The sequence below is a fragment of the Mucilaginibacter sp. A3364 genome, assembly GCF_059690715.1.
Window position 1 is genome coordinate 113,514 of record NZ_JCAWED010000003.1, and the last position, 194,053, is coordinate 307,566.

196 protein-coding genes, 1 tRNA gene and 1 pseudogene (1 of these 198 running past the window's edge) are annotated in these 194,053 nt (G+C 44.3%); 93 read left to right on the plus strand and 105 right to left on the minus strand.

Annotated features, from left to right (window positions below):
• The 4 genes from AC59JT_RS18705 to AC59JT_RS18720 all read right to left on the minus strand — a co-directional run.
• Positions 1 to 476, minus strand: partial view of an ABC transporter ATP-binding protein gene (locus AC59JT_RS18705; protein ID WP_497401916.1) — the 5' portion only. 523 nt of this gene lie to the left of the window's left edge; the window shows 476 of its 999 coding nt (coding positions 1-476); its start codon is at positions 474 to 476; its stop codon lies off the left edge, out of view.
• 91 nt (positions 477 to 567) lie between these two features.
• The gene (locus AC59JT_RS18710) at positions 568 to 1,416 is read right to left on the minus strand and encodes an outer membrane beta-barrel protein (RefSeq protein WP_497401918.1); all 849 of its coding nucleotides are present in this window, start codon (positions 1,414 to 1,416) and stop codon (positions 568 to 570) included.
• 41 nt (positions 1,417 to 1,457) lie between these two features.
• Positions 1,458 to 2,213, minus strand: a complete 756-nt coding sequence (locus tag AC59JT_RS18715) for a hypothetical protein (RefSeq protein ID WP_497401920.1) — start codon at positions 2,211 to 2,213, stop codon at positions 1,458 to 1,460.
• Positions 2,203 to 2,772, minus strand: a complete 570-nt coding sequence (locus AC59JT_RS18720; RefSeq protein ID WP_497402354.1) for an RNA polymerase sigma factor — start codon at positions 2,770 to 2,772, stop codon at positions 2,203 to 2,205. The genes AC59JT_RS18715 and AC59JT_RS18720 overlap by 11 nt, the downstream gene beginning before the upstream one ends.
• Before the next feature lie 132 nt (positions 2,773 to 2,904).
• Here AC59JT_RS18720 and AC59JT_RS18725 point away from each other — a divergent pair, with 132 nt between their 5' ends.
• Complete coding sequence (locus AC59JT_RS18725; protein ID WP_497401922.1) at positions 2,905 to 3,084, plus strand: type II toxin-antitoxin system VapB family antitoxin; 180 nt, start codon at positions 2,905 to 2,907, stop codon at positions 3,082 to 3,084.
• Positions 3,085 to 3,486, plus strand: coding sequence for a type II toxin-antitoxin system VapC family toxin (gene vapC / locus AC59JT_RS18730; RefSeq protein WP_497401924.1), 402 nt, complete (start codon positions 3,085 to 3,087; stop codon positions 3,484 to 3,486).
• A gap of 1 nt (position 3,487) precedes the next feature.
• Here the strand turns inward: vapC and hemJ are convergent, their stop codons facing one another.
• The 8 genes from hemJ to hemC all read right to left on the minus strand — a co-directional run bounded on the left by hemJ (position 3,488) and on the right by hemC (position 11,507).
• Entirely contained in the window at positions 3,488 to 4,027 is a 540-nt protein-coding gene (gene hemJ, locus AC59JT_RS18735; RefSeq protein ID WP_497401926.1) for a protoporphyrinogen oxidase HemJ, read from the minus strand.
• Between the two features lie 103 nt (positions 4,028 to 4,130).
• Positions 4,131 to 5,156 (minus strand): uroporphyrinogen decarboxylase, encoded by a 1,026-nt coding sequence (gene hemE / locus AC59JT_RS18740; RefSeq protein WP_497401928.1) that lies wholly within the window; start codon positions 5,154 to 5,156, stop codon positions 4,131 to 4,133.
• A gap of 140 nt (positions 5,157 to 5,296) precedes the next feature.
• Entirely contained in the window at positions 5,297 to 5,818 is a 522-nt protein-coding gene (locus AC59JT_RS18745) for a tetratricopeptide repeat protein (RefSeq protein WP_497401930.1), read from the minus strand.
• Positions 5,819 to 5,821: 3 nt separating this feature from the next.
• Positions 5,822 to 6,526 (minus strand): response regulator transcription factor, encoded by a 705-nt coding sequence (locus tag AC59JT_RS18750; protein WP_497401932.1) that lies wholly within the window; start codon positions 6,524 to 6,526, stop codon positions 5,822 to 5,824.
• Positions 6,527 to 6,539: 13 nt separating this feature from the next.
• On the minus strand, positions 6,540 to 7,406 hold the full coding sequence (locus AC59JT_RS18755; RefSeq protein WP_497401934.1) for a sensor histidine kinase: 867 nt from the start codon (positions 7,404 to 7,406) through the stop codon (positions 6,540 to 6,542).
• 2 nt (positions 7,407 to 7,408) lie between these two features.
• On the minus strand, positions 7,409 to 8,776 hold the full coding sequence (gene hemL / locus AC59JT_RS18760; RefSeq protein ID WP_497401936.1) for a glutamate-1-semialdehyde 2,1-aminomutase: 1,368 nt from the start codon (positions 8,774 to 8,776) through the stop codon (positions 7,409 to 7,411).
• 98 nt (positions 8,777 to 8,874) lie between these two features.
• Positions 8,875 to 9,846 (minus strand): porphobilinogen synthase, encoded by a 972-nt coding sequence (gene hemB, locus AC59JT_RS18765; protein WP_497401941.1) that lies wholly within the window; start codon positions 9,844 to 9,846, stop codon positions 8,875 to 8,877.
• Positions 9,847 to 9,932: 86 nt separating this feature from the next.
• Positions 9,933 to 11,507, minus strand: a complete 1,575-nt coding sequence (gene hemC / locus AC59JT_RS18770; RefSeq protein WP_497401944.1) for a hydroxymethylbilane synthase — start codon at positions 11,505 to 11,507, stop codon at positions 9,933 to 9,935.
• A 221-nt stretch (positions 11,508 to 11,728) separates the two neighbouring features.
• Here hemC and AC59JT_RS18775 point away from each other — a divergent pair, with 221 nt between their 5' ends.
• On the plus strand, positions 11,729 to 12,202 hold the full coding sequence (locus AC59JT_RS18775) for a hypothetical protein (RefSeq protein WP_497401946.1): 474 nt from the start codon (positions 11,729 to 11,731) through the stop codon (positions 12,200 to 12,202).
• A gap of 93 nt (positions 12,203 to 12,295) precedes the next feature.
• On the opposite strand, the gene hemA is transcribed toward AC59JT_RS18775, so the two are convergent.
• Positions 12,296 to 13,522 carry a glutamyl-tRNA reductase gene (hemA, locus tag AC59JT_RS18780; RefSeq protein ID WP_497401949.1) on the minus strand — a complete coding sequence of 409 codons (1,227 nt, stop codon included), beginning with the start codon at positions 13,520 to 13,522 and terminating at the stop codon, positions 12,296 to 12,298.
• A gap of 151 nt (positions 13,523 to 13,673) precedes the next feature.
• Between hemA and AC59JT_RS18785 the strand changes: the two genes are divergently transcribed.
• The 4 genes from AC59JT_RS18785 to AC59JT_RS18800 all read left to right on the plus strand — a co-directional run bounded on the left by AC59JT_RS18785 (position 13,674) and on the right by AC59JT_RS18800 (position 16,851).
• Complete coding sequence (locus AC59JT_RS18785; RefSeq protein ID WP_497401952.1) at positions 13,674 to 14,072, plus strand: DoxX family protein; 399 nt, start codon at positions 13,674 to 13,676, stop codon at positions 14,070 to 14,072.
• Positions 14,073 to 14,208: 136 nt separating this feature from the next.
• Complete coding sequence (locus AC59JT_RS18790) at positions 14,209 to 15,039, plus strand: alpha/beta hydrolase family protein (RefSeq protein ID WP_497401954.1); 831 nt, start codon at positions 14,209 to 14,211, stop codon at positions 15,037 to 15,039.
• 30 nt (positions 15,040 to 15,069) lie between these two features.
• The gene (locus tag AC59JT_RS18795; protein ID WP_497401956.1) at positions 15,070 to 16,101 is read left to right on the plus strand and encodes an MBL fold metallo-hydrolase; all 1,032 of its coding nucleotides are present in this window, start codon (positions 15,070 to 15,072) and stop codon (positions 16,099 to 16,101) included.
• Positions 16,102 to 16,188: 87 nt separating this feature from the next.
• Positions 16,189 to 16,851: an energy transducer TonB gene (locus AC59JT_RS18800; protein ID WP_497401958.1), complete on the plus strand. Its 663-nt coding sequence runs from the start codon at positions 16,189 to 16,191 to the stop codon at positions 16,849 to 16,851.
• Here the strand turns inward: AC59JT_RS18800 and ispG are convergent.
• Positions 16,848 to 18,857 (minus strand): (E)-4-hydroxy-3-methylbut-2-enyl-diphosphate synthase, encoded by a 2,010-nt coding sequence (gene ispG, locus AC59JT_RS18805; RefSeq protein WP_497401960.1) that lies wholly within the window; start codon positions 18,855 to 18,857, stop codon positions 16,848 to 16,850. The two genes, AC59JT_RS18800 and ispG, sit on opposite strands and share 4 nt — an antisense overlap.
• Positions 18,858 to 19,023: 166 nt before the next feature.
• Here ispG and AC59JT_RS18810 point away from each other — a divergent pair, with 166 nt between their 5' ends.
• Complete coding sequence (locus tag AC59JT_RS18810; protein ID WP_497401963.1) at positions 19,024 to 19,656, plus strand: RDD family protein; 633 nt, start codon at positions 19,024 to 19,026, stop codon at positions 19,654 to 19,656.
• On the opposite strand, the gene AC59JT_RS18815 is transcribed toward AC59JT_RS18810, so the two are convergent.
• The 3 genes from AC59JT_RS18815 to AC59JT_RS18825 all read right to left on the minus strand — a co-directional run bounded on the left by AC59JT_RS18815 (position 19,653) and on the right by AC59JT_RS18825 (position 21,983).
• Entirely contained in the window at positions 19,653 to 20,615 is a 963-nt protein-coding gene (locus tag AC59JT_RS18815) for a toast rack family protein (protein ID WP_497401965.1), read from the minus strand. The genes AC59JT_RS18810 and AC59JT_RS18815 overlap by 4 nt on opposite strands.
• 65 nt (positions 20,616 to 20,680) lie before the next feature.
• Positions 20,681 to 21,253 (minus strand): PspC domain-containing protein, encoded by a 573-nt coding sequence (locus AC59JT_RS18820; RefSeq protein WP_497401967.1) that lies wholly within the window; start codon positions 21,251 to 21,253, stop codon positions 20,681 to 20,683.
• Between the two features lie 25 nt (positions 21,254 to 21,278).
• Complete coding sequence (locus AC59JT_RS18825; protein ID WP_497401969.1) at positions 21,279 to 21,983, minus strand: SDR family oxidoreductase; 705 nt, start codon at positions 21,981 to 21,983, stop codon at positions 21,279 to 21,281.
• Between the two features lie 146 nt (positions 21,984 to 22,129).
• On the opposite strand from AC59JT_RS18825, the gene AC59JT_RS18830 reads away from it, so the two are divergent.
• The 4 genes from AC59JT_RS18830 to AC59JT_RS18845 all read left to right on the plus strand — a co-directional run bounded on the left by AC59JT_RS18830 (position 22,130) and on the right by AC59JT_RS18845 (position 25,405).
• Positions 22,130 to 22,894 (plus strand): energy transducer TonB, encoded by a 765-nt coding sequence (locus AC59JT_RS18830; protein ID WP_497401971.1) that lies wholly within the window; start codon positions 22,130 to 22,132, stop codon positions 22,892 to 22,894.
• A 10-nt stretch (positions 22,895 to 22,904) separates the two neighbouring features.
• Positions 22,905 to 23,810 carry a TonB family protein gene (locus tag AC59JT_RS18835; RefSeq protein ID WP_497401973.1) on the plus strand — a complete coding sequence of 302 codons (906 nt, stop codon included), beginning with the start codon at positions 22,905 to 22,907 and terminating at the stop codon, positions 23,808 to 23,810.
• Between the two features lie 114 nt (positions 23,811 to 23,924).
• Complete coding sequence (locus tag AC59JT_RS18840; protein ID WP_497401975.1) at positions 23,925 to 24,656, plus strand: MlaE family ABC transporter permease; 732 nt, start codon at positions 23,925 to 23,927, stop codon at positions 24,654 to 24,656.
• Complete coding sequence (locus AC59JT_RS18845; RefSeq protein ID WP_497401980.1) at positions 24,653 to 25,405, plus strand: ABC transporter ATP-binding protein; 753 nt, start codon at positions 24,653 to 24,655, stop codon at positions 25,403 to 25,405. The genes AC59JT_RS18840 and AC59JT_RS18845 overlap by 4 nt, the downstream gene beginning before the upstream one ends.
• Positions 25,406 to 25,493: 88 nt before the next feature.
• On the opposite strand, the gene AC59JT_RS18850 is transcribed toward AC59JT_RS18845, so the two are convergent.
• Positions 25,494 to 26,324, minus strand: coding sequence for a hypothetical protein (locus tag AC59JT_RS18850; RefSeq protein ID WP_497401984.1), 831 nt, complete (start codon positions 26,322 to 26,324; stop codon positions 25,494 to 25,496).
• Positions 26,325 to 26,425: 101 nt separating this feature from the next.
• Between AC59JT_RS18850 and AC59JT_RS18855 the strand changes: the two genes are divergently transcribed.
• Complete coding sequence (locus AC59JT_RS18855) at positions 26,426 to 27,310, plus strand: class I SAM-dependent methyltransferase (protein ID WP_497401989.1); 885 nt, start codon at positions 26,426 to 26,428, stop codon at positions 27,308 to 27,310.
• Positions 27,311 to 27,389: 79 nt separating this feature from the next.
• Positions 27,390 to 28,451, plus strand: a complete 1,062-nt coding sequence (locus AC59JT_RS18860; protein WP_497401994.1) for a hypothetical protein — start codon at positions 27,390 to 27,392, stop codon at positions 28,449 to 28,451.
• 202 nt (positions 28,452 to 28,653) lie between these two features.
• On the opposite strand, the gene AC59JT_RS18865 is transcribed toward AC59JT_RS18860, so the two are convergent.
• Positions 28,654 to 29,046: a DoxX family membrane protein gene (locus AC59JT_RS18865; protein ID WP_497401997.1), complete on the minus strand. Its 393-nt coding sequence runs from the start codon at positions 29,044 to 29,046 to the stop codon at positions 28,654 to 28,656.
• 272 nt (positions 29,047 to 29,318) lie between these two features.
• Between AC59JT_RS18865 and msrA the strand changes: the two genes are divergently transcribed.
• The 3 genes from msrA (at position 29,319) to AC59JT_RS18880 (ending at position 31,637) form a co-directional block, all read left to right on the plus strand.
• Positions 29,319 to 29,879 (plus strand): peptide-methionine (S)-S-oxide reductase MsrA, encoded by a 561-nt coding sequence (gene msrA, locus AC59JT_RS18870; RefSeq protein WP_497402000.1) that lies wholly within the window; start codon positions 29,319 to 29,321, stop codon positions 29,877 to 29,879.
• 1 nt (position 29,880) lies between these two features.
• Entirely contained in the window at positions 29,881 to 30,678 is a 798-nt protein-coding gene (locus AC59JT_RS18875; RefSeq protein WP_497402002.1) for a 5'-nucleotidase, lipoprotein e(P4) family, read from the plus strand.
• Between the two features lie 92 nt (positions 30,679 to 30,770).
• Positions 30,771 to 31,637: an aldose 1-epimerase family protein gene (locus AC59JT_RS18880; RefSeq protein WP_497402004.1), complete on the plus strand. Its 867-nt coding sequence runs from the start codon at positions 30,771 to 30,773 to the stop codon at positions 31,635 to 31,637.
• Positions 31,638 to 31,688: 51 nt separating this feature from the next.
• Here the strand turns inward: AC59JT_RS18880 and AC59JT_RS18885 are convergent, their stop codons facing one another.
• From AC59JT_RS18885 to AC59JT_RS18895, 3 genes are all read right to left on the minus strand, one after another.
• A complete protein-coding gene (locus AC59JT_RS18885) occupies positions 31,689 to 32,435 on the minus strand; it encodes a PLDc N-terminal domain-containing protein (protein ID WP_497402007.1) in 747 nt (248 codons plus the stop codon).
• A gap of 92 nt (positions 32,436 to 32,527) precedes the next feature.
• Complete coding sequence (locus tag AC59JT_RS18890; protein WP_497402009.1) at positions 32,528 to 35,395, minus strand: DNA gyrase/topoisomerase IV subunit A; 2,868 nt, start codon at positions 35,393 to 35,395, stop codon at positions 32,528 to 32,530.
• A gap of 265 nt (positions 35,396 to 35,660) precedes the next feature.
• Positions 35,661 to 36,170, minus strand: coding sequence for a YdeI/OmpD-associated family protein (locus AC59JT_RS18895; RefSeq protein WP_497402011.1), 510 nt, complete (start codon positions 36,168 to 36,170; stop codon positions 35,661 to 35,663).
• A 144-nt stretch (positions 36,171 to 36,314) separates the two neighbouring features.
• Here AC59JT_RS18895 and AC59JT_RS18900 point away from each other — a divergent pair, with 144 nt between their 5' ends.
• On the plus strand, positions 36,315 to 36,740 hold the full coding sequence (locus AC59JT_RS18900) for a hypothetical protein (RefSeq protein ID WP_497402013.1): 426 nt from the start codon (positions 36,315 to 36,317) through the stop codon (positions 36,738 to 36,740).
• A gap of 53 nt (positions 36,741 to 36,793) precedes the next feature.
• Here the strand turns inward: AC59JT_RS18900 and AC59JT_RS18905 are convergent, their stop codons facing one another.
• The 6 genes from AC59JT_RS18905 to ftcD all read right to left on the minus strand — a co-directional run bounded on the left by AC59JT_RS18905 (position 36,794) and on the right by ftcD (position 42,238).
• A complete protein-coding gene (locus AC59JT_RS18905) occupies positions 36,794 to 37,456 on the minus strand; it encodes a GDSL-type esterase/lipase family protein (RefSeq protein WP_497402015.1) in 663 nt (220 codons plus the stop codon).
• Between the two features lie 8 nt (positions 37,457 to 37,464).
• On the minus strand, positions 37,465 to 37,953 hold the full coding sequence (locus AC59JT_RS18910) for a cytidine deaminase (protein ID WP_497402017.1): 489 nt from the start codon (positions 37,951 to 37,953) through the stop codon (positions 37,465 to 37,467).
• A gap of 108 nt (positions 37,954 to 38,061) precedes the next feature.
• Positions 38,062 to 38,397 (minus strand): hypothetical protein, encoded by a 336-nt coding sequence (locus tag AC59JT_RS18915; RefSeq protein ID WP_497402019.1) that lies wholly within the window; start codon positions 38,395 to 38,397, stop codon positions 38,062 to 38,064.
• A 46-nt stretch (positions 38,398 to 38,443) separates the two neighbouring features.
• Entirely contained in the window at positions 38,444 to 40,330 is a 1,887-nt protein-coding gene (locus tag AC59JT_RS18920) for a DNA topoisomerase IV subunit B (RefSeq protein WP_497402021.1), read from the minus strand.
• 136 nt (positions 40,331 to 40,466) lie between these two features.
• Complete coding sequence (locus AC59JT_RS18925; protein WP_497402023.1) at positions 40,467 to 41,078, minus strand: hypothetical protein; 612 nt, start codon at positions 41,076 to 41,078, stop codon at positions 40,467 to 40,469.
• Between the two features lie 152 nt (positions 41,079 to 41,230).
• Positions 41,231 to 42,238, minus strand: a complete 1,008-nt coding sequence (gene ftcD, locus AC59JT_RS18930; RefSeq protein WP_497402025.1) for a glutamate formimidoyltransferase — start codon at positions 42,236 to 42,238, stop codon at positions 41,231 to 41,233.
• Between the two features lie 243 nt (positions 42,239 to 42,481).
• On the opposite strand from ftcD, the gene AC59JT_RS18935 reads away from it, so the two are divergent.
• From AC59JT_RS18935 to AC59JT_RS18965, 7 genes are all read left to right on the plus strand, one after another.
• Positions 42,482 to 43,306: an ABC transporter ATP-binding protein gene (locus tag AC59JT_RS18935; protein ID WP_497402027.1), complete on the plus strand. Its 825-nt coding sequence runs from the start codon at positions 42,482 to 42,484 to the stop codon at positions 43,304 to 43,306.
• A 4-nt stretch (positions 43,307 to 43,310) separates the two neighbouring features.
• A complete protein-coding gene (locus AC59JT_RS18940; protein WP_497402029.1) occupies positions 43,311 to 44,165 on the plus strand; it encodes a TlpA family protein disulfide reductase in 855 nt (284 codons plus the stop codon).
• 4 nt (positions 44,166 to 44,169) lie between these two features.
• Positions 44,170 to 44,955, plus strand: coding sequence for a hypothetical protein (locus AC59JT_RS18945; RefSeq protein ID WP_497402032.1), 786 nt, complete (start codon positions 44,170 to 44,172; stop codon positions 44,953 to 44,955).
• Positions 44,956 to 44,958: 3 nt separating this feature from the next.
• Positions 44,959 to 45,354, plus strand: a complete 396-nt coding sequence (locus AC59JT_RS18950; RefSeq protein ID WP_497402034.1) for a GntR family transcriptional regulator — start codon at positions 44,959 to 44,961, stop codon at positions 45,352 to 45,354.
• A complete protein-coding gene (locus tag AC59JT_RS18955) occupies positions 45,341 to 46,060 on the plus strand; it encodes a hypothetical protein (RefSeq protein WP_497402036.1) in 720 nt (239 codons plus the stop codon). The genes AC59JT_RS18950 and AC59JT_RS18955 overlap by 14 nt, the downstream gene beginning before the upstream one ends.
• Positions 46,061 to 46,556: 496 nt before the next feature.
• Positions 46,557 to 49,349, plus strand: a complete 2,793-nt coding sequence (locus AC59JT_RS18960) for a TonB-dependent receptor (protein WP_497402038.1) — start codon at positions 46,557 to 46,559, stop codon at positions 49,347 to 49,349.
• A gap of 8 nt (positions 49,350 to 49,357) precedes the next feature.
• Entirely contained in the window at positions 49,358 to 50,128 is a 771-nt protein-coding gene (locus AC59JT_RS18965) for a GLPGLI family protein (RefSeq protein ID WP_497402040.1), read from the plus strand.
• Between the two features lie 138 nt (positions 50,129 to 50,266).
• Here the strand turns inward: AC59JT_RS18965 and AC59JT_RS18970 are convergent, their stop codons facing one another.
• Positions 50,267 to 51,340: an alpha/beta hydrolase family protein gene (locus AC59JT_RS18970; protein WP_497402042.1), complete on the minus strand. Its 1,074-nt coding sequence runs from the start codon at positions 51,338 to 51,340 to the stop codon at positions 50,267 to 50,269.
• A 134-nt stretch (positions 51,341 to 51,474) separates the two neighbouring features.
• On the opposite strand from AC59JT_RS18970, the gene AC59JT_RS18975 reads away from it, so the two are divergent.
• The 6 genes from AC59JT_RS18975 to AC59JT_RS19000 all read left to right on the plus strand — a co-directional run bounded on the left by AC59JT_RS18975 (position 51,475) and on the right by AC59JT_RS19000 (position 58,419).
• Positions 51,475 to 52,617, plus strand: a complete 1,143-nt coding sequence (locus AC59JT_RS18975; protein ID WP_497402044.1) for a putative sensor domain DACNV-containing protein — start codon at positions 51,475 to 51,477, stop codon at positions 52,615 to 52,617.
• A 362-nt stretch (positions 52,618 to 52,979) separates the two neighbouring features.
• On the plus strand, positions 52,980 to 53,696 hold the full coding sequence (gene truB / locus AC59JT_RS18980; RefSeq protein ID WP_497402046.1) for a tRNA pseudouridine(55) synthase TruB: 717 nt from the start codon (positions 52,980 to 52,982) through the stop codon (positions 53,694 to 53,696).
• A 65-nt stretch (positions 53,697 to 53,761) separates the two neighbouring features.
• Entirely contained in the window at positions 53,762 to 54,691 is a 930-nt protein-coding gene (locus AC59JT_RS18985) for a bifunctional riboflavin kinase/FAD synthetase (RefSeq protein WP_497402048.1), read from the plus strand.
• Between the two features lie 141 nt (positions 54,692 to 54,832).
• The gene (locus tag AC59JT_RS18990) at positions 54,833 to 55,876 is read left to right on the plus strand and encodes a DUF2157 domain-containing protein (protein ID WP_497402051.1); all 1,044 of its coding nucleotides are present in this window, start codon (positions 54,833 to 54,835) and stop codon (positions 55,874 to 55,876) included.
• A gap of 254 nt (positions 55,877 to 56,130) precedes the next feature.
• Positions 56,131 to 57,753: a bacillithiol biosynthesis cysteine-adding enzyme BshC gene (gene bshC, locus AC59JT_RS18995; protein WP_497402053.1), complete on the plus strand. Its 1,623-nt coding sequence runs from the start codon at positions 56,131 to 56,133 to the stop codon at positions 57,751 to 57,753.
• 12 nt (positions 57,754 to 57,765) lie between these two features.
• Positions 57,766 to 58,419, plus strand: a complete 654-nt coding sequence (locus tag AC59JT_RS19000; protein ID WP_497402056.1) for an XAC2610-related protein — start codon at positions 57,766 to 57,768, stop codon at positions 58,417 to 58,419.
• Between the two features lie 21 nt (positions 58,420 to 58,440).
• Here AC59JT_RS19000 and AC59JT_RS19005 read toward each other — a convergent pair whose 3' ends face one another.
• A complete protein-coding gene (locus tag AC59JT_RS19005) occupies positions 58,441 to 59,091 on the minus strand; it encodes a porin family protein (protein ID WP_497402058.1) in 651 nt (216 codons plus the stop codon).
• An 88-nt stretch (positions 59,092 to 59,179) separates the two neighbouring features.
• On the opposite strand from AC59JT_RS19005, the gene AC59JT_RS19010 reads away from it, so the two are divergent.
• Positions 59,180 to 60,253, plus strand: coding sequence for an Ldh family oxidoreductase (locus AC59JT_RS19010; RefSeq protein WP_497402060.1), 1,074 nt, complete (start codon positions 59,180 to 59,182; stop codon positions 60,251 to 60,253).
• 180 nt (positions 60,254 to 60,433) lie between these two features.
• Here AC59JT_RS19010 and lepB read toward each other — a convergent pair whose 3' ends face one another.
• From lepB to AC59JT_RS19035, 5 genes are read right to left on the minus strand one after another with little or no spacing between them, the layout of a single operon-like run.
• A complete protein-coding gene (gene lepB / locus AC59JT_RS19015; protein ID WP_497402062.1) occupies positions 60,434 to 61,552 on the minus strand; it encodes a signal peptidase I in 1,119 nt (372 codons plus the stop codon).
• Between the two features lie 40 nt (positions 61,553 to 61,592).
• Positions 61,593 to 62,342 (minus strand): 4-hydroxy-tetrahydrodipicolinate reductase, encoded by a 750-nt coding sequence (dapB, locus tag AC59JT_RS19020; protein ID WP_497402064.1) that lies wholly within the window; start codon positions 62,340 to 62,342, stop codon positions 61,593 to 61,595.
• 44 nt (positions 62,343 to 62,386) lie between these two features.
• Positions 62,387 to 63,088: a DUF5683 domain-containing protein gene (locus AC59JT_RS19025; protein ID WP_497402068.1), complete on the minus strand. Its 702-nt coding sequence runs from the start codon at positions 63,086 to 63,088 to the stop codon at positions 62,387 to 62,389.
• A gap of 8 nt (positions 63,089 to 63,096) precedes the next feature.
• On the minus strand, positions 63,097 to 64,017 hold the full coding sequence (locus AC59JT_RS19030) for a ParB/RepB/Spo0J family partition protein (protein WP_497402070.1): 921 nt from the start codon (positions 64,015 to 64,017) through the stop codon (positions 63,097 to 63,099).
• A gap of 1 nt (position 64,018) precedes the next feature.
• The gene (locus AC59JT_RS19035; RefSeq protein WP_497402072.1) at positions 64,019 to 64,822 is read right to left on the minus strand and encodes a ParA family protein; all 804 of its coding nucleotides are present in this window, start codon (positions 64,820 to 64,822) and stop codon (positions 64,019 to 64,021) included.
• A 234-nt stretch (positions 64,823 to 65,056) separates the two neighbouring features.
• On the opposite strand from AC59JT_RS19035, the gene AC59JT_RS19040 reads away from it, so the two are divergent.
• The 4 genes from AC59JT_RS19040 to AC59JT_RS19055 all read left to right on the plus strand — a co-directional run bounded on the left by AC59JT_RS19040 (position 65,057) and on the right by AC59JT_RS19055 (position 70,449).
• Entirely contained in the window at positions 65,057 to 65,578 is a 522-nt protein-coding gene (locus tag AC59JT_RS19040; protein ID WP_497402074.1) for an NADPH-dependent FMN reductase, read from the plus strand.
• 57 nt (positions 65,579 to 65,635) lie between these two features.
• On the plus strand, positions 65,636 to 66,916 hold the full coding sequence (locus AC59JT_RS19045; RefSeq protein ID WP_497402076.1) for a hypothetical protein: 1,281 nt from the start codon (positions 65,636 to 65,638) through the stop codon (positions 66,914 to 66,916).
• Positions 66,917 to 66,975: 59 nt separating this feature from the next.
• Positions 66,976 to 68,292: a PQQ-dependent sugar dehydrogenase gene (locus AC59JT_RS19050; protein WP_497402078.1), complete on the plus strand. Its 1,317-nt coding sequence runs from the start codon at positions 66,976 to 66,978 to the stop codon at positions 68,290 to 68,292.
• Between the two features lie 93 nt (positions 68,293 to 68,385).
• Positions 68,386 to 70,449: a TonB-dependent receptor gene (locus tag AC59JT_RS19055; protein WP_497402080.1), complete on the plus strand. Its 2,064-nt coding sequence runs from the start codon at positions 68,386 to 68,388 to the stop codon at positions 70,447 to 70,449.
• A 232-nt stretch (positions 70,450 to 70,681) separates the two neighbouring features.
• Here AC59JT_RS19055 and AC59JT_RS19060 read toward each other — a convergent pair whose 3' ends face one another.
• The 6 genes from AC59JT_RS19060 to rpmB form a co-directional block, all read right to left on the minus strand.
• Entirely contained in the window at positions 70,682 to 71,131 is a 450-nt protein-coding gene (locus AC59JT_RS19060; RefSeq protein ID WP_497402082.1) for an ABC transporter substrate-binding protein, read from the minus strand.
• Positions 71,132 to 71,144: 13 nt separating this feature from the next.
• Positions 71,145 to 72,482, minus strand: a complete 1,338-nt coding sequence (gene rimO, locus AC59JT_RS19065; RefSeq protein ID WP_497402084.1) for a 30S ribosomal protein S12 methylthiotransferase RimO — start codon at positions 72,480 to 72,482, stop codon at positions 71,145 to 71,147.
• Between the two features lie 56 nt (positions 72,483 to 72,538).
• On the minus strand, positions 72,539 to 73,504 hold the full coding sequence (ftsY, locus tag AC59JT_RS19070; RefSeq protein WP_497402086.1) for a signal recognition particle-docking protein FtsY: 966 nt from the start codon (positions 73,502 to 73,504) through the stop codon (positions 72,539 to 72,541).
• Positions 73,505 to 73,690: 186 nt separating this feature from the next.
• A complete protein-coding gene (locus tag AC59JT_RS19075) occupies positions 73,691 to 73,852 on the minus strand; it encodes a DUF4295 domain-containing protein (RefSeq protein WP_497402087.1) in 162 nt (53 codons plus the stop codon).
• A gap of 77 nt (positions 73,853 to 73,929) precedes the next feature.
• Positions 73,930 to 74,112 (minus strand): 50S ribosomal protein L33, encoded by a 183-nt coding sequence (rpmG, locus tag AC59JT_RS19080; protein WP_497402089.1) that lies wholly within the window; start codon positions 74,110 to 74,112, stop codon positions 73,930 to 73,932.
• 104 nt (positions 74,113 to 74,216) lie between these two features.
• The gene (gene rpmB / locus AC59JT_RS19085; protein WP_144247620.1) at positions 74,217 to 74,450 is read right to left on the minus strand and encodes a 50S ribosomal protein L28; all 234 of its coding nucleotides are present in this window, start codon (positions 74,448 to 74,450) and stop codon (positions 74,217 to 74,219) included.
• Positions 74,451 to 74,744: 294 nt separating this feature from the next.
• Here rpmB and acs point away from each other — a divergent pair, with 294 nt between their 5' ends.
• The 3 genes from acs to lpxB all read left to right on the plus strand — a co-directional run bounded on the left by acs (position 74,745) and on the right by lpxB (position 78,655).
• Positions 74,745 to 76,646 carry an acetate--CoA ligase gene (acs, locus tag AC59JT_RS19090; RefSeq protein WP_497402090.1) on the plus strand — a complete coding sequence of 634 codons (1,902 nt, stop codon included), beginning with the start codon at positions 74,745 to 74,747 and terminating at the stop codon, positions 76,644 to 76,646.
• Between the two features lie 133 nt (positions 76,647 to 76,779).
• Positions 76,780 to 77,541 carry a 5'/3'-nucleotidase SurE gene (gene surE / locus AC59JT_RS19095; RefSeq protein ID WP_497402092.1) on the plus strand — a complete coding sequence of 254 codons (762 nt, stop codon included), beginning with the start codon at positions 76,780 to 76,782 and terminating at the stop codon, positions 77,539 to 77,541.
• A gap of 1 nt (position 77,542) precedes the next feature.
• Positions 77,543 to 78,655 carry a lipid-A-disaccharide synthase gene (gene lpxB / locus AC59JT_RS19100; protein WP_497402094.1) on the plus strand — a complete coding sequence of 371 codons (1,113 nt, stop codon included), beginning with the start codon at positions 77,543 to 77,545 and terminating at the stop codon, positions 78,653 to 78,655.
• A 78-nt stretch (positions 78,656 to 78,733) separates the two neighbouring features.
• Here the strand turns inward: lpxB and AC59JT_RS19105 are convergent, their stop codons facing one another.
• The 10 genes and pseudogenes from AC59JT_RS19105 to AC59JT_RS19150 form a co-directional block, all read right to left on the minus strand.
• The gene (locus AC59JT_RS19105) at positions 78,734 to 78,880 is read right to left on the minus strand and encodes a hypothetical protein (protein WP_497402096.1); all 147 of its coding nucleotides are present in this window, start codon (positions 78,878 to 78,880) and stop codon (positions 78,734 to 78,736) included.
• 34 nt (positions 78,881 to 78,914) lie between these two features.
• The gene (locus AC59JT_RS19110) at positions 78,915 to 79,067 is read right to left on the minus strand and encodes a hypothetical protein (protein WP_497402098.1); all 153 of its coding nucleotides are present in this window, start codon (positions 79,065 to 79,067) and stop codon (positions 78,915 to 78,917) included.
• Positions 79,068 to 79,087: 20 nt separating this feature from the next.
• Complete coding sequence (locus AC59JT_RS19115) at positions 79,088 to 79,270, minus strand: hypothetical protein (protein ID WP_497402102.1); 183 nt, start codon at positions 79,268 to 79,270, stop codon at positions 79,088 to 79,090.
• A gap of 255 nt (positions 79,271 to 79,525) precedes the next feature.
• Complete coding sequence (locus AC59JT_RS19120; protein WP_497402107.1) at positions 79,526 to 80,731, minus strand: MFS transporter; 1,206 nt, start codon at positions 80,729 to 80,731, stop codon at positions 79,526 to 79,528.
• 689 nt (positions 80,732 to 81,420) lie between these two features.
• Positions 81,421 to 86,775: an Ig-like domain-containing protein gene (locus AC59JT_RS19125; RefSeq protein WP_497402109.1), complete on the minus strand. Its 5,355-nt coding sequence runs from the start codon at positions 86,773 to 86,775 to the stop codon at positions 81,421 to 81,423.
• Between the two features lie 348 nt (positions 86,776 to 87,123).
• Positions 87,124 to 87,197 (minus strand) — tRNA-Ala (locus tag AC59JT_RS19130).
• Positions 87,198 to 87,325: 128 nt separating this feature from the next.
• Positions 87,326 to 88,345, minus strand: coding sequence for an acyltransferase family protein (locus AC59JT_RS19135; RefSeq protein ID WP_497402112.1), 1,020 nt, complete (start codon positions 88,343 to 88,345; stop codon positions 87,326 to 87,328).
• 300 nt (positions 88,346 to 88,645) lie between these two features.
• Positions 88,646 to 89,233 carry a DUF4986 domain-containing protein gene (locus tag AC59JT_RS19140; RefSeq protein ID WP_497402357.1) on the minus strand — a complete coding sequence of 196 codons (588 nt, stop codon included), beginning with the start codon at positions 89,231 to 89,233 and terminating at the stop codon, positions 88,646 to 88,648.
• Positions 89,118 to 89,402, minus strand: a pseudogene (locus AC59JT_RS19145) (hypothetical protein); the annotation flags it as partial. The gene AC59JT_RS19140 and the pseudogene AC59JT_RS19145, both read right to left, overlap by 116 nt.
• Positions 89,403 to 89,587: 185 nt before the next feature.
• Positions 89,588 to 90,595, minus strand: a complete 1,008-nt coding sequence (locus AC59JT_RS19150) for a NosD domain-containing protein (RefSeq protein ID WP_497402115.1) — start codon at positions 90,593 to 90,595, stop codon at positions 89,588 to 89,590.
• Between the two features lie 549 nt (positions 90,596 to 91,144).
• Here AC59JT_RS19150 and AC59JT_RS19155 point away from each other — a divergent pair.
• The 4 genes from AC59JT_RS19155 to AC59JT_RS19170 all read left to right on the plus strand — a co-directional run bounded on the left by AC59JT_RS19155 (position 91,145) and on the right by AC59JT_RS19170 (position 94,619).
• The gene (locus tag AC59JT_RS19155; RefSeq protein ID WP_497402117.1) at positions 91,145 to 92,746 is read left to right on the plus strand and encodes a hypothetical protein; all 1,602 of its coding nucleotides are present in this window, start codon (positions 91,145 to 91,147) and stop codon (positions 92,744 to 92,746) included.
• Between the two features lie 8 nt (positions 92,747 to 92,754).
• Positions 92,755 to 93,492: a hypothetical protein gene (locus tag AC59JT_RS19160; protein ID WP_497402119.1), complete on the plus strand. Its 738-nt coding sequence runs from the start codon at positions 92,755 to 92,757 to the stop codon at positions 93,490 to 93,492.
• Between the two features lie 12 nt (positions 93,493 to 93,504).
• Positions 93,505 to 93,738 (plus strand): hypothetical protein, encoded by a 234-nt coding sequence (locus AC59JT_RS19165; protein ID WP_497402121.1) that lies wholly within the window; start codon positions 93,505 to 93,507, stop codon positions 93,736 to 93,738.
• A gap of 161 nt (positions 93,739 to 93,899) precedes the next feature.
• Positions 93,900 to 94,619 carry a basic secretory protein-like protein gene (locus tag AC59JT_RS19170; protein ID WP_497402123.1) on the plus strand — a complete coding sequence of 240 codons (720 nt, stop codon included), beginning with the start codon at positions 93,900 to 93,902 and terminating at the stop codon, positions 94,617 to 94,619.
• Between the two features lie 79 nt (positions 94,620 to 94,698).
• Here the strand turns inward: AC59JT_RS19170 and AC59JT_RS19175 are convergent, their stop codons facing one another.
• Positions 94,699 to 95,160 carry a hypothetical protein gene (locus tag AC59JT_RS19175; RefSeq protein WP_497402125.1) on the minus strand — a complete coding sequence of 154 codons (462 nt, stop codon included), beginning with the start codon at positions 95,158 to 95,160 and terminating at the stop codon, positions 94,699 to 94,701.
• A 147-nt stretch (positions 95,161 to 95,307) separates the two neighbouring features.
• Positions 95,308 to 96,543 carry an L-fucose:H+ symporter permease gene (gene fucP / locus AC59JT_RS19180; RefSeq protein ID WP_497402127.1) on the minus strand — a complete coding sequence of 412 codons (1,236 nt, stop codon included), beginning with the start codon at positions 96,541 to 96,543 and terminating at the stop codon, positions 95,308 to 95,310.
• 314 nt (positions 96,544 to 96,857) lie between these two features.
• Here fucP and AC59JT_RS19185 point away from each other — a divergent pair, with 314 nt between their 5' ends.
• The 4 genes from AC59JT_RS19185 to AC59JT_RS19200 all read left to right on the plus strand — a co-directional run bounded on the left by AC59JT_RS19185 (position 96,858) and on the right by AC59JT_RS19200 (position 99,376).
• A complete protein-coding gene (locus tag AC59JT_RS19185; RefSeq protein ID WP_497402129.1) occupies positions 96,858 to 97,178 on the plus strand; it encodes an ArsR/SmtB family transcription factor in 321 nt (106 codons plus the stop codon).
• A gap of 27 nt (positions 97,179 to 97,205) precedes the next feature.
• Positions 97,206 to 97,634 carry an SRPBCC family protein gene (locus AC59JT_RS19190; protein ID WP_497402131.1) on the plus strand — a complete coding sequence of 143 codons (429 nt, stop codon included), beginning with the start codon at positions 97,206 to 97,208 and terminating at the stop codon, positions 97,632 to 97,634.
• A 113-nt stretch (positions 97,635 to 97,747) separates the two neighbouring features.
• Positions 97,748 to 98,095 carry a YciI family protein gene (locus tag AC59JT_RS19195; RefSeq protein ID WP_497402133.1) on the plus strand — a complete coding sequence of 116 codons (348 nt, stop codon included), beginning with the start codon at positions 97,748 to 97,750 and terminating at the stop codon, positions 98,093 to 98,095.
• A 39-nt stretch (positions 98,096 to 98,134) separates the two neighbouring features.
• Positions 98,135 to 99,376 carry an RNA polymerase sigma factor gene (locus AC59JT_RS19200; protein WP_497402135.1) on the plus strand — a complete coding sequence of 414 codons (1,242 nt, stop codon included), beginning with the start codon at positions 98,135 to 98,137 and terminating at the stop codon, positions 99,374 to 99,376.
• A gap of 287 nt (positions 99,377 to 99,663) precedes the next feature.
• Here AC59JT_RS19200 and AC59JT_RS19205 read toward each other — a convergent pair whose 3' ends face one another.
• The 3 genes from AC59JT_RS19205 to AC59JT_RS19215 all read right to left on the minus strand — a co-directional run bounded on the left by AC59JT_RS19205 (position 99,664) and on the right by AC59JT_RS19215 (position 101,668).
• Positions 99,664 to 100,464, minus strand: a complete 801-nt coding sequence (locus AC59JT_RS19205; protein ID WP_497402137.1) for an undecaprenyl-diphosphate phosphatase — start codon at positions 100,462 to 100,464, stop codon at positions 99,664 to 99,666.
• A complete protein-coding gene (locus AC59JT_RS19210; RefSeq protein ID WP_497402139.1) occupies positions 100,464 to 100,700 on the minus strand; it encodes a DUF3098 domain-containing protein in 237 nt (78 codons plus the stop codon). The genes AC59JT_RS19205 and AC59JT_RS19210 overlap by 1 nt, the downstream gene beginning before the upstream one ends.
• An 89-nt stretch (positions 100,701 to 100,789) precedes the next feature.
• A complete protein-coding gene (locus tag AC59JT_RS19215) occupies positions 100,790 to 101,668 on the minus strand; it encodes a cell division protein FtsX (RefSeq protein ID WP_497402141.1) in 879 nt (292 codons plus the stop codon).
• A 314-nt stretch (positions 101,669 to 101,982) separates the two neighbouring features.
• On the opposite strand from AC59JT_RS19215, the gene AC59JT_RS19220 reads away from it, so the two are divergent.
• Positions 101,983 to 102,189, plus strand: a complete 207-nt coding sequence (locus tag AC59JT_RS19220; RefSeq protein ID WP_497402143.1) for a hypothetical protein — start codon at positions 101,983 to 101,985, stop codon at positions 102,187 to 102,189.
• Between the two features lie 96 nt (positions 102,190 to 102,285).
• Here AC59JT_RS19220 and AC59JT_RS19225 read toward each other — a convergent pair whose 3' ends face one another.
• The 4 genes from AC59JT_RS19225 to AC59JT_RS19240 all read right to left on the minus strand — a co-directional run bounded on the left by AC59JT_RS19225 (position 102,286) and on the right by AC59JT_RS19240 (position 106,390).
• A complete protein-coding gene (locus tag AC59JT_RS19225) occupies positions 102,286 to 102,849 on the minus strand; it encodes a hypothetical protein (protein WP_497402145.1) in 564 nt (187 codons plus the stop codon).
• 280 nt (positions 102,850 to 103,129) lie between these two features.
• Positions 103,130 to 104,878, minus strand: a complete 1,749-nt coding sequence (locus tag AC59JT_RS19230) for an ABC transporter ATP-binding protein (RefSeq protein WP_497402147.1) — start codon at positions 104,876 to 104,878, stop codon at positions 103,130 to 103,132.
• Between the two features lie 124 nt (positions 104,879 to 105,002).
• Positions 105,003 to 105,767: a tRNA pseudouridine(38-40) synthase TruA gene (gene truA / locus AC59JT_RS19235; RefSeq protein ID WP_497402149.1), complete on the minus strand. Its 765-nt coding sequence runs from the start codon at positions 105,765 to 105,767 to the stop codon at positions 105,003 to 105,005.
• A 107-nt stretch (positions 105,768 to 105,874) separates the two neighbouring features.
• The gene (locus AC59JT_RS19240) at positions 105,875 to 106,390 is read right to left on the minus strand and encodes a DUF892 family protein (RefSeq protein ID WP_497402151.1); all 516 of its coding nucleotides are present in this window, start codon (positions 106,388 to 106,390) and stop codon (positions 105,875 to 105,877) included.
• A 127-nt stretch (positions 106,391 to 106,517) separates the two neighbouring features.
• Here AC59JT_RS19240 and AC59JT_RS19245 point away from each other — a divergent pair, with 127 nt between their 5' ends.
• The 4 genes from AC59JT_RS19245 to AC59JT_RS19260 are packed head-to-tail and all read left to right on the plus strand — an operon-like array spanning position 106,518 to position 109,480.
• Positions 106,518 to 106,985 (plus strand): DUF4293 domain-containing protein, encoded by a 468-nt coding sequence (locus AC59JT_RS19245; RefSeq protein WP_497402153.1) that lies wholly within the window; start codon positions 106,518 to 106,520, stop codon positions 106,983 to 106,985.
• Positions 106,986 to 107,034: 49 nt separating this feature from the next.
• Complete coding sequence (gene lspA / locus AC59JT_RS19250; protein WP_497402157.1) at positions 107,035 to 107,559, plus strand: signal peptidase II; 525 nt, start codon at positions 107,035 to 107,037, stop codon at positions 107,557 to 107,559.
• A 5-nt stretch (positions 107,560 to 107,564) separates the two neighbouring features.
• Positions 107,565 to 108,635, plus strand: a complete 1,071-nt coding sequence (locus AC59JT_RS19255; protein WP_497402161.1) for an acyltransferase family protein — start codon at positions 107,565 to 107,567, stop codon at positions 108,633 to 108,635.
• A gap of 29 nt (positions 108,636 to 108,664) precedes the next feature.
• Positions 108,665 to 109,480: a class I SAM-dependent methyltransferase gene (locus tag AC59JT_RS19260; RefSeq protein WP_497402163.1), complete on the plus strand. Its 816-nt coding sequence runs from the start codon at positions 108,665 to 108,667 to the stop codon at positions 109,478 to 109,480.
• A gap of 130 nt (positions 109,481 to 109,610) precedes the next feature.
• Here the strand turns inward: AC59JT_RS19260 and AC59JT_RS19265 are convergent, their stop codons facing one another.
• The 3 genes from AC59JT_RS19265 to AC59JT_RS19275 form a co-directional block, all read right to left on the minus strand.
• Positions 109,611 to 111,440 carry an ABC transporter ATP-binding protein gene (locus tag AC59JT_RS19265; protein WP_497402166.1) on the minus strand — a complete coding sequence of 610 codons (1,830 nt, stop codon included), beginning with the start codon at positions 111,438 to 111,440 and terminating at the stop codon, positions 109,611 to 109,613.
• Between the two features lie 101 nt (positions 111,441 to 111,541).
• Entirely contained in the window at positions 111,542 to 112,639 is a 1,098-nt protein-coding gene (locus tag AC59JT_RS19270) for a glycosyltransferase family 4 protein (protein ID WP_497402168.1), read from the minus strand.
• Between the two features lie 3 nt (positions 112,640 to 112,642).
• Positions 112,643 to 113,815 carry a glycosyltransferase gene (locus AC59JT_RS19275; RefSeq protein WP_497402170.1) on the minus strand — a complete coding sequence of 391 codons (1,173 nt, stop codon included), beginning with the start codon at positions 113,813 to 113,815 and terminating at the stop codon, positions 112,643 to 112,645.
• A gap of 72 nt (positions 113,816 to 113,887) precedes the next feature.
• On the opposite strand from AC59JT_RS19275, the gene AC59JT_RS19280 reads away from it, so the two are divergent.
• Entirely contained in the window at positions 113,888 to 114,589 is a 702-nt protein-coding gene (locus tag AC59JT_RS19280) for a glycosyltransferase family 2 protein (RefSeq protein ID WP_497402172.1), read from the plus strand.
• Here AC59JT_RS19280 and AC59JT_RS19285 read toward each other — a convergent pair.
• Positions 114,575 to 115,633, minus strand: a complete 1,059-nt coding sequence (locus AC59JT_RS19285; RefSeq protein ID WP_497402174.1) for a glycosyltransferase family 4 protein — start codon at positions 115,631 to 115,633, stop codon at positions 114,575 to 114,577. The two genes, AC59JT_RS19280 and AC59JT_RS19285, sit on opposite strands and share 15 nt — an antisense overlap.
• 78 nt (positions 115,634 to 115,711) lie before the next feature.
• Here AC59JT_RS19285 and meaB point away from each other — a divergent pair, with 78 nt between their 5' ends.
• Positions 115,712 to 116,602, plus strand: a complete 891-nt coding sequence (gene meaB / locus AC59JT_RS19290) for a methylmalonyl Co-A mutase-associated GTPase MeaB (RefSeq protein ID WP_497402176.1) — start codon at positions 115,712 to 115,714, stop codon at positions 116,600 to 116,602.
• Between the two features lie 148 nt (positions 116,603 to 116,750).
• Here meaB and AC59JT_RS19295 read toward each other — a convergent pair whose 3' ends face one another.
• Entirely contained in the window at positions 116,751 to 118,040 is a 1,290-nt protein-coding gene (locus tag AC59JT_RS19295; RefSeq protein WP_497402178.1) for an aminopeptidase P family protein, read from the minus strand.
• Positions 118,041 to 118,191: 151 nt separating this feature from the next.
• On the opposite strand from AC59JT_RS19295, the gene AC59JT_RS19300 reads away from it, so the two are divergent.
• From AC59JT_RS19300 to AC59JT_RS19310, 3 genes are all read left to right on the plus strand, one after another.
• Positions 118,192 to 119,529: an OmpA family protein gene (locus tag AC59JT_RS19300; RefSeq protein WP_497402180.1), complete on the plus strand. Its 1,338-nt coding sequence runs from the start codon at positions 118,192 to 118,194 to the stop codon at positions 119,527 to 119,529.
• 168 nt (positions 119,530 to 119,697) lie between these two features.
• Positions 119,698 to 120,417: a JAB-like toxin 1 domain-containing protein gene (locus tag AC59JT_RS19305; RefSeq protein ID WP_497402182.1), complete on the plus strand. Its 720-nt coding sequence runs from the start codon at positions 119,698 to 119,700 to the stop codon at positions 120,415 to 120,417.
• Complete coding sequence (locus AC59JT_RS19310) at positions 120,404 to 120,910, plus strand: hypothetical protein (RefSeq protein ID WP_497402184.1); 507 nt, start codon at positions 120,404 to 120,406, stop codon at positions 120,908 to 120,910. The genes AC59JT_RS19305 and AC59JT_RS19310 overlap by 14 nt, the downstream gene beginning before the upstream one ends.
• On the opposite strand, the gene AC59JT_RS19315 is transcribed toward AC59JT_RS19310, so the two are convergent.
• Entirely contained in the window at positions 120,812 to 121,285 is a 474-nt protein-coding gene (locus AC59JT_RS19315; RefSeq protein ID WP_497402359.1) for a helix-turn-helix domain-containing protein, read from the minus strand. The genes AC59JT_RS19310 and AC59JT_RS19315 overlap by 99 nt on opposite strands.
• Before the next feature lie 145 nt (positions 121,286 to 121,430).
• On the opposite strand from AC59JT_RS19315, the gene AC59JT_RS19320 reads away from it, so the two are divergent.
• From AC59JT_RS19320 to AC59JT_RS19335, 4 genes are all read left to right on the plus strand, one after another.
• A complete protein-coding gene (locus tag AC59JT_RS19320; protein WP_497402186.1) occupies positions 121,431 to 121,574 on the plus strand; it encodes a DUF6728 family protein in 144 nt (47 codons plus the stop codon).
• Positions 121,575 to 121,598: 24 nt separating this feature from the next.
• A complete protein-coding gene (locus tag AC59JT_RS19325) occupies positions 121,599 to 121,976 on the plus strand; it encodes a RidA family protein (protein WP_497402190.1) in 378 nt (125 codons plus the stop codon).
• 14 nt (positions 121,977 to 121,990) lie between these two features.
• Complete coding sequence (recG, locus tag AC59JT_RS19330; RefSeq protein WP_497402195.1) at positions 121,991 to 124,102, plus strand: ATP-dependent DNA helicase RecG; 2,112 nt, start codon at positions 121,991 to 121,993, stop codon at positions 124,100 to 124,102.
• A gap of 302 nt (positions 124,103 to 124,404) precedes the next feature.
• Positions 124,405 to 125,727 (plus strand): MFS transporter, encoded by a 1,323-nt coding sequence (locus AC59JT_RS19335; RefSeq protein WP_497402198.1) that lies wholly within the window; start codon positions 124,405 to 124,407, stop codon positions 125,725 to 125,727.
• A gap of 54 nt (positions 125,728 to 125,781) precedes the next feature.
• Here AC59JT_RS19335 and AC59JT_RS19340 read toward each other — a convergent pair whose 3' ends face one another.
• The 9 genes from AC59JT_RS19340 to AC59JT_RS19380 form a co-directional block, all read right to left on the minus strand.
• A complete protein-coding gene (locus AC59JT_RS19340) occupies positions 125,782 to 127,551 on the minus strand; it encodes an ABC transporter ATP-binding protein (RefSeq protein ID WP_497402200.1) in 1,770 nt (589 codons plus the stop codon).
• A gap of 71 nt (positions 127,552 to 127,622) precedes the next feature.
• Positions 127,623 to 128,186, minus strand: a complete 564-nt coding sequence (gene frr, locus AC59JT_RS19345; RefSeq protein WP_497402202.1) for a ribosome recycling factor — start codon at positions 128,184 to 128,186, stop codon at positions 127,623 to 127,625.
• A 116-nt stretch (positions 128,187 to 128,302) separates the two neighbouring features.
• The gene (gene pyrH / locus AC59JT_RS19350) at positions 128,303 to 129,007 is read right to left on the minus strand and encodes a UMP kinase (protein WP_497402206.1); all 705 of its coding nucleotides are present in this window, start codon (positions 129,005 to 129,007) and stop codon (positions 128,303 to 128,305) included.
• 51 nt (positions 129,008 to 129,058) lie between these two features.
• Positions 129,059 to 130,180, minus strand: a complete 1,122-nt coding sequence (gene nagA / locus AC59JT_RS19355; RefSeq protein WP_497402209.1) for an N-acetylglucosamine-6-phosphate deacetylase — start codon at positions 130,178 to 130,180, stop codon at positions 129,059 to 129,061.
• A 171-nt stretch (positions 130,181 to 130,351) separates the two neighbouring features.
• Entirely contained in the window at positions 130,352 to 131,203 is an 852-nt protein-coding gene (gene tsf, locus AC59JT_RS19360; protein WP_497402215.1) for a translation elongation factor Ts, read from the minus strand.
• Positions 131,204 to 131,293: 90 nt separating this feature from the next.
• Positions 131,294 to 132,142 (minus strand): 30S ribosomal protein S2, encoded by an 849-nt coding sequence (rpsB, locus tag AC59JT_RS19365; RefSeq protein WP_497402218.1) that lies wholly within the window; start codon positions 132,140 to 132,142, stop codon positions 131,294 to 131,296.
• A 24-nt stretch (positions 132,143 to 132,166) separates the two neighbouring features.
• Entirely contained in the window at positions 132,167 to 132,553 is a 387-nt protein-coding gene (gene rpsI / locus AC59JT_RS19370) for a 30S ribosomal protein S9 (RefSeq protein ID WP_497402220.1), read from the minus strand.
• Positions 132,554 to 132,575: 22 nt separating this feature from the next.
• Entirely contained in the window at positions 132,576 to 133,013 is a 438-nt protein-coding gene (gene rplM / locus AC59JT_RS19375) for a 50S ribosomal protein L13 (RefSeq protein WP_497402222.1), read from the minus strand.
• Between the two features lie 299 nt (positions 133,014 to 133,312).
• Positions 133,313 to 133,675 (minus strand): hypothetical protein, encoded by a 363-nt coding sequence (locus AC59JT_RS19380; RefSeq protein WP_497402224.1) that lies wholly within the window; start codon positions 133,673 to 133,675, stop codon positions 133,313 to 133,315.
• A 155-nt stretch (positions 133,676 to 133,830) separates the two neighbouring features.
• Here AC59JT_RS19380 and AC59JT_RS19385 point away from each other — a divergent pair, with 155 nt between their 5' ends.
• Positions 133,831 to 134,202, plus strand: a complete 372-nt coding sequence (locus AC59JT_RS19385; RefSeq protein WP_497402226.1) for an iron chaperone — start codon at positions 133,831 to 133,833, stop codon at positions 134,200 to 134,202.
• Here AC59JT_RS19385 and AC59JT_RS19390 read toward each other — a convergent pair whose 3' ends face one another.
• Positions 134,203 to 134,517: a hypothetical protein gene (locus AC59JT_RS19390; RefSeq protein WP_497402228.1), complete on the minus strand. Its 315-nt coding sequence runs from the start codon at positions 134,515 to 134,517 to the stop codon at positions 134,203 to 134,205. It lies immediately after the preceding gene.
• Between the two features lie 121 nt (positions 134,518 to 134,638).
• On the opposite strand from AC59JT_RS19390, the gene AC59JT_RS19395 reads away from it, so the two are divergent.
• The 4 genes from AC59JT_RS19395 (at position 134,639) to AC59JT_RS19410 (ending at position 139,310) form a co-directional block, all read left to right on the plus strand.
• Positions 134,639 to 136,909 carry a Tex family protein gene (locus tag AC59JT_RS19395; protein ID WP_497402230.1) on the plus strand — a complete coding sequence of 757 codons (2,271 nt, stop codon included), beginning with the start codon at positions 134,639 to 134,641 and terminating at the stop codon, positions 136,907 to 136,909.
• Between the two features lie 118 nt (positions 136,910 to 137,027).
• Entirely contained in the window at positions 137,028 to 137,489 is a 462-nt protein-coding gene (locus tag AC59JT_RS19400; protein ID WP_497402232.1) for a MaoC family dehydratase, read from the plus strand.
• Positions 137,490 to 137,539: 50 nt separating this feature from the next.
• Entirely contained in the window at positions 137,540 to 138,199 is a 660-nt protein-coding gene (locus AC59JT_RS19405; protein WP_497402234.1) for a hypothetical protein, read from the plus strand.
• An 85-nt stretch (positions 138,200 to 138,284) separates the two neighbouring features.
• The gene (locus AC59JT_RS19410; protein WP_497402236.1) at positions 138,285 to 139,310 is read left to right on the plus strand and encodes an LLM class flavin-dependent oxidoreductase; all 1,026 of its coding nucleotides are present in this window, start codon (positions 138,285 to 138,287) and stop codon (positions 139,308 to 139,310) included.
• A 49-nt stretch (positions 139,311 to 139,359) separates the two neighbouring features.
• Here AC59JT_RS19410 and AC59JT_RS19415 read toward each other — a convergent pair whose 3' ends face one another.
• Complete coding sequence (locus AC59JT_RS19415; RefSeq protein ID WP_497402238.1) at positions 139,360 to 140,658, minus strand: NHL domain-containing protein; 1,299 nt, start codon at positions 140,656 to 140,658, stop codon at positions 139,360 to 139,362.
• Between the two features lie 162 nt (positions 140,659 to 140,820).
• On the opposite strand from AC59JT_RS19415, the gene AC59JT_RS19420 reads away from it, so the two are divergent.
• The 3 genes from AC59JT_RS19420 (at position 140,821) to AC59JT_RS19430 (ending at position 143,181) form a co-directional block, all read left to right on the plus strand.
• Positions 140,821 to 141,558: an acyl-CoA desaturase gene (locus AC59JT_RS19420; RefSeq protein ID WP_497402240.1), complete on the plus strand. Its 738-nt coding sequence runs from the start codon at positions 140,821 to 140,823 to the stop codon at positions 141,556 to 141,558.
• Positions 141,559 to 141,666: 108 nt separating this feature from the next.
• Positions 141,667 to 142,923, plus strand: coding sequence for a pyridoxal phosphate-dependent aminotransferase (locus AC59JT_RS19425; protein WP_497402242.1), 1,257 nt, complete (start codon positions 141,667 to 141,669; stop codon positions 142,921 to 142,923).
• A gap of 84 nt (positions 142,924 to 143,007) precedes the next feature.
• Complete coding sequence (locus AC59JT_RS19430; RefSeq protein ID WP_497402244.1) at positions 143,008 to 143,181, plus strand: hypothetical protein; 174 nt, start codon at positions 143,008 to 143,010, stop codon at positions 143,179 to 143,181.
• A gap of 82 nt (positions 143,182 to 143,263) precedes the next feature.
• Here the strand turns inward: AC59JT_RS19430 and AC59JT_RS19435 are convergent, their stop codons facing one another.
• Both AC59JT_RS19435 and AC59JT_RS19440 read right to left on the minus strand, forming a co-directional pair.
• Positions 143,264 to 143,455, minus strand: a complete 192-nt coding sequence (locus AC59JT_RS19435) for a cold-shock protein (protein ID WP_497402246.1) — start codon at positions 143,453 to 143,455, stop codon at positions 143,264 to 143,266.
• 76 nt (positions 143,456 to 143,531) lie between these two features.
• Positions 143,532 to 143,957 (minus strand): PH domain-containing protein, encoded by a 426-nt coding sequence (locus tag AC59JT_RS19440; RefSeq protein WP_497402247.1) that lies wholly within the window; start codon positions 143,955 to 143,957, stop codon positions 143,532 to 143,534.
• A gap of 138 nt (positions 143,958 to 144,095) precedes the next feature.
• Between AC59JT_RS19440 and AC59JT_RS19445 the strand changes: the two genes are divergently transcribed.
• Together AC59JT_RS19445 and AC59JT_RS19450 are read left to right on the plus strand one after the other, a co-directional pair.
• Positions 144,096 to 144,812, plus strand: a complete 717-nt coding sequence (locus AC59JT_RS19445; protein WP_497402249.1) for an SAM-dependent methyltransferase — start codon at positions 144,096 to 144,098, stop codon at positions 144,810 to 144,812.
• Positions 144,813 to 146,420: an FAD-dependent monooxygenase gene (locus tag AC59JT_RS19450; protein ID WP_497402251.1), complete on the plus strand. Its 1,608-nt coding sequence runs from the start codon at positions 144,813 to 144,815 to the stop codon at positions 146,418 to 146,420. It abuts the gene before it with no gap.
• Here the strand turns inward: AC59JT_RS19450 and AC59JT_RS19455 are convergent.
• The 8 genes from AC59JT_RS19455 to AC59JT_RS19490 all read right to left on the minus strand — a co-directional run bounded on the left by AC59JT_RS19455 (position 146,413) and on the right by AC59JT_RS19490 (position 153,379).
• Positions 146,413 to 148,341 carry a T9SS type B sorting domain-containing protein gene (locus tag AC59JT_RS19455; RefSeq protein WP_497402253.1) on the minus strand — a complete coding sequence of 643 codons (1,929 nt, stop codon included), beginning with the start codon at positions 148,339 to 148,341 and terminating at the stop codon, positions 146,413 to 146,415. The genes AC59JT_RS19450 and AC59JT_RS19455 overlap by 8 nt on opposite strands.
• A 139-nt stretch (positions 148,342 to 148,480) precedes the next feature.
• Positions 148,481 to 149,017 carry a hypothetical protein gene (locus tag AC59JT_RS19460; protein ID WP_497402255.1) on the minus strand — a complete coding sequence of 179 codons (537 nt, stop codon included), beginning with the start codon at positions 149,015 to 149,017 and terminating at the stop codon, positions 148,481 to 148,483.
• An 11-nt stretch (positions 149,018 to 149,028) separates the two neighbouring features.
• Positions 149,029 to 149,775 (minus strand): intradiol ring-cleavage dioxygenase, encoded by a 747-nt coding sequence (locus AC59JT_RS19465; protein ID WP_497402257.1) that lies wholly within the window; start codon positions 149,773 to 149,775, stop codon positions 149,029 to 149,031.
• Between the two features lie 98 nt (positions 149,776 to 149,873).
• Positions 149,874 to 150,575 (minus strand): LytR/AlgR family response regulator transcription factor, encoded by a 702-nt coding sequence (locus AC59JT_RS19470; protein ID WP_497402259.1) that lies wholly within the window; start codon positions 150,573 to 150,575, stop codon positions 149,874 to 149,876.
• A gap of 12 nt (positions 150,576 to 150,587) precedes the next feature.
• Entirely contained in the window at positions 150,588 to 151,187 is a 600-nt protein-coding gene (locus tag AC59JT_RS19475) for a MiaE family protein (RefSeq protein WP_497402261.1), read from the minus strand.
• A 45-nt stretch (positions 151,188 to 151,232) separates the two neighbouring features.
• Positions 151,233 to 151,805, minus strand: coding sequence for a nicotinate (nicotinamide) nucleotide adenylyltransferase (nadD, locus tag AC59JT_RS19480; RefSeq protein ID WP_497402263.1), 573 nt, complete (start codon positions 151,803 to 151,805; stop codon positions 151,233 to 151,235).
• A gap of 45 nt (positions 151,806 to 151,850) precedes the next feature.
• Positions 151,851 to 152,420: a guanylate kinase gene (gmk, locus tag AC59JT_RS19485; protein WP_497402265.1), complete on the minus strand. Its 570-nt coding sequence runs from the start codon at positions 152,418 to 152,420 to the stop codon at positions 151,851 to 151,853.
• A gap of 80 nt (positions 152,421 to 152,500) precedes the next feature.
• Entirely contained in the window at positions 152,501 to 153,379 is an 879-nt protein-coding gene (locus AC59JT_RS19490; RefSeq protein ID WP_497402267.1) for a YicC/YloC family endoribonuclease, read from the minus strand.
• 198 nt (positions 153,380 to 153,577) lie between these two features.
• Here AC59JT_RS19490 and AC59JT_RS19495 point away from each other — a divergent pair, with 198 nt between their 5' ends.
• Positions 153,578 to 154,321 carry a hypothetical protein gene (locus tag AC59JT_RS19495; protein WP_497402269.1) on the plus strand — a complete coding sequence of 248 codons (744 nt, stop codon included), beginning with the start codon at positions 153,578 to 153,580 and terminating at the stop codon, positions 154,319 to 154,321.
• Here AC59JT_RS19495 and rnc read toward each other — a convergent pair.
• The 3 genes from rnc to AC59JT_RS19510 are packed head-to-tail and all read right to left on the minus strand — an operon-like array spanning position 154,318 to position 156,566.
• Positions 154,318 to 155,043: a ribonuclease III gene (gene rnc / locus AC59JT_RS19500; RefSeq protein ID WP_497402271.1), complete on the minus strand. Its 726-nt coding sequence runs from the start codon at positions 155,041 to 155,043 to the stop codon at positions 154,318 to 154,320. The genes AC59JT_RS19495 and rnc overlap by 4 nt on opposite strands.
• A gap of 6 nt (positions 155,044 to 155,049) precedes the next feature.
• Complete coding sequence (gene fabF / locus AC59JT_RS19505) at positions 155,050 to 156,303, minus strand: beta-ketoacyl-ACP synthase II (RefSeq protein WP_497402273.1); 1,254 nt, start codon at positions 156,301 to 156,303, stop codon at positions 155,050 to 155,052.
• Positions 156,304 to 156,329: 26 nt separating this feature from the next.
• The gene (locus AC59JT_RS19510) at positions 156,330 to 156,566 is read right to left on the minus strand and encodes an acyl carrier protein (RefSeq protein ID WP_031266521.1); all 237 of its coding nucleotides are present in this window, start codon (positions 156,564 to 156,566) and stop codon (positions 156,330 to 156,332) included.
• Between the two features lie 151 nt (positions 156,567 to 156,717).
• Here AC59JT_RS19510 and AC59JT_RS19515 point away from each other — a divergent pair, with 151 nt between their 5' ends.
• From AC59JT_RS19515 to AC59JT_RS19525, 3 genes are all read left to right on the plus strand, one after another.
• Complete coding sequence (locus tag AC59JT_RS19515; RefSeq protein WP_497402275.1) at positions 156,718 to 157,137, plus strand: IPExxxVDY family protein; 420 nt, start codon at positions 156,718 to 156,720, stop codon at positions 157,135 to 157,137.
• A gap of 65 nt (positions 157,138 to 157,202) precedes the next feature.
• Positions 157,203 to 158,639: a pyruvate kinase gene (pyk, locus tag AC59JT_RS19520; RefSeq protein WP_497402277.1), complete on the plus strand. Its 1,437-nt coding sequence runs from the start codon at positions 157,203 to 157,205 to the stop codon at positions 158,637 to 158,639.
• A gap of 419 nt (positions 158,640 to 159,058) precedes the next feature.
• Entirely contained in the window at positions 159,059 to 160,369 is a 1,311-nt protein-coding gene (locus AC59JT_RS19525; RefSeq protein ID WP_497402279.1) for a BamA/TamA family outer membrane protein, read from the plus strand.
• Positions 160,370 to 160,441: 72 nt separating this feature from the next.
• Here AC59JT_RS19525 and AC59JT_RS19530 read toward each other — a convergent pair whose 3' ends face one another.
• The 3 genes from AC59JT_RS19530 to AC59JT_RS19540 all read right to left on the minus strand — a co-directional run bounded on the left by AC59JT_RS19530 (position 160,442) and on the right by AC59JT_RS19540 (position 163,557).
• Positions 160,442 to 160,879, minus strand: a complete 438-nt coding sequence (locus AC59JT_RS19530) for an SPW repeat domain-containing protein (RefSeq protein WP_497402281.1) — start codon at positions 160,877 to 160,879, stop codon at positions 160,442 to 160,444.
• Between the two features lie 141 nt (positions 160,880 to 161,020).
• Positions 161,021 to 163,183 carry a TonB family protein gene (locus AC59JT_RS19535; RefSeq protein WP_497402283.1) on the minus strand — a complete coding sequence of 721 codons (2,163 nt, stop codon included), beginning with the start codon at positions 163,181 to 163,183 and terminating at the stop codon, positions 161,021 to 161,023.
• 2 nt (positions 163,184 to 163,185) lie between these two features.
• Complete coding sequence (locus tag AC59JT_RS19540; protein ID WP_497402285.1) at positions 163,186 to 163,557, minus strand: BlaI/MecI/CopY family transcriptional regulator; 372 nt, start codon at positions 163,555 to 163,557, stop codon at positions 163,186 to 163,188.
• A gap of 154 nt (positions 163,558 to 163,711) precedes the next feature.
• Here AC59JT_RS19540 and AC59JT_RS19545 point away from each other — a divergent pair, with 154 nt between their 5' ends.
• Positions 163,712 to 165,115 carry an MBL fold metallo-hydrolase RNA specificity domain-containing protein gene (locus AC59JT_RS19545; RefSeq protein WP_497402287.1) on the plus strand — a complete coding sequence of 468 codons (1,404 nt, stop codon included), beginning with the start codon at positions 163,712 to 163,714 and terminating at the stop codon, positions 165,113 to 165,115.
• A 223-nt stretch (positions 165,116 to 165,338) separates the two neighbouring features.
• Here the strand turns inward: AC59JT_RS19545 and AC59JT_RS19550 are convergent, their stop codons facing one another.
• Both AC59JT_RS19550 and AC59JT_RS19555 read right to left on the minus strand, forming a co-directional pair.
• Entirely contained in the window at positions 165,339 to 166,205 is an 867-nt protein-coding gene (locus AC59JT_RS19550) for a sugar phosphate isomerase/epimerase family protein (RefSeq protein WP_497402290.1), read from the minus strand.
• A 459-nt stretch (positions 166,206 to 166,664) separates the two neighbouring features.
• Complete coding sequence (locus AC59JT_RS19555) at positions 166,665 to 168,221, minus strand: M28 family metallopeptidase (RefSeq protein WP_497402292.1); 1,557 nt, start codon at positions 168,219 to 168,221, stop codon at positions 166,665 to 166,667.
• 96 nt (positions 168,222 to 168,317) lie between these two features.
• On the opposite strand from AC59JT_RS19555, the gene AC59JT_RS19560 reads away from it, so the two are divergent.
• Positions 168,318 to 168,521 (plus strand): hypothetical protein, encoded by a 204-nt coding sequence (locus AC59JT_RS19560; RefSeq protein WP_497402294.1) that lies wholly within the window; start codon positions 168,318 to 168,320, stop codon positions 168,519 to 168,521.
• Positions 168,521 to 168,970: a hypothetical protein gene (locus tag AC59JT_RS19565; RefSeq protein ID WP_497402296.1), complete on the plus strand. Its 450-nt coding sequence runs from the start codon at positions 168,521 to 168,523 to the stop codon at positions 168,968 to 168,970. Before AC59JT_RS19560 ends, AC59JT_RS19565 begins: the two co-directional genes overlap by 1 nt.
• Positions 168,971 to 168,973: 3 nt before the next feature.
• Here the strand turns inward: AC59JT_RS19565 and AC59JT_RS19570 are convergent, their stop codons facing one another.
• The 3 genes from AC59JT_RS19570 to AC59JT_RS19580 form a co-directional block, all read right to left on the minus strand.
• On the minus strand, positions 168,974 to 169,666 hold the full coding sequence (locus tag AC59JT_RS19570; protein ID WP_497402298.1) for a response regulator transcription factor: 693 nt from the start codon (positions 169,664 to 169,666) through the stop codon (positions 168,974 to 168,976).
• Between the two features lie 66 nt (positions 169,667 to 169,732).
• Positions 169,733 to 171,556 carry a sensor histidine kinase gene (locus AC59JT_RS19575; RefSeq protein WP_497402300.1) on the minus strand — a complete coding sequence of 608 codons (1,824 nt, stop codon included), beginning with the start codon at positions 171,554 to 171,556 and terminating at the stop codon, positions 169,733 to 169,735.
• Between the two features lie 152 nt (positions 171,557 to 171,708).
• Complete coding sequence (locus AC59JT_RS19580) at positions 171,709 to 172,071, minus strand: DUF3127 domain-containing protein (protein WP_497402302.1); 363 nt, start codon at positions 172,069 to 172,071, stop codon at positions 171,709 to 171,711.
• A 171-nt stretch (positions 172,072 to 172,242) separates the two neighbouring features.
• Between AC59JT_RS19580 and AC59JT_RS19585 the strand changes: the two genes are divergently transcribed.
• From AC59JT_RS19585 to AC59JT_RS19625, 9 genes are all read left to right on the plus strand, one after another.
• Positions 172,243 to 173,430, plus strand: a complete 1,188-nt coding sequence (locus tag AC59JT_RS19585) for a THUMP domain-containing class I SAM-dependent RNA methyltransferase (protein ID WP_497402304.1) — start codon at positions 172,243 to 172,245, stop codon at positions 173,428 to 173,430.
• Between the two features lie 66 nt (positions 173,431 to 173,496).
• Positions 173,497 to 173,991 (plus strand): hypothetical protein, encoded by a 495-nt coding sequence (locus tag AC59JT_RS19590; RefSeq protein WP_497402306.1) that lies wholly within the window; start codon positions 173,497 to 173,499, stop codon positions 173,989 to 173,991.
• A 73-nt stretch (positions 173,992 to 174,064) separates the two neighbouring features.
• Entirely contained in the window at positions 174,065 to 174,319 is a 255-nt protein-coding gene (locus AC59JT_RS19595; RefSeq protein ID WP_497402308.1) for a helix-turn-helix domain-containing protein, read from the plus strand.
• Positions 174,320 to 174,353: 34 nt separating this feature from the next.
• Positions 174,354 to 174,998 carry an HD domain-containing protein gene (locus tag AC59JT_RS19600; RefSeq protein WP_497402310.1) on the plus strand — a complete coding sequence of 215 codons (645 nt, stop codon included), beginning with the start codon at positions 174,354 to 174,356 and terminating at the stop codon, positions 174,996 to 174,998.
• A gap of 442 nt (positions 174,999 to 175,440) precedes the next feature.
• A complete protein-coding gene (locus tag AC59JT_RS19605; protein ID WP_497402314.1) occupies positions 175,441 to 175,974 on the plus strand; it encodes a YceI family protein in 534 nt (177 codons plus the stop codon).
• Between the two features lie 97 nt (positions 175,975 to 176,071).
• Positions 176,072 to 177,136: a sensor histidine kinase gene (locus AC59JT_RS19610; protein WP_497402318.1), complete on the plus strand. Its 1,065-nt coding sequence runs from the start codon at positions 176,072 to 176,074 to the stop codon at positions 177,134 to 177,136.
• Between the two features lie 48 nt (positions 177,137 to 177,184).
• Positions 177,185 to 177,835, plus strand: a complete 651-nt coding sequence (locus AC59JT_RS19615) for a DUF47 domain-containing protein (RefSeq protein WP_497402320.1) — start codon at positions 177,185 to 177,187, stop codon at positions 177,833 to 177,835.
• A 15-nt stretch (positions 177,836 to 177,850) separates the two neighbouring features.
• Positions 177,851 to 178,864 (plus strand): inorganic phosphate transporter, encoded by a 1,014-nt coding sequence (locus tag AC59JT_RS19620; RefSeq protein WP_497402322.1) that lies wholly within the window; start codon positions 177,851 to 177,853, stop codon positions 178,862 to 178,864.
• Between the two features lie 34 nt (positions 178,865 to 178,898).
• Positions 178,899 to 179,636 (plus strand): DUF4197 domain-containing protein, encoded by a 738-nt coding sequence (locus AC59JT_RS19625; RefSeq protein ID WP_497402324.1) that lies wholly within the window; start codon positions 178,899 to 178,901, stop codon positions 179,634 to 179,636.
• A gap of 33 nt (positions 179,637 to 179,669) precedes the next feature.
• Here AC59JT_RS19625 and AC59JT_RS19630 read toward each other — a convergent pair whose 3' ends face one another.
• The 5 genes from AC59JT_RS19630 to pdhA form a co-directional block, all read right to left on the minus strand.
• Positions 179,670 to 180,653, minus strand: coding sequence for a TonB family protein (locus AC59JT_RS19630; RefSeq protein WP_497402328.1), 984 nt, complete (start codon positions 180,651 to 180,653; stop codon positions 179,670 to 179,672).
• The gene (locus tag AC59JT_RS19635; protein ID WP_497402330.1) at positions 180,646 to 181,218 is read right to left on the minus strand and encodes an RNA polymerase sigma factor; all 573 of its coding nucleotides are present in this window, start codon (positions 181,216 to 181,218) and stop codon (positions 180,646 to 180,648) included. Before AC59JT_RS19635 ends, AC59JT_RS19630 begins: the two co-directional genes overlap by 8 nt.
• A gap of 48 nt (positions 181,219 to 181,266) precedes the next feature.
• A complete protein-coding gene (locus AC59JT_RS19640; RefSeq protein WP_497402332.1) occupies positions 181,267 to 181,833 on the minus strand; it encodes a pentapeptide repeat-containing protein in 567 nt (188 codons plus the stop codon).
• Between the two features lie 340 nt (positions 181,834 to 182,173).
• Positions 182,174 to 183,862, minus strand: coding sequence for a dihydrolipoyl dehydrogenase family protein (locus AC59JT_RS19645; protein WP_497402334.1), 1,689 nt, complete (start codon positions 183,860 to 183,862; stop codon positions 182,174 to 182,176).
• Between the two features lie 168 nt (positions 183,863 to 184,030).
• Positions 184,031 to 185,026, minus strand: coding sequence for a pyruvate dehydrogenase (acetyl-transferring) E1 component subunit alpha (gene pdhA, locus AC59JT_RS19650; RefSeq protein WP_497402336.1), 996 nt, complete (start codon positions 185,024 to 185,026; stop codon positions 184,031 to 184,033).
• Positions 185,027 to 185,940: 914 nt separating this feature from the next.
• Between pdhA and AC59JT_RS19655 the strand changes: the two genes are divergently transcribed.
• The 3 genes from AC59JT_RS19655 to AC59JT_RS19665 all read left to right on the plus strand — a co-directional run bounded on the left by AC59JT_RS19655 (position 185,941) and on the right by AC59JT_RS19665 (position 188,882).
• Positions 185,941 to 186,522 carry a hypothetical protein gene (locus AC59JT_RS19655; protein ID WP_497402338.1) on the plus strand — a complete coding sequence of 194 codons (582 nt, stop codon included), beginning with the start codon at positions 185,941 to 185,943 and terminating at the stop codon, positions 186,520 to 186,522.
• 585 nt (positions 186,523 to 187,107) lie between these two features.
• Positions 187,108 to 187,692: a C40 family peptidase gene (locus AC59JT_RS19660; RefSeq protein WP_497402340.1), complete on the plus strand. Its 585-nt coding sequence runs from the start codon at positions 187,108 to 187,110 to the stop codon at positions 187,690 to 187,692.
• A 62-nt stretch (positions 187,693 to 187,754) separates the two neighbouring features.
• Entirely contained in the window at positions 187,755 to 188,882 is a 1,128-nt protein-coding gene (locus tag AC59JT_RS19665; protein WP_497402342.1) for a CapA family protein, read from the plus strand.
• Here the strand turns inward: AC59JT_RS19665 and AC59JT_RS19670 are convergent.
• The gene (locus tag AC59JT_RS19670; RefSeq protein WP_497402344.1) at positions 188,879 to 189,064 is read right to left on the minus strand and encodes a hypothetical protein; all 186 of its coding nucleotides are present in this window, start codon (positions 189,062 to 189,064) and stop codon (positions 188,879 to 188,881) included. The genes AC59JT_RS19665 and AC59JT_RS19670 overlap by 4 nt on opposite strands.
• A gap of 83 nt (positions 189,065 to 189,147) precedes the next feature.
• On the opposite strand from AC59JT_RS19670, the gene AC59JT_RS19675 reads away from it, so the two are divergent.
• Positions 189,148 to 190,092 (plus strand): SPFH domain-containing protein, encoded by a 945-nt coding sequence (locus AC59JT_RS19675; RefSeq protein ID WP_497402346.1) that lies wholly within the window; start codon positions 189,148 to 189,150, stop codon positions 190,090 to 190,092.
• 23 nt (positions 190,093 to 190,115) lie between these two features.
• Positions 190,116 to 190,682 carry a DUF922 domain-containing protein gene (locus tag AC59JT_RS19680; protein ID WP_497402348.1) on the plus strand — a complete coding sequence of 189 codons (567 nt, stop codon included), beginning with the start codon at positions 190,116 to 190,118 and terminating at the stop codon, positions 190,680 to 190,682.
• Here AC59JT_RS19680 and AC59JT_RS19685 read toward each other — a convergent pair.
• Complete coding sequence (locus AC59JT_RS19685; protein WP_497402350.1) at positions 190,679 to 193,231, minus strand: ligase-associated DNA damage response DEXH box helicase; 2,553 nt, start codon at positions 193,229 to 193,231, stop codon at positions 190,679 to 190,681. The genes AC59JT_RS19680 and AC59JT_RS19685 overlap by 4 nt on opposite strands.
• Positions 193,232 to 193,272: 41 nt before the next feature.
• Between AC59JT_RS19685 and AC59JT_RS19690 the strand changes: the two genes are divergently transcribed.
• Positions 193,273 to 193,854: a hypothetical protein gene (locus tag AC59JT_RS19690; RefSeq protein ID WP_497402352.1), complete on the plus strand. Its 582-nt coding sequence runs from the start codon at positions 193,273 to 193,275 to the stop codon at positions 193,852 to 193,854.
• Positions 193,855 to 194,053: the final 199 nt, after the last annotated feature.

The following is a 194,053-nucleotide window of genomic DNA, read 5'->3' on the forward strand; positions in this document are numbered from 1 at the left end:
TGGGTAACCAGCGCGCGGGCTATGGCCAGGCGTTGCTTTTCGCCGCCGCTCAGGGTGGCTACCTGCTTATCGGCCATGCGCAACATGTTAAGTTGGGTGAGTACGCGGGTGGTTTTGTCTTCTTTGGCTTTAAGGTCGGTGTTGGGTATCATTACGGCCACATTGTCCCACACTTTGGCAAATATGTTCAGGCCGTCGGTATCCTGGGTTACCATCTTCATGGCATCGTGCCCGGGGATGAGCTTTTCTTCAGGCCCCCAAACACGCTCGTCCTTAAAACGCACCTCCCCCTCATCCGGCGACAACAAACCATACAGCAAACGCAGTAAAGTGCTTTTGCCGCTGCCGCTCTCGCCTATTATTGCCGTTATTTTACCGGGTTCAATAGAAAGACTGGTAGGCTTAAGCCCGGCCAAACGTTTACCCGGGTATAGTTTACTTACTGATATTGCCTGCAGAAATGATGGGTTAGCCATAGCGGGTAAAGATACATAAAACAACAAAAGGCCGCCCATTGTCCCGGACAGCCTTTTGCTTTATAATATATAGGTAGTATAGTAGGGTTGTTTAGAAGGTAAAGTTTAAGCCAACAGCGAAGTTCTTCAGTCCCGCTTGTGCCGGGCTGTGCTCAAACATATCGTTCATGTAATATTTGGCGTAGATACCTGCAAAGCCGTAGCTCAGGCGGGTAAAGGCGCCGTAACGCAGTTTGGTAAAGTGGTAGTCGTCGTCAATTTTCTGTTTACCTTTCTCCTCGCTGATCTGTTTAACACGGCCACCCAACAGTAAGCCTGCTTCCGGACCAACTATCCAACGGAAACGCTTGCCGGCATCATTCTCATTCGTCCTGATCTCGAAATTCAAAGGCACACGCAGGTAGGTTGATGAAAAACGATTTTTACTGTAGTTTATATTATCAACCACATAAGTTAAAGTAGGTGTATTTTTCTGTATCGTAATATTTTCGCGCAGGCGGATCAGTGTCCAGTCGAACCCTGCCCCCAGGGATACTTTGAAGTTATTACCAAAGCGGTATCCCAGTTCCACCAACTCAAAACCAACGTTGCTTGATTTCCATGAACGATAGCTCAAAAACTGGTTAGTTGGCGATAAGGTAAAGCTGCCATTATCTATCAGGGTAGTTAACCCCAGGTCAAACCTGAATTTCAAACCAAAGTTAAAGCGCTCGCGTCTTTCGGCAGCGGCTTTCAGACTGTCGCGGCGTTTCTGCCTGTCGCCAAAGCTAAAGCGGATGCTTGTGCGGCTTTCTTTTACAAACGAGGTATCTCTCTTAATGGTAGTATCATTATCAACAACGGTAGTAGTTGTAGTAACAGTGGTAGTGGTTTTAGTTCGTTGTGCAAACCCCAGGCTTGCTACCGCGCAAATAACAGCGGTTAATAAAAGGCGTTTCATAATAGTATGTGTATTAAATTGTATATAATGGTATAAGTAGATTATTGTTTTTTAATTTTTACCAGGCCCAGGTTTACCCCCGTTAAATTCGAACCTTCGTCCTCATCCTCGGTAAACTCTATCAGTTTGTCCTGGCGCTTATCAACCTTGGCTACTATGGCATTTATTAAACCGCCCAGGCTGCGTATACCATGCCTTTTGACAGGTTTAGCCGATTCATCAGTATTATCGGTTATAGTAGTTATCTTTTCTGTGCTTACCGTGGTTATAGCCAAAGGCGTTCCCTTATCCGGCACCGTCATCAACGGTTGATCCTGCATTTTTGGGCTAACTACGGCCAGTACAGGTTGCTCAACAGGTGCTAGCGTGTTTATTTCCGGCATAGCCGACGTAGTTACCACCTGTTTTACCGGTTCCGCTGCGGTTGCTTTTGAAGTAGGTTTTATAGTTGTTTTAGTCAGTGTTGCTACCTGTTCAATATCGATCTTAGTCACATCTTCTATCTTAGAAACCGGCTCAATCGGTTTTGGCGCGGTAACCGGAGCGTCCACTTTCGCTGCAACCTGATCTCCTTTAAAAGGCTTCAAATTAACCTTCTCCGTTGGCCTGAAAAACAACCAAGCTGCCGATGCCAATACCAACACACTTGCTGCAATGCTTAGGTAAGGTACTAAGCCGCGTTTAGCTTTTTTGCCATGCAACTCGTTGGCTATATTGTCCCATACCATGGGCGACGGTTCCAATTCAAGGTCGCCTAGTTTTGAGTTAAATAAACGGTCAAAATCTTTATCCTGCATATCCATATCTTTTATCTTCCATTTTACAAACCTGTTCTTTTAATATCGCCCTTGCTCTTGACAATTGCGACTTTGATGCCCCTTCGGTGATGCCGACGATCGCCGCTATCTCTTTGTGCGAGTACCCTTCAATGGCATATAAGTTAAACACCATGCGGTATCCCGGCGATAGCTGCTGTATCAAACCCATCAGGTCCTTCACATCCATGTTAGCCATGGCGGCAGGGTTTACTGATGGCTCGTCGTTCATTTCGGCAACATCAACCACCTGCATCATTTTGTGGTGCTTGCGGTAATACTCAATACTGCAATGCACCATGATACGACGAATCCAACCTTCAAACGAACCATCGCCCCGGTAACCTTCCAGGCTTTTAAAAACCTTAATAAAACCGTTTTGCAGCATATCCTCGGCTTCCATCCTATCGGTTGCGTAACGCATGCACACCGCCAGCATTTTACCGGCGAACTGCTTATACAGCATTTCCTGCGCCTTCCGCTCGCCTGCCCTGCAACGGCTTAGTAGTTCATCAATTGTATAGGTAGGTTTTAGTAGCATCATTTATTAGTAAGATGGCAGGCAGTAGCAAATGGTTGCACGGGGTATGAAATATTTTTTAAATTTAATGTTCTTGAAATATAGAATACTAGATTTCTAGAATAATGTGTATCTTTATTAAAATTAGTACACATGAGAACAAATATTGAAATAGATGATGTATTGTTAGCTAAAGCTCAAAAAGTAAGTAATATAAAGACAAAGAAAGCATTAGTTGAAAAGGCATTACAATTATTAATTACAATGGAAAACCAAAAGGGCCTTTTAGACCTATGGGGTAAGGTTGAAGTTGATGATAAAGCTTATCTATAAATGGACGTTATCTTAGTTGACACATCTGTATGGATCAATGTCTTTAAAGGCATTGAAACGGGTGCCAGCGTTTATTTAAGAAATAATAACCATAATATATCGGCAGCTACATGCCCGGTTATTGTTCAGGAAGTTTTGCAAGGAATAGTTAGCGATAAAGATCATCTTGCTATAAGCAATAGCCTAAATAATATAGTTAAGTTGCCAGCAGCTGGTTATAACTATGCCGTAGAAGCTGCCGCGCTGTATAGAGATCTTCGCAAAAAAGGAATAACAATCAGAAAGCCTAATGATTGTCTAATAGCAATATACGCAATCAAAAATAACGTTAGCATCCTTCACGATGATAAGGATTTTACAAACATTGCTGCTTTTACAGATTTGAAAACGGTGCAAGTTTAACCTACCGCTCCCGAAAATACTTATAAACCTTCACCGCCGACATCAGCACCAGCGAGAAAGCAATAATCCCCACCACCCCGAAGATCCAGTTGAGCGAGCTTTTCAATACTACCAGGAAAACGATAGCGAATAGGATAAGCGTAGCCAGCTCATTCCACAAACGTAATTGGGTTGATGTCCAGGTGTAGATGCCTTTGCGCATCTGGTTCATCTTCTTTTGGCAGATAAAGTGATAGGTGATCAGGCCAAGCACAAAGGCTAGTTTGATATGCATCCAGCCCATTTGCAGCCAGCCCGGCGATAAGCAAAGCATGGTTATACCGGCCGCCAACACCAGGTACATAGATGGCGTAGCGATAATCCACCACAGTTTTTTCTCCATCACCTCAAATTGCTCTGAAAGGATGGTACGTGCCGGTTCATCGCGCTGCTGCGCTTCGGTATGGTAAATAAACAGGCGCACCATGTAAAACAGTCCCGCCATCCAGCAGACTACAAATATGATGTGTATGGCTAATATGTAGTTATAGTATTGCACCATCGCCTGCGCGTGGTGTCATGCTGAGCTCCGTCGAAGCATGAGGGCAAAGGCCTCTGCGCTCACCTTTCGACGGGGCTCAGGGTGACACCCTGTTTCTATTATATTAGTATTTATATTCTTTTATCACCTCCACCGCGTACTTCACATTATCAAACGGGATATCGGGCATAATGCCGTGGCCAAGGTTGAATATGTAGCCGTCGGTGCCGTTCATGCGGTTAAACAGGCGATGTATGCGTTCTTTGATCACCTTTTTATCGGCATACAAAATATGCGGATCAAGGTTGCCTTGTACGGCTATACCTTGTGGTAAACGGTTTTTAATGTCCAGCAGGTCAACGTTCCAGTCGATAGAGATTACATCCGGTTTAGTTTCGGCCATCAGCGGCGCGAAAACCGAGCTGCCTTTACAGAAAGAGATCACCGGGATATCTTTACGATTCAGCTTGCTGATGATCTGCGCGATGTAGTTATGCGAAAATTCTTTATAATCATCCCATGCCAAAGCCTGTGCCCAGCTATCGAATATTTGGATAGCGTTAACGCCGGCCTCAATTTGCAAATTCAAATAATCAGCCGTAACGGTAGCTATCTTTGATAATAGCTGGTGCGCCATCTCGGGCTCGTTATGCAGCATCAATTTGGTTAGCTTAAAATCTTTTGATGATCCGCCTTCAACCAAATAGCTCATTACCGTAAAAGGCGCACCTGCGAAACCGATCAGCGGGATACGACCATTCAAACGTTGCTGAATAACCTTTATCGCATCGGCCACATATTGCAGTTCGCCAATGCAATCGGTGCTCAGGTTGTCAATGTCTTTTTGCGTACGCACCGGATTAGCAAACTTAGGACCAACACCTTGCGTAAAGCTCAGATCGCCGCCCATGGCTTCGCCTGTAACCAATATATCCGAAAACAGGATAGCCGCGTCAATATCCAGCAAGTCAACCGGTAACATGGTCACATCTGCCGCTATCTCCGGCGTTTTGCACATTTCTAAAAACGAGTACTTGTTTTTAATTTCCCAGTACTGTGGCATAAAACGGCCGGCCTGGCGCATCATCCATACAGGTGGGCGTTCGGTTTTTTCAGAAAATGCGGCTTTTATAAATAATGAATCTCTCATAATGTCATTGTAGAGACGCAATATTTTGCGTCTCCGGGTATTATTAAATTGGGTTTCATGTTGAGCTCCCTCGAAGCATGCAGGCAAAGGCCTCTGCGCTCACCCTTCGACCGAGCTCAGGGTGACACCCCTCTTTTGTTTTATTTTTTATCCAGCTCCAAATGCAAACGTCTTACTACGTCTTTCATTTTGGCTGATGTTTTTTCTTCGTGTTTATCGGCCATAGCTAAATACGCCTTGGCCTTTTCAAAATTGCTATTGCGTATGCTGATGTTGGCCACATGCACTAGTGCCGCCACGTGATCATTAATGGAGCGTAGCGGATACAGAGCCGCAGTTTCATAATGCTTTTCTGCTTCGGGGTAATTTTGCCTTTGCAGGTAAATCCCGCCCATTATAAACTCGTAAAAGCCCCTGCGCTTTTTGCTTAGCCACTCGGGCTTTGGCACTTGTTTAAGCAGGCTTTCGGCTTTATTGTAATCTTTTACGTGAAAAGCTTTGGCCGCCAGTATAATGGTACCTTCTTTAAAATACCCCCAGATGATCAGGCCTATAAACAGCAGTATAAAAGGTATAACTTCATACACCTTGTACTGCATAGCAAACGGCATGATCAGCAAAAAAGCGCCTATAACAATTACACGTGCCCAGTTTGTAAACATTAATTAGTGCTGATCGGTAAATTTATAGCCCACGCCGCGGATAGAGTGAAAGTAAACCGGGTTTTTCGGATCCGGTTCAAAATACTTGCGGAAAGTAAGGATAAAGTTATCGATGGTACGGGTTGACGGGTACACGTCATAGTTCCACACGGTTTCTAATATTTGCTCGCGCGATACGGCCTCATTTCTGCGTTCTATCAGCAGCTTTAATAACATCGTTTCTTTTTTTGTTAGCGGGGTGATGCTGCCATCGCCATTAACCAACTCAAACGAGTTAAAGTGGATGGTTTTATCACCTATTTTATAGCTGTTAAACTCTTTCAGGTCGTCGCCTTTTAAGCTGCGTTTTACCAGGTTGTTTACACGTAAAATAAGCTCTTCCAGGTTAAAAGGCTTAGTCAGGTAATCATCCGCACCTTTCTTTAAACCGGCAATTTTATCCTCGTTGGTATTTTTGGCGGTAAGGAACATGATAGGCACTTCCGAGTTTTCTAAACGGATAGTTTCGGCAACTACAAAGCCGTCAATTTCGGGCATCATCACATCCAGTATTACCAGGTTAAAACGCTCCTCTTTAAATAACTGCAGCGCTTTTTTACCATTGTTAGCGGTTGATACTTTGTAACCTTCCAGCTCAAGGTTAAGTTTGATGGCTTCTAAAAGATGCTCTTCATCTTCGGCCAATAAAATTCTTTTTCTGCTTGGCATAATTTAATTAATATTAAAAAACAACCTCAAATACGCTTCCCGCCGGGCGATTGTCTTTGACCCTGATGGTAGCTTCGTGCTTATCCAACACTTGTTTAACAATGTATAAACCAAGGCCGGTGCCTTTGGTATTGCGGGTTTCCTCACTACCTACCCGGTAAAATCTTTCAAAAATACGAGGTTTTTCCTCGTCTGGGATGCCAATGCCATGATCGGCCACCTGTAGGTAAACCTTTCCGTCCTTGGTAAACAGTTTCACATCTACCGTTTCGCACGGACCGGAATACTTAACCGCATTCTCTATCAAATTGTTTACAACCGATGTTAACGCAAACTTATCGCCGGTAATCTCAATCTTCGATTCAATTTCGGCATTAATAATTTTGCGCATACCGTCGCATTTATTGATCTGCAAACGATTAACAATACCATCAACCAAAACCGATAAGTTAAAGCTGGCTTTAGGAAACGAATACGAGCGGTTCTCAATTTTCGAGGCCAGTAACATATTCTCAACCATATCATCCAAACGTTCAATATCCATTAACGATTTACCTATAAAATCATTGATCTGCGTTTTGGTCAGATCGCGCTTTTGGATGGTTTGCAGTAACAATTTAATTGATGCCAAAGGCGATTTCAGCTCATGCGTTACAGATAGCAGGAAGTTCTTTTTCTGCTCCTGCAACTGCTGCTGCTTGTTAATAGAGCGATGCATATAATACACACCAAAGCCCAGCACAATAACAAACATCGAACCCTCGCTACACACCATGTTTACACGCTCGGGCTGCAAAGTTACCAGCTTATAACCCCACCATACAAGCTGCGCGGCGGCGTAAATTATTAGTGCGTAAAAAATTACTAATGTGCGTTTCATATTTATTTTTTAAACACCAGATCCAAACTATCAAATATAGCTCTTTTTGTTTTCTCCAAATCTATCTTGGTATGGGCCGCTGATATGAAGCCAACCTCGTACCCTGAAGGACCAAAATAAATGCCCCTGTTCAACAATTCGCGGTGCATAATCTTAAATTTCTCCATGCTAGCCGGGTCAATATCATCAGCTTTGCTGATAGCAGCCTGATCTGTAAACGCGAACCAAAATATAGAGCCAACGCTAAACACCTTAAATTTATAACTTCTTGCTGTCGCGAAGCGTTGAATAGCATCAACAAACTCGGTAGTTTTATTATTCAGATCCTTGTAGAAACCGCTACGCGCTAATTCGCTCAGCTGCGCTATACCGGCTGCCATAGCTACCGGATTGCCTGATAAGGTGCCGGCCTGATAAACTCCACCATCTGGTGATATATGCCCCATGATCTCGGCCGAAGCACCGTACATCCCCACCGGTAAACCACCACCGATAATTTTACCGTAGGTGATGATGTCCGGTTGGATCTGGTAGTATCCGGCCGCGCCTTCAAATCCTACACGGAAACCTGAGATCACCTCATCAAAAATCAACAAAGTGCCGTTAGCTGTACATATTTCGCATAGCGATTGCAAGTACTCTTTAGTTTGCAACAACAAACCATTGTTAGCCGGGATAGGCTCGATAATTACCGCGGCTATCTGGTCTTTAAAATCCTCAAACGCCTTTTTCAAAGCGTCGATATCATTCAACCCGATAACGATGGTTTCATCAGCAAAAGTTTTAGGCACACCTGCCGAAGAAGTCTCGCCAAAAGTAACCAAACCCGAGCCTGCCTTAACCAGCAATGAATCTGAGTGACCATGGTAGCATCCCTCAAACTTTAATATTTTATCACGCTTGGTATAGCCACGAGCCAACCTAATGGCCGACATTACAGCCTCAGTTCCCGAACTTACAAAGCGCAGTTTTTGTATGTACTTGTTATTTTTGAGGATAAGTTCGGCCAGTTCGTTCTCCAAAGCAGTAGGTGCGCCAAAGGACATACCGTTTTGCATTACCTCGATAACTTTTTCACGTACCTTGGCGTTATTATGGCCCAAGATCAGCGGTCCCCATGAGCCGCAGTAGTCGATAAACTCGTTATCATCAGCATCCCAAATGTGGCTTCCGTCACCTTTTTTAATAAACAGCGGCGTACCATAAACAGATTTAAAAGCCCTAACCGGCGAATTTACCCCACCCGGAAAAAACGTTTTTGCCTTAGCATACAACTCCGCCGATTTCTCTCTACTGATGTCTGGTTTGCCCGTGGTATTCAACGGCAGCTCATCATCACTTGAAAACATTTTTTTTATCGAGTCTAACATATTTTTAGTCGATGGACCATAGTCGATAGTCCATAGTTTTTATCATTTAATATTTCATTCACACAGTGATGGATCGACCATCGACTATAGACTGGCTTCTACAGCCACCCATTCTCCAACACTTCCTTAGCATGGTACGTCAATATCGCCGTTGCGCCCGCTCTGCGGATGCTGGTCAATACTTCGGTAACGGCGCGCTGCTCGTTTAGCCAGCCTTTTTGTACGGCGGCTTTTAGCATGGCGTATTCGCCGCTTACGTTGTAAGCTGCTACAGGTAGTTCGGTATCGTCTTTTATTAATTTTATTACATCCAGGTAAGCCAGTGCCGGTTTTACCATTAAAAAGTCGGCACCTTCGGCCTCGTCAAGGCGCGATTCAATCAACGCCTCACGCTGGTTAGCCGGATTCATCTGGTAAGTCTTTTTATCGCCAAACTTAGGTGCCGAATTCAAAGCATCCCTAAACGGACCATAAAACGCGCTGGCATACTTAGCCGAGTACGACATGATCGATACGTGCTTAAAACCGGCATCATCCAAAGTTTCGCGGATATAACCTACACGGCCATCCATCATATCACTTGGCGCGATGATATCTGCACCGCATTGCGCGTGGGCAATTGCCATTTTGCCTAAAACCTCCAGCGTTTCGTCATTCAATATCTCGCCATTTTCAACAATACCGTCATGGCCATCACTGCTGTATGGGTCCATGGCCACGTCGGTGATAACGCAAGCCTCCGGGAAGTTCTTTTTCACCTCGCGTATAGCACGAAGGTAAAGGCTTTCGTCGCGGTAGCTTTCGGTAGCGTATTTATCCTTTAGTTCTTCGCTGATGTTTGGGAACAGGTCAAACGCCTTTAAACCCAGCTTCATACAGCTTTCAACCTCGCGCAGTAAATTATCAATAGAATACCTGAAAATGCCGGGCATTGATGCAACCTCGGTTTTTTGGTTAACGCCATCCACTATAAATAGCGGAAATATCAGGTTAGCCGCGCTAACATGCGTTTCCTGCACCATTTGGCGTATAACTTCACTTTTTCGGTTTCTTCGTGGTCGTTGTAGCATAACTCAGTCCATGGACCATGGTCGATAGTCCATGGTGGTTTATTCTGTTTTAAAGTCTATGGACTATCGACCATCGACTATGGACTTTACAATCCAAACACCGCCTCAGCCAAACCAACTTCGTCGGGGCTAAAAGGCAGGGTATATTTTACGCCCATCTCATCAAATTTTTTGCCGGTTGATCTGCCAATAGCGATCACCTTTTGATAGGGGTCCATTAAATTATCAGCAAAATAGGCATCCACGTTTGATGGGCTGGTAAACACCAATACATCCGCACCCGAGCCTTCTACGTTCTCTTCCAAAACGGTTTCGTATATCGATAGGTCGATGATCTTGGTATCGGCCGATAAGCCTTTTTGTATGCTTCTTAAAGAATCTTCCGCGCGCGGGAAAAGCACCTGTGTGCCATTGGCCAGTTTAGCAAACTCTTCGGCAACTTCCGACGGTTCAACTCCCAAGCCGGTAAAATTGGCAAAGTAACCTTTACGACGCAGCATCTCTTCAGATCCGGCACCCATTACACCAAATTTTACATCTTTAGGCAATAGCGGTTCAAGTTTGAAAAAATATTCAACAGCGTTTTTGCTCGAGAAAAAGATCCAATCCACATATTTTAATATATATGAATCAAGCTTATTAATAACCGGCACGGTACGGATCAACGAGCGGCCGTCAATGTTTATATTATGTTTTTCTAACGCTCTGCGGAAATAGCTTTGCTCAGATACCTCGCGCGAGATGAATACGCTGCCCGGTAGTTTTCTGTCCTTTTGGAAATAACTTACCACTTTTTCAGACAAACCTTCTGTAGTTGGCGCCTCTAAAAATAACCTGTCGGGAAACTGGTCGCCCTCATCGGCTTTCGAAGCGAATACCTGGTAAGCATCATCTTCCTTGCGGCAATAAACGCCTAAAGGCAAATGGCAACCGCCGCCGAATAGTTTAAGCACGGTACGCTCAACCGCTAATTCTTCGGCAACATCAGGATGGTGTAATACCTGTAATGCCTGGAACAGTTCAGTATCGCTTTCGCGGATCTGTATGGCTAAGGCTCCTTGTGCAGGGGCCGGGATCAGTTCATTTGGTGTCAGTTCTTCTACGTGAAATTCGCTCAGGTCAATACCCAAACGGTGCACACCGGCTTTGGCCAACATAATGGCATCATATGCTTCATCGCGCAGTTTGCCTATGCGGGTTGGTACGTTGCCGCGCAGATCTTCAATTTCCAGATCGGGGCGGTAGGCCAGCAATTGCGCTTTACGACGGTTTGATGAAGTACCCACAATGGCACCATATTTAACCGAAAGCTTTTGCTTAACGTCTACACAATCTTTTAAGATCAATAACAACTCAGATGGGTCCTCACGTTCAGACACCGCGGCAATGATCAATCCCGGCGGGTTCTCGGTAGGCAGGTCTTTGTGCGAGTGAACAGCCAGGTCAATAGTGCCGGCTAATAACTCTTCTTCCAATTCCTTGGTAAAAAAGCCTTTGCCTTCCAGTTTGTCAAAACTTAAATTGAGGATGCGGTCGCCTTGCGTTTTGATAATTTTAAGCTCGGCGGTAATGCCGGCTGCTGCCAGGCTATCCTTCACAAAATTAGCTTGCCACAGCGCCAGTTCGCTGCCACGGGTTCCTATGATGAGTGTTCTTTCCAAGTGGGTGTTCGTTTGCACCTGCAAATTTAATTTTTTATACAGATGATTGCACTTTTAATTAATGATATGAAAATTGAGTGACGAATGTTTGATGTGCAGATATGGTAATGTGTAGATGAGCGGATGGTTTGAGCAATTTTTACCGAGTAATTATTTTTTATTGAGAGAAAACATTATTGGCAGGATTTGTGTAGTTTCCTCGTATAACACACAACAAAGTCATGAAAAAGATATTACAATTTACCTTTACGGTTTTAGCCCTAGCAGTTATTTTACAAGCCTGTTCAACAGGGAAAGCCTTGGTTGGCGCTTCAAATGGCCGTATTAATGGCACCTGGACGTTAACTAATGTTAGTTATGATGGCATTGTTGCCAGCGCCGTGCAGGATGTTTTTAACCAGGCACCGCCACAAGCTTTTGTAAACAGTGTATGGAAATTAACCGGCAGCGGCAATGGCTCGTACACCTTAGCCAGCGGAACATCACAGACCATCTTCTGGAGTTATAACGACCAGGATAAAAGCAACCCGATGTTTCAGTTTAAGAAAATATACGAAGGCGAGAAAGCTAAAAATATAGCCGAAGGCTACCAGCTTTATGTAGCGCAGGTGGACGGAAGTTCGATGACGTTAAAATCCCCTATCGCGGTGGGTGCTAAAACGGCTTATATTATATATACGTTTAGTAAACAGTAAATAATACAGGTAAAAAGAAAGGCTCCTTTACAAAGGGGCCTTTTTTATGCTATCTATTCCACGTGTAGCGTGAATGTAATCCGAGCAATAAAATTAATTATTGTTGATCAAGATATCCTTCGCCATGATCATGGGTACGCTGATGTACTTTTTCTCCATGTAATTGATCACTTTCTCCAGGGTTTCGCGCGATTGCTCATCCATAGCTAAAAGCTCGTCGGCAAAAACGGAGTTGATGGCGGTGTTACGGATCTCTTTGATCTTTTCGGGCACCTGGCGCATGGCCAGTTCAACGCGGCGTTGTTTTAACAGGTGGATAAACTCTTCCATGTTACGATCGATGATCGCTTCGGCATGGGTAAGCTCCTGGTAGCGCTCCTGCAGGTTGCGTTTGGCTACCTCGTTAAGTGAGTACACCTCGATAAAGTGTACCGGGAATTGCTCCAATACTTCGGGAGCGGTATCATTAGGTATAGCTAAATCAACAATAGTTTTTTTGTTGGTTTCGCCGTTCAGTAGTGTGGTATAAATTTCGGGAGTGATGATGGGCTCAACTGCCGATGTGCAGGTGATGATAACATCAAACCCTTTATTATAGCTTGCCAAAGCATCTAAAGTAAAAGCTTCGCCGTTAAGGTCGCGGGCCAGTTTTTCGGCTTTTGACAGTGTGCGGTTAAACACAGCGAAGTTAGAGAACTTATGCTTTTGCAGGTATTTTGAAATGTTTTGGTTGGTTTCGCCGGCGCCTATTAACAGGATGCGGGCATTGGTACATAGCTTAAGGTCTTTAAGCTTCCGGTAGGCCAGTGATACTACCGAGATGGGATTTTTAGAGATGGCGGTGTGTGTGTAAACTTCTTTAGCGGTTTTGACGACACAGTTCATAAACATTCGCATCCCGTCTCCGGTCAGGCCTGCCTCGCGGCAATCTTCATAGGCTTTGCGCAACTGGGCCAGAATTTCCTTTTCGCCGACGACCAAACTCTCCAGCGAGCACGAAGTGCGCAACAGGTGATTCAGCGCTTCCTGGTCTTCATAAATGCAGGCTGCATCTATAAAGGTATCCATATGGTGCGGGCACATGCCCGAATTTAAAGCTTCGATGAACTTTTTGGCAAAGGTTTTGTCAACCTCCTGCGGTGTAAGCATTACAAACTCCACACGGTTACAGGTTGCCAGGTAAAACATTTCGGTAATACCAAACGCGGCTTTAACTGCATGCAGTTTATCGGACAGATTTTCCTGACAGATAACCAACTTACCCAACTCCTTCAGCTCAATCTGTTTATGCGTAAAAGCTATTACCTTTAAATACTTCAAAGCAGTTTTAAATTTTAACCCAACAAAAATAACATCCTTAAGCACAATCAATGTCAAGCCTTTGTCATACAGCGGTATTTAGAATGTTTTTAAATAAATGAAATTACATTACTTAAACAACTGTATATCAACACAAAACCCAGATAAAATAATGAAAAAAGCTAAAAACATAAGCCTGCTGATATTGACAATTGGCTATATCGCGGCGGGTATAAACCATTTTGTAAACCCAAACGGCTACATCCGCATCATTCCGCATTATATTCCGTTCCCGATACTTATCAATTACGTTTCGGGCGCATTTGAAATTTTATTTGGACTGATGCTGATCTTTAAAACAACCCGCAAAACGGCGGTTTATGGCTTGTGTTTAATGCTGATAGCGTTTTTACCCGTGCATATTCAAATGATTATTGATGCGCCTTTTAAGCTCAATACGTTTACCGTTACGCCTTTGGTTGCCTGGGCGAGATTGTTGTTGCAGCCGGTGTTGGTGGGGTGGGCTTGGTGGCATACCGCTCCCGGCCTCCCCAAAGGAGAGGAGGTTTAGCGGGTAAAACCTTATAACATGAAATGCTTTTCAACCATGCCTCCTCTCTTTTGGGGAGGTCGGGAGGGGTTAAATTTGCAAAATCATCCAATAAATTTGCTTCACGATCGTCATTATGGTATTATTGAAATACTCAATGATAAAAAAAGACCACTTCACACTTCCCGGCGCTAAGGCCCGCCCTATGCTGGCCGACCTGACTTATGACGCGAACAATAAAAACGCGCCGCTTATCATCTTCGCCCACGGCTTTAAAGGGTTTAAAGACTGGGGCACACATAACCTGTTGGCCGAGGCTTTTGTGAAGGAAGGGTTCCGTTTCCTGAAGTTTAATTTTTCGCATAACGGCACCACGCCTGATCATCCAGTTGATTTTGTTGACCTGATAGCTTTTGCCGATAATACCTTCAGCATTGAGCTGGAAGATCTGAATACGGTTATTGATTTTGCCTGCAATGGTTCGGCCATATCGCGTGCCCCATTGGTTTATTTGATTGGCCATAGTATGGGTGGCGGCATCAGCATTATTAAAACAGCCGAAGACAAGCGGGTGAAAAAACTGGTAACGCTAGGCGCGGTAGCCAATTTCAGGAACCTGTGGCCCAAACAAGCCGAAGAACAATGGAAGCTGCAAGGCATTTTATACATGTATAACAGTCGCACGCACCAGCAAATGCCTATAAAAAGCACTTTGCTTGATGATTTGGAACGCAACCGCGCGCGACTGGATATTGTTACCCAGGCCGCTAAAATTATCCAGCCCTGGCTGTTGATACACGGCGATGATGACAAAACCGTAAACATTAGCCACGCCCGCGAACTGGCCAGAGCACAGCCCGATGCTCGTTTTATTGAAGTTGCGGGCGGCGATCATACTTTTGGCGGCCTGCACCCTTACCCCGGCGCTACCCTACCCGATGGCTTGCAGCAATTTTGCAAACAGACGGTTGACTTTTTAAATGAATAAAATTTAATACAGCACAATTTAAACGTTGCTGTGTATATCAATATAACACACATCTACTATTACATGAGCTTAAGCGGATCGATAAAAAAAGGCAATAAATTTTTAAATACCATCCCTACTGATGAGGCGGGTTTCGCTAAGATGATACCCATTATACGTGAGTACTGGAATAACAAGAACGAAACTGTTCCTAAAAAACGGTTAGGCCCTTTTCATACTGATGCCTCAATATATCAAACCCCACCGGCAAGTGGTTTAAGAGTTACGCTGATAGGTCACTCGAGTTTATTAATAGAGATAGATGGCCGTACGATATTGACCGATCCGGTTTGGAGCCAGCGCGTGTCGTTTACGCAATTGATGGGTCCTAAACGTTTTTTTAATCCGCCTTTGGCATTGAAAGACTTGCCTAAACTGGACGCGGTAATTTGCTCGCATGATCATTATGATCATTTGGACAAGGCGACGATTGAGTTTTTCGCGGGTAGTAACATCCCGTTTTTCTGTTCGCTGGGGGTTGGGCAATATCTGGCCAAATGGGGGATTGAAAAAAATTTTATTACCGAAATGGATTGGGGCGATAACGTGATGATAGATCATGATTGCGTAATTACCGCCTTACCGGCCCGCCATTTTTCCGGTCGGGGCATTGTAGGTCGCAACGAAACATTGTGGTCGTCATTTGTGATTAAAGGCAAAAGCCATAATATTTATTTTGGTGCTGATTCGGGTTGGCATCCGCAATTTAAGGAGATAGGTGATGCCTACGGTCCGTTTGATTTAACGATGTTGGAGATAGGCGCCTACGGCAAAAACTGGCCTGATATACATATGGGCCCTGATAATGCCAGCAACGCCCACCTGGCTCTTAAAGGTAAGCTGATGATGCCCATACACTGGGGCACCTTTAACCTGGCCCTGCACGATTGGTTTGAGCCGATTGAGTTGTTGGAAAAATTTGCTATAGAAAAGGGCCTGGAGCTTTTTGTACCGGAACCGGGTAAACCTACTGAAGTTGAAGGTGCTTATAATTCGGGGTGGTGGCGGAAGTTTAAGAGTTGAGCCGGGACTTTCGATTCCTGAGCTTTTGAATTTATTTTGTTTATGGAATTTTACAGATACCTGCATCTTGTATAAAAAAGCAAGACCATGAACAAACCTATAAGCAATGTTTCGTTAAAGTTTTCGTGTAATAAAAACTGGAATGATATGGCCGACGCAGGCACCGGCAGGCACTGTAATAGCTGCAGCAAAAAAGTGTACGACTTTACCAATGCCAAACAAAAGGAATTTTTGTTAATACTGGCGGAGAATAATAATCATGTTTGCGGCAGATTTTCCATCAAACAGATGGCCCCGCAAGCCATCAAAGTATCTGGCTGGAAAAAATGGGTATCGGCAGCTTTGGTGCTTATAGGACTAGGATCGCTAAGCACCAAAGCCAAAGCTCAAATTAAACCTGCGGCTACGGCAATCAATAAAGCAAACGATAAATCACAATTATTATTAGGCGAGGTTATTTGCGTTGCCAGTGAACCAAGCATACCAGGTGGTAAGGTAGCATTGAATAACTTCATCAAAAAAAACATACGTAACCAGGGCACTAAAGGCAAAGTAATAGTAAGTTTCACCATCGACGCGACGGGTCGCTTAATAGAACCACAAATTACCAGGGGGCTTGACGGTGCCAGCAACCGGGAAGCCATGCGCCTGGTAAGCATATTGCCCAATTGGATACCCGCCACTTTTAACGGCGAAAAAATATCACGCGAGTATGTGCTACCTATAAATTTTAAAGGGCGTAAGGATTAAGCCTCTACCGGCTCTATCCAGTTACCATCCTCACGAATGATCCCGATCAACTCATCCAAGGCGTTTGCCGAAGTAATATTTTTCTTCACCGCTTCCTTACCGCGATACAGGGTAATCTTATCCGTACCCGAGCCTACGTAACCATAGTCGGCATCGGCCATTTCGCCGGGGCCGTTTACGATGCAGCCCATGATGCCAATTTTCAGCCCTTTAAGGTGACTGGTACGGCTGCGGATCATTTGCGTGGTAACCATGAGGTCGAACAGCGTTCGGCCGCAGCTTGGGCATGATATGTATTCGGTTTTTGATATACGCGAGCGGGTAGCCTGCAAAATACCAAAGGCGGTTGAGGTAATGATTTTTGTATCAACCTCCGGCGCGTCTATCCAGATACCGTCGCCGAAACCATCGACAAGCAAGGCGCCGAGGTCTGTTGCGGCGTAGAGTTGTAAATTTTGAGTGTTGAGTTCTGAGTCTTGAGTCGGGAAGTTGTAAGTACGCTTGATGATGATAGGAATCTCCAATCCTAATTCCTCCATTTTGAAGAAGAAAGCGCGCTGATCGGCCATGCCATGTAAGGCATCAGTTTCTAACACAAACACCAGCGAAGTATCAAAAGGTAAGGAACCAAACTCGTCGCTGTCGATATCAGCAGGCTTTAGTTTTACAAGGTTTAGCGCTGATGAGCGATCAACATCGCCAATAAACTCCTGCAAAGTAAACACCGGGTGGCAAAGCATTTTATCCGCCAGATTTTTCCAGGTGGCATAGTTATACAACTGCTTTAAGTTTCCCGGCAGGGTGAACGATGGTAATTCATCCGCCAGATAAACAAAATCAACCGATTGCTCAGCCATGTTGTATTTGTCCAACAGCGGCGAGTACAAGTAACCCACATCGTTTAATATCGACGGATCTTTTAGATTAGCTTTTGAAATATCGGCCACTACACGCGGCACCATGTGGCCACCAATGAAGGCGTTGGCCTCGTAAGTATGGCGTTTTTTGTAATCGAAGGGATTGTGTTGTGAGTCTTGAGTCTTAAGTTCTGAGTCTAAAGTCACTTTACCCGACTTCAGACTTTCGACTTCAGACTTCCGACTCGAATAACGGTTCACCAAGGCAATCGCCACCGGCGCCTCGGCTTCGGGTTCTTCAGTTAGCGATACGCGTACGGTATCGCCCAGGCCATCTTCCAGTAAAGTACCAATACCTACGGCTGATTTGATACGACCATCCTCACCGTCGCCAGCTTCGGTTACGCCCAGGTGCAGCGGATAATTCATACCTTCGGCAACCATCGTTTTTACCAGCAGGCGGTAGGCTTGCACCATTACCTGCGGGTTACTTGATTTCATGGAGATAACCAGGTTATAATAATTCAGCGCTTCGCACATCCGCATAAATTCCATCGCCGATTCCACCATACCCTGCGGGGTATCGCCATAACGGCTCATGATCCTATCGCTTAACGAACCGTGGTTGGTGCCGATACGCATAGCTGTGCCATACTCCTTACATACATTAACAAGCGGGGTAAATTTTTGGAAAATACGATCAAGTTCGCCTTGGTATTCGCTATCTGTGTAATCTAGCTGATCAAATTTCTTTTTATCTGCGTAGTTGCCGGGGTTTACGCGCACTTTTTCAACAATGCGGGCGGCTACTTCGGCAGCGTTGGGGGTAAAATGTATATCGGCAACCAGCGGGGTGTTATAGCCGCGCTGGCGGATCTGTTTTTTTATTTCGGCCAGGTTTTGCGCTTCTTTAATGCTGGGGGCCGTAATGCGCACCAGTTCGCAACCGGCTTCTATCATACGTATAGATTGCTCCACAGTACCAAGGGTGTCCATGGTATCGGTAGTGGTCATGCTTTGTATGCGGATGGGATTATTGCCGCCCATGGCCAGATCGCCAATGTGCACTTCGCGTGTAATAAAGCGCGAATATTCGGTTAAAGAATTACAATAATCACCGGGTAAAGTTTTTATAGCAGGAACACTCATGCAACAATCTATTTTCGGGTGCAAATTTAAGGATTATAACGATGCGCCCGTCTATTTAATTATCGGCTATTTTAGCGTTGCCATTAAAAAATCCGTTGTTAATTAATATCCTTTTGATTTTTTTGCCGGTAAATCTCTACCTTTCGCCCGCATTTTATACGCAGTAATGAACAAGGAATATTATTTACAGGAAGGCGAAGAACGAACAGGACCGTTTACAGTTAACGCGTTGATACGCCAAGGGCTTGATGTGCACACACTGGTAGCAACATCGGCTACGGGCGAGTGGCAGCTGGCGTCGGAAATTCCCGAGTTTTATGCTTATTTTGAGTCGCGCGGTATTTATTTCCCTACGGGCGACAACCTGGCAAGCTTTGGGCGCCGTGTTCTTGCCTTTTTGATAGATTACTTTCCGCTGTATATCATCATTGAGCGGGTGGAAGTAGGTATGGGCCTGATCAGTATCCCGGCCGATTATAAATTTGGCGATCCGCTTCCGCCGGGCATACTAACTTTATACGTCAGCTTCCTGGGTATATTTCTGGCCTATAAAACTATCTGCGAATCTTTATCATCTAAAGGCACCCTGGGTAAACGGGCCTTTAAACTGCTGGTGGTTGATATTGACGGAAAAAAACCTACGCTGCTAACATCATTAATGCGCAACGTAGGTGTGGTATTATCGATTACTATATGGATACCTTTTTTAAGTATGCTGATTAGTGAGCATAAACAAAACTGGTATGATAACCTGGCTAAAACTTATGTTTTAAACACCAATAGCCAGGTTTTAAATTAATATCTTTTCACTTTAAAGTCTGACACTCCACCGTTAATTTTAATGTACAGCTTGTTTTTCGCGGTAGCAAAACCTGTGGTTTCATAGTTATTATCAGTTGTTTTGTTAAAGCCATCAAAATCTGATGATGACAAGCCTGTATTTTTACTGATATGCACTGCGGCTGCTTTAGGTACGCTTATTACCACCTCTGAAGCACCTGTTGATACCTCAACACTGGTAGTTTGCAGCGGCTCACCCAATTTTACATCCATTGACGCGGCACCACCTTCCAGGTCGAGTGATTTTACTTTGAATTTGCTTAGGTCAAAATCAACTTTTGATGCACCGGTTTCTATTTTGATATCCCAAACCGGGTTAGTGTTTAATTTAAAAGTAACTATGTTTGATTTGTTGCCACGGCCATGCCATTTAAATTTACCGTTGTTATTGTTTTTCATTTTATAACTAAGCACGGTAAGCGAATCGGTATTTACACGGGTTAGGTAGTTGTTAAAGTTGTTACCAAACGTGTTGGCTTCGGCGGTAAACAATTGAGCTGTAGTATCGCTTAAACGATAAACAGTACCGCCACCGCTGATATTTAAATGAGCTACTTTGATGCTATCATTATAAGCTTCGGTAAATGATTTGCTGGCATGTACCTTGTAATCACCATCGTGGTCGTCATCGTCATCAAACTCGAAGGCTAAATTATCACTCCAACGGTTATGCCTTCCGCCAAAATCACCAAACACAACCAGGCCAAAACCTATAATAATAACACTCAATTTTAAGGCAGTTGCCCAGGTAGCTTTGTTGTTGGCAAATATGAGGTTGATACCTGCTATTACAATAAACAATGGCCATAGGTGAAAAAAGTTACCCCAATGTACATTTACAACATCGTAATTGCTTAATAATATAACGGCGCCTATCAATATCAGGGTTACGCCGGGGATTAATTTATTACTTTTCATGATCTTTATATTTATGTTGTGATATTTTAGTCGATAGACCATGGTCTATCGACTATGGTTTTTTGTTAAACGGTTGGGTTATTATCGTCGGCCGGTTTTTCTTCGGTGAAAATTTGCTCTTCTTTGGGTTCAGTTTTATGCCAGTCGGCTTTGTCCCATGGTTGTTTTTTACCTGATAGTACTACGCTGGCGCCTAAAATTATCAACGCAATAGGCCAAAGTCGTTCCAGGTCAAGATCCGGCAGGATATCAAAATTATCCAGCAAAAAGTATGAGCCAAATAGCACCAGGCCAATACCTACAATTAAGCCCGCGCTTGATTTCTTTTTAGGCGGCATGGCAAACGGTGCACCGGTAGCTGTAAAAGGGTTAGCTGCATTTTGCGGACCGCTGGCAAATGGGTTGCTTACCGGAGGCACAGTATAATCAACGTGTATGTTCGGTTGCATGAACGGGTTCTTTTTAGGTAACACTATCCACATTACCAGGTAAGGCACAAAGCCTACACCTTTCATTAACAGGGCAACTACAAATATTACACGTATTACGGTTACGTCAACATTTAAGTATTCGGCTAAACCGGCGCACACGCCGGCTACTTTACCGTTTTGTTCGTCTCTATATAATTTCTTTTCCATTTTAGTTAAGTTTAGTTTGATTGTTTTACAATTGCCCGTAGGCTGGTTTAATAATTATTTCGTCAACGTTAGCACCGGCACTCATTTGGTAAACAGTTACAATTGCCGAAGCTATATCCTCAGGTAAAACCATTCTGTTTTTGTCAACATCCTGGCCATCCCATGAAGTGGTTAAGGTTGAACCCGGTATAACTGCGGTAACCTTTACACCGTGTGGCTGCATCTCTAACCGCATTACGTGGTTAAGACTTAGCAGCGCGGCTTTTGTTACCGTGTACATGCCGGCTTCGGCAATCGGGTCTTTAGCGGCTATCGAGCATATGTTAAATATGTGGCCCTCGCCATTGGCTTTCATGCTTTTGCCGAAGAAACGGTAAAGCTCATAAGCGGGCATCAGGTTGGTATTTATCATTTGTTCAAATAACTCATCGCTATCATCCAATATGCTGGAGTAGGCATAAGTACCCAGGTTGTTAACCAGTATTTGCACATCGCCCAGTGCCTGTTTAGCATCGGTAGCAAATTGCAGCAGTTGTTTTTTATTGCTGCCATCGGCTACGGCGGTAAACACTTTTATGGCCGGGTTAATTTGCAACAGCTCGGTTGTAAAGGCATCAAGCTCATCAGCCTTGCGCGAGTTGATGGCTATGTTTACGCCTTGTTTTGCTAAAGCAATGGCAATGGCCCTTCCCATTCCTTTAGTTGCACCGGTTATTAACGCGTTTTTCATAGTACTAAAGTAGATATAAATGCTACACCCGTGCTATAATAATCGGGGAACGGGGCTTAATAGTCGGTGAAAAAGTATTTTGTTTCGGGGGAATATTATTGGCATATTAAAAAATTGGTTTTATCTTTCGATTTATTTAGCAACCTATGCGCAAAGCCTTATCTGTTTTTATACTGTCGTGCCTGTTTATTTATAAGGCACAAGCTCAAAAATTCCAAGACCTGCCGCAGGATACCAAATTCCTGGAAAAAGCCCGGGTGGGTAAATCGCTCGAGGTTCAACCATCCTATGTTGGCGGCATGGGTGCCCTAAACGAGTATCTGCAAAAAAGTATACAATATCGCCCGACAGATAAAAACAATGGAGATATTGAGCCCGCTTATATAGGTTTTATTATAGAAAAAGATGGCACGCTAAGCAATTTCACCCCGCTACGCAGCGCATCGCCCGAAATGGAAACCGAAGCCCTGCGCATTGCCAAAGGCATGGGGCCATGGAAACCGGGTATGATCAAAAATAAACCGGTTAAAATGCCTTTCGTAATTTCTGTTGATTTTAACCGCGATTCGACAGATAACGTTGGCGAGCGCGTTTACAGCTTAACAGATACACCGCCAACCTTTAACCCTGATGTTAGCGCCTTTTACCAGTTCTTTAACCGCAATGTGCGCTACCCTCATTATGAAATGGAGAATAACATAGGCGGCAAGGTGATGGTTACCTTCGTGGTGGAAAAGAATGGCTCGTTATCAAACCTGCGCTACATTTCGGCACCATCAATCGCACTGGGCCAGGAAGTATTAAAAATTATCGGCATTGCGCCAAGATGGGAACCGGGTACTGTGAACGGTATACCGGTACGCACGCGGATGACCATGCCGTTTGCTTTTATGATGAGTGAAGTACGTTAACTTTATGTTTATGAGGAAAGTATTATTAGTATTTGTTTTGGGGTTGATGTGTTTGCAGGGAGCGCGGGCGCAAAGGCGGGATACGATAGTGAATTTTGTAAAATTTGATGGTAACCTTACAATGAGTAGGGATAGTGCAGAATATATTAGGTTTATATTGCCCCCTGATTCGGCTGTGGACAAAGATATTTTCCCCATTCGCGAGTATTATTCAAATGGAAAACAAAAGTTAATTGCCGCTGCACGATCAAGAGCCGGCGATTTAAAGTTTGAAGGTTCTGCTATCAGCTATTTTCCAAACGGGAAAAGAAAAAACATTACGAATTTCAATAAAGGTGACATCGTAGGTGATGTAATAGATTACTATCCCAACGGTAAAATTTATACGATAACGCGTTACAACAAAGTTTTTGAACGTCGATTTATAACGTGCAAAGATTCGACAGGAAATGTAGTTGCTGATAATGGTAACGGAAAATGGTTGATTTTTAATGACGATTTTAGCTGGTTGGTAAAAGAAGGCCGGGTTAAGGGAGGGATACTTGGCGATGACTGGAAGTATAATTACGATGCAGACACAACAACTCGTGTAGCTGGTGAAGCTTACATAAAAGTTGATGTTCAACCTAGTTTTACGGGTGGAGTGGAACGATTTTTTAACTTCGTGTCCAGAACTGTTCGTTACCCTACGCTTGATAAGAGAAATAAAGTTCAGGGTAAAGTTACTATAACATTCGTTATTGAAAAAGACGGCTCTTTATCAAATATAAAAGCTATCGACGGGCCATCTCTAACTTTAAAGGAAGAAGCTGAACGAATAATGACTTTATCCCCAAAATGGCAGCCAGGACTAGCAAAGGGTAGACCTGTTCGTGTTAAGTATACTATACCAATACGATTTACCTTAGGCGATTAGGAAAACAGGTTTGATCTGCGTAAACAAATCCCCCACTATTTGGTTAAATAAGCGGTAAGTATATCATTGCCTCAAACTAAAAATGTATTTTTAACCTTGATTTTATAGCGACGAATGTTTTTCACCCTAGGCAGATATATACTTTTATTAAGGCTTAGTTTCCGTAAGCCCGAAAAGTTTAAAGTTTATTGGAACGAGGTTATGCGCGAGATGGTATCCATCGGCATAGGTTCGTTAGGCATTATTGCCATTATTTCGGTATTTATTGGCGCGGTGGCTACCATACAGGTGGCTTTCCAGTTATCAAGCCCGTTGGTACCACGCAGTATTGCGGGTGGTATTTCGCGAGATTCTACTATTTTAGAGTTTAGCCCCACTATTTCGGCACTGGTATTGGCCGGCCGGGTGGGTTCAAGCATTGCCTCGCAAATAGGCACCATGCGGGTAACCGAGCAAATAGATGCCCTGGAAATAATGGGTGTAAACGCGCCTGGTTATTTAATAGCGCCGAAGATCATCAGCGGCGTTTCTATGATACCGCTGCTTACAATCGTATCTGTAGCGCTAGGTTTATGCGGTGGCTACCTGGCCTGCGTTATTACACGGGATATAGCCCCTGCCGAATACATCACAGGTTTACAGGATGGTTTTAACCCGGTTATTGTTACGGTGTGTGCCGTTAAGTCGATTGTTTACGGTTTCCTTATCACTTCTATATGTGCTTACAATGGTTTTTATACCGAAGGCGGCGCATTGGAAGTAGGCCAATCGGCTACAACCGGTGTAGTTTACAGCTGTATCATGGTATTATTTGCTGACCTTTTAATCTCGAGTATGTTATTATGATCGAGATCAAAGATATTTTTAAAACCTTCGGCGAAAACGAGGTGCTAAAAGGCATCAGCGCCACCTTCGAACCAGGTAAAAATCATTTAATTATAGGCGGATCGGGATCAGGCAAAACCACATTGCTTAAATGTATTGTTGGCTTGCACGAGCCTACCAAAGGCAAAGTAATTTTTGACGGGCAAAGCTTTACCGAACTTAGCTTTGAAGAGCGTGTACCCATCCGCAAGGAAATAGGTATGCTGTTTCAAAACTCGGCTTTGTTCGATTCGATGACGGTTGAGGAAAACATCATGTTTCCACTAAACCTGTTTACAGACCAAAGCCGCGCCGAAAAACTGGACCGAGCCAACTTTTGTTTGGAAAGGGTAAACCTGGCGGGAAAAAACAAACTCTTCCCGGCCGAATTATCCGGTGGTATGAAAAAGCGTGTAGGCATTGCCCGCGCCATTTCCATGGAGCCCAAATACCTGTTTGTTGACGAACCCAACTCGGGCCTCGACCCAAAAACGTCCATCCTGATTGACGAACTGATCAACGAGATCACCGAAGAATACAAAATTACCACCGTTGTGGTAACGCACGATATGAACTCGGTGATGGGTATTGGCGATCATATTATCTTTTTACACCAGGGCCAGAAATGGTGGGAAGGCAGCAATAAAGACATCGCCCATACGGATAACAAGGAACTTAACGACTTCGTATTCGCCAGCAAGTTTATGCAGGCAGCTAAGGGGAAGTTGTAGGTTTTAGTATTGAGTAGCTAGTATCAAGTAGCCAGACTGCCCGGCAAAAAAATCTTGATACTTGATACTAAATACTTGATACCCTCTCCTACTTTACAAGAACATACTCTCCCCAAAAATCAGTAGGGAAAGCTATCATCAGCTTATCGGGCGTTGCCCTGCCGGCATTATAGCTTTGGCCGTTACTGGCCGAGTACATGATAACATCGCCGGTAACTTCAACCTTGGCACCGTTTAAAATGGCACCGTTAAGCTTTAGGTTGTACATAAACTTGCCGCTTTCCTGCGCGCTTTTAGGTAAGTATTTAAGGGGGATGGCAAGTTCGTAGTTATAGGCAAGCTTACTATCCATCAATCCGGATGCTTTAAGGCCCTCGTTGTTGTATCGCGACAGCACGTCATCTTCAATATCTGCAAAGCCTTCAACTTTAATAAACTTAAATTTCTGGCCTATTCTTTTATTAAGTTCGTTACGGAAGGAATCGATCAGGCGTTTATTTTCTGCGGTATCTTTACTTAAAACCGGTATGTTTTTAGGGTTGATATAAAAAGGCTCCTCCTGCTTATCATGCGCGGGGAAGGTAACCGCCATGGTATTCTTTTCGTCCTTTTTACCTTCTTTATTTATGGCCAGCGTTACACCGCCTAAGGCTACTTTAGCAACAATTTCGGGGCGGTCGGCGCGCACAACCAGGTATAGGTTCTTGTCGTCATTAGCTATAGTGTAAAACACCTGGTTGGCGCGATTGTAGGCTTGCAGCTTTGGCCCCCATTCATCTATTGTGCCATCGGCTTTGGTGTTGGCCGGCGCCTTCAAACCGGTAGGTTGCACAGCTGGTAAGCGCTGTGCGAGGGTTATTATCGGGCAAAATAGTACTGCTACAAGCAGCACGCGTATGCAATAGTTTAAATGTTTCAAATCAGGGTTTACAATTGGTTCACTAAAAATACGTAATATTCTGTTAATTTTGCATGCTGGTAGTTTTGCTGCCTGATACTCAATACTTGATACAAAAAAGAATGATCCAACTACTTACGCCCACCCACTGGAAAGACTACGAACTGATTGATTGCGGCGACTTTGAAAAGCTGGAGCGTTTTGGTGATGTGATCCTGATCCGCCCCGAGCCACAGGCGGTTTGGAGTAAGGCGATGCCGCAAAGCGAATGGCAGCGCCTGTACCATATCAGATTCAAGGGCCGTTCGGCAACATCAGGCGAGTGGATCAAAAAAAGTCCGGCTACGCCTGACAGATGGCATATCGAGTATAAAAACCCCGAGACAGCTATCAAATTCCGCCTGGGTTTAACTTCGTTCAAGCATGTGGGTATCTTCCCCGAGCAGGCGGTAAACTGGGATTACATTTCATCAAACGTTAAAAAATTTAAATCACCTAACCCCAAAGTGCTTAACCTGTTTGCCTACACAGGTGGCGCATCGCTGATTGCGCGCGGCGCCGGTGCCGATACTACGCACGTTGACTCGATACGCCAGGTGGTTACCTGGGGTAACGAAAACCAGGAATTATCCGGACTGAAAGATATTCGCTGGGTGGTTGAAGATGCCCTGAAATTTGTAAAGCGCGAACTTAAACGCGGTAAAAAATACAACGGTATCATCCTTGATCCGCCAGCATACGGCCACGGCCCCAACGGCGAAAAATGGAAACTGGAAGACCATATCCGCGAGATGATGCAGGACGTAGTGCAACTGCTTGACCCGGAAGAACATTTCCTGATCCTGAACACCTACTCGCTTGGTTTCTCGGCAGTTATTGTAGAAAACCTGATCAAAAGCGCGTTCCCACAGGTTGAAAACCTGGAAATTGGCGAACTGTATCTGCAGGCTACTTCGGGCATAAAATTACCCTTAGGTGTGTTTGGTAAGTTTTATAAACACAAATAGCCTTTTTGTGGATAAATTTAACCTATAAGCATTTTAAAAGATGCTATTTTGCACCTTGTTAAAAACAATCTCTTAATAAATGAAAAACATCTTTTGTACTCCTGTGCTGGCATTGGCTACGCTCATCGCCTTCTCAAGCTGCGGCCAAAGTAATGGCAACAAAAAAACAACCGATACTACAGCTGCCGCCAAAAATAAGGAGGCCGAAGATAATGGCCCATCGGTATCAGATACCACGGCTAAAAATAACTATCCACCGGTTGATAAGGTTCAATATGATTCGTTGATGAAACGTTTGGCGCATGGCGATACTACCGGCAGGTGGCCGGTTAAAAATACGCCGACTCCGGGCCCGGGTGCTATTTTGCCATTTAAGCGCGTGGTTGCTTATTACGGTAACCTATACTCTAAAAAAATGGGTATCCTGGGCGAATTGCCGCCAAACGAAATGTTGGCTAAACTAAAAGGCGAAGTAAAGGCCTGGAGCAAAGCCGATCCGCAAACGCCGGTACAGCCAGCCCTGCACTACATTGCAGTAGTTGCGCAAGGCGATGGCGGTAAAGATGGTAAATACCGTTACCGCATGCCATTTAAACAAATTGACAGTGTATTAACTATCGCCAAAAAAATAAATGCTTTGGTGTTTTTAGATGTACAGGTAGCGTTAAGTAATATTCAAGCTGAATTGCCTTTACTAGAGCCGTACTTAAAAATGCCCCACGTACATTTTGGTATGGACCCTGAGTTTTCGATGAAAGACGGTAGCAAGCCGGGCAAAAAAATAGGCACTTATGACGCGGCCGATATTAATTACGTAACAGGCTACCTGGCTAACCTGGTTAAGAAAAACGGTCTGCCACCAAAGATCCTGATCGTACACCGTTTCACCAAAAAAATGGTGACCAACTACCAAAGCATCAAACTGCGCCCTGAAGTGCAGGTGGTAATGGACATGGACGGCTGGGGCGAACCTGAGTTAAAAATGGGTACTTACCGGCACTTCATTTTCTCGGAGCCGGTACAGTTTACCGGTTTCAAACTGTTTTACAAAAACGATATCAAGAAAGCGCCTCATCATATGATGACGCCGGAGGAGGTTTTGAAATATAAACCTTCGCCGATTTATATTCAGTATCAGTAATTATCCCTCCCAACCCTCCCGAGGGGGAGGACTTTGAATAGCATAAACAAAAGAGCCGTGGCAAATGCCTCGGCTCTTTTATTTATCATCCCTCTTATCATTTCGACCAACGGGAGAATCTATACACGGATAGATAATCCATTAACTTAGCTTGTGTATAGATCTCTCGCTGTCGCTCGAGATGACACGTGAGATAATTGAGTTATATCGTTGGCTCAAAAGTAAACACGCTTTTATAGTACTTAAAGTAAGCCACACATAAAAACACGTTCAATACAATTACGGCCAGGCCCATTGGTATACCTGCCGGGGCCAAAATGGTGTGAAACAGAAATATGTTTAAGCTAATAGGTAACAACGTCAATAAAAAGAAAGGCGTGAAACGATTGATCAGGATAAACAGTCCGCTGATAATTTCTATGCCCTTCATGTATTGAAAAAAGTAACCCGAGCCATACAATCCGCCCGAAAACGCGGTGGCTTGCTCGGTCATTTTAGGCTGATCCATCGGTATAAAGTGGAAGAAGAAATTAAGGCCAAATACTACATAAATTAAGCCCAGTAGTATGCGGGCTATTAGTGCTGCAATTTTCATAGCTGATGAATTTTTGTGAGTTTTAAAATGTTATGTATCAATTATACTACCAAATATAAATGTTTAAACATTTAATTAAACTACAGCCTTGTCATGGTAACGTTAAATAAATAGTAACCGGAAGTATTGTGAACGGGGCAAACATCCAAACAAAATCCCGTTACGCCACATTAGGTAATAGCACTGTAGTTTTTTATGGCGAGAGAAACCGAACCGTGAGAAATGCGTAAATTTACCTATACAAAATGCAACAAGAGACTTGATATACAGAAATGAGTAACACAACAAATACACAAAAAATAACTTTTGGCGGCGGTTGCTTTTGGTGCACCGAAGCTGTTTTTCAAACCTTAAAAGGCGTACTGGCTGTAACATCGGGCTATATGGGTGGCCACACTAAAAACCCAACTTACGAGCAGATCTGCACCGGCAGAACGGGCCATGCCGAAGTGATTGAGGTGGAATATGATGCTGATCTAGTAAGCATTGAAGAACTGCTGCTGATATTTTTCAAAACACACGATCCAACAACGCTTAACCGTCAGGGTAACGATGTAGGCACGCAGTATCGTTCGGTAGTATTTTATCATACAGCGGAGCAGAAAGAACACACGGAGGCCATGATCAAAAAACTGACCGATGAGCAGATTTTTGACAGCCCGATAGTAACCGAGCTAAGCCCGGTAAGCGAGTTTTATAAAGCGGAGGATTATCACCAAAATTACTATGTTGATAATACCAACAAAGGCTATTGCGCATTCGTTATTCAGCCTAAGCTGAATAAATTTATTAAGGAATTTACGGATAAGATAAATTTTGACCTTTTAAAATAGGATGAAAAGAGTTTTAATTACCTGCCTTGTTATACTGAGTTGTGCTGTTGTTAAAGCACAGGATAAACCCATACCCACTTCACTGTCAAATGGTGGCAAAACATGGGCATCGCTTTACCAGCAACGCGCAGCGGAATATAAGGCGCTATGCTTCCAGGCTTATAACATTGCTAAATTACGTTTGGATGCAGCCCTACGGCTGAAAAGCAAAAAACCATTGGCGGTGGTAACTGATATTGATGAGACGTTGTTAGATAACAGCCCCTACGACGCCGCCCGCGCCATTAATAATCAGGAATTTGATCTGCAGGCCTGGAAACGCTGGACCGCCAAAGGCATTGCCGATACTGTGCCGGGTGCGCCGTCGTTCTTTAAATACGCGGCATCAAAAGGCGTTACCGTATTTTATGTAACTAATCGAGATGAGGACGAGCGCGCAGGTACCACACGAAACTTAAAGCTTTACGGATTACCTTATGCTGATGAACAACATATCATCCTCCGTCAAACCGTTTCTAGCAAGGAAGCTCGCAGACAGGAAATACTCAAAAAATATAACATTGTACTGCTGTGTGGCGATAACCTGCCGGATTTTGACACGCAGTATGATAACAAGCCCTTACAGGAAGCCCGCAATGCCACTACTGAGAAGCTGAGTAAGCAGTTCGGTAGCAAATATATTGTATTGCCTAATCCCAGTTATGGCGATTTTGAAGGCGCGTTTTTCAACTTCAATAACAAACTAACACCGGCACAAAAGGATTCGGTGATCCGGAGTATTATTAAGGTGGATAAATAGTGGGATTATAGCTTATGCACAAATAATTTTAAAACAGCATAACGGTCATTGCGTTATAAAATGATAATTTCGTTGTATAAAGCCTCACACCAATGACTATTATCGAGAACCATCTGTTTAAAGTTGCCATCCGTAACCAGGGCGGCGAGCTGACTTCATTTTTTAATAAAATTACCGGCGTTGAACACCTGTGGCAAGCTGATGCCAGCGTTTGGCCATGGCACGCCCCTAACCTTTTCCCGGTTGTGGGTGGTTTAATCAACAATCAATTGCTGGTTGATGGCAAAACGTATGAGTTGCCGCGCCACGGTTTTAACCGCACGTCGGAATTATTGCTGATACAGTCCAGCGAGCAATCGGCTTGGTTCTCTTTGCCTTATTGCGAGAAGACGTTGGCAAAATATCCCTATAAATTTGATTTCCAGATCCATTATGACCTGATAGATGATGCCCTGCGTATTACCTACAAGGTGATAAACCTGGATAAAAAGGACATTTACTTTTCGGTTGGCGGGCACCCGGCCTTTAATGTGCCTTTCCACGCCGGCGAGAACTATGAGGATTATTATTTAGAGTTTGAAGCTGATGAACTGCTGGAAACCCACCAGCTATCTGCTGATGGTTTCTTTAACGGCAGCAAGCTGCCCGTACCTGCTGAAGGCAAAAAACTACTTTTAACCCGCGAACTTTTTGCTGCGGATGCATTGGTATTCAAAAAGCTTAAATCGCGCGTGGTGAGCATTAAAAGCACCAAACACGATGAAAGCCTGACGGTAGAATTCCCGCACTTTAACTACCTGGGCTTATGGGCGAAGCCGGGGGCCGATTTTGTGTGCATTGAGCCATGGTTAGGTTGCGCCGATACAGAGGGCAAACATGTAGATATCAAGAAAAAAGAAGCTATACAGGAATTGAAATACGGCCACGTGTTTGAGGCCGCTTATTTTTTGAGTGTGTAAAACCAAAACATCATGCTGTTTCGATACCTGTCGGGACAGCATGAATACACCTTAAAGTTTTTTCAACTCGTCTTTAGCTTTAGCAAACCAGGTATTGTTGGCCTTGCGTTCAACCTGGCTTAGGTGAGGTTGTTCTTCCAGCATGGTTTCAAATATACCGGCTGCATCCTCCGGCCTGTCCTGGCGAAGTAGAAATAATCCGTACTGGTACCTTTGCTCAAAATACGAGTATCGCCCCTTCATCAATAAAAATTCGTTTTCAGCTTGCGTTACGTCCCCGGTTTGCTCAAGCGCCATGGCATAAAATATATGCGTTCGTGACCGCGCGAACTGCGGCAATTTGTACAACCGTTTGGCTATTGGCAAAATATCATGATAACGCCCCATTTGGTAGTAGGCCGCAATAAGCTGTGCCTGCACATGCTCATTTTCGGCGAAGGCGCCGGTAAGGCTGGCGGTGTATATTTCGACCGCGCGTTCGGTTTGCCCGGCGGCCAGGTAGGCATCGGCAAGTTTTACGCGGTTGGCAAAAGTGTCGGTAAATTTAACCTCGTCTTCCAGTCGTTTTAGTTTGATGCCCGGGTTAAATACGGCATTAACGTCAATTTTTGGGGTGCGTATGCGGCGGTTGTTTAGTATTTCCTGGTAAATGTATATCAGGCTGCCTATTACCGGCAAAAATATAATGAGCCATATCCATCTTTGCAGCGTATCGTTACGAAAGCTATGAAAAGCGCAAAACGCCTGCAAACACAGCGGGATATAATACCAGTAGTCGTACGCAAATATTGAGTTCATTGTGATAATATCTCAAATATATAAAAATATCTGACCCGGCATACATGTGTAAGATTTACGAAGTTTTTTAAGCTTCGTAAATCTGTAAGGTGTTAAAACAATCGTCCTTGTCCCTTATCGTCTATATCGATATCATCAGGATTGGTAATCTCAAAGTCTACTTTTTTGACCGGCGGCTCGGGCTCTTTAACAGGTTCGTCAGCCGGTTTCATCGCCTCTGGTTCAGTTTTTTGCGCTGCTGGTTTATCTGTCGTAAACTTTGGTTTTTGAGCTGCCTTGGCGGGCTCAATAACTTCCGGCTCAGGCGCGGTTTCAATTATATCCTCCTCAATAATATCTTCTTCAGCAACCACCACTGGCGCCACATCAGCCACAGTTTTTTCTTCTGGAGTGATGGTGATCTCTGTTTCCGCCACCGAATCCGGTTCCGGATCGGGTACATCCTCCGCGTCGTCGTGTTCGGTCACCAGGGTCACGGTTTGCACCACGTGGGCAGAAAGGCGGTTACCCATGGCTTTCATACCCTTCACATCTATCAGATCGGCCAGGTTTAGCTCAACGGTTTCAGGCGTTTTGGTAGCCCCTTTTAGCTGATCAACCTTAACAATAGCTTGCTGCGAGCCCGATATCAGGATCATTTTTGAACCTGCTTCTTCGCTGATGATAGCCGTTTGTTTGCCAATGGCAGTAGTTTCAAATACAAAGCGCTTTACCATGTAGTTTTTGCTCTTGCCATCAAAATGTATCATTGAGTAAACCTTTTCGGGGTTATACTTTTCAATAATGGTCATTTTGTCATCGAAGTGATTATTCAAATCGAAACTGGTTAGCTCATAAGTCCCGTTAGGGAACACGGTAAGTATACGGTCATCGCCATCAAACTCACCCAGGTATTTGCCGCGGCTGTCGGCATTCAGTCGTTTTAAAATATCATCGTACCATATCTTTCTTCCCGCCAGGGTTGATACACCTTTTGATTTGAGGACGATCTTTTTAACCGGGTATTTGGTAATAATGTTACCCATCGAACCACGACCTTTTATAGCCAACAGGGCGAAGTCCTCATCAAACTGCAGTTTCTTCAGTTTCTGATGCGGCTTCAATTGTACATTCACCACTTCGGCTTCGCCATTAGGGTTGGCCGAGAAATATAGTACTTTAGATGCTTTGCCGCCCTTGGTCAGGTCATACTCCTTATCGCGTGTTACACCGGTTACGGCGAAGCGTTTTACGTAAGCAATACCGCTCGGGCCATCCTTGTATATCAGGTTGTAAATGGTACGCTCATCGTTCTTTTTAAATACGGCTACGTGGATAATGCCCTTGCCCACAAACACTTTCTCCTGCACCTTGGTGATCATACACTTTCCATCCTCGCGGAAAACAATGATCTCGTCAATATCCGAGCAATCGCCCACCAGTTCGTCTTTCTTCAGACCCGTACCAATAAAGCCGTCCTCGCGGTTAACGTATAGTTTTACGTTGGCCAGGGCCACTTGCGATGCTTCTACTTTATCAAACGTACGCAGTTCTGTTTTGCGTTCGCGATCTTTACCGTATTTGGCTTTTAGTTTCTCGAACCAGTCTATGGCGTATTCGGTAAGGTGCTTCAGGTGGTTTTTGACGATCTTAATTTCGGCCTCTAAAGCCTTTATCTGCTCATCCGTTTTCTTTACGTCGAAACGGGTGATACTGCTCATCGGTTTATCTATCAGTTTTTTGTAGTCCTCATCCTCAATGGTGCGGTAAAACTGCGGGAAGAATGGCTCGAACAAACGATTCAACACCACCAGCACTTCCTCAAAATTAGCCGAGCTTTCATAGTCGGGGTGCTTGTACATCCCCTCCTGGATAAATATTTTAAGTAAGGAACTGAAGAAGATCTTTTCCATCAACTCCTTTAGCCTTATCTGCAGCTCCTGCTTTAGCAATTCGCGTGTGTAATGCGTGCTTTCGGTAAGCATGTCATTAACGCTGATGAAGCGCGGCTTATCGTCCTGGATGATACAGGTATTTGGCGATATGGATACTTCGCAATCGGTAAAAGCGTAAAGCGCGTCTATCGTTACATCGGGCGATATACCCGGTGCAAGGTGGATAACGATCTCTACATTTTGCGCCGTATTATCTTCTATTTTTTTGATCTTGATCTTGCCCTTATCATTGGCAGATATCACGCTATCAATCAAACCACCGGTTGTGGTGGTAAAAGGTATTTCGGTAATAGCCAGCGTTTTTTTGTCGCGCTCCACAATTTTGGCGCGTACGCGTACCCGGCCACCACGTTGCCCTTCATTGTACGCCGAAGTATCGGCCATACCACCTGTCGGGAAATCGGGTACCAGGTTAGGACGTTCGCCTTTCAGCACCGCTACCGATGCATCCAAAAGCTCGATAAAATTATGCGGTAAAATTTTGGTAGCTAAACCTACCGCTATACCTTCGGCACCCTGCGCCAACAGCAGCGGGAACTTAACCGGCAAAGTTATAGGCTCTTTGTTACGGCCATCATAACTGGCCTGCCAAATAGTGGTATCGGGATTGAAGACAACCTCTAAAGCAAACTTTGATAAACGGGCCTCGATGTAACGCGGCGCGGCGGCCGAGTCGCCGGTTACGGGATCGCCCCAGTTACCCTGACAATCTATCAATAAGTTTTTTTGCCCTATTTGCACCATGGCGTCGCCAATAGAGGCATCGCCATGGGGGTGATATTTCATGGTGTTACCAATAACGTTGGCCGCCTTGTTAAAACGCCCGTCGTCCATCTCTTTAAGCGAATGGAGGATACGGCGCTGCACAGGCTTTAAACCATCGTTGATATGCGGAACGGCACGATCAAGTATTACATACGACGCGTAATCAAGAAACCAGTTCTCGTACAAACCATCCAGCGAGGTAACATTATGTATTTTTTCTTCGTTGTTTGCGGGTTGATCTTCGTTCAGCTCTTCACTCATTAGTAACAAAAAAATTTTGGATGGATAAAGATAGGTAAATGTGCGGACGGGCAGATGTGCCGATGGGCAGATTTTATAAACATTGGGGTGTTTATAAACGTATTTTGGCTGTAGATCAGCAGTTAGTGCACCAAGCGATAAATTAATACCAATTATGTCATTTCGAACTAGGTACGAGAGAGAAATCTTATACGGGCGACTTTACGCGCTGACATTTATCGCTTGTATAAGATTTCTCCCGTTGGTCGAAATGACATAATTATTATTACTCCTTCCGCATCTCCCTTATCATCACATTATAACTCCATTTACGCAGCATCGCATTAACGGTATTCACTATCCTTTTGGCCCGTGTCTCGGCAGTTTTAGCGCTGTTTATCCAATTAATAAAATAGTCGCGGTGCGAGCCGGGCAGGGTCATAAACTGGGTTTCGGCTTCGGGATCAAAATCGAAGCATTCTTTTAGATCAGCAGGTATCTCTATCTTAAAATCTTCGTGCACTTCCAATTTCACCTGCACCGTCGCGCCGGCTTCTTTGCGGATGGCTTTGCGGATATCCGCTTTCAGCGCCATGATAAAATTACCCTCGCCCATGGGCATTAAAGCCATGCCGCTGATGGCAAAATTGTCAAGAAAACCTTTAACCCTGAACGATTTTTTGTTGCCGGGTTTGAGTTGCTGCGCCAAATCGGCCGGAATTTCAATATATCGCCAACCGGTTTTTTCACCCATCTCATCAAACTGTAAAATACTGGTAGTGAATTCAATAGACATTATATTTTGCATTATTGGGCTTGTTAAAGAATCGGCCCAAATGTTAAATTTTAGTTAATTTGAAAAAATATTGTAACGTATCGTAACATGCTGATGTCTTATGGATATAAACAAACAAATTAATAACCTTAACAATACAATATTATGAAAACTCTAAAATCAATCATGCTGGGTCTTGCCCTTTTAATTATAAGTGGCGTTGCCAATGCAGCTAAACCAGCTCCTGCAAAACTTTCAAAATCAGATGTGTTAAACCTTTACGTTGATGCCAGCATCCACGGTAAATTAACCGGTTTGGCTAACGCTATCAGCGATGAAGTTGTGTTTAACATTGTACGTGGTGCCAACACCATTACTGCCAACAAAAAACAATTGCTTAACTACTTTAAAGCAAGCGAAAACATTGAGCAAAAATGTGAAGTAAAAACTACCACTGTTGCCGAAGATGATGATGCTACTACTATTAAATTGGAAATGAAGTATGAAAACTCAACCCGTGTTAGCTTAATTAGCATGAACAACACCTTCGAAGGTTGGAGAATTACCAAAGTAGAGCAATCTGTAAAATAATTTTTAGTTTATGTTTTGTGATTAAGGTCCCGGTTTGTTAACCGGGGCCTTTTTTATTTTACGTAAGGTTGCAAAACCGCCTGCCATTTATCATAACCTTTATCATTAAGGTGCAACATATCCTTTTTAAATAATGATGAATCGGGCATCATTTGCGCATTCAGTACGGTATTTGACAGGTTTACGTACGTATTGTTTTTTGAATGAGTACTGATAAAGCCTTTCACCATTTTATCTAAAGCGGCGCACTCTTCCTTAAACTTAAGCCTGCTTGGGCATGGTTTTATAGACATGTAGTACAGTTGCACATCCGGCATCTCCTGCCTTAAACGCGCATGAAATTGTAAAAAACTTGCGTACACCTGCGCTGCTGTTTTTTTGCTTACCGCGATATCATTCTCGCCGGCATATAAAAATATCTTACGAGGCTGGTATGGATAAACAATTGATGGCATAAAGTAATCAACCCATTGCCAAAGTTCAGAACCACCTACCCCGCGTTGCACAATAGGCACGTTAGAAAAGCGCTGCTTCAGATCAGGCCATAAACGAATTGACGAGGCACCGATAAATAATACCTGGCCCGGTTTAGGCATGCTTATGCTATCCTGCTTTTTATAATCTTTTATCTCGTTAGCAAACGGAATAGCCTTTTGCGCATACAGGTTTACAGAGAAAACTAATGCAACAAACAGTAAGGGTAATTTTAGTTTCATAATGGTGGTTAAGCGTTTAATCGGTCTTCAAAAAACAAAAATGGTAAAAAAGTTTCTATTCCGCTAGTTACCCAAACAGGGCCATCCTTGCAAAATAAAATCACCCGTACCGGTTTTCCCTGCATCTTTTCGCACTCAGCTAATACCTGCAGGCAGGAGCCGCAGGAGGTAACGGGTTTCAGTATTTTAAATTCATCGGTGTGCGCTGTAACCGCCATGGTTGTAATAGCATCATCAGGATGATTGGCGCCCCAGTTAAACAGCGCCACCCGCTCGGCACAAAGACCCGAAGGATAGGCAACATTCTCCTGGTTGCTGCCATGTATAATTTTGCCGCTTTGCAATTGCAGGGCCGCCCCCACCCTAAATTTTGAATAAGGCGAATGTGAATTTGCCATTGCTTTAACAGCTTCAGCGCATAGCTGCCGGTCGGTATCGTTAAGCTCTTCTACAGAAGCATATTCCTGAAAGCCTATTTTTATTTCGTGATTGATCATAGTATTATGCTTAGCGATAAACGCAAGGATATAAAAGTTCCTAAAAAAACAAATCCCCCCACTTTTAAAAGTGAGGGGAAACAAGATAAGGATATTTTTATGAAGTGCTTAATTTTTCATCCGTTTATACGTGGTTATTCCTCCATATGGCGAATCCATGATCAGCGTATCCTTTAGTACATAAAGTTTAGCAGTATAAGTATAATCCGGAAAAAACACTTTGATCGAATCCTTATCGACCGTGTATTTATAATTAACTCCTTTACGGTTATAATAAATAGAGTCGTCTTTAACTTCAAATGTTGGCCCTTTGCTTTCGTCATCCTGCCAGGCGCCTAATAAATTTTCTTTAGGATCTGCCTTGTCTCCCGGCTTTTTTGAAGTACAGGCAAACGCGGTGCATAAAACTAAGGCAGCTATTGTGATCGTATTTTTAAAAAACATCGGTTAAATTTTTGGTAATGATAACGAATTTATAATTATTTCGGTATTACACGGCTACGGCCAAAGCTTCTCCCTCGGCAATGGTCGGGTTAACGCTTTCGTCATCTTTTTCAACGCGCAGGTTACCAATTATATGCTGTTGCCTTGCCGGCGTATTTTTGCCCATAAAATATTCCAACAGGCCTTTGATATTGGCATCCTTGAGGATAACGGGATCCAGGCGCATATCTTTACCTATAAACAGTCCAAATTCATCGGGCGAAATTTCGCCTAAACCTTTAAAGCGGGTTATTTCGGGTTTTACACCTAACTTGGCAATGGCGTCACGGCGCTCTTCGTCGCTGTAGCAATAAATAGTTTCTTTTTTGTTACGCACACGAAACAACGGCGTTTGCAAAATGGAAACGTGACCGGCCTTCACCACGTCAGGGAAAAACTGCAGGAAGAATGTCATCAGCAGCAAGCGGATGTGCATGCCGTCCACATCGGCATCAGTAGCTATTACAATATTGTTGTAACGCAGGCCATCAATGCCATCCTCAATATTTAGCGCATGTTGCAGCAGATTAAACTCTTCGTTTTCGTAAACTACTTTTTTTGTCAGACCGAAGCAGTTTAGCGGCTTACCCTTTAAGCTAAACACAGCCTGCGTCATCACATCGCGCGATTTGGTGATAGATCCGCTGGCCGAGTCACCCTCGGTGATGAATAACGTGGTATCTTGTTTACGCTCGTGGTTATCGTCAAAATGCAGCTTACAGTCGCGCAGTTTACGGTTGTGCAACGATGCTTTTTTAGCACGCTCATTAGCCAGTTTTTTAATGCCGGCAATATCCTTACGCTCACGTTCTGATTGCATGATACGTTTTAGCAAAGCATCAGCGGTAGCAGGGTTTTTATGCAGATAATTGTCGAGCTCTTTTTTAACAAAATCGTTTATAAAACCGCGTACGGAAGGCCCCTCGGGACCAACATTTTGCGAACCCAGCTTGGTTTTGGTTTGCGACTCGAACACAGGTTCCTGCACTTTTATAGCAATGGCTGATACGATAGATGCGCGAACATCCGACGCGTCGAACTCTTTTTTATAAAACTCTCGTATGGTTTTAACTACCGCTTCGCGGAAGGCAGCCTGGTGGGTGCCGCCCTGCGTGGTGTTTTGGCCGTTAACGAAAGAATAGTACTCTTCACCGTATTGCTGGCCATGGGTCATGGCTATTTCAATATCTTCACCTTTTAGGTGAATGATGGGATAGCGCAGAGTTTCTACATCTGTGCGTTTGGTTAACAAATCATACAGGCCGCGTTCCGAAAAATATTTTTGATTGTTAAAGTTTACGGTAAGGCCAGAGTTTAGGTAAACATAATTCCAGATCATGTTCTCTACAAACTCAGGTATAAAGCGGTAGTGGCGGAAAATGCTATCATCCGGGTAGAAATTGATAGCAGTACCGTTACGCTGTGCGGTTTCTTTTTCAGGCTCATCGCGCACCAGTTCGCCTTTGGCAAATTCGGCGATTTTGGTACGACCGTCGCGATATGATTGTACCGTGAACGAGGTTGACAAGGCATTAACTGCCTTGGTACCCACACCATTCAAGCCTACCGATTTTTGGAAGGCTTTGCTATCATACTTACCACCGGTATTGATTTTAGATACACAGTCGATAACCTTACCCAATGGTATGCCACGGCCATAATCGCGTACCGCAACTTTGTGATCGCTTATAGTGATATCAATACTTTTGCCCGATCCCATCACAAACTCGTCTATCGAGTTATCCACTATCTCTTTCAGCAGTACATATATGCCATCATCATACGCAGAACCATCGCCCAGCTTGCCTATGTACATGCCGGGGCGCAAACGTATATGCTCCTTCCAATCTAACGACCGGATACTGTCTTCACTATAATTAACTTCTTCTGCCATTTTATACGCGTAATATATTTCCGGGAGGCAGAACACCTCCTATCGCAAAAATAAAATTTAGCCAATTAAATTGGTACGGGAAAACTGCTAACTTATTAACATTGGAATTTAGCGCCCTTTTAAAGAGCAATAACCATCACTGCTTAAACTTAACGCAGTTACTTGCTTTGTACATGTTCTTGAAAAACTCGGGGCCTTTAACGTTGGTAAAACAAACGGCCATGAGGGTGCCAGTTTTATCTTTTTGCAATACGATGAGTAAAGCATACTTGAAATGTTTGGTCAATGCCGAATCATTCAGGTTGATAAGGTAAGTGCGGCCGGCATCGGCGTTATAGCGGGCAAGCATATAGTTGGGTATATTGCGTATGAGGGCGTCATCCGTGGTAAGCGCTTTTAACTGCTCATTTGCCAGGGCCACGTACGCCGAATCAGTGCTTAGGTCAATATCTTTTTCGCTCAAAAAACGCTCATTATCCTTTTGGGTGTTTATGCGGAACCATATCTCAAAATCAGCGTCCGGGATCTCGAGTGCATACTCAAATGGCAGTGCGGGGGTGTTAACAACTTTTGCCTCTTTAAAACCATTGGGTTGGTTAAAGGTCATACCTACCTCGGCCAACGCATTGTTAAAGCTTTTAAGCTGTGCACTAGGCACATGCGTTTCCTGCGCAATGGCTGTCACTGCCATCAGCATAAACAAAATTAAACACACCAGCCTCCCGGCTGCTTTTGTGATAACGCTCATCTGAGTTTAAAAACGCTCTTTTTCAAACGGTATTGTAATCCGGTGATCAGTCCTCCGGAATTCTACTATAAATATAAAAAATAAACAATTAGGCTAATGGCTCATTTTCATTTGTTACAAACCTAATGATTGCTTAATCCGCAACATTAACCTTAAAGCAAAAATTCAATTATACGTTTATTGGGATAAAAGGGTTTCAACTCATTTAAACCCATAGTGTTTACAGCTAAGGCTATCAACTCATCCTGGCTGATGGCGGCGTTTATACCTTGCTTAATACTAAAATACAGACCGGCATCTACCATGGCTTTGAGGGGGATCATCCCTATCAGCTCGCTACCGGTTACGGTTACGCCATGGCGGGCTGCACTGGCGCAAACCTCGTCATATACTACATGGATAGGGCTTACATTAATATTCGTCAGGTTCATTGATACCTGGGCCTTGCCATATTCCTCGATATACCAGCCTATGGCTTTTACATTTTTTAGGGCGCCCGGAATCTTAACCCTTCCCTCGGCGGTTTGGATGGTACGGCCGGTTTCGCGAACGTCCTGGGCTATTTGGTGGGCGGCATCTTTTGAGGCGCTGTCCAGGTTTATGTTATAGGCTACCAGGAAATCGCGGGCGCCTATTACGGTGGCGCCTGTTTTGGCATTCATTTCGTGCGAACCAAAATCCGGCTTCCATTCCGGCAATTTAATTTTTTCAAAAAATCCCTCATACTCGCCGCCGCGAATCACCGCCAGGTTACTCCGCTTTTTATCGGCCTGGGCGTGCTCATATAAATATACCGGGATACCCAACTCCTCGCCTACGCGTTTGGCCAGCTTTTCGGCATATACGGCTACCTCATCCAGCGTTATCCCGCTGATGGGGATAAGCGGGCATACATCGGTGGCGCCCATGCGGGGGTGGGTGCCGGTTTGGGTGCGCATATCGATCAGTTGGGCGGCGGTTTTGATGGCTAGGTACGCGGCTTCTGTTACGGCCTCCGGCTCGCCGGCGAAGGTCATCACCGTGCGGTTGGCGCCTTTTCCGGGGTCGACGTTTAGCAGCTTTACATTTTTTACCGAGGCTATGGCAGCGGCAATGCTGTTAATTACCGCTTCGTTAACCCCTTCACTAAAATTTGGAACGCACTCAATTACTGGCTTCATATCTGCACGCAAGATAAGCAAACTGTAGCGGTTTATGCGTAGCTGCTACAGTGATACACTTTTAGTGATACACCCGCTACACCTCTTTTCGGTTTTTATCAAACTCTCGGATTTAATTTTAAATAACTATAAATCAACATATTATAAAATAATTTTCACTAATATTTGGCAATCAAAAAAGGTTATCTACTTTTGTAGTGTACTAGTTAACTAGTACACTAATACACTTAAACTTTAACTCGTATGATCAACATCTCGCAACTTACATTTGGTTATGGCAAACACAAGCTGTTTGATAACCTTTCGCTGTCGCTGCAGCCGGGGCATATTTATGGTTTGCTGGGCATGAACGGCGCGGGCAAATCAACCCTGTTAAAAAACATTGCCGGGCTGGTTTTCCCATGGTCGGGTACGTGTACGCTAAACGGCATGAGCGCCCAAAAACGCCAGCCATCCTTTTTACAGGAACTCTTCTTCGTACCCGAAGAAATTTACCTGCCGGCCGTTAACGCCAAACAATTCGCTAAAGATACCGGCCACTTTTACCCAAAGTTTAATGCCGAACTATTCAACAGCATACTGGCCGAGTTTGAAGTACCGGCTGATGAACTGCTTACCAAACTATCCTACGGTCAGCAAAAAAAGGCCATGATCGCCTTCGGCGTTGCCGCTAATACCAGCCTGTTAATTATGGACGAGCCTACCAACGGACTGGACATTCCCTCAAAAGCGCAGTTCCGCAAACTAATAGCTTCGGGCCTAACCGATGACCGTTGCATCATCATATCAACCCACCAGGTACGCGATCTGGATAACCTGATAGATGCCGTAGTGGTATTGCATAACCGCCGTATTGTATTGGCGCAGGGCATAGACGAGATTGCCGAACGTGTAAACTTCGGCATCATCCCGGCAGGCAGCGAACACATTTATGCCGAACCTAATTTAAGTGGCCTGAACGCCATAACCGCCAACACCAACGGCAGCTACACGCGTGTAGACCTTGAACTTCTGTTCAACGCCATCATCAGCAATAACCCAAACCTTATCAATATACTAAACGGCTAAGCATATGAAACGATCAAGCTTATTTTGGCTGGCCGCCATTTGCTTAGCCGCCATACCCCTGCTGGTGATGGACATCCCCAAACATTATTTGGATTGGAAAAAAGAGGTGCATGATGAAATGATTACCACGGTACACAACTTTTATAACCTTAACCGTGCCGAGAAAGCCGGTCGCCTGGATGCTATCCTCGAAGCCAACAAAACCCTGATGGCCAAAATGTACATCAAAAGCTTTGTTGGAGTATTGTTGCTGGCGCTGAGTGTTTACCTCTTCATCCGCAGTAAAAAACAAAACGGAAGCTTTTTTAAAGCAGCGGGCATAAGCGTGGGGATGGTAGTGTTAAGTGTAGGTATAAAACTATATATGTGGATGGGTTTCAGCGGCGATGACAAAATTAGGCTCATCACCCTGTCCCCAACTGATACCTCGCTTACAGCAATTTACAACAGCCATTTTAAAGGCAAAGTAGTATACGTTGATTTTTGGGGGACCACCTGCGGCCCCTGCCTGGAGGAGTTTAGAAGTTTTAACAAACCCTTGAAACAAAACCTGGCCGCGCATAAGGATATTGCCTACCTGTACATATGCGGTGGTAAGGAAGTGCTTTGGAAACAACAGATCCAGAAGTTGAATGTAGAAGGCGATCACCTGTTCTTAAACGCTGCCGATTACCGTCATTATTTTAAGGAAGCTATAAAAGGCGATAAGGATACGCTGGTGGCCATGCCCCGTTACCTCATCATGGATCAAAGCGGCAAAATTGTTAACACCAACGCGCCGCGCCCAAGCGATAGGGCCAAAATATCAGCTTCGCTAACACAATATTTAAACACAAACCCTACACCTGCTAAACTATAACGTTATGAACAACACATTTAACGCAAAGCGCTTCGGGCTGCTTTTTAAAAAATATACTATTGAGCATGGCAAAGCCAACTTACTATCCATAGCGGTATTAATTGGCATATTGTTTATTGTACTGGGCATAGCCGCGCTATTTGATAAGCGACTAAGCGGAGGTGCGCAGGAGGCCATGTTCTCGGTTTGCCTTTTGGCCACGGGCTGCATTTTTACCAGTATGATATTCATCGGCCTTAGCGATAAACGAAAGGCCATACCCGAACTTACCCTGCCGGTATCGCACTTTGAAAAATACCTCGTAGCCTGGATCTATTCGTTCCTGATATACCTTATCATTTTTATAGCCTGTTTTTATGGCACGGCCAGTATTGTTAAAGCCATTACACCCGATAGATCGGGCTATGGTAAAGATGCCCTGATCAATGTGTTTGACCCGGAACAGGACTCGATAATAGCCCTTTTTGCCTATGCCATACTACACGGTTTCTGCTTTTGGGGGGCTATATTTTTTAAACGTATGCACTTTATAAAAACAGCCTTTATGTTTTTTGTATGCCTGATGATATTGATGTTTGTTAACAGGTTGCTTACTGGTGTAATTATATACGGCGGATCGTTTACAGAAATTATGCCTTTTAGCAACGTGCATTTTAGAGATGCTAACGACCGCTTTGTAAGTATTGGCGTAGCCGACAATATAAAAACGGTTGGCTTAGGCGTGCTGGTTGCAATTGTATTACTGTTTTGGACCAGCGCCTTCTTCAGGCTTAAAGAAAAGGAGGTTTAGCGTATGAATTTTAAAGAGAAAGACCCCATATACCTGCAGATAGCAGAGTATGTGAACGATAATATTATACTGGGCAAATGGCAGCCTGATGAAAAAATACCATCGGTGCGCGAACTGGCTGCCAGCATGGAGGTAAACCCCAACACGGTTACCCGCGGATATGACCATTTACAGGCCAACGGCATTATTACCAATCGCCGCGGTATGGGCATGTTTGTTACCCCTGATGCTTTGGAACAGATAAAAGGCCTGCGCCGCGACCGCTTTTTTGAGCAGGAACTGCCCGACCTGTTTACCACCGTGTACCTGTTAGAGATCAATATTGACGAGCTACGCGATCGTTATCAAACCTTTATTCAAAACCTAAACGCTAAACTAAGCAACAATGAAAACAAGTAATAAAATATTGGTAGTAGCCGCGGTAATACTGTTTGGTTATTTAATTATATACAACCTGGGCCTTAAAGCCGAATATGCCAAAGGCGAATACAAAAGTCGTTTTTACGAGATGCATAAAGTTGATGTAAAAGATTTTAGCGCCATACAAAACAACCTGGGCAATATGTTTGGTGTGACGATTGAATATGGCCCCCAATATGCCATATGGGTACACAATACCATGAACAACACCGTTAGCTTTACCAAAACAGGTAAAACCCTTAACATTGATTTTAAAACCAAGCATGACGACTATCATTACGGTGGCAACATGGTAACTATTATTTGCCCTGTGTTGGATAAGGTAACCACCTTAAAAAAAGCCGATCAATATGTAAGCACCTATGCAGGCACCACTATTTCGGGCTTTGATATACCATTGCTTAAGCTAAATGTGGGATTTTTCACCAAAATTGAGTTAGAGAAAAATAACATTGGCCAATTGGATGCCTTTGTGGAAGGCTTGTCGGGCGGCACCGAAACCGGCGATGGACTGATCATCCGCAAAAACAATAAAATTAACAACGCCAAATTTGAAACCAGGATGGACGGCGGTCGGGCTACTATCAAATTGTATGATCCTACTATAGAGAAGGCAAGCTTTAATGTATCTGATAGTACGGTGTTAATGGTAACGGGTAAGTTGTTGCAGGGGTTGAAGAGGTAAAGTTCCAACGCGTCATTACGAGGAACGAGCGTAGTAATCCCCTTGAGAAAAGTAGCCAAGCGCATGCTTACCGGTCGCTCGGGGATTGCTATGCTACGCTCGCAATGACGTGTTTTTTTATTTCCCGTCCCAGCAGGGTCTCTCCTTAGAGGACCCTGCGTTGTGATTACATACGGCCCGACGCAGGTTCCCTGAGAGAAGTAGCCGAGCGCACGTTTACTTATCGCTTGGGGATTACTACGCTACGCTCGTAATGACGGGTATTTGTTAATTCCTGCAACCATGAACCATGAACTAATCCTTAACCCAACTTTCATCCCATTTTCATACACTTTGGTCACATTTGCTATGCCTGCTGTAACTATCACACTACTTTGGCGTCATTATTTAAAAAAAGCCTTACCAGCAATAACAAGGTAACAAGCTCGTTAAATAGTGTTAAAAATTTTATTTACTAAAACCTTAGTTATACATTCGCCAAACCAACCACAACCTCATGAAACTCACAATTTCTACAATTGTACTAACCCTGCTATGTTTAACAGGTTTCGCCCAAACTAACTATACCATAAAAGGTATAGCGGCAGATACCATCGACAAAAGCAAACTCACCAACGCCACCATCATGGCGCTTAATGCTAAAGACAGCACCCTGCAAAAGTTTACCCGGGCAAAAGCCGACGGCAGCTTCGCGCTTAACAATTTACCCGGCGGTGCTACTATCGTAGTAATATCCTATCCCGGCTACGCCGATTACACCGAAACCATTTCGCTAAATCCTGAAAAAACAGCGCATGATTTTGGCACCGTAGCCATGATATTAAAGGCTAAACTATTACAGGACATTTTAATAAAAGGTAAGGTAGACGCCATAAAAATTAAAGGCGATACCACCGAATTTAATGCACGCGCCTACACCATACAACCCAATGCCAAGGTTGAGGACCTGATCAAACAGTTCCCCGGCATACAGGTGGATAAGGATGGTAAAATAACCGCCCAGGGCGCTACCGTAAGTAAGGTACTGTTGGATGGCGAGGAGTTTTTTGGCGACGACCCTACCCTGGTTACCAAAAACATACGTGCCGATATGGTGGATAAGGTGCAGCTTTACGACAAGAAAAGCGACCAGGCAACCTTTACCGGCATTGACGATGGCAAGACCGATAAAACCCTGAACATTAAACTAAAAGAAGGCAAAAAGAAAGGCTATTTTGGTAAGATAGACGCGGGCATTGGTACCGATAAGTTTTACACCGGGCAGTTGCTGTACAACAAGTTCCAGGACAAGCAAAAATTTTCGATATACGGTATTGGCGCCAACAATGGCAAAACCGGTTTGAACTGGGATGATCAGCAAAAATATGCCGACGGTAATAACGTGGAGTATATGGACGGCGGCGGCATCATGTTCTTCGGTGGCGGGAATGACCTTTATTATAATGGCGATGGTTTGCCGGTGGCACGTACAGGTGGCGTACACTATGATAATAAATGGGGGGCTAATGATAAGTACAACTTGAACACCAACTACAAAATAGGTATGCTGGATATTGACGGCGTGCGCAGTACCCGCACCCAGCAAACCCTTCCCGACAGGATCATCAACAGCATATCAAACCAAACCAATACCAACTCAACCAACAGGCAAAAGTTTGATTTTACGTATAAAATACAGTTTGATACCACAGCCAATATTAAAATTGCGGTTGATGGTACGTTGCGTAACCGCAAATCGGCCACGCTGTCGTTAGATACGAGTCGCCGTGGGGATATGAGCTTACTTAACTTAAACAACACCGATGTAAGCAACAATACTGATGCGCGCAACTTTAACGCCAGCGCTTTCTACACCAAAAAACTGAAGAAAAAAGGCCGCACCATTTCGGCATTAATAGGCGCTACCCTGAATGACGAGAAAAGCGATGGCTACCAAAAATCACTGATCGAATATTTTGACGACCTGGGTGTTTTGATACCGGCAAGAACCGAGAACATTGATCAACATAAAATAGGCCTTAACAAAAGCACGGTATTCAACACCAACTTTACTTATACCGAGCCATTGTCAAAATCGTTATCGCTGGTAGTTAACTACGGCTTCAATATGAATAACGGCCGGTCGGATCAACGCGTGCTATCAAAAGTTGGTGCCGACTATACCAACTTCGTCGATTCGTTGAGCAACAACTTTAAACTTAACCAGCTATCAAACCAGGTTGGTGCCATTATTAATTACAACAAAGGTAAAACCGTAATTAACTTTGGTACCAAAGCGGCCGATGTGTTATTTGAGCAGATAAACGAATATACCGGCAACATATTTAAGCGCCACTTTGTAAACTGGAACCCACAGGCAAGCTACCAGTATAAATTTTCGCAGCAATCATCGTTCAGGCTAAGCTATAATGGTAACACACAACAGCCATCTATAAACCAGATACAGCCTGTGCGTAATAACAGCAATCCGTTGTTTCAAACCCTGGGTAACCCTAATTTGAAACCGGCTTTCCGCAGCAATTTCAATATCAGCTACAACTCGTACAAGGTGTTAAGTGGTCAGGATTTTTACCTGTCGGGAAGTTATGGTTTTACCGGCAACCCTATTGTAAACAATACATCGACGGATAATGGTGGTAAAACCACATCGCAGTTTTTTAACCTGGATAAAATGCCAATCAATTACCGTTTGTATGTAAACTATGGCCGCAAAATAAAAGGCCCTGAAATAAACGTAGGCATTAACTTAAGCACCAACGGTAACGAATCGTACAACCTGGTGAGCAGCCCTGCCGCAAAGGACCAGTTGAACAAAACAACGTCGACCAGTTACTCGGCACGCTTAAGCCTGAGCAAATACAAGCAAAACAAGTTTGACTTGTACGGATCATTCGGCCCAACATATTCTATCAACGAATCATCGTTACAACCAACCCGCAACAGTAACGCGCGCGGCTGGAGCGGCTACAGCTGGATGGGCGTTTACCTGCCTAAAGGTTTCGAGATCAACTCGGATATGGAATACACTTATAATGGCGCCACCGCGGCCCTGCCACAACCTTTTGAACGCTTTTTATGGAACGCGGGCATTAGCAAAAAATTCCTGAAAGAAAAAAACCTGAAAGTAGGCATCAATGTGAATGACCTGCTTAACCAAAACACCGGCTTTGACCGTAACGTGTACGACGGCCGGATAGTGGAGAACCGCTTTACTACCATTAAGCGTTACTTTATGTTCACCGTAGTTTATGATTTTACTAAAATGGGTATAACCCCTACCGCAAAATAATTACCGCCATGAAAAATATATTATTTACCGCCATTGGCCTTTTTATATTAACCCAAAGCAGCGTAGCGCAGCACACGCGTTTTGTAAACTCCGGCACTATCGAGTTTACCAAAACCTCAAACACGTTTGCTATTATGCGCCGCGAGATCAATAAGGATAACGAAAGTTATATGCAGCCTTTTTATGACTCGTACAAAAAAAGCAACCCGCAGTTTAAAGCGCTAAAAAGCACGCTGAAGTTTGGCGGCAACAAAACCCTGTTTACCCCGCAGGAAGAGGAAACCACGAGCAATAACTTTTTTAACATGGTTATTGCCCAGCAAAACTCTACCATTTATCATGACCTGAATACAGGTATAGCCACCAGTCAGCGTAAAGTGTTTGAAGAAACTTTTTTACTGAAAGACAGCCTGCGCAACATTAAATGGAAGATAACCGAGGAAACCCGCGAGATAGCGGGCTACCCCTGCCGCCGCGCCAACGCCATAGTAATGGACTCGATATACGTGGTAGCGTTTTATACCGATAAGATCCCCGTATCTGGCGGCCCCGAATCATTTAGCGGCCTGCCGGGAATGATACTAGGCGTTGCCCTGCCGCACGAAAATATCAACTGGTTTGCCACCAAAGTAACCGACAGCGCCATGCCCGAAACCAGCATGGTGCCGCCCAAAAAAGGCAAAGCCGTAAACAATAAAAGCTACAAAGGCACACTGGATGCCGCCCTAAAAGAATGGGGTACGTATGCCAATAGTTATATGAAGGCGTTCTTTCTGTAGTTACCTAAAGACTTACGAAGTTTTAAAACGGCGAAGCCCTCAATGAGGCCTTTGAAAAACAAACAATACCGAATTAAACTTCGTAAGTCTGAACGACAAAGCCGGATTGTTAACGCAATCCGGCTTTGTTGTTATAAGCTACTGTGTTAGATACTTTGTAAAAAACTCTAGGGTCAACTCAAAGTCCCGCGCGTTAAAAACGTGGCCGAGGTTTTTTTGTATTTCTATCTGCAATTTATCTTCAGCTTTTGCTGCTTTGTAAGCCTCAGTTGCCGATGCAAACCCTATCTGCGCACCGGGGAAGGGGTTGTTCAAATCTTTATCCTTACTCAAAATCAAAACCGGTCGCGGGGCCAGCAGGCGCACCATGGATGGAAAATCAAACTCGCCGGTAATGCCGGGGATGATCTTATCCCAAACGGCTTTAACGTTGGCTTGGCTTAAAACTGAATCGCCCATATCACGGGCTGCTTTCATATGCGCGGCCTGTATGGTGCCGGCCCTACCCTGCCACTGATTATTCTCCAACGACCATTTGAAACTTTGCGCCGCTATGCCCAGTACGGTAGTGTGCACGCGTTTGTCAACTCCGGCAGACAGCCAGGTTTCCATCCCACCCATGGATATGCCGCCCATGCCAATGCGGTCGGCACGCACATCTGGGCGGGTGCTGAGGTAGTCTACGAGGCGCCATAGGTCATAGGCGGTATCATAAAGGAAGGGGTATTGCCGGTGGGTTTTGTCGGTATTTTTGTAGGCTTGGTAGGCGGCTTCGGTGTATTCCCGTGAGCCATGCGCCCCGCCGGGGACGCGTTCGCCATGGTAGCGGGCGTCGATGGCTATACCCATGATGCCGCGTTTGGCTAGTTTGGTGAAGAAGGCGCGGGTATCGGCGGCATCTTTACTGCCACCAGTGCCATGCAGCCATATCACCACCGGAAATTTGGTTTGCCCTGGGGCGACTGGTTTGTAGATTATAATGGGAACTTTTTCATTCGCCTCGCTAAAAATGTAGCCCTTATCAACCTGGATGGAGTCTTTGCGTAGGGTATTAAATGATGGTTGCGAATCAACCTTGGGGCGTTGCAGCAGGGCGGTAAAATCTTTCGCCACCTGTGTTGCCGGCAGGTATTGCGGGGTTTGGGCTAAAACTATACTTGTGCAAAGTATAAGGGTGCTTGTGCAAAGTATTTGGTGTAATCGGTTGAGCATGGTATTAAAGTTAGGTAACATTTGCAGCATGCGGTGTAACATTTATGCGGGTAAAATTTACAAAACGGTGTTACACGCCCCTCACAATTTTGGCTTAGCTTTGAGAAACTAAATTTATTGCCTAATTTTCTGCAATGCTATCAGAACCTACCTACATAGCTGCCCGCATGGTGGCACCCAACATTGTTGAGCATTTCGGCCGCCACCTGGCTGATGCACAGCTGCATGGTGCCCGCAACCTGGCCGACAAACCCCGAACCCGCATTGTTGAAGCCGTTATTGATGTTTGTTTTTGGGCTAGTTTGCGCAAGGAAGAAGGCCGCTCGCCCAAAATATCCATAGCCATACTGCCGCCCGAGCGTGGTACACAGACGTTCATATTCGGCAACCCGTTGCGCTTAACGCCGACTAACCTGACAAAACTGGCACCTGCCGTTGAAAGCCCGGGTATACACCTGGGTGTTTGGTTTGAGAATGATGAAATTTACGTTTGGGGTACCACCGTTGCCATACCGGGGATATGCTTTGTATTAGAAGTTGTTGAACCCGGCCTGCTGGTGATAAAGCACAGCCGCCGCGAAGGTTTTGGGAAATTCATTAACGTGGCCGTATTGAAAGGCGACGAAATAAAACTGATAGACGAGCAAAACACGAGCTTTTTAGATTGCCCCGCGCTTATTGACTCGTTATTGGGTATGCCGCTGCCACTGATGCTGGATGAGTCGGTTAATATTATGGTTGAGTTGGCGGCTTCTATGCGCGCGCACAAACGTGGTGGGCTGGTATTGATCGTACCTTCCGGGAATGAAGATTGGCAGCGGTCTATCGTTCAGCCGATATCCAACCCGGTGGTGCCACCGTTTGACAGCATTACTACCCTGATGCGCCAAAATACTGCCGAACGCCTCTCCGCCAGCTGGCAGGAAGCCCTGCGCCGGGCCATTGATATTGTGGGCGGATTTACCGCAGTTGATGGCGCCACCATTATTAGCAGAGATTACGAAGTGATGGCCTTTGGCGCCAAAATAGCCCGTGCCGAAATGAGCCTGCCGGTTGACCAGATCATTACCACCGAACCGGTTATTGATGGCAGGCCCCAATACATACACCCCAGCAAAAACGGCGGCACCCGCCACTTGGCCGCCGCCCAGTTTATCTATGACCAGCGCGACGCGGTGGCACTGGTAGCCTCGCAGGATGGCCATTTTACCATCTTCGCATGGGCACCACAGCTGAATATGGTGCATGCGCATAGGATTGATATACTGCTTTTATGACCCCACCCCAGCCCTCCCCGAGGGGGAGGGAGTTTGATTTTGTTGAGCACTGAATGTATCCCCCAACCCTCTTTCCGCCGAAGGCAAAGAGAGGGTGATCAAGCGTGTCGATGATCGGGTGAGTCCCCCTGCGTTAGGGATAGGAAGGGTTTAGCCCCGACGAGGGAGGGGCCGCAGCGATAGCGGAGCCCTGGATAGCCCGGCCCGCCCTCTATCAGGCGGGAACGCCCAACTAACGTTACAAACGTAAGACCACGTTAAGCACTCGTTGCAAACGAGCGCAAGATCAACGACTATGGACTATCGACCATCGACTATGGACTAAAAACAAAACCGTACCTTTGCGCTTTATTTAACAAAAATTGGATACTACAAATCCCCAACATAAAGAATTTGATTTTGCGGCCGGCGAGTTGCTGCTGGTTAACAAGCCTTATAAATGGACCAGCTTTGATGTGGTTGGCAAGCTGCGTAATTCGTTCAAGCCTTTAAAACTGAAGGTTGGCCATGCGGGTACTTTAGACCCCTTGGCTACCGGGCTGCTCATTATCTGTACCGGTAAAATGACCAAGCAGATTGATACCTTCCAGGCTGAAGAGAAGGAATACACCGGCACCATGGTGTTGGGCGCTACCACCCCATCGTACGATATGGAGACCGAGGTTGACGAAACTTTTGACATAAGCAACCTTACCGTGGAGCAGATACGTAATGCCTGTGTGCAGTTTACAGGCAATATACAGCAGTATCCGCCGGCGCATTCGGCCATTAAGGTTGATGGTGAGCGTTTGTATGAAAAAGCCCGCCGTGGCGAAGAGGTTGAACTGAAGCTGCGCAACGTTACCATTACCGAATTTGAAATTACCAGCATTGAACTGCCCGAAGTTAATTTTAGGGTGGTGTGCAGCAAGGGTACTTACATACGGTCGCTGGTGCATGATTTTGGCAAAGCGCTAAACAACGGTGCCTACATGGCCGCCCTGCGCCGCACCCGCAGCGGCAACTTTAAAATTGAAGATGCCTGGGAGGTGATGGATCTGGTGAGCCTGATCAGGGAAAAGAAAGCAACTACTGAATGATTGAATTAACGAATTATTGATTTGAAGATAATTCTAAATTCGAAATTGAACATCCGACATTCGACATGAATATCTACCATCACATAGATGATTTTAAGCCGGTAAATAACGCGGTGGTTACCATTGGCACTTTTGATGGGGTGCATTTGGGGCATCGCAAAATTATTAGCCGTATAAAAGAACTGGCCGCTGCTACCGGCGGCGAAACGGTTATTTTAACTTTTTTTCCGCATCCGCGGATGATTTTGCATCCCGAGGACGAGAGCATTAAACTGATCACCACCATGAACGAAAAGGCTACCCTGCTGGAGCAGCTGGGTGTGGACCATTTGATCATTACCCCTTTTTCGCGCGATTTTTCGAACCAAAGCGCCCAGGATTATATCCGCGATATTTTGGTGAAGAAGATTGGCACTAAAAACATTGTGATTGGTTATGACCACCGTTTCGGTAAGGACCGCAGCGGCGGCCTGGAGGACCTGCTAAAGTTTGCTCCCGAGTATAATTTTGAGGTGATCGAGATATCCGAAGAGGACATTAACGAAGTAGCCGTAAGCTCAACCCGCGTGCGCCAGGCTTTGCTTAATGCCGATATCGCGTTAGCAAACACCCTGCTTGGTTACCCCTTTTTTATTACCGGCAAAGTAATACGCGGCGACCAGATAGGCCGGCAAATTGGCTACCCTACCGCCAATATTATGATAGAAGAACGCTACAAACTGATACCCGGCGACGGCATTTTTGCTGTTAAGGTTGATGTGGATGGCACTATATACCAAGGCATGGCCTACATTGGCACCCGCCCCACAATAGATGGCGTTAGGCGCAATATTGAAGTGAATATTTTTGATTTCGACCGCGAGATTTACAACCAGGTTATACGCATGCAGTTTCATCACTACGTGCGCGGCGATGCCAAATTTAACGGCCTTGACGAGTTGAAAGCCCAGATAGCGAAAGATAAGCTGGAGGTTATTCGCCTATTGGCTCATTAGGTCATTGGGTCATTGGGTCATTGGGTCATTAATGAATTTACCTCTTACCTTTGGTTTTAAATTTTTATACCTTTTGATTTGTAGCATAGTTATTGAACATTTCAATGACTTAATGACGCAATGACCAAATGATTAACCGCAATGACTAAGTTAAACATAGACAAAGCCGAAAGCGAGTTTTTAAACACCACCATTGCCCATTGGGAAAAGGAGGGTTTGCTTGGCGCGGATAAGGCTGATGAGCTGCGCGAATCGTACGTGGTAAAGGGTTTTGATTGGATGCGGCTGGCCAAATATTCGTTTTGGGTGGCTTTGATCTGTGGGGGTGTTTCGTTTACGTTTTTAATAGTTAACGACGCGGTAGTTAATTGGCTGAAGCATTTGTATTATACGCCGGATATTGTGATCAGCATAATTTCGGCTGTGGTGGCCGCTTTCCTGTTTTACTGGGGCCGCCGCCGCGAGCGGCTTTATCCCGAAAAGGTTTTTAGCAACGAGGCGGTTATTTTCACCGGCATTTTATTTACCGCCTGTTGTATTGCCTACCTGGGCAAAACGTTTGATAATGGTTCAGGGCATTATTCTATCCTATTCCTGGTTTCGGTTTTTGTGTATGGAATTTTGGCCTGGCGGATGCATTCGCGCCTGATATGGCTGTTCGCCCTGGTATCGCTGGGTAGTTGGTTCGGCACCGAAACGGGTTACCAAACCCGGTGGACGGACTATTTCCTGGGGATGAACTATCCGCTACGCTTTGTACTGTTTGGCAGTTTACTGGTTACTGGCACCGCCTTGCTGCGCAACCGCAAATGGTTTGCTTATTTTAAAGAACATACGTATGTAGTTGGTTTGCTTTACCTTTTTCTATCCTTATGGCTGCTCAGCATCTTTGGTAATTATGGCAACCTTGATGTATGGTACGGCATAAAACAGATCACTTTATTTTACTGGGGAATTATAGCCGCCGTGGTAGCGGCAGGCTTCCTGCTTTACGGCCTTAAGCGCGGCGATGATATTGCGCGCGAGTTTGGCATCACCTTCCTCATCATCTTCATCTACACCAAATACTTTGAATACTTTTGGGATCATACCAACAAAACCCTGTTCTTCGCCATATTGGCAGCATCGTTTTGGCTGATAGGCCGCAAGGCGGAGAAGATATGGAATTTGAAGAGGAAGGATTAAACAACCTCCCCACGTTATGTCATTTCGACCAACGGGAGAAATCTTATACGCGCGACATATAGCAAGGCGTACAGGATTTCTCCTCGTTCCTCGTTGAAATGACAAAGCTGTTTTAAACATACGTTTATCCACTTATTGTAAAATAAGCATCAATAAACAACGCACTTATTCGTTTTATAAGATTAAACTCTAAATTCGACTCTGGTTTGTTCAAAATTGAAATTCGAAATTGAACATCCGAAATTCGAAATTAAATGGACGTTACCTGTATAAGCTATAAAGAAACGGGCTTCTTTTCGCAAACCGTTATTGATTACCTGGAAGATAAACCGGAATTAAAACCATTTTATAGCCACCGCCCCACGCTGGAAGGCTTTGCCGAATTGTTGCAGCACAAAAAAGTTATTGCCGATCGTGATTTGCTGGCGGATACGCTGACCGATCAATACCAATTGGTGGAGCAATATGCCCGCATTTGGGATGCCGGTTTTTCGTTTCCTCAGCAGGTAAAAGCAAATATCGAGAGCTTAAGGGCCGATAATACGTACACCATTACCACCGGGCACCAGCTGAATATTTTTGGCGGTCCGCTGTATTTTATATACAAGATAGTTTCGGCCATTAAGTTGGCACAGCAGCTAAAGGCGCAGTTCCCCGATAAAAACTTTGTGCCGGTGTATTGGATGGCATCCGAGGATCATGACTTTGCCGAAATAAGCTATACCACCATTGGCGGCAAAAAAGTGCATTGGTGGCTCGAGGCATCTGGCGCTACCGGGCGCATACACCCCGAAACCATGCGCCAGGCGCTTAACCAATACAAAGGCGTGCTGGGTATTGATCATCATGCTATTGAGCTTGCCGAAATTGTGGAAACTGCCTACACCCGTTTTGACCGCCTGGCGGATGCTACCCGCTACATGGTTAATGCACTATTTGGTAAATACGGCTTAGTAATTGTTGATGCCGATAACCGACAGCTAAAACAACAGTTTGCCCCTATTATGGCCCGCGATATTTTAGAGCAAAACAGCTTTAAAAACATTAGCGCTACCAATGAGCAATTGCAGAAATTGGGGGTACATATCCAGGTAAACCCGCGCGAGATCAACTTTTTTTACATGAAGGGGACGCTACGCGAGCGTTTAGTGTTCGAGGATAACAAATACAAGGTATTGAATACCGACATCAGTTTCACTGAGGAGGAACTGCGCCGCGAGATAGATAAAAACCCGGCCAAGTTTAGCCCCAACGTAGTGATGCGCCCTTTGTACCAGGAGTGCATTTTACCCAACATTGCTTACATAGGCGGCGGGGCCGAAGTGGTTTACTGGCTGGAGCTGAAAGCGAATTTTGATTTTTATGGGGTTGATTTCCCTTTGCTGATATTACGCAACTCGGGTTTAGTGGTGCGCAAAGAACCGGCATCAAAAATTAAGCGCATGGAGTTAAGCGCAGCTGATATTTTTATGCCGACGGACGCGCTAAAAAACTTCTGGATAAAAAAACACAGCGAATATAACCTTACCCTGCAACAGGAATGGGCGCAACTACAGGACGTATTTACCGCCCTTAAAACCCGCGCCGCCAAGATCGACCCAACCCTGGGCCCATCTACCGAAGCCGTGGCCGTGCGCCTTAAAAAGGCTATTGATAACCTGGAGAAAAAACTGGTAAAAGCCGAACGCAAAAACTACCACACCCGCCTGGAGCAAATAGAACAGATCAAAACCGAACTGTTCCCCGGCGGCAGCTTGCAGGAACGTAATGAAAACTTTGGCCTGCTATATGTGCGCTGGGGCGAAGCTTTTATTGATGAGTTGGTGCGTGCTTTTGAGCCTTTGGATTTTGAGTTTGCGGTGTTGACGGAGGCCTAATCCCGACAGGTGATGAAAATACTTGCTATAAGCTTATTTTTTTTAGCGTTACCCATTAAGCGGCAAGAACCCGATCCCGATGTGCAGAAAGCCACAATAGGCGGAACTGTTTATAAAGCCGTGTTAAATAACGGCCGATTAATAACTATAAGCGCTCGTGGGAAGACCGTTTTTTCTACCGATGTAGAAACCTTAGATGTGGACGCAATTGCCAGTATTAAATTTATTGACTTTAATGGCGACGGCTTTAAAGATCTGCTGATAGACTACCTAACCAATGTACCGGGCATTTGCGACCTGCTGATGTACAATAGCAAGACCAGGAATTTTGTGCGGGTTAAAGATTTTGCTGATTACCCTGCTTCGCAAAAGATCAAAGGCGCAGATCTTTACTACTCGTACCACAGGAGCGGCTGCGCAGATGACAACTGGGACAGCGACCTGTATAAGATCGTCAATTATAAAACTATTAAAATAGGCAATATTTCGGGCCAGGGTTGCGAGCGCGACGACGATAAACTAGGTGTTTTTATTTACACGGTTAAAAACGATAAAGAAAAACTTGTCAAAAAATTCCCTATTACCGTCATTGAAGGTTACAAAAGCTGGAAGTGGGGTTTCATTAAGCAATACTGGACCAAAAACTATCAAAAGTTTCTTCAATAATTCCTCCAGGTTAAACCGCTGCTATTTAAACATATATCCGACCGAAATACCCAGCACATTATTTTTAATGCTGGCATTAGGGGCCGGGGTTATGTTGGCAAGGCCCAGGTCGGCGTTAATGCTTAGCATAAACTTATTGATCTCTAAACCGGCGGTTAAGCTTAGGCCATAGTCAAGCCTTTTGAAACCGCTTGCACTGGCATATAGATCGTAAGATACGGGATTGGTAGTACCGGCACCCGACGCAGCCATATTAACAGTACCTTTAGCCGAAACGCCATAAGCTATATACGGGCCACCGCCCAAAAACACTTTGGTATCTTCGGACGCTTTGAGGTTGTACAGCACATTAATGGGCACCTCTACATAATTAAACTTATACTTATCGGTGCTTGAACCCACAGGCTGTTGATTAGCATCTACCAGGTCAACTTTTGATTGCCAACCTTTAACAGTATACAACAAGCCGGGCTGAATGCTTACGTTTCCGAAATCAACATCAACTATGCCGCCTGCATGAAAGCCTACCGTACTTTGGCTTTTATACAATTTTGGTTTTAGTACTTGATTAGCCAGGTTAAAGCCGCCTTTAAGGCCATAGCTTACCGTTTGCGCAAAGCTGTTAACAGTAAAAAATACCAGAAGAAGAAGTGTGAAGATTATTTTTTTCATCTGTTGATTTGATTGTCTAAATATAGCGGTCTAGCGGTAAGACGCAAAATATTGCGTCTCTACGTTTAGCGTTTTAATATATTTGCAGATGCTTGTTACCGAATCAGCTTTACGAACTTTTACCGAAAACATATTCCTGGCCATGGGCTGCAGCGATGAACACGCTAGGCTTGCTGCTGATGTATTATTACTGTCTGATCTGCGGGGGATAGACTCGCACGGCGTGGCCCGCTTAACCGGCTACGTGCGCCTTTGGGAAAAGAAACGCATTAACCCTACACCTAACATACAAATAGTACACGAAACACCTACCACCGCCACTATCGACGGCGATGCCGGATTGGGTTTAGTGGTAGCGCCTTTTGCTATGAAAGTGGCTATTGAAAAGGCGAAGAAGTATGGGTCGGGCTGGGTGTCTATCCGTAATTCAAACCATTTTGGTATTGCAGGCTATCATGCTCTGATGGCGGTTGAACAAGATATGATCGGTTTTGCCATGACCAATGCAAGCCCGCTGGTTACGCCCACGTTTAGTAATGAGCGCATGTTGGGTACCAACCCGATGTGTTATGCGTTCCCGGCAGGTAAATACCCGCCGGTGATCGTAGATATGGCTACCTCCGCGGCAGCGAATGGTAAATTAGAAATTGCCCAGCGCGCCGGTAAACCCGTGCCCGAAGGCTGGATACAGGATAAACAAGGCGGCTATACTACCGACCCACACGCCCTTAAAAGCGGTGGCGCCCTGTTACCACTGGGCAGCGACCGCGAGCACGGCAGCCACAAAGGTTTCGGCCTGAGCGCTACGGTGGATATTTTATCGGGCGTGCTGTCGGGTGCTAATTATGGCCCCTGGGTGCCGCCGTTCGTGGCGTTTTTAGAACCGCCTAATGACCCGGTGGGCACGGGCATAGGCCACTTTTTAGGCGCTATGCGGGTAGACGGCTTCCGCCCGGTTACAGAGTTTAAAGACCACCTGGATAATTGGATACAGCGTTTTAAATCGGCCTCGGCTATTGATCCCGGGCAAAAGGTAATCATCCCCGGCGAGCCTGAGTTGGAAGCTTTTGCGAATAGGAAAGTGAATGGGATACCTTTGGTTGATGAGGTGGTAAAGGATTTGAATGAGGTGGCGGAGAAGTTGGGAGTGGAAGCTCTTTAAAAGAAGACCGTCATCACGAACGAGGAACGAGCGTGGTGATCCCCTTTAGAAAGGTCGCACGCCTACCGGTCTCAAGGGGATTACTACGCTACGCTCGTAATGACGTTTTGGAGAAATTATAAAATAAAAGAGCCCGTTCAAAATGAACGGGCTCTTTTATTTTATGCTGATACAAAGGCCTTATATCCCCTTAAACAATCTGCTCCAGCGTATTTTGCCGAAGAATGATCCGGCGTCGTCCCAACTCATCCAGATGAAGAGGGCCTTGCCTACGATGTGATCCTCGGGTACAAAACCCCAGAAACGTGAGTCCAGTGAATCATGGCGGTTATCGCCCATCATCCAATAGTAATCCATTTTGAAGGTATAGCTGTCGGTTTTTTGGCCGTTTATTAAAATCTCGCCGTTAATTTCCTGCAGGGTATTTCCTTCGTATACGGTAATAGCGCGACGGTAAATTGGTAGCGTTAGTGTATCCAATTTCACTGTCCAGCCTTTTTTAGGCACTTTTACCGGACCGAAATTGTCGACGTTCCAGTTGTATCTGTGGTCTGTAGGATGCTTAAAATCTGACGGGAACACATTGTAATCGGCAATGCCTTTAGGCTGTATGTTTGGTACAACCGATTTTACGTTAGAATAACCCTTCAACGTTTTGGCCGACTCCTGCGTCATGGTTGGATGAATGCCTTCATAGTTTGAAATATGCAGGTCATTCAATATTTCCGGGTTAATATCCATACCGGTGGTTTGTACGGTATAGTCGGTTTGTTGACCCGGCAGGGTTTCAATAGCCTTGCCATTTACATAAACCTGGGCGTCAATCAATTTGATCTCATCGCCGGGTATACCTATACAACGCTTGATATAGTTCTCGCGTTTATCAACCGGGCGATAAAAAGGTGAATCGGCTTCCATCGGGTAGTTAAATACTACAACGTCGCCATTTTTTACACTGCCGAAACCCGGTAAACGGTGGTAACCCAGTTTAATGCCATCCCAATACGCTTTGGCATCGCCGAAAGGCATAGTGTGATGCGCAAAAGGGAATGCCACCGGTGTCATCGGCGTACGCGGACCGTAGTTTAGTTTGCTCACAAATAAAAAGTCGCCTACCAGTAACGAGCGCTCCATTGATGGCGTAGGAATGGTATAGGCCTCAATAAAAAAGGTACGGATAATGGTAGCTGCTATTACAGCAAACAATATGGCATCAACCCACTCGCGGGTAGGGCTTTTCTTCTTTTTAGTGGTTTTGGCGGCCGACTTCTTGTCTTTGGCCCAGAATTTCCAGTTCATTTATATTGGTATATAATAGTGCGGTAATGTTAGCTACAATTTATTTGAAATCAAACATATCAACCACAGAATAAAAGCCTTTTTTGTCTTTCACCCATTCGGCTGCTAAAACAGCACCCAGGGCAAACCCATTACGGTTATGCGCGGTATGTTTAAATTCTATCGAGTCGACCTCCGAATCGTAAATTACGGTATGCGTTCCCGGTACACTTTCAATGCGGTATGATTCTATCAGCAGGTCATCCGTTTTAACATCATCATCGTTAACGGTGCTGCCATCTTCTGACAGGGCATTAACCCATTGCTTTTTGGCTTCAACGCCTTCCAAAATACCTTCGGCAATAGTAATTGCGGTACCGCTTGGCGAATCCAGCTTTTGGGTATGATGGATCTCTTCTACCTGTACATCATAATACGGGTATTGGTTCATCAGCTTTGCTAAAACCTTATTAACGTGGAAGAAGATATTTACGCCCACGCTAAAGTTGGTGCCATAAATAAACGACGCGTTTTTATCAGCACAGTTTTGTTTGATCTCTTCGGTTTGCTCGTGCCAGCCGGTGGTGCCTACTACAATTGGAGTACCCGCGTCAAAGCAGGCATTAATGTTATTTAAAACAGTGCCGGGCGTGCTAAATTCAATGGCTACGTCGGCTTTCTGCAGGTTTTCGGTAGTAAGTTGGTCTTGGTTGTCCTGGTCAATGATCAGTACTATTTCGTGCTTACGGTCGGTAGCGATCTTTTCGATGATCTTACCCATTTTACCGTAACCTAATAATGCAATTTTCATTTTGTTGTGATTGTTTTAAAGCCTGGCATATCCGCCCCGCTTAATTATCTGAGTGTAAAGGTAATTTTTAAACCCGGAATATACGAACCGTTAAAGCTGGTTTGCGCGTACATGGGCTGCATTAGCGTTGGCCGCACCCTAATGCCCAGGTTACTATCCATACTGTACGAGTGGATAAACTTGGCATCAATATAAGCATCAATACATTGTATACCCCAAAAGGCCACGAAGCCAAACACGCTGATATCGCGGTAGCGGGCATAACCTTTAACGGCATCGGTAATGGATTGATCGGGATAGTTGTATTGCTTGTAGAGCATAAACTCCTCGTAATACTTATCGCCGGGGCCGGGTTCGGTACCACGTTGCCGGTAGCGGGCTATGGCCAAATTTTGCGCGTAATACTTTTGGTTAAATACGTAGGCCGATGCTATTAAGCCCAGGCCGGCATAAATTATAGGCGTTTTCCACCATTTGCCATTATATACCTGGCCCCAGCCCGGTACAAAGGCCGATCGGTGCCAGGCCTTGGTTGGGCTGTGTGTAGTATCGGGATGATATATCTTTTCGGGTTTGGCTTTGGGCACAAAAGGCTTTGCAGCTTTTATAGAATCCTGCCTGGCTTTGCCTATCTGGGCGGCTATCTGTGCCGAATCGTTTTTCAAAACCGTATCGGGCTTTTGCGCTTTGGCGGCAAAAACAAAACAAAACAATACTATAAAAACAAACAGGCCTTTTTTCTGCATATATAAATCTACCAATCCAACATTTCAAGGATGCGGTTCAGGTCATCCTCTGATAAAAATGGAATTTCGATAGCGCCCGCGCCCTGGCTGTTTACCTTAAGCTTAACCCTTGTGCTAAACTTTGATGCCAGGTCGTCCTGTATCTTTTGTATCTGGAAAGATACGGGCTCAGGTTGCTTACCTTCTTTCTTGGTACGTTGCTTTTGCAGTTCGCGCACCATTTCTTCCACCTTACGAACGGATAAACCTTGCTGAATGATATGTTTATGCAAATATAATTGTTGTGCAGGGTCTTCTATAGTAATTAAAGCACGCGCGTGGCCCATGCTCAGCTCGCCATCGCGGATGGAAGCCTGTATGGCAGGGGGCAGCTTTAAAAGCCTTAAATAGTTATTTACGGTCGAGCGGTTTTTGCTAACGCGATCGCCCAGTTCCTCTTGCTTTAAACCCACTTCATCCAGCATTCGCTGAAAGCTTAAGGCCACCTCAATAGCATTCAGGTTTTCGCGCTGAATGTTTTCTATCAGTGCCATCTCCAGCATCTGCTGGTCGTTAGCGGTGCGGATGTAGGCCGGTATTTGTGTTAAGCCAGCCAGTTTTGATGCACGTAAACGGCGTTCGCCGGATATTAACTGGTAGCTGTGTGCGTTGATGCGCCTAACGGTAATGGGCTGTATTAAACCTTGCAGCTTTATCGAGTCGGATAACTCGGCCAGGGCCTGTTGGTCAAACTCGGTACGTGGCTGAAAAGGGTTAACCTCTATCTCGGCTATCTTAATTTCATTAACCGAACCTAACGGGTTTACCTCAGGCGGCGTTGAACTGCCACCGGTACCCGGGCTATTTTTTTTATAAGGAAGTACGTTCTCCGAATCGTTTAACAGCGCGCTTAATCCTTTGCCTAATGCTTTTCTTTTCTCTGCACTCATGTTACGCGGTTACGGTAGTAGCTTTCATTTCGTCGGTAACCAGGCCGTTTTTGCGCACAATTTCGCGGGCAAGGTTAAGGTAGTTAATAGCGCCTTTGCAATTAGCATCGTGCATAATAACCGATACACCGAAGCTTGGCGCCTCGCTTAAACGGGTGTTACGTTGTATAATGGTTTCAAACACCATATCTTCAAAATGCGTGCGCACCTCTTCAACCACCTGGTTCGAAAGACGAAGCCTCACATCATACATGGTTAACAAAATACCTTCTATCTCCAGGTTGGTGTTTAAACGGTTTTGAACAATTTTTACGGTATTTAATAACTTACCCAAACCTTCTAACGCAAAGTACTCGCACTGCACCGGGATGATCACCGAGTTGGCAGCGGTTAACGCGTTAATGGTAATTAAACCCAGGGATGGCGAGCAATCAATAATTATAAAATCATAGTCATCGCGCACCTTGGCAAAAACCTCCTGCATTTTGTATTCGCGGTTTTCCAGGTTTATCATCTCTATCTCGGCACCTACCAGGTCAATGTGGGCAGGTAACAGATCAAGGTTTGGGGTTTCGGTTTTTATAATGGCTTCGCGCGGGTCAACCTGGTTAATAATGCACTCGTAAATACTATTTTTTACGTTACGCGGATCAAAACCAATACCCGATGTAGCGTTAGCCTGCGGATCGGCATCAACCAAAAGGGTTCTAAATTCTAATACGGCTAAACTAGCAGCCAGGTTTATTGACGATGTGGTTTTACCAACACCACCTTTTTGATTGGCTAACGCGATAATTTTACTCATTTTTGATATTCAAATTTTGGTAAGGTGTGTTATAACAACGAAAAATAGAAATATAAATTTCTACCTTCGAAAAACTTTTTAGCGGATGCTAAGATATAGATTTTAATAACGCAGAAATCCACAGTTTTTGCCTACTTACAAACATTTTAAGTATGAATTACTGATTTATTGAATTATTGATTTGACAATTTTTAATTCAATAATTCATTAATTCAATAACTCAATAATCAAACAATGATCACCATCATATCATCTACCAACCGTCCCGGCAGTTCAACCTTAAAACTGGCTAAATATTACCAGCAGCAATTGAGTTTGAGGGGTGTTGAAGCAGGCATATTATCTATGAACGAGTTACCGGGCGACGTGATCAATACGGATATGTATGGCAAACGAAGCGCCGAATTTCAGAAGATACAAGATACAGTTAGCGCTACCGATAAGTTTTTATTTGTTGTCCCCGAATATAATGGCAGCTATCCCGGCGTGCTTAAAATATTTATTGATGCCTGCACCTATGGCGAAAGCTTTTATGATAAAAAGGCGGCGCTGGTTGGCTTGTCATCCGGCAAGTATGGCAACATTCGTGGTATTGATCATTTTACCGGGGTGTGCCATTACCTGCACTTAAATGTAATGCCGCTAAAGCTGCACATCCCCAACATAAAAACCGAATTTGATGAGCATGGCAATCTGTTTAAAGAGGATACTTTGAAGTTTACTAATGAACAGATAGATAAGTTTGTAAAGTTTTAGTGACTTGCATAAGGGCGCTGTATTTTTTGTAATCTTGCGGTTTTTAACCTTATCCAAATGTCTAAAATCTTTAAATTATTGTTTGCGATAGCACTGCTATTACCTCTATTTTCAACAGCACAAAGTAACTTTAAACCTGGCTATGTAGTTGCCTTAAACAGCGATACTATAAAAGGTTCGGTAGATTACAAGGAGTGGAACAAAAATCCGAAAGAAGTAAGGTTCAAGCCTGATAATTCGGCCACCGTAGCTAATTACACGCCTGCCAATTTGCTTGCCTTCGGTGTTACCGGCGATGTACACTACAGAAGTTTTATTGTACCTATAAGCAAAAGTGCAGAAGACCTTTCAAACCTGCCACGCCAGGTAGATACCAGCGTAGTGGTTGATAATACCTTTCTGAAAATTGTTACCCAGGGCAGTAATATTACATTATATGCCTACAATGATGATAAGCTGATACTTTTTACGGGCACCGCCAACGCCAAACCCGAGCCGCTTAAACGTTACCTGTATCTTAACGACGATAACAAAGAGGTGAACGTTGACATTTATAAACAACAGTTACAGCAATTGGCTGTAAAGTTTCAACCTGCTAACACCCGCCTGCAACGCGATTTGGTGACATTACCTTACTACATTAACGATATTAAAAAAATCATTATAAGCATTAATGGCGGAGAGGAAAAGAACACATTTAAATCAAGCCCGGCAAGCAAATCAGCACGAAGATTTTTTGTGGGTGCCGGTATTAATGCCTCTACTATAACTTACAACTTTGGCCCAACGGCATATTCCAGCAATCCGTTTACTACCAACATGAGCTCTATATTCCCGCAAATTAACATTGGCTTTGATCATATTTTGAATAAAAACGTTGGTCAGTGGGTTTTAAGAGCCGAATTAAGTGTTACCGGCAACAAAGTAAACACCACTATAGACAGGCGCCAGGACGAAGATTTTATAAAAACAATCAAGTACGACCAATATATCATATCATTTACCCCGCAGGTAATATGCAACGTATATAATGGCAGTAATTTAAAGGTTTTTGTTGGCGGCGGCGCTACCGCTAACTACAGCAAAATGTCAAACAACACCATGCCTTATATACTTTACAATAATTTCAACAAGGCAGAAATATTTAATGGCAACCTGGGCTTCCCTAAAACCGACTCATTTTATTTTAGCTTTATAGGTAAAGCAGGGGTGGTTGTTAATAGCAATATTGAAATTTTTGCGGGTTATGTGCCTAACGTTATCCTTACATCAAATAAAGCCGATCTAAAAATGACATCATACAAAGCAGGTGTAAATTTCCTGTTTGGTAGCAAATAATTCGTATAAGTTAAACAATTTCTAAAATCCGCGGGTTTAAGTCTTAACAAACTAAAACTATGAAAAGCGGAATACTCATATTAACCATATTCCTGGCCATCAATTCGGCCAGTTGCCAGGACAAGAAACCGGGCAAAACAAAATCAATTAACGCTACCACCGGTACAGGTGGTGGCATTAAATTATCTCCACCCAATCAAACCAAATCTGTAAAAAATTATTGCGAAGTGCTGGGCTGGCCGGCGGGTAAAACGCCTGTTGCACCCAAAGGCTTCAAAGTAGAGGCTTTTGCCCATTCGCTGGATAACCCGCGCAATATTTATGTGGCGCCTAACGGCGACGTCTTCGTATCGCAGGCTAACACGGTGATGAAGGGTATTAAAAAAATTGGAGCTGATGTGATAGGGGCATCCAAATCGCAAAAATTAACAGAAAGCGCCAACAATATTATTTTGCTGCGCGATGCGGATGGCGACGGTGTGCCCGATGTTAAAACGGTTTTCCTGGCGGGATTAAACCAGCCTTACGGCATACTGGTGTTGGGTAACTGGTTTTATGTGGCCAATACCAACGGCCTGTGGCGCTATCCTTACAAAGCCGGTCAGAACAAAATGACGGCCAAAGGCAAAATGATAAAAGCCCTGCCAGCCGGTGGCTACAATAACCACTGGACCCGCAACCTGCGCGCCAATGCCGATGGCAGCAAAATATACATTGCCGTAGGCTCGGGCAGTAACGTGGCCGAACATGGCATGGGCAATGAGGTACGCCGCGCCGGCATACTGGAAATTAATCCCGACGGCAGTGGCGAGCGCAACTATGCCAGCGGCCTGCGCAACCCTGCCGGGCTCGATCTGCAAACCGGCACCAACACGCTTTGGGCCGCCGTTAACGAACGTGATGAACTGGGCGACGATTTAGTACCCGATTACTTAACCAGCGTTAAAGATGGCGGCTTTTACGGTTGGCCATGGTCGTACTTCGGTAATCATGTTGATGTGCGGGTAAAACCACAACGTCCGGATATGGTAAAAAAAGCGATAATGCCTGATCTGGCTTTGGGTGCGCATACAGCATCTTTAGGCCTGGCTTTTTATGGCGATCATAAATTCCCGGCGATGTACCATGGCGGCGCGTTTATTGGTCAGCATGGTTCGTGGAACCGTTCGGTACTGTCGGGCTATAAAGTGGTTTTCGCGCCGTTTATTAACGGCAAACCAATAGGTAAAATGGAAGACTTTTTAACCGGTTTCATCGCCAATGCCGAAAAACAACAGGTTTATGGCAGGCCCGTGGGCATAGCTGTTGCCAAAGACGGTGCGCTATTAGTTGCCGATGACGCAGGCAATACCATTTGGCGTGTAATAGCTAATTAACAATATCGTTTTCGTATCTAATTACTTACAAAGCAAAGTATCCTTTATTCATAATAAGGGATACTTTTGTTATACATACAGCACCTAATTTTTGTGATACGATCCTACTTTACCTTCCTAATTGCAACCGCGTTCGCCGCACCGGCATTCGCGCAAAACCCTGCCGATACTTCCAAACAATTAAAAGATGTTACCATAAAAGGTTACCTTAGCGAGCAGCCAATGCTACGCGTGCCGGCCTCGGTTAGTGTAATTGCCCCGCAGCAGCTCAAGCTACAGCCCGAAAATTCGTTAGTGCCGGTGATGAACACCGTGCCAGGTATCCGCATGGAAGAGCGTTCGCCCGGCAGTTACCGTTTATCTATCAGGGGGAGTTTGCTGCGCTCGCCATTTGGGGTGCGCGATGTGAAGGTGTATTATGATGAGATACCTTTAACCGATGCGGGTGGCAATACTTATTTAAACTCGCTTGATTTTAACGGCGTGCAGGGCATCGAAATATTAAAAGGCCCTGACGGTAGTTTGTTTGGCGCAAACTCGGGAGGCGTGGTGTTGATCAGCCCGGTTAACCGCTTTTCATCTGCCGATTATGTGAAGCTGGGGTTTAATGGTGGCTCCTATTCGTTGCTGCACCAAAATCTATCATTACAAAAAACAGAAGGCAAGCACCAGTTTAACTTCGCGCAAAGCTACCAAAGCTATGGCGGATACCGCGAGCATAGCAATATGGATCGCCAGTTTTTTCAAGCCAGCGACAGGATAACTTATGGCAATAATAATCATCTTAAAATATTAGGTTTATATAGCAACCTTACCTACCAAACACCGGGCGGTTTAACCGCGGCGCAAATGGCGCTTAACCCACGGTCGGCACGGCCGAGCGGGGCTTTGCCGGGGGCGATCGCGCAGGATATACGCATCAATACCAAACTAACTTTAGGCGGACTGGTTAACGAGTGGCATATAACAGACCATATACGCAACGTGGCGGCTGTTTACGGCAGCTACGCCAACTTCTCCAACCCGTTCATCACCAATTACGAGCAGCGTTACGAGGGCACTTATGGCCTGCGCACCTATTTTGAGTTTACCGGTGACGATCAACCAAAATATAACTGGAAAGCCAACATAGGAGTAGAATGGCAAAAAACCAATGCCGACATCAACAACTACGACAATAACGCCGGCACCCGTGGCAATGCGCAGGCGCTAAGCAAAGTTAATACTGATCAACACTTCTTCTTCGCGCGTTACCAGGCCGATCTGTTTGGTAAACTGCATGCGGAGATTGCGGGAAGTATCAATTTTTACCAATACGATTTTAGGGACATTTTCCCAACGGAGCAGCCTGGCTTTACCAATCGTAATTTTAAAAAGCAGTTTATGCCGAGGGTCGCGCTATCCTACCAGCTAACTAATGATTTTATCTGGCGGGCATCCGTAAGCCGCGGTTACTCAACACCAACTACAGCCGAGATCCGTTCTACAGATAATATCATCAATACTAACTTGCAGGCGCAGTTGGGCTGGAATTATGAGTCGGGCTTCCGGTTCCGCACAGCGGATGGTGGCTTGATGCTGGATGCATCGGTGTTTTATTATAAAGTAAAAGACGCGATAGTAAGTCGTAACAATGCCAATAATACCACTACTTTTTTCAACGCCGGAGAAACCAAACAACTGGGTGTTGAGGCTGCCCTAAACTGGTGGGTAATGCCGCAAACTACCGACGGCATTATACGCGGTGTACAGTTAAATACGGCTTATACGTTGAGTAAATTTAAATTCGGCACTTATATAACCAATGCTAATTACACCGGCAACCAGCTTACCGGATCACCGCAGCAGGTGGTGGTGCAGAGTGCCAATATCAAATTGCCTGAATCTGTTTATGTATTTGTACAATATAACCATACGGCCCGCATCCCGCTTAATGACGCCAGTACGGTTTATGCTAACGGCTATCATCTGCTACAAGCCAAAGCCGGCTGGCAGGTTAACCTATCGCCCAAAACAAAACTGGAGCTTTATGCTGGCGCAGATAACATCCTAAACAAAACCTACAGCCTGGGTAACGATCTGAATGCCCTGGGCAACCGCTACTTTAATCCTTCCGCCCTGCGAAACTATTATGGTGGTTTTAACGTGATATTTTAGGTGGAATAGCAATAAGAGTACTGGGTTGTTTAACGAAATACTCTTATTGCTCTGGTAAAGGTTACTGCTGAGTAAACGTAAGGTTTGAGGGATTATTGTGTGGGGTGAGAAAATATTTTCGTAAGAAAAACGGCCGTCACCATGAGGCACTCGAAGGGTAAGCGCAGAGGCCTTTGCCCGCATGCTTCAAGTGCTTCAGCATGACTGCCCGCCCACCATGTTGGTGCTACTGTTATACCTCAAACTTCACCCAACCTTCACCTTCGTGGCCGAAAATGAATTGTTTGGGGTAAATGATCTCGGCCAGTAATTCGGTGGAATCCACAGTGTTTTCTTCGGTGTCTTTAAAGTGTGCGGTAGCATCGGCCAGATAAAGGCGGTTGTTTTTGACAGCCTTTAGCTCAGTAAAACCGGGAATCTGCAGTAGATTGCCCAGGCCGCGCATGGTTTGCTCGATGGTGTGATTCTCGGGCATCAGGATGATGATATCGGGTTGTTGATCCTCTAAATCACCTGCTATAATGTTGCCACCGGCATTACTTACCAGGCGGGCAATAGCCCCGCCGGCAAATTGCAGCGGGTGCAATTGGGTTATGCAGGCAACGGTAGGCTTTTGATCTACAAACTTTAGTTTATGTTTGATAATATCGATACGTTCCTGTAGTTCTTCGGGTAGTTCCATGTGGGCACGAATACTATGATCTAACCACATGCCCGTACAGGTCGAAATCCTCGGCAGTGTCAATTTTTACGTTTACAAAGGCACCTACGGTGGCGTAGTCTACAGAAGCATCAATCAGCACTTCATTATCTACCTCCGGCGAGTCAAACTCGGTACGACCAACAAAGTAATCGCCATCCTTTTTATCGATGAGCACTTTGTAGGTGTTGCCAATTTTCTCCTGGTTCTTCTCAAAAGATATCTCCTGCTGAATTTCCATGATGGCGTCGGCGCGTTCCTGTTTTACTTCTTCAGGTACATCATCAACCAGTGAATGAGCGTGTGTTTTTTCCTCGTGCGAATAAGTGAAACAGCCCAGGCGGTCAAACTTGGTATCTTCTACCCAACGCTGCATTTCTTCAAAATCGCGCTCGGTTTCGCCGGGATAGCCGGTAATTAAAGTGGTGCGCATAGCGATGCCCGGCACGCGGTCGCGGATCTCGTTCACAACATCAATAGTTTTTTGTTTGGTGATACCACGACGCATTGATTTCAGCATATTATCGCTGATGTGCTGCAGCGGCATATCCATGTATTTACAAATATTGCTGCGTTCGTTCATTACGTCCAACACCTCCATCGGGAAACCCGAAGGATAAGCATATTGCAACCTGATCCACTCAATGCCATTCACGTCAGAAATACGACGTAGTAACTCGTCCAGGTTACGTTTGCCATACAGGTCGAGGCCATAATAGGTCAGGTCCTGCGCGATTAATATTAGTTCTTTAGTACCGTTCTTAGCCAGTTTCTCAGCCTCCTTAACCAAATCCTCCATTGGGGTGGTTAAGTGTTTACCACGCATCAGCGGGATGGCACAAAACGAACACGGGCGGTTACAGCCTTCAGCAATTTTAAAATAAGCGAAGTGTGACGGCGTGGTTAACAAACGCTCGCCTATCAGCTCGTGCTTGTAGTTAGCACCTATGGAGCTTAGTAAATTCTGCAGATCATTGGTACCAAAATAAGCATCAACGTTAGTGATCTCGGCTTCCAGCTCGGGCTTGTAGCGCTCGCTCAGGCAACCGGTAACAATAACTTTACCCACCTTGCCCTGCTCTTTAAGCTCGCTGTATTGCAGTATGGTATCTATTGATTCCTGTTTTGCATTATCAATAAAACCACATGTATTTATTACGATAATGTCATCCTTACCAACCTTGTTCGACTCGTGTACCACATCAAAGGCATTGCCTTTAAGCTGACCCATCAATACCTCTGAGTCGTAAGTATTTTTTGAACAACCTAGCGTTACCACGTTTACACGTGGCTTTTTTATTAGTATCGGCTTAATTACTTCTTTAGTCCTCATTTAATCTTTTTCACTTTTGTCATTCTGAGCGATAGCGAAGAATAACAAATCCTTTTTTAGTCCTTGAACAGGGAATCAACGAAGGCTTTTCTATCGAATAACTGCAATTGATCTGCGCCTTCACCCACTCCTATATATTTTACCGGTATTTTAAACTGGTCTGATATTCCTATTACTACACCACCTTTGGCTGTACCATCCAACTTAGTTAGTGCCAAAGCGTTAACGGCGGTGGCTTCGGTAAATTGCTTGCATTGCTCAATAGCGTTTTGGCCTGTAGAAGCATCCAGCACCAGCAATATTTCATGCGGGGCGCCGGGTACTACCTTCTCCATTACATTTTTGATCTTAGTCAGCTCGTTCATCAACCCAACCTTGTTGTGTAAACGGCCGGCAGTATCAATAATAGCCACATCATCGCCATTGGCAACGGCAGATTTTAAAGTATCAAAAGCTACCGAAGCAGGATCAGAACCCATGGCCTGCGCCACAACCTTAACACCTACACGTTCGCCCCAAAGTTTGATCTGGTCAACCGCCGCGGCGCGGAAAGTATCGGCTGCGCCTAATACTACCTGGTTACCGGCCTCTTTTAACTTTTTGGCAAGCTTGCCAATGGTGGTAGTTTTGCCCACGCCATTAACACCCACTACCATAATAACATAAGGCTTGTGGCTACCGTACTCAAAGCTTGAAAAATCGTTACTGTTATTCTCGGCAAGCAGTTGTTGGATCTCATCGCGCAGCAAACCATTTAGTTCGGTAGTGCTTACGTATTTATCGCGCGTAACACGAGCCTGTATACGCTCAATGATCTTCAAGGTGGTTTTCACACCCACATCTGATGTTACCAGCACTTCTTCCAGCTCATCCAGCACATCATCATCAACGGTTGATTTACCGGCTACTGCCTTGGTAATTTTTGAAAAAAAGCTATCCTTGGTTTTTTCTAAACCGGCATCAAGCGCTTCCTGCTCCTGCGGTGTGCTTTCTTTTTTCTTAAAAAAATCAAATAGTCCCATGTGTGCGGATGTGTAAATGTGCAGATATGCAAATGTGCAAATATGGTGGTTTACAAATTAACAAATATCAAATGAATGTATTATTCAGTTCAACATTTGCATATCTGCACATCCGCACATTTGCACATCAATAAAAAAGCCCTCTCGTTATGTACAAGACGGCTTCTATATTTTTATCAAAGATAATTACTGAGCTTTACCAGCAATCGCGTCTTTAACGTGATCGTTGTGTACAATTACTTCTTTGAATGAGTAAGCACCGGTTTTAGGCGACTTAACCATTGTAATAACTTTTGAATATTCTTTACCCTGACCAGTTTTTAGGGTTGCAACTACTTTCTTTGCCATGTTTGTTAATGTTATGAGTATTGAGTTTTAAGTTTTGAGTTAATACTCAATACTCACAACTCAAAACTGAGTACTTACTACTTAATTTCTTTGTGAACAGTTACTTTACGCAAAACCGGGTTGAATTTTTTCAACTCCAATCTTTCGGTTGTGTTTTTCTTGTTCTTGGTGGTAATGTAACGAGACATACCTGGCAAGCCAGTAGTTTTGTGCTCTGTACACTCTAAAATCACCTGAACTCTATTACCTTTCTTAGCCATCTTCTTATTATGTTATACGTATTACGTGGTACGTTTTACGTTATTTTAAATTGAAGTTACCGTTGTAGCCTTACGTATAACGTAAAACATTTAACGTTTAACTACTATATATATCCTTTTTTTACAAACTTGTTGATACAAGCTGTTATACCGTTTTTGCTGATAGTTTTAACAGCAGAAGTAGATACTTTTAAAGTAATCCATTTATCTTCTTCAGGTATATAAAACTTTTTAAGTTTTAAGTTTGGATGAAACCTGCGTTTAGTTTTACGGTTTGAGTTAGAAACGTTGTTACCAACTATTGACGCTTTTCCTGTTAGATCACAAATTCTTGACATGACAAATATTTTTTAATCGCCCTTTTATTAAAAGAGTGTGCAAATATCAGGATTTAAAATCAATTAGGCAACTGTGTTTTGAAAATATTTGAAATTATTTAAAAAGCTGTACCTGAACCGTTTTTTGAATGCCGAGGGCTTTGCCACCAAGTGCCTGAATACCGCCGTTAAACTGCGAAACAACGCTTAGTTTACTAAATCAATTTAGCAAGCATAAAAATATCATATTTATGGACGAATTTTTCATCGCACTTCGGTATAAATTACTAATTTACGCCCACCAATTATTTATTTATGAGAATTACATCGTTCGACCAATATAAAGAGGTCTACAAACACAGTGTTGAGCAGCCCGAGGATTTTTGGGCCGGCATTGCCGATAACTTTTTATGGAAGAAAAAATGGGACAAGGTACTGGATTGGAACTTTAAAGAGCCTAACATTAAGTGGTTTCAAGGCGCCAAACTCAACATTACCGAGAACTGCCTCGACCGCCATTTAGAAAAAAATGGGGATACTCCCGCCATCATCTGGGAACCTAACGATCCGAAAGAAGATCACCGTATACTTACCTATCGCCAACTGCATGATAAGGTTTGCCAGTTTGCCAATGTATTAAAAAACAACGGCGCCAAAAAAGGCGACCGCATTTGCATATATATGCCCATGGTGCCTGAGTTGGCTATTGCCGTTTTGGCCTGCGCGCGTATTGGCGCTATTCACTCGGTGGTGTTCGGCGGTTTTTCGGCACAATCCATCGCCGACCGTATTAAGGATGCTACCTGTAATATTGTAATTACTGCCGATGGTAGTTTCCGCGGCAATAAAGAAGTACCGCTAAAATCAATTATTGACGATGCTTTGGTACAGTGCCCGTCGGTACAAAAAACCATAGTATTAACCCGTACCCGCACACCTGTTTCGATGATCAAAGGTCGTGACGTGTGGTGGGAAGACGAGATCAAAAAAGTAGAAACCCAAGGCAATGTAGCCTGCCCGGCTGAAGAGATGGACGCTGAGGATATGCTATTCATTCTGTATACATCAGGCTCAACAGGCAAGCCTAAGGGCGTGGTGCATACCTGCGGTGGTTACATGGTTTATACAGGTTATACTTTTAAAACCGCTTTCCAATATAACCCCGGCGAGGTTTATTTCTGTACCGCAGATATTGGCTGGATAACCGGTCACTCGTACATAGCTTACGGTCCGCTTACACAGGGAGCTACCAGTGTGATGTTTGAAGGTATACCTACTTATCCTAGCCCCGGTCGCCTTTGGGAAATTGTAGAGAAATTTAAGGTGAACATATTATACACCGCCCCTACCGCTATTCGCTCGTTAATGAGCTTTGGCGATGAAGTGGTGCAGGGTAAGGACCTAAGCTCGCTAACCAAACTAGGATCTGTAGGCGAACCTATTAACGAGGAAGCCTGGCACTGGTTTGATGAAAAGATAGGCCATGGCAAATGCCCTATTATTGACACCTGGTGGCAAACCGAAACCGGCGGTTTCATGATATCGCCAATAGCTAACGTTACGCCGCTTAAACCAAGTTTTGCCACCCTGCCCCTGCCGGGCGTACAACCTATTTTGGTTGACGAGAACGGCCAGGAAATTACAGGCAACGGCGTTAATGGTAACTTGTGTATCAAGTTTCCGTGGCCGGGAATGCTGCGCACTACGTATGGCGACCATGAGCGCTGTCGCACCACCTATTTTTCAACCTACGAAAACCTGTACTTCACGGGCGACGGCTGTATGCGCGATGAAGATGGTTATTACCGCATTACCGGCCGCGTAGACGATGTGTTGAATGTATCCGGTCACCGCATTGGTACAGCCGAGGTGGAGAACGCTATTAATATGCACAGCACGGTAGTTGAATCGGCTGTGGTTGGCTACCCGCATGATATAAAAGGACAAGGCGTATACGCCTTTGTAGTGTGCCCGGGCAAACATGGCGATGATGAGCTCACGCGAAAAGATATAGTAATGACCGTGGCCCGCATCATAGGCGCTATTGCTAAACCCGATAAGATCCAGTTTGTAAGCGGCCTGCCTAAAACCCGCTCGGGCAAAATTATGCGCAGAATATTGCGTAAGATAGCCGAAGGGGATACCAGTAATTTGGGTGATACTTCTACGCTGTTGGATCCGGCTGTGGTGGAGGAAATCAAGGCGGGAGCTTTGTAGAAAGATAGAATCAAGAGTTAAGAACCAAGAGCCAAGAGGGTGTAATCCTTTTGGCTCTTTTTATTTTTGATCAAAATCTTGATTCTTGGCTCTTGATTCTTGACTCTCCTACAAAACCCGTAATTTTGCCTCAATGAAACCCACCATACTAGTAGTAAACGACGACGGTATTACCGCCCCCGGTATAAAAGCTTTGATGCATGTAATGAAAGAGATTGGCCGCGTGGTTGTGGTAGCGCCGGATAGCCCGCAGTCGGGTATGGGGCATGCTATTACCATAGGCAAGCCACTGCGTTTAGATAAGGTTGATATTTATGAAGGCATTGAAATGTACAGCTGCTCGGGCACCCCGGTTGATTGTGTGAAGCTGGCAGTTACCAAAATATTTAAGGGCAAAAAGCCCGACCTGTGTGTGTCGGGCATTAACCATGGCTTGAATAATGGCATTAATGTGTTGTACTCAGGCACCATGTCGGCGGCGGTTGAGGGAGCTATTGAGAGCATTCCGTCAATAGGTTTTTCGCTGGATGATTACACCTGGCAGGCAAATTTCGACCACTGCCTTAAATACCTAAAGCAAATCGCGCTGCAGGTTTTAGAGCATGGCATGCCAACGGCTACTTTGCTGAACGTAAACTTCCCGAAGGGTGAGATCAAAGGTGTAAAGGTCTGCAGGCAAGCCAACGCCAAATGGGCCGAGGAATTTGATGAGCGTTTAGACCCATACAAACGCCCATACTACTGGCTTACCGGCGTTTTTCAATTAAACGACCAGGGGCAGGATACCGACTCATGGGCGCTGGAGAATAATTACACATCCATCGTACCCATTCAATTTGATATGACCGCTCATCACGCTATACCAACCCTAAATAGCTGGAAATTTAACGTATAGAATGAAATACTACCTGGTGGCCGGCGAGGCTTCGGGCGATCTGCACGGGGCCAACTTAATGAAAGAGCTAAAGAAACGCGACCCGCAGGCCGAGTTTCGTTTTTTTGGTGGCGATTTGATGCAGTCCGAGGGCGGTACGCTGGTTAAGCATTATGCCGACATGGCCTTCATGGGCTTTTTTGAAGTGATAGCCAACCTGCCAACTATTTTAAAAAATCTGAAACTATGCAAGACAGACATCAGCGCCTACCAGCCTGATGTATTGATACTGATAGATTTCCCCGGCTTTAACCTAAAAATAGCCGACTACGCCAAGCAACACAACCTACCGGTATATTACTACATATCCCCCAAAGTTTGGGCCTGGAACCAGAAAAGGGTATTGAAAATAAAACGCATTGTCGACCATCTGTTTTGCATTTTACCCTTCGAAGTTGATTTTTACAAGGAATGGGGCATGAAGGTTGATTATGTAGGTAATCCCCTGCTGGATGCCGTGAGTACTTTTAAACCCGATACCCAATTTCTATCGCGCCAGCAAATTGGCGACAAAAAAATTATAGCCCTACTACCCGGCAGCCGCAAGCAGGAAATTGACTATCTGCTACCTCTGATGTTAAGCGTTGTCGATCAGTTCTCCGATTATCAGTTTGTGATAGCAGGTGCGCCATCGTTTAAGATTGACTTTTACCAGCAATACATCCAGAGCAAAAATATACCGGTAATATTTAATGCCACCTACGATATTTTGAGCAACGCGCACGCGGCTGTGGTGGCATCGGGCACGGCTACGCTGGAGACTGCTCTATTTCATGTACCACAGGTAGTAGTTTATAGAGGAAACCCAATTTCGATTGGCATTGCACGGTTGGTGGTGAAGATCAAATTCATATCACTGGTAAACCTGATCATGGATCGTGGGATAGTTAAAGAGCTGATACAAGAAGACTGCAACACCGAGCGAATTGGCGACGAACTGGACCAGATCCTCAATAACGAAAACTACCGCCGCCGCATGCTGAATGATTATTTGGTGCTGGACGAAAAGATGGGCACCCCGGGCGCATCGGCCAAAACAGCGGAGTTTATCCTAAAGTACGCTTCAAAAAAATAAAGCTCCCGGAATAGTCCGAAAGCCTTACGTTTTCATAGGATAGAAGATAGATTTTTATAGGTAGATGTTATATGTTGATCAGGCAGCCTTAGCTTGAGCCTGGTTGTTGCGCGTGAATTGTGTTTTGGCCCTGAAAGCTTTTAGATCTTCCATTAACAGTTTTTTCAATTCGTTATCAAAACGCTTAACTAATTTACTGGTGGCGGGTTGCTGTAAAGTTTTCATAGGTAGATGTAGGTGATGTGGTTAAACTTATGGTTTAGGCAACTGATAATTGCTCGTTTTTAATAGCTTTTAAAAAATTATTTTTAGCGCCGCGGATAGCTTTTAAGTCGCTCATGATAATGTTTAACAACTCGTTGTCAAAACGGGCTACTAATTTGCTAACTGCTGGTTTTCTTGAATTTTTCATAACGTATAGTTTAAATATTTTTAGTTTTTTGGTTCTGTTTCATTCTCTTCAGGCTCGTTCAGGTTGTCATGCCTGCGTTTAGCCTCTTTGTACTGCCTTAACAATTGCTCCTTATCACGGTCGTCGGTCGACTTTTCAGGAGCCTGTGGATTCTCCCACTCTTTCTCCTTTGCTTCGTCCGGTTTTTTATCGTTAGTAACCATGATATTGATTCGTTTGATATGTACTATCCCAATCTGGTGCCAAAGTTTGGCGCAGCCGATAAAAAAGTCATTTCAAAAACAGAAATATTTTACAATTGGCTGTATTTGGCTGAAAACAAAGTATTTACAACACAAAATATCGCTGGCGCGAAAACATAAAAATGTAGAGAAAAACAGAACACCGCGAGTGTATACAGTAGTGGACACTATACACTTGTACTAAAACCGCACACAGTTGTGCGCTACAGAACAGACTTAAGCGACGGTGGGCGCGCTCGCTATTTTTTTACGATTAAGTAGATGCATGATTAAAGCAATGGTTGATAACACCACACCAATTGCACACACACCACTCCATTGGTAAAAATACCAAACCTGGGTAGCTGCATAAGTGCCCAATGCGCCGCCAATAAAATAAGTTACCATATATATAGTATTAATACGATTGCGCGCCGCGGGATTGGAAGCGAATATGATAGCCTGGTTTGAAATGTGCGTAGCCTGCACGCCCATATCCATTAATATAACACCTACAATTAACCCTATCATACTTAAGCCCGAAAACCAGAACACCACAAACGATACAATAACCAGCACCAGCGTTATGGTTGATAAATGATAAGGATCAGTTTTATCACTTAGTCTCCCCATGGCTCCAACGGCCAACGCGCCAAAGGCTCCCGCTACGCCAAACATGCCGGCAGCATCGGCACCTAGATGAAAATTTTGATTGAGCAGAAACGACAAGGTGCTCCAAAAAGCGCTGAACCCGGCGAAGCATAAAGCACCGCGCAGAGCAGCCAAACGCAGGCGGGCATCACTACGCACTAGGTGCACCAGGGATAGCATGAGCGTTTTGTAAGTGCCTTTATATTCGGGTGCTACTGCTGGCAATAAAAAATAGATGAGCGCCCACATCACCACCATCATACCGGCGGCGATATAAAACATACTGCGCCAACCGAAATGCGCGCCTATGAAACCGCTCAAGGTTCTCGACAGCAGGATGCCTATTAACAGCCCGCTCATTACGAATGCTATTTTTTTGCCGCGCTCGTTAGGATTGGCCAGGTGGGCGGCCATAGGTATTAACATTTGGGGAATAATGGATGAAGCGCCAATAAAAAAGCTGGCTATTATCAATGCGGTGATACTTGGTGCCGCCCCTGCCAGTATTAAAAACAAAACCACGAAAGCGAAAACTATCAACATTAGCTTTTTACGCTCATACATATCTGCCAGCGGGATCACAAAAAATATCCCTACGGCATAACCTATCTGGGTAAGCACAGCAACTTTGCCGGCCTTAGCGCTGCTGATGTTAAAGGTGCGGGCAATATCCGCCAGTAAAGGTTGGTTATAATACAAGTTTGCTACAACCAGGCCTGTTGCTATAGTCATAACCCATAAGGTAAGTGTAGTAAGCTGAGATTTTTGTTGATGATTTTGTACCGAACTCATTAATTGTGGATGCTTATGAGCCGCAAAAATGAGAAAGACGGGGAAGATTAATGTATAGTTTAGGTAATTTTTTGTTTGCTGTATGTTTTTTTAAGTTCGTTAAAAATCAAACAAAACTATATTTTGTGATTTTTTTAAGGCCAAATAGCCAATTGAACAATAAAAACATTCCTACAAGGAGTTAAAAAACTACAAAATCAATTAAAAACTACTTAAAAACATAAATAATTAACAATAATTTAATTTTTATCAGTTAAAAACACCAAAAATACTTCACTTTATGCACATAAGGTAAACTTAATACTGCCATTAAACCATTAAATAAATATAAAAAAGCCAAAAACAAGGCTAAATAAATTAAAATTATCACTATTACAACGTTTTAGTAATAATTTTAACATTCACATTAGCCACTTCTAGTATTTTACAAAAAAATTACAAAAATAAATTTGCACATATTAAATGTTAGTGTTACCTTTACACCATGCAAACAGAGAGAATATCTCCAAAGCATATTAAAATTGTCTTCTCATAATTTAGGTTTATAATTGGTTTAGTAAAGGCTCCTGCCCATCAGGAGCCTTACTTGTTTTGTTTTTATACTTTTTATAAACCGCGAAATAAGTAAACCAATATTACCTCCACATTAAATCAATGCAGCTTAATAGTTAATGGAATAAAATTGATGATTACCTGATAACGGCTACATATCCGCTGTACTTCATATCAAACACATGCGTGTTTATTACATAGTAATAGGTGCCCACAGGTACAGGCTTGCCATTTTGAGTACCGTCCCAGGGCTTGCTGTAGCCAATACTACTATAAACCTTTTGCCCGTAACGGTTATAAATATCTATGGCAGCCTCTTCATAAGCCACCAGGCCTTTTACCTCCCACACATCATTCACGCCATCATTATTAGGGGTAAAGGTGTTCGGAGCAACGACTTCGGTAGCTACCCTAACCAATACATCGCTAAAGCTGCTACAGTTGCGGTTATTGGTAACGGTTAATCGGTAAGTAATATCTACAATACCTGTAACTGTTGGGTTTTTACTGGTGCTATTAGTCAAACCTGTTGCGGGGCTACCATCAGGCAGTTTCCAATCATAAGTTACATTTTCATCGCTAACTGTTGGATTAAGCGTTATGGTTTTATTTTCAAGCACATACCTCACGCCTCCTGCGTTTACAGTTGGCGGCGGCTCAAATGTTATCACCACATCATCAGCAGGGGTGTAACAGATATCGGTAGTGTTAGCAGTTAACCTGAGTGTAACAGACCCAGCTGCAATATCTGCCGGGCTGGGCCGGTATTCGGGACTTGGCATACCATTGATTTGTGTATTATCAGGCACCCCGCCATAGTAAAACGTACCCGTACCTGTAACAGCACTCCAGCTACCATTCCCAGGTATAAGTATTCTTCCGTTAAGCGGTACCGGAAACTGGGGACAAACCGGCTTGTCTCCCCCGGCATCGGCAGCCGGTACCGGGCCAAACGTAATAAGCAATTCATCAACCGATGGTATACAATCGTCGGTACTGGTAGAGGTTAGCGTGAGCCGAACCGAACCGGAAGCTATTTCCTGCGGAGAAGGTATATACCTGTTTATCAACTCAAAAGAAGGCATAGCAAAAGTGCCATTGGTAGTCGTTTTCCAATTACCGGTTGAACTTCCCCCGGTGACAGTTCCGACTATATCAAAACCGGTAGTTGTTGGGCATATGGTCATATCGGCGCCCGCATTGGCTACCGAGGGGGTTGTAATAATAACATCTACGGGATCAGATAAGCTTGGGCAACCATTGAGCGTAATTGTAAGTGTATACCTGCCTGCATTAGCTACCGTTGCATTATTTATTACAGGATACCGTTCGTTAGACGTAAATCCGTTAGGCCCTACCCAGCTATAGATTGACCCGGGCGGATCAAGAATTGAAGAACTGTACAGCTTTAACACATTCCCACTACAAATTGGCGAGTTGCTATTGGCATCCGGTGTTGGCGGTTGTGGATTTACAGTAACAGTATATAAAAAAGGCACGGTTTGACAGCCATTTGCCACCGTATTTATAACGTAAACGACATCAATAGGCGCGTTGGTGGTATTAGTAAGCACTTCATCTATAACCTTACTGGTGTTACCACCAACCGCCGGCGTAATATCAGGCTGAGCGGCCCGGCTCCAGCTATATACCGCCAGAGGCACATCTGAATCTATAACATAATTTTGCGGCACGCCGCCACAAGCTACTCCTTTGTTAGGGGTGGATATGTTAACCCGTGGGTTTACGGTCACCGTCAGGTTAAACGAGCCACCTGCGCAGGTAGCCGTTTTATAGTCAATTACATAAGTAACATCAATGGGCGCGTTGGTTGTATTTGTCAAAGCCTCGCTAATTGTTCTTGAAGCCTGGCCAGACACGGCTTTGGGAGATATGCCGGCAACGTCATCCCTTCGCCAGGTAATTTGGCTCGATGACGGGCTGATACCGATTGGATAATTTACACTGGTTCCGCTACAAGCTACAGCCGTATTAGGACTTGTAATCTGCACTGCCGGATAAACTGTTACCTGGTAATTAAACGGTGTGCCCGCACAACCGTTAAGCGTGGGAGTTATTACATAGGTAACCACTATGTTAGCATCGGTTGTATTGGTAAGTATATCAGTTATGGTGCTACCTGTTTGCCCCACCAATGCGGTATTACCGGCCACAGCGGGCCTGTCCCAAGTAAAAGTTGTGCCAATCAGATCGGCAATTATGGGGTAATTTTGAGCAAGGCCGCTACAAATAGTCGCGGTTGCGGGGCTGGTTATAGTGGGCCGCGGGCTTACTGTTACGTCAACCTGTTTAAGCGGGCTTATACAACCATTTTCGATGGTTCGCACATAAAATACCGTAGTAGCCGTTAGTGATGGTGTAGTATAGCTGGCCCCGGTAAATTGCACGGGCCCTCCCGGTACGTTAAACCATTGGTAAATGCCGGTTGAGCCGCTGGCCACAAGGGTGGCTGTGCTGCCTGAGCAAACCAAGCCAGCCGGCGTCACAGTTGGCTCAAGCGGCAAAGGATTAACAGGCACCGTTACAGTAGCACGGCTACCCTCAATCCCACCAACGGTAGTTGATACATAAAAATTAGTATTAGCGCTGATTATGGGCGTTATAAAGCTGGCGCCTGTACCTAATAAATTACCGCCGTTAAGCGCGTCATACCAACGGTACGTTCCGCCGGGGCCGTTTGCATTTAATGTGGTAGAAGTGCCTGCACATATAGCCGTAACGGGGTCAGTCGTTGGCGGCATCGGCGGGGGCGAAAAAGTAATAGTTACCTGGTCGGCAACAGGCCCGCAGGTAGTCCCCGGGTTTGCGGATGTTAAAGTTAGCACTGCCGAAGTTTCGCCGGCACCCGGTGTATAAATGGCATTCAAGTCACCGTTATTACTAAAAGTACCCGAACCACCGGACCATGTACCTGTAGTTGCGCCACCGGTTACGCTACCGGCTAACTGTGCAGGGATGCCGGTTGCTACAGATTGATTGGGCCCCGCATCAACCACCACACGCGGGTCAATTGTTAAAGTGGTAAAAGCGCTAACCGTTGGGCAACCACCGGCCGCGTCAATAGTATTAGTTATAGTGTAAGTACCGGGCAATGTTTTAGACATGTCAATTATGCCCGAATTGACGTTTGTGAACCTGATGCCTGCGGGCGATGATGAAAAAACACCCGGGGTACCGGTTGGATTAGTAAATATTGGCCCCTGATCTGCACCGCCTTGGCAAAAATTTGATGCAGAATAGGTAAATACCGCGTCAGGAACCAGTACAATGGATATTTGATTTGTTGACACACCGCAGGCGTTATAGCTAACGGTGTAACTACCCAGCGTACTTGAGGCCAGGTTAATCTCGCCGGTTGAAGGATCAATAACTAAACCCGGCGGCGCACTAAATGTGCCTCCCGGAATGTTTATAGTTGGCGAAGGATTTGTGGCTGTTTGACAATAAGTACCTGATGAATATTGAAACTGATTGGCTGTAGGTACAATAATTACGGTTACCGGCCTGCGTGTACTGCCACAGCTACCATTAAATAACTCCACATAATAAGTAGTGGTTGACCCAAGCGCGGGTGTAGTAAAACTACTGCCGGTATGCAAAATAGCATTGCTGTTTGCTGTAGCATACCAATTAAATGTACCTGCACCACCCGTAGCATTTAAAGTAGTGCTTGTACCTTCGCATATGGTTTTGCCGCTTGCCGCCGGCATCGCAGGCAGTGGGTTAACCGTTACGGTAACTGCGCTACGTGTGCTTGGACAAATCCCGTTTGATGTTTGCACATAATAGGTTGTACTAACTGTTAAAGCCGGCGTAGTAAAATTTTGTGTTGACGCTAATAAATTACCCCCGGTTGCGGCATCATACCACTGATAACCGGTGCCCGTACCAGTTGCTGTAAGTGTAGCTGTCTCGCCGGAACATATTGTGGGATCAGGTCCCGGTGTTGGCGGCCCGGGTGTGGCGTTCACTGTAACAGTTACCGCTGTGCGTGTGGTGCTTATGCAACCACCGGCATTGGTTTGAACGTAGTAAGTAGTGGTAGTTGTAAGTACCGGTGTAGTAAAACCGGCCGGCCCGCTAAACAATAAATTGCCGCCTGTTGCCGCGTCAAACCATTCGTACGTACCGCCGGGGCCTACCGGGGTTATGGTTGCTGTATTGCCTTCGCAAATGGTTTGGCCCGACACTATCGGCGCAACCGGGGTAGGGCTTACGGTTACAACTACCTCTTTACGGGCGCTGGTACAGCCTGCCGCGCTGATAACTTCAACATAGTAGGTTCTGGAGCTGTTTAAAACCGGGGTAATAAAAGTATTGCCAGTATAAAGCGAAACTATACTGGTTTCGGTGTCATACCAAACATAGGTTCCGCCGGGGGCTGTGGCTGTGAGGGTTGCTACCCCGCCGGAACAGGCTACCCCTACCTGTTGAGCCGTTGGCGGAAGGGGTATTGGATTAACCGTAACCGGTACGGCTATCCTGGGCCCTACGCATCCTTCCGGGCTTACAGCCTCTACATAATAAGTTACGCTTGAGTTTAGCACGGGCGTGGTATAATCGGGGCTGGATATAAATGGTGTGCCGCCGTTGGCAACAGTGTACCAGTTAAAGGTATCGCCCGGCTTAGTTTCGGCATGCAGGTTGGTGAATGAGCCTGCACAAACTGAAGGCGGGATAACCGTTGGTGCCAACGGAGCATTGTAAACTTTAGCCTCAACAGGCATAGCATCGCTAGTACAAGGCGATCCGTTGCTATTATTTGTGGTACCCACTACATAATATGTACGCGATGCAAACAGCACGGGGGTAGTAAAACTCGGGCCTTTGCCAACACTGTTACCACCCGAAGGAGCATCAAACCACTCATAACTACCCGCCCCGGTAGCGGTTAATGTTACCGTACCACCCGGACAGGTTGGGGGGCCGCTGCCAACAGGCCCGGCGATGGGGTAAACCGGAACAGGGACGCGTATACTGGTACAGCCATTAACAGTGGTTTCTACCAAGTAAACAGTTTTTGCGGTAATAATATCTGTAACAAAATTAGCGCCGCTGCCCTTAAACGTACCGGCTTCGTCATACCACTGGTAAGTACCGGGCGATCCCGAAACTGTAATTGTTATACGTTGATTAAAGCAGGCGTTTACAGAGGCGGGTGTAATTGGCTGGTCGGGTATGTTGGCACTTGTTATATTTTGATTAAAGGTTGCCGGGCAATTGTTCGCGTCTGTTATAGTTACGGAATAGGGACCTTCCTTGTTTACCGTAATTGACTGTGTAGTTTCGCCTGTAGTCCAGTAATACCTAAAAGGAGCGGTACCATTGGTAGCATTAGCTGTAAGAACAACGGGGTTACCCGAACAAATAGCAGAATTTGAAGGCGTAATGGATGCGCTTATCGTACACTGACTATATCCCAATAATGATATCGACAATAAAAAAAATAAGACGAGTAATACTTTCTTCATATCTTCTTTAACATAGCCACTTAAATACACTTAAACAACTGGCTATCAAACAACAGCAACAAGTAACAAAATTAAGACAAATAGCGGTATTATTGCTAGCTACTGACTACAAAAGCCGGGATTTCTATAGGTATTTTTTCAGTAAATACAAAAATACACAACCGTTATACGTAAAATATTAAAACAAGGATATCATTTTTTGAAGAAATGAGGCAAATTTAGAAGGCTTAGTGAAAGACTATCAGGAAGATGTGGAGAATAAGAGTAGCCTATTGATCTGGAAAGAACGATACGCCCCGACAACGCACAAAAAAACCCGGTATCGCTACCAGGTTTTAAAGTTTTAAGTGGAGAATATCGGAGTCGAACCGATGACCTCTTGCATGCCATGCAAGCGCTCTAGCCAGCTGAGCTAATCCCCCATTGAGGATGGCAAAAGTAGCAAAAAGTTGCTCAATTGAAAATTTATATAAAAAAAAGATAACAGGCAATTATTTGATTGCTTCTAAAAACTGACTACCAGTATTCTTTATTACTGACAAACAACAACTTAGACTTTATTTAACTTTTGCAGGACAATTTTTGAGGCAAACCGTTTCGACGGTTTTTCTATCACCAGGTAAAACAAAAAAGCAAAGGCTATACTTACAGCCAGCCCCAGTAAAACCAGTAATATTTTTAAATAAAACGATTGCGTGTAAACAGCACATAACTTTACTAAAACCAGGCCCGAAAAAACATGCGTCAGGTAAAGGGAATAGGAAATATCGCCCAAAAATTCGCCAATACGGTTTTTAAAGCTTTGCAAAAAATGAATGGCCAGTAGTGATATAACGGCGCAGCCTGTCAGCAATAAATTGAGCGATATATAACTCGAAATAATTGATACCAGTATCAGTATGCCAAATTCGGCCGTATTAATTTTATTGTATCGCCAAATAATGTAGGATATACCCATCATGAACAATGGTAGCCATGCGCAGAAAAAGTTCTTGTCAGGGAAGATCAAACATAAACCAAAAGTTACAATATACCCGACGGCCCTTAAAACCAGGCTATTATTGTTTATCAACGGAAACACCAGACTGATAAACAAATAAAACTGAAACTCTACCGCCAGCGTCCAGTAAACAATATTGAGCCAGTTACTTTCTTTTACAAAAGGTATTAAATATCCTAAATGCATCAGCAAGTTTTCTGCCGATGGAAAAGCCATCAACCGGTGCCCCAATTGATTGCATAGTGCAATTACCAGCAAAGCCACAAGCATAGATAACAGGTAAGGCGGTTCTATCCTAACCACCCTTTTTAACATAAACCGCCCTAAAAGCCTATAGGTATAATTTCCGTTAATAAGCGATATAGGGATTACAACCCCGGTTATGATAAAAAAAACCTGTACGCCCAAAGCACCCGCCTGCGAAAGATGAAAAATACGGGTGTTTTGAAGAAAGTTTGCTGGCTCGTAAATAAGATGATAACAACATACCATCAAAGAAGCTACTCCTCTTAAACTGTTTATAACCGGGATATGCCTGGGCGGCGCGCCGTTAGCGATTAAGGCTGTCATACTACAATAATAACGTTTTGATATTAATAAATAATAAACTGCTTATGCACTCCTGAATGACACTGCCGATAGCAGCTAATTCGCGGCAGCAAAACACTATTAATAAAACAGGTACCCGGGGAACTCATTTTTGGACGCAGATAACTTAAGCCCAAATACCCCTCCTGCTGTATAACCCTGCTTGGCCCGGAATTTAACGGTTAACTTTTCCCCGCTTTTTAATAAAGAAGGGGGAATGGCATAACGCTCCTCAAAATAGGTTATCGGCCATTTGTCATACAGATCCTCGTGTTGAAGCACCTACCCGTTTATCACTACATCAAATTCTGTTTTGGCTGACGAGCTACCCCAGTAAGTAACGGTGAGGTATTGCGGCGTAGCGATAGTCTGTGGTTTAAGTTCATATGAAAACCAGCCACCGCTTTTGGCAAATACACCGGGGCGGTTATTTTCCCAAAAATGACGCTTGTCTTTTATGGCTGATGTGTAATGCCCTTCGCCGGTAAGGTTGTGTTTGGCATTGTCATCTGCCGATGCGGTATTGACCTCATCGCTTACCAATTGTGCGCGCTGCTTGTATTCGGTTGGGGTAAAAAATTTCCAATACACATTATAGCGCTCGTGCCTTACCTGGTAGTAGGGTTTTAATTTAACGTCGGATGCTTTTGCGTTGAGCCAGCCGGCACCGATGGTTGCGTACATATTGTTTGCAGCATCCAGCGGTTTAATCCATGTGCCGGGGTTTTGGCGATTAGCAACCAGCACCGGGATATCATTGGTGGGTGGCGTCCAGGTATTGTAAATGTTTAGCGCGTGTTTCACCAGGTCGCTGCCCGGCATGCGTTCGGCACCCAGCTCGCCGGCCATTACCAACGGACCGCGGAATATAGCGGCCATTAGGATCGTCCGAAGCTAGCTCCAGCCTAAAATCCTGCGGAATATCCAGGCGTATCACATCGCCTTTTTCCCATTTTCTGTTTAAAACAATATAACGGTCGGCGCTTACTTTAAAGCTTGCCGGTTTGTTATTTATCCAAACCTTCAAGCCCTGTTTTACCCAGCCGGGTGACGCAACTTTACGTTTCCGTTAAAACTCGCATTTCGGCAACGGTTAATTTTACCGTGTTGCTTTCGGGGAAACGTGTATCCATTTGCAGTTTTAACCCCTTTTGCTCCCAGCTAAGTATGGATGGGAAAAAGGCCGGCAAATATTGCCGGCCCTCTACTATTGTTTGTGATCAATTAAGGTTGGATATAAGTTGTACCAAGAGTGTTACCTGAAAATGTGTTGCCCGATAACGTGGTATTTGTATTGGCATACTGGGTAAACCTTTGCAAAATGCCGTATTGGGCATTATTGTTTAAATGGTTATTACTTACAATGGTACCATCGCAGCCGCCTATGTTGTTTTGAAAAGTAATACCGCTTTTAAAGTAGGTATTAGTTACCGTATTACTAATTACATCATTACCGTTCGAATCGTCAATACCAATACCGCCAACGCCGCGGTTTGCAGTGTTATTTTTATTCACCGTATTATTATATACATAGTTATTGTGGCTTAATATATCAATGGTGATACCTTCCGCGCCATTTTCGTAAATAACGTTGTCTCTGACAGTTCCGTCTGAGTGGCCATGCTGCGAAACACCTACCATGTAATTATAGTATACCTGGCAACCTATTACGGTATTAAAGGCACATACCGGGCTGCCCAGGTTATGCAGCAATATCCCCGCGCCCTTAGCTGTCGAACTACCGCAGTTGTGTATTTTACTGTTTGAAACGGTATTATGCTGGCCGTAGATAATAATACCAGCCTCGGGTAAATTACCTCCGTCAAGTTCAACCAGGTCAATCACGTTGTAATTGCCTTTTATTTCGATAGCAGCAGCGTTAAAGGTGTTAGTCGCTTTGCGGATAACGGCACCGGAAGCTCCGCGTATAGTAATATTGTTTTTACCGACAGGCAATGATATAGGCGTGGTTACATAGTGGCTGCCGGTATTTAATATAATGATATCGCCCGCTACTGCCGTGTTAACCAGCGATTGAAATGCCGCGCTGTTACTGTTTGCAGCCAGGTAATAGGTTGTACCGGCGGCAATTTTAAGCGATTTGTTGGGTTGAATTACCTCTTCCTGCTGTTGGCTTGCTGATGCTGCCGGGTCGGCGCTTTTTTTACAGGCTGATAATCCGGCTATCATCATTAACGACAGCATTGCCAGTTTTACATTGTTTTTTTTCATACTACTCATGGTTTCTAAGTTTATATAGATTGGGTTAATAATTCGAGGTGAACCAATAACTAGCTTGGAAATCTCCCGGAATTGACAAAACAATACCGGCACGCCAAACTGCTTTTCAGGATCAGGGGAAAAACTATTAATCAGGAAAAAGCTAACAGCTTTAAGTCTATCAATCAGGTGGTAGTACCAACCGGGGTCTTATACAATCGGTAAATATTTCTAAAAAAACAGATGGGAATTACATCTGCGGCATAATGGTTTATTAAACCCCGGTTTACAAGTACTAAATTAAGTTGTTGATATACAATCGGATATCACTATCGGCTCAATATTTCGAACTTTCGTATCATTTTTAATTATTCGGCGAGGTCATCTCGCGCCTCTGCCCTGTTCTCCCAAAAAACACCCTATAAAAACCGTTAAAACACCCTACCCGATGAACCTGATAGTCAGTAATTTGGCACTATAAATACCAAACATTATATCACAATCAACAAGCATTCCTTACAAGCAAATGAGTAACTAACGTGCTTATTTAACACTGAACACATGAAGTACATCACAATTGCCCTACTGCTGCTTTATGCAGGCAATGCACTGGCACAAACCGGCTCCCTGGCCCAAAAAGATGAGGTTATTAAATATGATTTCCTTTCGCTGGAAAAACCTGATAAACTGTTACCGTTTGACAGGCCTTTTTTTTTGGAGGTTAATAATTTCCCATCCAACAAAAAGATTAAGAGAATAGCTGTATTTGAAGTAGAGTACGAAAACGGCCTTCGCGAACTTCAGGATGCCAAGGGCAGGCCAAGTTTTGAAATTACTAGTAGTGATTACAAAGTGGAAAAAAATAAACTAACCGTTCATTTTCCGGCCCTTAAGCCTTATCGAGATTTCAACGTAAACATTTTCACAGAATTTTCGCCTGCTAACATTAGCCAAACTTTACTCATCTGCAAATTCATCCATTTGTCTAAAAAACCAGGCATTAGCCACACGCTGTGGGCAAAATACAGTGCTAAAATAGATAAGGAGATGCAAAAACTTCGAGACTCTGTTAACCGCCAACCTTATAAAAATGGCCCGAAACCCCTATTGGCTTTTCACGTGAGCGACACCACTATAACTGACACTTTTTATAATAGGATAAGTCAACACTACAATAACATTTTAGATACCATTCCCCCGGCTGCACCGGCAACCGGATTTCTTCAATACCCACAAACACTATCTCAAATCCAAATATCGGCTTTATCGCAGGTGATTACTGATAAATCTGTGCTGTTTGGTAAAATGCAAATATTACAAAAGATATATGACGATAATCGAGGTAATGACATATTTACGGGGCAACTTGGTACCGACTATAAATATCCTATCACACCTAAAGATAGGTATGACCTTGACGTCCGGATAAGCAATCTTGATCAGTCAATTGAGTTCTTCAACACCGTTCTATCCGGAGTTCGGGAACTGGCTGCCAAAAATCCCGCTGCTTTTGCTTCCTTTACCGGGCATTGCCAGGTCATTTTAAACTCACTAAATAATAACAAAGAAAAACTAAGCGAGATAAACGACGAGATTAAAAAAACAATAGCCAAACATAGCAATGAGGCCAATTGGCTACTCGGAGGCTCAACCGTAAGCGCCGATTTCCAAACCATAAGTAAAAGACACTTTACCATTGACCTGGGTGTTACCAACCTTAACCTGGCGGATAATGCCGGTAAACGCGTAAATATTCAAAAATTATCTTTTGGAGTAAATTTTTTCTTTAGAGCGATTGATAAAAACATTGATTTTAAATACATAGGCAAAGTACCCACCGCCGATACTTGTTGCTTCTCGCACAGCCTTGAATCAAAAAACAGGTTTTGGCGAAAGGTAAGTTTAACCACCGCCCTCACGCTGGGCAGCTTTGGCAACAAAGATTTTGATAATGTATACGGAAATCTTGCATTTACCGTAGGGCCAAGCATACGCGTTGCAAAATATTTCAGGGTAGGCGCGGGTATAGCCATTGCCAAACGCTACAATAATAACCCGCTCATGACCGATAAATCGACCATACTTGGGTACTCGGCCTCTATAAGCCTTGATCAGGATTTACTGGACGCCGTAAAAGGTATTACCTCAATGATATTTAAATAACCTTCATCATGAAAAAAATTATATACTTTACAAGCATCATTTGCCTTGCTATACAAGGCTGCAAACCGGATGATCTGTCAACAGTTGACGTTATAAGTGACCTTAAAATATCAAACACTTCGCCTTTGGCAGATGGAAGCAGTGTTATTGATATATCGGCCCAAATAAATAGCAAAGCCGATGTAGATAAGCGCAATGTTATATTTCGTACAACAGGTGGTCAATTCTTACCTGTCGCCGATACCAGTATTACTCAGAAGGCCAATTTTGAAAATGGCAACCTTGTGGCACGCGTTAAATTTAAAGTACCGGCCAGCACCGCGGCTATTACAATATCGGCGTTTCCCGAAACACGCTCCAATCAAAAAGATTTTATTCTGAAGGGTAACATCAGCCCAACCTTATCAAGCGCGACAAGCCTCACAGTTACCCCCTCGGCACCCGGTATATATCCAAACCATGCAGGCGAAGTATTTATTACAGGTACCTTAAAAAATGGTACGCGCGGCGTAACAACAGAAGCAAAAGTAGTTTTTGAGGATTATGACGCAGCCGGCACACCTTTAAACGGCCGTTATCGCTTGATAAAAATTTCATCTGATGCGGCCTCTACCGTAAGTACTTACTATTCTGTCGGTGCAATACCGGTAGGTACCAGCTTCTTTATACGCTGTACTTTACTTGATGCCGGTGGCCAAAAAACAGCAATCACCGGCGTATGCCAATTAACCGTAATACAACCTTAAATCCTATAGATCATGAAAGCAAAACACAAAAAAATCGTTAAAGAAAAATTACCTGATTTACTTCCACAATTAGAATCGCTAATACAGGCGACACCAGGTTTGGAAGATTTCAAACTGCAATCCTTAAGCCTTAAACACAAAAGTGCGATAATTGACTGCTCGGGCCACCCCGGAACCGAACCTTGCCAGGTTTGGAACGGCCATAGATATGTTTGGACTTGTGTGCCTTACGGCACATGCAGTTAGTGTAAACGCTAATACATTATTAAAGCCCCCGGCCGCCGCCGGGGGCTTTTGTTATTTACAGCCACATTGTTACATGCGCACCCGACACCTAACTTGTTAATTACCTTTATATACGCCTATATTTGATCATCCAATTTATCTCATTTAAAAGAAATTAGCTCATGAAGAAACTATTACTCATTGCATGCCTTTTTGCGGGTTTGGCAGCCAGCGCACAGCAGCAACAACGCCAACGCAGACAGCGTTGGGACGAAGCCCCGCACCTATCGCTTGACTCGACGACGCGCGGTGGCTACACCTTGGTTTTTGTGAATAATGATACCACCTTCCAGGCAGAAGGCGCGGCGATTAAAACCCGTATGATAGAAACTTTTTATAAGGTTTACCCGGCAATGGCCGATGTTTATAATAAAGAAACCGCTAAACGCGTAGTATTTTATATCGACCGTAACTATACCGGTGTAGCGGCAACATCAGGCAACGTAGTACGTTACAAACCGGGATGGATGCTTAAAAAACCTACCGATATTGATGTGGTTACACACGAGGTGATGCACATTGTGCAGGCTTATGGTGGCGGCGCAGGCCCGGGCTGGCTAACCGAGGGTATTGCCGATTATGTGCGTGCCGTGTATGGTGTAGATAATGAGGGCGCCAAATGGACCCTGCCTAAATACAACAATACCCGCAAGTATACCGATAGCTACCGCGTTACCGCCGGCTTTTTAATTTGGGTTGAGAAAAACATCAAGAAGGACCTGGTTGTAAACCTGAACGAGCGACTGCGCAAACACACCTTTAACGATGGTGCCTGGACAGAACTTACCGGCAAAACACTGGACGAGCTTTGGGCTGCCTACGCCGCTGCCAACGCCGGATAAAACACTTGTCGCGACAGCAAAAAACAAAAGCCCCCCGCATAAACACCGGGGGCTTTGCCTTTACAAAAACTCTCAGGAACTATTGTAATAACTTAGCGTACATATTAAAACGTACTTTATTAGCTACATCGCCATTGATGATGGATGAATAGTTTTTTACATTATCAGCCATGGCAATAATATTGGCATTAACAGGGGTTGAATTTTGCCCAATAAATGTTTGCCCGCTTGGCGTGGCATAATTATCAATCTGGTTGCCCGATGGGTAAAATACGTCGGTGTTAAACAGCAGGCGCATTTTATTGGCTACAAAGGGTTGGATATCGGCATTGATAACAGCCTCAAGTTTATAGACTGTTTTTTCGTGTACGCTGCCGTGGTTTTCTACTATTTCCACATCGCGTACGCATTGTAGTTTTACGCTTTTTACGGTATAGCTTACCAAGGGGGTTGATGCCAGGGTATCCTCGCCGGCAACCATGCCATGCTTATTTTCGATGTTGACCAAAGGGATGATCTTATTCCAAAGTACGTTGCTCATAGTTTTTAAGGTGTGATTAGGCTGCAAGTTCGCCAATCAGGCAGGGCGCATCAATAATACATATGTAGTATTTGCACCCGGATATGAAACAAAAAACCCCATGCTGATTGGCAGCACGGGGTTTTATAATTAAGCGTAGCTAAGCTACTAGTGACGCACTTTGTACAATTTGTAACCAAACAGGAAGATAACGGCGTAGCAGATGATAGGCATGTAATAAGCCTGCGCTACGTCATGATTAGCAACCTGACCCATAATGAACGGGAACACAGCGCCGCCAACAACACCCATAGCGATGAATGATGAAGCACGTTGTGTATGGCTGCCCAGGTTTTTTAAACCTAAACTGAATATGGTTGGGAACATGATACTGAAGAAGAAGTTGATCATCATCAACGCGATGTATGATACCCAGCCCAGGCTTTGCGCCACGATGATACACATTAAAATGGCGCCGGCCGAGAACCAGGCCAACAGTTTATTAGGTGCGATAACCGTCATTAACGAAGTACCTACCACACGGCCCAACAACATCATGCCCATAAACAAGCTCATCAGGTAACCCGATTTCTCGTCGCTGAAGTGCATGATCTCTGAACCGTAGTTGATGAAGAATGCCCAGGTACCGGCCTGTGCCGCTACATTAAAAAACTGCGCAACGCAAGCCCACACAAAGTGGCTATGCTGAAACAAACCTTTTTTAGGGGCAGTATCTACGTTTACAGCATCATCGTTATCGCCATGTGATGTATGGGGATCAACCAGCGCAGGGATCTTCAGGAACACAAAAGCCAATGCAACCAATAATACCACGATACCAATACCTACGTATAAGGTTTTTACTGAGCTCAGATCAACCGCACCGGTAGCAACCGCGGCACCGCCAAACAGGAAAAATGAACCCAGTGACGGACCAATGATAGTACCTACGGCGTTAAAAGTTTGTGCAAAGTTTACGCGCAGGTCGCTTTTACGCTGGTCGCCAAGGGCAGCGGCAAATGGGTGGGCAACGGTTTCAAGCGTGGCCATACCGCAACCTACAACGAATAACGCTATACGGAAGAATGTAAATGATTGCGCGTTGGCAGCCGGTACAAATAAAAATAAACCACCGGCAAACAAGGCAAGCCCAAGTATTACGCCGGGTTTATAGCCAAACTTTTTCATAAATATACCTGCCGGGATACTCATGATGAAGTAAGCACCAAATACCGAAAACTGGATAAGGCCCGAATCGGCTTTTGACAGGTTTAGTACGTTTTGGAAGTGTTTGTTCAACACATCGCTCATGGCGTGTAATACTCCCCACATCAGGAACAATGAGGTAACAAAAATAAAGGTTACTATAAACCTCTTCTCGGTGAATGCGACTTTTTCGCTCATTTGCTTAGGTTAATTTGAGTAAATAAAATGTATAATGATTTTACACTGAAGGCTATAGGAGCCTAAAATGCATAATATGCAATTGGTTATTTGTCGATTATTTCTTAATCGGCCCAAAAAAACAAATTTTATTAATCAAATCATAATTAATTGCGCTATAAAATACCATCAAGCGCAAATGTTACATCATAGGTTAATGTTTGGTGATAACGGTATCGATTGCAGCATGATTCCCCCAAAATAAAATAAAATTTGCGCAACCGATTGGTTACTTATATATTTGTAACCAATCGGTTACTAATCAACAGAAATAAATGAGACGAGACGTTTTCCAGGCCATTGCAGACCCTACCCGCCGCGATATTATTGGTTTACTGGCGCAGCACCCTTTAAACCTGAATACTGTGGCCGATAATTTTAACATTAGCCGGCCGGCTATATCAAAACACATCAAAATTTTAACCGAATGCGGCCTGGTTACCATAACGCAGCAGGGCCGCGAGCGCTTTTGCCACGCCGAACTGGCCCGCCTGCAGCAGGTTGCCGAGTGGACGGCCCGCTACCAACGTTTCTGGAGCGAGAAGCTGGATGCCTTGGGCACATTTTTAGAGAAAGAAAAACAGGGTAATAAATAAAACACATCACCATAAAACAATAAAGCTATGAATACCGAACCATTTGTAATTGAACGCACCTATGATGCGCCCATAAGCGCCGTTTGGCAGGCCCTTACCGTTAAGGAAAAAATGAAGCAATGGTATTTTGATGTTGACGACTTTAAGCCCGAGGTTGGTTTCACCTTCCACTTTTGGGGCGAGGATAAAGGCGTACGCTTTCAACATGAATGTGTAGTTACCAGCGCCGTTTTTGAAAGTAAGATAGCCTATAGCTGGCGCTACCTGGAGTATCCGGGCAATTCGCTGGTTACTATCGAATTGTTTGAAGAAGGCAAGCATACCCGGGTAAAGCTTACCCATACTGGTTTGGAAACTTTCGCGGTTATTAATAACTCTTCATTTGGCAGGGAAAGTTTTGCCGGTGGATGGACCTATATTTTGGGCACCAGTTTGAAGGAGTACGTGGAGAAGTAATAAGCGTTTTTTATCTTCATTGAATAATTGGTTAAAATATTTTAGGGGGATGTGTCCAATATCTTAAGGGCCGGTCGTCATTAGTTTTTTTAACCATTAAATTCAGAAAAGCCATGAACGATTTCTTATTGATCTTTAGACAAGATTCTGCACGTGACGCCCAGTTAACACCGGAACAAATTCAGGTAATTTCAAAACCATGGCAAGACTGGATGGGTAGCCTGGCTGCCCAAAACAAGCTTACCGACAGGGGTAACCGCCTTAAAGACGACGGCAATGTGGTAAAAGCAAACAATGTAGTAACCAACGGCCCTTACGTTGAAGTTAAGGAACTGATAGCCGGTTATACTATTATTGCTGCCTCATCACTGGAAGAAGCCACGGAACTGGCCAAAGGCTGCCCGGTGCTGACTTATGGTGGCACGGCTGAGGTAAGACAGATCATACCGATGCAAGGATAATTTAATTACCTCCCGCGTAAAGCGGGAGGTTTTTGCTTTATGGAGCAGCAACAACAGCTATTATCGCACCTGTTTCGTACCGAATACCGCAAAATTACCGCGGTGCTGGTGCGCCTGTTTGGTTTTGAGCACATCCAAATAGCTGAGGATATTACCAGCGATACGTTTCTATCCGCCTCAGAAACCTGGGCCGCCAAAGGCATGCCCGAAAACCCGGCCGCCTGGTTGTATACCGTAGCCAAAAACAAAGCGAAAGATCATTTAAAGCGCGACACAATTTTTACTCAAAAAATTGCGGCCACCCTCAAAACCGAATCCCGCAGCGCGGCCGAATTTGAAATAGACCTGTCTGACAAAAACATTAACGATAGCCAGCTACAGATGATGTTTGCCATTTGCCAACCTGCAATACCCGTTGAGGCTCAAATTGGATTGTCGTTGCGCATATTGTGCGGCTTTGGGATAGACGAAATTGCCGATGCTTTTTTATCTGGCAAAGAAACTATTAATAAAAGGCTGTTTAGGGCTAAAGAAAAACTCCGCCAGGAAAAAACGGCACTCCGGTTTCCCGGTCAGCAGGAAATTGATAAGCGGTTGGAAACTGTTTTACTGACGCTTTACCTTTTATTTAATGAGGGATATTATTCCGCCAGTACCAACAATAGCTTACGCAAGGACCTATGCCTGGAAGCCATGCGCCTAAACTACCTGCTTATTGAAAATAAAGCGACCGACCTGCCGGCTGCAAATGCGCTATTCTCATTAATGTGTTTTCACGCGTCGCGATTTGACGCGCGGATAGATAGCCAGGGCGAAACAATTTTATACGACGAGCAAGACAGCAGTTTATGGAACGACGAACTGATAGCGCGCGGTCAATATTATTTGATTCGGGCTTCGCAAGGCAATCGCCTTACACGTTACCATTTGGAAGCAGCTATTGCCTACTGGCATACTATTCAAAAAGACAGCCCCGAAAAGTGGGAGAATATCTTGCAGCTCTATAACAAACTCTTGATACTGGAATATTCGCCCATGGCTGCGCTAAATCGCACTTATGCACTCGCCAAAGCGAACGGAAAGGAAGAAGCTATTGTAGAGGCCGAAAAATTGACACAACTAAATGGCGATCATTTGTATCACTCGTTGCTGGGGTATTTATATACAGGAGTAGATAAAGACAAAGCCTTGCAGCATTTACAAACCGCATTTAAACTGGCGAAAAGCAAAAGCGATAAGAGTAGAATAGCAAAAAGTATAAAGCAACTTGGGGAAGAATAAAAAAGGCTTAAAACAAGCAGAGCTTCCGATGGGCGGAAGCTCTTACTAACCAATTATAAACCAATATATGAAGAGAAATGCTGATAGAATTTACATCTAATCAGCACATTACGTTTGTTCGATGTAACGTTTATGCATATACAAACGTTGTGCCGATTTGAAAATTGTTTGTTTTTCAGGACTTAACATTCTTTAACATTTACACAAAAACTATACTTAGCCACAGCAAAAAAAAGAGCGATGAATTTAAAACTCATCGCTCTTTATACTGTACCAAAAAATACTCACTAGGTGTGGAGCGCGTTCCCTGAATAGTACAAAATAATGATCGCTATACCTGCAATAATTCGGTAATAACCAAACAGTCTGAAACCCTTCTGTTCCAAGAAGGTAATGAACGATTTGATAGCCAACAGCGCTACTATAAAGGCAATAACACTGCCTATCAGTAAAAACTGGATATCCTGTTGTAGCTCGGCGGCTGGGATGCTGCCGTGTTTATAAAAATCGTACAGATCCTTAACTGTGGCGCCAAACATGGTAGGCACGGCCAAAAAGAACGAGAATTCGGCTGCGGCTTTACGGCTCAGTTTCTGCGTCATACCACCGATGATAGATGCCGCCGAACGCGATACACCAGGCACCATGGCCAGGCATTGAAAAAAACCGATCTTTAAAGCGGTAAGGTTATCTATCTCTTCCTCTTCGGTTACGGTTGGCTTTTTAAACCAGCCATCAACAAAAACCAACACAACGCCACCTACCACGAATGATCCGGCTACGATGAGCGGATTTTCCAACATGGCGTTTATCTTTTCTTTAAACAATATACCAAACACCACCGCCGGCAAAACGCCGATAACCAGTTTTATATAAAAGTTGATGGATTTAAAAAAGCGCTTGAAGTATAAAGCAACTACCGCCAATATGGCGCCCAGTTGTATTACCACTTCAAATAGTTTTACAAACTCCAGTTTGTTAATACCCATCAGCGAGCTGGCCACTACCATGTGTCCGGTTGATGATACGGGTAAAAATTCGGTTAGCCCTTCAATAATGGCCAACACAATAACATGTATAAGTTCCATTATTGTTTAGCTGCGGGCTTTTTTAAAATAGCGTAAAAGCCTACGCCGAAGCCTGCCAGCACTACAATTGGTGCTATAACAATTTTGGTAGTGCTATAAATATCAGTTGTGCCCGCCATTAGCACAAAGCCAAGGGTTACTATAGCAATGCTGATGATTAGCCAGGTGTACTTACTTTTCTCGAATATGAACTTAACCGGTTCGACAGGTGCAGCTGCTTTTGTAGACTTTGCCATCTTTATTGAATGAGTGAATTATTGAATGAGTGATTGAGTGATTGAGTGAATAAATTCGAAATCGAAAATCCGAAATTCGAAATCCTCACCTACCTATACAAATCGTATATTTTTAAACGTAAAAACTTGTTAACTGCCAGGTAGGTGCTAAAGCCCGATATAAATATGCCCAGGCCTATTACAAACAGGAATACTACGCCAAACTCGAAGTTGTTTTGCAGTATTATCAGGTCGGGTATTTGTACGTTGGCAAAGTATAAGGTACCTACCAATATAATAGTGGCTATTAAACCGCCCAAGAGGCCGTGCCAAATGCCGTATAGTAAAAACGGTTTGCGTATAAAACCTTTGGTGGCGCCTACCAGTTGCATTGATTTGATGAGGAACCTTTGCGAGTAAATAGCCAGGCGTATGGTATTATTGATAAGTGCTACCGATACGACTACAAATATGCCCGCGAAGGCCAGTATCACTAAGCTTATGGCGGTTAGGTTTTGGTTCATTTGGTCAACCAGCGATTGCTGGTATTTAACCTCTTTAACCAATGGATTTTTTAATAGCTGTTCTTTAAACTTGGTGATCTCCGTATTGTTGGCGTAGTCGGCATTCAGGTAAATGTCTAACGATTGCGACAGCGGATTGTAGCCCAAAAATTTCACAAAGTCTTCGCCAAGGTCCTTTTGCAGGTTGCGGGCAGCCAGTTCTTTACTTACGTAGATGGCTTGCTTAACCGCAGGATTGGTTTCCAGCTGGGTTTGCAATTGCCTGACATCAGCCTCGTGAGCAGCATCATCAACAAAAATATTCAATACAATATTCTCTTTTACGTAGCGCGACAGGTTATTGGCATGTACCAATATTAAACCCAGCAGGCCCACCATCAACAGCACCATGGCAATGCCAAATACAGTTGATATGTATATTGTCTTCGTTTTTTTTGCCGATTCGCTTACTTCAAATTCTTCCATAGTTGGGTATTAGTTTGTGCGAAATTAAGAAACCACGCCTAAAGGTAAAAGTTTATATTTTATTAATGGGATTTTGGGTGGGGTTTAACAAAATTTAACGACTAAGCCCTCCCGACCTCCCCGAGGGGGAGGAGAAATAATGGCAACTAATAAACTATGTCATCTCGAACGATAGTGAGAGAACTATATACGCGCTTAGCATTTCGGCTACCTGAATATGTATAGATCTCTCACTATCGTTCGAGATGACATGTTGGAGATTGCAAGGAAACAATTTATTCTTCAGGCTTGTTATTCCTCCAAACACTACTATCATGACAAAACCAGCCAACTCGCCCAACAAACCATCGCCAGCAGATACCCCCAGCGACAGGCCCAACGACAACGGACACAAAAGCAAAGTACGCCCTGAAGACAAGACGTACACGGGTGATGAGCCGCACGGCGGCGATATAGCCCGTAAACATGAAAAGGAGGAGCAACCGGTTTACCCGATTAAAACTCCTCCTAAAAACAAATGAGACCCCTCCTAAATCCTCCCCGAGGGGGAGGACTTTTAAAGTAATTACATATTTTCCCAAATCGCTCCTCCCCTTTGGGGAGGTTGGGAGGGGTTTTTATTTCAATTTTAAAGCGATCTTACCGTCCTCAATACCTTCAATGTTTTTATCAGTGAAAATATCTTTTGAAGTTTCGCTCATTAATTTCAATAAAGCGTCGGTGCTTTCTTTGTGGGTAACCTCGATAGTTGAAGCAGTGGAGTTAAACTTCATTTTGGTTTCGGTTACGTTTGAGCAAGCCTGGATAGCTTCGTTGAATTTTTTCAAAGTAGCATAGTCAATGCCGGTAACGGTAACAGTGGTTAGTTTCATACCTGCTGCTAATGCAGGAGCCGCGTTTGCTACTGCTGTAGCTGCTGCCTGTGCTGCTGCCGCTGCTGCAGCTTCTGCCTCTTTAGCTTTCTTTTTGCCAAATAAACCTTTTAATGCGCTAACCGCTTGTACAGCCTGACCGGCAGTACCAGCCGCGCCGCTTAAGCTTGATGCAGCACCGTTAACGCCGCTGGCAGCTTCGTTAGCTTTTGTAGCGCCAGATACGATTGAACCTAACAGGCCTTGAGCCATAATTGATGAGCAGCTAACTAACACGATGGCTGCTAATAGGGTAATAGTTTTTTTCATGATGAAATTTGTTTTAGAGTGTTTTGTATGTGTTTTTGTTAATAAGCTATTTTTGGTTGCCGCATCAAAACCTGCTGTCTTTCAGGTGATTTGACAAATCAAAATTAGCCTCACAAACAAGGGCAATCAATAATACATTTGTAGTATTTTGATGGTGGGTCATTTTGGCTGCGCCGTCATTGAGTCATTAAGTCATTGCCTGTCTGCAGATTAATTGCATAGCAAGCCATCGCCACCACATAATGACTCAATGACAAATGAAATAATGACTTTAGTGAAATTAACGGGATATCCCTGCTGAGTTAAATTGCAAATCGTACAGTTTTCGGTAGTAGCCGTCGCTAATGCGGAGGAGTTCCTGGTGGGTACCCATTTCTTTGATCTCGCCGTGATCGAGCACAATGATCTTGTCGGCGTTTTGAATGGTTGACAAACGGTGTGCTATAACAATGGCCGTGCGGCCCTGCATTAGTTTGTTGATGGCGTTTTGGATAAGATGCTCGGTTTCAGTATCAACAGATGACGTCGCTTCGTCCAACACCAAAATAGATGGATTGTAAACCAGCGCGCGAATAAACGATATCAATTGAGATTGGCCTGCTGATAGCGTTGCACCGCGTTCCATCACATTATAATCATAACCTCCCGGCAGGCGTTCAATAAAATTATGCGCGCCTACATCTTTTGCTGCCGCGATGATCTGCTCGCGGGTAATGGTTTCATTATTTAAGCTTATGTTGTTGGCAATGGTATCGCTAAACAAAAACACGTCCTGTATAACCGTTGCAATTTGCGATCGCAGGTAGTTTACATCATAATCGTGAATGTTATGGCCATCAACCAATACTTCGCCTTTGCCTATCTCATAAAAACGGTTTAAAATATTAATGGTTGATGACTTACCCGCGCCGGTAGCCCCTACCAATGCTAAAGTTTCGCCGGGTTTAACGTGGAAGTTAATATCCTTCAGCACCCAGTTCTCGTCGTTATAGGCAAACCAAACGTTTTTAAATGCTATCTCGCCGTTGATGGTGGCCGGTTGCAGGGTGCCGTTGTTTGGCGCTACCTCATCGGTATCCAGTACTTTAAATATCCGGTCGGCACCCACCATACCCATTTGCAGGGTATTAAATTTATCAGCTAACTGGCGGATTGGACGAAACAACAAGTTGAGCAATACAATAAACTCTAAAATTTTGCCCGGGGTAACCGCCTTGCCTGTGCTACTTATAGCGATTAGTTGCTGATCGGTCAGTATTCGCTTACAGCCGTACCATACCAGCAGGCCCATACAAACAGCAAACAAGATTTCGACCACCGGGAAGAAAATAGAATAATACCAGTTTGAACGGATGTTGGCATCGCGATACTTAAGGTTAACCGCTTTAAACTTGCGCATTTCCTGCTCCTCGCGCGAAAAGTTTTGGATCAGGCTGATACCCGAAATGTGTTCGGCCAGAAAAGTATTGAGCTGGGCCACCTGGGTACGTACTTCCTGGAAGGATGATTTAATAGCCTCCTTAAATATATAGGTTGACGCAAACAGCAGCGGCATGGGTATCATGGTGATGAGCGCCAGCTTCCAGTCCATGATGAGCATGGCGGTTACAATGGCAACCACCAGCAGCAGATCGCCCATGATAGATATCAGTCCTTCCGAAAAAATATCGGCAATGGTTTCCAGGTCAGACACCGTGCGGGTGATGAGCATACCTATCGGCGTGCGATCAAAATATTTTAATTTAAGGCTGGTAATATGATTAAACACATCTATCCGCAGATCACGAATTACCGATTGCCCCAGCGTATTGGTTAAAAACGTTTGGTAATACTGTGCTATGGTTTGTACGGCAAGCAAGCCCAGCATGATCTCCACCATAAACACCAGGCCATCAAAATCATTCTTCAGGATATGGTCATCCAGCGTACGCTGCATCAACATCGGCAAGGCCAAAGCCAGCACGGCCAGGAAAATGGTCAGAAAAGCGGCAATAATAAACGTAGCACGATACGGCCTAACGTAATGCATTATCCGTTTAAGAAGCTGCCAATCAAATGCTTTTCCGGTTACCTGGCTCAATTTTTAATGAGTGAATTAGTGAATGATTGAGTGTGTGAATACTCCAAAGGTAAAATCTTTTGCCTTTATGCTCTTAACTTTCGGCTAAAAAAGGATAACGTATTTCGGTTAAATACAATCCGCACGCCGGCACAGACGTACCCGCCTTGCTCCTGTTTTTGCTTTCGATGATGTCGCGGATAGCTTCCGGTTCAATTTCTTTTCGGCCTACCATCATTAGTGTACCCACAATAGCGCGTACCATATTGCGCAAAAACCTGTCCGCCGAAATATGGAAAACCAGGCTGCCATCCGCTTGCTGCACCCACTCGGCGCGGCTTATTTTACAGTTATTGGTAAAGACCTGCGTGTTTGATTTACTGAAGCAGCTAAAATCAATATACTCCATCATCATAGCCGCCGCCTTATTCATCAACTCCAGATCGGGCACATCGCGCAGCAACCAGGAGTATCCTTGCTTAAAAGGATCTTTATTAAAATGAACATGATACTGGTACGACCGCAATGTCGCATCAAACCGCGCATGCACTTCGGCATCAACAGGTATTATATTCTTAATAGCGATATCCGCAGGTAAAATTGAATTGATCCCCCGCACCTTATCAACTATAGACAATGGACCATCAGCCATCAACTCCATATCAACGTGCGCGAAAAAATCCTTAGCATGCACACCCGTATCTGTACGCCCGCAACCTACGGTTTCTATAGGTTGGCGTAGAACGGTGCTTAAGGCCTTATCCAAAACCTCCTGTACGGTAATAGCGTTAGGTTGGGTTTGCCAGCCATGATAGTTGGTACCGTCGTAAGAAAGTTGGATGAAAAAGCGGTTTTTCAAGTTGTTGTAATGTTGCAAGGTTGAAAAGTTGGAATGTTATTTTGTTGCAACAGTCTGGCAAAATTAAAGTAATGCAGGCAACATTCAAACCTTGCAACCTTACAACCCTAACTGATATACTCCTTATAGATCGTATCAAACATAATACGGTTATCAACCGCAAGGTCAAAAGGCTGCTCCAAATAAGTGCTTTGGTAGCCCAGGGCCGCGCCAAGGTTTTTAAGTATGCGGAAGTAGGTTACTTCAATACCCTCTATCAATTGCAGATAAAACAATATCAGTACATCGCGCTCTATCGGGGTTTTGCCGGCTTTAATAACAGATAGGTAACCTTCCAGCGTTAGGGCCTTGATGCCCAGTACGCTTATTTTTGACGGCTCCTCGTTCATGGTATTATAAACCGAGTCCATGTGCTCTATCTGTGTGTGGGTATCATCAATGCACTCGCGTATGGCTAGTTTAAGTTGCTGCAATGAGGCTATCTCCATTACTTCGGTAAAAAAGCTGATCAGGTGCTGCTTGCCGAAATAAATATTATTCAAATGCTCCATAAAAATGCGCTTTAAATGCACATCTTCCATTACAACCTCCTTTGGTGATTGAGGATTACCGTTCGTACTCATTAACAATTGTGATTTAGCAGCTATGAATTTACACAATATTTCACATTACCTATAGCTGCGCCGTAATTTAAAAACATTCAACATAAGTAAAACAATTATATTTGCCCGTTAAATTTTTGCAATTGATATGATACAAAGAATACAAAGTATATTCCTGCTGCTGGCCGGTTTGGTTATTGCAGCATTATTTTTTCTGCCACTGGTACATGGCGTTTACATTAACCGCCAGGTAGTAACCATTATGGCAACCGGCGCTTACCGCGATGTGGAAGGTAAATTGCTTCTGGTAGAACCCTTTACCGCGCTTAGCATAGGCACAGCGGTTGTTGCCTTATTGCCAATAGCTATAATTTTTATGTATAAAAACCGCAAAAACCAGATAGCTGCCTGCTACGGCACCATGCTCGCCATCATCGCGTTTAGTTATTGGACGGCCCAAACCGTGAAAACCGCCATCGGCGATTCCTTCCTGGATATGGATAACTACGGCCTTGGCATCCTTACCCTATCGGTAAGTATGATATTGGTTTTGCTGGCGCAGAAAGCCATACAACGCGACGAGAAGCTTGTACGATCTGCCGATAGATTACGTTAAATAACCTCTCCTAAATCCTTTCCAAATGAGAGGACTTAAAATGTTTACTATGAAAACCTGGGTTAAAGTATTGCTGTTTTGTTTGGGATGTGTGGTGTTTATCGGGTGCGACAGGGTTACCAAGCAACTGGCTAAGGACCACCTGATGTTTCGCGAGCCGAAATCGTACTTTCATGATACCTTCCGGCTGGAGTATGCCGAAAATACCGGCGCGACTTTAAGCATAGGTGCCGATCTGCCGCAGCCTTATAATTTCTGGCTTTTAAGTATTATTCCGCTGGCCGTGTTGGGTATGTTTGTTGTTTATGTAATGCGCCGCTTAAACCAGTTTAGCAATATGAAGCTGTTAGCTTTCGCGATGATCATTTCGGGCGGGCTGGGTAATGTTATTGACAGGATCATCTACGACCGCCATGTTACCGATTTTATGAACATCGGCATCAACAACCTGCGTTCGGGTATTTTTAATGTGGCCGATGTTTGGATAAGCACGGGTTTGGTATTGCTTATTATTTCATACAGCCGTAAAAGCCAGGGCCTGGTGCAACCAGACCAGCCCGAGGCCGCTAATTAACACCTATGGAGAATTTAGTTAACCAGGCTCCCCAAAAAAAGAACTACGATTTTATCGACGCCATACGGGGCATTGCCATGATGAGCATTGTGGCCGAGCATAGCGTGGCAGCCGGTGGTTACAACTTTGATTTTGGCACATCAAAATACTGGACATTTATTACACTGGTGCAACTCACCAAGTTTGGCACCGTAGCCTTCTTCCTGCTGGCGGGCTTTTTAATAAGCGAAAAGTTCACAGACTACTCCCCCGCGGGATACCTAAAACGCCGTATATCTACCACCTTCGGGCCATGGTTGTTTTGGTCGGTAATATACTGTGTGGCCATGACGGTTACCATGCGCATTAAAGCCAACATTTACCACGATGGCAGCTTTACCCTGGCCAACGTGCTGGAGCATGTTAAAATAATTTACCTTTATAGCAATTACTGGTTCATCATCAACTTTTTGATCAGTATCAGCATTTTGCTCATCTTCCGCAAGTATTTATACTCGTGGGTGTTTGGCGGGGCGCTGGGGATGTTTACTCTGTTTTACGCGGTGAACATTCATTTTGAGTGGATAGACCCTACCCACACTACGGCCATCTTAGGCTTCGTATTCTTTTTATGGGCCGGCGCGCAAATGCGCCGCTATTGGGATAGTATTGAGGATGCCGCCTCTAAATTATCATACCCCTTGATATGGGTATTGGTTATCGTCACCTTCGCGCTGTCCATGTACGAGATCGTGGAGCTTAACGGCAAAAGTATCGACCCGGTAAATACCCTGCGTTTTAGTAACATCCTGTTCTCGTTGGCCTGTTTCGCCTTGCTGTTAAAAATAAAAACATTCGGCATTATCAATTACATTAAACCAAGGCAAACCACCTATGGCATTTACCTTATCCACTATATCATCCTTATATTTTTACTGCCGGAGATTTTTATTCATTTCGATATTGATGGTTACGCGCTAACCGTGCCGCAGTATTTATTGTTTAAGCTGATAACGTTTGTACTTTGCTATGGCATCACCTTTTTCATTGTCCTGGGCATCAGTAACTCCAAAGCCAAAAAACTGGTGGGCAATTAGGTTTGGCTTAATTTTAGCATCTTTAAACTATGCAAAGTAAAATAACAGGCGGCGATACTACACTATTGTTTACCGAACGGATATTGAACAAATACGACGTTAAGTATTACCGTTGCAACGATACCGGCTTTATACAAACCGAGGAACCCTATTGGCTTGACGAAGCCTATTCATCGGCCATTACCAAGTTGGATGTGGGTTTGCCTTATCGTAACATCCTGTTATCCGATCGGGTTGGCAAAATATTGGTGCGCGATTTTCAATACAAAGATATTTTCCTGGATTATGCCGGGGGATACGGCCTGTTTACCCGCCTGATGCGCGATAAGGGTTTCGACTTTTACCATACCGACCAGTATTGCCAAAACCTGTTTGCCGAATACTTTGATCAAAACAATTTACCGCCCAATACCCGCTTTGAGTTGGTAACGGCTTTTGAAGTATTTGAGCACCTGCCCAACCCTATACCCGAAATACGCAAGATGCTGGAATTTTCAAACAACCTCATCTTCAGCACCGACCTGCAGCCTGATGGAATTACCAAGATCGAGGATTGGGAATACTTTGCGCCTGAGACGGGTCAGCATATCGCGTTCTTCAACAAAAAATCACTGCAATACATAGCCGATAAGCTAGGCTATTATTTCCATACCGATGGTGGCTATCTGCACCTGTTCACCAAAACCAAATTCAGCCACAACCCGCTTGAAACGCAGAAGGATAGTTTCCTGCTACGCAAAGCCAAAAAATTCATCGCCAAAGCCGAGCGGAAATTAGGTATGCCTGAAGGTTTACTGATGAAGGATCATCAGTTTATTAAGGATAAGTTGAACAGGCGCGAATAAAAAAACTTGTCATTTCGAGCATGGCGAGAAATCTTATACAAGCGACCGGTATTTGCTAAGTTAAGTAAGGCGTATAAGATTTCTCCTCGTACCTCGTCGAAATGACATGCTAACTATGTACTACGCAGGTCTATTCCGCCGCAAACGTCTGCATATCAATCAACCGGCGATACAAACCATTATTACCAATCAGCTCCTGGTGCGTGCCTTGCTCCACAATGCGTCCGCTTTCCAGCACCACAATAATATCCGCGTTTTGAATAGTGCTCAGGCGGTGCGCGATGATCAGCGATGTACGGTTCTTCATCAGGTTGTTCAGCGCGTCCTGCACCAGTTTTTCCGATTCGGTATCCAGGGCCGAGGTAGCTTCATCCAGCAACATAATTGGCGGATTGGCCAGTACTGCCCGGGCTATACACAAACGCTGGCGTTGTCCACCGGATAGCTTGGTACCGCGGTCGCCGATGTTGGTTTGGTAGCCTTCGTCGGTTTTAGTTATAAAGCTGTGCGCGTTGGCAATACGGGCCGCGGCTTCCACCTGTTCCACAGTAGCACCGGGCTTACCAAAGGCGATGTTGTTGTAAATGGTATCGTTAAACAATATCGATTCCTGGTTCACAATGCCCATCAGTGAGCGTAAGGAATCGGTAGTAATGTGTTTAATATCTTTATTATCCACATAAATGGCGCCCTCCTGCGGGTCCATAAAACGTGGGATGAGATCCATCATGGTTGATTTACCACCACCCGACGGGCCGACCAGTGCTACCGTTTTACCTTTGGGTACGGTTAAGTTAATACCGTTCAGTATCACCCTGTCGCCGTAGGCAAACTTAATATCTTTAAACTGTATGCCTTCGTTAACATCGCTAACCGCAACCGCATCCGGCTCATCAGTGATCAATGGTTTTTCATCTATCAGCGCCAGCGTACGCTCGCCCGCGGCAATGCCCTGGTGTATGTTGCTAAACGAATCAGACAGCGCTTTAGCCGGGCGCATCACCTGCGAAAACAAACCTATGTAAGTAATAAAGTTCTCAGGCTTTAAAGCATCGGCATCATTAACAAATATTAAATGACCGCCATATAAAACTATACCGGCCACCATGCTTATCCCAAAAAACTCAGACACAGGCGAGGCCATTTGCTGCCTGCCCACCATGGCACGGGTGACGCGCGAATAGTTGCGGTTTTCCTGGTCAAACCTGTCTTTAATAAAGCGGGTGGCATTAAAGGCTTTTATAATTTTGATGCCCGAAAGCGCTTCGTCCAGGTAGGTGATCATGTTGCCCATGCTTTGCTGCACTTCGGCGGCCTGGCTTTTTAGTTTTTTTACGATACGTGCCACCACAAAGCCCGATACCGGGATAACCAAAATGGCGAAAAACGTAAGCTGCGGCGAAATGGCAAACAGCATGGCAATAATGGTAAGCAAAGTAAGCGGCTCTTTAAAAACAACCTGCAAGGTACTGGTAACTGAAAACTGTACCACCTGCACGTCCGACGCTATTTTGGTCATGATATCGCCCTTGCGCTCGTTATTAAAAAAGCCCAGGTGCAAATCCATCACGTTATGAAAAACAGCCTTTCGGAAGTTTAGCATGGTATGCACACGCAGGTTTTCCATAGTGCGTTGCGACAGGTACCTAAACAGGTTGGCAAATAGCGCGCACACCACAATTACCAAACACACCACCTGCAGCGTAACCCATTTATCGTAATGAACCAGCATGTATTTTACATAATAGTCAAACACCTTTACCAGGTCGTAAAAAGCAGGTTTTTCGGGAAGTACAATAGCGGCATCGGCCTTGTCAGAGAACAGCGTTTGCAACAAAGGCGACAGCAGCGCCAGATTCAGCGTGCTAAAAACAACAGCCAGCAGGGTAGTAATTATATAAGGGATGGCAAATTTTTCGATGGGTTTAGCATACGAAAGTAGCCTGAGATATGTCTTCATTTAAAAAAATAATGGCTACAAAATTACGTAAAAATAAGCGCCTATGCTATTGGCATTTGCAAGCCGTGTGTCAGTTAACTGTAGCAATATATGAACACGCGTTAAACTCTTATATTACCAAAGCGCCTGTAAACCTCCAAAGTATGCTCAATAACAGCTTCGGGTTTAAACAACGCTAATCGTTCTTTCCCTAAAGCTCTTAACTCATTTTGGCGGTTATTATTATTGATAACGCTTTCTATAGCCATTACCATAGATGTCTCGTCTGTTGGGTCGAAATACTCGGCGGCCTCGCCCCCAACCTCGGGTAATGATGAAGTGCTGCTCATTATTACGGGACAGTTATTATAAAAAGCTTCCAGCGGCGGCAGGCCAAAACCTTCGTACAACGTAGGGAACACAAACGCTTCGGCATTGGCATAAAGGTTGGCCAACTCCACATCAGTGGCCGATACCTGGATGATCTGCTGCGCGATATTCAGCTTCGCGAAAAGCACTGTTTCATCTACATTAAAAGCACCTCCGCCGGTACATATCAATTGCAGGTTCTGTTTTTTTAGTAGTGGCGCAATGGCGTTAACAAAGGGTTCGAAGTTTTTATAGCCGTACCTGTCGCCTACATACAGCAGATACTTTTGCTTTTTATGGGGATGGATAATGCCCGGCGTGGTACTCATTTGCCCTAAATGAATAACCGATATTTTTTCTTCGGCTACGCCATAAATACGTTGCAAGTCATTTTTTGTAGAGTGCGATACCGTAATGATATGACTGGCGTGCGTAATAGCTTTTTTTTTATGGGCGATGGTACGCGGGTCTAGCTTTTCAAAATAATACGGAAAGATCTCGTGGATCATATCATGCACGGTAAGTACATAAGGCTTATTACCCAAATAATCTAAAAAGTAGGGATTGTAATACGTGGGATGAAAAACATCAAAATTGCCCTGTTTGAGTAAATGGCGACTGTACCATTTATTGTATTTATCGCGGCGGTGCTTTTTCTCTACCCTGTTATTCAGCAAACCTTTAAGCAACAGGTCATCGTTGTTTAAATAAGCGTTGCGGGTAAAGGCCACGCCCAGTTTTGACTGTACACCCGGCACGCGGTTAAGCCCGTGATGCAGGTTGGCATGATAGCGGGATATACCGCCGTAGGTTTGGTTAGAGAATGCCTGGTGATCAAACAGTACCTTCATCTGTTATTTAAAAGTCTTATCCAATTCTTTATACAAAACTCTTGTACTGAAACTGCTGTTAAATAGTTCCTGCGCCAGGCGGCTTTGCTCTGTGTAAAAATCAGCATCGCTTAGTAAAGCTTTAATGTTATCAGCAAATTCTGTGGCATCATCGGTAACCAAACAGCCGTTAAGGCGCTTATTAGGCAGCCCATCAACACCGCGCGGTGTGCTCACTATAGGCAAGCCGTATGATAATGCTTCAACCACTTTTACCTTTACGCCCGTGCCGGTAAGCATGGGGCAAAGGGCAATTTTGGCCTGGGTGTAGTACTCATCCAGCGTTTGGGCATAAGCTACGCGGTCTATTTTATACTTTTCGGGGATAGTGTTATTGATGAGGCCTACCACGCAAATTTTGATATCCGCAGGCAACAAAGGGTACACCTGCTCAAAAAACCAGGTGGCCGAAACCTGGTTATGCCTATTGTCGCTGGCTACGTAAATGAGGTCATATTTTTTAGGGCCCGATGGGTGTTGTATGTTGTGGGATTTCATTACCAAAGGCACCAGGCGCACATTTGCTTTTGTAAACTGACTGAACACATATTGCTCCTCGTGCGATATGGCCCATACTTCGTCAAAAGTATTTAACCGATTTATCTCATCGGCAAATGTGGCACCCAGGTTAAAGCCGCGCCTGTGTTTATATTGGGCGGTGATGAAATCGTGCGTATCAATAATGGTGCGGGCGCCCTTAAGCAGGTTTTTGTTGTTCACCAATGAGCCATAATAAACGTAGCTGATGATGATATCGTCGTAGATGTTTTGCTTCAGAATATCCTCAAAAGCGTTCTTCAACCTGATGGTCATGAACGTGGGGATATTGGAACGCAGCGGGAAAGCGAACAGGTAAAACAGCAGGTCCCACAGTTTATAACGGAAGAAATACAATAACGGATTACCCTTATTCGGTTTTCGCGGCAGCAGATAAACGTTATTAGACAGGTTGTTATTTTTCAGGAAATCGATAGTTTGCTGCTCGGTACCGATGTCGTACTTTTCATGCAGCAAACTGGCAAAATCAACCTCGTAACCTCTCTCTTTAAAATACTGCAAAAGCTGTAATGCCCTTGCCTTATTGCCCGCGGTTTGCTTGCCAACATTGTCCGGAAAAAAGTAGAGTACCCGTTTCATTAGCCACAAATGTACATTTTTATTGTTATGCAATTTTTAAGACCGTGTAGCTAAAAGTGTTTACTTTGCAGTGTGAACAGCCCCACCATATCCGTCATTATAGTGACCTACAACGCCGCCAACACGTTGCAAGCCTGCCTGGACAGCATCTTTGCCCAGCGCTACCCGGCTATCGAGGTGATACTGATTGACGGGGCCAGTACAGACGACACGGTAAATATCATCAAGCAAAACGCCGGTAAAATAAGCCACTGGCTAAGCGAAAAGGACGAAGGCATTTACGATGCCATGAACAAAAGCCTGCAATACATTAGCGGCCAATGGGTATATTTTTTAGGCGCCGATGATATGCTGTTTGATGGTTTTAGTGACCTGGCTTTGGAGTTGAAAGACGATACCACCATTTACTACGGCCGGGTGATGACCCTAGAGGGGCCCACTATTGATGTTAATGAATACGGCTTTGCGAAGTACGGCCTGTGCCACCAGGCCATGATATACCCTCGCGCGGTTTTTGATAGCTACCGTTTTAACACCCGCTACAAAATATCTGCCGACTTTGCGCTCAATATGGCCCTGTACAACAGCGGCAAATTCCACTTCGAGTTTAAAGACCACCTGGTAGCCAACTTTAACCAAACCGGCGTATCAAGTACGCATGTTGATCAAACTTTTGAAGCTGATCGTTCGTCGCTGGTGCGGAAGTATTTTGGAGTTAAGTTATGGTTGAGATTTTTGTTTTGGAGGGCGAAGAGAAAACTAAAGGCTAAGTAACTCTTCATATAATTTTAAATACTGCCTCGCCGTTTCATCCCAGTTGAACCGCGCCGCGTGGGCAATGGTAGCTTCAACTTTACCGGGAGAGGAAAAATCAGCCATACCTGCATTGAATACCTGCTGCATATGCGTCGGCTCAAAATTATCGAAGTAATAGCCCAATTCGCCACCAACTTCGGGTAAAGATGTGGCCCGTGCCAGGAATACCGGTTTGCCAAAATACATGGCTTCTATCACCGGCAAACCAAAACCTTCGGTTAGTGAGGGGAACACAAAAGCGGCGCAATTTTTAAAGTACCAGGCTTTATCGGCATCGCTTATGGGGCCGGTTATTGTTACGCGGTTAAGCACGTTGTATTTTTTTGCTTGCGCGATGATGGTTTCCTTGTGTGGGGTTTCTTTGCCGGCTATCACCAATTCGTAATCATTACCCTCCAACAGTGCGGGCAGGTGATGAAAACCCTTCTGTACCGATAACAGACCAATGGTAAATAGGAAAGGCTTTGCAGGCACATACGCCGGTTGGTGCCCATCGGGTACTACCAGTTTATCTGCACCATTGTAGATAACACTTAATTTACCCTCAGCTTCGGGGATATGTTTAAGCACATCATCGGCTACAAAACGGGATATGCTTACTACCCTATCACAAGCCACCACGTAGCTGCGTACAGCGTTTATGCGTTTAAGTTTTTGCCGCTCGGTGGCAAAGGGCAGGTGCACGCGGTTTAGGTCATGAATAGTAACTACCTTTTTACCGTTAACGCTCCAAGGTTTCAGGCGCGCGGCCTGGTCGCTGAAATGGATGAGGTTAAACTCATTTCGCTGCGGGAAAAACACGTTATGCAGGCGGTTAAGATATAGGATGTTTGCCAGCCCATTAAAAAAGTAGCTTGTTTTTTTAAACATGTAAAAGCTTAGCTTAAACCTGTCGCGGTTTTGGGCTATCAGCGCGTCGCCCAGGCCTTTGCCGAATGAAAAATAGCCTGAGTTGGCATGTTTCATCGCGTCGAAAGTTACGAGTACATTGGGTTTTGCCATGAAGTGCTGCTATGTTTAAGCCACAATTATAATTATATATTAACTTATGTTGCGATAATTCTTTTCATTTGCATAACCATGGCAGCAGGGCAAAACATACCAAACCTAACTAGCACCGACTTTAAAGGCGTTGCCCGCGCCTTAACCATGGTGGAGAACGACCTGCCCGGTGCCGATGCCCTGCTTAAAAGCCTCCGTTTTAATAAAGCCGTGCCTGTGGTGGGTATTACCGGTCCGCCGGGGGCTGGGAAGAGTACTTTGGTTAGCGCGCTGATCGATGAGTTGGTGGCCGATAATAAAAGCGTGGCCATTTTGGCTATTGACCCTACTTCCCCCTTTAATTTCGGCTCATTGCTGGGCGACAGGATACGCATGAGCAAGCACTTTGATCATCCGCGGGTTTTTATACGGTCGCTGGCTACGCGTGGATCGTTGGGTGGTTTGTCTGCTAAAACCATTGAGATGGCCGATGTGCTACGTGCTGCCGGGTTTGATTATGTATTGATAGAAACCGTAGGCGTTGGCCAGTCGGAAATTGAGATTGCTGGCCTGGCGGATATTACCTTCGTTATGCTGGTTCCCGAGGCCGGTGATGAGATCCAAAACATTAAATCGGGCCTGATGGAAATTGCCGATGCCTTCATCATCAACAAAGCTGATAGGGATGATGCCGATCTGTTCGCCAACAATCTGCAAAAAATACTGCATCAGAAAGCAGGTGAGGTAACGCCGGTATTTAAAACGGTGGCGACAACGGGTAGTGGTATTAATGAGGTGGTAGATTTTATCGCGACAGCAAAAAACAAAACCAATACCCGCAAGGCTTTTTTACTGGCCGAAAAAGCGTACAGACTGATACAGCAAAAACGGATGAGTGATGTGGACAGGCAGAAATTGCAAGTTGAGATTGCTGAGGCAATGAGCAAGGAGGGGTTTAACCTTTATACTTTTATAGAAAAGCATTCCTAATTCGCGGCTACCTATCTATCGGGGTTTACTACGCTACGCTCGTAATGACGCGCGGGGTGTGTAAAAAAAGAGACGCAAAATATTGCGTCTCTACAAATCGTTAAAATAAATTCGAAATTGAACATTCGAAATCCGAAATACTATCGAATTAACTATTCATGATCTCTTCGATATGCTCAGCCTCCAGCGGGATAGCGGCCATCAGGTCAATATTACCATCTTTAGTGATCAGGATGTTATTCTCTAAACGTATACCCAGGCCTTCGGCAGGGATGTAAATGCCCGGCTCAACGGTTAAGATATTCCCTGCCTCGAATGGTTTGTAGCGGCTGGCATAATCGTGCACATCTAAACCTAAATGGTGCGATGTGCCGTGCATAAAGTATTTTTTGTAAGCAGGTAGTTTCGGGTCCTGCTTTTCAACGTCGTGTTTGGTTAGCAGGCCCAGGCCTATCAGTTCGCCGGTCATTACTTTGCCTACCTCATCGTGGTACTCGTTCCAAACAGTGCCGGCTACCAGCATTTTGGTGGCGGCCTTCATTACACGCAGCACGGCATCATACACATCGCGCTGGCGTTTGGTGAAACGGCCGTTAACCGGGATAGAGCGGCTCATATCGGCATTATAGTTACCGTACTCGGCGCCAAAATCAAACAGTATCACATCGCCGTCATTACAAACCTGGTTGTTATCAATATAATGTAGCACAATAGCGTTTTTACCCGATGCGATGATAGGGTTATACGCATGGCCTGTTGCACGCTGGCGCACAAACTCATGGATGATCTCGGCCTCTATTTCGTACTCGGTAACGCCGGGTTTGGTAAACTTTAGTACACGTTCAAAAGCGTCTTTGGTGATATTGATGGCTTTTTGGGTCAGCTCGATCTCTACTTCAGATTTTACCGGGCGAAGATCGCGCATGATGGGTGCCGAACGCTCGTAATGATGCAGGGGGTATTTGGCTTTAAGATCATCCAGCATACGCAGATCCCGATAGGGTACCGAGTAGGCAAACCTATCGTTCTCATTAGTATTGATATAAATATTATCAGCATAGTTTATAATACTATGTAATATATTATCCATATCACTAAGCCAATAAATACTTTCAATACCCGACGCGGCGCGTGCTTCTTCTTTCGTATATTTGTGTCCTTCCCAAACGGCTATGTGTTCGTTGGTTTGTCTTAAAAAAAGTACTTCTTTGTATAGTGAATTAGGACAGTCGGGGAACAACAGCAGGACACTTTGCTCCTGATCAATACCTGTGAGATAGAAAAAATCGGCGTTTTGCTTAAATATAAAAGTTTGATCGCCGCTGCGTGGAAATTCGTCGTTTGCATGAAATATCGCTATAGAGCCTGATTTTATGCGTGAAACGAAATTTTTTCTATTATTTGTAAATAATTTATTTTCAACGGGTAGATATTTCATCGTATTTGATATTAATTATAATTACTTACAACAATTTTTATTTCTTTGTGTTACAATTATAATTTTTGGAACAGTATTTGGTAATCGTTTCAAACATAATTACTATTTTTGGAAAAAATCACAATTAAAAAAATTGTTTAATCTTAAAACTATGAACTATTCTACATTAAAAAAAACAGTCGGTTTATCACTTGTTTCTTTGATGGCGGTAGGCGCAGCAAACGCTCAAACCACAGATGCATCGACTAAGTCAACTGCCAAGGTATTTGGTGGTGCTGGACAGTACAATACCTGGAGTATTGGTGTTAACGTTGGTGCAACCTCGCCTATGCTTGCAACCGGCGGCTCAAGTGATTTTAACGGTAACAAAGTAAACTTAGGTTTCGGTGTTTCTGTTAGAAAACAAATTGCTCACTCATTCGGCTTACAATTAGACGCCCGTGGCGGTAAAGTTTCTGGCGACAGAGGCAATGCACCTTTCGTAGGTGACGGTGTTTCTGGCAACCGTTTCGTAAGCTTCTCAACAGACTTCATTCAAGGAACTTTGAGCGGTTACTGGAACTTCGCTACAATTGATTTCTTACGTCGCGAAAATTCAGTTAACTTCTTCTTACACGCTGGTGCTGGTTTGGCTAACTACAAACCAACAATGGTAGGTTACGGTACTAACGGCACTGATGGCCCTAGCCAGGAGTATCCAGAGCGCGTAAACGAGCTTGTATTGCCGGTAGGTGCTGGTGTTAAATTCAAATTGTCTGAAGCTGTTGCTTTAAACATTGGTTACACTGAAAACTTCATCGACGGTGACAACTTTGACGCTGTACGTAAAAGCTACCCTACTAAAGATCGTTACTCATACGGTTACGCTGGTTTAGAGTTTACCTTAGGTTCAAAAGCTAAACCTAGCTTAGAGTGGGCTAACCCGGTTGCTATGTTATATGATGAGTTATATGACGAAACTTTACGTCAGGAAGTTGCTGCCTTGAAAGGCCGTGTTACTAACGTTGAGAATGCAGTTAACGATTTGAAAAAAGATTCTGACGGTGACGGTGTTGCTGATCAGTTTGACAAATGCCCTAACACTCCTGCAGGTACTGTAGTTGACGGTTCAGGTTGCCCTATCGTATTCCCTAAAGTAGTTGAAGCTGCTCCTGCTATGCCGGCTGACGCTTACTCTAACATCCAATTCGAGTTTGATAGCTCAGTATTACGTACTTCATCTTACCCAGTATTAGATGCTACTTCTGCTGACTTAAGAAGCTCAGGTGCTAAAGTAACTGTTGAAGGCTTTGCTTCATCTGAAGGTACTGCTGCTCACAACTTATCTTTATCAAAAGACCGTGCTAACTCAGTAAAAACTTACTTAGTTAACTCAGGTGTTGATGCTAAAAAATTAACTGTTAAAGCTTACGGCGAAACCCGCCCAATTGCTGACAACTCAACTGAAGAAGGACGTGTATTAAACCGTCGTGTTTCTTTCAAAAAATAATTTTTGAACAGTTGAAATAATATTAAGCCCTCCGGTTTTCCGGAGGGCTTTTTTTGTATTACACGTTATCCAATTGGGGGGATTGCCATGTATATTATTGGCATTGCGCCGACGATTAATATATTAGTACGATTACAGCGCAAGGTTCTATGATCCGGTGATTACGAGATGGGAAGCGTCGATCCATTGGCGGAACAGATGAGACGATTTAACCCATATACTTATGGTGGCCTTAATCCTATTCGTTATATTGATGTAGATGGCATGTATTTCGATGATTATTCTCTTGATAAAAATACCGGAGAAATTTCCCTAATAAAAGAAACCGATGATGACCATGATGTGCTGTATGCCACTAATGAGAAAGGAGATATTTCTAAGTATATATCAATGACTGTAAAAAAAGGATTACTTAATCAAAAAGATAGAACAATACCATCTAAAGATCCAAAAACGGGTAAGGAGTCGCAACTTTCATTTAAATATCTACAAATACAGGGAGATAAGGACGCCAAGGATATTTTTGAATTTGCAGCTAAAAATTCCGTAGTAGAATTTGGTAGAATTAGCTTGGAAGGAGATTTAAATATAATCACTACCGATGGTAACACGGGATCAATCAAATCGGCAGCCGCACTTGCAGGAACACTTGAAAGTAAATATAACATAAATGGAGTTGACCATAGTCACCCACCGGTTAAAGGGGTTGTTGACAACGGTCCTTCCGGCTGGGATAAAAACGACTCGAGTTATAGCTTATTAGGTGGTAATGATAAAACCAATGTCCAAAATTATTTTAACGTGACTAAAAACAGTAATGCAATATTTAGAGTATATGATGTTGCTAGAGGAATATACGTAACCTATGATAAAAATGGAATTAAGTAACAACATTAAGCAAGTATTGACTATTTTATTGATCATTTTTTCATGTAATTCTTGTTTCAGTCAAAAGGTCGCCATTGAAGAACTTAAGCCAAACAAAATTTCGAATCAGATGCTTAATTTGATTAAAGGTGTCTATCTCGGGAAAGATTCTTGTATGACAATAGATGTTTCCCAAACTTCAAAAGGAGTTTTTTTTCTATGCAAAAGCATGGACCTGACGGCTGTTAATTGGTCGTTAAAAAAAGCTAAAGAAAAAAAACAAAATTGGGGATTTTTAAATTTCAAAGGGATAAAAACATTTTTAATTTGGGAGAGGGATATTACCCCGTTTTTCAGTAAAACAGGAGATTATAAGGTATTTAAGCACGTAAATTTAACGAGTAACAAGGATGAACTATCTGGTATAATGGAGGATTTTGTTCCAAGTGTTTATGTGATCGGTACTTTTGTTTATCGAAATGGGAAGTTTGAACAATATATTAACGCAAATTAGCTGTTGGGGCGTGGAGTACTCTTTGCTTTCCGTAGTATGCCCGCTGTCCAAATGTTTTTGTCTTCGAACAACTATGTAATAATGCGATAAATTACAAGCCCAGCCACACGGTTGGGCTTTGCTATTTCTTAGCCTTGCATCCCTTATAAGAGCATCCAGCACTTTGTACACGTGCTCTCTATCATCTTTAGCTAATGAGCCTATCTCGTCTATGCGTTGTAAGGTAACAGGGTTTAATTCAATATCCGTTAACCCTACAAGATAGTCTAGCGAGACACTTAAAGCTTGCGCGATCTTGGCAGCCACCTCTACAGATGGTATTGCTTCCCCACGTTCATATCTACCCGCTGTCCGTAGTATGCCCGCTGTCCGAATGTCTCCGACTTCGGACCACTATGCTAATAAAGCGTCAAGCTCTAAAACTTTGGGTGAACTAATTAACTGAATTGAGTACAGTAACGAAGCCTCACGTGTAAGAAATTAGGCTATAATAACTTCAAATTTTCCCTACCTTTACACCATGTATTTCTTCCGCAAAAAGGACCCTAACCGGCCAAGCAGTTCCAACTTAAAAGTAATGCATACCATTAATGCCATAGCCATAATTATGTTCTTGCTGGGTATTATCTGGAAGTTGATAGACTTGTTTATCCTGAAGAAATAAAACCTTTAACACCCCATCCTAACAATGAAAAAAGTAATTATCACCGACGAAGCACCTGCACCTATTGGACCATACAACCAGGCTATCGCCACGGGCAACCTTGTATTTGTATCGGGCCAGATCCCGCTGCATCCTTTTACAGGCGAACTGGTAACTGATAACATTATATCGGCCACGCATTTAGTAATGGAAAACATCGGTGCCATTTTAAACAAGGCCGGTTTCGACTTTACTCACATTGTTAAAAGCACCATATTTTTAACCAACATGGCCGATTTTGCCGAGGTTAACGAAGCATACGGCACCTACTTTGAAGATAACTTCCCGGCCCGCGAAACCGTACAGGTATCGGCCCTGCCAAAAGGTGTTAATGTTGAAATTTCGGTTATAGCAAGCAAATAAATTGATAGCAAGCCTTGAACGGACAGTCGCTTCAAACACCTATTGAATATTTAAAGGGCGTTGGCACACAACGCGCCGAGGTGCTTAAAAAAGAACTGAACATTTACAAGGTTGCCGATTTGCTGCAGCATTTTCCTTTTAAACATATTGACCGCACGCGGTTTTATAAAATACGCGAAATTTTACAGCCCGACCTGCCCCATGTGCAGGTTATAGCCCGTCTTACACACAAAGAGATCCTGGGCGAACGCCATACCAAGCGCCTGGTAGCCCAGGTGCAGGATGATACCGGTGCAATGGAACTGGTATGGTTTCAAGGCATTAAATGGGTTGAAAAACTGCTGGTGCCGGGCAAAGCCTACATCCTGTTTGGTAAACCCGGATCGTTTAACGGCAAGGCCCAAATGTCGCACCCTGAGCTTGACCTGTATTCCCCCGACGCGATGCGGCGCAAGGGTAACATGACCCTACAACCGGCTTATAGCAGTACCGAAAAGCTCAAACAGTTTCAGTTGGATAGCAAAGGCTTGCAAAAGCTTATTGCAGGATTGCTGGAACAATTTTCGCGCGAGATACAGGAGAATTTGCCGCTGTATATTCTGCAGAAATTTAAGCTGATGGGTCGCGCCGAGGCTTATCGTAACATCCACTTCCCGGAGGATATCAATAAGCTGAACGAGGCGCAGCACCGCTTAAAGTTTGAAGAGTTGTTTCTGTTGCAGCTTAAGCTGTTAAAAACAAAGCACCTGCGCACACAAAAGTTTAAGGGTAATATATTTGATAAGGTTGGCCATTACTTCAACACGTTTTACAACGAAAAACTTCCGTTTGAACTAACCGATCCGCAAAAGCGTGTGCTGAAAGAGATCCGCCAGGACACCCAACGCGGCGTACAAATGAACCGCCTGCTACAGGGCGACGTAGGCAGCGGCAAAACCGTGGTAGCTTTAATGACCATGCTAATAGCCGTAGATAATGGTTACCAAACATGCATTATGGCTCCTACCGAGATTTTGGCCACACAGCATTACCATACCATTAAAAGTTTAGTGGGCGATGATTTTATCGAGGTGGGCTTGCTAACCGGGTCGACCCCGCAAAAAACACGAAAGGTATTGCACCAACAACTGGAGAACGGCGAACTGAAAATACTGATAGGCACCCATGCTTTAATTGAGGATAAAGTACAATATCAAAATCTGGGCCTGGTGGTGATTGATGAGCAGCATCGTTTCGGCGTGGAGCAACGCGCCAAGCTTTGGCGCAAAAACGTAATACCACCGCATATTTTGGTGATGACGGCCACGCCTATCCCGCGTACGCTTGCCATGACGCTGTACGGCGATCTGGATGTGTCAGTAATTGATCAGCTTCCCGCCGGTCGCAAGCCGATAGAAACCTATCATTTATATGAGAACCAGCGTTTGCGGATGTTTGGTTTTATGAAGCAGGAGATTGCCAAGGGCCGGCAGGTATACGTGGTTTACCCGCTGATAAAAGAAAGCGAAAAGCTTGACCTTAAAAATCTGGCCGAAGGTATTGAAACCATGAGCCACGAATTCCCTACCCCGCAATACCATTTAAGCATTGTACACGGCAAGCTTAAACCTGCTGAAAAGGAATACGAGATGCAGCGCTTTGTGCGTGGCGAAACCCATATTATGGTGGCCACCACCGTAATTGAGGTAGGCGTTAACGTACCCAATGCTTCGGTAATGATCATTGAAAATGCCGAGCGCTTCGGGCTTTCGCAACTGCACCAGTTAAGGGGGCGTGTTGGTCGCGGGGCGGAACAGTCTTACTGTATACTGATGAGTAAGGAAAAGTTGAGTCACGAGGGCCGTATACGCTTAAAAACGATGGTGAAAACCAACAACGGCTTCGAGATATCAGAAACCGACCTGCAACTACGCGGCCCGGGAAACATTGAAGGCACCCAGCAAAGCGGCCTGCTCGACCTTAAAGTAGCCGACCTTACCACCGACCAGGAACTACTCACCCAATGCCGCAAAGCCGTTGAAGATATTTTTGCTGTTGACCCTGAGTTGGCAGCGCCCGAAAATCAGATACTGAACAGGGCTTTCCAGGGCGGTAGTGGTGGTTTGAGTTGGGATAAGATATCGTAAAAACATTGCGCAGACTTACGAAGTTTTAAAAACTTCGTAAGTCTGTTTCCGCCATGCCTGTAGTAACCAAACAAAATTTGGCAGCTTGTAGCACAAAATGCAAAAGCCCTAAAACACCAAAAATTAACCATCTAAAAATCAGCCGTGTAGCATGCTACCCCAGGTGTAGCCGTGTAGCGTGCTACGCATACGCTCCTACAAATATAATTTGGTGTTTTTTTGTTGACAGGATTGTTACGTCATAGCCATGTTTAAATTTTAATTGAACTGCGCGGCTTGATTTATGAATTGTAAATTTGTGTATGGCAGATTCTGATAGTCAACCCGCACCCGAAAAAAAAGATTCGTTTGTTGCCTTAAGGTATAAAGATTTCCGGTCGTACCTGGGCATTCGTTTTTTCTTCACCTTCGCCTATCAAATGCAGACCACTGTATTGGGCTTTTACATTTACCAGTTAACGCACAGCAAAGTTGCCATCGCCTTCGTAGGCCTGGCCGAAGCTATTCCCGCAATTGGCATTGCCCTTTACGGCGGTTACATCGCCGACAAATATGAAAAGCGAAAAATGTTACTGCTGGTGTACGGTGGGGCGATCATGGCAGCCGCCATCATGTTTACCGTTACACTGAACAGCATGCATGCTTACATCCAAACCGCATGGGTGGTGCCGATATTGTATGCCATGATATTTTCAAACGGTGTGGTGAGGGCGTTTTATGGCCCGGCGGCGTTCACCGTTTACTCGCACAGCATCCCCCGCGAAATTTACCCCAACGCCAGTACCTGGAGTATATCAGCCTTCCAGGCGGCATCCATATTAGGGCCTATGACGGCGGGCTTTATCTATGCTTTCGCTCATAAAATTTTTCCGCAGGTGAGTGGTATTACCGCCACGTTTGGTACGGTTATTCTGTTCCTGTTCGCGGCATTTTTCCTGGTGTACAGGCTGCGTAGTTATCCACCGGTATTCGTACCCAAAGAAAGCATCTGGACGAGCCTCAGCGAGGGTATCAATTTCGTATTCAAAAACAAGATCATGCTGTACGCCATGAGCCTTGACCTGTTTTCGGTATTGTTCGGCGGCGTGGTGGCGTTGCTTCCGGTATTCGCGCTGGATATATTAAAAGTAGGTGCCGAGGGCCTGGGTATTATGCGCATGGCCAGTTCGTTGGGCGCTGCGTTAACTGTATTGATCATGATCAGGTTCTCGCCAATGGGCAGGCCCTGGCGTAACCTGTTGATCGCTGTAGCTGGTTTTGGTTGCGCGATCATTGGCTTCGGTTTATCCCATACCTTTTACCTGGCTGTATTCTTCCTGTTTGCCCAGGGCGCGTTTGACAGCGTGAGCGTGGTTATCCGCGGCACGCTGATGCAGCTGTTAACGCCCGATCATATGCGCGGCAGGGTGTCATCGGTAAATTCCATGTTCCTGAGTTCATCCAATGAGATCGGTGATTTTGAGTCGGGCATTGCTGCCAAATTGTTGGGTACCATCCCGGCTGTATTATTTGGTGGTAGTATGACATTACTGATCGTCACCCTTACTTATTTCAAAACCAAGAAACTCATCCCGCAGTCGTTAAGCGAAATAACGCCGGCACCCGAAGCAGTGAAAGTGCAATAAAGTAAGAAAGGCCAGCGGTATCGCTGGCCTTTCTTACTTTATATATCAATTGGATTATTCAACCTCAGCTTCCATACTGAATTTCTCGCCAATTTGTTGCCTCCACATCGCATAGTATAAGCCTTTCTGCGCCAGCAGATCCGTATGTTTGCCTGATTCTATAATGCGGCCTTTTTCCAGCACGTATATGCAATCGGCATGCATAATGGTTGATAAGCGGTGAGCGATCAATATCGTAATGTGTTCGTTGTGCTCAGAAACATCGCGGATGGTTTCGGTGATCTCTTCCTCAGTTAATGAGTCGAGGGACGAAGTAGCTTCGTCAAATACCAAAAGGTCTGGTCTGCGCAATAGGGCGCGGGCTATGGACAGGCGTTGTTTCTCACCTCCGGAAACCTTCACACCGCCCTCGCCTATCACGGTATCCAAACCGTTGCTGGCGCGAGCCAATAGGGTTTGGCAAGCAGCGCGTTGCAGCACATTCATACATTCCTCATCTGTAGCATCCGGCCTAACAAACAGCAGATTCTCACGAATAGTGCCTGAAAATAGTTGCGTATCTTGTGTTACAAAACCTATCTTTTCCCGAAGTTGATCAAGATCTATCTCATTACTTTGAATACCGTTGTAGGCTATATCGCCTTCCTTAGGTTGGTACAAGCCCACCAGCAATTTAACCAAAGTAGTTTTACCCGAACCCGATGGACCCACGAACGCGATGGTCTCGCCGGTATTGGTTTCAAAGCTGATATGATTAAGCGCGTTGCGGTTAGCTGTTAAATGCTTAAAAGTAACATCGTTAAACGTAAGTGTTTTGATCTTTTCAAGCAGTACGGGCTTCTCAGGCTTTTTATCTATAGGCGTGCTTAAGATGGCCTCGAAGTTGCCCAACGATATCTGCGCCTCGCGCCATGATTGTATCACGTTGCCCAGCTCCTGTAACGGATTAAACAGGAAGAACGAGTAGAACAGAAATTTCAAATAATCACCCGCAGTTAATTCATTTTTAAATATTAGCATTAACAAAACCAACACCATAGCGCTGCGTACAAGGTTAACTACCGTGCCTTGTATAAAGCTCATACTGCGTACAAACTTTACTTTCTTCAATTCAAGATCGAGGATCTTGTAGGTAGTTTTGTTAAGGCGTTCTATCTCCTGTTTGGCCAGGCCCAAACTTTTCACCAACTCAATATTACGCAACGATTCGGTAGTTGAGCCAGCCAATGCTGTAGTTTCAGAAACGATTTTGCGTTGAATATTTTTGATGCGTTTGCTTAGCGCCATACTCACAAACGTAATAACCGGTATCGCGCAAAAATAAACCAGCGTTACCTGGTAGTTCACCTTCAACGAATAAACGATAACGAATATCATCCCCACCAAACTCACAAACAACACACTGATAAAGGAGGTAATGAACTTCTCGCTATCGGTACGTACTTTTTGCAGGATGCCCAAAGTTTCGCCACTGCGTTGGTCTTCAAAAACCTGGTAAGGCAGTTCCAACGAGTGCTTTAAACCATCGGCATACATTTCGGCACCGGTTTTTTGAACAATGATGTTGGTAAAATAATCCTGGAAGTTTTTAGCTATACGTGATACCATGGCAGCGCCAATAGCCAGGCCAACCAAACCTAGTGCCCCCCAAAGGCGCTCGTCATAACTTAGTTGAATACCATCCTTTGGTACAATGTACTTGTCCATAATGGTACCGGTAATCATGGGATCAACCAGTGAAAAACCTATATTGAAGCCGGCAAGTACGAGGGCCAAAACCACTGTCCACCGGTGTTTTGATAAATAAGATAAGAGTAATTTCATATTGCGGCACAAACATAAAAAAAGGGAATGGCTACTAAGCTCATCCCCTTTAATTTGACAATCAGGTTAAATTAAACCGTCATGATATCTTTTTCCTTAGCTTCCGTAAGTTGATCAACTTTTACGATGTAAGCGTCGGTCAGTTTTTGAATTTCGGCTTCGCCGGTTTTCATTTCGTCTTCAGACACACCTTCCGTTTTCAGTTTCCTGATCTTCTCGTTAGCATCCTTACGCACGTTGCGGATAGCAACTTTGCCGCTTTCGGCTTCAGCTTTGGCTTTTTTAACCAGATCGCGACGACGCTCTTCAGTCAAAGGCGGAACGTTGATGCGGATGATAGTACCATCATTTTGAGGGTTAACACCTAAGTTAGCTTCCATAATAGCTTTCTCGATAGGGCCCAACAATGATTTTTCCCAAGGCTGCACTACAATAGTACGGGCATCAGGCGTATTTACGCTGCCTACCTGGCTAAGCGGAGTTGCCGCGCCATAGTAATCAACAAAAATGTCATCAAGCATTGATGGGCTTGCTTTACCCGCGCGTATTTTATTTAACTCACCATCAGCGTGGTCAATGGCACGTTCCATTGCAGCTTTGGCATCAGTAACTTGTTTTTTAATGAGTTCGCTCATTGTAGTATTGGTTTTTTTTCAAAAATATAAATTAGAGATGAGAATCAAGAACCAAGAGTCAAGAACCAAGACATTTTAACGCATTGGTTATCTTACCTCTTGGTTCTTGACTCTCTCTACTTCACCAAAGTACCAATCGGTTCACCGCTGGCAATTTTCATAAAGTTACCTTCTTTGTTCATATCGAACACAATGATAGGCAACTTGTTTTCCTGGCAAAGGGTAATGGCGGTCATGTCCATCACATTTAAACCTTTATCGTAAACTTCCTGGAAAGATATTTCATCATAACGCGTAGCTGACGGATCTTTCTCGGGGTCGGCGGTATAAATACCGTCAACACGGGTACCTTTTAATACTACGTCGGCTTTGATCTCGATAGCACGTAGTGAAGCTGCAGTATCGGTAGTGAAATACGGGTTACCGGTACCGGCACCGAAGATCACAATTTTGCGTTCCTCCAAATGGTGCATAGCACGGCGACGGATGTAAGGCTCACAGATCTGCTCCATTTTAATGGCCGACTGTAAACGGGTGTCAACACCAATGCTTTCCAGAGCGTTTTGCAAAGCCATACAGTTAATTACGGTGGCCAGCATACCCATATAATCAGCCTGTGCACGTTCCATACCCGATTTTTCGGCGCTTAAACCGCGGAAGATATTACCTCCACCTACAACAATAGCAATTTCAATGCCTTTGTCAAACACGCTTTTAATATCATGCGCATATTGCAAAACCTGCTTGTTATCAATACCATACTGTCTATCGCCCATTAACGATTCGCCGCTGAGCTTCAATAATATCCTTTTGTATTTCATGGATGGTGTGGGGTTTGTCAAAAATATATAATTAATGCTATTGTTTAAATTTTATGTGGTAATTGTTAAGTACTCGCCTTTAAATACCGTAGCTGTTACTTGAAAACTATCATTAAATACAATCATATCGGCCACAAAACCTTTCTCAATTTTGCCTTTCTTGTCTGCTTTAATTAACCTGGCGGGATATAATGAAGCCATGCTTATTGCCTCCGCCAGTTCAATACCAACCTGCTCAACACAATTTTTTACCGCTTTTAACATAGTAAGGCTTGAGCCGGATAACGTACCATCAGGCATAGTATACTTGTCGCCTTTAAATACATGTTGGTACACGCCGCTATCAGCTTCGGTAACAGCGTCAGTGATCAAAAACAGCTTATCACCCAATTCGCGTTTAGCCAAACGGATCATCGCGAAATCAACGTGAATACCATCGGCCACTATACTGGCATACGGGCGCTCCTCAAAAATGGCAGGTATATAACCTGGCTCACGGTGATGAATTGGAGGCATGGCATTGTATAAATGCGTAACAGCTTGTATAGGTTTGTTTAAAAATGATTTCCCTTCGGCATAAGTAGCGTTACTGTGCCCGCTGGATAGGATGATACCTTGCTGATGCAGATAATCGATAAGCTCAGCATCCTGCAATTCCGGCGCGATAGTTATCATTTTGATCAAGCCTTGTGCTTGTTCAACCCAGGCTTTTACTTCCGCCAGCGTACCTTTTTTGATCAGCTCCTCGGGATGCGCCCCGCGACGTTTTGGATTTAGATAAGGCCCTTCCAAATGCAGACCCAAAAACACACCTTTCGTCTCAGGCTGATATGCCAGCGCGGCCGATATGCCTTGCTCAACAATTTGATTGGTATTGGTGGCAATGGTGGCTAAAAAACCGGTACAGCCTTCGGCCAATAAGGCTTGCTCCATTTTGGCCAAAGCTTCAACACTTGGGTTTCCACCAAACAGCTTACCGCCGGCACCGTATATCTGCAGGTCTATTAAACCCGGGGCCAGATAATTGTTATTAAGATCAACGCGTTTTGCAGTTTGCGGGATATCCGCTTCGCTGATGATGTCGATGATCGTCTCGCCTTCTAACAAAACAGCCTTCCCTTTGGTAATTGTACCATTGGTTATAAGCCGAATGTTATGCAAAGCGGTTATCATTGATATCAGTTATGGTGGTGATGTACAGACGCAATATTTTGCGTCTTCGGGTATTTATCTAAACGCAAAAATGCGTTTATGCCCCTATCAACGGGAGACACAAAATATTGTGTCTCTGCAAAAAAAATGGGGCAAAAAAAATCCCCGCTTTTCAGCGAGGATTTTTAATAATTAAGCTCCTAAAGCTACTCGTTTAAACGCCGTAACGGTTAGGCCCTTGTTAACGCTATCTAAAAACTGTGAAACGTTTTTAGATGAATCTTTAACAAACTCCTGGTTTAACAAAGTAGAGTCTTTGTAAAATTTATTCAATTTACCGGCAGCAATTTTCTCAACCATTTCTTCTGGTTTACCTTCTGCACGGATCTGGTCTTTAGCAATTTCAAGCTCGCGCTCAATAGTAGTTGCATCAACACCGTCTTTATCAATAGCTACCGGGTTCATCGCTGCAATTTGCATTGCAACGTCTTTACCTGTTTCTTCAGCAGTATCAAAATCAGCGCTTAGGCCAACTAACACACCTAAACGGAAATTACCGTGGATGTAAGCGATAACTTTTTCGCCGGTGATAACTTCGTATTTAGATACGCCGATTTTTTCACCAATTTTACCGGTTTTGTCAATGCAAGCTTCAGCGATAGTTAAACGCGAGTTCTCAATATCGATAGAAAGTTGGTTCAGCTCCTCTATTGAAGCAGGGTTTTGCTCAACAGCTTCGTTAGCGATAGCATTAGCGAAGGCTACGAAATCAGCATTTTTAGCAACGAAGTCAGTTTCGCAGTTCAGCTCGATGATAACACCGCGTTTGCCATCAGCAGAAGTACGGGCAATAACAACACCTTCGTTAGACTCGCGGTCTTGACGGCTTGCTGCTACTTTAGCACCTTTTTTTCTTAAAAAATCAATAGCTGCTTCAAAGTCACCGTTAGTTTCGGTTAAAGCTTTTTTGCAATCCATCATACCGGCACCGGTTTGTTGGCGCAGTTTATTTACGTCGGCTGCAGAAATTTGTACTGTAGACATGTTTTTTTTTATTTTAAAGTTAAAAGTCGCAAGTCCAAAGTCTTAAGTCACTACTGACTGAAGACTCAAGACTTACGACTAAAAATATTATTATTCCTCTGTAGCGTCAGCAGCAGGTGCTTCGTCTTCTACAGCGGCAGTAGCTTCAACAGGAGCTTTGCGGGTTCTTTTGCCTTCTGCTGCTGCTTCCGGAGCATCAGCTTTAGCTTTAACCTGTGCTGCTTCTTTTTCAGCTTCGTCGTCTTTCTCGCGTTTACGCTCGTCTAAACCTTCCTCAATAGCTTTGATAATGATACCGGTGATCAATGAAATTGATTTGGTAGCGTCATCATTAGCCGGGATAGGGAAATCGATGTTTGACGGATCAGAGTTAGTATCAACCATCGCGAAAGTCGGGATGTTTAATTTTAACGCTTCAGATACCGCGATGTGTTCTTTTTTAACGTCAATTAAAAATAATGCAGCCGGTAAGCGATTTAAATCAGCAATACCACCTAACAAGCTTTCTAATTTGATACGCTCACGCTGTATCATCAATCTTTCTTTTTTAGAAAGGTTGCTGTAAGTACCGTCTTTAGTCAATTTATCGATGTTTGACATCTTTTTGATCGACTTGCGTACGGTAGCAAAGTTAGTTAACATACCACCTAACCAACGCTCGGTAATGAAAGGCATGTTTACTGTTTTTGCATAATCAGCTACGATATCTTTCGCTTGCTTTTTAGTAGCTACGAATAATACCTTACGGCCTGATTTTACAATTTGTTTTATAGCTGCAGCAGCTTCTTCAACCTTAGCTAAGGTTTTGTTTAGATCGATAATGTGGATACCGTTGCGCTCCATGAAAATGTACTGAGACATTTTTGGATCCCATTTGCGGGTAAGGTGACCAAAGTGTACACCTGCATCCAGTAACTCGTCATATGTTGTTCTTGCCATTGTGTTGTTCTCCTTGATAAAATATTAACGTTTACTGAATTGGAATCTCTTACGTGCTTTACGGCGACCTGGTTTCTTACGCTCAACCATACGCATATCGCGTGTCATTAAGCCTTTGGCGCGTAACGCTGGTTTCTTATCAGCATCAAGTTCAACAATAGCTTTAGCAATAGCTAAACGAACGGCTTCTGCCTGTCCTTTAACACCACCACCTGCAACGTTTACCTTAACATCGAACTGACCGGCAACACCGGCAACTTCTACTGATTGGGTAACTACGTATTGCAATGGCAATGTAGGGAAGTATTCTTTGTAATCTTTACCGTTAACGGTAATAGCACCGCTACCTTCGCTAAGGTAGATACGTGCAACGGCTGTTTTTCTTCTGCCTGAAGTGTTTGTTGTTGGCATTTCTTTTTCCTTAGTGTGTTAATTAAATGGCTTTCGGGTTTTGAGCTTCATGTGGGTGTGTAGCACCTGCATATACATGCAAATTGCCAAACAATGCTTTGCCCAAACGATTTTTAGGTAACATACCACGTACCGCTTTTTCAATTACGCGTTGTGGATGTTTTGCCATTAACTCCTTAGGAGAAATGAAACGCTGACCACCTGGGTAACCAGTGTAAGAAACATATTGCTTAGCGCTAAATTTGTTTCCGGTCAGTTTTACCTTGTCTGCATTAATAACGATCACGTTATCACCGCAGTCTACGTTTGGGGTAAATTCAGGCTTGTTTTTTCCACGAATGATCATTGCGATCTTTGTAGACAAGCGCCCCAAGATCTCGCCTTCAGCGTCAACAACAACCCATTGTTTGTTAACGGTTTTCTTGTTGGCAGAGACAGTTTTGTAACTTAACGTATTCACTTGCTTTAAATTAAATTATTAAAATAGTTGTTATACCCCGCTTTTTCGGGACTGCAAAGATACGCTTTATTGTTTTATATGCAAGTGGTTACTATAAGATATTTTGTTGAAATGTTGGAAAGTTTGGAGGCTGGAAAGTTTTGGGTGGTTTCGGAGGTTGAAAAGCAGGTTTGGTGCAGCTATTAGTGGCAGTCCCGCTATGCGCTTATACGGCGCGTGGGCATTTGGCGCGGGGCCGGTATTCGCTGCTATCGGGTTTAGGGGTGTGCGGGTGGTGCTAGTATTTTTAAATAGTTTTATTATTCACTATCAACCGCTTGTGCCATAGCATCTTTAACCTTACCTGTAATATAAACATTGCCAAAAATGCCAAAGCCTATTACACGCGACTTTCCTTCCCAGGTTATTTTAGTTGTAGAAAACAACAGATAACTATCTGTACTTACCAGGTTATCTACCATTCTGTCTATTAAAGCTCCACCTAAAAGTGCCCCAAAAGCCTGGCCGCCTGTCTCGGCACCGTTCTCCTTCAGCTTTTGCTGCATATAGGTGCTGATCTCTTTTTTCACAACTTCCTTGTGTCTGTCTGAATTTGGGTTTGTAAATACTGCAACCAGTACTATTGCCAATATGATTATCAGTGTTACGTAGCCTTTTTTCATTGTAATTTATTTAGGTGAAGCAATATACACTTTTGTTGTAAAAACAAATCATAGTCTATTTCCTTTTGCTCATCCGCCCCCTAAAATTGTCGTTTCCACCCCTCTCCCGGTTTTAATTGTACTGCTACATTTGTATAGCAGTAAAACCCAACACCATGAAAACCGACGTAACCACCATAGATCAATACATCTCCGCCTTCCCCGAAAACGTGCAGGAACTACTTCAACAAATGCGCGACACCATCCACGCCGCAGCGCCCGAAGCTACAGAGGCTATTAAATATGCCATCCCTACCTTTATATTACACGGCAACCTGGTACACTTCGGCGGCTACAAAAATCACATCGGGTTTTATCCTGCCCCTATGGGTATAGAAGCTTTTAAAGAAGAAACCGCGCAATACGAAGGTGGCAAAGGCACATTGCAGTTCCCGATTGATAAACCACTGCCGCTGGAATTGGTGACGAAAATTGTGAAGTTTAGGATAGAGAAGAATTTGGAGAAAGTGAAGGGGAAAAAGAAATAATCACTCTTCTTCATAATAACTAAAATTTATATCATAGGCATACGGCTCATCCTCAGGTGGATTTACTGCATCAGTATCATATACTTCTATGTTACCAGTTATTTTAATTCCTGTTTGCTCAGCTACGCTTCGATAAACTTCTGCTGCGCTATCGTAGTCTATCGCCCATACCTTCATTCCAGCGTAAGCGCTACCAGGTTTGGCATCTAACTCTTCAATATAATGTTCAATAACTACCGGAGCTATTAATGTGAAATGCTTGTATGGCGTTTTTAACTTTCCATATTTTAACTTCAGTTTCCAATCCTTTAACATCTGATAAATATATCAAATATCCGTTCATCACTGCGACTTAATCACTATTTACCAACACCCCTTTGCAATCCCACCCCATAATCCCATTTTCGCTATCCTATAATTTGTAAGGATAGAGAAAATGACGACCCATTATAAAAAAATAGCCGCCGAGTTTAGTATTAGCGAGAGACAAGTTAGCGCCACTGTTGATCTTTTGGATGAGGGCGCAACAGTTCCCTTCATATCGCGTTACCGCAAAGAGCTTACCGGCAGTTTGGATGAGGTACAGATAGCCGGCATTCGCGACCGCATACAACAACTACGCGACCTGGATAAACGTCGCGAAGCGATATTAAAATCGCTGGAAGACCTGGGCAAACTAACGCCCGAACTGGCCGTTGCCATCAACACCGCCGAAACGATGGTGTTACTGGAAGATATTTACCTGCCCTACCGCCCAAAACGCAAAACCCGCGCCACCGCCGCCCGCGAAAAAGGTTTGCAGCCACTAGCTGACCTGCTGCTGGCACAAAACAAATTTGACGTAGAAGCCGAGGCCGAAAAATATATTTCTGAAGAAAAAGGCCTCGCCACTCTGGAAGAAGCCCTTGCCGGTGCCCGCGATATTATTGCCGAACACGTTAGCGAGGATGCCATCGTACGTACCAAACTACGTGAGCTATTTGTAGAAAAAGCCACATTTAAAAGTCGCGTTATGCCGGGTAAGGAAGAAACCGGCTTAAAATATAAAGACTACTTTGAGTGGGAAGAACCGCTAAAGGCCGCGCCATCGCACCGCGTGCTGGCTATGCGCCGTGGCGAGAAGGAAGAAATCCTGTTTTTAGACGTATTGCCACCCGAAGATGAGGCCATAACTCAATTAGAAAACGCTTTCATAACAGGCAACAACACCGCCAGCGATAACGTGCGACTGGCTATTCACGATGGCTACAAACGCCTGTTGCGCCCCAGCATGGAAACCGAAGTACGCCTGTTAACCAAAAAGAAAGCCGACGAGGAAGCTATCCGCGTATTTGCCGAGAATGCCCGCCAGTTGTTATTGGCCGCACCACTAGGTCAGAAACGCACTATGGCTATTGACCCGGGCTTCCGTACAGGATGTAAGGTGGTTTGTTTGGATGAGCAGGGTAAGCTATTGGAGTATACAGCTATCTTTCCGCATACAGGTGTAGGACAAGCCGCCGAGGCAGCCAAGACCATTCCGCATTTGGTATCACGTTATGATATCCAGGCCATCGCTATTGGTAATGGCACCGCAGGGCGCGAGACCGAGTTATTTGTGAAGAAACTCAATATTCCAGATGTTGATATTGTGATGGTGAACGAAAGCGGCGCTTCTATCTATTCTGCATCAGAAGTTGCGCGCGAGGAGTTCCCGGATAAAGATGTTACCGTGCGTGGCGCTGTATCTATTGGTCGCCGGTTGATGGACCCATTGGCAGAGTTGGTAAAGATCGATCCGAAATCTATCGGCGTTGGCCAATACCAACATGATGTGGATCAGAATAAATTACAAGCATCGTTAGATGATACCGTAATTAGCTGTGTGAATGCAGTTGGTGTAGAGTTAAATACCGCGTCAAAACAAATATTAGCTTACGTATCAGGTCTGGGCCCGCAACTGGCGCAAAAAATAGTAGAATACCGCGATGCCAACGGCGCGTTTAAACATCGCGAGCAGCTTAAAAAAGTGCCGCGCCTGGGCGATAAAGCTTATGAGCAGGCAGCCGGTTTCCTACGCATACATAACGCCGAAAACCCGCTTGATGCCAGTGCCGTACACCCGGAGCGTTATCCGCTGGTAGCGCAAATGGCAAAAGATAAGGGCTGCACTGTAGCCGACCTGATGCGCGATGACAAACTGCGCAAAAGCATCCCGCTGCCGCATTATATTACTGATACGGTAGGCCTGCCTACCCTGAATGATATTATGGACGAGCTGGCCAAACCCGGTCGCGACCCGCGCGAAAAGTTTGAGAGCTTTAGCTTTACCGAAGGTGTTAACGCTATTACCGACCTTAAAGTGGGTATGAAACTACCGGGCATTGTAACCAATATCACGGCTTTTGGTGCATTTGTGGATGTTGGCGTTCACCAGGATGGCTTGGTGCACTTAAGCCAGATGGCTAACCGCTTTATTAAGGATCCAAACGAAGTGGTTAAGGTACAGCAACAGGTTGAAGTTACGGTTACCGAAGTTGACGCTGCACGTAAGCGTATATCCTTATCCATGAAAACGGATGAACCACGCAAGGAAAATCGTCCGCCGCAGGCGAAACCAAAACAGCAGCATAATAAGCCGGCCAATCAGCAGCCCAAACGCAAAGAAGCCGAGCCGGAAACGGATATGGCCGTTAAACTAGCTGCTTTAAAAAACATGTTCAAATAGTACTATCAGGGTATCAAACAAATTTGATACCCTTTTTATTTATTGCTTTTGCAAACGATTGCAATATCAATGGGTTTATTATATTTACAAAACCGTTATAACCTATACATATTAATTGATGAAAATTATAAATAACCACGCCGAGTTTGAAGCTTTGTTAGACCAGGAAATTGGCACATCGCCATGGCAGGCAATTTCGCAACAGCAAATAAACCAGTTTGCCGAAGCTACGCTTGACCACCAGTGGATACATACCGATCCCGAGAAAGCTAAAACCGACAGCCCTTTTGGCGCAACCATAGCGCATGGTTATTTAACGGTATCATTACTTCCCCATTTTTGGGACCAGATAGCCGATGTACGTAACCTAAAAATGCTGATCAATTACGGCATTGAAGACCTGCGTTTTGCCCAACCTGTTATTGTTGACAGCCGCGTGCGCCTGGTAGCCAGGCTTAATGCTATAGCTAACCTGCGCGGCATTACCAAAGCTACTATTGGTGTTACCATGGAAATTGAAGGCCAGAAAAAACCTGCGTATACAGGCGCCGTGGTATTTCTATATCATTTTGAGGCATAGGTCACAAGAATTTTAGACTTTAATTAACTTAAAGTCAATATATTTGCGGCATGAAAAAAACCGCCTTATTGCTATTAACCACTTTTGCGTTACTTATTGCCGGCTGTAAAAATGACGAGCCTGATTTTTCTGATATCAACAACCTGACCGACACCTATCAGCCGGTAACTAAAGGAAGCTATTGGAAATACAGCCAGGACCTTGGCGGCACCAGTATAACTTCAACTCATACCATGACAGGGCGCCCCTCAACTTTTGAGGGCAAAACTTATTATGCGATGGATATCGTCTCCGGCCCCGAGACAGAAACTGCCTGGTATGGCTACAACAATCATACTTATTTAATGAGAAGTATAGGTTCGGTTTCAACTGACCCATCAAACCCGCAGGAGTTTATTTTGGAATGGCCCTACTTTAAAGATAATGTAGATGTAGGCCAGCAGTGGATCATAGAAATACCCGACCCTGTACAACCGGGCAAAATGGTTGGTAAGCTACTTGAAAAAGATGTTAACAAAACCATAGCAGGAAAGGCGTATAAAAACGTTGTACATACGCAATTACAGTTGCAATATGATAACAACGGCACATTTGAACCATTTCAAACAACTGATTTTTATATAGCTAAAGGTATAGGCCTGATAAAAATTGATGCAGAGTTATTTGGGGAAGTAAACACAACCGTACTTACAGATTATAGAATAAAATAGGCTGCTCTGTAACGCCAATGCCATAAAACTCATTGGCGTTACGTCTTCCACAATACCAGGTGTACATTTGTGTTTTTAATCTACCATGAGCACAAATAAATTAAAGCTAAGCGTACTGGATCAATCCCCCATTCGTAAAGGTGTTACCGCCGAACAGGCTGTACAGGAAACCATTGCGCTGGCAAAATATACCGACCAATTGGGCTTTACCCGCTTTTGGGTAGCCGAACACCACAACACCGGCAGCCTGGCCGGCTCAACACCCGAAGTATTGATAGCTTACCTGGCCTCGCAAACCAAACATTTACGTGTGGGCTCGGGCGGTGTGATGATGCCTAACCACAGCACTTTAAAAGTGGCTGAAAACTTTAGGATGCTGGAAGCACTGGCTCCGGGCCGGGTTGATTTGGGTATGGGCCGCGCGCCGGGGACAGACCGCGTCACGGCTTCGATGCTAAATCCATCAAACCACTTTAGCGAGCAGGATTTTATGGAACAACTGGCCGACCTGCAACACTACTTTCATGATACGGCCGAACCGGGCACCATCCGCCAGAAAATACGGGCCATTCCGCAGGTAAAAACTGTGCCGGCTATGTGGTTGCTAAGCTCGAGCGGACAAAGCGGGCTATTCGCCGCTCATTTTGGTATGGGATTTTCGTTCGCGCATTTTATTAACCCGGTTGGTGGCGCCAATGCCGTACAGGTTTACAAAGAACGCTTTCAGCCTTCGCTGGATATGCTGCAGCCCGAGGCTAACATGGCCATATTTGTTTTCTGTTCGGAAGATGAGGAGAAAGTGCAGCAGCATAAAGCCATTATGGATCATCGCTTCATACAGTTTGAAAAAGGCCTGGGGCTATCGCCTTTAGGTTATGAAGATGTGAAGGATGCCGAATATACGCTTGCCGAGCAGGACCGAATACGTTACAACCGCCAACGCGTAGTTGCCGGCACACCCGATAAAGTTAAAGCCCGCTTAAGCCAACTGGCCGAAAACTACGGCGTGGACGAAATTATAGCTGTAACCATAGCCGAAGATTTTGACGACAGGTTACAATCGTACAAACTACTGGCGGACATGTTTAATCTGGAAGCACCAGCCTTATAACCAAAAACGCCCGATGATGAGTCGGGCGTTTTTGGTTATGCTATTTAGTTTATTGAAAGGTTAATTTGTTTACGGTGCCTGTACCTCCGTTAAAAATGTAAAGGTTACCAAAACTGTCAAACGTTAAGCCATCGGGTTTGCTTACTGTCGCGGTTGTTATTGGGCCGTTTACCACTGAGTTATTTGATGAACCCGTCAACAAGGTACTTACCACACCCGTTTTGTTTATCATACGTATTTTGTAAATAGGTGTAAATGCGTCCCTATCAGCCACAAAAACATTTCCTGCGGCATCAATAGCCATGCCTGCAATAGAGTTGAACGAAGCCGAAGCACCCGGGCCATCTGTAAAACCGGCTAAACCGCTGCCCGCCAAAGTAGTTACTACGCCGGCTGGGGTTATTTTACGTATCTTTTTATACAGGTTATCGGTTACAAAAATGTTGCCCTGCAAATCAGTCGCTATAGATGTTAGCGTACCAAAACGTGCTGCCGTACCGGTGCCGTTAATATCGGCATAGTCCGGGCTACCGGCAATAGTGGTAACAACACCTACCTGAGTTATTTTACGTACGCGAAACTCATCCGCAACATATAAATTACCCGAACCATCAAAGGCGATACCAACCGGTTTGGCAAACTTGGCATTGGCGTTTGTTCCATCGTCATAACCAAACGAACCACCGCCCGCAAATAAGGCAACCTGCCCTGTGGCGGTTACCTTGTAGATAGCGCGCTTAAGGCTATCAGACACGTAGAGTTCGCCGGTTTGATTTTCATAAGTGGCAATACCTGTAAGCGCACCAAAACTTCCGGTGGCCAATACGGTACGTGTGTCACCCAATATGGTTTTTAAAACAGCATCAGATGTTACGCTATAAGTATCGCCCGAATTGTTTACTAAAAACCGCTTTACAATAAGCGGATTAAAAGTGGTGAACTGGCTAAGCGTACCGCCGGCTGCAGTAAAATTAGTTGTTGATGTTAGCGTACTACCGGCTGTGTTAAGCACCACTTTACCTACAGTTCCGGCAGGCATACTGGCGGGTACAGTAATCGCTATCTCGGATATTGACGACGAATTAACAACGGCCGGCATGCCATTTATCGTAGCCGTATTACCTGCAAGGGCAAAGTTATAACCCTTAACAACTATTACGCTACCCGGCAAAGCTTTAGCAGGTAGTATGCTATTTATTACGGGCACAGTGGCCGATGCCGGTGGCGGGTTACCCGGCGGATAGGGTTCGGGCGTTGGTTCAAATTTTGGTGCACAACCAGTTATGGCCAAGCCCAGCGTTATGGCAAAGCAAACGGTTCTGATTTTTTTTGGAGATAAGTCTTTCATATTATTTAGGTAGTTGATGTATTGGTTTGGTAATAGGCATTTAGGTATATAAAGTTATACAATTTGCTAAACATATTAAATTAATAATAAGTTTATTAGGCGGCAAACTTAAATTGTATCTTTGCCGTTAATTATAATACATACACAAATCCATAATAATTCGTGATCATTCTAATATTTTTCCTGGCACACTGGTTCCTGTCATTGTTTTTCCAAACGTTCTTTCTGCACCGGTATGCTTCACATAAAATGTTTACTACGCATAAAATAAACGAGCGTGTTTTTCACGCGCTTACTTTTATATGCCAGGGTTCATCCTATTTAAACCCACGTGCTTATGCTATTATGCACCGCGAGCACCATGCTTACAGTGACACCGAAAAGGATCCGCATTCGCCTTACTTTTTCCGCGATGTTTTCCAGATGATGTGGCGCACCGCACAAAGCTATAAACTGTACGAAAAGCGTTTAAAAGAACCTGATGCCGTATTTGCAGGCAACTACCCCGAGTGGCGTTTGCTTGATTTTTGGGGATCCACCTATATTTCGCGCATCTTATTTGGCTTGGGTTATATAGCCTTTTATATTGCTTTTGCCGACTACTGGTGGATGTACCTGTTGTTGCCAATTCACTTTATGATGGGCCCTATACATGGCGCTATCGTAAACTGGTGCGGGCATAAATATGGTTACTCAAATTTTGACAATGGCGATCATTCAAAAAACTCTATACCGCTTGATTTTTTAATGCTTGGCGAATTGTTTCAAAACAACCACCACAAGCGCCCTAATAATTCAAACTTTGCTGCCAAATGGTACGAGTTTGACCCGGTTTACCCTGTAATGAAAGTGATGCATTGGGTACGCATTATCAAGTTACGCAAGCCGCTTGCCGGGTAAGCTTAAAGCGGAAAGACCAAAGCTAAAAGCTTTAATACATAAATTATCATCGAAGGGTAAAGGCAAGCTTTCAGCTTTAACCTTTACCCTTTTAGCTTAAATAATAATATGAAAGTATCTGCACTAGCCGAGAACCTGCGCGGTTCGGAAATCATCAAAATTGCCGGCGAAATAAATGAGTTAAAACGCCAGGGTCAAAACATTGCTAACCTAACCATTGGCGATTACGACTCGAACATATATCCTATCCCCGACGAATTAAAACAAGGTATAGTTGATGCCTATGCGCAAAACCAAACTAACTATCCGCCTGCTGATGGTGTGTTAGCCTTGCGCGAAAGTGTATCAGTATTTTTAAATAAACGTTTGGGTTTAGATTATAAAGCTAACCAGATATTGATCTCGGGCGGTTCACGTCCCTTGATCTATTCAACCTACCTAGCTGTTGTTGACGAGGGCGACAAAGTAGTTTTCCCTGCACCGTCATGGAACAATAACCACTACTGCGACCTGCTGAAAGCTGAAGGCGTTATGGTGCAAACCAAGCCCGAGAATAACTTTATGCCTACGGCCGATGAGCTGCGCCCGCATATTAAAGGCGCTACCTTATTGGCGCTTTGCTCTCCGCTTAACCCTACCGGGACAATGTTTCACAAAGAGGATCTGGAAGCCATCTGCGACCTGGTGATCGAAGAGAACAAAACCCGTACAGCTGATCAAAAACCATTATACTTTTTGTACGATCAGATCTACTCGCAATTAACATTTGGTGATAACCAGCATTTCGACCCGGTTACTCTGCGCCCCGAGTTAAAGGATTACGTAATATTTATTGACGGCGCTTCAAAATGCTTCGCCGCTACAGGCGTGCGTGTGGGCTGGGGTTTCGGTCCTGCCGGTATTATCGACAACATGAAGGCTATTGTGGGCCACATGGGTGCCTGGTCGCCAAAAGCTGAGCAGGTTGCTATGGCCAAATATATTTTGGATGATGCACTGGTTGATACTTACCTGGATACCTTAAAGTCGCGTGTGCAAGCCAGTTTGAATGCTTTGCACAATGGCTTCCAGCAATTAAAGGCAGAAGGCTTCGCGATAGATAGTATTGCCCCGATGGGAGCTATTTACCTAACGCTTAAAATTGATTACGCGGGCAAAACCACACCTGATGGTATCGTGTTGAAAGACTCAGCCGACATTAACTTCTATTTGATAAAAGAAGCTAAAATTGCCTTTGTGCCGTTCTCGGCATTTGGTACCGGCGAGGATGTGAACTGGTTCAGGGCATCAGTAGGCGCGTGTACTTTTGAGGATATTGAAGCAGCCATTCCGCGCATAAAAACGGCGCTTGCTAAATTGAAGTAAACTGTTTGAGTAACAATAATTAATAGTAGGATAACTTTTACAACAAAAGGTTATCCTATTTTTATTTAGCAAAATTTTAAATGTATGGCTGTAGCAGTAAATTATTGGTGGGCCGCCGTTATTGTGGTACTTTCCATACTATTGATCATTTGGTTTATTAAACGCAACCGCAAGGACGAAAAAACCTTTGAGAAGGAGATGATCCAATCAGAGATCAAGCCGGAAAAGCATGACGATGATCAGGAGGTAAAACCTTAATCGCACCGGCAAGCCCTTAAAGCAAAAAAGCACCTGCCTTTTGGGCAAATGCTTTTTTGTTACGAAATAGATAAATATAGTATTAAACTAATTTTACGTTTGTCGCGTTTAGGCCTTTTCTGCCATTCTCAACTTCGTAAGTAACCTTGTCGTTTTCACGAATTTGGTCAGTTAAGCCGGTTGAGTGAACAAAAACTTCAGCACCACCTTCGTCAGGTACAATAAAGCCGAATCCTTTTGTTACGTTAAAAAATTTTACAGTTCCTGTTGCCATTGTAATTATATTGTTATTGATGTTAATTTGTGCAAGGTAATGTAAATAATCGGGAATCAAAGTTATTTCTAAAATTTTAGATAGCTTTTTCAGCCAGCCGTACCTCAATATCTGGGTTGATAATTTTAAGGGCGGCAATAAATTCTATTTTGTTTGGGGGCGATATAACAATGCTGTCATATTTACCATAAAACAGTTCTATCCTATCCATTGACAGCGCCGGTGCGCCTAACATGGTATGAGTTTCGGTGATGTGTGTGATCTGATAGATGTCAATAGTTTCATTCACCAAAAAACCACTTTTAACACGCAGTTGGGTACCGGCAATAGTATAGGCGGTGGTTAAGTACATGTGAGCCAGGAACGCAAATATAGGTATAGCTACCACAAGGTCGCTCAATTCGCGACGCATAAACATGTAAGCCAGCAAGCCTATTATTAGTAAAGCTACAGGGATAAATATATACGGACTTACTTTGGTGCGGTAAACTTGCGATTGCATGATATCAGTCTGTAAATCAAAAGCATATTAAATCTACAACAAATAATTAACAAAACAAATAATGCAACGGTTAGGCTAAATTGATGATGTAAATATATAGCATGCCTGTTTCTGCGCAAAAATGAGCAATTTTGCAACATGCCTCACGGAACGCTTTTTTTAATACCCGTGCCGCTTGCGGACAACGCTACGGCCAAAACTTTTACCCCTTACCTGGTTGATACCATTAATCAGATCAAGGAATACATTGTTGAGAACGAAAAAACCGCGCGTCGTTTTTTAAAAGAAGCCGGCCTAAAAACCCCGCAAAGCGAATTACTGATACATGACTACGGCAAGCACAATCGCGACCGCGCCAACATGCACGAGTTTTTTAAAAACCTGATGACAGGTACCAACGTGGGCCTCATGAGCGAAGCCGGCTGCCCCGGCATAGCCGACCCTGGTGCCGATGTGGTTGCCGAAGCGCATAAACGTGGCATCAAGGTGGTACCACTGGTTGGGCCAAGTTCTATTTTGCTGGCGCTAATGGCATCCGGCTTTAACGGGCAGAGTTTTGCCTTCCAGGGCTACCTGCCTATTGATAAAGTTGAAAGAACTAAACGCGTACGCGAACTGGAAAACATGGCCGACAGGTTTAACCAAACCCAGATATTTATCGAAACGCCTTTCCGCAATAACCCCTTGCTGGAAGAATTGCTGAAGACAGCAAACGCCAAAACCAAGCTGTGCATTGCCTGCAACTTAACCGCCGCCGATGAATTTGTACAAACCAAAACCATCGCCGAATGGCAAAAAAAGGTACCCGACCTGCATAAAAAGCCAACCATATTTTTATTATCGCGTTCATTATAAGTGATACTTGCCCAACAACATACCCAGGTTTTAATAGTAGGCGCCGGCCCATCGGGACTAATGATGGCGGCACAATTATTAAGGCACGGTGTAATGCCTGTTATTATTGATAGCAAGCAAGGGCCAACCAACAAGTCTAAGGCGCTGGCGGTGCAGGCTCGCTCGCTTGAAATATATCGGCAGCTGGGTATTGTAGATCGTGCATTACAGGGCGGCAAACAGGCCGACGGTATGGTTCTTTATCAAAACGGCAAGCAGGCAACGTCAATTTCATTGACCGATGTTGGGCGACAACAAACGCCATTTCCCTTTGTGCATTTGTACCAGCAAAGCAAAAACGAACGCTTACTACTAGATTTCCTGACGCAAAACTGCTGCCCGGTCTACTGGGATACAACCTTATTGTCATTAAAACAAAATGTTCAACAAGCAGAAGTGGAGTTGCAATCCGCCGGCGAACGGGTAACTATCACCTGCGAATACGTGATTGGTGCCGATGGAGCCCACAGTGCGGTACGCAAGCAATTAAACATTCCGTTTACCGGCGATACATATGCCAATGAATTTTTCCTGGCGGATGTAGAATTGGATAACGAGCAGCTAACCGGCAAGCAAGTAGCTTTATATAGGGGTAAGGCGAAGATGGCAGCATTCTTTCCCTTGCCTGAGCATAACAGTTATCGCATAATTGGCAATCTGCCCCCGGCGTACGAGGGTAAACCTGATCTGCAGTTAGGGGAGTTGCTCCCACATTTAAACGCCCTAACCGGCATGCCTACGACGGTGGTGCATGAAAACTGGTTCACTACCTATAAGCTGCACCACCGCATGGCCGATAAATTCAGGCAAGAGCGTTGCTTTTTAATTGGCGATGCCGCGCACATACACTCGCCGGTTGGCGGGCAGGGCATGAATACCGGTTTGCAGGATGCCTATAACCTGGGTTGGAAACTGGCAGGCGTAGTTAACGGTCAGTTGCAGAAAAGCATCCTGGATAGCTATGCTGCCGAGCGCATGCCTGTTGCCAAAACGCTACTGAACACAACTGACAAACTGTTCAAAATGATCATATCAACCAATTGGTTTATCGTATTTTTTAATAAATGGATAATGCCGAAAGCTACCGAGTTGGTATGGCGGAGCGAAAGCCTGCGCGCGGCTTTTTTTAAACGGGTAGCGCAGATCAACATATCCTATCGCGACAGCAAAATAAACCTGCACCTAAGCAATGCCAAAAATATTAAAGCCGGCGACAGGCTGCCCTACCTGAAAGTGTTTGACGAAAAGAAGCAGGAATACACCGATCTGCACGAATGGTGCAGCAAACCTGGCCTTACACTAATTGTGTTGGGCAAGTTAAAGGAACTCGACCTATTTACCGTTGCCAAATGGATAACCCAGAACTACGGTAATAATATTAACTTTTTTTACCTCCCGCCATCAGCCAAAAATCAGGAGACCTTCGACATGTTTGAAGTAGCGAAGGATAAAAAGAAAGCCCTCATCATCAGGCCCGATATGCACATTGGTTTACTGAATGATGTGGTGGATATTGATATGATGGATAACTACTTAACCGCCGTACTGGGCCTGGTAAAAACTATTTAAGCAGGCTTATCCAACCGGCAAACCTCTTGTTTTCAACTCCCAGATCAATTACATAGTAATAAGTGCCTGTCGGGAGATCATGGTTATTGTACTTACCCTGCCAGGCCTGTGGGTACCCAATGCTTTTAAACAGTAAAGTACCACTACGGTTAAATATTTGCGTAACCGAGTTTTTGTAGGTGTTTAAGCCGGTAATATCCCAACTGTCGTTCACGTTATCGCCGTTGGGGGTAAATGTGTTGGGGATACTTACCTGCTGATAAACCGTTATGGTCATAGCACTTGTTACGTCATTACCACAATGCGTAGCATCGGCGGCAGCGTGCAGCGTATACGTAGTCGTTTCGGTTGGCTTAGCCGTAGGGGTTAGCGATGTTGTGCTGCTTAACGCCGCCAGTCCCGAAGCCGGAACCGCCGTCCAATAAAAATTGCTTGAATTACTTTTACCATCAATAGTAACGGCAGGCTGGCCGATAAAGAAAACTTTATTGCTGCCCGCGCTAGCCGTTGGGTTGGTACTTACTTTAATAGGAACCGTAGCCGTGTTACTACATCCGTCGGCATTACTTACCGTAACGGTATATGTTATATCTGTTTTAGCTGTGAATGTTGGATTAGCAACCGTGGCCGATGACAGGCCCGTGGCAGGCGACCAGGAATAAGATGCCCCGCCCGATGCAGTAAGACTAACTACTTCTCCTTCGCATGGATAACTATTACTGGTACTGGCATTGGCGCTAGGCATAGGGCTTACATTCACTTGTACAGGCATAGTCAGCTGGCAGCCATTGGCAACAACTGTAAGGGTATAGGTACCCGAAGCTGCCGTAGTTACATTGGCTATACTCGGGCTTTGAACTGTAGAATTAAAGCCATTTGGCCCAACCCAGTTATACGATGAGCCTGCAGGCGCAGTAAGATTTAAAGTGGTGCCGGCACATACCGGCGAATTTGATGAAGCCGTTGCTGTAGGCGGCGAATTAACCGTTAGCGTAACCACGTTAGATGCCACCCTACAGGCAGCCGAGCTGATGTTAGACGCCAGTGCCGACGTTACCCTGTACTTGTAAATACCGGCAACGGTAGATGAATAAAAATTATAGGTTGACGCGGTAGCTCCGGCAATATCCGTCCATAGATTGCCTGAGCTAAGGTATTGCCATTGCAAGGCATAGCCTGCGGGCGTGTTGGTACTTAACGTATATTGCTTTGAATTATCGGTGCATGCAGCTTCGGACGTAATACTGGCGTTACCGCTAAAACTGGATGTTAGGTTAGGGCCGTAGGGACTGAAAGTAATATCATCAATCGCCAAATCATTAGCCGGCGCTCCCCCATTGCTGTTATTGGTCATGATAACTACCACTTCGTTAGTACCCGCAGGTAGCGTAAAGTTAAATTTATGCTGCACCCAAACCGGGCCGCCATTGGTTCGGGCTACGGTGCCTGTGTTTTGAGGCGCAACCAGGTTTACGCCACCGGTTGTTTGCAGTGAAACGGTAATATTTGGCGGGCTGATGTCGTTACTGCGCAACAGGTTCACTATCCAAAAGCTGAACTGGTAATCGGTATTATCGCATAGCCCGCTTACTGTTTTCTTATAAAAATAATCTGTTTTTGATAGGCTGGCGTTTACCACCATCATGTAACCGCCCGCGTTACCGGTATGATCTGTCGTTGACCACCAAACGTTGCCCGAACCCGCGGTGCTGTTTTCGATAGTGTACGACCCATCTGTAGGGAAATCTGCCGATGAATAGCTGTAGCTGGTAATACCGGCTGGTAACGCGCCGCCATGCGTTGCAGTACCTGCGCCAAAATCAAGGCTTACCAGCGGGTCGCCCAGGCTTTGGGCCTGGCAACAAACACCGATTAAACTTATTAGCAGTAATAAAAAAATATGTTTAGTTAAGCAAGCCATAATTAAACAATACTTTTGAAATAAGATAAGCGCTCCGGAACCTTAAAACCGAAGCGCCATCTATGTGACCAGCCATTCATGAAACCAACCTCTCCTTCTCATGCCCTGCCGGCTGATCTATCTGTATTTAGGGGTGCTCTTAATTATCGTTGATGTGCATTGGTCGCTCTTCTAGCCGTAGTTGCTGATATTCGCTAATGGTTAAATTAGGCTGCATCTTTAAAATAAACGTATCTACAAGTTCGCCGGGTACAATTTCTCCTTTGGCAAGCAACAAATACTCGCCAATAATATTGATCAGCGATAAAGTATCCGTGGTATAATTTACAGCCAGTTTATGGGCCGTACGGTCCGTTATGTCCGATTCTATCAGCTCGAACTTTGCTTCGGCAAACTCAATACTGCGCTCCATGCTGTCGACGATACCGGGGATCTTGTTCTTGAAAAAATCAACAAAATGCCCCGCCCCGAAACTTATTTTATAATGCAGGGAATTTGCCCTGCCATCATTTGCCTTTAAATCGGTAAACGTTTTAAATCGCCCTTCAGGATTATAAGCCTGCGATTTCATCAGGAACTCATCATATGATGCATGAAATATATTGCGTTCGATATCGCCTGTCGACGAAGCGTCTATCACCTGGCGATAAACTAGTTTTACTAATGCCTTTGCCATCATCTATCTTGTTAAAGTGCCAAACCAATTGTGTAAGCGCCGGTATAACCTGCAGCTACGCTACCAACCAGTGATAAGGTCTCGTTAGCCAGATCACTGGCTGAGTTGCCCAATATACCATCGGCCATATTGCTCATGGTATTTTTACCATGAGCAGCATACAGGCTTGAAACATGTACTTCGTTAGATATGGTTTCAGAAAACGCCATTTGGCCGGTTTTTTTCATCACCCCGTTTATAAAAACCTCGAAGTGTATGTGGGTAGCCCTGCCGCTGTACCAGCCCGGGTAAATAGTAGCAAACTTTACCAAGCCATTGGCATCGCTGGTTTGGTAGCCGCGCAGCCAGGTTTTGCCCACGTAACTTTGCGTTCCTAATACGCTGTTTTGGTTGCCGTAGCCCGAGTAGTAGCCATCTTTATTACAATGCCATATATCCACGCGTGCGTTTGGCACTACATTACAGTTGGCGCTCACGTTAACAACTACCAAATTAAGGGTTAAAGGGACGCCTGTCTGGCCATCGGTAATGTCTATTCTGTTTAGTGGGTTGGTTATTTCGCCGCCTACGTATGGGTATGGGCCTTCAACTTCGTTTGGCGACGTTACACAAGCGCCGTTTGCTGATGTGGTGGTGGTTCCGCCTGTAGTTGTAGTGGCGCCTTCGGCGATATTTGTATCTTTTTTACAAGCCGCCAGCACCATGGGGCCTGCAGCCGCTGCAGCCACAAATGCCCTTATAAAATTCTTCCTCTCCATAACCTCTAGTTTAAATTATAAGCCAAAGGTGTAGATAGTTTTAAAGGTGTTATAACAAGTATCGGCGAATAGACTTTTTTTGTCGATAAACAAAAAAGCTAACTATGCGCCCATTCTTTCACAAAATCAGCATAGCTGTCGCTGATAGGAAGTTGGATATTGCTTAGATAAACTTTACGATTTTGGATAGACCGAACCTTATCAACCGCCACGGCATAGCTGCGATGGATGCGTTTAAATTTATCAGTCGGGAGTTTCTCCAACACCTTTTTTAAAGGCATCAGGGTAAGAACGGGCTTACTACCTTCCAACAAATGGATTTTGATATAATCCTCCATACTTTCTATATACTCTATTTCCTGCAGGTTTATTTTAACCATGCGATATTCTGAGTATACATACAGGCTGTCTTCGGCGATTTCTTTTTTGCTGTTGTGTTTGTATCGGTAGTAGTCCAAAGCCTTGTCTACAGCCTTGGCAAAGCGTTCAAAATCAACGGGCTTTAACAGATAGTCAATAGCCTCCAGCTCATAACCCTCGAAGGCGAACTTTTTGTAGGCGGTTATAAAAATAACCATGGGCTTGTGGGTTAATGAGCGAACCAGGTCAATGCCGGTAATGTCCGGCATTTCTACATCCACAAATAGTAGATCCACCTCGTGATTGTTGAGATATTCGGCACCGGTTATGGCATCCTCAAATGTATTCACCATGTTTAACGACGGCACCCGCAACGCGTATTTTTTTATCAGCGTTAGGGCCAGCGGCTCATCATCAATAGCAATACATTTTAACTGCATAAGCGGGCTTGCTTAACCGTGAATAGTTTCGTTTTTACCGTAGTTTTTAACTACCTGGGCCTCGTAGGATAAAAAGTCTTTCCAGCGGGCATCCACATCAATATTAACCGCGTGCTTTTTTGCCAGGTTAATAAACATGGTATAATGTGTGGCTTCGCTGATCATCAATTCATGATAAAACTCAGACAGCTGTTTATCATTAATATTTTCAGACAATACTTTAAAACGCTCGCAACTCCTCGCCTCCACCATTGCCGAAAACAATAACCTGTCTATCAGCTGCGCTTCGCGACCGCCACCTACGATGATAAACTTACGTAATTCGTTCACGTAATCATCCTTACGCTCTTTACCTAACACGTAACCACGTTCAATAATGATTTGGTGTACGCGTTTAAAATGATCCATTTCCTCTTGCACCAGGTCGGTCATCTGTTGTACCAGGTCGCTAAGGTTGGGGTTTTGTACGATGAGGGTGATTGCGTTACTGGCAGCTTTCTGTTCGCAGTAGGCGTGGTCAATCAGTAATTCTTCAATATTACTTTCTACCACGTTTTTAACCCAAAGCGGGTCGGTAGGGAGTTGTAGTTTTAGTATTGTTTTTTCGCTCACGGGGCAAAGATAAGCGTTATTGGTCGTCGGTAAAAGCGGAGGCTATTATCTATACAAACTCTTACTCTCAATAAACTTTAAAACCGCGTCGGGTACGAAATATTGCACGTTCTTTTTCTCGGCTATGGATTTACGGATGAAGGTGGCAGACAGCTCCATCTGCGGGGTCATAGTAATAGTTACGGATGGATGCGAGGCCAGTTCGGCATTTTCATACCCGGGGCGGGGATAAACAAATATGCGGTGATCGCGCAGAATGAGTTTGTAATTCTTCCATTTAGGGAGGGTTACCAAATTATCCGAACCCATAATAAGGGCAAAATCATGCTGCGGATATTTTTCTTTAAGGTGGGCCAGCGTATCAATGGTGTACGATGGTTGCGGCAGCTTTAACTCTACATCGCTTACCTCAATGTTGCTGGCATTATCGGTAGCCAGGCGGGCCATTTCCAGGCGATCATAGGTACTTATCAGGTCGCCGTATTTTTTTAGCGGGTTTTGGGGCGATACCACCAGCCAAACTTTATCCAGTTCGGTATGGTTGGCCAAATAGTTGGCGATAATAAGGTGACCTATATGAATAGGATTAAACGAACCGAATAGTAGTCCTATTTTCATAATGATTGCGGGAAGTTGTGATCAGTTAAAAAGCCGGCAATTAATTTATTTCGCCAGGAAGTTTTTAACCAATTCCTCAGCTTCGTTACATGCTGTTTGAAGATCGTGATTTTTGAGTATAATATCAAATTTTGGCGCGTAATTCAGTTCCTTTTCGGCTTTTTCAAAACGTTCGGCCAGTTTTTCGGCACTATCGGTACCGCGGCCGGTAAGGCGTTCTTTCAAAACTTCAAGCGATGGGGGCTGTACAAATATGGCTAAGGCGCTACCATCATACTTACGCTTAAGGTGCAGGCCACCTTCAACATCAATATCAAAAATTACGGTTTTGCCTTCGGCCCATATGCGCTCAATCTCCGAGCGCAGGGTGCCGTAGAAAGTGCCCGAATAAACCTCCTCAAACTCAACAAACTGCTTTTTGGCTATCTGGTGCAAAAACTCCTCTTTGCTTATAAAGTAGTAAGCTTTATTATTCTCTTCATCGCCGCGGGGCTGACGCGTGGTAGCCGATATTGAAAACTCCAGTTCAGGAAACTTAGTAAGCAAGTGCTTTACAATAGTTGTTTTACCCGCGCCGGATGGGGCTGAAAATATAATAAGTTTTCCTTCTTCCATTTATTTGTTGGAAAGTTGGAAAGTTGGTAGGTTGTAAAGTTGTGTCGCTTAAAACATTTCAACTTTAAAACCTTACAACCTTACAACACATTTAATAATTGTTCTTTAATTTTCTCCAGTTCTTCCTTCATGCCTACTACCAGCTTTTGAATGTTGGCATCGTTGGCTTTTGAGCCCAGGGTATTTATCTCGCGACCTATCTCCTGCGATATGAAACCCAGCTTTTTACCGTTTGCGTCAGCATTTTTCAGGGTCTCTAAAAAGTATTCGCAGTGGGTTTTCAAGCGCACTTTTTCTTCTGTAATATCCAGCTTATCAATAAAATAGATCAGCTCCTGCTCAAAGCGGTTTTGATCTACTACCTCACGACCAACAGCGTCTGCCAGCAACTGGTTAAGGCGTTCTTTTATTACAGGCACACGTTTAGGTTCTTCAACCTCTACCAGCGCCAGGTTTTCTAGAATAATAGCTATGCGTTGTTTAACTTCCAGCTCCAACACATCGCCTTCAGCGCCTCTAAACTGTTGGAAGGCAGTCATGGCTTCGTTAAATGTATTATAAACAGCTTTCCACTCATCTTCTGATACAGTTTCCTCGGCATACTTAACTACTTCGGGTAAACCCAGCGCCAACTGTAGTAAGTTGCTGGTAGGCTCATTTAAGCTTACGCTAACCGCTTTCAGTTTATCGTAATATTCTTTTAGTAAATCAGCATCAATGCCTGCAGCCTTAGCAGTGGTACCGCCGGTTTGCTCTACCGTTATAGATAAGTTTACCTTGCCGCGTTCTATTTGCTTACTGCAATCGGTACGCAGTTGAAATTCTTTTTCAGAAAATGCTTTTGGAAGACGCAGGCTAAGCTCAAGGAACTTACTGTTAAGCGATTTTATCTCGACCGTATACTTGGTATTACCCGAATCGAAACTGGCTATGCCATATCCTGTCATGGATTTTATCATGCGCAAAGATAATATTTTTGACGGTTAGCGGTTAATGATTAAGGTATGAAGATTAAAGATTGAAGATTAAGGTTAGTTGCTACACACACTAATTAAACTTCAGTAACTAATCTTTGATCTTTAACAATCAATCTTTAACCCTCAAACAATTAACATTTTTTTACATTTGCAGCCAATTACAATACGTAATTTTATAGTTTGAGATCATTATTTATATATAGCCGCATTACCCTGCTAATACTGTTTTGCTTTTGCTGTACCTTGGGTGCATCTGCGCAAAAGTTATTTACCGTTACCGGTGTAGTTTTTCGCAAAAGCACGCAAGATCGTGTAGCTAAAGCCATCATTCAAAACATCACCCGTAAAACAGTTACCGGCAGTGATGACCTTGGAACCTTCAGGATACAGGCCGCCGCCGGAGATAGTTTGCTGATTAAGAAAGTAGATTTTGCAACCCAAACCATCGCCATCGTAAATGACGATCTGCTATCGGTATACCTGCAACCTGTTATTGTTTTAAACGAAGTAAAGATTAACGAAGCCAGTAAACGCGAAGAACTGGCTGATGCTTTGAACGATTACAAAAAGAACGGTCAGTTTTATACTACGCGCCCAAGCGTGGGCTCGGTTATAGCGTCACCTCTTTCGGGATTATATAGTTTGTTTGGCAAATCTGCCGCAAATGCGCGCCGGTTTCAACAATATTCGGAGGATGAATTAGAGCAGCAGGAAATAAGAAGGCGTTACAACAAGCCGCTGATTAAAAAAACCACCGGTATGCCCGACGAGGATCTGGATCATTTTATACTAAACTTCAGTCCTACTTTAGAGAATATTAAAGTATGGAGCGATTATGATATCATTAACTACATCAAACGCTCGTACGAGTATTTTAAGGTTAACAAAGCGACATTGAGATCGCAAAAACTGAAAGTTGATTAAATACCTAAGGTTTCGCAGGCTTTTTCGGCAGCCAGCTTTTCGGCATTTTTCTTACTAAACTCCTTGCCCATACCCATTACTTCGCCATCAATACTGGCTTGTACGGTAAACAGCTTAACATTTTCGCCATCGGCATTCTCAATCAGGTCGAAAGAAATATCGCGGCTATGGCGCTGGCACCATTCAATTAGCTTGCTCTTGAAATTAGTTTCGGTTTGCTCAAGCGTGTGGATATCAATATGGGCCTTGATGATCTGGTTCACCAAAAAATTCTTGGTAAAATCATAACCTTTATCCAGGTACACCGCGCCTACCAACGCCTCAAAAGCGTCGCCCAATAATGAGCCTTGCCTTGACGAACCCAGCACGCGGCTATCATACTCTATCAATTGCTCAAAACCTAGTTTTCGCGCCAGCTGATTAAGGTTGACCCGGCTTACAATTTTTGATCGAAGCTCGGTTAAAAAACCCTCATCTTCAAACGGATACAGTTTAAAAAGCACTTCGGCAACAACGCTGCCCAATACGGCATCACCCAAAAACTCCAGGCGTTCGTTGCTGTTTTTTACACCTTTTTTTACGTTTTGCGCTACCGATTTATGGCGGAAAGCCATACGGTATAAAGACAAATTGCCCGGTACGAAACCGAGCAAATTCTTTAGTACTTTAACGTATTTACGGTGTGGAGATAAGTAGAGCTTATATAACCGGCTAACAGGCATCCAGTATTAATCTTCGTATTTTTTGAATATTACAGACGCGTTGTGGCCACCAAAACCAAAGCCGTTACTTTGTACTGCCCTTATCTCGCGTTTTTGCGCGGTGTTAAAGGTGAAATTAATTTTAGGATCAAACGTCGGATCGTCTGTAAAGTGATTAATAGTTGGTGGTACAATACCATGGTTTAAAGCCAATATTGATGCAATAGCTTCAACCGCGCCGGCAGCACCTAAAAGGTGACCTGTCATTGATTTGGTTGAGCTTACGTTGATACGATAAATATCATCGCCGTAAACATCCTGTATTGCTTTAACTTCCTGCGGATCGCCAATTGGGGTTGACGTGCCGTGTACGTTTACATAATCAATATCTGATGGTTGCATACCTGCATCCTCCAGCGCGGCGCGCATTACGTTTGCAGCACCAAGGCCATCAGGGTGTGGCGCCGTCATGTGGTAAGCATCGGCACTCATGCCGCCGCCCATCATTTCGGCATAAATTTTTGCTCCGCGTGCTTTAGCGTGCTCCAGTTCTTCCAAAATAATGGTACCGGCACCTTCACCTGCCACGAAACCGTCGCGGTCAAGATCAAACGGGCGCGATGCCGTTTGCGGATCATCATTACGTACAGACAGGGCGTGCATAGCATTAAATCCACCGATACCGGCTTCATTAATTATCGCTTCAGAACCACCGCTTATAAACATGTTAGCTTTACCCAAACGGATATAGTTGAATGAATCTATCAGCGAGTTGTTTGATGATGCACAGGCAGAAACTGTTGTGAAATTTGGCCCTCGTAAACCGTATTTAATAGAGATATGGCCGGGGGCGATATCAGCTATCATTTTCGGGATAAAGAATGGGTTAAAGCGTGGTGTACCATCGCCTTTGGCAAAAGCCATTACCTCGTCCAAAAAAGTTTTTAACCCACCGATTCCTGATCCCCAGATGACGCCTATGCGGCTGGTATCCAGTTTTGAAAAATCAAGTCCGGCATCTTTAACGGCCTCCTCTGTAGAATAAAGAGCATACTGCACAAACTGATCCAGTTTGCGCGCATCTTTTCTGCCCAAAAATGCATCGGCGTCAAAGTTTTTTACTTCGCACGCAAATTTGGTTTTGAACAGCGTGGTGTCAAAACTCTTAATTAAGGCAGCGCCACTCACCCCATTGATCAAACCGTTCCAGTAATCTGAAACGCTGTTACCAATTGGAGTAAGTGCGCCTAAGCCCGTTACTACAACTCTTTTAAACCCCATTTAATGTGTATTAAATTAAGGAGAGCTTATTTAACGTTTTTTTCAAGGTAAGCTACTGCTTGACCTACTGTGCCGATAGTCTCAGCCTGATCGTCAGGGATAGCCACATTAAATTCTTTTTCAAACTCCATGATCAGTTCCACGGTGTCTAAAGAGTCAGCACCAAGGTCGTTGGTGAAGCTAGCCTCAGGTGTAACTTCAGATTCGTCAACACCTAATTTTTCAACGATAATAGCTTTTACTCTTGAAGCGATATCAGACATAGTAATATAGTTTAATGATTAATAATTTCAGTGCAAAGAAAAATAAAATCTATCAAATATCAAATCTAAAACTTTTTAGATAGATGAGTAACAAATTTTATTTCCAAAGGTTTCAATATTGTATTTTTACCGGCGGCAAATGTAAACATATTTGAATAAGAAATTTTTAAAGTTTGAGATTGATTTAGATTTTGTGCTTATAGCAGTAACAACGTCGCTAAAAGATTATCGAATTTGTTACCTGATAAACAAGCATTTAAATTTTAATTTTGTACGAACGGCTGATCTTGAGGTTGATATTCACCAGGGTGCCGAAGCGTCGTTTTTTTCGTTTTTTACCTATAATTGGGAAGCCAGCGAGACTGATTTTTATTTTATTGGCAATAAAGGCAGCGACGCGTACCTGATTCCGGAGATGAAAAAAGCAGATTATTTTTTTATGATCAAAAATTATATTGATGATTCTGACCTTGAAAACTTAGTATCAGCACTTAACCGCATACCCGAAATTGTGGCGGCGGTAAAGATTGATCCAAAAAAGATAAAATCACGGGAAAATCTGCTATTTTAGCGCCCGATTTGTAAGAAGTTTATATCCTCCCAAATAAACGCTCAATTGTACAGTAAAAGATAATTATGAATATACCTTATAACAGAACTAAGATTGTTGCTACCATGGGGCCTGCCTCGGCACCCAAAGAAACTTTGTTGGCTATGATAAAGGCCGGTGTAAATGTATGCCGCCTTAACTTTTCGCACGGAAAACCCGAAGATCACAAGAAATTTGTTGACCTGATAAGGGAAATTAATGCCGAGCACAAAACCAACGTAGCTATCCTGGCCGATTTACAGGGACCAAAAATCCGTATTGGCCTGGTTAAAGATGGCGGCATTCACTTAGTTAACGGCGCAAAAATTAACATCACCACTAAAGAATTGATTGGTGATGACAACCAGATATACATTACTTACGAAGCCTTCCCACAGGATGTACAGGCTGACGAGATAATTTTGCTGGATGACGGTAAAATACAAATGCGCGTTATTGAAACCAACCGCGTTGATACCGTTGTTTGCGAAGTAGTTCACGGTGGTATTTTAACTTCACGTAAAGGTGTTAACCTGCCGGCTACCAAAGTTTCTATACCAAGCTTAACCGAAGAAGACCTGGCCAACCTGCACTACGCTTTAGAGTGGGACCTGGATTGGATCGGTCTTTCATTCGTTCGTAATGCTGACGATATTACCGAGCTTAAGCAAGTTATCGCCCGCAGCGGTAAAGCAGCCAAAGTAATTGCTAAAATTGAAAAGCCTGAGGCTATTGAAAACATTGACGCTATTATTGAAGCTACCGACGGCGTAATGGTTGCCCGTGGCGATCTGGGTGTTGAGTTGCCTTTAGAGGAAGTTCCGTTACTGCAAAAAATGATAGCCCGCAAATGTCGCGCGGCTTCAAAACCGGTTATTGTTGCTACCCAGATGTTGGAATCAATGATCACAACCCCGCGCCCAACCCGTGCCGAGGTGAATGACGTTGCAAACTCTGTACTGGATGGTGCCGATGCGGTGATGCTAAGCGGCGAAACTTCGGTTGGTGAGTTCCCGCTGATCGTTATCGAGACCATGGCTAAAATTGTAGGTAACGTTGAGCAATTAGGTTATCCTTTCCATGCCGAAAAAGACAGCAAAGTAGATCCTAGCGTTCCTGAATCACTTAGCGACGCGGTTTGCGGTTCGGCAGTTTACCTGGCGGAACATACTAAAGCTAAAGGAATTGTATCAATGACTACTTCAGGTTACACTGCTTACGAAATATCAAGCTACCGCCCTGAGGCACGTACTTTTATCTTTACCTCAAACAAGCATTTGCTTAACTCGTTGAGCTTACTTTGGGGCGTACGTACTTTTTACTACGATAAAACAGAAAGTACTGACCAAACCATCGCCGATGTTAACGCTATATTGAAAGCCGAAGGCCTTATTGCCGAAGGCGATGTGGTAATTAACACCGCGGCTGTGCCAATTGTTAAACATGGCAAAACCAACATGCTTAAAGTAACGGTTATTGAATAATCAGCTTTAGCTTAAAATAATAAAGGCCCTTGATGTAATCAGGGGCCTTTTCTTTTTTATTGGCTAATTAATAGATCTGCGCGTTGCAGATCTCACGGTATAGTTTATCCTTACTACCAAACCAATAATCCCAACAAATTTCAACTACACTCATAATATTTAGTTTTAGTTATTTTTTTTGACTATCCGGCTACACCGAAGGTTTAATTACAATTACCTGCTAAAGCGGCAAATTGTTTTCCTGGCGGATAATATTCTCATTCACAGAATATTGCTTTTTATTTTACCTGCCATTGCTTATTAAGCAAGCTTATCCCTATCAGTTGTTAATTGTATCATTAATGTTACTCTTGGTTTGTATTTTACATTTCTATGACTATATTGCAGTTGATTAAACCTGATTTTAATTGAATAAAAATGTGTGGAAGTATACTCTTACAGTATACATGGTGCTGGCTTGCACCGGGATTTTAATGGCTCAGGAGCGGGAAGACTCGCCGGAAACCCTGCGCAAACAAAAAGACGCGAAAGAAGTGATCAGCTCAATTTTCAGCAAGAAAAAAGCTGCCACTGATACCGTAGTCAAAAAACACTCTAATGCCTCTACCCTGCCTTCTGCCGGCTTTAACCCCAGTGTGGGTTTTGCGGTGGGTGTAACATCAACCGTAGGTAAGGTGTTTGGCAATCCCAAAACAACAACCATGTCGGTACTCAATGCCAATGCCTACTTATCAACCAAAGGCCTGGCGAATTTTGAGTTTAAAAACAATATCTACACCAGTAACGATGGTTACAACCTGCAGGGTAACGTGCAGGTTGGCAAAACGGTTGCGCTTGATTATGGCGTAGGTACCGGTCGCCCGGTGCGTGGCGAGGGTAGCTTTTCTATCGACGGTTTGCCTTTGGCAAATAATGAGGATATTTTCCCTATAAAATATTCATACATCAAAATATCAGAACGTATATATAAAGAGATATTTCCGCATGTGTATGCCGGCGCTGGTGTGATGTTTAATATTTACCATGACATTGATGATGAGCGACGCATAGGACCGAATATGTTTTCGCACAATTTCAGGTACAGCGTTATAAACGGATTTAACACCCATGGCTACTCGGCCAACGGCTTACTGTTTAACCTGCAATATAACTCGCGCGATCATATTAACCGCCCTTACGAAGGCATATATGCCGATGTGGTATTGCGCACCAACGAAAAATGGATGGGTAGCGATGCTACCGCTTTACAGTTAAAAACCGAGTTTAGAAAATACTGGAGCTTATCCCGTGTAAACAAAGAGCATGTGCTGGCTTTCTGGTATTGGAGCTGTTTCCACCTTAAGGGTAAGATACCTTATATGGAGCTGCCAGGCACCGGCAGCGATGCTGCTAACCGCATGGGCAGGGGTTATACTATTGGCCGTTTTAAAGGCCTGTCGTACATGTTTAGCGAGGCTGAGTACCGTTTCCCGGTAACAAAGAATAAATTGATCAGCGGTGTGCTTTTTGCAAATGCCCAATCGGCCAGTAACAACCGGCCTAACAATCCTAATATGCCGGCAGGCAGCAATAACCGCAATGTTAACGTAACAGAATATGTTGAACCCGGTGGCGGTGCGGGCCTGCGCCTGCTGTTTAACAAGTATACCCGCTCAAACCTATGTATTGACTATGCCGTAGGTAAATATGGCTCAAAAGGTATATTTATAGGCCTGAACGAAGTTTTCTAAACCAAAACATGATGCAACAAAAAAGGGGGCAATTAAATTGCCCCCTTTTTTATTATATCTTATGGAAAGATCTTAGTGATCTAATCTGCCTTCATGCGAATCTGTAGACCAAATACCAGCCTCGCGAAGTGGCGCGCGGTCAGCCTCTGACAATAATGGCGAGCCTTTGGTAAAGATACCGGCCAGGAAGAACAAGCTACCCAGTAAAAGTTGTGGCCAGAATACGTACTGCGAATAAGCAAATACAAAAGGCGACATTAACAGGAATGAGCCGCCCAATACATCAAGCACGTGGTGCATTTGCATAGGGAATATTTTGATCAAACCGTGGTTGCTATTGCTAAAAATAGCCATAATTAACTGCAACCATCCAAATACTAAAGGTAAAAAGAATGAGGCGTGACCAACGTGGAAGTGTTCAAAATCAAACAACCATGGTGATGCCATTAATGTTATAGCGCCAAGGTAATTGATAACACCGTAAAAACTTTTTGAAATAAATGGTTTCATGTTTAGTAATTATTTGCTTTTCAGTGGCCAAAATTAATAATTTATACTCAACTAAGGTGCCAAATCCGTAAAAAAGTTTGCATAAAAAATAATGCCCCGCAAATAAGTTATCTGCAGGGCATACATTGTATAATGGTTAGGTTAGTTGCTTTTTTTCCAGGCGTTTCGGGTAGTTACTTTTACTACACCGTTTTTTCCTTTATCACCATATAATTTGGTGGCTGATTCGTCTTTAAATACTTCTATAGACATTATATCAGCCTGTTTGATAGACTCATATTCGGCTTTAGTTTTAGTAACGCCATCAACAATAACCAAAGGGTCTTTAGCAAACATATTATTACCGCGTAGGGTAATCGCCGCATTTGCGGATGCGCCGTTTTTAGTCGTTATCCTTATCACCCCATCTTTAGCCCTTTCCCCATACAACGCCACTGCATCTTTTAAGATCTCCATGCTTTCAATTTGATCCTGCGAAGTACTTTTGAAAAACTTCTGGCCGGCTTCGTTATCAAGCGGTTTACCGTCTACTACAAACAGTGCGTTATTTAACAATCCGGGCTCTCGTGTTGACAGTGAAGCTCCGCCATCAGCACGCCCCTGCAAAACGGTGGTTTTACTGTTGCCAAATGCAATTGGTATGGTATACTGCGTACGCACCGGATGCCCGTTTTGGTAACCCGGATTCCATTTAGGTGATAGTTTCATTACTCTTAGCGCTTCGGCACCTGCACCATAGCCCGGCTCTCTGAGCACTTTTATACCCGACAGCGCGCCATCAGCTTCTACAACGAAAGTAACATAAGCTTTACCCGTAATATCATTCTCCTTCATGGCGGCAGGATATTTAATATTGCTGTTGATAAACTCGATGAATTTCTCCATTCCGCCAGGAAAACCGGGTTGCTCTTCAACTGCCGAAAAAATTTTGTTATCGCTATTTGGTGAAGCTCCCGTTACCGGCGGCAACGGCGCTGCAGAAGCCAGCGTAAAGGCTATAGGTATAGTATATTGCGTTCTTACCGCGCTACCATTTTGGTAGCCTGGTTTCCAGGTAGGCGAAAGTTTCATTACACGCATAGCTTCGGCCGCAAGTGTTTCGCTGGGGCTGCGCAATGATTTAATGTTTGACAACGTACCGTCAGCCTCAACAACAAAAGTTACGTACACCTTGCCCTCTATTTTATTATCATGATCAATTTTAGGATAACGAACAGTATTTTGAATGTATGCATAGAAGGCCTGCATACCGCCCGGGAATGAAGGCTGCCGTTCAACAGCCGAGTAGATAGGAGTATCGATCACCGGCATTTCATGCACTTCGGCTTTTAATTCGTCCAGCTCTGTAGGTGTAATAATATTGGTTATTGCGGCTACCGGTTTTTCCAGTCCGGTTTTATCGGCAATAGCGGCAACAGCTTCTGTGGCCGGCTTTTCAAATACTTTCTCGGCTTTATCATTAATACTTGTAACCGCCTTACTATTGTTTATTGTTGCCGATGATAATATCAGCATGAGTATAAACAACGGTGCCGAAAGGCCGTACTTGGCCAGGGCAATGCGTTGTGATCTGTTTTTTTGCAACATCATAATTCGTTGTTTTAATAAACTGTTGTTAAAAAATGGTGTAGCAAGGTGGTGTGTTTCCACGTTAAAAGTTTGGCTTAGCAGCAGCATAGCGTATTCGGCCTTATCGGTACCGGCTTGTATAACCTGCCTGTCGGCTATATACTCGTGTATATATTTTATGGCGAAGCGATATAAATAAACCACTGGGTTAAACCAGTTCAATATCATTACGGTTTCGATGATCATCACATCAACCGAATGCCATTGTTTGGCGTGTACCTGTTCATGCGCGGCAATAGCTTTATGCTTTTCAGCATCCTTGCCCATGCTTATTTTTTTGAAAAACGAATAAGCGGCAGATGGTTCGGGCTTTTCTATCTGCTTCTTCAGTATCAGCAATTGCCAAAACAATCGTATCACTAAAAAAAGCGTAACCGCTATATACAAAGCATTAAGTACCTCGCCCACCGTCAATACATCTTGCTGAGGTATAAACGTAATGGTATAACCCATAACCGGGCTGTTGTAAATAGTGCTTTGTATTTTTTGGGTAATGAATAAGCTTTTAACCCATTCGGCCTGCATGAGTGGTATAAAGAACGACAATAGCGAGGCTGCTACCAGGTATATGCGGTTTAGCTGAAAAAATGTTTCGCGCCTGAGCAGCAAAGCATAAAAGCCGAAAAACAGTACCAGGTAAAAATTTACCAGTAATAAATAGTGCCACCAACTCATAGCTACTTGTTTTTAAGTTTTTCAATTAGTTTCATGATCTCGTCGGCTTCCTTAAGGTCGATCTTTTCCTTTTTTACGAAGTACGAAAACATGTGTTTTACAGAATTATCGAAGTAACCGCTCATTAACTTATCGGTAGCAAAGTTTTGGTATTGCTCTTTGCTGATGATAGGAAAATACTCGTGGCTTTTACCATAGGCAGTATGATCAACAAAGCCTTTGGTCTCCAAAATCCTGATAATGGTTGATACGGTATTATAAGCAGGCTTAGGTTCAGGCAGCTCTTCCATCACTTCTTTTACAAAGCCTTTTTTTAGTTGCCATAATATTTGCATCAATTGTTCTTCGGCGCGCGTTAGTTCTTTAATTTCCATGGTGTTATTGCAATAATATAGTACTAGTTATAACTTACAAACGAAGTTATTAGTTAGAATCGATATTTACAACTAAAATTTTAGTTTATTTTTAAATAAACATTTGTCGAAGGGTTTCGTTACTTTCAACACACCTGAATAGAGGCTAATTTTAATGGAGATAACTTTTCACGGCGCCGCACGTAACGTTACCGGCAGCAAACACTTGATACACACAGAGGACGGCACCAGCATATTGTTGGATTGCGGCATGTTCCAGGGCCTGGGCGAAAAATCTGAAGACTACAACGAGCATTTTGGCTTTAACCCGGCCAAGCTGGATTACATGATCCTGTCACACGCGCATATTGACCATTGCGGCCTGATACCGCGCCTGGTAGCACAGGGCTTTAAAGGCCCGATTTTTTGCACGTCGGCCACGATGGACTTAACCCGAATCCTGCTAATGGATTCGGCCAAGATACAGATGAGCGATGCCGAGTACAGCAACAAGCATCGCGCCCGCAAAGGCCTGCCCCTTGAAAAACCTTTGTATACCGACGAAGAGGCTATGCAAGCCCTCCGCCAGTTTAAAATTGTAGAATACCACGAGCATTATAACATTACAGATAACATAAAATTCAATTTTACTGATGCGGGCCACGTAGTGGGAAGCGCATCGGTACACCTAACCATTACCGAAAATGGCAAGGAAACCAATATTACGTTTAGCGGCGATGTGGGCAGGTATGGCGATCTGCTGCTGAAAAACCCGCAACGTTTTCCGCAGGCTGATTATATCTTGCTGGAATCAACTTATGGCGATTCATTACACAAGGACCTTGGCCCTATTGAGGATTCGCTGCTGGAGATCATTAAACACACCTGTATACAGAAAAAAGGGAAAGTGATCATCCCTGCTTTTAGCGTAGGCCGTACGCAGGAATTGCTTTATGCCCTGAATGGACTGGAGTTAAAAGGCGTATTGCCGGATGTACCTTATTTTGTTGATAGCCCCCTATCTGACAAAGCTACACAGGTATTGAAAGATCACCCTGAGGTGTATAACAACGGCGTGAAGGAAGTACTGAAGATAGATGATGATCCGTTCGCTTTTAAAGGATTGCGCTTTGTACAATCTACCGAAGAATCCATCGCGCTGAATGAAGACCCGCGCCCTTGTGTTATTATTTCCTCATCGGGCATGGCCGAGGCCGGCCGGGTGAAACATCACATTAAGAACAACATCAACAACCCTAAAACCACCATACTGTTGGTTGGCTATTGTGAGCCAAATTCGCTTGGCGGCCACCTGATGCGTGGCGACCATGAGGTATTTATTTTTGGTGAACGATATGATGTAAAAGCCGAAGTACAAGCCATTAAAAGCATGAGTGCTCATGGTGATTATGAGGACCTGCTTCACTTTTTGCAATGCCAGGATCCTAAGGAGGTTAAAAAGATATTCCTGGTACATGGCGAATACGATATACAGCAACGCTTCGCCGAGCGATTAAAAGATCACGGCTTTGCCAATATTGAGATACCGCATCAGCATCAAAAGGTAGTGTTGGAGTAGGATAAGATTTAATAGGGTGTCACCCTGAGCTCCGTCGAAGGGTCTGCGTAGAGGCCTTTACCCACATGCTTCGACGGAGCTCAGCATGACACCTTACGCTCATTCAAACTCACACTCCGATATGTCATTTCGAGCATAGCGAGAAATCTTATACGAGCGACTTAGCAAAGCGTATAAGATTTCTCCTCGTTCCTCGTCGAAATGACATTTTTATAGTTTTGGCCTACTCCGCCCAAACTTCTTCAATCTGCGCCGTCAAATAATTAAACGAATTTTTCAATTCGGCATCGGTATACTTCGCGCTGGGCTCCATAAAAATGGGGCCTTTATATTTTGCTTTTTTTAGCGCGCGCAGATAAGGTTTAAAATCATCGCCTTTAATGCCAGGTACGCTGCGTACTTCTTTTTCAGCTATCTCACAATGCACTAAAATATCCGCAGCATCAACAATACTTTGCGGTGATTCGCCTTCGCGCAGCATGTGGAAAATATCGGCATTCAGTTTAAAATGCGGGTTATTAACAGCACGCACCACTTCGGCTATTGATTTTACGCTAAGCAGGAAATTGGTTTCTGCAATCTCTAAACTTTCCAAAACCAAAGTAATATTATGCTTTTGCGCCAATTGGGCCATTTTACCGCACAATACCGTAAAACCTGCCTGCGCCTTTTTAGGGTCATAGCCATCAGGTATGCGGCGAGAGCCGCCGCTGCCTAAAATAACATAGTTTATACCGGCGGCTTTAGCACGGGCAAAAACTATATTTACATGAGCCAGTACAGCATTTTCGTCCACATTAGGCCCCGCTATTTTCATGGCTGATGGGAACAGGATGTTGCACATATATACCTGGCACTTCATTTTTTTGATGCGTTCAATATTGGCACGAAACTGTTCATCGGTAAATGAGGGCGACAATAATTTATTCACCGACTCGCCCATCATCCTGAAACCGGATGCGTACAGCAAGCTGTCTTTTTCGATAGGTGCAATTAGCCCCAAAGGCAAAATTGGTTTGGGTTTGGGTTTAAACCCCGATAGTAATAGTAGCGGCAAGGCAAAAACTGCCGTAACAATTCTTAATTTCATAGCAAGTAGGTTATTCTATAATGGTGGACTAATATATAATAGATACACTACCGGATAGCAACATAGCGGGCATAAAACTACGCAATCGACAGGCAGAGGATAGACGTCTTCGACTCGCACAGGGTGCGCCACTTTCGTCTTCTGTAAATTATGATTTTTATTTTAAATTATTGATTATCAATAATTTAAAATAAAAACAAGGTGCGCCGCATTGCGCCGCTTTTTAGCGTAAATTATTAACTATCAATACTTTGCCTTTTTTTGGTGTGCCAAGTGCGCCACTTTAAAAGTGGCGCACCCTGTTAAATGGGCTGTCACCCTGAGTTCTGTCGAAGGGTGAGCGCAGAGGCCTTTGCCCGCATGCTTCGAGTGCCTCAGCATGACACCCTGCGCTTATGTTTACATCAACAAAAAAGCCCCTGAATGTTCAGGGGCTTTGTATTTCAATTCAGGTTTTATTTAATTTCTCGCCGGAGCTGGTTTTGGCAACTCCTTGCGTGGCATCATTTCGTCGCGTTGCGATGTCTGGTAAACAAAGGTGGCTACGATGGTAGCAGCTTGTTTCAAGTCATCCTCTATCAGGCGCTCATAAGTATCCTGGTTACTGTGGTGGGTACGGCTACTGTAGTCAACCTCATCCTGTATGAACTGGAAGCCCGGTATGCCTACCGCGTCAAACGCCAGGTGATCGGTACCGCCTGTGTTACGGATAGTAACTGTATTTGCACCCAGATCTTTAAATGGCGCTAACCATGATTTAAATATCGAACCAATAGCCTCGTTACCTTGTGTGTATACACCACGTATTTTACCGGTACCGTTGTCTAAGTTATAGTAAGCGGATACTTTAGCCTGTTCAGGTTTAAGTGTCATGGTTTTCGGGTCGCCAAAGTGGTTCAGTACATAGTTGCGCGAACCATGCAAACCCTGCTCTTCCGAACTCCATAAAACGATGCGGATAGTACGGCGCGGTTTATAGCCTACACGTTTTAGTATACGCATAGCCTCCAGCATTACCGCGCTGCCCGCAGCGTTATCAGTAGCACCGGTACCGGCATGCCATGAATCCAGGTGACCGCCAATGATCACCAATTCGCTTTTCTTGTCGCTGCCTTCCAGTTCGCCAACTACGTTGTAGCCTTGCAGGTCGCGGGTAAAGAATTCGGTTTTAACATCAGCTTCCATAGTTACCGGCACATTGCCTTTAACCAGGCGTAGTATGCGTTGAAAGTCTTCGCTGCTGGTTTCCAGTTCGGGGGCAACAGTTTTAGCAGTATCGGCATATGAGGCACCGTTGGTGGTAAACACGGTACCATCAGTACCACGACCTTGAGCCAATACCAAGCCTACGCCTTCTTCAACATAAAATTTACTTAACGCAGCACGTAGCTGTATCAAACCCATCATGCCGGCCATGGCAGGATTACGCGTACGTGCAGCTGGTGCAGTACCCGGAGCAACCGGCTTAGCGTTAGCCATTTCTTCTAACTCAGCATCAGTATAACGTGAAGCGTCGGCTTTAAAGGTACGTTCTGTAGGTGCTTTGGTATCCAGCATTACAATTTTACCTTTCAGCTTGCCTTTGTATTTAGCAAGGTCGCTAACCGAGTCGGCTTTGATCACTACTACTTCTGATTTTATAGGGCCATCTGTGCCCGGTGTCCATGCTTTAGGGATAGCAATAATAGCGTGGTAGTAAGGGACAGTGATAGCGGCGTAGTTTTTCTGTACTTCCCAGCCTTTGCCAAATTTGCCCCATGGTTCGCGCTTGGCATTAACCATACCCCAGGTTTTAAGGGCGTTAACCGCCCATTCCTCGGCACGCTTCAAACCCGGCGAATTGGCCAAACGCGGGCCTGACACATCAGTTAAATAAAAAGCGGTTTCCATAACTTTAGAGTGGTACATACCCTCCTCGCGGATGCGATCAAGCATTTTCTGGTCGACGGTTTGAGCAAACGCGCCGGCCACAGTCCCTGCTGCCAACAGGATAGTGCATAGTAATTTTTGTTTCATGATAATAATAAGTCAGTTGCTAACAAACTTATTTATTAATTGCGTCAAAACAAATAGGGAGTATGAGAATGTTACGGGGAGTGCTTATATTTGAATATGAGTTTAGGTCGTTTAGATAAAACTGCTTTTAAAGCACAAACTGCTGAACAAGCATCCAATCATTCCGTTTATTATAAACATCTTACCTGGCAGGAACGACTACGTATTGCTAACTATCTTAATAGCGTCGCTTTTAATTATCCTGAAAATGCTCCGCCTAAATTAGATAGAAATGCATTTAGTGTTCGAAGCCGTAAATAATGGGAAATATCTTCAACGACGATTTTCGAGATTTCATTGATCAGTTCAATAAACATGATGTTAAGTATATTCTTGTAGGCGGATATTCAGTAATCCTACATGGTTATTCGCGCACTACCGGGGATATGGATATCTGGGTAGAGCAATCTCTTGAAAATTATCAAAAAATTAAACTGGCATTTAATGATTTTGGAATGTCAGTATTTGACATGACCGCTCATAATTTCATAAATCAGACTGATTTGGATGTTTTTAGTTTTGGCAGGCCACCTACATCCATTGATATCATGACACAGGTAAAAGGATTAGACTTTGATCTGTGTTACCAAAATTCAGTATTTTTTGAAGAAGACGGATTACATATACGGACCATACATTACAACAACCTAATAGACGCAAAAAAAGCATCCGGCCGCTCAAAAGACCTGAACGATCTTGAAAATCTATAATTTTTAGTTGATCAACAACTTATATCCGCGCCCGTGTACATTCACGATCTCAACCGCCGGGTCGTCTTTCAAATACTTACGTATCTTACTTAAAAACACATCCATACTGCGGCCGTTAAAGTAGTTATCGTCATGCCATATGCTTAGCAGGGCTTCTTCGCGGGTAAGGACCTCGTTCTTTTTCAAACATAGCAGGCGTAGCAGTTCAGCCTCTTTGGTTGATAGTTTTTGCGAACCTCCGTTTATGGCGATGGTTTGTGCGGGGTAGTCAAAATTGTATTTACCGATATTAAATTGAGATTGCTGTTGCTCTTCGCCCTTGTTGGCACTCTCGGTGCGCTTAAGCAAGGCATTTATGCGTAGCAGAAGCTCTTCAATACGGAAGGGTTTGGTAATATAATCATCACCGCCTAAAGTGAAAGCCTGGGTCTTGTCTTCTATCATGCCTTTGGCGGTAGCGAAGATGATGGGTACATGTTCGTTAACCTTTCGGATATCTTTACCCAATGTAAAGCCATCCTTTTTAGGCATCATTACATCCAATATTAACAGGTCAAAGCTTTGTTTGGAGAACGCTTTAAGCCCCTCTTCACCATCGGTGCACAAAACAACGTCGAACTTTCCTTTAAGCTGCAAATAGTCTTGCAATAGCTGCCCCAGGTTAGGATCGTCTTCAACCAGTAATATTTTTTTCATAACAGGTAGGTTTATGTATATGTATTGTGATGCTATAAAACGGTAATTGTTACAGTTGTATTGCGCTTATGCAGTAGCAAATTTCAGCTCAAACTCCGAGCCTTTATCTTTTTCTGATCGTACGTTGATGGTACCATTCAAACGTTTCACAATGGTGTTAACATAGCTTAAGCCAAGGCCAAAGCCTTTAACATTGTGTACGTTGCCGGTTGGTATGCGGTAAAACTGCTCAAATATTTTGCTCTGCTGGTCGCGGCTCATGCCTATACCCTCATCGGCCACTTTGATGAGTACATGGCCGTTCTTGTTCAGGCTGCTGATGGTGATCTTAGGGGCGCCTTCGCTGTATTTAATAGCGTTGTCTATCAGGTTGTACAGCACATTGCTGAAGTGCAACTCGTCGGCTTTGATAATGGCATTTTCGGCGTCAAGGTTTAGCTCAACCACAGCCTCGGCCTTTTGCAGTTTGAGCGACATGCTATCCAGCACCAGGGTTATCATCTCATTAATATCAACCGGCTGACTATCAATTTTGAAATCGTTCCTGTCAATACGTGCTATGTTCAGCACACGCTCAATGTGGCTGCCCAGGCGGGCATTCTCTTCGTAGATAATATTAGCTAAGCGCGATATACGGCTGGTATCGGCAGTTATCTCGGTATCTTTCAAAGCCTCGCTGGCTATCATAATGGTTGATACCGGGGTTTTAAACTCATGCGTCATGTTGTTGATGAAATCAGTTTTCATCTCAGATATTTTTTTCTGGCGCAGGATAGTGAATATGGTGTAGCCAAAGCAAAATATCAACACAAATAATAAACCGGCGGTAGTGGCCATGGTCACCTTCATCCGCCCTAATATCAACGAGTTTTTATTAGGGAAAGCCAGCTTGATCATCCCCGGATCATTAATAACCTCTTTGCTGAATATGGGGGTTTGATAGGAGCTTGCCTCTACAAACTTAGGTTTTTCGCTACTGGCGGTGATGTTCGAAAATATCAGCGAGTCGTTATTAGCCGTGGTAACATCATAGCTAAATGGCAAAAAGATGCCCTTGTTATGCAACTCAAAACGCAACAGCGAATCTATCCATATCCTATCCAAGCGGGTTGCCAACGGCTCGCCCGAGCGCTGGTACTCGGCAAACAGGTTTTGCATTACCGATGGTTTGCCGGCAGGCGTCAGGTTAGCTATCGAATCGGCAGTCAATAGTTTTTTAACCTCGCGCATTTTGCGGTCTTTTTCCTTGCGGATGCGGATGCGCTGCTGCTCTTCTTTCCACTGCGGGTTTATCTGGCGCGCGTAAATAACCTGGTTGCCATATTGCGGGTCGGGGTAAACATAGCGGATGGTATCGTACTTATATATTTTGCGCTTTGCGCTTGATGGCAGGCGCGTTATCTTCCTGGTGGCGCGCACCTGCTCCTGTCCAAACTCATCAACATAACCCTCAAAACTTACCGATAGGTTCATGGGCGCCATTAAGGCCTCATCCAGCTTTTGGTTGATGATCATGCGCTGCAGGCTATCGCGTAGCAGGGCAATTTTCTTTTCGCGGGCGGTTTTGTTTTTCTTTTCTTTAAGCGAGTCTTCGTTTACTATACTGCGCTCGTTGCTGCCTGGGTTGGCTATCGTGTAAATGCGCTGCTCGCTTTTAAGTTCATCGTGCGGGGCACGACCGTCCTTATGGGCCCTCTCATTTAAAAATTTATCAGCATCCTGGCGACTAAGCTTAGTAACTACGTTCTCCAGCGCCTCGTTAACCGAGCGATCGAAAATTTTGGATTGCATGCTGTACGACTGTGTAAGGAAATACAATTGCATAGCAATTACACCCAACAGTGCAAAACTCATCAAACCAATAATTACCCTGATACTGCTTTTTTTCAAACTGGTTGCGCTTTATCTATCATACAAAAATATTTGAAATAGCGCTAGTATGATGGGCTTTAACAATTTTTAACATATCGCGCGGGGCGCGATGAATAAAACAGAAAAACCCCGCCGGCAGGCAGGGTTTTTCTGTTTTATTGCTGTTATAATTAAAACGGCAGATCGTCATCCTCAGGCGCAGCGCTGATATCGGCAGGGGCCGCGTATGCTGGCGCAGCAGCACCAGGGGTACCGCTCAATACGTTAACTTTCCATAACTGCATCGAGTTGAAATAGCTTTTTTTGCCGGTCTTGTCAGTCCAGGGGCGACCTTTAAGGTTAAAGAAAACCTCAACATCATCACCAACTTTTACACTGTCTAACAAGCTGCAACGATCCTGGATAGCCTCAAATTTCAAGTATTCCGGGTATTGCGGATTCTCGACATATTCAACTATCAATTCTCTTTTTTTAAGTGACTCGGTAACCTGCGCGGTTGGAGAAACTTCATGTACTTTACCCTTAATATCCATATTGTAAAAAATTAAAAATGTAAAGTTAACAGATAAGATATAAATAGGGAGTTGTTTGATCGATAAATCCTCACAAGTTTTCCACAATTTTCAATCCGTTTGATTGTCTATTTCACGGGCACATAGCACGCCCAACTAAGTATTTGCTTTTTATGCGTACTTTTGCCGGGCATGCAAGTTTTTAACACCGAAAGTAAAATAGTAATAACCTGTAATAAAAGGCTGTCGCCTTATTTGCAACAGGAAGTTGAAGAATTAGGATTTAAACCTACCCGCGTATTTCAAACCGGCCTTGAGCTGGTTGGTACCGTTAATGACACCATCCCCCTTAACCTTAATTTGCGCTGCGCCAGCCAGATTTTATATTCTTTAAAAAGTTTTCCCGCTGCCGATCCGCAGGAATTGTACAATGAGCTGGTGCAAATAGAATGGGAAAAACTGATAGACTTTAGCGGTTATTTTTCGGTAACCTCCAATGTCAACAATGAGCATATTACCACGCCACTGTTTGCCAACGTAAAAGTAAAGGATGCGATTGTTGATAGGATAAAAGCGCAAAAAGGCGTTCGCCCAAATTCAGGCGCCGATGCCAATAAAACCGTGATACACCTGTACTGGCAAAACGACCGTGCCGAAGTATTCATCGATACATCGGGCGAAACCCTGGCCAAGCACAGTTACCGTAAAATACCGGGTAAGGCCCCAATGCTGGAGGCTTTGGCTACATCAACCATTATGGCTACCAATTGGGACAGAAAAAGCTCATTTGTTAACCCCATGTGCGGTTCGGGCACGTTGGCTATCGAGGCGGCTTTACTGGCTACTGATAAGCGCCCCGGCCTTTTCCGGATGAACTATGGCTTTATGCATATCTTGGATTATGACGAGCAGGTATTTTTTACCGAGCGCCGTAACCTGAAGGATAAAGCCAAAAAGGATATTAGCTTTAAGATCATCGCTTCCGATATTTCGCAGGATGCGGTAGACGTTTCGCAGAAAAACGCGAAGACCGCCGGTGTTGATCACCTGATAGAGTTCCACGTTTGTGATTTTGCCGAAACACCAGTACCGGAAGAAAACGGCGTGGTTATGTTTAACCCCGAGTATGGCGAGCGTTTAGGCGTGCACAGCAAACTGGAAGCTACTTACAAACGCATGGGCGATTTTATGAAGCAGCATTGCAAGGGCTACAGCGGCTATATTTTTACCGGCAACCCTGACCTGGCTAAACGGATAGGTCTGCGTGCATCGCGCCGTATTGAGTTTTATAATGGAAAGTTGGACTGCCGTATGTTAGAGTACGAATTGTATGACGGCAGCAAACGTGATCCTAAAGAAGATAAATTTGAGTACCGGTAGCCGAAAATAACCCGACTATAAAACAACGCCGCCTGTTTAGCGTTGGATACTCATTATTTGATTGATATGAAAAAATCCCTTTTAATTGCTATTGCATTATTTGCGTCGGTTAGCGCTATGGCGCAAAGCTCCTTGTCGTTCCCCTTCCAGGGTGGCAAAGCTATTATGGACCGCTTTTTCAGGGACAGCCTTACCGTTACCCCGCAAATCGTCGCTAAAAAAGCATCAGGGCTGGCAGTATTCAAATTTAGCGCCGACGAGCAAGGCACCATCAAAAAAATTATTATTTATTATGCTGATGATTTGCTGCTGACCGAACCGGTTATCAAGGCCCTGCAAAAATCAAACAAGAAATGGATCATTCCTGATCATGAAAAAACGCATGATTTTATATTGCCTTTTATCATCAACTTTAACAAACCCGCCGTTGAAAGCGGGGCCCTGCATACCGCAGTTTATAATTTTAACCGTAACAAAAAACCTGTAGTGGCCACCGACCAGATACCACTTGATATGGCTACTTTATTGCCTGCCGTAACAATTAATTACGAAATAAAATAAAAATCTGAAATCCGCCGGAAAATAAATTTCGTTAGTATAGACAATAATAAACCATTGTCTAGCTGATCATTATATGACCCCTACAACCGGCAACTACAAAATAAAAGCAATAGCTGCTAACATCAGACACAAGCGCGAACAACGCAATTACACCCAGGAATACCTGGCTTATAAACTGAATATATCGCAAAACGCTTACAGCAAAATTGAACTTGGATATACCAAAATAACCGTTGAACGATTATTTCAGATAGCTGAAGTACTGGAATTTGATGTAGTTGATCTGCTAAAACCGGATTTAAAAGCCGTATCTACCGGAACTAATTAATGTGCCGCCTATATTTGCAGCCTTAATAGCAAATATGGATAACACCGGCATTATTAACCAAACCGTAGCATTTGTAAAACACACCCTGCAACATGCCGAAGGCGGGCATGACTGGTGGCATATACACCGCGTGTGGACAAACGCCAAACACCTGGCCCAAACCGAACCCGTAAACCTGCTGGTTGTTGAACTGGCTGCCCTGCTGCATGACATTGCCGACAGCAAATTCCACAACGGCGATGAAGAAATTGGCCCCGCCACAGCCGGCAAATACCTTACCGATATTGGCTTACCGCATGATGTTGTACACCACGTGCAACAGATAATCCGCCACATGTCTTTCAAATCAAGTTTTGATGAGGTGATCTTTACCTCGCCCGAGTTACAGGTAGTGCAGGATGCCGACCGGCTGGACGCTATTGGCGCCATAGGCATAGCCCGCGCGTTTACCTATGGCGGTTTTAAAGGCAGAGAACTTTACAACCCGGATATTAAGCCTGATCTGAACATGAGTAAGGAGGCTTATAAAAATTCGACAGCGCCTACCATTAATCATTTTTATGAAAAGCTGTTGTTGTTAAAGGATAAGATGAATACTGCAAGCGGTAAAAAAATGGCACAGCAGCGGCATGAGTTTATGTTGGCTTATCTGGAGCAATTTTATTTGGAGGTGAATTGAGAATCATTGGTCATTAAATGTACTGTTGTAGAGACGCAATATCTTGCGTCTCGCAGATGCCGGGTGGTTAATTATATATAATTATAAGCCGACAAGCGAAGACTTAGCGCGCGGGAGACGCAAAATATTGCGTCTCTACAATTCATAACATCAAGGCCATCTTTAAATCCTGTAAATCAAGGTTCAGACGTATGCGTAAGGGATAGAAGCGGATACCGGCCTGTGCTTAAGGCCTGCAGGCGTATGAGCGGATAGCCCGGCCCGCAGGGGACGCCCAAATAAAATCCTGACTAACAAAATAGATGATTAGACTTACGAAGTTTTAAAAACTTCGTAAGTCTTAAATCGTTGGCGCGATTAAACCTACACCCGTTTATCAACTCCAATGTAAAAAATCAAAAACATATATAAATACAAGCCCAAAGCTTCGTTACTTAGCAACATGAAAAAAATATTGGCTTCTGCTTTAGTTTTATTATTCGTTATTGGCAGTGCATTTACACAGATAAAACCGGTTATTAAATCAAACATTCAATTTCAGATAAAAAACCTGGGCATTAATACAGGCGGCATACTTGGCGGTATGCAGGCCAATATTCATATCGATCCGGCGCAACTTGCTACAAGTGTGGTTGAGGCTACGGTTGCCACCAATACCATTAACACGGATAATGACAAACGCGATGAGCACTTACGCAGCGAAGACTATTTTAACGTAGCGAAGTTTCCTGTCATCAGCATGAAATCGGTTTCTATTAAACACAAAGGCGGCGACAAGTACAGCGGCAAGTTTAATTTGACCATTAAAGATAAAACCAAACAAATTGAGGTGCCTTTTACCTATACCGAAGCGGGTACTACCGCCAGTGTTAGCGGCACTTTTAAAATAAACCGCCTTGATTTTGGCGTGGGCAGTTCAAGCATGGTATTGGGTAATGATGTTACCGTAACCATTGCTGCCGATGTTACCAAATAGCCTATATTGCCTGCATCTGCAAAAACATAACGTTAATTTAACATAAGCTTACCCGTTACGTAGCACTAATTGCGCGCAAGTTAGTAGCTTTACGTTTATGAAATTCAGGGTATTAATATTAATTAATGCGGCGGCGGTAGCCATTGCCCTTTCCTTAGTAAACTATTATTTTCAACGTAGCTGGTATGATATGTCGGTTACCTTTGTGGTAACCATTGTAACCAGCTTTTTGGTGTTTTATTATTTAATGGAGAAATACATCTACTCCAAAATAAAACTCATTTACAAGCTTATACACAACCTTAAGCTGGGGCGCGACCTGCGCGACGCCATTGGCGAACATGTTAGCGCCGACCCCATTAACGACGTGGAAAAAGAGGTTAAGGAATGGGCCCGCCAAAAGAAAACCGAGATAGACGCCCTGAAAACCCAGGAGCGTTTCCGCAGAGATTTTTTATCGAATATCTCGCATGAGTTTAAAACGCCGCTTTTTGCTATACAGGGTTACATAGAGGCCCTGCAGGATGATGGCCTGGAGGATCATGAAATGGCACTGCAGTTTTTAGAAAAAGCAGCTAAAAACGTTGACAGGCTAAGTTACCTGATCAAGGACCTGGACGAGATATCAAAACTGGAATCGGGCGAGCTACCCATAAACTTCAGCAAGTTTAAATTGAACGACCTGATCAAAGAGGTTATTGAGTCGTTAGAGATCAAAGCCATGCAGCATGAAATAAAGCTCAATTTTAAGCCTAAATATGATGAGCCTGTGATGGTAAATGCCGATAGGGCCAAGATTACGCAAGTGTTAACAAATTTAATAGACAACTCGCTTAAATATGGCAAATCGGGCGGTAATACCTACGTAACGGTGTTTGACCTGGACGAGCAGGTTTTAATTGAAGTTACCGACGATGGCATTGGTATAGAAGAGAAATTTTTACCGCGCCTGTTCGAACGTTTCTTCCGTACAGATGCCAGCAGATCAAGGCAAATAGGCGGCTCAGGGCTTGGTTTAGCTATAGTTAAACACATTATTGAAGCACACCAACAAACCATTAACGTGCGCAGCACCGAAGGCTTAGGATCAACCTTTGGCTTCACTTTGGAGCGCATTAAACAAACTTTACCCTTCGCTGGTTTACCTATATTAAAAAGTTAACATTAACTTAACATACCAAACTTAACTTTGCCCTAAATTATTTATACGATGTCATTAAACAGTATCTTCCAATATTTTGTCCCGAAGGATAAAAAGATATTCTTCCCCCTATTTGAGCAAGCTGCTAACAACGTAGTTGCCATGGCAACCATCCTGGTTGAAGTGGTAAACTCAAACAACCCTGCAACCCGCGAAGAATTGTTTAAGCAAATTGACAAGATGGAGAACAAAGGTGACGAAATTACCCACCAGGTATTTTTGGAACTGAGTAAAAACTTCATCACGCCGTTTGATCGTGAAGATATACACTCGTTAACAAGTGCTATTGACGATGTAGCCGATTATATACAAGGTGCTGCCAACCGCATGAACCTGTACCGTATTGACGATTACAACGAGCACATCCGCAAACTATCTGACCTGGTATTACAAACCAGTACCGAGTTGGAAAAAGCTGTACGCGAGCTAAAAGACCTGAAAAACGTACGCAGCATTGCCGATTCATGCATCCGCATTAACAGCGCCGAAAACCAGGCCGATTATGTATTTGACCGCGCCGTGGCCGACTTGTTCCTGTACGAAAAGGACGCTATCCGCCTGATAAAATACAAAGAGATATACGCAGCTTTAGAAACCGCTACCGATATGTGCGAAGACGCCGCTGACGTAATGGAATCTATCTTAGTTAAAAACGCCTAATTACATTAATTATAAATGGTTACTACCCTCCTGGTTCTTGTAGTTGCGTTAGCATTGATATTTGATTATACCAATGGTTTTCACGATGCTGCAAACTCTATCGCTACCATTGTATCTACCAAAGTATTAACACCTTTCCAGGCTGTTGTATGGGCCGCTGCTTTTAACTTTCTGGCTTACTTTATAGTAAAAGACCATAAAGTAGCTAACTATGTTGCCAAAATTGTTGTAGGCGAATTTGTGAATATGCACGTAATTTTAGCCGGCCTTTTAGCCGCTATTACCTGGAACATGATTACCTGGTGGTTTGGTATACCATCAAGCTCATCGCACACGCTGATCGGCGGTTTTGCCGGGGCAGGCATTACTAATGCTTTATATATGGGCAAAGCTGCTTTAACAGCAGTAAACCTGAGCTATATTTTACCTATTGTAATGTACATTGTACTGGCACCATTTATTGGTTTGCTGGTAGCTTATATAGTAACTATCATTATTCTGCATATTTGCAAAAATGCCCGCCCTGCCGCTGCCGAGCGTTGGTTTAAAGCTTTGCAATTACTATCATCAGGACTGTTAAGTTTTGCACACGGTACTAACGACGCGCAAAAGGTAATGGGTATATTATTTTTGGCGATGGTATCTTCAGGGCTTATCACCAATGATTCGCCAATGCCTGAGTGGATCCCGCTGGCTTGTTATTCGGCTATCGCTTTAGGTACCGTATCAGGTGGCTGGAAAATTGTAAAAACCATGGGCAGCAAAATAACCAAGATCACCGCTTTGGAAGGTGTAAGCGCCGAAACCGCCGCAGCCATGACCTTAGGTTTTACCGAGCACTTTGGTATCCCGGTTTCAACTACGCATACTATTACCGGTTCAATCATCGGTGTTGGTTTAACAAAAAGGGTATCGGCGGTACGTTGGGGTGTTACCATTAACCTGGTTTGGGCCTGGATAATTACTATACCTATCTCGGCTTTAGTTGCCGGTGGCGTATTTGTGTTGATCCGCGTGTTAGGATACTAAAACAAAATCCATTTATTTTTAGTTTTGTGGTAATATGAAAAGATCATTACTACTATTATTGCCGCTACTTTTATTTAGCGCTTCCCTGTCGTCATGCGATGTTGCTAACCAGGTTTTACAAAACGCCGGCACCATAAGCCAGGGCAACCCAACCACACTTGAAATTGGCAGCGCGCTAAAGCAAGCGCTTGAGCAGGGAACCGATAAAAGCTCAAGCCAATTATCTGCCATAGATGGTTTCTTTGGCAATGCGGCTATAAAGATCCTGTTCCCACCCGAAGCGCAGAAAGCAGAGAACACACTACGTAAGTTAGGTTTGAATAAACTATGCGATGATGTGATCCTGTCACTAAACCGCGCAGCGGAAGATGCAGCCAAAGAAGCCAAACCCATCTTCGTAAATGCCATTAAGCAAATGACATTGCAGGATGTAACCAACATTTTGTTTGGCAGCCAGGATGCAGCAACGCAATATTTTCAGCGTACTACCACTACGCAGCTGGCGGATAAGTTTCGCCCGGTTATACAAAACAGCCTGGGCAAAGTTGGCGCCACCAAATATTATGGCGATGTGGTTAACGCATACAATAAAATTCCCTTGGTAACCAAAATAAACCCCGATATAAGCACTTTCGTTACCCAAAAGGCACTGCAAGGTTTATTTGTTGAAATAGCCGTACAGGAGCTCAAAATACGCCAGAACATCAGCGCGCGCACAACGCCGCTTATGCAAAAAGTTTTTGGTTATGCTGATAGAAACAAAAAAGGATAAGTAACACGAAAGGCGCTAACAAGCGCCTTTTTTTTATTTATTACGGTATTTTACTTTAATGGTAAACTGTTTGGGCTTGCCATTGGCATTGCCAACCCATGCAGGGCCATTCTTAATAAGTTCGATAGCCTTTTGATCGGCTTCCGGGCTGAGCTTGCCGGTAACTTCTATATTACTAACCGTGCCATTGCCGTTTACAGTGAGCCGCACTTTAACTGTCCCCTCCTTTATCCCGGGCACCAGCGAATTATCTTCTATATACTTATTATAGCCGTCCCAGCCCATTTGAGGTTGGGCATTTTTGATGCGAACAGCGCCGGTTGTTTCCATTCGTTCACGTCCTACGGTTGCTACTTCTTTAAGGCTTTCCTGATTAGACACCGTGCTACTATCGTTTTCCTGTGCTTTCTTTTTGGCGTAATTCATTACTGCCATTTCACCGAAATCAGCTTGCTGCTTTTTGGGTTCGGCAGCGGAACTTTCTTCTTTTCTAAACATTACCGGCGGGGCATCTGCGGCTATTGGCGCTATGCTTTCAACTTCCGGAACTAACTGTTTACTGCGACGCGATGCTCTCGGTGCAGGCGATCTCAGCACCGCAACATCCGATTTGCTATCCACTAATATAGAATCGGGAATAGAGCGAGCGGGCGCTGGCTGTTCAATAACCTGCGGAACCACTTCAGTTTTATCTACGCGAGCAGTGAGCTGAGCGGGTTGTGGACTACTATTATAATACCAGATCCCACCAATGGTTAATACGACCAATATCGACGCTGCAATTGCCATTACCCGGAATGGGATTACACGCACTTGCTTTTTCGTCACACGCTGATGCAAGCGGCTTTTCAACTCCTTTAATTGCACATCGTCAAAACCTTTCGCTTCATAGCCTTCAATGGCTTCCGCCAGAAAGGGATCAGCCTGCGCCTGCCGCTCAAGCTCGTGCATGGCGGGGGCATCCAGCTGGCCTTGCAGATACTTTTTAATTTGCGATATGTCAACTTTATTACTCACTACTGCTCTTCTCCAGGCAAATTTTCAAGTTACGTTTTCCGTTTTGGATGAAACTTTTTACTTCGTTAAGCGAACAGCCGGTTATGTCGGCTACTTCTTTATAACATTTTTCCTGCAGGTAAAACAGGTCCACGCTGGTACGCTGCGCGGATGATAGTTTTTGCAGGCAATTTTCCAAAGCGCTCATGGCTTCCTTCCGGTTACTATCTTCAGGATGCAGAATGGGGGTAAATTCCATAAAGTCATCTACGTTTACGGTTTCTACCTTCTTGCCCTGGCGTAATTGCATCAGGCAATAATTGCGGGTAAGCGTGTACAGCCAGCTGCGGAAATGCTGGATATCATGCTTCTTTACCTTCTCCACCAGCTCCTCAAAAATGGCCATTACGGCATCCTTCGAGGCATCTTCATCCTTGAAATATTTCAGGCAAACGCCATATACCAGGGGCATAAACTGCTCATACAGTTTACCCAATACGGCCAAATCACCGCTTTGGCGGTAACTTTGCAGTAAATGGTTATGTTCCTGGTCGTTTGGTTTAAATGGTTTATAAAAAATACTCACCGGACCACAAATCTAATCCTTTTTATGAGCCATGCAATATTTTAGGGCTTATATCACCTTAATGTTATACTTGTACAGCAAACCCTCCAGGCCATGGGCAGAGAATATCGCCTTGTTCATCAGATTAAGCTCCGGATCAATAATATAATTGAGGGCGGTGGAGAAGTTTACGCCCGTGAGATCAGTGTTACGGAATACGGTTTCGAGCAAATTACATTCATCAAACACTGAGCCGGCCAGGTTGGCCTGCGTGAAGGTGGTCTCCTTTAACGACGACTTTTTAAATACCGTTTTCAGCATCTTTTTTTGCTGGAACGATGAGTAATCCAGCAGGCACGACTCAAACCTTACGCTGAACAAAAAATCCTGGCACAGGCTAAAGTTAACGCCCATAATTTTGCAGTCTTTGAACACCGCGTCGGTAAGGGTGGTTTTGGTAAGGACGGCCATGGAAAGGTTACAATTTTCGAACACACAACTGATGAGCTTACATTGGATCAACTGCGCCTCGCTCAGATCGCACTTTTTAAAAACGCAATTGTTATACTCCACATCGCGCAAAATCTGGCCCGAAAAATTTACACTTTCAATTACTTTATCGTCATGAATTTCCATAAAAATAACCTTTAAAAATTGAGGCGCAGTGTAGCGCCGTATGCGTAGCACGCTACACTGCTACACCCAGGTGTAGCGCGCTACAGCGCTAATTGTTAGATACTTAATTTTTTTTGGTGGCGCTGTTTTGTCAGTATCGTTCCGCTACGCTGTTTTACGAAACTTCCGTAACAAAATTAGTGGGCGTTTTTAGTTGGCAGTCGCACATATTCCTACCAGCCATATCTCCCCAAAAAAAACACCCCATATAAAAAGAGCGGCCGAACCCACAGGCTCACCGCTCTTTATTTATTCTAAAGTCAGCAAATCAAAAATGACTTAATGACCAATGACCCAATGACTATATCAACAGCCTCACCGGCTCCTCAAGCAATTGCTTCAAAGTTTGCAGGAAGGCGGCAGCGCTTGCGCCGTCAACCACGCGGTGATCTGAGCTTAGGGTAACTTTCATTACGTTGCCCGGTACTACCGCGCCGTTTTTAACAACCGGTACGGCTTGTATACCGCTAACCGCTAAAATACATGCGTTAGGGGTGTTAATGATAGCTGTAAACTCGTCAACACCAAACATACCTAAGTTTGATATGGTGAAGGTTGAGCCTTCCATTTCGTTAGGCTGTAGTTTTTTGGCTTTTGATTTTTGAGCGAACTCTTTAACCTCAACACTCAGGTGGCTTAATGATTTGCTATCGGCAAATTTAATTACCGGTACCAACAGGCCCTCATCAACCGCTACGGCAACGCCAATATGCACGTGCTCGTTGGTGCGGATGGTATCGCCCTGCCATGCAGAGTTAATGGTTGGATGCTGGCGCAATGCAATAGCAACTGCCTTCACCACAAAATCATTAAATGATATTTTAACAGGAGCTACCTCGTTAATTTTGTTACGGGCAGCAATAGCCTGATCCATATCTATAGACATGGTAACATAGAAGTGCGGCGCGGTAAATAAGCTCTCGCTCAGGCGTCTGCCAATAGCTTTACGCATTTGGGTAACCGGGCGTTCGCTAAATTTCTCTTCGCCAACAATGCTTGGCAATACCACAGGCGCTTTTGCAGGCGCGGCAGCAGCAGGCGCAGCATCTTTTGCCGGAGCGCTGGCAGCAGCAGCCGGAGCCGCGGCAGGTGCAGCACCACCTTTAAAGTCCTCAATATCTTTTTTCACAATGCGGCCACCTTCGGCGCTGCCTTTAACGGCATTAAGGTCGATACCTTTGTCTTTAGCAATTTTGCGTGCCAAAGGCGATGCTTTAACACGGCTGTCGTCGCTACCGGCTTGGGCGGCTTCCTGTGCAGGAGCAGCTTCGGCGGCAGGTGCAGCCTCTTCTTTAGCAGCAGGCGCAGCAGCAGCCGGAGCATCGCCATCACCTTGCAGTAAAGGTGTAATATCTGTACCCTCTTTACCAACAATAGCTATAATACCGTGTACCGGTGCAGCTTCGCCTTCTTTAGGGCCTATGTATAATAAAGTACCTTCTTCGTAACCCACAACTTCCATGGTAGCCTTATCGGTTTCCACATCCGCCAGTGAATCATCGCTTTTTACTTTATCGCCAACTTTAAAGTTCCATTTATTAATAACACCTTCGGTCATGGTATCGCTCAAAGCGGGCATACGTATTACCGTAGCCGGGATGCTTGACAGGTCAACCTTAGCGGCAGGTGCAGGTGTTGCGGCAGGTGCTTTATCAGCAGCGGCAGCAGGTTTTTCTTCTTTCTTCTCTTCTTTAGCAGGAGCAGCAGCCGGGGCAGCGCCTTCACCGTCTAAAGCAGCTTTGTAGTCTTCGCCCTCTTTACCTAAAACGGCAATAACAGCGTCAACCGGGGCAGCTTTACCCTCTTCAATACCAATGTACAGCAAAACGCCGTCCTGGTACGATTCAAAATCCATCGTGGCTTTATCAGTCTCAATCTCGGCCAATACATCGCCCGATTTAACTTTATCACCAACTTTTTTATGCCATTTAGCCAGCACACCTTCAGTCATGGTGTCGCTCATTTTAGGCATTTTAACTACTTCGGCCATATATTTAGGATGAATATTTTTTTAGTCCTGAGTCTGAAGTCTTGAGTCCAAAGTCTTTATCGGATACTTAAAACTTCATTTTTTTTATTTAATCAAAATCCGAAGTCCCGCGCCTGGCGTCTATCAATCATTCCGACTTAAGACTCCCGACTAAAGACTTCAGACTAACTAGTCCATTATATAAGGATAATCCTGCTGCACGTATACATCAGTATAAAGTTCTGATGCTTCCGGCCATGGTGATTCCTCAGCAAATTTTACCGACTCATCAACCTCAGCCTTAACGCGACCTTCAATCTCCTCAAACCATTTCTCATCAGCATAACCATTTTTTGTAATCGCTTGTTTTACCACTTCAATAGGGTCTTTAGCTTTGTAGCTTTCCAACTCTTCTTTGGTACGGTATTTCTGCGGATCACTCATCGAGTGACCTTTGTAACGGTAAGTACGCATCTCCAGGAAGGTCGGTCCTTCGCCGGCGCGTGCACGCTGCGCGGCCTCGTCCATAGCGTTGTGTACCGCAACAGGGTCCATACCATCAACAGCCGATGAAGGGATGCCGTACGGAAGGCCCAGTTTATAAATATCAGTTTGTATAGTTGTACGCGCTACAGATGTACCCATAGCGTAACCATTGTTTTCGCAAATAAAAATTACAGGCAGTTTCCATAACGCGGCCATGTTAAAGGTCTCGTTCAAAGCGCCCTGGCGTACCGCGCCATCGCCCATGTAGGCAACGTTTAAAAAGTCGGTGCCTTTAAATTTTTCGGCAAAAGCAACACCTGCACCCAAAGGAATCTGGCCGCCAACAATACCGTGGCCACCATAAAAATGATGCTCTTTGCTAAACATGTGCATTGAACCACCTTTGCCTTTTGAGCAGCCGGTAGCTTTACCATATAATTCGGCCATGATAGCGTTCGAGCTTACGCCCTGTGCTATAGCATGCGCGTGATCACGATATGCGGTGATCATGCTGTCGCCTTTTTTCAATACCGACATGGCGCCGGCTAATACAGCCTCCTGGCCTATATACAAGTGGCAAAAGCCCCTTATTTTTTGTTGTCCGTATAACTGGCCGGCTTTCTCTTCGAATTTACGCATCAAAAGCATAGCCTCGTACCACATTAAATAGGTGTCTTTGGTTATTTCAATTGCACTCATTTGTAAACGATCTGTTTTTTGTAGAGCGCAAATCTAATTATATATCCCTAATTATCGAAACTGCAATGAATTTGTTATCAACTTTTATGTGGTGAGGTTGTAAAAGTATTCAAGATTAGGGGTTGGAGATTAGTTGGTAGGGCTGTTTGGGGTGGAGTTGTTAGAAAGGGATTAGAGGATGGGGTAATGTGAATGTTAGTCCGGATCTTTGATCCCGGACTTGCGAGTTGGGGATTTGTAATCCCCTGGCCGAACTAACATGTAGATTTCACTACATTAGTAATTCAATTATTTAAAATTATGAAAAGAGCCCGGCAAATACTTATAGCTATCGCTTGCATAGTATTAGGGTATGTTTTCGGATTTATTTCGTGGGGAGGCATCGTTAATTTAGGGGTTTTATTTAATTCTATTTTATTCACAAGCTGTCCGGTCTTGGTCATAGTCGGAGTTATCTTATTCATTAAAGCTTTAATAAAGTAGGTATATGCTAATCATGCTCCTTCAGGGGAGTAATCAGGGCGTTGCCTGCGGCCCACGCTTTCCGCTCATACGCCTGCAGGCCTTAGGCGCAAAGGCTGGTATCCGCTGCAATCGTTAACGCGGGAAACCTGCATTACTAGAAAAAAGCAATCATACAAAGACTATCAATACTAAAACGATACTCAGGAGCGATTATAATCTCTATCAAAAAATAGCACTTTTTTCGCTTGTTTTTATGGATTAACTTTGCTATATAATAATACAATGCTAGTGAATTTGCTTTGTACAAGTACTATAATCTTTTAATACTAAACTAACGATTAACTAAATATTTAACATATGAAAGCAACATAAAAAATCAATTTCTCGAATAATTAACAATAAAAATTAGGAAGCAAAAACAATAATCTCTATTACAATGCGCACATAAAATGAACTCAAATAGGACTGTCGCAGCTAGAAAATTAACCCGCGGCTCAGTACAGAATAACACAAGCAGTGTTGAATCTGTAATTTCTCATCAAACTCAAAAAATAATTGATTCAACCGAATTCTATATTGATAGGACAAACCGGAATTCTATTATTTATTTAACTGTCGGCGTATTCTGCACCGGAGTGGCAATATATATCGTAACCACATGTTTAACGCCTTTAAGCAGTTCAGCTAAAGTCACCTCCCATTTACAAGAATTCATTCTTAAAATCTTTTTTGCATATTCTATAACAAGACTAGGTTTCTTTTTCCTACGACTTTATAAAAACAGTCTTGCCAACATCCACTATCTTAAAAATGAAATGACCAACCATCTATCGCTATCAGGTGCAATAAAAATTGCATATGCTTTAGGAAATGCAAAACTTATAAAAAGGTGTTTGGTTAAAATGGCTAATTCTGAAAGGAACTTGAAAGTCACTACAGAAAATCCTTTTTATCACGAACCTGACCTTGAAAAGTTTGATGATAATTTAGTAAATATTCTTAAAGCGATTTACATTAAAAGAAACGAGTAAAATTCTCCAAGCCCTTGCTGTTGTTAACAATGCGTACCGTAGATTCTCTGTCCTATGTAGAGATTGCTTCGTTCCTCGCAATGACGCGTGGTGAGGAATGTTAAAAAAAGAGCGCAAAGGCCTGCCAGGGTGCGCGGCCGGGAGTCTGGCCTGTGAAGTGGCAGCGATCAGCCTGGCTTGATCTTTTTTTGTTACTTTTTTTGGATCAAGCTAAAAAAAGTAAAACGCCTCCGCGGCTATGGAGCGGGGCAAGGTACGTGCGTGAAGGGCCTAACCCACTGGCTAAGTAGGCACAAGTCAGGCCATTGCACGGCCAGCCTGCTAAGCCTTGCGCCATAACAGTTCACCTAAGCTATTTGCCACCTATCCACGGAGATTGCTTCGTCGTTCCTCCTCGCAATTGACAAATTTGAAATTCACTCATCCACTCAATAATTAACATTCGTGGAAAGAAACTTTCTGAAATAAAATCCGTTATAATGTTTGGTTTTAAGGATTTATTGGATAGTTTTGTATCCAACCTTATTGATAATGTACTATTTAGCGAACATAGATCGCTAAGCAAACAAAAGAAACGAGGAATAAATGAAGAAAACAGTACTGGCCATTGCATTAACTTTCAGCGTTTTAGCCGCCGCGGCCCAAACAAAAACTGTTCCAACTCAAGCCGCTGCGCCACAGGAGGAAGAGGAAAGTTTAGCAAAGAGTTACCTGTCGCAAATTATGGGTGTTGCAGTTTCGGCAACCTCAAACATGAAACTTTTCAATTTTGTTTACGAGTGGGTGGGTACCCCTTACCGTTTTGGCGGTGGTAGCAAAAAAGGTATTGATTGCTCAGGTTTCACCAAACAGTTGTACAGCCAGGTTTTCAATTTAGATATTAAACGTAACTCGCGTGATATTTTTAGCATGGTAAGCCCTGTTAAAAAAACCGAGCTGAAAGAAGGCGACCTGGTTTTCTTTAAAATACACAGCCGCAGCATATCACACGTAGGTATTTATTTAGGCAATAACCGTTTCGCACACGCTGCGTCGGGTGGTGTAAAAGTGAGCAGCCTTGATGATAACTATTACAGCCGTTATTTTTACAAAGGCGGCCGTGTACTGGCAGCATTTAAAAAAGACTTATTAGGTAGTGAAGAAGACGTATTTGAGGAAAAACCCGAATAGTTAAAGCGCCCTATTGATAAAATACGATCCTTTCATATTTTTGAAAGGATTTTTTTTGCCCCATGCAATACCCTTATAAACCTAATATCTTATTAATAATAGTATGCCTGCTGCTGGCCGCCTGCCAGGAGAAGCAAATGGCTGTTGAAACGCCTGCGCCAAAAGTGCCGGCAAAAACAGTAGCCGTAGCACCACAGCCCACCACCCCGCCCGATAGCATTTGTATAGCTGCCGTAGGCGATATGATGCTGGGCACATCATACCCTAACAATACCACCCTGCCGCCCGATAGCGCCGTGAACAGCTTTAAACCTGCCGAACAGGAACTAAAAAGCGCCGACATAACCTTTGGCAACCTGGAAGGCACTTTACTAAATGGCGGCAAGCCGGCCGACTTTAAACTGCATTTAAAAAGCAAAGCCTACCTGTTCAGGATGCCCGAACAATATGGCGGGATATTGAAAAACACCGGCTTTGATATAGTAAGCGTTGCCAACAACCACATCGGCGATTTTGGTTTGAAGGGCCGGGAAAGCACTACCCGTGTACTGGATAGCCTGGGTATACACTATGCAGGCCTGCAAACCGCGCCTACCAAAATATTTGAGGTGAAAGGTATTAAATATGGTTTTTGCGCCTTCGCCCCAAATGCCAACACGGTTTCCATACGCGACCTGAACGGGGCGGCCAAGATCATCTGGGCCTTAAAACAGGAATGCGATGTAGTGATCGTATCATTTCATGGTGGGGCCGAAGGTTCGGCCTGCGAGCACATCCCATTTAAGGAAGAAAGCCATTTTAGCGAACGCCGTGGCGATGTATATGCCTTTGCCCATAATGCCATTGATGCCGGTGCCGACCTGGTATTTGGGCACGGGCCGCATGTTACAAGGGCGATGGAGTTGTATAAAAACCGTTTGGTAGCCTACAGCCTGGGTAACTTTTTAACTTACCGGAGTGTTAACGTGGAAGGCGTGTGCGGCCTGGCACCCCTGCTTAAAGTAAACGTAAACCGCAAAGGCGAGTTTTTGAGCGCGCGCATCCACTCGTACAGGCAAAGCCGCCCGGCGGGATTAAGGCTGGATACCCTGCACCGCGCCGCGCGACGTATAAAATGGCTAACCGAAACCGACCTGCCTAACTCAGCCTTAAAAATAAGTGATATAGGCGAAGTGGCGGCAGCTAATTAGGCTTCGTCCTTAGTGTTTTTTACCAGGCCAATGCCGGTAAAAAAGAAGATGACCGAGATAATACCGATAACCGACAAGGTGGTTATGGTGCCCGAATGCTGGATGATGCTCACACCGGTATAGATCAAGCCGATGATACCCAGGATAGTTAAAATAGTTCCGAAAGTTCGTTTAACGTTCATTGTTGTGCATGTTGATATATTTTATAAAAACAAATAACACTCCAATAATTCCACTATCTTAGTTTACCAAAAAAACCATAGCTATGCCTGCACAAATCGTCACCTACGTTGTTTTATTTTTCCTGCTGATTGTCGTTTTTTCGTCGTTTGTGACTGTAAAACAGGGCACCATAGCGGTGATCACGATATTCGGCAAATACCGCCGTATACTAACCCCGGGATTGAATTTTAAAATTCCGTTGATAGAAAGTATCTACTCCAAAATATCCATCCAGAACCGCTCTGTCGAGCTGGAATTTCAAGCCGTAACCGGCGATCAGGCCAATGTTTACTTTAAGGCCATGCTGCTGTACTCGGTACTGGATCAACAGGAAGAAACTATCAAAAACGTTGCCTTTAAGTTTGTGGACGAGCGCAACCTGATGCAGGCCTTGATACGCACGGTTGAAGGTTCTATCCGTGCTTATGTGGCCACCAAACGCCAGTCGGAAGTTTTAATACTACGCCGCGAGATCACCGAACATGTAAAAGAACAACTGGATAATATACTGGAGGGCTGGGGCTACCACCTGCAGGATCTGCAATTAAATGATATTACATTTGATGATGTGATCATGAAATCAATGAGCCAGGTAGTGGCCTCCAACAACTTAAAAGCCGCCGCCGAAAACGAAGGCCAGGCTTTATTGATCACCAAAACTAAAGCTGCCGAGGCAGAAGGTAATGCCATCAAAATTTCGGCAGAGGCCGAGCGTCAGGCATCGCAGCTGCGCGGGCAGGGTGTGGCGCTGTTCCGCCAGGAGGTGGCCAAAGGTATGAGCCTTGCCGCCAAAGAGATGGAGCAGGCGCACATGGATACTTCAGTTATCTTGTTCACCATGTGGACGGAATCGATCAAGCACTTCGCCGAAAACTCGGAAGGCAACGTGATATTCCTGGATGGCTCAACCGACGCTATGCAGCGTACCATGAAAGAAACAATGGCCTTAAACCTTTTGGACTCAGATAAAGTCAAACCGAAAAAATAAGGTTTAACTTTTTACTGATTTTAATGGGAAGAGGATTTGTGCGGGTGGCTATTGCCCTTGCGTTTGTAGTAATGTGCATTAACGAGGCTTCGGCTCAGGCTTATCGCCAGCTCACATCGGCAGATTTTCAGGGCATACCGCGGCCGCGGATGTTTGGTAACGTTGCTTATACCAATTGCACTATTAACTTCCATTACGAAGCGCAGCGCGTAAGCCGCGATGATTACCGCCTGCAGGCCACCGTTACCCTCACCATGAACCGCGACCGCTCCTGGCTGGATAACCAAAAGATCACTTCGCGCAAAATGCTGGATGAAATTTTGAACCACGAACAGGGTCACTACACGATAGCTTACATGCAGCAGCAGGAAGTATTGCGCCAAATAAACCGCACCCGCTTTGATGCCAACTACGCCCGCCAGGCCCAGGCCCTCTTCGACCGGATAGACGCCAAATACAAACAACTAAACGACAACTACGAAACCGACACCCGCCACATGCAGGATCGCGTGCAACAACGCAGCTGGGATGTGTATTTCAAAAAACGCTTAACCTATATGCCGCCGGTGGATGCAGAGGGGGATTATTAAAGTCCTTTTTTCCTGATCACACCCGGCCGGCGCTCGCGTTTGGTTTCAGCAACGTCCACCCCGTCGGCGCCATATTGGCGGGCCATTTTGGCTATGCGGTCTTCCAGGCTTTCGGTGGTGAATTTTTCGCGGCCCAGGCTGTCAACCATTATCGGGAAGGCAAAGGGGGTTGGGCGTTCCACCGTTTTGAGGATGATGCTTTGATTGCCTATTCTGGTCAACGCCGCCCTCAAGCGGAATTCTTCTAATTGAAAAGCCAACGCTTCATTATACGCTTGCCGTACCAACAGGTTATCCGGCTCGTACTCGCTAAATACTTCGAACAATAATGACGACGATGCCTGCAAATGCCTGTTCTTTACCTGCTGACCGGGATAGCCCGTAAACACCAATCCGCCAATATGCGCAATATCCCGGAAACGCCGGCGGGCCATTTCATTAGCATTAAGACTGTTTTGGATATCATCCAACAGGTTCTCTATGGAGAAGAAATCGGCGTCTTCCAATATTTCCTCAATAGGCACATCCTCATCTGTTAGCAGCTCAAAACCGTAATCATTCATAGCTATAGAAAAACTGGCCGGACGCATTTTGGATATACGGTAAGCTAATAATGAGGCCATACCCTCGTGCACCAAGCGCCCTTCGAAAGGATAAAACAGCAAATGATGCCCCTGCCGGGATTTGAACGATTCGATCAAAAACTCGTGGCTTTGCGGCAGGTGAGATAGTTTGCTTTGTAGATCGAACAGCGGCTTTAATGCTTTTACCTCTTCGTCCTGCTCAATGCCGTGGGCCACTTCGTCCAGTTTATCGCGGAATACAGCTGATAGTTGCGATGACAACGGCATCCGCCCCCCGTTCCAGCTGGGTATCAGTCCTTTTTTTGAGTTTGATTTTTTGACATAGGCGCTCATTTCTTTCATATGCACAAACTCCAGGCTCCGCCCTGCAAACCAAAAGGTATTGCCGGGTTTAAGTTTGGAAACAAATGATTCTTCCAGCGTACCTAAGCTTCCGCCGCTCAGCCATCGTACACGGATACTTTGCTCGCTGGTTATGGTACCGATGCTTAGGCGGTGCCGCATAGCCACGCGACGGCTGTTTACTTTATATAAGCCGTTCTCAACCTCTACCTTTAAAAACTCATCGTACTGCGCCAGGGTTTTGCCACCGTTGGTAATAAAATCCAGCAGTTGGTTAAACTCAGGCCTGGTGATATCCGCGAAAGCGTAAGTTGTTTTCACTTCGTGGAAAAGCTCATCGGCCCTAAAACCTTCCGAAACCGCGAGTGTGACCATATACTGTATCAGCACATCCATGGCCAGCAACATCGGGTCGCGGCTTTCAAAAATGCCTTGTTTGATGGCTTGTTTAAGGGCGGCGCCTTCCAGTAATTCTAACGAATGGGTAGGCACAAAATAGGCTTTGGATATAGCTCCCGGGTGGTGCCCGCTCCTGCCGGCACGCTGCATAAAACGCGCTACGCCTTTGGGACTGCCTACTTGTATCACGGTATCCACCGGCCTAAAATCCACCCCCAAATCTAAACTTGAGGTACATACCACTACTTTCAAAGCTTCGGCATGTAAAGCCGCCTCTACCCAGTTACGCAGCTCGTTATCCAACGAACCATGGTGCATGGCCATTACGCCGGCATACTCGGGGTAATTATCCAATATGGCATGGTACCATATCTCCGACTGCGACCGCGTGTTGGTAAATATCAATGTAGTGCGGCTTTTGGCCACCAGTTGCATCACCTGCGGCAACAGCTTCAACCCAATATGCCCCGACCACGAATAACTCTCAATATTCTCGGGAATAATGGATTTGATCACCAGTTTCTTATCCACATTGGCGCGTACCATTTTTATGCGCTCCACGGGAAAATCATTACCAAGCAGCACTTCGGCGGCTTGCTCCAGGTTACCGATGGTGGCACTTATACCCCAGATCTTCAATACTCCCTCCCCCTCAGGGAGGGCCGGGGTGGGGTCAGCCAGGGCTTTAAGCTTACTAACCCCCAACTCCACCTGCACTCCCCTCTTAGTCCCCAACAACTCATGCCATTCATCAACCACCAATACCTGCAGACTTTGAAAAACCTTGGGATATTCCTTTTGGGCCAGCATCAGGTGCAGGCTCTCGGGGGTGGTAAGCAGTACTTCGGGCAGCTTTTTTTTGAGGGCTGCTTTTTCGGCGGCGGAGGTATCGCCGGTGCGGGTGGCAATTTTCCAGGGTAGTTCAAGCTCGTCGCAGGCTTCCTGCATGGCTTTGCGTATATCGTTGGTTAGCGCGCGCAGCGGCGTTATCCACAGCATTTGCAGACCGTTATTTTTGCGGGTTTTATAGTCGGGATGCCGGTTAATAAAATCCGCCAGGAAAGGCAAAAACAGGGCAAAGGTTTTGCCGCTGCCCGTTGGGGCATTCAGCAAACCCGAATATCCCGCCAGGTAAACCTGCTCCATTTCGCGCTGAAACGGAAACTGGTGCCAGCTTTTTTGCTTGTACCATGCCTGTATTACTTTTTGCCCGGGTGTTATCATTATCAGCCTAACAAAATAAGCAATCTATTTGTTATGAATAAATGAAGCATTATCCCATACTAATTTTGTTGCTGTGCCTGGGCGCATGTCAACCAAAAAATAAAAATGAGGAATCGGCAGCGGCAGAAACACAACAGCCTGTGGTGGTTGATACCTTGCTAATCACCCCCGGTAAAAGCATAGGCCAAATGGCTTTGGGCGGTAATATGGACAGTGTTGAACAGCGCCTGGGCAAACCCTACCGCAGCGATGGCGCTATGGGTAGCGCCTTGCTTACCTGGTTTGCTAATGGCGATACCACGAGTTATCAAACCAATATATTAGGTACGCGCAACATGGGCGGCAGCGATGAAAATATTCTTCACATTAAAAAAATACTGGTCACATCGCCCTTGTATAAAACTGCCGACAGCGTGCATACGGGCCTTGACCTGGCTGCGCTGCAAAAGCACTATACGCTAACGCAGAAGGGACAGTACAAAACGCACGGGCAAACAGTGGATGTTTATGCTGATGCGGATATGGGAATTGGCTTTGAGATCAATCCGCTTAATCAGATGTGTGTAGGAATCACCGTGTTTAAAGCCGGTGATGAGGCTACGGCGCATATTAATATGCATTAGTTAGCGCTTTGTTGGCCATGGGATTTCGTTTTTATCGTCCACCACATTTGTTTCTTTTATAGCCGCCAACATCGGCCCGCTCAATCGCCGCGGGAAGGGCTAGTTACTTTTGTCTTAATCCAAAAGATTCTGTGTTGTAAAGCAAATAATATTTTACCTTTGTAATCATTAAGGCGGCTTAAGCTAGCCTGTTTAGGGC

Excerpts from the sequence above, each read along its gene's own strand:
- AC59JT_RS18880 (WP_497402004.1), top strand. The coding sequence starts at position 30,771 with ATGACTATTATCGAGAACCATCTGTTTAAAGTTGCCATCCGTAACCAG.
- rpsB (WP_497402218.1), bottom strand. The coding sequence starts at position 132,142 with ATGGCAAGAACAACATATGACGAGTTACTGGATGCAGGTGTACACTTT.
- AC59JT_RS19600 (WP_497402310.1), top strand. The coding sequence starts at position 174,354 with ATGGATAACACCGGCATTATTAACCAAACCGTAGCATTTGTAAAACAC.
- AC59JT_RS19395 (WP_497402230.1), top strand. The coding sequence starts at position 134,639 with ATGACGACCCATTATAAAAAAATAGCCGCCGAGTTTAGTATTAGCGAG.
- AC59JT_RS19425 (WP_497402242.1), top strand. The coding sequence starts at position 141,667 with ATGAAAGTATCTGCACTAGCCGAGAACCTGCGCGGTTCGGAAATCATC.
- AC59JT_RS18710 (WP_497401918.1), bottom strand. The coding sequence starts at position 1,416 with ATGAAACGCCTTTTATTAACCGCTGTTATTTGCGCGGTAGCAAGCCTG.
- AC59JT_RS19175 (WP_497402125.1), bottom strand. The coding sequence starts at position 95,160 with ATGAGCAACGTACTTTGGAATAAGATCATCCCTTTGGTCAACATCGAA.
- AC59JT_RS18830 (WP_497401971.1), top strand. The coding sequence starts at position 22,130 with ATGCGCAAAGCCTTATCTGTTTTTATACTGTCGTGCCTGTTTATTTAT.
- AC59JT_RS19585 (WP_497402304.1), top strand. The coding sequence starts at position 172,243 with ATGCAAGTTTTTAACACCGAAAGTAAAATAGTAATAACCTGTAATAAA.
- AC59JT_RS19400 (WP_497402232.1), top strand. The coding sequence starts at position 137,028 with ATGAAAATTATAAATAACCACGCCGAGTTTGAAGCTTTGTTAGACCAG.
- hemL (WP_497401936.1), bottom strand. The coding sequence starts at position 8,776 with ATGTTAGACTCGATAAAAAAAATGTTTTCAAGTGATGATGAGCTGCCG.
- AC59JT_RS18985 (WP_497402048.1), top strand. The coding sequence starts at position 53,762 with ATGAATATCTACCATCACATAGATGATTTTAAGCCGGTAAATAACGCG.
- AC59JT_RS19620 (WP_497402322.1), top strand. The coding sequence starts at position 177,851 with ATGGTTACTACCCTCCTGGTTCTTGTAGTTGCGTTAGCATTGATATTT.
- AC59JT_RS19240 (WP_497402151.1), bottom strand. The coding sequence starts at position 106,390 with ATGAGTACGAACGGTAATCCTCAATCACCAAAGGAGGTTGTAATGGAA.
- AC59JT_RS18825 (WP_497401969.1), bottom strand. The coding sequence starts at position 21,983 with ATGAAAAACGCGTTAATAACCGGTGCAACTAAAGGAATGGGAAGGGCC.
- AC59JT_RS18720 (WP_497402354.1), bottom strand. The coding sequence starts at position 2,772 with ATGCTACTAAAACCTACCTATACAATTGATGAACTACTAAGCCGTTGC.
- hemJ (WP_497401926.1), bottom strand. The coding sequence starts at position 4,027 with ATGGTGCAATACTATAACTACATATTAGCCATACACATCATATTTGTA.
- AC59JT_RS18960 (WP_497402038.1), top strand. The coding sequence starts at position 46,557 with ATGAAACTCACAATTTCTACAATTGTACTAACCCTGCTATGTTTAACA.
- AC59JT_RS18925 (WP_497402023.1), bottom strand. The coding sequence starts at position 41,078 with ATGAGCGTTATCACAAAAGCAGCCGGGAGGCTGGTGTGTTTAATTTTG.
- pyk (WP_497402277.1), top strand. The coding sequence starts at position 157,203 with ATGAATATACCTTATAACAGAACTAAGATTGTTGCTACCATGGGGCCT.
- AC59JT_RS19025 (WP_497402068.1), bottom strand. The coding sequence starts at position 63,088 with ATGCAGAAAAAAGGCCTGTTTGTTTTTATAGTATTGTTTTGTTTTGTT.
- AC59JT_RS19190 (WP_497402131.1), top strand. The coding sequence starts at position 97,206 with ATGAATACCGAACCATTTGTAATTGAACGCACCTATGATGCGCCCATA.
- AC59JT_RS19675 (WP_497402346.1), top strand. The coding sequence starts at position 189,148 with ATGCCTGCACAAATCGTCACCTACGTTGTTTTATTTTTCCTGCTGATT.
- AC59JT_RS19410 (WP_497402236.1), top strand. The coding sequence starts at position 138,285 with ATGAGCACAAATAAATTAAAGCTAAGCGTACTGGATCAATCCCCCATT.
- AC59JT_RS18965 (WP_497402040.1), top strand. The coding sequence starts at position 49,358 with ATGAAAAATATATTATTTACCGCCATTGGCCTTTTTATATTAACCCAA.
- AC59JT_RS19540 (WP_497402285.1), bottom strand. The coding sequence starts at position 163,557 with ATGGAAATTAAAGAACTAACGCGCGCCGAAGAACAATTGATGCAAATA.
- AC59JT_RS19150 (WP_497402115.1), bottom strand. The coding sequence starts at position 90,595 with ATGAAAAAAAACAATGTAAAACTGGCAATGCTGTCGTTAATGATGATA.
- AC59JT_RS19185 (WP_497402129.1), top strand. The coding sequence starts at position 96,858 with ATGAGACGAGACGTTTTCCAGGCCATTGCAGACCCTACCCGCCGCGAT.
- rpsI (WP_497402220.1), bottom strand. The coding sequence starts at position 132,553 with ATGCCAACAACAAACACTTCAGGCAGAAGAAAAACAGCCGTTGCACGT.
- msrA (WP_497402000.1), top strand. The coding sequence starts at position 29,319 with ATGAGTAACACAACAAATACACAAAAAATAACTTTTGGCGGCGGTTGC.
- AC59JT_RS19135 (WP_497402112.1), bottom strand. The coding sequence starts at position 88,345 with ATGACAGCCTTAATCGCTAACGGCGCGCCGCCCAGGCATATCCCGGTT.
- fucP (WP_497402127.1), bottom strand. The coding sequence starts at position 96,543 with ATGAGCGAAAAAGTCGCATTCACCGAGAAGAGGTTTATAGTAACCTTT.
- AC59JT_RS19045 (WP_497402076.1), top strand. The coding sequence starts at position 65,636 with ATGTCTAAAATCTTTAAATTATTGTTTGCGATAGCACTGCTATTACCT.
- lpxB (WP_497402094.1), top strand. The coding sequence starts at position 77,543 with ATGAAATACTACCTGGTGGCCGGCGAGGCTTCGGGCGATCTGCACGGG.
- AC59JT_RS19530 (WP_497402281.1), bottom strand. The coding sequence starts at position 160,879 with ATGAAACCATTTATTTCAAAAAGTTTTTACGGTGTTATCAATTACCTT.
- AC59JT_RS19335 (WP_497402198.1), top strand. The coding sequence starts at position 124,405 with ATGGCAGATTCTGATAGTCAACCCGCACCCGAAAAAAAAGATTCGTTT.
- AC59JT_RS19160 (WP_497402119.1), top strand. The coding sequence starts at position 92,755 with ATGAAAAAAATTATATACTTTACAAGCATCATTTGCCTTGCTATACAA.
- AC59JT_RS19050 (WP_497402078.1), top strand. The coding sequence starts at position 66,976 with ATGAAAAGCGGAATACTCATATTAACCATATTCCTGGCCATCAATTCG.
- AC59JT_RS19385 (WP_497402226.1), top strand. The coding sequence starts at position 133,831 with ATGAAAACCGACGTAACCACCATAGATCAATACATCTCCGCCTTCCCC.
- AC59JT_RS19580 (WP_497402302.1), bottom strand. The coding sequence starts at position 172,071 with ATGGATATTAAGGGTAAAGTACATGAAGTTTCTCCAACCGCGCAGGTT.
- AC59JT_RS19030 (WP_497402070.1), bottom strand. The coding sequence starts at position 64,017 with ATGAGTGCAGAGAAAAGAAAAGCATTAGGCAAAGGATTAAGCGCGCTG.
- nadD (WP_497402263.1), bottom strand. The coding sequence starts at position 151,805 with ATGAAAATAGGACTACTATTCGGTTCGTTTAATCCTATTCATATAGGT.
- acs (WP_497402090.1), top strand. The coding sequence starts at position 74,745 with ATGAGAATTACATCGTTCGACCAATATAAAGAGGTCTACAAACACAGT.
- hemB (WP_497401941.1), bottom strand. The coding sequence starts at position 9,846 with ATGCTACAACGACCACGAAGAAACCGAAAAAGTGAAGTTATACGCCAA.
- tsf (WP_497402215.1), bottom strand. The coding sequence starts at position 131,203 with ATGTCTACAGTACAAATTTCTGCAGCCGACGTAAATAAACTGCGCCAA.
- AC59JT_RS18860 (WP_497401994.1), top strand. The coding sequence starts at position 27,390 with ATGAAAAACATCTTTTGTACTCCTGTGCTGGCATTGGCTACGCTCATC.
- AC59JT_RS19670 (WP_497402344.1), bottom strand. The coding sequence starts at position 189,064 with ATGAACGTTAAACGAACTTTCGGAACTATTTTAACTATCCTGGGTATC.
- rimO (WP_497402084.1), bottom strand. The coding sequence starts at position 72,482 with ATGAGGACTAAAGAAGTAATTAAGCCGATACTAATAAAAAAGCCACGT.
- AC59JT_RS18790 (WP_497401954.1), top strand. The coding sequence starts at position 14,209 with ATGATAAAAAAAGACCACTTCACACTTCCCGGCGCTAAGGCCCGCCCT.
- AC59JT_RS18890 (WP_497402009.1), bottom strand. The coding sequence starts at position 35,395 with ATGAGTGAAGAGCTGAACGAAGATCAACCCGCAAACAACGAAGAAAAA.
- AC59JT_RS19455 (WP_497402253.1), bottom strand. The coding sequence starts at position 148,341 with ATGGCTTGCTTAACTAAACATATTTTTTTATTACTGCTAATAAGTTTA.
- pdhA (WP_497402336.1), bottom strand. The coding sequence starts at position 185,026 with ATGAGTGCAATTGAAATAACCAAAGACACCTATTTAATGTGGTACGAG.
- AC59JT_RS19660 (WP_497402340.1), top strand. The coding sequence starts at position 187,108 with ATGAAGAAAACAGTACTGGCCATTGCATTAACTTTCAGCGTTTTAGCC.
- AC59JT_RS19035 (WP_497402072.1), bottom strand. The coding sequence starts at position 64,822 with ATGAGTAAAATTATCGCGTTAGCCAATCAAAAAGGTGGTGTTGGTAAA.
- dapB (WP_497402064.1), bottom strand. The coding sequence starts at position 62,342 with ATGAAAATTGCATTATTAGGTTACGGTAAAATGGGTAAGATCATCGAA.
- AC59JT_RS19460 (WP_497402255.1), bottom strand. The coding sequence starts at position 149,017 with ATGGCAAAGGCATTAGTAAAACTAGTTTATCGCCAGGTGATAGACGCT.
- AC59JT_RS19490 (WP_497402267.1), bottom strand. The coding sequence starts at position 153,379 with ATGATAAAATCCATGACAGGATATGGCATAGCCAGTTTCGATTCGGGT.
- AC59JT_RS19610 (WP_497402318.1), top strand. The coding sequence starts at position 176,072 with ATGAAATTCAGGGTATTAATATTAATTAATGCGGCGGCGGTAGCCATT.
- AC59JT_RS19060 (WP_497402082.1), bottom strand. The coding sequence starts at position 71,131 with ATGGAACTACCCGAAGAACTACAGGAACGTATCGATATTATCAAACAT.
- rpmB (WP_144247620.1), bottom strand. The coding sequence starts at position 74,450 with ATGTCAAGAATTTGTGATCTAACAGGAAAAGCGTCAATAGTTGGTAAC.
- AC59JT_RS19170 (WP_497402123.1), top strand. The coding sequence starts at position 93,900 with ATGAAGAAACTATTACTCATTGCATGCCTTTTTGCGGGTTTGGCAGCC.
- AC59JT_RS19470 (WP_497402259.1), bottom strand. The coding sequence starts at position 150,575 with ATGCAGTTAAAATGTATTGCTATTGATGATGAGCCGCTGGCCCTAACG.
- AC59JT_RS19655 (WP_497402338.1), top strand. The coding sequence starts at position 185,941 with ATGAACTCAAATAGGACTGTCGCAGCTAGAAAATTAACCCGCGGCTCA.
- AC59JT_RS19200 (WP_497402135.1), top strand. The coding sequence starts at position 98,135 with ATGGAGCAGCAACAACAGCTATTATCGCACCTGTTTCGTACCGAATAC.
- AC59JT_RS18745 (WP_497401930.1), bottom strand. The coding sequence starts at position 5,818 with ATGTTTACAAACTGGGCACGTGTAATTGTTATAGGCGCTTTTTTGCTG.
- AC59JT_RS19390 (WP_497402228.1), bottom strand. The coding sequence starts at position 134,517 with ATGTTAAAGGATTGGAAACTGAAGTTAAAATATGGAAAGTTAAAAACG.
- AC59JT_RS19535 (WP_497402283.1), bottom strand. The coding sequence starts at position 163,183 with ATGAGTTGGTGGCACTATTTATTACTGGTAAATTTTTACCTGGTACTG.
- AC59JT_RS19115 (WP_497402102.1), bottom strand. The coding sequence starts at position 79,270 with ATGGTTACTAACGATAAAAAACCGGACGAAGCAAAGGAGAAAGAGTGG.
- AC59JT_RS19320 (WP_497402186.1), top strand. The coding sequence starts at position 121,431 with ATGTATTTCTTCCGCAAAAAGGACCCTAACCGGCCAAGCAGTTCCAAC.
- AC59JT_RS19570 (WP_497402298.1), bottom strand. The coding sequence starts at position 169,666 with ATGAAAAAAATATTACTGGTTGAAGACGATCCTAACCTGGGGCAGCTA.
- AC59JT_RS18900 (WP_497402013.1), top strand. The coding sequence starts at position 36,315 with ATGAAAACTCTAAAATCAATCATGCTGGGTCTTGCCCTTTTAATTATA.
- AC59JT_RS18820 (WP_497401967.1), bottom strand. The coding sequence starts at position 21,253 with ATGGAAAAGAAATTATATAGAGACGAACAAAACGGTAAAGTAGCCGGC.
- gmk (WP_497402265.1), bottom strand. The coding sequence starts at position 152,420 with ATGGAAGAAGGAAAACTTATTATATTTTCAGCCCCATCCGGCGCGGGT.
- ispG (WP_497401960.1), bottom strand. The coding sequence starts at position 18,857 with ATGAGTGTTCCTGCTATAAAAACTTTACCCGGTGATTATTGTAATTCT.
- AC59JT_RS18970 (WP_497402042.1), bottom strand. The coding sequence starts at position 51,340 with ATGCTCAACCGATTACACCAAATACTTTGCACAAGCACCCTTATACTT.
- AC59JT_RS19595 (WP_497402308.1), top strand. The coding sequence starts at position 174,065 with ATGACCCCTACAACCGGCAACTACAAAATAAAAGCAATAGCTGCTAAC.
- AC59JT_RS19270 (WP_497402168.1), bottom strand. The coding sequence starts at position 112,639 with ATGAAGGTACTGTTTGATCACCAGGCATTCTCTAACCAAACCTACGGC.
- AC59JT_RS19430 (WP_497402244.1), top strand. The coding sequence starts at position 143,008 with ATGGCTGTAGCAGTAAATTATTGGTGGGCCGCCGTTATTGTGGTACTT.
- AC59JT_RS18975 (WP_497402044.1), top strand. The coding sequence starts at position 51,475 with ATGCTATCAGAACCTACCTACATAGCTGCCCGCATGGTGGCACCCAAC.
- AC59JT_RS19300 (WP_497402180.1), top strand. The coding sequence starts at position 118,192 with ATGAACTATTCTACATTAAAAAAAACAGTCGGTTTATCACTTGTTTCT.
- AC59JT_RS18800 (WP_497401958.1), top strand. The coding sequence starts at position 16,189 with ATGAACAAACCTATAAGCAATGTTTCGTTAAAGTTTTCGTGTAATAAA.
- AC59JT_RS19265 (WP_497402166.1), bottom strand. The coding sequence starts at position 111,440 with ATGAAGACATATCTCAGGCTACTTTCGTATGCTAAACCCATCGAAAAA.
- AC59JT_RS19310 (WP_497402184.1), top strand. The coding sequence starts at position 120,404 with ATGGAATTAAGTAACAACATTAAGCAAGTATTGACTATTTTATTGATC.
- AC59JT_RS19260 (WP_497402163.1), top strand. The coding sequence starts at position 108,665 with ATGCAAAGTAAAATAACAGGCGGCGATACTACACTATTGTTTACCGAA.
- AC59JT_RS18920 (WP_497402021.1), bottom strand. The coding sequence starts at position 40,330 with ATGGCAGAAGAAGTTAATTATAGTGAAGACAGTATCCGGTCGTTAGAT.
- AC59JT_RS19690 (WP_497402352.1), top strand. The coding sequence starts at position 193,273 with ATGAAGCATTATCCCATACTAATTTTGTTGCTGTGCCTGGGCGCATGT.
- AC59JT_RS18840 (WP_497401975.1), top strand. The coding sequence starts at position 23,925 with ATGTTTTTCACCCTAGGCAGATATATACTTTTATTAAGGCTTAGTTTC.
- AC59JT_RS19105 (WP_497402096.1), bottom strand. The coding sequence starts at position 78,880 with ATGAAAACTTTACAGCAACCCGCCACCAGTAAATTAGTTAAGCGTTTT.
- AC59JT_RS18810 (WP_497401963.1), top strand. The coding sequence starts at position 19,024 with ATGAACAAGGAATATTATTTACAGGAAGGCGAAGAACGAACAGGACCG.
- bshC (WP_497402053.1), top strand. The coding sequence starts at position 56,131 with ATGGACGTTACCTGTATAAGCTATAAAGAAACGGGCTTCTTTTCGCAA.
- AC59JT_RS19125 (WP_497402109.1), bottom strand. The coding sequence starts at position 86,775 with ATGAAGAAAGTATTACTCGTCTTATTTTTTTTATTGTCGATATCATTA.
- rpmG (WP_497402089.1), bottom strand. The coding sequence starts at position 74,112 with ATGGCTAAGAAAGGTAATAGAGTTCAGGTGATTTTAGAGTGTACAGAG.
- AC59JT_RS19040 (WP_497402074.1), top strand. The coding sequence starts at position 65,057 with ATGATCACCATCATATCATCTACCAACCGTCCCGGCAGTTCAACCTTA.
- AC59JT_RS19215 (WP_497402141.1), bottom strand. The coding sequence starts at position 101,668 with ATGGAAGAATTTGAAGTAAGCGAATCGGCAAAAAAAACGAAGACAATA.
- AC59JT_RS18835 (WP_497401973.1), top strand. The coding sequence starts at position 22,905 with ATGAGGAAAGTATTATTAGTATTTGTTTTGGGGTTGATGTGTTTGCAG.
- AC59JT_RS18855 (WP_497401989.1), top strand. The coding sequence starts at position 26,426 with ATGATCCAACTACTTACGCCCACCCACTGGAAAGACTACGAACTGATT.
- AC59JT_RS19295 (WP_497402178.1), bottom strand. The coding sequence starts at position 118,040 with ATGAAATATCTACCCGTTGAAAATAAATTATTTACAAATAATAGAAAA.
- AC59JT_RS18775 (WP_497401946.1), top strand. The coding sequence starts at position 11,729 with ATGAAAAAGATATTACAATTTACCTTTACGGTTTTAGCCCTAGCAGTT.
- AC59JT_RS19230 (WP_497402147.1), bottom strand. The coding sequence starts at position 104,878 with ATGCATTACGTTAGGCCGTATCGTGCTACGTTTATTATTGCCGCTTTT.
- AC59JT_RS18885 (WP_497402007.1), bottom strand. The coding sequence starts at position 32,435 with ATGAACTCAATATTTGCGTACGACTACTGGTATTATATCCCGCTGTGT.
- AC59JT_RS19285 (WP_497402174.1), bottom strand. The coding sequence starts at position 115,633 with ATGGCAAAACCCAATGTACTCGTAACTTTCGACGCGATGAAACATGCC.
- AC59JT_RS19640 (WP_497402332.1), bottom strand. The coding sequence starts at position 181,833 with ATGGAAATTCATGACGATAAAGTAATTGAAAGTGTAAATTTTTCGGGC.
- AC59JT_RS18955 (WP_497402036.1), top strand. The coding sequence starts at position 45,341 with ATGAAAACAAGTAATAAAATATTGGTAGTAGCCGCGGTAATACTGTTT.
- AC59JT_RS19325 (WP_497402190.1), top strand. The coding sequence starts at position 121,599 with ATGAAAAAAGTAATTATCACCGACGAAGCACCTGCACCTATTGGACCA.
- AC59JT_RS19340 (WP_497402200.1), bottom strand. The coding sequence starts at position 127,551 with ATGAAATTACTCTTATCTTATTTATCAAAACACCGGTGGACAGTGGTT.
- nagA (WP_497402209.1), bottom strand. The coding sequence starts at position 130,180 with ATGATAACCGCTTTGCATAACATTCGGCTTATAACCAATGGTACAATT.
- AC59JT_RS19645 (WP_497402334.1), bottom strand. The coding sequence starts at position 183,862 with ATGGCCGAAGTAGTTAAAATGCCTAAAATGAGCGACACCATGACTGAA.
- AC59JT_RS18785 (WP_497401952.1), top strand. The coding sequence starts at position 13,674 with ATGAAAAAAGCTAAAAACATAAGCCTGCTGATATTGACAATTGGCTAT.
- AC59JT_RS19435 (WP_497402246.1), bottom strand. The coding sequence starts at position 143,455 with ATGGCAACAGGAACTGTAAAATTTTTTAACGTAACAAAAGGATTCGGC.
- vapC (WP_497401924.1), top strand. The coding sequence starts at position 3,085 with ATGGACGTTATCTTAGTTGACACATCTGTATGGATCAATGTCTTTAAA.
- AC59JT_RS19615 (WP_497402320.1), top strand. The coding sequence starts at position 177,185 with ATGTCATTAAACAGTATCTTCCAATATTTTGTCCCGAAGGATAAAAAG.
- AC59JT_RS19000 (WP_497402056.1), top strand. The coding sequence starts at position 57,766 with ATGAAAATACTTGCTATAAGCTTATTTTTTTTAGCGTTACCCATTAAG.
- frr (WP_497402202.1), bottom strand. The coding sequence starts at position 128,186 with ATGAGCGAACTCATTAAAAAACAAGTTACTGATGCCAAAGCTGCAATG.
- AC59JT_RS19255 (WP_497402161.1), top strand. The coding sequence starts at position 107,565 with ATGGAGAATTTAGTTAACCAGGCTCCCCAAAAAAAGAACTACGATTTT.
- rnc (WP_497402271.1), bottom strand. The coding sequence starts at position 155,043 with ATGCCTGTTAGCCGGTTATATAAGCTCTACTTATCTCCACACCGTAAA.
- AC59JT_RS19120 (WP_497402107.1), bottom strand. The coding sequence starts at position 80,731 with ATGAGTTCGGTACAAAATCATCAACAAAAATCTCAGCTTACTACACTT.
- AC59JT_RS18990 (WP_497402051.1), top strand. The coding sequence starts at position 54,833 with ATGACTAAGTTAAACATAGACAAAGCCGAAAGCGAGTTTTTAAACACC.
- AC59JT_RS18755 (WP_497401934.1), bottom strand. The coding sequence starts at position 7,406 with ATGAAACGCACATTAGTAATTTTTTACGCACTAATAATTTACGCCGCC.
- AC59JT_RS19245 (WP_497402153.1), top strand. The coding sequence starts at position 106,518 with ATGATACAAAGAATACAAAGTATATTCCTGCTGCTGGCCGGTTTGGTT.
- AC59JT_RS18895 (WP_497402011.1), bottom strand. The coding sequence starts at position 36,170 with ATGTCTATTGAATTCACTACCAGTATTTTACAGTTTGATGAGATGGGT.
- AC59JT_RS19680 (WP_497402348.1), top strand. The coding sequence starts at position 190,116 with ATGGGAAGAGGATTTGTGCGGGTGGCTATTGCCCTTGCGTTTGTAGTA.
- AC59JT_RS19380 (WP_497402224.1), bottom strand. The coding sequence starts at position 133,675 with ATGAAAAAAGGCTACGTAACACTGATAATCATATTGGCAATAGTACTG.
- hemE (WP_497401928.1), bottom strand. The coding sequence starts at position 5,156 with ATGAGAGATTCATTATTTATAAAAGCCGCATTTTCTGAAAAAACCGAA.
- AC59JT_RS19195 (WP_497402133.1), top strand. The coding sequence starts at position 97,748 with ATGAACGATTTCTTATTGATCTTTAGACAAGATTCTGCACGTGACGCC.
- AC59JT_RS18905 (WP_497402015.1), bottom strand. The coding sequence starts at position 37,456 with ATGAAACTAAAATTACCCTTACTGTTTGTTGCATTAGTTTTCTCTGTA.
- lspA (WP_497402157.1), top strand. The coding sequence starts at position 107,035 with ATGAAAACCTGGGTTAAAGTATTGCTGTTTTGTTTGGGATGTGTGGTG.
- AC59JT_RS19545 (WP_497402287.1), top strand. The coding sequence starts at position 163,712 with ATGGAGATAACTTTTCACGGCGCCGCACGTAACGTTACCGGCAGCAAA.
- AC59JT_RS19590 (WP_497402306.1), top strand. The coding sequence starts at position 173,497 with ATGAAAAAATCCCTTTTAATTGCTATTGCATTATTTGCGTCGGTTAGC.
- AC59JT_RS19010 (WP_497402060.1), top strand. The coding sequence starts at position 59,180 with ATGCTTGTTACCGAATCAGCTTTACGAACTTTTACCGAAAACATATTC.
- AC59JT_RS19225 (WP_497402145.1), bottom strand. The coding sequence starts at position 102,849 with ATGAAAAAAACTATTACCCTATTAGCAGCCATCGTGTTAGTTAGCTGC.
- AC59JT_RS19210 (WP_497402139.1), bottom strand. The coding sequence starts at position 100,700 with ATGGCAAAGTCTACAAAAGCAGCTGCACCTGTCGAACCGGTTAAGTTC.
- AC59JT_RS19445 (WP_497402249.1), top strand. The coding sequence starts at position 144,096 with ATGCCTCACGGAACGCTTTTTTTAATACCCGTGCCGCTTGCGGACAAC.
- AC59JT_RS19005 (WP_497402058.1), bottom strand. The coding sequence starts at position 59,091 with ATGAAAAAAATAATCTTCACACTTCTTCTTCTGGTATTTTTTACTGTT.
- AC59JT_RS18940 (WP_497402029.1), top strand. The coding sequence starts at position 43,311 with ATGAAACGATCAAGCTTATTTTGGCTGGCCGCCATTTGCTTAGCCGCC.
- AC59JT_RS18950 (WP_497402034.1), top strand. The coding sequence starts at position 44,959 with ATGAATTTTAAAGAGAAAGACCCCATATACCTGCAGATAGCAGAGTAT.
- AC59JT_RS19555 (WP_497402292.1), bottom strand. The coding sequence starts at position 168,221 with ATGAAACAAAAATTACTATGCACTATCCTGTTGGCAGCAGGGACTGTG.
- AC59JT_RS19510 (WP_031266521.1), bottom strand. The coding sequence starts at position 156,566 with ATGTCTGATATCGCTTCAAGAGTAAAAGCTATTATCGTTGAAAAATTA.
- AC59JT_RS19155 (WP_497402117.1), top strand. The coding sequence starts at position 91,145 with ATGAAGTACATCACAATTGCCCTACTGCTGCTTTATGCAGGCAATGCA.
- AC59JT_RS19220 (WP_497402143.1), top strand. The coding sequence starts at position 101,983 with ATGACAAAACCAGCCAACTCGCCCAACAAACCATCGCCAGCAGATACC.
- AC59JT_RS18845 (WP_497401980.1), top strand. The coding sequence starts at position 24,653 with ATGATCGAGATCAAAGATATTTTTAAAACCTTCGGCGAAAACGAGGTG.
- AC59JT_RS19075 (WP_497402087.1), bottom strand. The coding sequence starts at position 73,852 with ATGGCAAAGAAAGTAGTTGCAACCCTAAAAACTGGTCAGGGTAAAGAA.
- pyrH (WP_497402206.1), bottom strand. The coding sequence starts at position 129,007 with ATGAAATACAAAAGGATATTATTGAAGCTCAGCGGCGAATCGTTAATG.
- AC59JT_RS19560 (WP_497402294.1), top strand. The coding sequence starts at position 168,318 with ATGAGTTTAGGTCGTTTAGATAAAACTGCTTTTAAAGCACAAACTGCT.
- AC59JT_RS19415 (WP_497402238.1), bottom strand. The coding sequence starts at position 140,658 with ATGAAAGACTTATCTCCAAAAAAAATCAGAACCGTTTGCTTTGCCATA.
- AC59JT_RS18945 (WP_497402032.1), top strand. The coding sequence starts at position 44,170 with ATGAACAACACATTTAACGCAAAGCGCTTCGGGCTGCTTTTTAAAAAA.
- AC59JT_RS18865 (WP_497401997.1), bottom strand. The coding sequence starts at position 29,046 with ATGAAAATTGCAGCACTAATAGCCCGCATACTACTGGGCTTAATTTAT.
- ftcD (WP_497402025.1), bottom strand. The coding sequence starts at position 42,238 with ATGAAGCCAGTAATTGAGTGCGTTCCAAATTTTAGTGAAGGGGTTAAC.
- AC59JT_RS18815 (WP_497401965.1), bottom strand. The coding sequence starts at position 20,615 with ATGAAAAGTAATAAATTAATCCCCGGCGTAACCCTGATATTGATAGGC.
- AC59JT_RS19275 (WP_497402170.1), bottom strand. The coding sequence starts at position 113,815 with ATGAAACGGGTACTCTACTTTTTTCCGGACAATGTTGGCAAGCAAACC.
- AC59JT_RS18750 (WP_497401932.1), bottom strand. The coding sequence starts at position 6,526 with ATGCCAAGCAGAAAAAGAATTTTATTGGCCGAAGATGAAGAGCATCTT.
- AC59JT_RS19665 (WP_497402342.1), top strand. The coding sequence starts at position 187,755 with ATGCAATACCCTTATAAACCTAATATCTTATTAATAATAGTATGCCTG.
- AC59JT_RS19685 (WP_497402350.1), bottom strand. The coding sequence starts at position 193,231 with ATGATAACACCCGGGCAAAAAGTAATACAGGCATGGTACAAGCAAAAA.
- AC59JT_RS19465 (WP_497402257.1), bottom strand. The coding sequence starts at position 149,775 with ATGGAGAGGAAGAATTTTATAAGGGCATTTGTGGCTGCAGCGGCTGCA.
- AC59JT_RS19605 (WP_497402314.1), top strand. The coding sequence starts at position 175,441 with ATGAAAAAAATATTGGCTTCTGCTTTAGTTTTATTATTCGTTATTGGC.
- AC59JT_RS19565 (WP_497402296.1), top strand. The coding sequence starts at position 168,521 with ATGGGAAATATCTTCAACGACGATTTTCGAGATTTCATTGATCAGTTC.
- AC59JT_RS18725 (WP_497401922.1), top strand. The coding sequence starts at position 2,905 with ATGAGAACAAATATTGAAATAGATGATGTATTGTTAGCTAAAGCTCAA.
- AC59JT_RS18910 (WP_497402017.1), bottom strand. The coding sequence starts at position 37,953 with ATGATCAATCACGAAATAAAAATAGGCTTTCAGGAATATGCTTCTGTA.
- AC59JT_RS18915 (WP_497402019.1), bottom strand. The coding sequence starts at position 38,397 with ATGTTTTTTAAAAATACGATCACAATAGCTGCCTTAGTTTTATGCACC.
- ftsY (WP_497402086.1), bottom strand. The coding sequence starts at position 73,504 with ATGGGACTATTTGATTTTTTTAAGAAAAAAGAAAGCACACCGCAGGAG.
- AC59JT_RS19110 (WP_497402098.1), bottom strand. The coding sequence starts at position 79,067 with ATGAAAAATTCAAGAAAACCAGCAGTTAGCAAATTAGTAGCCCGTTTT.
- AC59JT_RS18715 (WP_497401920.1), bottom strand. The coding sequence starts at position 2,213 with ATGCAGGATAAAGATTTTGACCGTTTATTTAACTCAAAACTAGGCGAC.
- AC59JT_RS19550 (WP_497402290.1), bottom strand. The coding sequence starts at position 166,205 with ATGAAATTAAGAATTGTTACGGCAGTTTTTGCCTTGCCGCTACTATTA.
- AC59JT_RS19405 (WP_497402234.1), top strand. The coding sequence starts at position 137,540 with ATGAAAAAAACCGCCTTATTGCTATTAACCACTTTTGCGTTACTTATT.
- lepB (WP_497402062.1), bottom strand. The coding sequence starts at position 61,552 with ATGAACTGGAAATTCTGGGCCAAAGACAAGAAGTCGGCCGCCAAAACC.
- AC59JT_RS19440 (WP_497402247.1), bottom strand. The coding sequence starts at position 143,957 with ATGCAATCGCAAGTTTACCGCACCAAAGTAAGTCCGTATATATTTATC.
- surE (WP_497402092.1), top strand. The coding sequence starts at position 76,780 with ATGAAACCCACCATACTAGTAGTAAACGACGACGGTATTACCGCCCCC.
- fabF (WP_497402273.1), bottom strand. The coding sequence starts at position 156,303 with ATGGGGTTTAAAAGAGTTGTAGTAACGGGCTTAGGCGCACTTACTCCA.
- AC59JT_RS19205 (WP_497402137.1), bottom strand. The coding sequence starts at position 100,464 with ATGGAACTTATACATGTTATTGTGTTGGCCATTATTGAAGGGCTAACC.
- AC59JT_RS19165 (WP_497402121.1), top strand. The coding sequence starts at position 93,505 with ATGAAAGCAAAACACAAAAAAATCGTTAAAGAAAAATTACCTGATTTA.
- AC59JT_RS19305 (WP_497402182.1), top strand. The coding sequence starts at position 119,698 with ATGGGAAGCGTCGATCCATTGGCGGAACAGATGAGACGATTTAACCCA.
- AC59JT_RS18875 (WP_497402002.1), top strand. The coding sequence starts at position 29,881 with ATGAAAAGAGTTTTAATTACCTGCCTTGTTATACTGAGTTGTGCTGTT.
- AC59JT_RS19625 (WP_497402324.1), top strand. The coding sequence starts at position 178,899 with ATGAAAAGATCATTACTACTATTATTGCCGCTACTTTTATTTAGCGCT.
- AC59JT_RS18935 (WP_497402027.1), top strand. The coding sequence starts at position 42,482 with ATGATCAACATCTCGCAACTTACATTTGGTTATGGCAAACACAAGCTG.
- meaB (WP_497402176.1), top strand. The coding sequence starts at position 115,712 with ATGGCAGCAGGGCAAAACATACCAAACCTAACTAGCACCGACTTTAAA.